Genomic DNA, 224,943 nt, shown 5'->3' on the forward strand with positions numbered 1-224,943 from the left:
GCACGCCAGGGTCGGTCTGCTGTCCTACGCGCAACGTAGCCATCAAGGTCACCTCCTCTGTTGGGTGATGGCTGGGTCTGGTCACTCCGGCCCGCCCCGCTCAGCGGGGCAAGCCCCGGCCTTCAGGTCGGGGAGCGGGTGACACGCGTCCTCTACCCAGCGAGCAGCCCGAAATCCTCCTATTCGCACACCAGCCGACGCGTGCCGCCAGTACGCTCGGCGGCACGACTTCGCCGGCCTGCTCCGCCACGCCGCCCCGCAGCAGCACGCGCGCACGGGCCGTCCGGGTGGTCTGCCCTGCCTCCAGCGGCAGCCTCCGCCTCACCGAATGCCCCCGCCCTCACCGCACCGGCCGCATCCTGCCAGCGCACGATGCCGATCATCCACTTGCTGTGCCGGAGTTACGTCCCCAACAACCAGGCTCCTGTTGCGCGGCCTCATAGTCCGCAGCCGCCGCGCCCGCCTGAGAGAATCGGCACACCTGCATGACCTGCACCTCATCCACCCGACGTTTACTCTGAGTGATCGTTAGATTACCATCTTTTAACCTCCGGAGCAGAACATATGAGCGATGCGTGCGGACGCTCAGGGGTGTTTACGGCCCGCCTAGGTGACCACGATCTTCCTAGGTGGCTCCGGTGGCAAAGCATTGCCCGGCGACACGTTTAATTGAGGTTTAAACGAGCTCGAGCGGTTCGTCCCGGCTCACCAGTGCCGCGTAGTGGCCGCCACGCGCCATCAGCTCGTCGTGGGTGCCGCGCTCGACGATCTTCCCGCCGTCGAGCACGACGATCTGGTCCGCGTCGCGGACGGTGGACAGGCGGTGCGCGATCATGATGGTGGTACGGCCCTGCGCCAGGTTGTCGAGCGCCTCCTGCACGGCCCGTTCGGTCTGGGTGTCCAGCGCGCTGGTGGCCTCGTCGAGGACCAGCACCGGAGGGTTGCGCAGCAGCGTGCGCGCGATGGCCAGGCGCTGCTTCTCGCCACCTGAGAACCGGTAGCCGCGCTCGCCCACCAGAGTGTCGTAGCCGTCGGGAAGCGAGGCGATGTGGTCGTGGATGCGCGCGGCCCGCGCCGCCGCCGCCAGCTCCTCGTCCGTGGCCGACGGCTTGGCGAAGCGCAGGTTTTCGGCGATCGAGGCGTGGAACAGGTACGTCTCCTGCGACACCACGCCGACCGCCTCGCTCAGCGTCTCGAACGTCAGCTCCCGCACGTCCACCCCGTCGATCGTGACCCGGCCGCCGGTGACGTCGTAGAGCCTGGGCAGCAGGTAGCTGAGCGTGGTCTTGCCCGAGCCGGTCTCGCCCACGATGGCCAGGCTGGTGCCCGCGGGGACCGTGATGTCCACACCGGTGAGCGTGGGGGTCTCGCCGTACGAGAAGTCGACGCCCTCGAAGCGCACCTCGCCGCGGACGTCGCGCAGCTCCCGCGTGCCCGGGTGGATGTCGACCGGCAGGTCCAGGTACTCGAAGATGCGCGCGAACAGCGCCAGTGAGCTCTGCACGTCCACGCCCAGCCGCAGCAGCGAGACCATCGGCCGGAACAGGCTGGTCTGCAATGTCGTGAACGCCACCAGCGTGCCGACCGAGATCGCGCCGGTGTAGCCGACGGCCCAGTAGATCAGCGCGGGCATCGCGGCCATGACGAGCTGGATCGACGCCTGCTTCCAGCGGCCTGACATGCTCACCCGCACGCCGACGTCGGCCAGCTCGCCGGAGGCCCGCCCGAACTGCTCGGCCAGCTCGCCTGAGCGGCCCATGGTGCGGCCCAGCAGGATGCCGCTGATCGACAGCGACTCCTGGACCATGGACGCGATGCCGGCCAGCCTGCGCTGCTGCTCGGCCTTGATGTGCTTGCGCTCCTGGCCGACGTTGCGGCTGATCCACACGAACACCGGCATCAGCAGCAGCGAGATCACTGTCAGCCGCCATTCGAGCGCGATCATGGCGACGATGGTGGCGATCACTGTGGTGAGGTTGGAGACGAGGGAGGCGGCGGTCGTGGTGAGGACCGACTGCATGCCGCCGATGTCGTTGGCGATGCGCGACTGCACCTCGCCGGTCCTGGTGCGGGTGAAGAACGCCAGCGACATGCGCTGCAGGTGGCCGTAGACGGCCAGCCGCAGGTCGTGCATCACCCGCTGGCCCACCGTGGTGGAGATCAGCGTCTGCAGCACGTCGAACACGTTGGTGGTGACCGCCACCGCGATCATGCCAAGGGCCAGCAGCGTGAGCAGGGTCGCGTCCCTGGCCGGGATCGCCACGTCCAGCACCTCGCGCAGCAGGAACGGCGAGGCCAGCGCCACCAGCGACGACAACAGGATGAGGACGCCCACCAGGGCCAGGCGGCCGCGGTAGGGGCGGAACAGCTTGATGATGCGCCCGATCGGGGCGCGTGGTTCCTCCGCCAAGTGGCGCCTCCTTTCAGATGTCCACTCAAACAGAGGTTAGCTCATATTTGTTCCGGCTAAACTTAGGACATGGTAGAAAAGGAGCTCGCCGAGCTCTTGCACCTGGTCGGGCGGCGGTTGCGGCACGGGTATGTGCATCGGCTGGAGCCGATCGGGCTCAACCCCGGGCAGGCGCGCGCCCTCCGCGTGCTCGCCGACGCCGCGCAGCCGCTGCGCATGGTGCGACTGGCCGACGAACTGCGGATCGTGCCCCGCTCACTCACGCCGGTGGTGGACGCCCTGGAGTCGGCGGGGCTGGTGCGCCGGGAGGTCGATCCCGCCAACCGCCGCTCCACGCTGGTGCTGATCACCCCGGAGGGCCGCCGCCTCGCCGACCGCGCCCGCCACGCCCGCAGGGAGGCGGGCCAGGAACTCTTCGCCGTGCTGACGCAGGAGCAGCGCGACCAGCTCCGGGACTTGCTGAGCCTGGTGGAGGAGCAATTCAGCTAACCCACGCACACCGCGCCGCCGACGACCGTGCCGAGCCAGGGCGGCTGGGACAGGAGCGCCGCGTACGGGTAGCGGCCACGGGCGTCGAAGACGGCGAAGTCGGCCCGGGTGCCGGGAGCCAGCGACCCGATCCGCCCATCGCCCCGATCCATCCCCAGCGCACGAGCCCCGCCCAGCGTCGCCGCCCGCACCAGCTTGCCGTCCAGCCCTCGGCTACGCACCCCGAGCTCGCGAGCGTTCCGCCGGATGGCTCCGGCGACAGCGAGCACGCCGGTAGGCGCAGGGCGCCCTGCGACGCCGTCGGCAGGCTCCGCAGGCCCGGCGAGGCCATCGGCAGGCAGCGCAGGCTCGGCGACGCCGTTCGCGGTGTCAGGGGCGGTGCCGCCCAGGGGCGGGCCGGTGGCGAGGGCGACGGGATTGCCCTCGTCGAGCAGCGCCAGCACGTCAGGGGCAGGCGACGGGCAGACGGCCACCACGGTCTTGCGCAGCCGCAACAGCTTGCGTTCCCCGGGGTCCAGGGGCCGGGCGCAGACGACATGACACAGCGGCCCCAGCACCCCCGCCTCGTCCAGGGCCGCGGGCGAGTGCCGGTCCAGGTCCACCAGCAGTCGCAGCCCGAACGTCCTGGCCAGCACCGCCACGTCCTCCAGCACCTGGGGATCCCGCGTGTGCGCCGCGATCCCCACCGCGCACGGCCGGTCGACCTCGCGAAGCGCCGTGATCACCGCGTCCCGCCCGTGCGCCTCCCACTCCTCCTCGCTCCGGCTGGTCACCTCCACGTACGAGATGCCGCGGACCCCAGGCGGATCGGCCAGGTCGGACAGCACGCCGGCCCGGGCGGTCACCCCGGGGCCGGTAGTGGGGACGGCGGCGCAGGCGTCCACCAGCCCGGCCACGATCATCCCGGTCCACCGCACCTCAGCCGCGCCGCGAAAGGACGAGAGCACCGAAGCCCGCGTGTCCACCTTGACCACCCGGTCGCCCCTGACCGCCACCGCACCGTCACGGATGGGATCGGTGCAGACGGGCAGCACGAGCGGGGCGGAATGGACCACGACGGGCGCGGGCGCGCGCCTGCCCAGAGCCGGACCGGCACGCATCGCAGACGGCATGTGATCTCCCGTCGGGGTCTTTCCTTCAGGGCATTAAACGTGAGCTGGGGCAAGTACGCAAACAGTACGATTTCGGCAATTGTCCGGATAAGCCGCTACACATCGCTCATTTCCGTGCAACTGATCGTTGATCTCTGTCTATAACGTCTATACCGTCAATCCGTGATAGCCCCGAAGAAGCTGCTGAAGGGATTGCTGGCGGCCATCGTGCTGCTCCCGGTGAGCCTGATGGCAACCCCTGCTTCCGCAGCACCCCCCACCGACCCCGAGCATCCATGGCGGCAGAACCACTGGCCGCAAACGCAGCCCTGGCAGCTCGACGCACCCGCCGACGCCCAGGCCCTGCGCACCCGCGCGCCCGGCGGCATCAAGCCGATCGACCCGCAGAACTGGGAAAATCCCGACAACATGACGTGGGCGGACTACAAGCAGCCGCCCGGCACCAAGTGGAACGACCCCGCCGTCAAGGGGTCGAAGCGCACGTTCAAGGGCGCGCTCGTGCTGCTCGACTACCCGAACCAGCCGTTCGTGGTCACGCAGCCCAAGGGCTCGACGATCTACTCGAACCCGAGCGCCGAGGCCCACGACGTCCCGCGCGACCAGGTGGCCAAGTTCTACCAGGACTTCCTCAACACCCCGAACGCCCTCAACAAGGGGCACACCATCCACGAGTACTGGATGGAGGACTCGGGCGGCAGGTACGGGGTGGAGCTGACCGGGTTCGGGCCCTACACGCTGTCGGGCAAGGACCACGAGTACGCGATGGAGTTCCAGGCGGGCACCGGCTGCCCGTCGGGCGACAACTGCAACAAGAACCTGCGTACCGAGGGCAACGCCGCCTGGATCGCCGCCGTCGGCGAGGAGGTGGCCAAGCAGTTCGACTTCGTCTTCTACCTGAGCGCCGGTCAGGACGAGTCGTCCACCTGGCAGGAGTTCGGGATGATGAAGTTCCCCACCAAGGAGGACGTGCCGGACGAGTGGGGCCCGCCGGACCCGGCGCTGCCCAACTGGGCGGCCACCCGCTACGTCGACTGGACCTCGTGGCAGGCCGGCTCCAACTTCTGGCCGAACGCCCGCTTCGGCGTCGACTCGGTGCAGGCCGAGAGCTCCGGCATGGCCGTCTACGCCCACGAGCTGAGCCACATCATGGGCATCGCCGACAACTACAACAACCCGTACGCCGTGCCGCCCAAGCGGGCGTACACCGGCATCTGGGAAATGCTCAGCCGCGGCAGCTTCAACGGCCCGGGCGGCCCGCACTCACGCTGGCTGATCCCGCCCACGGCCGGCGCGTCCATGGGCGCCCAGCACATGCTCCGCAACAAGATCAAGCTGGAGATGGTGGACGAGCAGAACGTCTTACGCCTGTCGCGGGCGGCGCTCGACGAGTCGGGCCTGGTGACGGCCAAGGTCCTGGCCCGCGTGGCCCAGCCGGGCAAGAACGAGCTGTCCGGCGTCAACATCTCCTTCGACGCCGATGGCGACAAGAGCTCGTGTGACAAGGCCGACCCGCTCTGCGACGGCGGCGGCTACGAGAACTACACGGTCGAGGTCGTCGACCGCATGGGCACCGACTCGTTCACCCCTGACTCCGGCGTCCTGCTGGCCAAGACCAAGAACCAGGACCGGCCTCCGTTCGAGTGGGTGATCGACGCCAACCCGCAGGACATCAACATGACCGACTACGTCATGCCGGACGGGACCAAGGTGCCGATCACGATCGGCGACTACCGCCAGCTCTCGGACGCGCTCCTCCACGCCGGCACCGACTCCGGCAGCGAGTACGAGTACGTCGACCAGGCCAACCGCCTGCACTTCTACATCACCGACGTCAAGCGCGACCGCGACGGCCACCTGTCCTACACGGTCGCCATCCGCTCGCTCGACGGCTCGGGCCCGCAGCAGCGCGGCGTCAAGGTGCTCCCGGCGGCCGGCCTGCCGACCGCCAAGTCCATATCCACCTGCAAGTTCCCGCTGCTCAACACTGGCAAGCAGGCCCCGGCACAGGGTCAGCACCCGGAGGACGTCAGCGCCTACCTGAACTCCGACGTCTACCGCCTCAAGGCCGAGGTCCAGGGCAAGGGCTGGACCGCCCAGCTCCCGAACGCGCTGGCCTCCGTCGACTTCGGCAAGCAGGACCTGGTCACCGTGAACGCCGTGCGCGAGTCCGGCGGCGACCGGCTGGCCAAGGTCAAGCTCACCGCCACCTCGGAGAGCGACCCCACCAAGACGGCGACGGCCACCTGTCATGTGGTCGGCTAGTGAATGAACGATGGGGTACGGCTGGCGCAAGCCGTACCCCATCGGTTTGAATCACCCCCAAGGGGGTGTTCGTTGACAGGCGAGTTGCCGGACAAACCGAGACCACGACGTAGAAGGGTGCCTTGGGCCGCGCCGGTCTCCGCCGGCCTTGCGGCCGCCGCGGCGAGCGTGCTGACGGCGTCCGTGGACTGGGAGATCCCGCCCGCGGCCAAGATCGCGGTGACCGGGGCGGCGGCCGCGCTCGTGGGGCTGGCCACCTGGGCCACCACCGAGCCGCGCGGGCCCAGACGCCGCGCGCTCCCCGAACCCGCTTCGCTCTCGCCCGACCAGTGGCCGCCCGTCCCCGAGCACTTCACCGGGCGTGCGGAGTCGCTGGCCGAGTTACGCGAGGTCTTCGCCGAGCGCAGGAAGTCCTCCGACCTCTCGCCGCCGCTCGTGGTCTCGGTGTACGGCCGGGGCGGCGTCGGCAAGTCGGCGCTGATGACCAGGTTCGGGCAGGAGGTGGCCGGCTGGTTCCCCGACGGCAGGCTCTACGCCGACCTGCGCGGCGGGGTCGACTCCCCGGTCCCCCCCGACGAGGTGCTGATCGGGTTCCTGCGCGCGCTGGACGTGCGCCTGACCACCGACCCCGGCGGCCTGGACGAGTTACGCAAACTCTGGCTGACCTGGACGAAGGGCCGCAGGATCCTCATCGGCTTGGACAACGCCCACGACGCCGACCAGATCAAGCCACTGATCCCGGCCGAGCCCGGCTGCGCGGTGCTGGTCACCTCACGCGCGCCGCTGTTCCTGAACGGCACCCGTGACACGCGGCTCGGCGTGTTCAGCGAGGCGCACGGCGTGGAGCTGCTGGCCCGGCTGGCCGGCGGCGCCAGGATCGTCGATGACCTCGACGCCGCCAGGGAGATCGTCAGGATGTGCGACTACCTGCCGCTGGCGATCAACATCTGCGGCGCCCGGCTGGCCACCCGCGAGCAGTGGACCATGCGCGAGATGGCCGGCCGTCTGGCCGACACCCGCCGCCGCCTCGACCAGCTCGAAGTGGCCCCGACGGTCGACAAGAGCGTGCGCGCCTCCGTACAGCTGAGCTACGACGACTGCACGGGGATGCAGCGCCGCCTGTTGCGCCTGCTCAGCGCGCTCACCGCGCCCGACGTGCCCGGCTGGGTGGCCGGCGAGCTGCTCGACATCTCCGGGCTCGACGGCGCCGACCAGCTCGAGGCCCTCATCGACGCCCAGCTCGCCGAGTGCTCGGGCACCGACCAGACCGGCGCGATGCGTTACCGCCTGCACGACCTGGTCAGGGTGTTCGCCGCGGAACTGGTCGAGCAGGACGAGGCGGCGCGGCGCAGGGCCGCCATCGAGCGCGTGTTCCACGGCTACCGCCGCCGCGCCGAGGAGGCCGCGCAGAACCGCTGGCCGCAGGACTGGAGCCGGGGTGGCCGCCGCTCCAGCCCCGACGGAGAGGTGCGCGCCGCCGACTGGCTCAACGCCGAGCGGCTGTCGCTGATCGCCATGATCCACCTGGCCCGCCAGCTCCAGCTGTGGGAGCTGACGTGGGGGCTGGCCAGGGCGTTCTGCTCGTTGTGCCACTCGCTGCGCGCGTACTGGGCCGACTGGGCGGCCGTGGCGGAGATCGGCTGCGAGGCCGCCGCGCAGACCGGCGACCGGCGCGCGCTGGCCATCGCGCTGCTCGACAGCGCCTCCGTGCACGGCGGCCTGGGCCTGCGGGAGCGGGCGCTGGGGGAGGCGGAACGGGCCCTGGAGACGTTCACCGGCCTGGGGGAGTCGTGGTGGGCGGCCAGGGCCATGCGCACGATCGGGATGACGCTGTTCAGCGACGGCCACCTGGACCGGGCGCAGGACTACCTCATCGGGGCCATCACCGCGTTCAAGGGCGACGACGACCTGTGGTGGATGGCCCGCACCCAGCGCAACCTGGCCGAGATGCGCATGGCGGAACGCCGTCCCGACGAGGCCAGGGAGCTGCTGGAGGACGCCCTGGAGATCTTCAAACGGGAGGGCAACCGCTACTCGGAGGCCCAGACGCTGCGCGTCTACGGCGAGGTGCTGGCCGCGCAGGCGCGCGCCGAGCACCGGACGGGCGACCACCGGCTGGCCGTCAACCTGTTCACCAGGGCCGGGTTCAGCCTCGACCGGGCCGCCGAGATGTTCAGGCAGCGCGGGGAGCTGTGGGAGGAGGCCCGCTGCCTGCGGGCCGCCGGCGAGGTGGGCGACCCGGACAACGGGCTGCGCGAGCTGGAGTACGTACGGCGGGCCGAGCGGATCCTGGCGGCGCTGGGCGACTCGTGGGGGGTGGCCAGGACCGCCGTGTCGGCCGGCCGGGCGCTGGCGAGACTGGACCGGGTCGAGGAGTCGGAGCAGGAGCTGCGGCGGGCCGTGCAGGGGTTCGAGGAGCTCGAGGACCGGTGGTGGATGGCCAGGAGCCTGCGTTACCTCGGCGAGGCGCACCTCGACGCAGGGGGACGCGGGGCCGCGGTGGAGCCGCTGGAACAGGCCAGGGAGATCTACCGCAGCCTCGGCAACGAGGCCGGCATGCGCCGGACCCTGGAGCTCCTCAGGCGTGCCGCGCCCTGACCCTCAGGTGAGGGGAGTCCTGAGCAACTCGCCCGCCGCCTGCCTGGCCTGCAGGATGCTCTCCTCGAACAGCTTGCGCACGTGCGTCGCCTGATCGGACAGCTCCCTGATGTGCTGGCGGCCCAGCTCGTCCCGTACGGTGTCGGCGATCAGCTGCTGGTATTCGGGGGTCCTGGCGGCCAGCGCCTCGAGCCGCCGGTGCGCGTGGTAGACCCGGTCCGCCTTGATCACCTGCTTGGCGTACTTCTCCAGGTGGCGTACGCGCCGCGACAGCGACGTCCAGGCGGCGTCCAGCGCGTTGGAGTAGGGCTTGAACGCGTCCTCCAGGCCGGTCGGCAGCTCGCGGGGGATGAGCTTGCCGTGCTCGGCATGCATGGACGACAGCCGCCGCAGCCGCTGGGCGATCTGCCAGACCTCCTCGGGCAGCGACACCTGGTTGTCGATGCTGTCGATCAGGCCGTCCCTGTGGACGCGGGAGGCCATGATCGCGTCGACCGCGTTCTGAGCCCTGCGCAGCAGCATCTGGCAGGGGTAGTCCAGGTCTTCCGGAAGGATGTAGTAGTTGGCGTACTCGCGAGCGAGGCGTAGTTTCCGCCTGGTCGAGCGATATGAGCTGTCCAGCGCCATCCATCGGATCAGGACGATCAAGCCGACTCCCACGCCCGCGATCGCCAGTTCCGCTACGCCGGTAACCACGGCGAGCATCACCAGGAAGCCGGGGAGCAGGAAGAGCGTGGCGGGGTTCTTCGTGGTGTCCATGCGCGCACCCGATCGAGCCTTGCGGAGGATGTGCGGGCTCGACCGCAGCTCGACCGAGGTCTCCGGGGGCAGCGATGGATCGATCACCAGCCGTGGAGGCAAAGCTCGTGGATCCATACGTTCATGCTGCGTTATGAACCTCGGATCTGCTCATATTTGGCGGACATATAGGGTCGCAATAATGGATGAGATGACGAGGTGGATAGACCTGGAAGGCGCGGTCAACGCGCGTGACCTGGGCGGACTGCCCACTCGCGACGGCGGCCGCACCGTCCGCGGGCGGATCTTCCGCGCCGACAATCTGCAGGGCCTCACGCCCGCCGACGTGACGCTGCTGGTGAACGAGCTGAACCTGCGGCACGTCGTGGACCTCCGCTCGAACGCCGAGGTCTCACTGGAGGGCCCCGGGCCGCTCACCGATGTGCCTGAGGTGCGGCATCACCATCTGACGTTGTTCGCGGAGGGTGGCACGCACACCGACGTCGAGGCCGACACCATCGACGGCGACCGGGTGCTGCCCTGGGCCGAGCGCGGTCTGGACGAGGAACTGCGGGTGACCGGCTTCTATTTCGGCTACCTGCGCGACCGTCCGGACGCCGTGGTCGCGGCGCTGCGCGCGATGTCGCTGGACGACGGGGCGGCGCTGGTGCACTGCGCGGCCGGCAAGGACCGCACCGGGGTGCTGTCGGCGCTGGCCCTGGAGGTCGCCGGGGCGACCCGGGAGGCGATCGTCGAGGACTACGCGGCCACGGGGGAGCGGCTGGAGCTGATCCTCAAGCGGTTGCGGGGGAGTGAGACGTACCGGGGCGACCTGGACTCGCGGCCGGCCGACGACCACATGCCTCGGGCGCGGTACATCGAGCAGTTCCTCGGGGTGCTCGACGACCGGTTCGGCGGGCCGATGGGGTGGCTGACCCGGCACGGCTGGACCGAGGCCGACACGGCCGCGTTGCGCGCCCGCCTGCGCGACTGACCAGTGCCCGGTCGGCGGGGGCGTCAGGTCAGGTGGGCGACCATGCGCTGGCTGGCCGAGAGGTGGGCGGCCTCGATGACGGTCAGCGTGTCGATCACGCTCTCCGGGTCCACGGGTGGCGGCGCGCCCTCGCGCAGCGCCGCCACCACGCCGCGGTAGAAGTCCAGGTACGCCCCCGGCTCGGTCTGCACGGCACGGTGGGCGTCCTCCGTGCCGAGCAGGCCCCAGCTCCCCTCGTCATCCTCCCCGAACTCGGGTGAGCCGGGCGCCATCCCCGCCCGCAGCCGCTCCTCCTGCAGGTCCATCCCGTACTTCACGAACCCGGTCGACGACCCCAGCACCCGGAACCGGGGCCCGCGGAAGGCGGCCACCGAGCTCATCCACAAGTGGGAGCGAGCCCCGCCCGAGTGCGTCAGCGCGATGAACGTGTCGTCGTCGGAGGCCACCCCCGCACGCCGCACGTCGCTCTCGCAGTAGACCTCCCGGACCGGCCCGAGCAGCTGCAGGGCCTGGTCGACGAGGTGGCTGCCCAGGTCGTAGAGCAGCCCGCCGATCTCCGCCACGCCTCCGGTCTCCCGCCAGCCGCCCTTGGGCACCGGCCGCCACCGCTCGAACCTCGACTCGAACCGCAGCACCTCACCCAGCCGCCCCTCCTCGACCAGCTTCCGTACGGTGCGGAAGTCGCCGTCCCACCGCCGGTTCTGGAACACGGTCAGCATGAGCCCGCGCTCCTTGGCCAGCCGCACCAGCTCGCGGCCCTCCTCGGCGGTCCTGGCCAGGGGCTTGTCCACGACGACGGGCAGGCCGTGGGTGAGCGCGGAGACGGCCGTGGCCACATGCGTCCTGTTGGGGGAGGCGACCACGACGAGATCGCACCGGTCCCACAGCTCCTGCACGTCGGACACGGGGGCCGCGCCGTACTTCCCGGCCACCTCGGCCTGCCGGGAGGGGTTCCCGGTCACGACGGCGGCCAGGGACAGACCTGGGGTGGCGTGGATGAGAGGGGCGTGGAAGTACGCCCCGGCGGTGCCATAGCCGACCAGCCCGACTCGGAGTGCGCTCATTTCCTCAGGCTATCCAGCCCGCTCGGGGTTCAGTCCTCGTCGCGCTCGGCGAGGAAGCGCTCGAACTGGGCGGCGAGCTCGTCGCCCGTGGGCATCGGGGTGGTCTCGGCCATCAGGTTCTCGCGCTCGGAGCCCGCTGCGAACGCGTCGTACTGCTGCTCCAGCCCCTTGATCGCCGTGGACAGCTCCGTGGAGGCGGTGATCTGCTCCTCGATCTCCGTCGTCGTACGGCGGGCCGCGTCGCGCAGCGAGTCCATCGGGAACACCAGGCCCGTCCCCCTGGTCACCGCCTCCAGGCCGGTCACGGCGGCGGTCGGGTATTCGGCCTGCGACAGGTAGTGCGGCACGTGGATCGCGTACCCCAGCGCGTCGTGCCCCTGCGCCCCCAGCCGCAGCTCCAGCAGCGCCGCCACGCTCCCCGGCACCTGGACGCGCCCGAAGGCGCTCGTCTGGGAGTTGATCAGCTCGGGTCGGCTGGCGTGCATCGTGATGCCGAGCGGCCGCGTGTGCGGGACCGCCATGGGGATGCCGTGCAGCGTCACCAGCTTGCTCACGTGCAACCGCGCCACCAGATCCGACACAGCCTTGGTGAACAGCTCCCACTCCCGGTCGGGCTCGGGCCCGTTCATCACCAGGAACTCCGTCCCTGTGGAGTCCTTCGCGACGTAAACGGCCAACTCCGGGCTCTCGCACTCGACCCACCGGTCGGTGTCGAAGGTCATGATGGGCCGGCGGGACCGGTAGTCGAGCAGCCGGTCCACGTCGAACGTCGCCACGACCCGGTGCTCCAGCTCGGCCAGCACGTGGCCCAGCGCGAGACGTCCGGCGCTCCCCGCGTCGACAAAACCGTCGAAGTGGTACAGCAACACCGGATCTGGTAGCTCGGGCGCGTCGTCTGCGAGCTTGTAGAGATCCTTCGGGTCGAACACAGTTGGACAGCCTTTCCCTAGGTACTCATCTCCAGAACCTACGGCGGGGCGGAACGATTCCGCGTCGGAGGGGCGGGAACGATTCCGTGCACGGCACCCTATCGAGGCACAATGGGACGCATGGCCAGGGACCCGGAACTCGACGAGTCCGCGCCCAGGATGTTCGACCTGGCCAGGGCGGGCGACACCGAGACGCTGCGCGCGCATGTCGAGGCCGGGGTGCCGGTCAACCTGACCAACGGCAAAGGTGACACTTTGCTGATGCTGGCGGCTTATTACGGTCACGCCGAGACTGTACGCATGCTTGTCACATGCGGCGCCGATCCCCATCGGGTCAACGACCGCGGGCAGACGCCGCGCGCGGGCGCGGTCTTCAAGAAGGAATCCGCAGTGGTCAGAGCGTTGCTGGACGGGGGCGCCGACCCGGACGCGGGCACGCCGCCGGCTTTGGACACGGCGCGAATGTTCGCGAATGACCAGTTTATCCAATGGTTCACGGCATCGTGATTCATAATGTGAAATAAGCTTTTAAGGCGTAGAAGTTGTCGAGTGTGGCCTTACGAGCGGTCTGTAGTCATGCTGAGGATGTGGTTAATTCTGCGCATCCCTTCAGTAGGCGACCACTCCACATCCCTCCGCTGCCATGCCCGTTCCCCAATGAGATCAACGCCCATGCAGCGGAGGTCACTGCGGAGAGTCAGGCATGGGTGGCCGCCTCAAACATGCTCCCCGGCGCCGACTCCATCGAGCACTTCAGCCGCTCGGAACTCGGCCTCCTCCCCGCACGGACCAACCCCACCGTGCCGCGCGACAGTCTCCGGCTGATCACCGACTGGTACTTCTGGCTCTGGGCCTTCGACGACGGGTTCTGCGAGAGCGAGCTCATGGGGCATCGCGCCGCCGCGGTCGCCCGCGCGCTGCCGTCGCTTCTGGAGAGCCTCGACGGCAACAGGGAACCAGAGCCTGGCGACGCGTTCGGCCTCGCCCTCAAGCAGCTCTTGGACCGCATCTCCGCGATAGCCACCCCCGAACAGCTGGACCGGTGGCGGAGCGCGGTGAAGGAGTACCTGTTCGCCCAGATCTGGGAGGCGGCGAACCGCGAGGCCGACCTGATCCCGACCCCTGAGGACTATCTACTGATGCGCCGCACCACCGGCGCCACGTACACCTGCTTCGCGCTCATCGACATCGGCGGCGGCTACCGGATCGAGACCGGGGACTGGTACCACCCCGACGTGCGCACGCTCTCCGATCTGGCATGCGACCTCGTCGGCTGGGACAACGACCTGCTCTCGTACGCCAAGGAGCGCCGCACCGACAAGGCCCGGCACAACCTCGTGACCGTGTTGGCGACCCACAAGTCGCTCTCCCTGCAGGCCGCGCTGCTCGAGGTCGCCCGGATGCACGACGAGGCGATCGCCGCGTTCGTCGACCGGCGCGCGGCGGTGGAGAGGTGGGCTCCGCCGCCGGTGCTCAACTACGTACGCGGTCTCGAACACTGGGTCCGCGGCCACATCGAATTCTCATTCGGCAGCGCACGCTTCGTGCACGCCTGGCCAGACGACACCTGCTGGCCGGAGGCCGTCTGAGGTTCGAGATCAGCCATTGTCGAGGGCGTCCAGCTCGCCCAGCGCGAGCGAGGACGCCTCCTCGAGGTCAAACCGGGCGCCCTCTTCGAAGGCGCTCTTGTAGGCGAGCTCACCCATCCGCCGCACGCACTCTCTGATGCACGCGTTATGGTCGTCGGACAGGAACGGCGCGCCCAACTGCGGCAGGCCGGCCGATCTCCAATTCTGCTGCAACGCCCCCAGCAGCAGGGCGGCCAGCGGCAGCCGGTCCAGGGTCACGAAGATCCGTGCCGCGGACTCCAGCGCGAGCAAGGTGCCGAGGGTGTCGTGGAAGTGCAGCTTGATCCGCAACCCCTCCCTGACGCTCTGCAGTGCCTCTTCGGGCCGGTTGGTCGCGAGCTTGGTGCCCGCCAGCGCCCACTGCGCGTGCGAGCTCAGCCAGAGCTCGCCGCGCTCCCTGCACACCAGCAGGCAGTCCTGCAGCAGAGACTCGGCCTCGTAGAACTCCCCCTGCGCGGTCAGCACGACGGACAACTCGACGATGGCGGGCAGCAGGCCGGGGTTGAGCTCCTTGTTGTCGGTGTTGAACTCGATCGCCACGCCCAGCAGCGCGCTGGCCTTCTGCATGTCGCCCTGGAGCATGGCCGCGGTGCCCTGCATCTTGGAGGCCAGGATCACCGCCCGGGAGTCGCCCACCTGGACGGCCTCGGAGCTGCAGGCCTCCGCCGCCGCCTGGCCGCCGACGCTGTCGCCCTGGGAGTTGCGGATGTAGGCGAGCACCCAGAGAGCCTTGCACCGCTCCCTGCTCGGGCCGGGGTTGGCCTCCAGCGCCCGCTCCAGGTAGAGCCGCCCCTCGCGGGCGAACCCGCAGCAGACCCACATGAACCAGAGCGACGAAAGCAGCGTCAGCGCCAGCGGCTCCTTGCCTGGCGTCTTCAGTGCGTATTCGAGCGCGATCCGGACGTTGTGGTGCTCCTGGCGCATGCGGACGAACCAGTAGATCTGCCGTGGCCCTGACCAGGCGTCCTCACCGCGCTTGGCCAGGTTGAGGTAGTACTCCAGGTGCCGCTTGCGCATCTGCTCGGCCTGGCCGAGCTTGTCGAGCCACTCCTCGCCGTACTCGGCCAGGGTGTCGATCAGCTTGTAGCGCAGGCCGGCTTCGTTGTTCCTGATCAGCAGGATGGACTTCTCGACCAGGTTGCCGACGAGCTCGGTGATGCGCTCGGCGGACAGGCGCCCGTCGGAGCAGACGAACCGGGCCGCGTCCAGCTCGAAGTCGCCCGCGAACACCGACAGCCGCGCCCACAGCAGCCGCTCCGCGGGCTCGCACAGCTCGTGACTCCACCCGATGGCCGCGCGCAGCGTCTGGTGCCGGGGCAGGGCCGTCCGGCTCGCGCCCGCCAGCAGGCTGAACCGATCGGTCAGCAGCCCGAGGATCTGCTCCACGGACAGCGCGCGCAGCCGCACGGCGGCCAGCTCGATCGCGAGCGGGATGCCGTCGAGCCGCCGGCACAACTCGGCGACGGCGCCGATGTTCTCCTCGTCGAGCGTGAAGTCGGCCACGCTGGCCCCGGCCCGGGCAGCGAACAACTGGACGGCCTCGTTGGTGAAAATGTTCTCCACCGGATCGTCGCCGGGCACCTGGAGGGGCGGCACCGGCACCACGTGCTCGTACGGCAGGTTGAGCGACTGCCGGCTGGTGGCCAGCACCTTCAGATTGGGCGCCGCCTCCAGCAGCTCGTGCACCAGCTCGGCGCACCCGGTCACCAGGTGCTCGCAGGTGTCGATGATCAGCAGCATGTCGCGCTCGCCGACCCACTCCGCCAGCGACTCGGACTCCGCACGCGAGGACTGGTCGGCGATGCCGAGCGCGGAGGCGATGGTCTGCCTGACCATGCCCGCGTCCTGCAACCGCCCGAGATCGGCGAACCACACGCCGTCGGGATAGTGCGACCGCACCTGATGCGCCAGCCGCAACACCGTGCGCGACTTGCCGACACCCCCGATGCCCGTCACGGTCACCAGGCGAGACTCGCTGAGGTGCCGTTTGAGGGTGGCGAGGAGGCGCTTCCGGCCTATGAAGCTGGTCAGCTCCGCCGGTAGATTGCCTTCTCGCCGCCAGCCTGTCGGGGTGGCCATGGGCAGCCTCACGGGGGGTAGGCGACACCTGCCTTCGCATCGTACCGCCGCAGGTCCCGCCTGTCTTTGGACCTGTGAACACGCTAGGTGCAGGTTTGTACGCCTGGGTAGCATGTTGGGCGTGAAGGATTTTCTACCGGACCAGACGGCGGACGACACGGACGAGGGCTGGGGCGACTGGCGCGAGAGCGACCCCGACGCCTTCTACCTCGACAACAAGCCCCCGCACTGGGCCTGAGTAAGGGCCGGGTCAGGGTGTCCAGGCCGGATCCCGGCCGATGACGCCGAGCAGGCGGTCGAACTGCGGGGCGCCGTCCGGCACCGCCACCGGCGGCCCGAAGGCGCCGCGCTGCCTGCCCATCTCCACCATCTGCTCAGTGAAATGCCACGCCCGCGAGAGGGACTCAGGGTCCGGTTCGTACTTCTGGCCGGTGGCTCTGGCCAGGTCCCAGCCGTGCACGACCATGTCGACGAGGTACATGTGGGCCAGCGCGGTCATCGGCAGGCCCATGGCGGGGCTGGTCCCCTCCCATGCCTCGGGCCGTGACCAGGCGGCCAGCATGCGCTCCGCCCGCTCGGGGAAGTCGCCCGCGTAAGGTCCCTGCTCAAGCCGTGGCCCCCCGCGACCCAGCGACTCGAACATCTCCGCCACCCACTCGAGGTGGTTGATCAGGTCCTTGACGTCGAACTTGGCGCACGGCGTCGAGAACCCGAACTGCTCCTGCCGCACCGCGCGCACCAGTCCCGCGGTCCGTTCGGTGGCACGTGTCATCAGCGGCATCATGTCTTCCATGGCAGCCATCGTGCCCCGCCTGCCCGAGGGGCGGCTTGTAGAAACGCGACAGCGCGGCTGGGTCAACCCGTACGCGGGGCTCAAGGCCTTCGATTTCCTCCGGCAGGCCCCGTCGCCCGAGCTCTCGCCGTTTGTGGATCACTTCTGGGTCGTCACGTGGACCGACCTCGCCGAGCCGTACGAACAGCGCATCGTCTCGCACCCCACCGTGAACATGACGATCGTCCAGGACTTTCACCAGATCGCTGGAGTGATCAAGGGCGGGTTCTCCTACACGATGCGGGGCAGCGGCCGCGCGCTCGGCACGCGCTTCAGCCCCGGCGGCTTCCGGCCGTTCCTCGGCGGTCCGGTGTCCCAGCTGACCGGCCGCTTCGTGGAGATCGGCGAGATGTTCGGCGCGGCGGGCGCGACCCTGGTCGAGCAGGTCCTGACCGAGCCCGACGCCCGGGCCGCCATCGCGCTCGTCGACAGGTTCCTGGCGGGTCTGGGGCCGGATCGGGACCCGCTGGCGGAAGAGGCCGCGGCACTGGTGGCGCTGGCGGAGAGCGACGTGTCCGTGACCAGGGTCGACGAGCTGGCCGCCAGATCGGGGCGGTCGATGCGCTCGCTGCAGCGGCTGTTCCGGGACTACGTCGGCATCGGCCCCAAGTGGGTGATCCGCCGCTTCCGGCTGCACGAGGCCGCCGAGCGGGTCTACCAGGGCCTCGGCCTCGCCACGCTGGCCGCCGAGCTCGGCTACACCGACCAGGCTCACTTGACCCGCGACTTCACCGCGGCCGTCGGCATGCCGCCCGCGGCCTACGCCCGGCTCGGAGGCCAGGGCTGATCCCGACGTTCAGATGAGACGCTCTCCGAAGCGCAAGCCAGATCGGCGGCTAGACTCGGACGATCGTGATACAACCGCACGAATATGAGCTCCGCACCGCCACCCCCGCCGACTACGACCCCATCGCCGCCGTCGTGGACGAATGGTGGGGCCGTCCGGTCCTGCCCTCCCTGCCCAGGCTCTTCCTCGACCACTTCCACCAGACCAGCCTGATCGCGGAAGGCCCAGCGGGCATGGCGGGCTTCCTGATCGGCTTCCTCTCCCCGTCCGTGCCCGACGAGGCGTACATCCACTTCGTCGGCGTCTCGCCCGAGGCCAGGAACGGCGGCCTGGCCCGCACCATGTACGAGCGCTTCTTCGAGCTGGCCCGCCGGCACGACCGGCGCGTCGTGAAAGCCATCACCGCACCCGTCAACCGGACGTCCATCGCGTTCCATCGCAGCATGGGGTTCGAGGCCGGCGAGCCCGTCCCCGGTTACAACGGCCCGAGAACGAGCCTGGTGACCTTCGCTCGTCACTTTGCGTGACGTATAGCGCACGAGCAGTATGCGTTCCCGGAAAATCGGGAATGGCACACAACGATCAGGTGCGCAGGGAGGACCGGTGGCCGAACGTCACAACCGGATGGGGCTGGCCGGCGAGCTGATTGCTGAGTTCGCCGGGACGATGGTGCTCATCCTGTTCGGCGTCGGCGTGGTCGCGCAGGTGGTCGCCGCCAAGCTCGGTGACCACGACAGCATCGCGTGGGCGTGGGGGATCGGGGTGGCGCTCGGCGTCTACGTGGCGGGCCGGACCACGGGCGCGCACCTCAACCCGGCCGTCACGCTCGGGTTCGCGATCTTCCGCGGGTTCGGGTGGCGCAAGGTCGCCCCGTACGCGCTCGCGCAGACGGCGGGGGCGTTCATCGCCGCGCTCATCGTGCGGTGGAACTACACCGAGGTCCTGAGCATGGCCGACCCCGGGCACACGATCAAGACCCAGGGCGTCTTCTCGACCCTGCCCGGCAACGGCAGCCTGCCGGTGAGCCAGCTGGGCGCGCTGCGCGACCAGATCGTCGGCACCGCGATCCTGCTGTTCGTCATCTTCGCCGTGTCCGACACCGCCAACATGGCCCCCAGCGCCAACCTGGGGCCCGTTGTCATCGGGCTGCTCATCGTCGGGATCGGCATGGCCTTCGGCGCCGACGCGGGCTACGCGATCAACCCGGCCCGCGACTTCGGGCCGCGCCTGGCGAGCTTCATCACCGGGTACGGCGGCGCGTGGCGAGATCAGTACGGCGGCCTGTACTTCTGGGTGCCGATCGTGGGCCCGCTGATCGGCGGGGTCATCGGGGCCGGTTGCTACCAGCTGCTCATCGCCCGGTTCCTCCCGCCGAGCGAGGAGCTTGGCGTCGTCACCCCGATGGACGAGTGAGAGGGAGAACACCATGCCCGAGTTCGTGGGGGCCGTCGACCAGGGCACCACCAGCACCCGCTTCATGATCTTCGATCACGACGGCGGCGAGGTCGCCAAGTTCCAGCTCGAGCACCAGCAGATAATGCCGGAGGCCGGCTGGGTGGAGCACAACCCGATCGAGATCTGGACCCGTACCACCGCCGTGATCCAGACCGCGCTCCACCGCGCCGGGCTGCACGCCAAGGACCTCACCGCGCTGGGCCTCACGAACCAGCGTGAGACCACCGTCGTCTGGAACCGGCGCACCGGCCGCCCGTACTACAACGCGATCGTGTGGCAGGACACCCGCACCGACCGGATCGCCGCCGCGCTGGATCGGGACGGCCGGGGGGACGTCATCCGCGACAGGACGGGGCTGCGGCCCGAGGCGTACTTCTCCGGCGGCAAGATCCAGTGGATCCTGGAGAACGTGGACGGCGTCCGCGAGGCGGCGGAGCGCGGCGAGGCCGTCTTCGGCAACACCGACACGTGGACCCTGTGGCACCTCACCGGCGGCGTCAACGGCGGCGTGCACATCACGGACGTGACCAACGCCAGCCGCACGATGCTCATGGACCTGGAGACCCTGGACTGGGACGACGAGCTGCTGTCGTTCTTCGGGATCCCGCGGCCGATGTTGCCCGAGATCCGGCCGTCGTCCGACCCCGCCGCGTACGGGACCACGATCCCGTACGGGCCGGTCGGCGGCGAGGTGCCGATCAACGCGATCCTCGGCGACCAGCAGGCGGCCACCGTCGGCCAGGTCTGCTTCTCGCCCGGCGAGGCCAAGAACACCTACGGCACCGGCAACTTCCTGCTGCTCAACACCGGCACCACCCGCGTGCGCTCACAGAGCGGCCTGCTGACCACGGTGGCCTACAAGTTCGGCGACCAGCCCGCCGTGTTCGCGCTCGAAGGGTCGATCGCGGTGACCGGCTCGGCGGTGCAGTGGCTGCGCGACCAGCTCCACCTGATCACCTCCGCGGCCCAGATCGAGACCCTCGCCCGGCAGGTGGAGGACTCCGGCGGGATGTATTTCGTGCCGGCGTTCTCCGGCCTGTTCGCCCCGTACTGGCGCGCCGACGCCCGCGGCGCCATCGTCGGTCTGTCGCGCTACAACAACGACGCCCACCTCGCCAGGGCCACCCTGGAGGCCATCTGCTTCCAGAGCCGCGACGTCGTGGAGGCGATGCAGCGGGACTCGGGGGTCGTCCTGGACGTGCTCAAGGTGGACGGCGGGGTCACCGCGAGCGACCTGTGCATGCAGCTCCAGTCCGACATCCTCGGCGTGCCGGTCAGCCGCCCGGTCGTCGCCGAGACCACCGCGCTCGGGGCCGCGTACGCCGCCGGGCTCGCCGCCGGTTACTGGAGGGACATCTCGGAGCTGCGGGCGCACTGGGCGGAGGACCGCCGGTGGGAGCCCTTGTGGGACGAGGAGCGGCGGCAGCAGGCGTACGCGGGCTGGAAGAAGGCCGTGACCAGGGCGTTCGACTGGGCCTAGCTCACCACGTCCTTGCGCCGGAACCGCCGGAACGCGACCGCGATGAGGATGGCCGCGTACGTGATCGACACCGAGGCCCCCTTGGCCATGCCGCTCCAGTCCAGCTCCGGCGCCAGGGCGTCGAGCCAGGCGTTGTTCCAGAACGTGGGCAGGAACTCGCGCAGCCCCCCGAGCGCCTCCACGGCCTGCAGGATGTTGGAGACGATCCAGAGGCCCACCGCGCCGCCCACCGCGCCCAGCGGGGAGTCGGTCATGGTGGAGACGAGGAAGGCGAGTGCGGCCACCACGAGCTGGCTGACCAGGGCGTACCCGATGACGATGCCGAAGCGGGGCAGCACGTCCAGCGCCGGGATCGTCTCGCCCGTGCCGGGGACCTGGATGTCGTTCCAGCCGAAGGCCAGCGTGCCCGCGAGCAGCGCCATCAGCGGCAGGCAGATCACGGCGGCGGCCGAGTAGCCCAGCGCCACGATCAGCTTCTGCCGCAGCAACCGGTCGCGGGGGACCGGCGCGGCCAGCAGGTAGCGCAGTGACGACCAGTTGGCCTCGCTGGCCACGGTGTCGCCGCAGAACAGCGCCACCGCCACCACCAGCAGGAAACTGGCCGACACCGACAGGGCGAACGCGGCGAAGTTCAGGCCGCTCTGGGTCGCCAGGTCGGAGATGCGCAGCGACGACTGCCCCTGCCCGCTGGACTGCGGCCCGAACTGGAACGCGATCACCAGGATCCACGGCAGCGCCAGCAGCAGCCCGAACATGACCATCGTCCGCCGCCGCTTGAACTGCCTGACGATCTCCACGCGCAGCGGCAGCGTGCGGTGGGCCGCATAGCCCGTGGCTGCGGTCATGACTTGTCTCCGATGAGGTCGAGGAACACGTCTTCCAGGCGCGGCCCGTGCCCGTTCCCGGTGACGGCGGCCGATGTGAGCAGCCTCGACACCGGGCCGGTGGAGACCAGCCGGCCCCGGTGCATGACCACGACGTGGCTGCAGGTCTGCTCCACCTCGGCCAGCATGTGGCTGGAGACGATCACGGTACGTCCGTCGCGCGCGTAGCGTTTGAGCACCTCGCGCATCTCCCGGATCTGGGGCGGGTCGAGTCCGTTCGTGGGCTCGTCGAGCACCAGCAGGTCCGGCAGGCCGAGCATGGCCTGCGCGATGGCGAGCCGCTGGCGCATGCCCTGGGAGTACGTGCGCACCGCCCGCTCCAGGGCCTTGCCCAGACCGGCGATCTCCAGCGCCTCGTCGAAGTGCGCGTCGGCGGCCGGTCGTCCGGTGGCGGCCCAGTACAGCTCCAGGTTGTCGCGCCCGGACAGGTGCGGCAGGAAGCCCGGCCCCTCGACGAACGACCCCAGCCTGGACAGCACGGGCGCCCCGGGCGTGACCAGGTCACCGAAGATCCGGATCTCGCCGCCGTCCGGCTGGATGAGGCCCATCATCATGCGCATCGTGGTCGTCTTGCCCGCGCCGTTCGGCCCGAGCAGGCCCAGGACCTGGCCCTGCTCGACCCGGAACGACAGCCCGTCGACGGCCAGCTCCCCGTTCCGGTACGCCTTGGTCAGCCCGGTGATCTCCAGCGGGACGTCCTTGCCGCCGGCCTGGCTCGGCAGCGGCTGCCCGTCCACGACGGCGACGGCCGCGTCGGCATGCGACTCCCCGTTGAGAGCGGGGCTGGGGGCGTCGTGCGCGGCCGGGGCGCGGGACGGGGTCCGGCGGCCCGTGGCCAGCAGGACGGCGGCGACGATCACGGCGGCCAGCGGCATGGCCCACACCCACCACACCACCCCGGTCGGGGGAGCCGCGAGCGTGCGCACCGTCGGGACGCTGAGCGCGGGGGAGGCCAGCGAGACCTGGTACGTGGCCGGCGCGGCAGGAGTCGCGAACCCCATGTCCGTCGTGGTCACGACCAGGCGGAGCCGGTGGCCCACGGCGAAGCGGTGATCGACGGCGGGCAGGGTGACCGTGGCTTCCGCACTGCCCGCGCCGTCGGGGATGGTCACCCTGATCGGCGCCACCAGCCCGGCGGGCAGGACCGGCAGCTGGGTGCTGTCGGCCACGTCGTACAGCTTGGCGAACAGCGTCGCCTCGCCCTTGCCCGACACCCTGATCTTGACCGTGGAGCTGCCGGTGAGCTGGAGCGGCGCGGTGAGCGTCCGCGACTCGAACGCGGCGCTCTGGCCCGGCATGTCGATCGACACGCCGGTGTTGCCCTGCCCGCCGCCGCTCAGCAGCCCGCCGATGCCGGGCACCGTCGAGATCGACGCGGGCGCGCCGCCCGGCGGGTTGACGATGTTCTGCTCGGGGCCGTTCAGCTGCACTGTGGTGGTGTCGGTGCCCGCCAGGCCGGGGTAGGAGCCGGCCTCCGGGTGCAGGCGGATGCGCTGGCGGGTGCCGGGGTCGCGGCCGCCGTCACGAGTGACCGTGAACGCGCTCACCGCCGGCGCCGATTCGTCGCCCTTCAGGTAGCGGGCGAACCAGGCCGAGTACTGCTCGGACACCCAGTCCGCCTCGCCGTTGCCGCCGTCGTGCCCGCCGTCGAACCAGGCCAGGCTCACCGGGGTGCCCGCCGCGGCGATCGCCTTGGCGGTGGCGTCGGCGTGGCTCAAGGGGAACAGCGAGTCGCGCTGGCCCTGGATGAGCAGGGTCGGCGCCTTGATCTGGCCGGCCACGGTGATCGGGCTCGACTTGCGCAGGAGGGCGACGGCCTCGGGCGTGGCCCTGCCGTCCTTGGCGACCTGCTGGTAGATGTCGCAGATGGCGGGCAGGAACCTGCCGCAGCGCGCCTGCTCGGCGGTCAACGGCCCGGCGGCCGCCTGCCGCCGGCCCTGCAGCGCGAAGGAGTCCAGAGAGACGCCCTGGCCGAAGAAGATGCCTGCCCACATGCGCTTGAAGACGCCGCTCTCGGCGGTCGTGGCGCCGGTGGGGGTGGCCGCGTTGGGGAAGAGCGCGTCGGCCAGGTCGGACCAGGTGATCTGGGGCACGATCGCGTCGACCCGGTGGTCGAGGGCCGCCGTCATCAGCGCGATGGCGCCGCCGTACGAGCCGCCCGCGATGCCGACGCGCGGGTCACCCGAGGCGTCGAGCTGGACCTCCGGCCGCTTGGCCAGCCAGTCGATCAGCTGCTTGACGTCCTTGACCTCGTAGTCGGGCGAGTTGAGCGCGATCTCGCCGGTCGAGCGGCCGAAGCCGCGCGCCGACCAGGTCAGCACGGCGTAGCCCTGCTGGGCGATGCGGATCGCCTGCTCCCGCACGCTCTCCTTGCTGCCGCCGAAACCGTGGGCGATCAGCACGGCTGGGGCCTTCCCGCCATCCGGCGGCGGGAAGAAGGTCGTATCGATCTCGACCCGTTGATCGCCGGCGGGTCCGTCGACGACGGTTATTGTCTGGTCCTGGCCCCGCACCTCAGGAGCCGACGGCCACACCAGCCACGTCGTCACCCCGATGAGGACGAGTGCCGCCACCAGCGCGGCCACACGCTTCATGGCGGTGAGCCTACTTTCCGCACCTGAGAGAACCCTGAGATCCGCGATCCGGCGGAAAACCAGCGGCGGTGAGATCGGGGACCCGCCTACGCTCCTGCCATGGACTACCTGGACGTCAACAGAGCCAATTGGAACGCGCGAGTCCCGATCCACGTCGCCAGTGACTTCTACGACGTCGAAGGCTTCAAGGCGGGCCGGATCGCCATCAGGCCGTTCGAGCGGGACGAGGTCGGCGACGTGTCCGGCCGCAGCCTGGTGCACCTGCAGTGCCACTTCGGCCTGGACACCCTCTCCTGGGCCAGGCTCGGCGCCGAGGTGACCGGCCTCGACTTCTCGGACGCCGCCATCGAGCAGGCCAGGGGCATCGCCGCCGACTGCGGCATCCCCGCCGAGTTCGTCGCCGCGGACGTGTACGACGCGGCCGAGGCGCTCGGCGGGGCCACGTTCGACATCGTCTACACCGGCATCGGCGCGCTGGTGTGGCTGCCTGACCTCACCCGTTGGGCCGAAACCGCCGCCCGTCTTCTCAAGCCGGGCGGATTTCTCTATGTCGCAGAGTTTCACCCGTTCGCCGACGTCATGGACGACGAGACGGGCACCACCGTCACCCACGACTACTTCGCGAAAGGGCCCCACGTCTGGGAGTTCCCGTACACCTACACCGGCAACGAGGTCCTCGAGCACCAGACCTCCGTGCAGTTCCAGCACGGTCTGGGCGAGGTGGTCAGCGCGGTGGCGGCGGCCGGACTGCGGGTGGAGTTCGTGCATGAGCACGACCACACCCTCTTCCGGCGCTTCGCCACCCTTGCCGCGGGCGAAGGGGGCTACCGGCTCCCCGAGGGCGCCCCGAAGATCCCACTCATGTACTCCCTGCGAGCGTCGGCGTAGACCGGATCTCCGATGACATAGCCCGGCTTTGCCCCAGCAACGGCACAACGCGCGGAACCGTAAGATTCACTCCCGTGAAGTCTCCAGCATCGTTCAAGAAGGCCGCCGCCTGGGCGCTGCCGTACTGGACCAGGGGTCAGGCGGGGCGCGAGACGCCGCAGGACCTGTTCAGGGTGCTCTATTTCGGTTGGCTGGTGGCGCTCACGCTCAAGCTGCTCGGCTCGGCGTGGGACGTTTCGTGGCACTTCAAGTGGCTGCGTGACGACCTAGCCCCGCCCCACCTGCTCAACTCCGCCGGCACGGCCATCGTCGTCGCGCTGACCGTGATCCACGGCTACACGGGGTACGGCGTGGACAAGGCGGCGCTCCGGCTGATCCAGTGGGGCACCGGGATCTTCCTCGTCGCCGTGCCGCTGGACCTGATCAACCACCGCGTCAACGGGCTCGACATCACGTCGTGGAGCCCGTCGCACATCCTGCTCTACCTCGGAACGTTCTTCATGATCGCGGGCGTGATCCGTGGCTGGTTCATGGGCGCGCCGTCGGGCAGGGAGCGGACCGTGGTGCTCGGCGCGTTCTTCGCGTTCTTCCTGGAGAACGTGCACTTCCCCGAGCAGCACCAGGAGTACGGCATCCTGTCGATCGGGGCCTGGGACAACCACGCGACCTACGCCGAGCCGATCCTGCTCCAGTTCGCGGCCGACCAGATGGGGCGGCCGGTGGACCGGACGATGATGACGGGGTTCGCGCTGCCGGTGCCCGACTACCTCTACCCCGTCTACGCGGTGGTCGCCGGGCTGTCGGTCCTGGTGGTGGCCAGGCTGATGATCGGCAGGTTCGGGGGCGCGAGCCTGGTGGCGGCCGCCTACGTGGGGTTCCGCACGCTGATCTGGCCGCTGTTGACGTTCACCGGCTTCCCGCCGTCGGCGGTGCCGTTCTTCCTGGTCGTCGCGGGGCTCCTGGTGGACCTCGTGTTCCTGGTGCGGATGCCTGTCGTACGAGCCGTGCTGGGGTCGGTGGGCGCGACGGCCGCCGCCTACGGCGCGCTGGTGGCGCAGAGCACGATCATGGGCGGCGTGTACGGCGCGCTCAAGGGCCAGGAGGGGCTGCTGGGCGCGCCCCCGCCGGCCACGTCGTCGGCCCTTTGGGCGGGACTCGGCCTGCTGGTGGTCTGGCTGGCCGTGGAGTGGGTCGCGGAGAAGCGCAGACCTCAGGCGATGGAGGCCCGGGTGATCGCGACCGCCACACCGTAGGCCAGCCCCATCACCCCCACCTCGGCCGCCGCCCATCCCACCAGGGCGGTGGCCTGCCCCCGGCGCACGGCCGGCATCAGGCGGAAGCGGATGTGCGCGGCCAGCGGCACCAACAACACCACCAGCACCGTCTTGACCAGCACCAGCACGCCGTAGTGGCTGGTCAGGATCGCGTCGGGAAGCGTCACGCCGGGCGTGAGCGCCATCGTGCCGAGCCCGTTGATCAGCCCGGACAGGCCCACCATGAACAGGCACACGGTGGCGATCCTGGAGAACCTCGGCAGCACCACGGCCAGCAGGTCCCTGTGCGGCGCCACGAACACGGCCGTCGCCGCCAGCCCGCCCGCCCACGCCGCCGCGCCCATGACGTGGATCTCCATCGAGATCATGATGGGGTCGTGCCAGATCGAGTTCACGGCGTGCCCGGTGACGGGGATGGGCAGCAGTCCGAACAGCCCCACGATCACCCGCAGCTCGGCGGGCACCTTCTCGCCGAACCGCACCGCCATCAGCCCGATGCCGGCCGCCGCCAGCGCGCACGCCGCGCTGAACAGCAGGCCCTGACCGGTGCCCACGTCCTCGACGTACGCGGCGATCATCCCGAACGTCGGCACGCTGCCGGGGTTCAGCTCGGCCGTCTGGAGCACGATGGTGAGCAGCGCGCAGATCGCCCACGCCCAGGCGGCGATCACCGCCAGCGGCCGCACCCTGAGCATGACGGGCTCGGTACGCTCCGGGTTGTCGAACCCGAGCAGCTTGGACACCAGGCTCAGCCCGACCACGGCGACAGCGGACACGTCGAGCAGCACACGGACGATGGGCAGCCCGACGGACACCAGCGGGCCCGGCATGGGGATGCCGGGGACTGCCTGCTGCGCGGCGAACGAGCTCGCCGCCACGGCGGAGACGACGGCGCACACGCCGAACGCTCCGGCCACCAGCCGCCCGCCGATCCGCTGCCGGGGGATGGGAGCCGCGGTGACACTCACCTCCGCACCCCTTCGGCCGTGCCCTCCGCCGCATCCGGCTGAGAGCCTTCTGGGCCGGCGGCGGGCCGGGTGGCCGGGCGCGAGCGGCGCAGGGCCACGCCCGTGCCCGCTGCCAGCACCAGCAGCGCGCCCACGATCCACACCACCGCCATGCCCGCCCCGCCGTTGGCGGCCGCCTCGGCGGCCTGTGCGCCGGCGACCTGGGCCGCCTGCCCGGTGGCGGCGCCGGCCGGGGCGCCGGCGGCGCCGGGGGACAGGGTGAAGGTGATCCTGCCGGTGACCGGGTGGCCGTCGGCCGACAGGATCCGGTAGCCCACGACGTACGAGCCCCCGGCCGGCAGCGGCTTGACCCGCACCGTGACCCGCTCGGCCGCCACCACGGCGGATCCGTCCGCCCAGGAGGACCCGTCCGCGCCCGTCACGCCCACCTGGGCGTAGCCCTGGCGCACCACCTGGTCGAACACCAGCGTCACCTGAGAGGGCGTGGCCGACAACGTGGCCCCGTCCTTGGGATCGCTGCTGACCAGCACGTTGTGCGCCTGAGCCGCGGGCTGCGCCACGCCGGCGGCGGCGAAGGCGAGCAGCAGGACCGTGAGTAGCCGCCTCAAGGATCAGAACCTTCCAACGAAGACAACGAACCCGTATATGGTCCCATTCATGACGGACCTGTTCGGCGGCGCGGCACCCTACTACGCGAAGTACCGCACTCGCGAGGTCCTCGCGGTCGATCCGCACGACGAGCTGCTGCCGCCCGGCGGCGTCGTGGCGATCGTCGGCCCGACCCGCAACCCCCAGGAGGAGCCCTGGCCACCTCGCCGTTCAGCGACATGGACTCCACCATGTACGAGCACCGCGTGGCGTACGACCTGGACGCCGTGATCGGCCTGCAGCTCTCCTTCTCCTACACCGCCCCCGCCCGCCTCGGCGACCGGATGGAGCCGTTCAAGGAGGCGGCCAGGAAGGCGCTGCTCGCAGCCAACCCCGCGGGCAGGTGGGAGCAGGCGGTGGTCACCGAGGTGCTGCTCGCCCGGCGGCCACGCGACTGACCCGCGCGGGCTGAATGCCCATGGCCCGCCAGATCCGCCGGGTGAACGCGTTGATCAGCCCGATCTCCTCGCACAGCTCCCGCGTCTTGGCCACCGAGTCCCGGATCTCCCGCTTGGCGGCGGGATTACGCAGGTAGACCTCCGAGACAACGTGGACCGGGATCCGGAAACGCCTGATCATCGGCCCGGGAGGGGCCAGCATGATCCGCGCCATCACCCCCAGGATGACCGGCGCGATCACGCCCAGCAGGAGCCGCCGGTACGCGGGCATCCGAGGCACCCGGTTACGCAGGTAATGGCGGGCGAAGGAGATGTGCCTGGCCTCCTCCGCGATGTGGATCCGCATGATCGTCTCTTCCAGCGGATGGTGCGCCCGCCCGTCCTTCAGCACCTTGCGCTGCACGTGATCGATCGGATCCTCGCCGCCCAGCACGAACACGAAGAACAGCTCGGTCGAGACCAGCGGTATCCACGGCGCCACCTGCGCGATCACGGACAGCGGCCCCGGCATCCCGCGGATCGGCATGCGGGTACGGTTCACGAACTCCTGGAACATCATCCCGTGATGTCCCTCTTCGATGGTCTCGTGGTAGACGTACCGGAACTCCGGTGACCCGTTCGGCAACCGGTAGGCGTAGTTGAGCAGCCCGCGCTTGAGCAGGTTCTCGAACTGCAGCCCGATCTTCATGGCCGTGGCCACCCGCCACAGCCCGATCGCCGCGCGCACCTCGGGCGGGCGGCTGCGGTACCACGGGTGGCCGCCCAGCTTGTCGACCTCGGGCAGCTCCCAGCGCGGGTCGGCCGGGTCCACGAGGAACTCGGGGTCGTCCCACGGGATGTCCCGGTACGGCTCCCAGTGCTTGTCGACCGACGCCTTCGAGAGGCGTTCGATGACCGCGTGGTAGGCGCCCCTGCCGGCGACCTGCTGGTCGCGTTCGCGGGCGACGGTAGAGCGCGGTGCCGATGCCATCGCATGCTCCTCTCCTCGCCCCCTAATTGTACGGAGCATCCAATAGCGCCGGAAGGGGAGATTCACAGCTTTTCGGCGGATATCCCGAGCTCGGCCGCGGCGGCCGTCCGGATCAGCACGTTCACCCGGCGCCTGGACAGCACCTTGGCGTGCACGTGCGTCTGGATCGCGAGCCCGTCCACGAGCGCGATGATCCGCCACGTGGCGTCGTCGGGGTCGTCGCACTTGAACTCGCCGCACGCCACCCCGGCCTCGATGATCCCGCGTAACAGCACGCGGCCCTGGTAGTCGATGCGCCGCGAGATCTCCTCGAGTTCCGGGTTGCGCATCGCCTCGGACCATGCGTCGATCCACAACCGCCATCCCTCGGTGGGGATCGCCGGCGAGCAGAGCCTGAGCAGCGTGCGCAGCCGGTCGAGCGGCGTGCCCGCGGACTGCTCGACGTCGGCGAGCGCGTTGAGGTGCTGGCGGGCGGCGTAGGTGAAGGCCTGGGCGAACAGGCGTTCCTTCGTCTCGAAGTGGTAGAACAGCAGCGCCTGGCTGACGCCGGCAGCTCTGGCGATGTCAATTGTCCGGGTATGCCCGAATCCCTGCTCCGCGATGACCTCGCAGGCTGTCTTGAGTAAATCCTCGCGCCTTAATCGGCTGAACCCTGATGACACAGCGCGTAGCTCACCTCCGGTACCTCGAGCAAAGTCGAAAGCCTGTCATACCCAACATCAGTCCTGTCGTATCGGTATCCGCAGAACGAAGCGGGCTCCGACGTCCGAATCCTCGATCTTGAGAGTGCCGTGGTGGAGCTGCGCGATCTCGCGGGCGATGGACAGGCCCAGCCCGGTGCCGCCGGCGTCGCGGCTGCGTGAGGCGTCCAGCCTGGTGAAGCGCCTGAAGACGACCTCGCGCTGCTCGGGTGCGATGCCCGCCCCGTCGTCGAGCACCTCCAGCACGGCCTTGCCGTTCCGCCGCACGGTCACGAGGATCGTGCTGTCGGCGTGCCGCTCGGCGTTGTCCAGCAGGTTCGTCAGCAGGCGGGCGAGTCTGAGCCGGTCGCCCGTGACCACCACGCCTGGCTGCAGGCTGGTGATGACCTTCTTCGAGCGCGGCCTGGTGGTCTCGGCGGAGACCAGTTCGGCCAGGTCGACGGGTTCGAACGCCCCGGGGGCGCCCGCGTCGAGCTTGGCCAGCGTCAGCAGGTCGCTGACGATGTTCTGCAGCCGATTGAGGCTGACCATCAGCTTGCGGCCCGTCTCGCACCAATCGGTCTCCTGGGGAGCGAGCATGGCCGCCTCGACCTCGGCCCGCATGGCCGTGATCGGGCTGCGCAGGTCGTGGGAGGCATCGGAGGCGAACCTGCGCTGCTGCTCCATCGCGGACTCCAGCCGCGCCAGCGTCCGGTTGGCGGCCTCCGCGAGCGCCTTGATCTCGTCGGCGTTCTCCGGGACCGGAACGCGCATGGCCTCCTCGCCGTAGGCGATCTCGCTCAGCCGCTCAGTGATCTCGTTCACCGGCGCCAGCGTCTTGGCCACCACCCTGGACACGCCGAACCAGCTGATCGCGACCAGCACCACGGACATGCCGGCCATGAAACCGATCGCCGCCGGGTGGATGTACCAGGGCACCGAAGGGTCGAAGGCGTAGACGAGCCAGTCGCCGTCCGCCCGGTGGACGCGGGAGACGACCATGATCTGGCACTCGCCGCGGAACTGCGGCAGGCCGCACACCTCTCCGACCCGGTCGCTCCTGATCGGGTCCGGCATCACTCTGGACAGGCGCGGCGAGCCCGCCAGGTTGGGTGTCGACGACACGACCCGGCCAGACGGGTCGACGATCTGGATGCCGTTCAGGGGGCCGTCGATGGCGGGGGTCAGCTCGTTCTGCTTGATCAGGTGGATCGGGCGCCGGGAGTCGCTGATCATGTCTCGCGTGCGGAGGTCGACCGCCGCGTGGTACCCCGTCCACATCAGGACGGTGCCGGCCGTCAGGCACAGCAGGGCCATCGCGACGCTGGCCCACAGAGCCAGCCGCGCGCGAATGGATCTACCCAGCCGTGCGATCACCCTCCATCCCCCCGTAATCAGGTGATCACCGTACGTCCCTCCACCTCCAATTATGGGAGATCCGATGACAAATCACGTTAAGGACCCCCTGGAACGGTTCTCTATGCGCCATCCGGCGGCCTGGCTAGAGTAAGTGGGCACTGATGTCAAGGAGTCGATGTGAACCTTGCTGACTACCGGCGCGCCGCCAGGGCCTGGTTGCAGGAGAACGCTCCAACGGACGACGCCCCGGATGCGGACGCGATCGCCAGGGCCAAGCAGTTCATGGCCAAGCTCCACGACGCCGGCTACTCCGGCATCACCTGGCCCAGGCAGTGGGGCGGGCAGGGGCTGACGCAGGCGGAGGAGCGCGCGTTCGCCGCCGAGGCCCGCGGCTACACGCTCCCCACGTACGTCTTCTCGATCGGCCTCGGCATGACCGGGCCGACGCTGGTCGACCGGGGCACCGACGCGCAGCGCGAGCGGTTCCTCAGGCCGCTGCTGCGCGGCGAGGAGATCTGGTGCCAGCTGTTCTCCGAGCCGGGCGCGGGCAGTGACGTGGCCGGCCTGCAGACGAAGGCCGAGCGCGACGGCGACCACTGGATCGTCAACGGGCAGAAGGTGTGGACCTCGGTCGCCCACCACGCCGACTGGGGCCTGCTGCTGGCCCGCACGGACGTGGAGGCGCCCAAGCACAAGGGGCTGACCATGTTCGTGGTGGACATGCGCCACCCGGGGGTGACGGTCAGGCCGCTGAAGGACATGACCGGCAGGTCCAGCTTCAACGAGATCTTCTTCGACAATGTCCCCATCCCCGACGAGCACCGCGTCGGCGAGGTCAACGACGGCTGGAGCGTGGCCGTCACGACGCTGCTGCACGAGCGGCTGTCGATCTCGGCGGGCGTCGGCATGGGCGGGCTGAAGGACGACCCGACCTCGCTCGAGGCGCTGCGCCGGGTGGTCGACACCGAAGACCCGCTGGTCCGCGACGACCTCGTGGAGCTGCACATCCGCAGCCGCGCCCTGGCGCTGTTCAACCAGCGGCTGGCCCAGGAGACCGAGGCGGGGATCTTCCCCGGCGCCCGGGGCAGCGCCGCCAAGCTGCTGCTGGCCGAGCTGACCATGTTCCGGGCCGACCTGGCCACGCGGCTCGTGGGGCCGGAGGCCGTGCTGGCCGACCACCCGCTGGCATACGCGATCTCGCTGGCCCCGGCCATGTCGCTGGGCGGCGGCACCAACGAGATCATGCGTAACATCGTGGGCGACCGCGTGCTCAACCTGCCGCCGGAGCCCAGGGTGGACAAGAACGTGCCGTTCAAGGAGCTGAAGGTGGGGACGCAGGGGTGAAACTCGTACTCGATGAGGAGCAGCGGCAGCTCCGCGAGGCCGTGCGTGATTTCCTGCGCACCGCCTCCCCGCTGCCCAAGGCGCGTCACGGCTACGACCCGCAGGTGTACGCCAGGCTCAACGGCGAGCTCGGCTTGTCCGGGCTGATCGTCCCCGAGGAGTACGGCGGCGCGGGCGCGGGCATGGCCGAGCTGGCGGTCGTGCTGGAGGAGACGGGCGCGGCCCTGCTGCCGGGGCCGTTCCTGGCCACCGCCTTCGCCGCGATCGCCCTGGCGAGCACGCCCGACAAGGAGCTGCTCGCCGCGATCGCCGAGGGCCGGACCGCGGCCACGCTGGGCAGGGACACCCTCGACCACGACGGCGCGGCCGTGAGTGGCACGCTGACGCAGGTGCTCAGCGGCATGGAGGCGGACGTGCTGGTGGCGCCCGCGCGCGGCGCCGACGGCACGCTCCTGGTGGCCGTCGAGCTGGCCGGGCCGGGCGTCACCAGGACCGCGCTGGAGACGCTCGACCTGACGCGCGGCCAGGCACGGGTGGCCCTGGAGGGGGCGCCCGCCCGCGTGCTGGGCCCGGTGCCGGAGATCGGCGACCGGCTGTGCGTGGCGCTGGCTGCCGAGCAGCTCGGCGTGATGCGGGCGGCGCTGGACGCCATCGTGGCCTACGCCAAGATCCGCGTCACGTTCGGCCGCTACATAGGCTCCTACCAGGGGGTCAAGCACAGGCTCGCCGACATGCACGGCAAGCTCGAGCAGGCCGAGTCCATCGTCAGATACGCCGCCTGGGCCGCCGACGCGTCGCCGGACGAGCTGCCCGAGGCCGCCGCCCTCGCCCAGGCGTACGTCGGCCGCGCCTGCTTCGAGGTCGCCCGCGACCATCTGCTGCTGCACGGCGGCATCGGTTTCACCTGGGAGCACGACGCGCATCTCTACTACAAGAGGGCGAAGGCGGACGAGGTGCTGCTCGGCCCGCCCCGCATCCACCGCGCACGCCTCGCACATTTGCTGGAGCTCTAATGGACGTCAGCCAGCTGCCCAGCTTCTACGCCATCGCCGCCGCCGACCCCGACCGCCGCGCGTTGATCGACTCCGACGGCACGGAGACGTCCTATGGTGAGCTGCTCGCCCGGGTCAACCAGGTGTCACACGGACTCAGGGCCCGCGGGCTCGGCACCGGCGACGTGGTGGCGGGCGTGCTGCCCAACGGCATCGACGCCGTCGTCATGATGATGGCGACCGGCCAGATCGGGCTCTACTACGTGCCGATCAACTGGCATCTGACGGCGCCCGAGGTGGCGTACATCCTGGACGACTGCGACGCCAAGCTCGTGGTCACCGGCCCGGACTTCGCCGTGCCGGGGGCGGAGATCGGGACGGCGGGGCTGGCCGAAGGGCAGCCCATGGGAGCGCCCGGCGAGCGGACGTCCGGGGCGGTCATGTGGTACACCTCCGGCACCACCGGCTTCCCCAAGGGCGTGCAGCGGCCGCTGCCCGGCGCCGAGCCCGAGCAGCTGCTGCCGGCGTACCGGTGGTTCCTCGGCGAGGTCCTGGACCTGCGGCCGGGCGACGACGTGCATCTCGTGACCTCCCCGATGTACCACTCGTCGCCGTGCGCGCACACCCAGTTCGCGCTGCACCTCGGGCACACCGTGGTCGTCGCGCCCAAGTTCGACCCGGTGACCGTCCTGGAGCTCATCGAGCGATATCGGGTGAGCAACGCGATGATGGTGCCGACCATGTTCCACCGCATGCTGCACCTGCCGGAGGAGGTCAGGGGCAAGTACGACGTGTCGAGCCTGCGCCAGGTCATCCACACCGCCGCCGCCTGCCCGGTCTCGGTCAAGCAGCAGATCATGGACTGGTGGGGGCCGGTGCTGTACGAGTACTACGGCTCGACCGAGTCGGCTATCGCGTTCGCGGTCAAGCCGCACGAGTGGCTGGCCAGGCCGGGCACCGTGGGCCGGCCCGTGCCGCTGTTCGAGGCCAAGATCGTCGACGAGGCGGGCATGGAGCTGCCGCCCCGCGAGCCCGGCATGATCTACGTCAAGTCCGGCATGGGCACGTTCGAATACCACAAGGACCCGGAGAAGACCGCCGCCAGCATGCTGGGGGAGTGGTATTCACCGGGTGACATCGGCTTCCTGGACGAGGACGGCTACCTGTTCCTGTGCGACCGGCGGACCGACCTGATCGTCTCCGGCGGGGTGAACATCTACCCCGCCGAGATCGAGGCCGCACTGCTGGACCACCCGGCGGTGGCGGACGTGGCCGTCATCGGCGTGCCCGACGAGGAATGGGGCCACAACGTGGTCGCCCTCGTCCAGCCCGCCGAAGGGGTCACGCCCGGCCCCCGGCTCACCGCCGAGCTGCTGGAGCACTGCGGGCCGCGCATCGCCAGGTTCAAGCATCCGAAGGTGATCGAATACCGCTCACCGCTGCCGCGTACACCCACGGGCAAGCTGTCGCGCACCAAAGTGCGCGAGGACTACCTGTCAGAGCAGTGAAACACCAGCTCGTCGCTGTAGCCCCGGCCGTCGCCCAGGTAGAAGCGGGTCGACAGGGTACGGTCGGCGGTGTCGAAGACCGTGGTCCACAGCGTGCGGAACGGCAGCGCCGGATCCTCGTGCTGCCGGACCGCGCGCAGGCTGTCACGCAGGTCCTGCGCGGACATGGTGGCTGCCTTGCTGCGCTCGTGCAGCGTGCGCAGCCGTTCGAACGTCCGGAAGCTGCCCGCGGTGTCCTCGGGCAGGTTCATCGGGTCGGGGTGGCGGTGCAGCAGGTGGTTGGTGACGCAGAGCGGGCCGTCGCCGAGCTCGACGATGTGCTCGCTGCCGTCCCTGCCCCGCTCCCACACGAACGCCTGCCCGTTCGCGTCGGCCACCAGGTAGTGCAGGGGCGTGCCGTGGTCGTACTGCTTGGCGCCGAGCAGCGCCTGCTTGGCCTGCTCCACGTTCTCGCAGGTGTCGACCAGGAACCTGGGCAGTTGCACGCTCCCCACACCGACCTGCGGCAAGACGCTCTCCGGCGGGGTCGCGTTCGCGAAGTCGGCCACCAGCAGCGTGACCGCCAGGCCCGCCGAGTTGATGCCGTCCATGCAGCCGTCGAGGTCCGACATGGTGATCACGGTCGAGGAGAGTCCCTCGTCGGGCACCGTCGTGATCACGTAGGGGCGCGAGGCCATGGGCAGCTCGTCAGGCCGGGGCGCGCCGCCCATGATCTCGCTGGTGGTCGTGGGGAAGAAGTCGTAGTTGCGGCCCACCCTGCCGTGGCCGTCCGTGGCCGCCGACGGCGGCACCCACAGGGCCGAGCAGCCGGAGCCCTCGGGCACGAAGCCCAGGCCGTCGAGGGCCAGCTCGTCCTGGTCCGGGTCGAGGCCGAGTGCCGCGGCGGCGCCGTCCAGGCGGGCGTGGTGCTGGGGCCAGTGCCGCTCGAACCACGTCCTGCGGGCCCGGTTCACCGTGGGGTCCACCGGGGTGGGGGACCAGCCCAGCCTGCGCGCCTCCTCGGTGAGCGCCCTGCCGATCTCGAACTGGCTGCCCTTGAGGGTGAGGTGGTGCACGAGCTGGAAGTCGTCCTTGCCGCCGGCGACCCGTGTCATGTTCTTCATGCCACCGAGCCTGCGGCCGCCCGCTGACCGGGGCCTTACCGCCCGCTGACGGCCCGCCGGTAGCGCTCGGACAGCCGCAGCACGTGCTCGGCCAGCTCGGGCGGGTCGAGCACCTCGAAGTCCACGCCGGTGAACCCGACCCACACGGCCATCCCGTTCAGGTCGTCGCCGCCCAGCCGGAGCAGGCAGGTGGCCTCGTCCACCGGCTCCACCTCCAGCCCCAGCGGCAGCTGCTTCATCTGGTCGGCCGGGGCGTGCAGCAGCACCGTGGCCCGGTAACGCCACATCGCCGTGTTGACGCCCCTCTCCACGAACGCCGCCACGTCGCCGTCCTCGGGCAGCTCGCGCGGGGTGAACCGGGGCCCGGCCGGCGTGCGCGGGCGCACCCTGTCCACCCTGAACGTGCGCCAGTCCTGCCGCTCGACGTCGTAGGCCACGAGGTACCAGCGGCCGCGCCGGTGCACCAGGCGGTGCGGCTCCACGTTGCGCACGGTCGTCTCGCCCTCGTGGCCGGTGTAGTCGAAGCGGAGCCGCTCGTGGTCGCGGGCCGCGTTCGCGATCGTGGTCAGCACCTCGGGCGCCACCGACGGGCCGCTGCCGGGAATCTGCACGGTGTAGCTGTTGAGCGCGTTCACCCGGCGGCGCAGCCGGGACGGGAGCACCTGCTCCAGCTTGGCCAGGGCGCGTACGGAGGTCTCCTCGATGCCCTCCACGCCGCCGCCCGCCGCCCGGCCGAGCCCGACCGCGACCGCGACGGCCTCCTCGTCGTCGAGCAGCAGCGGCGGCAGCGCGGCCCCCGCGCCCAGCCGGTAGCCGCCCGCGACCCCCGGCGTGGCGTGCACGGGATAGCCGAGCGAGCGCAGGCGCTCGACGTCGTTGCGGATGGTCCTGGTGGACACCCCGAGCCGGGCGGACAGCTCGGGGCCGGTCCATTCCCTGTGCGCTTGGAGCAGGGAGAGGAGCTTCAGCAGGCGGGCCGAGGTTTCCAGCATGGAGACCAGTGTGCCCGCTATCGCGGCAAGGTGGCTTCCGTGTTCACCACGATCTTGCCGAGGAAGTGGCCGTCCTCGCTGCGCCTGTGCGCGTCGGCGATCCGCTCCAGGGGGAACGCCGCCGCGATGGGGATCCGTACGTTCTGGTGCTGCACAGGCCCTTTCGCGCGGCCGGACGAGAACCGCACGCCGAGCCTGGCCGCGCCGGCCCGGTCGGCGATGGTGATCACGTTGGCGGGGTCGCCGGCCAGCTTCACCGACAGCTCCAGCTCGCCTCTGCCCGAGGCGTCCAGCACCCGGTCGACGGGGCCGGGAAGGCGCTCCTCCAGGCCCTCGCCGTACGTGACCGGGTGGACGCCAAGGCCGCGGAGGAAGGCGTGGTTGTGCTCGCCGGCCGTCCCGACGACCCGGGCGCCCGCGGCGAGGGCGAGCTGCGCGGCGGCCAGCCCGACGCCGCCTGCGACCGCGTGGATCAGCAGCGTCTGGCCGTCCGCCAGGCCCAGCCCGTCCAGGGCGCGCCGGGCCGTCTCGACGGCGACGGGCAGCGCGGCGGCCTCCTCGTACGTCAGATCGTCCGGCTTGGCCGTCAGCAGGCTCGCGTCCGCGATCGCGTGCGTGGCGGCGGCCCCTCCCTCGACCTGCCCGAACACCGGATCCCCCAGTCGCCACCCGGTCACCCCCGGACCGATGGCGTCGATCGTCCCGGCCAGTTCCAGCCCGGTGCCCTGAGGCTCGCCGAGGTTCGTGCCCATGAGGCCGCGGCGGAGCTTCCAGTCGATGGGGTTCACCCCGGCCGCCTTGACCGCGATCCGCACCTGTCCCGGGCCGGGCTGGGGGAGCGGGACCTCCTCCAGCACCAGCACCTCCGGACCGCCGTGGGCGCGGTAGCGGGCGGCCTGGGCGGTGACGAGCAGGATCGCCTTGCCGACCAGCTCGCGGCTGCCCAGGGCGGCGTGGGCCTCGCGCGCCCGTTCCAGTGGTACGGCGAGCCCCACGACGGTCGTGAGCCTGTCGTTCTCCAGGGCCCGCCGGGCCAGCCGCCGGAACTCCTCCGGGGCGAACTGGACCTGCTCCATGCCCACCACCCGCGCGGCCCCAGGCTTGATCCGGGCGGTCGAGCCACTGGGCACGCCGTAGGCGAAGAACGTGCCGCCGGGCTCGACCAGCTCGTACGCGGCGCCGCCGACCTCCCCGCCCACCCCGTCGAACACCACGTCGAAGGGCCCGCCGAGCCCGTCGTAGTCGACGGCCTCGGCCGCGCCCATGTCCAGGGCCGCCGCCCGCTTCGCCGCGCCGCGGGCGGCGGCCGTCACATGCGCCCCCGCCGCACTCGCCAGTCCCACGATCGGCAGCCCCAGCGCGCCGCCCGCCCCCGTGACCAGCACCCGCGTCCCGGGCTTCAGCTCGGCCGCCGCCACCAGGCTCAGGGCCGCGGGCCCGACCTGGACCAGCGCGGCCGCCCGCCACAGGGGCACCTCGTCGGGCACCGCGACCACCGTCTCGACGTCGGCCACGACCCGCTCGGCGTACGCGCCGCCGCCGGGCAGGAGGGCTGCCACCCGCCGCCCCGCCCACGCGCCGTCCACCCCGTCGCCCACCGACAGCACCCGACCGGCCACGCCGGTGCCGGGCACGAACGGCGGCTCCCCGGGGAACCACTCCCGTCCCCACCCGGCCCGCAACTGCGCGTCGAGCGACATCACGTCCACCACCGACACGCCGATGAGCACCTGTCCCGGGCCGGCCTCCGGCTCCGGCGCCTGCCGGATCTCCAGCACCTCAGGACCGCCGAACCTCGTCACCTCGATCACGTTCATGCGACCGAGTCTGTAACCTCAAGTTCGGTTGAGGTCAATTTCGGGGGGCCGGTGCCTCGCTCACGAGCCGCCGAACAGCTTCTGCGCCTGCGTGATGAGGACCATCACGGTCAGCGCGCCGAAGAAGGCCACCGACCACACCAGCGCGCCCAGCCGGTACGAGCGCACCCTGATGGCCTCGGGCAGCGACCGCCGGTTGAGGATGATCAGCAGGATCGAGTACACGAACATCATCACGGCCGCGAAGCACGCGGAGAACACCAGCAGGATGAGCGGCTGGTCGAAGCCCGCCAGCAGGACCGCGATCCCGATCAGCGCCATGGCCCAGACCGTGTAGAAGTAGACCCGGTTCACCGAGACGGGCTTGTCACGCAGGTAGACCGTCTTGATCGTGTCGGAGGCCAGCCGCGAGGTGTAGTCGACGATGCCCATGGCCGAGGCGAACAGGGCCAGCGCCCCGATCAGCCAGAACAGCACGCCGAACCACGGGGCGACGACGTCCTGCAGCACCTTGCCCTCGACCTGCAGGAACTGGATGCTGTTGGCCAGCCCCTCCCGACCGAACACGGTGGAGTAGGCCAGCATCGACATGAACGCGATGGTCAGGAACGACACCACGCCGAACGTCCAGGCCTGCTCGACGTTCGCGAAGCGCCACCACTGCTTCCACCGGGCCAGGTTCTCCTTGGTGGGCGGGAACTGGAAGCCCGTCGAAGCGGCCGCCTCCTCCTGCCCGGTCACCGGGCTGACCAGGCGTGGCACGTACTGGCCCATGCCGAAGCCCTTGTCGCGGATCCAGTTGCTCTGGCAGAGGTTCTGGCCGCCGCCCGCGCCGGCGTACGCGATGGCGCCCATCAGCACCGAGAACTCCAACGGCGGCACGGGGAACTTGGCCCCGACCGTCATGCCCTTGCCCAGCTCGACCCAGCTGTCGGCATTGATCGCGAACAGGGCCGCGACCACGATCAGCGTCACCACCAGGGCGATCTTCACGAAGATGACGCGTTCGAGCGCGGTGTAGATCACCGGCGCCAGTGTCAGGCCGAGCGCGATCACCAGCAGCATGCCGATGGCGATCCACCGCACGCTGCCCGCGCCCGACCCGGTCAGGTACGTCACCATGGTCGCCGACGTGGTGACCCAGCCCGGCCAGAGGTTCGAGCAGAGCGTCATCGCGACGAAGACCAGGCCCCAGTGCTTCCACATCCGGCTGAACCCGGTGAGCGCGGTCTCGCCGGTGGCCAGCGTGTAGCGCTCGATCTCCATGTTCAGGAACCACTGCGTGATGATCCCGATCGCGGCTCCCCAGATGAAGATGAGCCCGACCTGGGAGGCGATGTACGGCCAGAGGATGAACTCGCCCGACGCCAGGCCCACGCCTGCGCCCACCAGCCCAGGGCCGATGATGCGCCATTTCGATCGGGGAGGTTCGGGTAGATCGCGGATGGTGACGGACGGTAGGACTCGCGCAGGAACGGTCGGGGTGTACTCCGCCATGCGGATCTCCTTGCTCAGTGTTGCCTGACCGCCACATTACAGAGACTTGAAACGCTCGTGGAATAGCCAGTTAACGTGCAATCACGACGTATTCGCCCCGGTCTGTAAACCCCACGACCTGCCCGCCCGCCTTCATCAGCCCGCCGAGGGCGTCGCGCACGGCCAGCCGCCACGCCTTGGCCGCCGCCGGGTCCTGGCGCCGCAGCCGCTCGACATCGGCCGGCGTCCCCACCAGCACCGCGTCGCCCCGCGCCGCCTTCGCGACCGGCCACCCGTGCTCGTCGGCGAGCAGCACCTCGGCGGGAGGCGGCTCGTCGCGCCGCTCGGGGGCGGTCAGCCGCCACACCGCCAGCAACCGGTCGGACGCGTCCCCCTCGTTGATCGCGTCGGTCATGTCCCCGTAGAAGTCCTCCAGGTACTCCTCCGGCATGGCGCCCAGCTTGACCAGGTTGAACCGCGCGTTTCTGCGTACGAGCGGGTCGAACGTCCAGGTGATCCGCTTCAGCCCGCGCGCCAGGCACCAGGCCCGCTGGTGTGACTTCAACGCGTACCCGATGCCCCGCCCGACGACGGCGCCGGTCACGTGCGAGTGCAGCGCCCCACCGGCGGCCCTGAACCCGACGGAGGCGCCCACCAGCGTGCTGCCCTCGTACGCGCCCGCCACGTAGTTGCCCGTGTGCGCGAACCCGATCATCAGCTCCAGGGGCACGGGCGGGTTGTGCGGCTCGGGATGCCAGATGTCGTCGAAGAGCCGGAAGACCTCCTGGAACTCGTCGATCTCCCGCAGCTCCCTGATCACCACGCCGCCGTTCACCTCTCCATTTACGCACGGCGGGGCGCAGGGCGTTACTTCATCCTGAGTCCTCGAAAGACTACTGTCTGTAGTCAATCGGTGATCCGTCCTGTGCCGGGGCGGCCGTTGACCTGGGAGGTTCCCATGACGCTCGTGCTGACCGCCGCTCGCGGGCTGGCCGTACTCGGACTGTGCGCTACGCCGTTCCTCGCCCCGCTCCCCGCCGCCGCCGATGACGACGCGCCGGGCGCGGAGTTGCTCATCGCCGTCAGGCCCCCGTCAGGCGGCGGCTACGCGAGGACGCTCACCTGCGACCCGGACGGGGGGCTCCATCCGCGGCCGGTGGCGGCGTGCGACGCGCTGCGCGAGGTGGACGGTCGCGTCGAGGACCTCGACGTGGATCCCGGGCCCTGTCCGATGATCTACGACCCGGTGACCGCCGACGTGGCCGGACACTGGCACGGCAAGGACGTCTCGTTCCACCATGAGTTCTCCAACAACTGCGTCATGGAGCGCAAGCTCGGCCCGCTCGTATAGGCGTGGTACGGGCCCCCGCTGCTTCGACTCCTCGCGAGCTAGGTGGGGCGCGCGAACGTCGGTCACATCAGTCGTTCGCCGAGGAAGCGGTGCACGTTGCCGCCGATGATCTTCGTGACGTCCTTCTCCGGGAGGCCGCGGGCGAGCAGGCCCTCGGTGACCATGGGCAGCCCCGACGGCCCTTCCAGGCCGGCGACGGCCGACTTGGGGTTGACGCCCCTCGCGTGGACGCCTTCGCAGCACGGCGGCGTCAGGTCGTCCATGACCTCGCGGATGAAGTCGGGGCCCAGGCCGACGTGGTCGATCCCGGCCACGGACACGATGTGCTCGATGTGGTCGAGCAGGCGGTCCAGCGTCATGTCCTCCTCGCGCTCGGCGAGGAAGGGAGCCAAGAAGTTGACGCAGATCAGGCCGCCCGTGGCGGCCACCGCGCGGAGCTGGTCGTCGGTGAGGTTGCGATGGTGGTCGCGCAGTGCCCAGGCGGAGGAGTGGGTGGCCATGACGGGTTTGGTGGCCAACTCCAGGACATGAGCCACGCCGGAGGCACCCAGATGGGAGATGTCGAAGACGATGCCGAGCCGCTCCATCTCCTGCAGCGCCGCCACGCCATGGGACGTCAGGCCGCTGCCCGTGGCGTCCTCGCCGCTGCCGTCGGCCAGCGGCGTGCGGCCGAAGTGCGCGATGGACGCCACCCGCACGCCCAGCCGGTGGACGGTCGAGATCAGCTCGACGTTCGCGTCGATGCCCGGCATGCTCTCCAGCGCGATCACCAGAGCGATCTTGCCCTCGTCGAGTGCCCGGTCGATGTCGGTGGCGTCCAGGCATATGCGGACGTGATCGGGGTTTCCCTCGGCCAGCACGTGCGCACACTCGATCATGCGCAGCGTCTGCCGCAGCGCGCCCTCCGGCCGGTACTGGTCGTCGATGAAGACCGGCAGCACCTGCAGATTGACCCCGCCGTCGATCAGCTGGGGCAGCCACCTCTCGCGGAAGAACGAGGCCCACTGCTGGGGCGGCCGCGCCGAGACGGCCATGAGCAGATCGTTGTGCGTGTCGGCCACGACCGCTCGCTGGTGCAGGGAAAGGGTCATGCGTTGGACGTTATCGCGTGGCCCCGGCCTGCTCCAACGCGTCGATCAGAGCCGGGGCCCCTGGGGCTGGAGAGGCGGCTCAGACGGGGCGGTAGGCGGGGGCGGGGGGCTTGGCGGTGAGCCTGCGGTAGAGCGTGGTGGTGCCGGGCCAGTTGTTCGTCACCCGGCCCTCCGGCGTTTTGTACCAGCTCTGGCACCCGCCGCCCCACACCATCCGCGTCATCGCCGCGTCCAGTTGCCTGCGCCAGGCCGCCATGACCTCAGGTCGCACCTCGATCGGCCCGCCGGCCGACAGGTGCGGCAGGCAGGACATGATGTGCCGGACCTGGCACTCGAGCATGAAGACGATGGAGTTGTGCCCGAGGTTCGTGTTGGGGCCGTACAGCAGGAAGAGGTTGGGGAAGCTCGGCATGGAGATGCCCAGGTACGCCTCGGCCCCGCCCTTCCACTGCTCCTCCAGCGTCCGCCCGTCGCGCCCCAGGAGCTCCATCGGCGCCAGGAACTCGGTGCTCTTGAAGCCGGTGGCGTACACGATCGTGTCGACCTCGTACGGGCCCTCGGCGGTCTCGACGCCCTTCGGCGTGATCCGTGCGATCCTGTCCGTCACCACATCGACGTTGCTCCTGGTCAGCGCCGGATAGAAGGTGCTGTCGATGACGACCCGCTTGCAGCCCGGCGGGTAGCCGGGGGTGAGCTTGGCCCGCAGCGCCGGGTCGGGCACCTGGTCGTGCAGGTGCCGCAAGGCGCGCTTCCTGAGCAGGTCCGCGCTCCAGCCCTGGGCGAGGGCGGGATAGAGGGTGGCTTCGGCGTACCGGTAGATCCACTCGCGGTAGGCCCGCTGGAGGCCGGGGACGAAGCGGAACGCGAGCCTGGTCAGCGGTCCGAACGCGGCGTCCGGTTTCGGGATCACCCAGTTGGGTGTGCGCTGGAAGACGTACAGGTGTCCGGCCTGCTCGGCGACGCGCGGAATGAACTGGGCCGCCGACGACCCGTTCCCGATCACCGCGACGCGCCGGCCGGTGAGGTCGTGATCGTGGTTCCAGCGCGCGGAGTGAAAGGAGACGCCCTCGAAATCCGATATTCCGGGAATGTCGGGCAGGCGTGGGCGGTTCAGCTGGCCCACTGCCATGACGACCACGTCGAACGCCTCGGTACGGTCCCCGATCGTGAGCTGCCACCGCGTGCCGTCGAAGACGGCTTGCCGCACCTCCGCGCCGAAGCGGATTTTTCGCCTGACGTCGTATTTATCAGCGCAATGTTCAAGATATCCAAGAATTTCGGGCTGCTCTGGGTAACGGCGCGTCCAGCTCGCGTACTTCTCGAACGAGTACGAGTAAAGGTGCGAGGGAATGTCACAGCCCGCCCCCGGATAGCTGTTGTCCCGCCACGTGCCACCGAGTCCATCGGCCTTCTCGAAGACCGTGTACGAGCGGATCCCGGCCCGTTCGAGCCGGATCGCCATGCACAGTCCGCCGAACCCCGCTCCGATGATCGCGACGTTTGGTGACATGCCGCCCTCCGCAGGTCAGGATCCACTTACATTACGCCGAACGCCGTTCCGACGACACCCTCCCCCAGGCCGATAGTCTGCGCACGTGGCTGCTGTGTCGTTGACGAATGTGATCGAGGTGCTCGAGGCGGCCTACCCGCCCGCCCGGGCCGAGTCCTGGGACGCCGTGGGGCTGGTCAGCGGAGACCCGGCGCAGGAGGTGCGGCGGGTGCTGTTCGCGGTCGACCCGGTCGCGGCCGTGGCGGATGAGGCCCTGGAGTGGGAGGCCGACCTGATCGTCACCCACCACCCGCTCTACCTGCGCGGCACCACCAGCGTGGCCGCGACCACGCCCAAGGGCCGCCTGATCCACACCCTGATAAAGAACGACGTAGCCCTCTACACCGCCCACACGAACGCCGACGTGGCCAACCCGGGCGTGTCCGACGCCCTGGCCCGAGCCGTCGGCCTGGTCGACGACCTGGTGCCGCTCCAGCCGTTCCCCGACGACCCGTGGCGCGGGCTGGGCCGCATCGGTGAGCTGCCCTCGGAGATGACGCTGGGCGAGTTCGCGGCGCAGGCGGCCAAGGGCCTGCCCCGCACGCCCGGGGGCATCCGCGTGGCGGGCGATCTGACCCGCCCGGTCACACGCGTGGCCGTCAGCGGGGGCGCGGGCGATTCGCTCCTCGGCACGGCGAAAGCCGCGGGGGTCGATGTGTTCCTCACGGCCGACCTACGGCATCATCCGGCGAGTGAGTTCGTGGAGTCGGGCGGGCCCGCGCTGATCGACGCCGCGCACTGGGCGACCGAGTGGCCCTGGCTGGAGAGCGCGGCGTCCATCCTGCGCTCGAGTGGCGTTACCGTTGAAACGCGTGTCTCCGCCACGGTCACCGATGCTTGGACAAGAGGATATTGATCATGAAAGCAGCCCCTGAGGCCCAGAAGAGACTGCTCGACCTGGCAGAGCTCGACTCCGTGATTGATCGGCTGGCGCACCGCCGCCGCACCCTGCCCGAGCTGGCCGAGATCGACGAGCGGTCGAAGCTGTTCGCCAGGCTCGCCACGCAGGTGATCGAGGCCGAGACCGAGGCCGGCGACCTGGCTCGCGAGCAGGCCAAGGCGGAGAGCGACGTCGACGCCGTGCGCACCCGTGCCGACCGCGACCAGAAGCGCCTCGACTCCGGCGCCGTGACCTCGCCGCGCGACCTCGCCAGCCTGCAGTCGGAGATCGCCTCGCTGCACAAGCGCCAGGGAGACCTGGAGGAGGTCGTGCTGGAGATCATGGAGCGCAGGGAGGCGGCCGACACCAAGGTCACCGATCTGATCACCCAGCGTGACGAGCTCGCCGCCGCACTCGCCGCCGCGGAGGCCCGCCGCGACGAGGCGCTCAAGGAGATCGACAAGGAGGCGGGCGAGGTCCAGGGCCGCCGCTCCGGCGTCTCCGGCGACATCCCCGCCGACCTCCTCGGGCTCTACCAGAAGCTCAAGGACCAGTACGGCGTGGGCGCCGCGATGCTGCGTGGCGGCCGGTGCCAGGGCTGCAAGGTGGCCCTGTCCATCGCCGAGATGAACCGCATCAAGGCGGCGCCCCACGATGAGGTGCTGCGTTGCGACGAGTGCCGCCGCATCCTCGTACGTACGGCAGAGTCAGGGCTGTGACCTCCTACATCATCGAGGCGGACGGCGGCTCGCGCGGCAACCCGGGGCCGGCCGGATACGGCGCGGTCGTCAAGGACGCCTCCGACGGGCACGTGCTGGCGGAGGCGGCCGAGGCCATCGGCGTCACGACCAACAACGTCGCCGAATACCGCGGCCTGATCGCCGGCCTCCAGGCCGCCCTCCGGCTGGCCGGCGAGGGGGCCCCGGTGGCCGTCCGGATGGACTCCAAGCTGGTCATCGAGCAGATGGCGGGCCGCTGGAAGATCAAGAACGAAGGTCTGCGCCCGCTCGCCCTGGAGGCCGGGGCGCTGGTCAGGCGGCTGCGGGTGACGGAGTGGACCTGGATCCCCCGCGAGCGCAACAAGCACGCCGACCGCCTGGCCAACGAGGCCATGGACGCCGCCGCCAAGGGCCTGACCTGGAAGGCCGGCGGCACAGCCGAGCCCGGGGCCCCAACCGGCCAGGGACCGGCCGCACAGGGACGGCCGACCGCCACCGGGGCACCGGCGGCGGGCGTATCGGGGCGCCCGACTGCCGCCGGGGCGACGGCCCGCACCGCTGCGGCCCCGCCCGTCGCCCAGCAGACGGACCTCCTCGACGCGGGCGACATTTCCGAAATATCCGCTCCCGCCGCCTCCATCGCCACGGCCCAGCAACGCGCCGCCAAGGGCACCGGCTGGCGACCCCCCACCCGAGTGGCCACCTCACTGCTGCTGCTCAGGCACGGCGAGACCGAGCTGTCCGTGGAACGCAGGTTCTCGGGCCGGGGCGACGCCGAGCTCACGCCCAACGGCCTGGCCCAGGCGGCGGCCGCCGCGGAGAGGCTGTCGCGCGAGCCGTACCGGCCGGATGTGATCATCTCCTCGCCCCTCAAGCGCGCCAGGCAGACCGCGGAGGCGGTCGCCCAGCGGACCGGGCTCGACATCGAGGTGGACGAAGATCTCAGGGAGCTCGACTTCGGCGCCTGGGAGGGCCACACGTTCACGGAGGTGCAGCGCCACTGGCCGGCCGAGCTCGCCGCCTGGCTCGCCGACCCCGAGACCGCGCCGCCGGGCGGCGAGAGCTTCGCCTCGACCGCACGCCGCGTCCAGGCGGCGGGAGAACGGCTGGTCGAGCGGTACGAGGGCAAGACCATCCTCGCGGTCTCGCACGTGACACCCATCAAGATGCTGCTGAGACTGGCCCTCATGGCCCCTCTGGAGTCCCTCTACCGCATGCACCTCGACCTGGCGTGCCTGTCGCTGGTCGAGTACTACGCGGACGGCCCGGCCGTGGTGAAGTCGTTCAACGACACCTCGCACCTGCGCCAGGAATAACGTAGGACTTGGTACAGTTTTGCAGACGAGTCGGCCGGGCGGCCGCGTCGGGCCTTGCGGCCCGCCGAGGAAGGTCCGGGCTCCACAGGGCAGGGTGGTCGGTAACGCCGACCCGGGGTGACCCGCGGGACAGTGCCACAGAAAGCAGACCGCCTCCCGCCTGGCGGGAGGTAAGGGTGAAAGGGTGGTGTAAGAGACCACCAGCGCCCACGGTGACGTGGGCGGCTAGGTAAACCCCACCCGGAGCAAGGTCAAGAAGGAACGCTCTCCGGAGCGTTCCGCGCGCGACGTTCGAGGGCTGCCCGCCCGAGCCGCGCGGGTAGACCGCTCGAGGCCGCCGGCAACGGCGGCCCTAGATGGATGGTCGCCCCTTCTCACGAAGGACAGAACCCGGCCTACAGGCCGACTCGTCACCCAATCCCTCTCTGACCTGGCGCCGGGTGCGCGGCCCCGACCGCCACAGTGCTGATGCGGCAGGTGAGGCCGGAAGGAACGCTGCCGGACATGCCCCTAATGCGAGACTTCGCTCGTGTTCTGGCGAAGGTCATCTGTACGCTGTGCGCGTGACTACTGAACACCCGCGCGACGCCGCATCGCCGCGCACCCCCGGCGTGGGCACCTGGCCGAAGAGGATCGCCTGGGGCGCTTTCGCGCTGTTCCTGGCCGCGTTCGCCGTTTTCGAGAGTCAGAAGTACGGCCTGCCGACCACGGCCGCCGCGCTGGTGTTCTTCGTGTTGCCCGATCTGACACGGCTCGCCGGGGTCCGCCCGCCTGGCGCGCTCTACCAGGCCATGAACCGCATATGGATCCCGCTCGTGGTACTGGTCGCCTACACCTTCGGGCCCATCTTGTGGCCACCGCTTTTCACGGCCGGCCTGGGTTGGCTCACCCGCATCGCCCTCGACCGGACGCTCGGGCGCGGGCTCGCCTCCGCCTGATCGGACGGCGGACTACAAAGCCACCATTGTTGTTCCCGCGATCCCGAACGGCTCCGACCCACCTTGATACAAGCCCTGGCCGCCCTCTGCCACTCGCGAGAGGGCAGATCCAGGGCACATCGCACCGCAAGAACCCGGCCTACCGGCCGACTCGTCACCCCCTGGTGGCTGCCGTGCGAACAGCCGCCAGGACGGGGGGATCAGGAGCCCCTGGCGGGATTGATCGTGAAGTAGGTGCTCAGGTCCAGTTCATCCGGCACCTCCATCAGCTTGCGCACCAGTTTGCCGTTGAATCCCACGACCTGGATCTCGTCGTTGGTCCCATTGTCCAACTCCCAGCAGTACAGGTGCGTTTCGTCGTACCAGCCCAGCACCGTGTCGCAGTCAGAGGTGAACTTGCGGGCCTGCTTGCCGGTGGCGCTGTTCCAGATGCAGGTGTCCTCATCGTCGCTCCCCGGGCAGTCGGTCACGAACATCTTGCCCGAGGGCGAGAACAGGTTCAGCTCGCCGACCGACAGCGATCCGACACCTGGCATGTCGCGTGTGAGCTTGCCGGAGGTGTCGAAAAAGCGCAGCCCCTTGTCCTTGCCGTAGAAGGAGACCACGCCTTTCTGCTCGCCGTCCCAGCCGAAGTCCGAACCACGTATTGATTCGTCGGCCACGTTGACCACCTTGACCTTGGCCTGGGCCACGTCGACGATGGCGAAGCCCAAAGAGAGCCATTTCTTCTTGCCCTGGTTGTCGACCTGCTTGTCGATGTTGAGCAGAATCCTCGAACCGTCCTTCGACCAGGAGCGAATCGTGCTGGTCAGCGGGGCACGTACCGTCTTCACCCGGAAACTGGAGCCCGCCTGTCTGTCGGTGATCAGGACGGAATCGTAGTCGTCAGAGGTGTACTCCTCGTGCCGTCCCGCGACATAGCGGCCGTCGGGGGAGACCATCGTGTCCAAGTTGCCGGCGTACTTGTCGAACGCGCCCCGCAGCGATTGCCTGGCGTAATTGTCCTTGTTCTTGTTGAAAAGCTGGTACGCCGTGAGTGTGATCGGGTCGGACGGAAGCTCGTAGAGCGTGATCGAGCCGCCGGGCAGCTGCTTCTTTTCGGGGACGGCCGGTGCCGTGGTCTTCGGCGCCTGAATCGTCTCCTTCGGCGCCGGAGTCGTGGGTGCCGGGTGGGCAGTGCTGTTCAGGGTGTTCTGTAACGCCACGGCCACCGGCACTCCGGCCAGCGCGAGGACCGCAGCCGCGGCGGCGATGATGACCGGCCTGCGGACTTTCTTCCGCGGCTTCCGCGGCTTCTGCGGCTTCTGTGGTTCGTGAGGCTGCTGCAGCTGCTGCCGCACGTCAGGAACGGCATGCACCACCACGTCCGGAGCGACACCCGTGGTGGCTGCCTCGGTTCCCGCTTGGAGGATGTGTGAGCTGGGTACCGGCTGCGTCAGCAGCCGCATGATCACCTGCTCGGCCGTCGGCCGCTGCGCCGGATCCTTGGCCAGGCACTGCTGCACCACGTCTCGGAGCGGCCCGCCGAGCGAGCCCAGATCGGGCTGGTGCCTGAGCACCCGGCTCATCACGGCATGCGTCCCGTCGCTGCCGAACGGCGCTCGCCCGCAGGAGGCGAAGACGATCGTGGCGGCCCAGGAGAACATGTCGGTCGCAGGCCCGACCGCGTGCCCCAGGATCTGCTCGGGAGACATGTACGCGGGCGTCCCGATCTGCGTGCTGCTGGTCATCGTGACCGGATCGAGCTCGCGCGCGATGCCGAAGTCGATCACGCGCGGCCCGCCGGCGGCGATGATGACGTTGCCCGGCTTGAAATCCCGGTGCACGACGTTGGCCCGGTGGATCGCGGCCAGCGCGGTGGCGGTGCCGATGGCCAGCCGATCCAGCTCGGTGCCGGTGCGCGGGCCATCGTTGCGCACGGCCCGCTCCAGAGAGGGGCCCTCGACGAACTCGCTCATGATGTACGGGCGGCCGTGCTCGACGCCCGTGCTGAGCACGGCCGCGGTGCAGAACGGGGCCACCCGCTGGGCGACCTCCGCCTCGCGCAGGAAACGCTCGACGCTCTTTCCGTCGTCGGACCGGTCGATACGCAGCCATTTGATGGCCACGCGCTCACCCATCCGGGTCTGGGCCAGATAGACGACGCCTTGCCCGCCCTCACCCAGCTTGCCGAGCAGTTCCAGACCGGCGAGCTCTGGGGGATCACCGGGCATCAGAGGGGTGAACGATGGCATGAGAAAATAGTGGACCAATACCGTGGATCTACGGAATCTTACTTTCAAGACCGGGTCGTGCTAGCGGCCTTGCCGAGGGCCTTGGTGGCGAGCTTGCTGACGTGCTCGACCGCCTTCACCCCCACCCCCATGGAGGGGTGACGATCCGAGACGACGGCGATCAGGTACGGGTGCCCGCGTCATATGGCTCATCAGGCCCAGCACGTACCGGCGGCTCTTGGCGGAGGTGCGGGCGGACAGGAGACGCACCTGGTCGGCGGCGCTCGTCGTGGTCGCGCCCCAAGCCGGGCGTCGTGTTGCGCAGCCCGAGTCTCCGGTTGGCGGCGGCCAGGCCCGACGCGCCGCCGATCGCCCGCCACAGCGCCGACCTTGACCATGCCGGCCGTGGCCGTCCTGAGGCCCCGGCGGGTACATGCGCCGTGGTCTCGCTGTCGGGCGCCGCGGTCAATCGGCGTCCCCGTCACTGCCGAACTCGATGTCGAGGATGGCCAGGAATGCCGCATAGGCTTGTGCGGACCAGTCGGTGTTCACGTGGCTGGCGACCAGGTGCGTGCCGTCGCGGCTGCCCATGACGAGGGTGAACGTGCCGTAGTCCGCGCCGCCGTTGCCCCACACGTGCACGCCGCTCTCGAGCTTCTGCTCGACCCACACACCGAGCCCGTAGCGGGTGTTGGGCAGCCATCCGGCGCCGTCGGTCGACACGGTCGTGAACATCTCCTCCATCTGCGCCGGCTTGAGGATCCGACCTGAGAGCAGCGCCGAGAAGAACGTGAGCAGGTCTCCGGTCGAGGAGATCATCCCGCCCGCGCTCCAGGCGGTGGTCTCGTTCGACTCGGTCGCGTCGCGCAGCGGTGCCGCCGGGTCGTGCAATTCCAGCCGGGAGTAGTGCACCGGATGCGGTCCGGGGATGACCGTCTGCGTGGTGGGCAGTAAAGTCCCGGCCAGGTCGAGCGGCCGCAGAACGAGCTGATCAAGCACATCGCCGTACGATTCGCCGGTGGCCTTCTCCACCATCATCGCGGCCAGGTAGTACTGCGTGTTGGAGTACCGGAATGCCGCGCCGGGCGCGTTGTAGGGCGGATGCCGTAGGGCGATCCGCACCAGTTCTTCGGGCGTGAAGACCTTGAACCGGCGTTCGTACCATGCCTCGCCTTGGCCGCCGGCGTAGAACTCCGGGTCCATGGAGAAGTTGAAGATGCCGCTGGTCTGGTTCAGCAACCGCCGCAACGTGATCTTGTCGCCGTCATAGTGACTGTCATCGAGTAAGCCGGGCAGCCACTTGTCCACCGTATCGTCGAGGCTGAGCACGCCTTCACCGACCAATTTCAGCACGGTGGTGGCGGTGAATGCCTTGGCGGCACTGCCGATACGGAACAACTCCTCTCGGGCGCGCTCGCGGCCGGTGCTGATGTCGGCTTTGCCGGCAGACGCGAACCAGTGGGAGTCGCCCTTCCAGATCTCGGTCACGATGCCCGGCGTCGCGCCCGAAGACACCGCGTCCTCCAGTACGCGCTGCACCGCCTCGTGGTTGGTTCCGGCGTCGCGTGTCGTTGCCATGGCGTCTCCTTCATTCGCCTTTGATCATTTCCTTCGCGGGCGTGCAGAGCGGGCCCGGCACCGGCCGCCTGGGATGCTCCCAGGCCCGGCGCTCCTCGGCGCGGGCCTCTGCCGTCTGCTGGATCATGTCGTAGGGGACGCTGCTGACGATCGGCCGCCGCGGCCGCTCCGTCAAGCCGGTCGGCTCCGCGATCATCGGCGCCGTGGTGGTCGGGTCGGGACCGGCGTCCTCACCCTGCGTCCCGGCCCGCTCAATACCCGCTGCGGCGGGGGGCGGCGGTCGGGCGGCGGGAGAGGTTGCTCCGGCCGGTGGGCTTGAGGTCGCGCGCCGGGTGTTCGTACCGGTGTGTCGATCGGGCCTGGTGGTCGGTCTTGGCCTGGGTGATCGAGGTGGGGAGTTTGATATGCATGCTTCCTCCTTGCGGTTCTAGGCCCTGGTGAGCCAGGTGACCTGGGCGCCGTTGCCGAAGGACTCGCGCCGGGTGGGGGTGAACAGGGTGGGGCGGAACTGTCCGGAGAACATGGGGATGCCCGTGCCCGCCACCACGGGGTAGCTCTTGAGGATGATCTCGTCGATCTCCGGGAGCAGGGAGGCGGCGAGTTTGCCGCCGCCGCAGAGGTAGATGTCCATGCCGGTGTCCTCGGCCTTCAGCCGCCGGATGAGCTCGATCGGGTCGCCGGTCTCCACCTGCACCGTGGGGTCGTCGATCGTCAGGGTGCTGGAGACGACGTACTGGCGCAGGTGGGAGTAGGGGCTGGTGGTGGGGACGTCCAGGGCCGGCTCGTAGGTGCCGCGGCCCATCACCAGGGTGTCGAAGACCTTGTTGGGCACGCCGTCGAGGCCGACGAGTTTGCGGATGTGGGTGGGGAGCGTCTCGGGGTAGCGGGTGTTGATCCAGGCGGCCATCTGGTCCGACACGGGGTAGAAGTCGAACTCGGCGTTGGGGCCCGCGATGTAGCCGTCGAGCGAGACGCCGACGTAGTAGACGAGCTTGCGCATACCGATCAACTCCCGATGTAGTACTCTGTTTGAAGTGGTCTAAACGTAGTACTACAAATGGAGTGATGTCAAGATGCGGCGGAATCCCGAGCGGCGGCAGGCACTGATCGACGCGGCCATCGAGGTGCTGGCCAGGGAGGGAGCGCGGGGGCTGACCTTCCGGGCCGTCGATGCGGAGGCTGCTGTGCCCCCGGGCACGGCCTCCAACTACTTCGCCAACCGCGACGACCTGTTCACCCAGGTCGGCGGACGCATCTATGAGCGGTTGCTGCCCGACGAGGCCACGATCGCCCGCAACCGGGAGGGCGTACAGAACGAAACCCGCTATGCCGAGCTCATGCACGAACTGGTGGACCGGGTCTCCGCCTTCAACTCCGGCTACCTGGCCCTGCTCGAGCTCCGGCTGGAGTCCACCCGGCGCCCCGAGCTGCGCGCCGTGCTGACCAAGCGCATCCGCGAGGACATCGACGCCAACATCGGCTACCACGCCACTTCGGGCCTGCCCGGCGACTCGACCTCGGTGGTGCTCCTCTACCTCACGCTGAACTGGCTCATCGTGGAGCGGCTGACACTGCCCGACATCTTCACCGAGCAGGAGATCCACGAGCTGGTGGACGCCGCCGTGCGACGATCGCTGCATGCCTGACGGGTAAGGTCCCCGGCACGTCGTCGCGACTTCCGCCCCGGCCCCGGCTTGCCGGTCACCGGGTCCGGGGCGCCTGCGAGGCCCATGGCGGCGGAGCCGGCCCGGCTCGACGCGGGGCGCTCAGTGTTCTGCCGCCGCCGATGGATGCGCGTCGCCTTGTCCGCGATCTGCATCCATCGAGCAAGTCCCGGCCTTCGACGTGCGTCGCCTTCTCACAGGGCACGGCGCCCGCGAAACCAACCCGCCCCGGACACGGCGCCCGCGAAACCAACCCGCCCCCGGGCACCGCGTCTGCGGAGGGTTACGCAGAACGGGCCGCCCATGCCGCGAGGATCGCGGCCTCCTTCTCCGGCGCCATCCCGTGCTGGGTCTTGACGCCGTAAACGCGCTGCTCCTCCGGTATCTCGCGGAGCCACGCCCACGTGTCGCGCACGATCTCAGCAACCGGACGGGTGCGCAGCCCCGCCGCCCGCGCCCTGGCCGTCGGCACGCTCCAGAAGTTGTCGATCTCCGCGGACGGCGGCCCGCCCCACAGCGGCAGCTCCACGAACGTCCCCGCCCCCTGCTCCACCAGGAACCGGCTGTCCATCCACACGAACTCCGCGTCCGCCCCCGTCACCTCCTTGCAGAGGCCGAGCCACTCGCCATAGGTGGTGTTGCCCGCAGGCCCCGTCACGAGGAAGGTGTCGGACGTGCCGCGCTCCGCCTGGTCGAGGGTGAAGATCGCCACGTCACGCGCGTCCACGAGCTGCATCGGCGTGTCCGGGTCGCCGGGTGCGAGGACCCGGCCGCCGCGCGCGATCCTGCTCAGCCACCACGGCAGCCTGGCCACGTTTTCGTGCGGCCCCAGGATCAGGCCGGGCCGGACAATTAGCGCATTTCCCTCGAACCCCTGCTGGACCGCCCGTTCGCACCCCGCCTTCAGCACGCCGTAACCGCCGTCGTCAGGCCCGGCGTCGGGCGCGCACGGCCAACCGGGCGTATCCTCGGTGGCCGGATTGCCGGGAAAGCCGTCGATGGCCGAGACGCTGGAGACGAAGGCGTACGTACCGGCGTGCCCGGACAGTGCCCGCGCCGACTCGCCCACGACCCGCGGCACGTAGCCGGACGTGTCGACCACGGCGTCCCACGACCGGCCGGTGACCAGCCGATCGAGGTCCGCGCGCACCTCCCGGTCGCCGCGCACGACCTCGGCGCCGGGCACGTCGGCCCCGCTCCGCCCCCTGTTGAACGTCGTCACCTCATGCCCCCGGGCCAGCGCCTCGACGACGACGGCACGCCCCAGGAACCCCGAACCACCAATGATGAGAAGTTTCACGCACTCATTGTTCGCCCATCTTCGGCCTGCGATCGGCCATCTTCACGCAGAGCTGAGTGCGTGGGGCGCAGCGGCGGCACCATGTGCACCCTCGCCGAGCCGATGTCGAAGAAGAGCCCCACCAGTTCCAGCTTCCCGGCCCGCACCTGCTCGTCGACCTTGCGGTAGGTGCGCAGGTTCTCCAGCTGCTGCTGCACGTTGACCCGGCACAGCACGTCCAGAGCGCCGCTGTGCAGGCGATCGCCCTCGGTCTCGATGAACCTGGCCAGACTGTGGTTTCCGTGCCGCAGCCACCGTCTCAGCCCCGGCAGGCTGCCTGCCTGCACGCCTCCGCTGAGCACCCCCGCCATCGCGCCGCACCCCGAATGGCCGCACACCGTGATCGTGTGCACGCCCAGGACCTGCGTGGCGTACTCGATCGCCGCCACCACCGAGTCGTCGTGCGGCTCGGAGCCTCTTCGCGGCACCAGGTTGCCGATGTTGCGCACGGTGAACAGGTCACCGGGGCCGCTCGCGGTGATCAGACTGGGCACGATCCTGGAGTCCGCGCAGGTGATGAACAGGTGCGACGGCTGCTGCTTGCGGGCCAGCTCGGTGAAGATGGGCCGGACCAGCGGCGCCGTACGCCGGTGGAACTCCCGCGCCCCCGCCGTCAGCTGGCACTCCGCCCCGGCGGAGCCCGGCGTGGCAGGGGGACGGCGGCGCCGGTGCGCCCACGGCAGCCACCAGCGGTCCGGCGCCTTGGGCGGTGACTTGACGGGGAACATGCGCGCCCCGCTGGCCGCCAGCGAGTACCACTCGTCGTGCAGCTCGTCGATGTCGACCGTGCCGCCCATGCGCTCGTGGTCGAGCCGCCAGGAGTGGATGGCCTCGAAGGCGGCGTTGTCCATGAAGTCGGTGTTCAGGTCGAGGTCCACGGCGGCGCCGTGGGCGATGGCGCGCAGCTCGTGCGTCAGCCTGGGCACACCCAGGAACGTGAGCGAGCCGGAGATCGTCACGTGCAGCCGGCCGTCGCGGTCCTCCCGCTTCAGCACGGTGACCCAGGTCAGGCGGCGCAGCGCGAGGAGCGCGGCCAGCGCCAGCCCGGCCAGCACACCCTCGGCGAGCCCGAGCAGGATCACGGCGAGCATCGTCACCACGTACACGGGCACCTCGCCGTGGCCGTGCACCTTCCTGATGTGACCCAGGTTCACCATCTGGACGCCGATGAACACCAGCAACCCCGCCAGCGCCTCCAGCGGGATCAGCTTGATCGTCCAGCCGAACCCGATCGCGAACACCAGCACCCACACCCCGTGCAGGATCGTCGACCAGCGGGTACGCGCGCCCGCCTGCACGTTCGTGCTGCTGCGCACGATCACGCCGGCCACCGGCAGGCCGCCGAGCGCGCCGCTGACCATGTTCGCGACGCCCTGGCCGGTCAGCTCCTGGTCGAGATCGGCGCGGCGGCCGGCGTGCTGCCCCTCGACCGCCACGCAGCACAGCAGCGACTCGCACCCGGCCAGCAGCGCCACCAGCAGCACCGCCCCCACGACCAGGTGCCAGTCGCCGTGCGGCAGCACGGGGAACGCCCACAGCACGACGCTTTCCGACAGGTCCACGCGCGTGACGTCCCAGTTGAACACCCACGCCGTGACCGCCGCCGCGAGCAGCGCCACCAGCGGCGCGGGCACGGCCTTGATCTGCTTGGGCACCCGCGTCCACAACGCCAGCACGGTGATCGTGAGCACGCCGACGGCGACCTTGTGCCCGTGGAGGTCGGCGATCTGGCCGGGCAGCTCGATCAGGTTCGCCACGGCCGAGCGCTGCGAGCTGCCGCCGAGCACCACGTGGAGCTGGGCGAGCGCGATGATCACGCCGACGGCCGCCAGCATCCCGTGGATGACCGCCGGCGAGACGGCGAGCGCCGCCCTGGCCGCCTTGACCACGCCGAGCAGCAGCTGCACGGCTCCCGCCAGCAGCGTGATCATGCAGGTGGCCCGCCACCCGTACGTCTGCACGAGATCCACGACCACCAGCGACAAACCGGCGGCGGGCCCGCTCACCTGCACGGCGGAGCCGCCCAGCGAGCCCGCCACGATCCCGCCCACCACGGCGGCGATCAGCCCCGCGGCCAGCGGGGCGCCCGAGGCCATCGCGATGCCGAGCGAGAGGGGCACCGCGACGAGGAAAACCACGAGCGAGGCGGGCACGTCATGTCTGAGCGTGCCCAGCCAGTTACTCTTCGTGTCGGGGATCATGGAGCAAACCCTATTGCTCCGTCGACCCCGCTTTAAGGGTGTGTCACGCGGGTTTTACCCATTAATGGGCGCCTGAGATCACCGGTAGTAGTCGTGGGGATGGTCCTGGTCGGACGAGCGGCGGTGGTTGCCGCCGTTGCCGTTGCCGTTCTGGGAGCCGTACGTCGGCCATTGGGTCGCGCTCGACGGCGGCTCCGGCCAGGCGGCGGCGGGGCTGGTGGTGACGTCGCCGGTCTCGTACGCGAAGGTGGTGATGTCGCCGGTCTCGTACGCGAACGAGGACGGCTTCGGCGCGGGGGCCGACAGTGCGTCGTCGTAGGACGAGACCGCCCTGCTGGGCGCGGTCGGGGCGCCGGTGGCGGGGGAGGGGCCGGTGAGCGGGTCGCTGTCGTCGGCGACCGCCCAGCCGGAGCGCACTTCGTACGAGGCCGGGTACGACGAGCGCGCGGCGGGCTCCTCGAAGGCGGGCCAGGAGCTTCCCGAGCCGGGGGAGGGGTCGTCGAGGATGTCGGGCTGGGCGGGCCAGGAGCCGGACGACGACGGCGTCGCGGGCGGGTTGGTCCAGGTGGTCTCGGCCGCGTTGGTGTAGGCGGGGAACGGGTCGCTCGTGGGCGCGCCGTGGATGGGGGCGGGCTGGGCGGGGAAGGAGCCGCTGGTGTTGGCCGCGGGGGTCGCGGGATAGGAGCCGCTGCCGTACGAGCCGCTCCCGCTCGGCGTGCTCAGGGGGTTGGGCTGGGTCGCGGGGGTCGCGGGGTAGGAGCCGCTCGCGGCGGGAGTGGCCGGGAAGGAGCCCGTGCCGTTGCCGGTCCCGTTGGAGGACAGGGAGTCGGGGCGGGTGGAGGGCACCGGCTGGGCGCCCGCGCCGAGGATGCTCATCACGTCGCTCGTCGGCGCCGCGAACGTCATCGTACGCTGGTCCGCCAGCTCGGCCTGGGGCGGAGCGGGGCGCTTGGCAGGCTCAACCAGGTCGGCGAGGTTGGCCGCCGCGGCGGCCGGCTGGCGCTGCGGCAGGGGGGACTGGACGGTGGTCGCGTTGGGGTCCGCGGCGGCGGCCGCGGGCTGCGGCTGGGCGGTGCGTGCCCGGCGCTTGGGGGCGGGACGCTCGGCAGCGGGCTGCTCGGCGGCGGGACGCTCGGCGGGCCGTTCGCGCTCGACGGGGCGGGAGGCGCCCTTCCTGGCCGCCACGGTGCCACCCGCACCGAAACCGCCCTCTTCCGCATCGCTGCGGATGTTGGCCCAGAACTCCTCGTCCTCGTCGTCGGAGGTCGGGTTGCCCCACTCGTCGACGCCACGCCTGCCACGCTGACCGGTGCGCACCGGTTTGGGCTGCTTGGGCTGGTCGATAGGGCTGAAGTCGGGGCTGAAGTTGGCCATGCGCGGCTCGTGCGAGGCGAACTCGTCAGTGGACCGCGTCTGGGTCCTCTCCTCCTTCTCGGCCATCTCCTTCAGCCGTTCCGGAGGGAGAGAGCTCTCCCGGCGGCTCATCGAACGCATGCCCAGTGCCACGACGACGAGCACGAGGAGCACGACGGCGACCAAGCTCACGACAACCGCAGTCATTGCACCACCCTCAAAGCCATGGCCTCCCTTCGGCGCCGGTGAGATCGCGCGGCCATCGACGCGACCTGCCCCCTTTGATCACCAGTGCCTAACAATTGGATCTGATTGTGTCGGACCACTATGAGCGTTGTCACACCCTACGTGAAGAATTGGTACACCGTATTACCTGCTGTGTTCGGGCCCTCACTGGATGTCGACCGCCGTGAGTCTGCCCCGGGCGATGGTCTTGTCGGCGATGTCCCTGAGGATGTCGGGGAGCCCGCCATCCTTCGGGACGACGACCTTGTCCTTCAGCGTGTAGACGGTGAAGCGGTAGATGCCGCTCTTGCACGGAGGGTCGTAGCCCACCTTGCCGCTTGTCACCCTCGCCTGGCCGGATCCCGGAGGGGGGTCGGCCGCGGCGTTGGGTCCCAGCTCGGTCGTGGTCGCCGGGATGTTGTAGAGCACCCAGTGCACGGCCGAATCCGACGTTGCTTGTGAATCGACCACGATGGCGATCGACTTGGCCTCGGACAGTGGCTGACTCGACCAGCGCAGCGGAGGGCTGCCCTGGTCGCCCCGGCAGGAGTATTCGGCGGGCAGCGGCTTGCCCTCGCGCAACTCCGGGCTCGAGACGTTGATCTCCGCGATGTCCATGGCCTGAGATCTGCCGATGAGGCTGCCGCAACCCGACAAGGCGAGCGCGGCGGCCACCACCGTCACACTGACGGCGATGCGTCGCATGCGTGATGCCGCGTTACACAGCCCCATGCCGGATGATGCTACGCGGCTCCCGGCGGTGCGCAGACCGTTTCTCGATGGTCGGTGCTCGGTAAAGGATCCGAAACGAGGCAGAATCGCGGGATCCGAGTAGTGACCTTCGACACAGGCGCGCCCCTTGCCGGCGCAGGGGGAGCGGAACGGCCTCGTACGCCGGGACCCTTTCTGGCCTGCTGGTTCCCCGCGGCCGGACTTCTGGCGGGATCTCGTACGGTGATCCAACAAAACGGACCTTGGTGTCGGTCGCGCCCTTTCGACGGCGCCCGCAAAAATCAGGTGCGCCGGATCAGTTCCGGGATGTAGGCACAGGCGGTGATTTCGGCGCTCGGAAGGCGCTCCGGGAGGGGCGCGGCGGCTGCGACGTCGCGTGAGGAGGACGGTGGCTGCCACGTCGCGTGAGAGGGGCGGCGGCTGCCACGTGCGTGAGGCGCTTGCGCTCCGGTGCGGTCCTGCGCTGGCCGGGCCTGGCTGGCACGTACGTGGCGCCGCCGACATGGCCAAGCTCGACAGCCTACGGCCGGCCGCCATCGAGCATCGCACCGAGGCCGAGCAGGGCGGCGGCAGACACGCCGAGCGTCGCGGCGGATCTCGGCGGCGGCGGTGACAGATCACCTTCGGCGGTTCGCGTCCTAAGCTGGCCTTGTGACGTCAACTGGCCCGCTGCGTGATCCGGCGAATCGCGTCTCGCCCAAGGCCGTCCGCCTGTGGTTGCTCGAGTCGCTGGTCGCGTTCGTGTTCTTCCTGGGCGGCTCGCTCCTGGTGGCGCGATGGGTCGGCGGGAGCGGGTGGTCGTGGGTGCCCGGCTGGTTCGCGGACCACTCCTGGGCGCTGCCTGCCGCGGTCGTGGTCCTGACGGGGCCGTTCCTGGTCGCCGAGCCCTTCGTACGGTACGCCGTGCATCGCTGGGAGCTCTCTGGGGACGTCGTCTACGCCAGGTCGGGGTTCCTGACCAGGGAATGGGTGTTCGTGCCTGTGAGCCGCATCCAGACGGTCGACAAGGCGCAAGGGTGGTTCGAACGGATGCTCGGGCTGGCCACGCTGGAGATCCGCACCGCGTCCCACGCCGGGTCCTCGACGATCAAGGGCCTCGACTACCGCGTCGCCGCGGGCCTGGCCGAGCAGCTCGCGCACCGCGCGGAAGCACTCAGGGACGACGCCACATGACCGGCCCCGTCCCGCCCCAGGGTGACGGTGACCCCCAAGCCGGCCCCGTCCCTCCCCGAGGCGACGGCGCCCCCCAAGCCGGTCCCGGCCCGCGGGGCGACGCCCCGCCTCGGGGCGGTCCTCCGCAGCGGCTGCACCCGAAAGTGCTGCTCATCGACCCCGTACGCATGCTGCCCTCGCTCCTGCTGCCCCTCGTCGGCGTGCTCTTCGTGGGCGGGTTCTCGGCCAGGTCGTACGCATGGGCGGCGCTCGGCGTGGCAGGCACCGTGGTGTTCGCCGTCGTCAGGTGGGCCACCTTCACCTACGAGATCGCCGGCGACCGGCTGGAGACCAAGCGGTCGCTGATCAGCCGCTCCGTCCGCACCATCCCGCTGGAGCGGATCCGCGGCGTCGACGTGTCCACGCCTCCCATGCACCGGCTGCTCGGCCTGGCCGTACTCAAGATCGACACAGGGGCGAGCGGCGACGACGAGGAGGCCGAGCTCGACGGCGTCACGCTGGAGGAGGCCGAACGGCTCAAATCGGTGCTCCTGCGGCGCTCGGCCCGTCCCGAGGTGCACGTGCCCGACATGGCGGGGCCCCGGGAGCGGGTGATCATCGGCGTGCCGCGGAGGTGGCTGCTGTACGGGCCGCTGTCGGGCGCGTACCTGCTCACCCCCTTCGCGCTCGCCGGCGGCGCCGTGGGGCTGGTGTTCCAGTGGGGCGACGAGCTGGGGCTCGACCTGGACGCCGCCTGGAGCGCCGGGGAGTGGCTATGGGGCCATCCCTATCTGCTGCTGGTCGCGGTGCTGCTGCTCGTGGTGGCGATGCCGTTCGTGGGCGGGCTGATGTACGCGGTCTTCAACTGGGACTTCCAGCTCAAGCGCCGCGACGGCTACCTGGTGGCGGAGCGTGGGCTGATCAACCGGCGCAGCGTGTCGCTGGAGTCCGCCCGGGTGCGCGGCTACGAGATCGTGGACGGGCTCGCCGAACGGTGGGCGGGGGTCGTACGTGTCTGGGCCATCGTGACGGGGCTGGGGGACTCCGAGACGCGCGGGCAGCTGCTGCCCGTTGTGCCCCGGCCAGTGGCGCACCAGGTGACCGCGGACGCCATCGGCCCCTACCGGGCACCTCTCCGCCCGCATCCGCCCGTGGCGCGCAACCGCCGCCTGTTCCGCGCCGTCGCCCCCTGGACCGCCCTGGCGGTGGCGAGCGCCGCGGCGGTCTGGGCCACGGGGCTGACGCTGTGGTGGGTCCTGCTGGTGGTGACGCTGCTGCTGGCCGGCGCCGGGGTTCCGCTCGGGCTCGACCGGTACGCGTCGCTGGGGCACGGCTACGACGGGGTACGGCTGGCGGTGCGCTCGGGGTCGTTGCGGCGTTCCCAGGCAGTGATCGAACGCCGGGCCGTGGTGGGATGGCGGCTGCGCCAGACGTGGTTCCAGCGGCGAGCCGGGGTGCTCACCCTGATCGCCGGCGTCGGGGCGGGCAAGGGCGGCTACTCGGCGATCGACGTGTCGGAGGCCCAGGGGGCGGCATTTCCGGCCGAGGTGACGCCGGAGTGGCTCGCCCCCTTCCTCGAACCCCCGACGCCACCCACCGGCTGACCCACCCCGGGTCCATCGACGTCGCCCGGCAGGCTGACCAGCCTTCGTGTCACGAACGCCGCCAGCAGGCTGACCCCTCCCCGAATCCCAAATGCCACCCGCAGGCTTGACCCTCGGCCACTGGGCGTCGGTGAGCTGATCCCTCTGGCGGCGCGTTCTGACGATCGCCGCGGGCCGCCGGGGCCGACGTGGTCCAGTTCCGGCGGCGCGACCTGGCGATCGTCGTGCGCCGGTGCGGTCAGTCCTGGCGGCGGGCGCCGAACATGATCTCGTCCCAGGTCGGGACCGAAGCCCTGCGTCCCCTCGAGCCCTTGCGCGCCTGGCGGGCGGCCGGGGCGGGCGGCGGCGACGGCACGGGCACGGGCGGCTCCTCCTTGGCCTCCGTCTTGCCTGAACGGGCCGCCGGGACCGCGGGCTTGGGCTTGGGAGCGGGCGCCGGGGGCTTGGCCTCCTCGACTGCCTCGGCCTCCTGCACAGGCTTGGCGTCCTGCACAGGCTTGGCGTCCTGTGCGGACTTGGCGTCCTGCGCAGGCTCTGCCTCCTGGGTTACCTCGGCCTTGTGCGCAGGTTCGGCCTTGTGCGTAGGCTCGGCCTCCTGAGCGGACTTCTCGGCCTCGGCCCGCGGAGTCTCCGGCGTGGCGGGCCGGGTGGCGCTCTCGGACTCGGGCGCTGACTGCTGGGCGCTTTCGGCCTTCGCCGCGGCGGGCTGGGCGGTGCTGCTCTCCGGATCCGGCGCGGCTTGCTGCGCGGCGCCCTCGGCCTGCGGCGAAGCGGGCTGCGCGGCGCTTTCCGGCTGCGGCTCGGCGTCCGGTACGGCCTGGGCCGCAGCCTTCTCCTCCGTCGCGGTCACGACCGGCTCAGGAGAAACCGCTTCCGCCACGACCTCCGCTGCCTTGGCCGGTTCGGCCTCCACGACTCCGGACGCCTGAGCGTCCGCGGCGCCGGGAGTCTGGGCGTCCACGGCAGTGGGCGACGCGGTGTCCGCGCTGGCAGGCGCCTTGGTGTCCGAGGCGTCGGGCGTGCCGGCTTCCGCGGTGGCCGTTGTCGCCGTGCTCGTTTCCACCGATGCGGGCGTCGCGGCGTTGGACGCTGTCGTGGAGTCCGGCCCCATGGCGTCACCGGACACGGCGATGGGCGTGGCGGCGGACTCGGTGATCGGCTCCGGTGTGGAGGGCGACTCCACCGGGGAAGGCGAGCCCACCGTAACCGGCGCCTGCGCCACCTGCTCCGGCTGAGCGGGTGGCTGGGCGGCGATCTCCGGTTGGGCGGGCGCCTGGGCGGCGATCTCCGGTTGGGCGGGCGCCTGGGCGGCAACCTCCGGTTGAGCGGGCGCCTGGGCGGCAACCTCCGGTTGAGCGGGCGCCTGGGCGGCAACCTCCGGTTGAGCGGGGGGTTCCACCTCAGTGGGTGCCTGCGCCGTGGCTTCGGGCCCAGCGGGCGACGCGGTCGTGGCGGTCGGCTGCCCCTGGGCGACGGCCTGGCCCTGCGTCTGCGAGGTCGGCTCCACCTGCGCGGCGGGCTGAGCCTGCGCGGCGGGCTGGGCAGCGGTGGGCTGCGTCTCCGGGGTGGGCTGCGCCTGGGCGGTGGGTTGGGTCTGGGCGGCGGGCTGGTTCTGGGCAGGAGGCTGCGTGGACGCGGCACCCTGCACCTGCGCCAGAGCCTGGTCCCGGGCCGGACCCTGGTCGTGGGCGGCGGCAGGCTCCCGGGACGGCGGTTCCTCGGCGGTGGGCGGCGCAGCCGTGCGGGAGTCCGGGAACGAGGACGGAGACGGGGACGTGGGCGCCGGGTTGGTGGCGGGGGCGTAGATCGGGTCCGTGTCGCGCTCGGCGGGACGGCCGGGGCCGAAGTCGGGCAGCCACGGCGAAGGCCCGCCGCGGCGGGACGAGGTGTCGCCGGGGCGGGCATAGCCGGTCTCACGCGCAGGAGACTCCGGGCGGAAGGGCTCGCGCGACGGCGGCTCATGCCGCGGCCCCGCCTCCCTGGAGGGGTCACGCCGCGGGGGCGTGGAGTCCTGGCGCGCGCCCGCATCCTCGAGGAAATCGGAGTCAGGCACGTCGAAGGACGCCTCTCTGGCGTCGTCAGGGTCGCGCGGGGGAGCGGCGCGGTCGAAGGGAGGCGACGTGTCCTGGGCACGGCCGTAGGAAGGCTCCTGCGACCTGGGCGGCGGGTTGTAGCCGACGGCAGGCTCTTCGGCGGCCTCGCGCCGCACCACCGAAGGGACGGAGGTGAGCGGCGGCACCGGCTGCAGCTTGGCCACCCGCGGCATGAACGGCGTCACCGTGGTGTCCTCCACCACCGGCGGCTCGGGGTCGAAGTCGGCAGAGGACAGCCGCATGGCCTCGTCGTCGTGGGGCGTCACGTGCCGCTTGCGCGGGTCGAAGAGCCACTCGGCGTGGCGCGTGTGACCGTTCCACACGTAGCCGAGCTTGACCCGCCACAGCCCGTCGTCGCGCTTGGCGGAGTCCCAGTCGATCTCGTCTGTGGGCACGCCACGCCTGGTCAGCCGCTCCGCGACGAGATCGCCGAGGGTGGGCCCGGGCGCCGACTCCCCAGGCATCCGTACGGCGACGCGTTGCGCCTGCTGGGCGACGTACTCCCGCTCCTGCAGCACCGGACCCTCGAACCAGCGGACACGCTCGACCGGGATCCCGGCGGTCGCGGCTATCTCCTCCGCCGTCTCTCCGGCGCGGATGCGTGCCTGGATCTCCTTGGGGCGCAACGGACTCTCCACTTCGATCTCGTACTGGCCGAGACGGGAGAAGTTGCCGCGGACGGCAGCACGGAGCCGGTCGTCCACGGGAAGCGTGAAGCGCGTACCTCGCCCGGCAGTAGCCAGCACGAGGTAGGTGCCGTCCTCACTCACCGCGACGAGTCGGAGCTCCTGCATGCGAGTCCCTTCGTCAGCGTCGCCATTCTTCCCCCGGACCCTTGAGTCTCTCGCGTGTGCCGGTTGCCTGCCAGCACCGTACCCGGCATGTCCGAACATCGCCTTCCTGGGATACTCCCGGGACGGTGTGACGCCGGTCACATTTGTGAGGTCCATCACTCTAGAGCCCGCCGTTGCGTATCTGGAGGCTAGAGGCCGCCGACGGGTTCTGGCGAATCGCGCCGCCCCGCATGACGGACACGCCGGATCGCACCAGCGACCGTACGGCCGCGTCGAGCGCGGGGGAGCCGGCGCCCTCGAGGGACAGGCTGGCGATGGAGGGGCCGCGGGCATGCCTGTGGATCCACTCCAGTCCGGCCAGGACATCGGCCAGGGCGCCCGAGCCGCCGCAGCCGAGCACCCGTACCGACGCGATCCTGGCCCTGGGCGCCGCGGCGTGGACGCGCCGGGCGACCTCCGTGCCGTGGCCGAGGCAGTCGTGCCCGGCGCCGCCGGTGGCGTCGAAGGCGCGCCAGGCCCGGTCGCCGAACTCGGCCCTGCCCGCGTCCACGCCGCTGTCCACGACGTAGAAGGTGGTGGCGGCCGAGCGGGGGAGCGGGCGGGACTTCCCGGCGGGCGCGGGGCGGAGCTGGCGGTCGGGTTCGATCGCGCGCACCCGCGGGTCGGCCCGGAGCTCGGCCAGTTCGGCGGCGGTGAGGAAGGTGGCGAATCCGGGCAGCGCCGCGGTGTAGAAGCGCCGTACCCGCCATCTCACCTCGCCGACGAGATCGCGGGCGGCCACCCGGCTGCGCGCTGTGACGATGTAGGGACGCGTCGGCTCCATGGGGGCGGGGCGCAGGGCGAGCCCTGAGGCGGGCGTCATCGAGAGAGGTACGGCGGTCGTGGCGGCCGTGGCCACGGCCGCGGCGAGGTACACGGAGGGCAGGCCGAGTCGTCGGGGCACGAGTTACGAGGATGCCCGTCACACGGCTCGCAGGGATGCCGGGACACGTTTCCGAGGAAGCTTCTTTACCGAAGGCGAGCGTGGGACGGGGTTCCGCCGAAGGCAGGAAGGGAACCGCGCGCGTCAGCCGAGCACCCGATCCAGGTAGTCGTTGCCGAACAGCCGCTCCGGGTCGAGCCGGTCGCGCAGGGCCGTGAAGTCCGCGAAGCGGGGATAGAGCTTGCTCAGGTAGGAGGCGTCCCTGGTGTGCAGCTTGCCCCAGTGCGGCCGCCCGTCCAGCCGCGTCATGATCTCTTCCACGCCCTCGAAGTACGCGGGATTGGGCGTCGGCCGGTAGATGTGGCACGCGACGTACGCCGACGGCCGCCCGTACGCGGTGGACAGCCAGGCGTCGCTGGGCGGCGTGATCCGCACCTCCACCGGAAAGGTGATCTTCCAGTCCATCCGCTCGATCAGGTCGCGCGTCTCGCGCAGCGCCTGGGCGAGGCGCTCGCGCGGCACGGCGTACTCCATCTCGAGGAAACGCACGTCCCGGCGCGCCGTGAAGATCTTGTACGACGTGTCGGCCGACTCCGAGTCTCCGAGCGCGGCCGCGCTGACGGCGTTGATCTGGGGGATCAGATCGGGGAAGCGGGCCCCGAGGGCGCAGGCCGCGCCGAAGACGGTGTTCTCCAGGAACACGTTGTCCAGCCAGTGCCTGAACGCGCTCGGCGGCCGGGCCGGGCCCGCGCTGCGGTTGTTGGTCTTGACCAGGCAGGCGTCGGTGTGCGGCAGCCAGAAGAAGTCGAGGTGCTCGTTCTCGGCGGTCAGCGCGTCGAGGGAGCCGAGGATCTCGCCCAGCGGCAGTTTGCGCCGCCGGTGGTGCAGCAGGAACGCGGGCTCCACCCGGAACGTGACGGCCGTCAGCACGCCGAGCGCCCCCAGCCCGACCCTGGCCGCGTCGAACAGTTCGTCGCCCGGCCCGGCGGTCGCCACGGAGCCGTCGGCCAGCACGAGTTCCAGCTCGGCGACCTGGTCCGCGAGGCCGCCGCTGTCGCGCCCGGTGCCGTGCGTGCCGGTCTGGATCGCGCCCGCGACGGTCTGCTCGGTGATGTCGCCCATGTTCGCCAGGGCCAGGCCGCGCTCGTCGAGCAGCTCGTTCAGCACGCGGAGCGGGGTGCCCGCCAGCACGGTCACGCGGTCGTCGGCCCACGACCTGATGCCGGTGAGCGCGCCGGGGCGCAGCATGATGCCGTCGGTGAGGGCCACCCCGGTGAAGGAGTGGCCCGTTCCGACCATGCGGACCCGCCGCCCGGAGGCGGCGGCGTCCCGCACGGCGCGTACGACGTCCTCGACCGAGGCGGGTGTACGCACCTCGGCGGGGCTGCATGACTGGTTACGCGCCCAGTTCGCGAACGCCATGCGCACCCCTCAAGAGCATCATTCGGCTAGACGCGAACGATACTCACTTCTGCCAGCCGGCGGGAACCGGGAAGATGTCGCCGGGCTGGAGGTTCTGCCCCTTGATCACCTCGGAGACCGTGACCAGGTGGTAGCCCTTCTTCTGCAGTGACTTGATGATGGCCGGCATCGCGTCCTCGGTCTGCTTCACCCAGTCGTGCATCAGGATGATGCCGCCCGGCTGGGCGACCTCCATGGTCTTCTTCTTGATGGCCTCGACGTTCCTGCTCTTCCAGTCCTCCGAGCCGCCGGTCCAGAGGATCATCGGCATGCCGAACTCGGTGGCGATGTCCGAGACCTGCAGGTCGGCGAGCCCGTACGGCGGACGCAGCAGCTTGGGCTCGACGCCCGCGGCCTTCTTCACCGCGTCCTGGGTCTTCTTGATCTCGTTCCTGATCTCCCCGGCCTCGGCCTTGGTGAAGTCGGGGTGGCTGTAGCTGTGGTTGCCGAGCTCGTGGCCCTCGGCCGCCATGCGCTTGACGAAGGCGGGACGGCTCTTGACGTACTGGCCCTCGAGGAAGAACGTCGCCTTCGCGTCGTACTTCTTCAGCGTGTCGAGCAGCGTTCCTGCGTACTTGCTCGGCCCGTCGTCGAAGGTCAGCGCGATGCACTTGACCTGCTCGCAGTCGACGGGCGCCTTCTTGGGCGTCTGCGCGAAGGCGGGCGCAGGAGCCAGCGTGACGCAGACAGCCGCGATAGCTAGAAGTGAACTGATTTGTCGGGACATAAGAAAAGCTTCCAGTGTGATGGGTGTTGCGAGGGATGTCCCCGACGGTAGCGGATCAGCTCTTCGCGGGTGAAGGAGCTTCGGGAAGTCTCAGCAAACCCGAACCTGCGACCCCCACGACCGCGGCGAGCAGCGCGCAGCCCCAGGAGAAGGCGTACGCGTTGGACGCGCCGAACGCCTCGGTGAGCCGCCCGCCCGCCCACGCGCCGATCGCCACGCCGAACCCGATCGACGTCGAGATCCACGCCATGCCCTCGGTGAGCAGGGACGGCGGCACCAGCCGCTCGGTCAGCGAGAAGCCCGTGATGAGCGTCGGTGAGATCGCGAAGCCGGCCAGGAACAGCGCCACCGCCATCATCAGCGTGTCGCCGATGAACATGATCGGCACCAGCCCCACCACGAACAGCCCGAGCGCGCGTATGAACCGCCCGCGCAGCGAGATCCTCCAGTGCCTCGACCCGAACCACAGCCCGGAGACCATGGACCCGCCCGCGAACGCGGCCAGCAGGAACCCGGCGGTCCCCTTCGCGCCGTGCTCCTCCGCGAACGCCACCGTGATCAGGTCCACGGAGCCGAACACCGCGCCCAACGCCAGGTCGACACAGGCCAGCAGGGCCATGCCGGGGATCAGGATGGGCGTGCCGGCCGCCGACTTGACCGGCGCCACGGGCGGCTGGGTACGCCGCTGCGCCGCCAGCGCCAGGCTGCCGAAGAGCATGCAGAGCAGGGCCACGACCAGTCCCGCGTACGGGTTCACGGCGGTGGCCAGCACCGTGACCAGCGCAGGCCCGGTAACGAAGATCACTTCGTCCACCACGGACTCGAAGGCGAACGCGGTGTGCAGCTTGCCCGATCCGCCGTGGATGACCGACCAGCGGGCCCGCACCATCGAGCCGACGGACATCGACGTGGCGCCGACGAGCAGGCCGGAGGCGTACAGCGTCCAGTCGGGCAGCCTGAGCCCGGCGCAGAGCATCAGTGAGAGCAGCGCGAGCGCGTTGACGACGGAGAACGGCGGGATGACCTTGCTCTGCCCGAACCTGTCCACGAGCCGGCTCGACAGGGGAGCGGCGACGGCGAAGGCCACGTTGGTCATGGCGGCGACCCCGCCCGCGGTGGCGTATGACGTGGTGAGCGTGGAGATCAGCAGGACGACCCCGATGCCCTGCATGGACATCGGCATGCGGCCGAAGAAACCCGCCAGCACGAAGCCCTTGACGCCGGACCCGTCGAACAACCCCCGGTAAGGCCCGACCACGCGATTTCCTCCTTACCGAACTTGAGCGAGCTAACCATTTCGCACCGTATGTCCGGAGGGCAAGTGATTTATCGGCCGCGTGGGTTAACGTGTCCCGAGTGTCCGGTCTTCCCTCGTTTCGCGCGGTCATGCTCATGGTCATCGCCGTGCTCGCGGTCACGGCCGCGGCCGGCGGAATCGTCGTGATCATGGGTGACGGCCTGGTCAGAACCGTACAGGAACCCGTACGCAGGCAGACCACACCGCGACAGCAGCAACCGGCGCCCCGCCTCGACCAGCTCGTGCCCACGGCCGAACCGGTCAAGGAGTTCGGCAAGGGCGGCCCCGGCGTCACCGCGACCCCGCCGCGCGTGCTGGCCATCGCCGCGGGCTCTGTGCCCAAGCAGACCAGGTTCGCCCTGGGCGCGCTCAAGCACGTGCAGAAGGTGATCGTGGTGGACGCGGGCGCGGTCAAGGTATCGGGCACCGCGCTCAACCTGCTGGCCGTCGATCCCGCGGACTTCCGCTCCTGGACGCCGCAGCCGGTCGCCGACCAGCCCGCCGTGTGGAGCGCGCTGGCGAGGGGAGAGCTCGTGGCCGACGCGGGCTCGATGCGCAAGTTCGGCATGATCCTGGGCGCCATGTACCAGGTGGACGGCGGGCCCAGGCTGCGCGTCGCGGCCTCGGCCACGCTCGGACTCACGGGCGTGGACGGGCTCGTCAGCGCGGAGCTGGGCAAGGCGCTGGGGTTCGCGCCGGGGGTCGCGGTGCTGCTGCACGGCAAGGCCGGCAAGATCGGCGAGGCGGGGGTCCGCAAGCTGCTCGGCAAGGGCTCGCAGGTCGTCGCGCTGGACGCGGCGCACCGTACCCCCAAGCAGCAGCAGAAGACCCCCAAGCAGCAGCAGAAGCCGCAGACCACGGTGAACGTGGGCCGCCCCGGCAGCTACCTGGAGCTGTACAAGGCGGCGGCCACCCGCTGCCCCGGCCTGTCGTGGACGGTGCTGGCGGCCATCGGGCAGGTGGAGAGCAGCCACGGACGCAACAACGGCCCGTCCAGCGCGGGCGCGCTCGGGCCCATGCAGTTCATGCCCGCGACGTGGAAGCACTACGGTGTGGACGGCGACGGCGACGGCAAGAGGGACATCTGGAGCCCGTACGACGCGGTGCCGGGCGCGGCCAACTACCTGTGCGCCAACGGCGCGGGCCAGGGCGGCGAGAAGTTACGCAAGGCGATCTGGTTCTACAACCACTCGTGGGACTACGTGAACAAGGTCATGGGCATCGCGCAAGCGTACGCCCGCACCTACGCCTGAGGACGCCTGCGGGGCGCGGGGCAGCAGGTCAGCGCGCACGGGACGGGCTCCGGCTCGTCCATCAGCTCGCGCACCATCTGGACGAAGCGCGGGTGCGTGCCCGCCGTCGCCGCCCGCTCCATGGGCAGCCCCAGCTCGGCGGCCACCTGCCTGGCCTCGGTGTCGAGGTCGTAGACGACCTCCATGTGGTCGGAGACGAACCCGATCGGCACCAGCACGACCGAGCGGGCCTCCGTCTTGCGCAGGAAGTCGCAGACGTCCGGCTCCAGCCACGGCACCTGCGGCGGGCCGCTGCGCGACTGCCAGACCAGGTCCCACGGCTCGGTGCGGCCGAGCGCCCGGCTGACCAGCTCGGCGCTCCTGCGGAGCTGCGCCTCGTACAGCCCGCCCGACGGCCCGGCGGTCTCGGCCATGGAGACGGGGATGCTGTGGGCGGTGAACACCAGCCGGGCGTCGTCGCGGCCGAGCCGCTCCAGCGCCGCCCGCGTGTGGTCGGCCATCGCGGCCACGAACCCAGGGTGGTCGCCGAAGTGCCGCATCTTGACCAGCTCGGGGCCGCCCTCGACGGAGATCCTGGCGATGTCCTCGTAGTACTGCCGGCAGCTCGAGTAGCCCGCGAACGCCGACGTCGCGAACACGGCCGCCTTCCTGATCCCGTCGGCCTTCATCTGGCGCACGGTGTCCTCGCCGAACGGGTGCCAGTTGCGGTTGCCCCAGTAGACCGGCACGCCCGCCACCGGGCGCAACGCCTCGACCAGCTCGCGGTTCTGCTGGTTGATCGGGCTGACCCCGCCGAAGCTCTGGTAGTGCTCGGCCACCTCGAGCAGCCGCTCGCGCGGCACGCCCCGGCCGCGCACGACGTTCTCCAGGAACGGGATCACGTCGTCGGGCCCCTCCGGGCCGCCGAACGAAAGAACGAGCAACGCGTCGTAATCTCCCACACGACCACCCTATTCGGGAGCATCGGCGGTCCTGTCCGCGAGGGAAGGCGGGCGACCGAACCGCCTCACGAACAGGTAGGTTCGATGGAGTGAGCGCATTCAATGACATACGCGACTATGTGGCCATCCCCCGGGTTCTCTCGTTGAGGCTCTCGCCCGACGGCTCCAGGCTGATCTCGACGGTCCAGTCACTCAACCCCGACGGCAAGTCCTTCGGCACCGCGCTCTGGGCGATCCCGGTCGACGGCGAGCCGTACCGGCTGACCCGCTCGGCGAAGGGCGAGTCCGCCGCCGTCTTCACGGACGCGGGCGACGTGCTGTTCACCTCCGCCCGTCCCGACCCCACCGTCAAGGACTCCACCGACGAGGTGCCCTCGCTCTGGCTGCTGCCCCGTGCGGGCGGTGAGGCCCGTCAGGTGGCCACGCGCCCGGGCGGGATCAGCGCGGTCCGTACGGCTGGTGACGTCGTGGTGTTCTCCGCCGATGTGCTCGACGGCGAGGAGGCGGCCGAGGAGGCCAAGCGCAAGGCCCGCAAGGACGCCGGGATCAGCGCCGTCCTGCACGAGGGCTACCCGATCCGCTACTGGGACCACGACCTCGGTCCCGGCCGCACCAGGCTGTTCGCCGCCAGGCTCGGCGCCGACCGGCTGGAGGACGTGCGCGACCTCACCCCCGACGCGGGCGAGGCGCTGCGTGACGCCGCGTTCGAGCTGACCCCGGACGGCGCCACGGTCGTCACGACCTGGCGCACGTATCTGCCGAAGGGCGAGTACCGCACCGACCTGGTGGCCGTCGACGTGGCCACGGGCGAGCGGCGCACCGTGCTCACCGAGGACCGTCACGACTACACGAGCCCCATCGCGATCTCGCCCGACGGGGCCAAGGTCGCCTGCTCGCGCGAGCGCTTCACCGGGCTGGACGTCTCGGCGCGCAGCGAGCTGTGGATCGCCGACCTGGCCACCGGCGAGGGCCGCGCGTACGCGCCCGAGGCCCTGTTCCCCGCCGACATCGAGTGGGCGCCGGACTCCTCGGCCGTCTACATCGTGGCCGACCACCAGGGCCGCCGCCCGGTCTTCCGCGTCCCGCTGGCCGAGCGCAGGAGCTCGCGACGAGAGAGCGAGGGACGAGCCAACGAGGAGCGAAGCGGGCGCGACCATGAGCACGACGAGGCGACCAGGCTCACTCAGGACGACGCGGCCTACGCCGGCCTCAACGTCTCCTCCGACGGCAACTTCATCTACGCCCTGCGCAGCGGCGTCGCCCTCGCGCCCGGCCCGGCCAGGATCGACGTCGCCACCGGCGAGATCACCGACCTGCCCTCGCCGGCGCCGCGCCCGGAGGTGCCCGGCACGCTGACCGAGATCTCCGCCACCGCCGACGACGGCGCCACGATCCGCGGCTGGCTGGCGCTGCCCGAGGGCGCCTCCGCCGACCAGCCCGCGCCGTTCCTGCTGTGGATCCACGGTGGCCCCGTCGCCTCGTGGAACGACTGGCAGTGGCGCTGGCAGGTGTGGCTCATGACCCAGCGCGGGTACGCCGTACTCATGCCGGACCCGTGCCTGTCCACCGGCTACGGGCAGGAGATGATCGACCGCGGCTGGGGCAACTGGGGCCCGCGCACCCAGGCCGACCTCGACGCGATCGTCGACGTGGCCCTGGCCAGGGACGACATCGACAGCGAGCGCATCGGCGCGATGGGCGGCTCGTACGGCGGCTACATGGCCAACTGGCTCGCCGGCCACAGCGACCGCTACAAGGCCATCGTCACCCACGCCTCCCTGTGGAACCTCGACCAGTTCGCCGGCACCACCGACGCCTCCATGTACTGGCAGCGCGAGTTCGGCGAGCCCGGCTCCGAGCGGTACTCGCTCCTGTCGCCGCACCACTCCCTCGACAAGATCACCACGCCGCTCCTCGTCATCCACGGCGACAAGGACTACCGCGTGCCGATAGGCGAGGCCCTGCGGCTCTGGTGGGACCTGCGGCGCACCGAGGTCGAGTCGAAGTTCCTGTACTTCCCCGACGAGAACCACTGGATCCTCAAGCCGGGCAACGCCGTCGCCTGGTACGAGACCGTGTTCGCGTTCCTGGCCCAGCACGTGCTCGGCCAGGAGTGGAAGCGCCCGGACTCGGTGGCCTGATGACGGATTTCCTGAGACTGGCCGAGGACATCGCACGCGAGGCGGGCGACATGCTGCTCGCCAAGCGGCCCACGATGTCCGAGGAGGTCGAGACCAAGTCCAGCCCCACCGACGTGGTCACCGCGCTCGACACGGCCTCGGAGGAGCTCATCCGCGAGCGCATCCTGGCCGCCAGGCCCGGTGACAGGATCCTCGGCGAGGAAGGGGGTGAGGAGCCCGGCGATTCGGACGTGCGCTGGGTCGTCGACCCGATCGACGGCACCGTCAACTTCCTGTACGGCCTGCCCGACTGGGCGGTGTCGATAGCCGTCGAGGTCGACGGCCGGGTCGTGGCCGGGGTCGTCAACGTGCCCATGCGCGGCGAGGTCTACACCGCCGCGCTCGGCGAGGGCGCCTGGCTCGGCGGTGAGCGGCTGCGCTGCAACCCGGGCGTGCCGCTCGCGCAGGCGCTGGTGGCGACCGGGTTCGGCTACTCGGTGGCCAGGCGCGCGGTCCAGGGCCAGGTGGTGGCGGAGGTGCTGCCCCGGGTGCGCGACATCAGGCGCGGCGGCTCGTGCGCGATCGACCTGTGCTCGCTCGCGGCCGGCCGCGTGGACGCCTACTACGAGCGCGGCATCAACCCGTGGGACTTCGGCGCGGCCGGCCTGGTGGCGACCGAGTCGGGGGCCAGGCTCGAAGGCCTGCACGGCAAGCCGGTCAGCCCGGAGTTCGCGCTGTGCGCGGCCCCGGGCCTCTTCGAGGAGCTGCACGATCTGCTGGCGCCGCTCGACCCGGAACGGGACGCCTGACTCCCCGCATCGCCTGGTGAGACGCGAAACGGCCGGAGCCCTGGGCTCCGGCCGTTCTGGCGTGGCTAGCGGGGCAACGGGATGCCGTGATCGTCAGCCAGCCGCCGCAGGTCCTCGATCTCGGCGGTGAGTGTGTCGGCGAGGTAGTCGTCACCGACGCTGCGGGCCTCCCGCAGGCCCTTATAAGCCTGGTCGAGGCGGTGTTCGATCGTGGTCGTGAACTCGCCCATCTCACCTACTCTCTAGGGTCCGATCCTGGTTTGGATGCAGTACGCCCATTGCCGGGTAATGGGTGTCCCGCAGGCATACCCCGGGTTGTCGCGTCCCGAAACATGAATTTCTCTCTCTCGTGCCTGACCACGGCGTCACCCACCCCTGAACATGGCTTACCGTGCGCTTATCGACACTGTGCGCAGAATGAGTGACTACAACGGGAGAGAGGTGCATCAGGCGTGCGAGTGCTGGTGGTTGAGGATGAGCGGGTGCTCGCCGACGCGATCGCGACCGGGCTGCGCCGCGAGGCCATGGCGGTCGACGTCGCCTATGACGGGGGCGGCGCCCTCGAGCGGACCTCCTACATCGACTACGACGTGATCGTGCTCGACCGCGACCTGCCGGTCGTCCACGGCGACGAGGTGTGCCGGCGCCTGGTGGAGCAGCGCAGCGCCTCGCGGATCCTGATGCTGACCGCTTCGGGCGACGTGGACGACAAGGTGGAGGGTCTCGGCCTCGGCGCCGACGACTACCTGGCCAAGCCGTTCGTGTTCATCGAGCTGGTCGCCAGGGTGCGCGCGCTCGGCCGCCGCTCCGCTCCCGCCCTGCCGCCCGTCCTGGAGCGCGCCGGCATCCGGCTCGACCCGGGCAAGCGGCTGGTGGAGCGCGACGGCAAGGAGATCGTGCTGACCAAGAAGGAGTTCGCGGTGCTCGAGGAGCTGATGCGGGCCGAGGGCGCCGTGGTCAGCCAGGAGGACCTGCTGGACAAGGCGTGGGACGAGAACATCGACCCGTTCACGAACGTGGTCCGCGTGACCATGATGACGCTGCGGAAGAAGCTGGGCGAGCCTCAGGTGATCGAGACTGTGCCCGGGGTTGGGTACAAACTGTGAGTGAAAGGCCAGAGCGCGAAGCCGGGCCGACGCATCCGATGATCAGCCCGCATTCGGCGAGGAAGGCGACGCGCGTGCAGGAGGCGCCGCCGCCCACCGGGCCGCCCGCCTGGGACGGCCCGCCGCCGCCCGGGCAGGCGCCGCCGGTCCAGCGCACGGCGATGGAGCGGGTGAAGGCGCTCCCCGCGAAGGTCAGCATCCGCTGGCGGCTGACGCTGAGCTACAGCGTGCTGTTCTTCGTGGCCGCGGCCGTCCTGCTCTACTCCATCTACGCGATCGTCGGCAGAGCGATCGCCGAAGCCTGGCTGGAACTGGACACCTCCGACCTCAACCCGGCTTATGCCGCGATCGTCCAGAACTGGTGGAGTCAGGCCAGGCAGCACGCGGTGGTGACCGCCCAGAGCACGCTCTTCAGCAGCTCGCTGATGGCCCTGGTGGGCGTCGGGATCTTGGCGATCATCCTTGGCTACTTCGTCGCCGACCGGGCGTTGCGACCGGTGGCGACGATGACCGCCACCGCGCGCAAGCTCTCCGAGAGCACCCTCGCCCACCAGCGCATCGACCTCAGGGGCCCCAATGACGAGCTGAAGGAGCTGGCCGACACGTTCGACGCCATGCTCACCCGGCTCAACGTCGCCTTCGACACCCAGCGCAGATTCGTGGCCAACGCCTCACACGAGCTGCGCACCCCGCTCACGATCAACCGGACGGTCCTCGAGATCGCCCTGTCGGACCCCGAGGCGTCCGAGGATCTCAAAGCGCTCGGCCGTACCCTCCTCGAGGTCAACGCGCGAAACGAGAAGCTCATCGAGGGACTGCTGCTGCTGGCGAGGAGCGAGCGCGAGCTCGCCGTGCGCAAGCCGCTCGACGTTCAGGAAGTCGCCCAGACGGCCGTGGAACAGGTCCAGCCGTTCGCCCAGGAACACGGGGTGACCGTGACGACCGAACTGGCCGGCGCGCCTGCCATCGGCGATCCCGTGCTGCTGGAGCGGTCCGTCAGCAACCTGCTGGAGAACGCCGTCAAGTACAACATTCCCGAGAACGGAAAAGTCTGGATCCGGACGGGAATGGCGGACGGTGCCTTGGTTGTTCAGGTGGCCAACACGGGACAGCACGTCCCGGCGTACGAGGTGAACAGCCTGTTCGAGCCGTTCAGGAGGCTGCACGCGGACCGCGTGGAATCGGCCAAGGGGGCGGGTCTGGGGCTGTCCATCGTTCGTGCGGTGGTGCAGGCGCACGGTGGAAATGTGACTGCGGTGCCGCGCGATGGTGGCGGGCTGGTCGTGACCATTCGGCTGCCAAGACGCTGAGGCTCGTGTTGCTCCGGTGCGTTCGTCCGCGTGTTGATGTACGGGGGGCGTCTCGTTCTGGCCACACATGTGGTTGGATGTGCCGTCGAACACGGTGGTGCATGACGCCAAGGCTGTGGGTTTCGCCATATTTGGCTAACCATTGCCAGCGGCAGCAGGCCCTGACGTGTTGGGAGGTTCGTTGTCCGTTCCCGCGGGGTACCGATGGGAAATCTCCTCGACGGAACGGGCACAAGATGGGCTTCCTGGACGTTAGAAGACGCGCGACGAGCGCGAAGACATATAGATGAGGGGGATGGAGTAAGCACAATGGCTACCGACTACGACAGCCCGCGCAAGACAGACGACGACCTGGGTGAGGACAGCCTCCAGGAGCTGCAGGCGCGCCGCACGGACAAGTCGTCGGGCAGCATCGACATCGATGAGACCGACCTGGCCGAGTCGCTGGAGCTGCCCGGTGCGGACCTGTCGAACGAAGAGCTCTCCCTGCGGGTCATTCCCCGTCAGGCCGACGAGTTCACCTGCTCGCGCTGCTTCCTGGTGCACCACCGCAGCCAGCTGGCCTCCGAGAAGAACGGCCAGCAGGTCTGCCGGGAGTGCGCCGCCTGATCGACTGGAGCGAAGGGCTCGGGGTAGGGACTAAGACTGACCCTGAGCAGTCGCGACCATGAGGACGGAGGCATCGCGTGGCTCAACCTGAGAAGGACAAGCAACCAGGCAACGAGGTCGCCGGCCCCGAACGCGAGGTCGGCGAACTCGTAGGCAAGCTCACCGCGCCCGGCGAGCTGGAGCCGGCCGAGCGGCGCAGGCTGCTCGGCCGACTAGCTCAGGCCCTGTCCAACGGAGCGAAGAAAGCACGCGCCAACGGCGCGGGCCGGGGACGCTGGCTGGCCGACGTCTTCCTCAGCATCGCGCCCCGCATCCCGATCAGGGACCTGCACACCCTTTCCGAGCACCACCACGGACTGACCGGCGAGCAACTCGCCGATGACCTTGTACGCACCGCCCAGAAGGCCACGATGACGGTCGGGGCCATCGGCGGAGCGCTCGCGGCGGCGGAGTTCGCCGCGCCACCCCTTCTGCTGTCGGCCCCCGCGCAGCTCGTCGCCGAGACCATCGTCGTCGCCGCCATCGAGGTCAAGCTCCTGGCCGAGCTGCACGAGGTCTACGGCATCCGCGTCGAGGGCTCCGGCGCCCAGCGCGCGGTCGCCTTCACGGCCGCCTGGGCGAAGCAACGTGGCATCGACCCCCTCACGCCCACGTCCGTCTCGCTGGCGCTCGGCGCGGCCACCAAGACCGCCCTGCGCAACCGCCTCCTCCGGACGCTCGGGCGCCACCTGACCACGCTCGGCCCCTTCCTCACGGGGGCGATCGCGGGCGGCGCGCTCAACCGGATGGCCACCAAGAAGCTCGGCGACGCCGTACGCGATGACCTGCGCGTCAAGCGGCCGGCCGTGCCCCCCGCCCCTGGTCCGCCGCGCCCCGAGTTAGACGCGTAGGCCGCTGAAGGTCATCTTGAGCAGCGCGTCGGCCAGGTCGTCCGCCGAGGCGCCGCGCGCCGGCTGATACCACTCGGTGATCGAGTTCACCGTGCCGAACAGCAGCCTGGTCACCAGGGCCGGCTCCACGTCCGGCCGGATGCTCCCCTCCGCCGCCGCCTCCTTGACCAGGTGGCTGATGAACCCGTCGAACTCCCGCCGCCGCTCCAGCGCCGCCTGCTCGGTGCTGCTGTTGCCGCGCACCCGCAGCAGCAGCGTCACGTACGGCAGCCGGTCCACGAGGATGCGCACGCTCTGCCGTACCGCCCACTCCAGGCGGTCGATCGCCGGGCCGGAGGCGGCGCGCTCGTCGCCCACCACCGCGAACAGCCCGTCGAGCGCCCGGTCGAGCGCCCGCGCCAGCAGTTGCTCCTTGCCCGGCACGTGGTAGTAGATGGCCGACTTGGTCACGCCGAGCGCCCTCGCGAGATCCTCCATGCTCGTCCCGTCGTAGCCGCGCTCGTTGAAGACGTCGACGGCGATGGCCAGCACGGACTCCGGGTCGTGTCCGCGTTTGCGCTGACGGGTGGGGGTTGGAGGGGCCATGTGCTAATTATCCCGCTTGTCGATGACTCGTCTGAGCTTGCCGACCGAGCGCTCCAGCGTCTCCGGGTCCACGACCTCGACCTCCACGCTCACGCCGACGGTGGCCTTGACGGCCTCGCGTAGCCTCTCTCCGGCCTCGGCGCGACGCGCGAAGCCCGGCCGGGCCTCGACCCGCACCGTCATCACGTCGAGCCGCCGAGGACGGGTCAGGCGGAGCTGGAAGTGCGGTGACAGGCCCTCGGTACGCAGCACGAGCTCCTCGATCTGGGTGGGGAACACGTTCACGCCGCGCAGGATGATCATGTCGTCGGTACGGCCCGTCACCTTCTCCATGCGCCGGAACGCGGGCCGGGCGGTGCCGGGCAGCAGCCTGGTCAGGTCGCCCGTGCGGTAGCGGATGACCGGCATGGCCTCCTTGGTGAGGCTGGTGAAGACCAGCTCGCCCGCCTCCGACGGCTCGCCGGTGAAGGGATCGACCGTTTCCGGGTAGAAGTGGTCCTCCCAGACGTGCAGGCCGTCCTTGCTCTCGACGCACTCGTTCGCCACGCCGGGGCCGATCACCTCGGACAGCCCGTAGATGTCCACGGCGTGCAGGTCGAAGCGGTCCTCGAGCTCCGCGCGCATCCGCTCGGTCCACGGCTCGGCGCCGAAGATCCCGATCCGCGGTGAGGACGCGCGCGGGTCCAGGCCCTGCCGCTCGAACTCGTCCAGCAGGGCCAGCATGTACGACGGCGTGACCATGACGATGTCGGGCCGCAGGTCCGTGATGAGCTGGACCTGGCGGGGCGTCATGCCGCCCGAGACCGGCACCACCGTGCAGCCCAGCCGCTCGGCCCCGTAATGGGCGCCCAGGCCGCCGGTGAACAGGCCGTACCCGTAGGCCACGTGCACGATGTCGCCGGGGCGGCCGCCGGAGGCGCGGATCGAGCGCGCCACGACCTCCGCCCAGACGTCCAGGTCGTGTTTGGTGTAGCCCACGACGGTCGGCTTGCCCGTGGTGCCGCTGGAGGCGTGGATCCTGGCCACCTGCTCGCGCGGGACGGCGAACATGCCGAACGGGTAGCAGTCGCGGAGATCCTGCTTCGTGGTGAAAGGGAATTTCGCCACATCGCCGAGCTCTTTGCAGTCGCTCGGATGAACACCAGCATTATCGAATTTTTGCCGATAAATGGGGACATTTTGGTAAGCATGGCTAAGTGTCCGCTGGAGCCGGGCGAGCTGAAGAGCTATGAGCTCGTCGCGGGAGGCCCGCTCAATGGGGTCGAGTTCGTCCGGCGCGGGGGGATCGCCGAGTCTCATGGGATTTCCACCTATCTGAGCTCTCTGCCGCGGCCGCGGAACTCCGCGACGCGCGCTCACCAACGCAAGTCTCCCTTGTCAACTGACCGAATGTTCGGTAAACACATCACCGTCCGGACCATGCTGTCAAGAGGGTGAACACCATGTTCGAGCAGCACCGCGAGACTCTGGAGAAGGCGCTGTCCGCCATCGCCGAGCGGGGATACTGGAGCGCCTACCCGGAGTCGCCGAGTCCCCGCGTCTACGGCGAGGGGGCGGCCGAGCGGGGCAAGGAGGCGTTCGAGTCCTACCTCGGCAAGCCGTTCCCCCTCGACCAGCCGGGCACCGGGTCCTGGATCGGGGCCGAGCGCTCGCCGTACGGGATCGACCTCGGCGTCACCTACCCCGAGCCGCTCGTGGACGACCTGATCGAGGCGGCCAAGGCGGCGCTGCCGGCCTGGCGGGACGCGGGGCCGCAGGCCCGCGCGCTGGCCTGCGTCGAGATCGTCCACCGGATCAACCAGCGCAGCTTCGAGCTGGCCAACGCGGTGCAGCACACGACCGGGCAGGCGTTCGTGATGGCCTTCCAGGCGGGCGGGCCGCACGCGCAGGACCGCGCGCTCGAGGCCGTCGCGTACGGCTACGCCGCCATGACGTCCTCCGCCGCGGCCGCCCGCTGGGAGAAGCCCGCCAAGGGCGACCCGCTGGTCATGGACAAGCGCTTCACGGTCGTGCCGAGGGGCGTCGCGCTGGTGATCGGCTGCAACACGTTCCCGACCTGGAACGCGTACCCGGGGCTGTTCGCCTCGCTCGTCACCGGCAACCCGGTGATCGTCAAGCCGCATCCGCGCGCGGTGCTGCCGCTCGCGATCACCGTCCAGATCGCCCGCGAGGTGCTGGCCGAGGCGGGCTTCGACCCGGGGCTGGTCTCGCTGGCTGCGGAGGAGGGCCGGGGGCTGGCCAGGACCCTCGCCACCCATCCCGACATCCGCATCGTCGACTTCACCGGCTCGACGGAGTTCGGCGACTGGCTGGAGGAGAACGCCCGCCAGGCGCTCGTGCACACCGAGAAAGCGGGGGTCAACACGATCGTCGTCGACTCCACCGACTCGTGGCGCGGCATGCTGGGGAACCTGGCGTTCTCGCTGTCGCTCTACAGCGGCCAGATGTGCACGGCGCCCCAGAACATCCTGGTGCCAGCGGGCGGGATCGAGACCGACGAGGGGCACAAGAGCTTCGACGACGTCTGCGCCGGGCTGGCGGGCGCCGTCGGCAAGCTGCTCGGGGACGAGGCCCGCGCGGTGGAGCTGACGGGGGCCATCGTCAACCCCGACGTGCTGGCGCGGGTCGAGGCCGCGCCGTCCCTGGGTGACGTGGTGCTGGAGTCGCGTGCCCTGAAGCACCCGTCGTTCCCGGACGCGGTGGTGCGGACTCCGGTGATCGTGCAGGTCTCGCCGGACCAGGCCGATGTCTACGGGCGCGAGCACTTCGGGCCGATCTCGTTCGTCATCCCGACGGGATCGACCCAGGAGAGCCTGGATGTGCTGCGCCGTACGATCAAGGCCCGCGGGGCGCTCACCGCCGCCGCCTACTCGACCTCCTCCGACGTGCTGGACCAGGCCGAACACGCCGCCGTCGACGCGGGCGTCAACCTGTCGTGCAACCTCATGGGCGGGGTCTTCGTCAACCAGTCGGCCGCCTTCAGCGACTACCACGGCACCGGCGCCAACCCGGCCGCCACCGCCTCCCTCACCGACCCCGGCTACGTGGCGGGCCGCTTCCACATCGTCCAGTCCCGCCGCCCGGCATGACCCCACCCGCCCCGTACGCGCGCGTAGGGGGCGGTCCCGGCCCCGCGCGCGTGCCGGGAAGGGGGCCACCGAGGGCTGGGCCGTGAGAGCGGGAAGGTGTGCTACGAGTGGTGACCGCTTTCCTGAAGGAGGGGTGATGGCCAAGCCGTTCGCTTCGTCGGCGGATCTCGCCGAGAAGGAGCAGTCCCTGGAGGTCCTGGCGGAGGGCGTGTACGCGCTCACCGCCGAGGGCGACCCGAACGTGGGCGCCGTCGAGGCCGAGGACTTCCTCGTCTGCTTCGAGGCGCTGGCGACGCCCGTGGCCGCCCGCCAGTGGCTGGCCAGGCTGCGCGAGCACACCGACAAGCCGATCAGGTACCTGGTGCTGTCGCACTACCACGCGGTCCGGGTGCTGGGCGCGTCGGCGTTCGGCGCGGACGTGATCGTGACGCACGACAAGACGCGCGAGCTGATCGCCGAGCGCGGCGAGCAGGACTGGGCCAGCGAGTACGCCAGGATGCCCCGCCTGTTCAAGGCGCCCGAGTCGATCCCGGGGCTGACGTGGCCGACGGCGACGTTCAGCGACACGTTCACCATCGACCTGGGCGGCGACAGGGGCGACCTGGTGCTGGCCTACTGCGGCCGGGGGCACACCGAGGGCGACCTGGTGGCCTGGCTGCCGAAGCAGCGCGTCATGTTCGCCGGCGACCTCGTCGAGTCCCAGGCCGCCCTCTACACCGGCGACGCCTTCCACCGCGAGTGGTCTGCGGCGACCCTCGACAAGGTGGCGTCGTTCGGGGCGGAGACGCTGGTCGGCGGCAGGGGAGCGGTGGCGCGCGGCAAGGCGGGCGTGGACGCGGCCATCGCCCAGACGCGTGACTTCCTCACGGTGATGCTGCGCGAGGCGGGCGCGGCCGGGACGCTGAAGGAGGCGTTCGAGCGCACACACGCGGCCCTGGAGCCCCGGTACGGATCCTGGCCGATCTTCGAGCACTGCCTGCCGTTCAACGTCTCCAGGCTCTGGGACGAGCTGCACGGCGTCGAGCGGCCGCGCATCTGGACCGCCGAGCGCGACCGCGAGGTCTGGGACCAGCTGCAGTCATGAACGCCCAGGTCATCGTCGTCGGGGCGGGCCCGGTCGGGCAGAGCGCCGCGCTGCTGCTGGCCCGCTGGGGCATCCACGTGCTCGTGCTGGACGCGCGCGCCAAGCGCGACTCCACCGGGTCGAAGTCCATCTGCCAGCAGCGCGACGTGCTCGACATCTGGGCCGCCGCCGGGGCGGGCAAGATCGCGGACGAGGGCCTGGCCTGGACCACCGCCCGCACCTACTACCGCGACCGCGAGCTGTTCTCCTGGGAGTTCGAGCGCGAGGGGCCGCTGCCGGCCTGCGTGAACATCTCCCAGACCCGCACCGAGCAGATCCTGGACGACGCCATCGCGGCGCAGCCGCTCATCGAGGTGCGCTGGAACCACGAGGTCACCGGGCTCACCCAGGACGGCTCCGGCGTGACGGTCCAGTGCGGGCAGCGGCTGCTGCGCGCGCCCTACGTGCTGGTCTGCGCGGGCGCCAGGGCCCAGCGGGTACGCCAGGCGCTCGGCGTCACGTTCGACGGGGAGACGTTCGACGACCAGTTCCTGATCTGCGACATCAAGGCCGACCTGCCCGGTTGGGAGAACGAGCGCCGCTTCTACTTCGACCCCGTCTGGAACCCGGGCCGCCAGGTGCTGATCCATCCCTGCCCGGGTGGCACGTTCAGGATCGACTGGCAGATCGCGCCCGACTTCATCCCAACAAAGGTCGATATTTCGCGAAAAATCAGGCAGATTATCGGCGACCGGCCGTACGAGCTGCTCTGGCACAGCACGTACCGCTTCCACTCCCGCATCGCCTCCCGCATGCGCGTCGGCCGGGTCCTGCTGGCCGGCGACTGCGCCCATCTGGTGGCCCCGTTCGGCGCCCGGGGGCTCAACTCCGGCGTGCCCGACGCCGAGAACGCGGCCTGGAAGCTGGCCTTCGCGCTCAACGGCTGGGCCGGTCCTGGGCTGCTGGAGTCGTACCACGTCGAGCGGCACGCGGCCGCGCTGGAGAACCTCGAGATCACCGCCGCGACCATGCGTTTCCTCGTGCCCAGGACCGTGGAGGAGCGCATGCGCAGGCGGGCCGCGCTGGAGGGCGGCCGGGCGGCGGAAGTGGACTCGGGGCGGTTCGCGGAGCCGTACTGGTACGTGGACTCGCCGCTGACGACGCCGGAGCCGACGCGGCCGTTCGGGGGCAGGCCGCCGAAGGGGGCGCTGTGCGTGCCCGCGCCCGGCGTGATCCTGCCTGACATGCGGCTCCCGGGTGGGAGATTGCGGGAGCTCTGCCGTGACGGTTTCCTGCTCCTCCTGGGTGAAATGTGCGATTCGCGTTTGTTTGCGCAGGTCCTGGGCAAGGTCATTACGGTGCCGTACGCCGTGCGCGGGTTCGCGGAGATCGACGGGCTCGCTGAGAGGCTCGGCGCCGGGCCGGATGAGGCATGGCTCATCAGGCCCGACTCCCACATCGCTGCGATCATCCCCCATGCGGGTCCGGAGCCGGTGGCGTACGCCGTCCGCCGCGCTCTCGGTGAGGAGGAGGAAACTGCGTGACTGGCCGTAGCTCGTTTCTGATCGTCGCGAACCGGTTGCCGGTGGATCGGACGATCGAGCCTGACGGAACGGCCTCGTGGCGCAGGAGCCCAGGCGGGCTCGTCACCGCGATCGCACCGGTGATGCAGCGCCGCCACGGAGCCTGGCTCGGCTGGCACGGAGCCGCCGACGAGAAGCTGGAGCCGTTCGAGCAGGATGGCATGAACCTGATCCCGATCCCGCTGTCGGCCGGCGAGGTGGAGCTCTACTACGAGGGCTTCTCCAACGCCACCCTGTGGCCGCTCTACCACGACGTGGTGGCGCCGCCGGTGTTCGACCGGGCGATGTGGGACACCTACCGCGCCGTCAACGAGCGCTTCGCGAACGCCGCCGCCGAGGCCGCCGAGAAGGGCGCGGTGGTCTGGGTGCAGGACTACCAGCTCCAGCTCGTCCCGGCCATGCTGCGCAGGCTCAGGCCCGACCTGCGGATCGGGTTCTTCCTGCACATCCCGTTCCCGCCGACCGAGCTGTTCTGGCGGCTGCCGTGGCGCAAGGACCTCGTCGAGGGGCTGCTCGGGGCCGACCTGGTGGGCTTCCAACTGCCCGGCGGGGCCTCCAACTTCCGCCGGCTGTGCCGGAGGCTGCTCGGGCTGCCGTACAAGGGGAACGAGATCTTCCTCGACGACCGGGTCGTGACCACGCAGGCCTTCCCCATCTCGGTGGACTTCGGGCAGCTCGACTCGCTGGTGCGCGATCCGCAGATCATGGCGCGGGCCAAGGAGATCAGGGTGGAGCTGGGCGACCCCGAGCACGTGCTGCTCGGCGTCGACCGGCTCGACTACACCAAGGGGATCGGGCAGCGGCTGGAGGCGTTCGGCGAGCTGCTGAAGGACGGGCAGCTGAAGGCCAACGAGGCCGTGTTCGTGCAGATCGCCACGCCCAGCAGGGAGCGGGTGGAGGAGTACAAGCGGCTGCGTGACGACATCGAGCTGCAGGTCGGGCGGATCAACGGCGAGCGCGCGCAGCTCGGCTACCAGCCGGTCCAGTATTTCCACCAGTCGTACGACCAGGCCGAGCTGGCCGCCCTCTACCTCGCCGCCGACGTCATGGTCGTGACCCCGCTGCGCGACGGGATGAACCTGGTGGCCAAGGAGTACGTCTCCTGCCACCACGACCTGCACGGCGCGCTGGTGCTCAGTGAGTTCGCCGGGGCCGCCGACGAGCTGCGCCAGGCCTACCTGGTCAACCCGTACGACGTGGAGGACGTCAAGCGGCAGATGCTGGCCGCGATGCGGGCCACGCCGCACGAGCTGGCCCGGCGGATGCGCACGATGCGCCGCCGGGTAGCCACCTACGACGTGGACCGCTGGGCCAGCGAGTTTCTCACTGCCCTGGAGTCACCTGCTTCAGAGACTTCCACGCGTCGTAGCGCTTCTTGGCGGTCCGGTTGACCACGATCTGCGCCACGGACATGCCGACGCCCATGAGCACGGCGTAGCCGATGGCCTCTCCCATGCTGACCTCGGGTGAGTCCGTGTCGATGGGCGGCTCCTTGCCGGTCGCCTTCACCCAGACGAACCCGAGGAGCTTCCTCGCTGCCCAGGCGGTCACCAGCCCCGTCAGACCGCCGATCACACGCCAGGCGATATCGGGCTTGTCCTCCGCCATGCCGATCTCCCTTCCCCTTTGTAACGAACACTAGTCTGTACCGCTTGTCGCGCCTGCGAAGCCGTACCATAAGGAGGCATGACTCAACAGCGACTACGCCATGCCTCTATGCCGGAAAAGCCGACTCTCGACGGCTTGGAGCAGGTATGGGTAGCCCGCTGGGAGGAGCAGAGCACCTACCGCTTCGACCGGTCCAAGTCGCGCGAGCAGGTCTACTCCATCGACACGCCGCCGCCGACCGTCTCCGGCTCGCTGCACGTCGGTCACGTCTTCTCCTTCACCCACACCGACATCATGGCCCGCTACCAGCGGATGATCGGCAAGTCGGTGTTCTACCCGATCGGCTGGGACGACAACGGCCTGCCCACCGAGCGCCGCGTGCAGAACGTCTACGGCGTGCGCTGCGACCCTTCGCTGCCCTACGACCCCGACTTCGTTCCACCGGACAAGCCCGGCAAACGTGAGATCTCCATCTCGCGGCGCAACTTCGTGGAGCTCTGCCACAAGCTGACCGCCCTCGACGAGCAGGCGTTCGAGGAGGTCTGGCGGCGGGTCGGCCTGTCGGTCGACTGGTCGCTGCTCTACACCACGATCAGCGACGAGGCGCGGGCGGTCTCGCAGCGGGCGTTCCTGCGTAACCTGCTGCGCGGTGAGGCCTACCTCGCCGAGGCGCCGACGCTGTGGGACGTGACCTACCGCACCGCCGTCGCCCAGGCCGAGCTGGAGGACCGCGAGTGGCCCGGCGCGTTCCACAAGATCTCCTTCTACGGCGAGAAGGGCCCGGTCTGGATCGAGACGACCAGGCCCGAGCTCATCCCGGCGTGCGTGGCGCTGGTCGCGCACCCCGACGACGAGCGCTACCAGCCGCTGTTCGGCACGTCGGTGCTGACGCCGCTGTTCGGCGTCGAGGTGCCGGTGCTGGCCCACCGGCTGGCCGAGCCCGACAAGGGCACCGGCATCGCGATGATCTGTACGTTCGGCGACATCACCGACGTCACCTGGTGGCGGGAGCTGCACCTGCCGACCCGGCCGGTCATCGGCTGGGACGGCCGGCTGCTGCCCGAGCCGCCCGAGGGCGTGGAGGCGGAGCCGTACAAGGAGCTGGCCGGGAAGACGGTCCACAGCGCGCGCGAGCGGATCGTGGAGCTGCTGCGCGAGTCCGGCGACCTCGAGGGCGACCCGAGGCCCGTCTCGCGCACGGTGAAGTTCTACGAGAAGGGCGACAGGCCGCTCGAGATCGTCACCACCCGCCAGTGGTACGTCCGCAACGGCGGTCGCGACGAGGAGCTGCGCGCGCGGCTGCTGGAGCGCGGGCGCGAGCTGAGGTGGCACCCGCCGCACATGCGGGTGCGCTACGACAACTGGGTCGAGGGGCTCACCAGCGACTGGCTGATCTCCCGCCAGCGGTTCTTCGGCGTGCCGTTCCCGGTGTGGTATCCGATCGACGAGTCGGGGCAGCCCGTCCACGACGCGCCGATCGTGCCGTCGGAGGACATGCTGCCGATCGACCCGTCCTCCGACGTGCCGCCCGGCTACACCGAGGACCGGCGCGGCGTGCCCGGCGGGTTCATGGCCGACCCCGACGTGATGGACACCTGGGCCACCTCGTCGCTGACGCCGCAGATCGCGGGCCGCTGGGAGAGCGACGACGACCTGTTCAAGCGGGTCTACCCCGCCGACCTGCGGCCGCAGGCCCACGAGATCATCCGCACCTGGCTGTTCTCGACCGTGGTCAGGTCGCATTACGAGTTCGGCCAGTTGCCGTGGAGCGACGTCGCGATCTCCGGGTGGATCCTCGACCCTGACCGCAAGAAGATGTCCAAGTCCAAGGGCAACGTCGTCACCCCGCTCGACCTGCTGGAGCAGCACGGCTCCGACGCGGTGCGCTACTGGGCGGCCAACGGCCGCTACGGCGTGGACACCGCGTTCGACGCCGGGCAGCTCAAGATCGGGCGGCGCCTGGCCATCAAGATCCTGAACGCGTCCAAGTTCGTGCTCGGGCTGGCCGAGAGCGAGGGCGAGATCGTCGAGCCGGTCGACCTGTCCATGCTCGCGGCCCTGTCCGACGTCGTGCGCGAGGCCACGGAGGCGTTTGAGGCCTACGACCACACCAGGGCACTGGAGGCCGTGGAGCGCTTCTTCTGGGCGTTCTGCGACGACTACCTGGAGCTGGTCAAGGCCCGGGCCTACGAGTCTGGCCCGGCCGCCGCCTCGGCCCACGCGGCGCTGCGGCAGGCGCTCGACGTGCTGCTGCGGCTGTTCGCGCCGTTCCTGCCCTTCGTCACAGAAGAGGTGTGGTCGTGGTGGCGCGAGGGGTCGGTGCACCGGGCCCCGTGGCCCGTGCTTCCGCCCGGGGCCGGGGACCCGGCCGTGCTGGCCGTGGCCTCCGAGGTGCTCGGTCAGGTGCGCAAGGCCAAGTCCGAAGCCAAGCTGTCCATGCGGGCCGAGGTCTCCAGACTGACCGTTACCGGGTCGGAAGTCGGGCTTGTCCGCCAGGCTCAGGACGACGTTTGTGCCGCAGGCAACGTGGAGGAGTTCGTCCTGGAGTATGGTGACGAGCTGAAAGTCGAGGTCCACCTGGGCTGACGTCCGGATGGCAGGACGCCGGGCGCTTGTCTCAACAGCGCCCGGCGTCCGCATGTCGGCGTGCGGAGCACGCTCCTGGTCGCCGCCGCCGGATCCTGCCTGGCGTTCCTGTGGCCGGTCACCTCGCCCCTGCGCACGATGCGCGAACTGCCCGTCAGCGGTCACACCCTCGTGTAGGGAAGGTCTGCTCCTGGCTTTATCGGCGCGCATCCTGGGCGCGGACATGCCAGTCTTGAACACGTGTTGCCCGACCGCCCAACCAAGCTCGTGCCGCCCGCGCTGGCCAAGATGGCCGCGTGGTGCGTGTGCCTGATCCTCGTCGGCGTGGTCGTCTACTTCTTCGCCCTGATCATCGCCCGGCTCACGTTCGTGGCGCTGCCCGTGGCGATCGCGCTGCTGCTGACCGCGCTGCTGTTCCCGCTGACCAACAACCTCCGCCAGGCGGGCATGCGGCCCATCTACGCCACCTGGATCACCATGCTGGTGGCCCTGGCCGTGCTCGTCGGCACGGGGTGGCTGGTGGGGGCGCGGGCCAGCGACGAGTTCCCCAACCTGGTCCAGCAGGTGCAGGCGACCGCCAGATCGGTCCAGGACTGGCTGATCACCGGCCCGCTGCACCTCAAAGAGGCGCAGATCACCGGCTACGTCGACGAGATCGCCAAGATGGTCAACCAGCAGCGCACGGCCATCACCGGCACCGTGCTGTCGGCCGGGGCGGTCGCCTTCGAGGTGCTCGCCTCCATCGTGCTGCTGCTGTTCGTGACGTTCTTCCTGCTCAAGGACGGCGACCGGATCTGGGCGTGGGTTCTGCGGGGGTTCGGCGAGGTCGCGCCGCGCGTGGACCGGGCCGGGCGGGCCGCCTGGGCGACGCTCTCCCACTACGTGCAGGGCACCGTGGCCGTCGCCGCCGTGCACGGGCTGATCATGGGCATCGTGCTGGCGGGCATGGGCGTGCCGCTGTGGGCGCCGCTGGCCGTGCTGATCTTCTTCGCCAGCTTCATCCCCATCGTCGGCATCTTCTTCGCCGGCACGGTCGCCACGCTCGTCACACTGGGCGCCAAGGGGCTCGTCTACGCGCTGATCTTCCTGGGCATCCTCATCGTCGAGCAGCAGCTGGAAAACCACGTGCTCCAGCCGCTGATCGTGGGGCGGGCACTGAACTTCCACCCGCTGGCGATCATCCTGGTGCTCGCCATCGGCGGCATCCTGGCGGGCATCGCGGGGGCCGCGGTGGCGGTGCCGGTGGCCGCGGTGATCTACCGGGCGCTGCCCGAGCTCAGGCACAAGCCCCCCGCCCTGCCGCCGCCCTCCCATCACGAGGTCCCTCCTGACGAGGGCCCTGGTGAGGAGGGCGGCGGGCCCCGCGAGGCGCCGCCGCAGGGGGACGCCGGAGGGCCGGGCGGACCTGGCGCGGGCGAGGCCGGGCCGCAGGGGGAAACCGGGGAGCGGGGCGGTGAGAATGCCGGTCCGCGCCGTGAGGATGGCCGAGGGGTGGACACGGAGTAACCTCGTCACCCGTGACTCGTTCCTCCCTCACCACCGGGCCGCCGTCCGGCACCCCCGTTCCCGTGAGCACGACACTCCACCTGCGCGACTGGTGCAACGGCATCGCGGGCAGGAAGGCGTACCTTGAGGCTGAGGGGCGCAGCGCCGCCATCGCCACCGAACACCAGGACTACGAGGTGAACCCTTGAGCAACGTCGAGGTCCTCATCCAGCGGCTCGACGCCGAGCTGCCGATGCCCTCCTACGCCCACCCGGGAGACGCGGGCGCCGACCTCTACGCGGCCGAGGACGTCGAGCTGCTGCCCGGTGAGCGGGCCGTTGTCGGCACGGGGGTGGCGATCGCCCTGCCCGACGGCTACGCCGCGTTCGTGCACCCGCGTTCGGGGCTGGCGGCCAGGCACGGCGTCACGCTGGTCAACGCGCCCGGCACCGTCGACGCCGGATACCGCGGCGAGATCAAGGTGACGCTGATCAACACCGACGCCAAGGAGCCGTTCCGCCTCCAGCGGGGCGACCGCGTGGCGCAGCTCGTGGTCCAGCGGGTCGAGCGCGCGGCCTTCTACGAGGTCGAGCGGCTGCCGGGTTCGGTGCGCGGCGCCAACGGGTTCGGATCTACCGGACGATGATCAATGGGCCGCGCTGACGGCCCCGCGAGCGAGGAGAGTGAGGAACGTGTTCCGACGTCGTCGTCGTGAGCAGCCGGAACAGGTGGCCGAGCAGGAGCCTGCCGCCCCTATGCGAGAGTCCGGCCCGTGGGACGCCGACGAGCCCCACCCGGAGAGCGACAGGATCGACCTCGGTGGCCTGCGGCTGCCGCACAACCCCGACTTCGACGTACGCCTGGCCTCCGTCGGGGACCAGCACGTCGGCGTCGTCGTCCTCTACGAGGAGAGCTCCCTGCAGCTTCAGGCCCTGGCCGCGCCACGGAGCTCGGGCCTGTGGGACGAGGTCAAGACCAAGATCCTCGCGCAGGCCAAAAACCTGGAGGAGCGGGAAGGCCCGTTCGGCAGCGAGCTGACCGGCGAGATGAAGGTCGACGACACCAGCCGCCCCGCTCGTTACCTCGGCATCGACGGGCCCCGCTGGTTCCTGCTCGCGGTGATCTCCGGCAAGGCGGCGCTCGACGAGACGGTCGCGGCGGCGTACCTGGAGTTCCTGAAGGACGTCGTGGTCGTGCGCGGCGACGAGCCCATGGCCCGTGAGGAGCCGATTCCGCTGCGCCGTCCCAACGAACAGGCAGGCGAGAAGCCGGATGAGCGGCCCGGGCTCAACCCGTTCAGACGAGGGCCTGAAATAAGCGAGATTCGCTAAGGGCTGACATCGGGCCGACATCACATAGGCTGATTCATCATGAGTACGGCAGAGCCTCCGAAACGCGGGGGATTGCGCGGGTTCTTCAGTCGGCTGGCCTCACCCCAGTCCGAAATCGAGGCCCAGGAACTACGGGAAGACGCCGACGAGGTGGGCGCGACCCCCATCGTCTCGTGCGGCGGGCGCCGGCGCTTCTGCGTAGCGGGTACGCTACGTACAGTGACATTGCGACCGAGGGGCGGCGCTCCGGCCCTTGAGGCCGAGCTCTACGACGGGTCCGACGTGATCGACCTCGTCTGGCTCGGCCGCCGCAAGATCGCGGGCATCGAGCCCGGCCGCACGGTCAAGGCCGAGGGCCTGGTCAGCGTCCAGGACGGGCGCAAGGTGATGTTCAATCCGCGTTACGAGCTGCGCCCAGGGAGTTGACACGTGAGTGCTGAGGCGGAAGAGGTCGCCCACGACACCGTTGAAGCGGCGGTGCGAGCCCAGCTCGCCAAGGCGTTCGGCGGTGTGCGCGGCATCATCGAGGCGGCGGTCCCGACGATCGCGTTCACGCTCAGCTGGATCATCACCGAGGACCTGAAGCTGTCGCTCATCGTCAGCGTCTCGCTGTCGGTCCTGCTGCTGCTGGTCAGGATCGTGCAGCGGTCCACGCCGCAGTTCGTGATCAACAGCCTGATCGGGATCGCGATCGGCGCGTTCTTCGCCAGCCGCAGCGGTGACGCGAAAGACTACTTCCTGCCCGGCATTCTGTGGAACGGCGGCTACATGGTGGCGATGCTGCTGTCGATCGTCACCCGCTGGCCGGTGGTGGGCTTCCTGATCGGCTCGGTCACGGGCGACCCGACCGCCTGGCACAAGGACCCGGGCATCGTGAAGCTGTGCACCCGGCTGACCTGGCTGCTCATGCTGCCCTGCGCGGTCCGGGTGGCCGTGCAGGCACCGGTGTATCTGTTCGGCGGCGGCGACCAAGCGGTCGCCGCCCTCGGTCTCGCCAAGATCGCCATGGGCTGGCCGCTGCAGGTGGCGGCCCTCGCCGCCATGCTCTGGATCCTGGGCCGCGGCCGCACCCCGATCAAACCGGTGGCTCCGGCCTGACCTCGGTCATGTTTCGCCCGTGGCTCTAGGCTGCTGCTCTTCGGCCCGCTGACGGCCGAAGGACTGCACATCACCGTGGCCGACCTCGTCTCGGCGCCGTACGTGGAGATCACCCTGGCGATGATGCGCCGCTTCGGCGTCGAGGTCGAGCGCGCAGGCGACACCTTCCACGTGCCGCCCCAGCCGTACGTGGCCACCGACTACACCATCGAGCCGGACGCCTCCACGGCAAGCTACCCGCTGGCCGCCGCCGCGCTCACCGGCCACAGCGTCACCATCCCGGGCCTGGGCTCGGCCTCGCTCCCGGGCGACGTGCGCTTCGCCGAGGTGCTCGGCCGGATGGGGGCCATGGTCTGTTCCAGAGTTGAGAGGTGTCCATCGCGCAGCGGCGTCCGGGCTGCCTGCGCATGAGTCACTGCAGTCGGTGGTCCGTCGGCGCCGCTGGTTACAGCCGGTTCTCTCCATGGGTGATGTTGTGCTGGATCGCCTTGAGCGTGCGGTGACGAAGGTAGTCGCCGTTCTCCTGGCTCAGTCGGTGGAAGCAGCCCGGTCCAGCGCATTGGAGGCGGCCCTGTCCAGATCGGGATCGAGCGCGTTTCGTAGAGTCACGACTGCTTCTTGCCGCAGCATCAGCCGGCCGATCTCCGTGTCGTGGCCTGGCGCGGGCAAGCCGGCTGCTCCGGCGTGCTCGTATGCCGCCTGGGCTTCCTGCCGCAGGGCCACGTGCAGGATCCTGAGCCGCTCGCGCGCCGCCACGCCACGGCCACCTCGCTCGCCCATGGCGAGCAGGTCGAGGACCTCGTCCACGAACTCGCCGTCGAGCCCAGTGATGCGCAGTGCCAGATCCACGGCCATCCGGATGATCTCCGGCAGCTTGTCAGGGCAGGGGTCGGCGGCCAGGCTGGCAATGCGGGGATCGGCGGGGGCCAGGTCACGTATCTGCCTGTTGAGGAACAATGCGGGCCGTGGACCTGGAGCCGGCTGGGACCACGAGCCCGGGGAGCGCTCGCGGATGAACTTAACTGATCGGGATTGTCGAATGCCGTCATCGTGTTGAGGTACTGAGGTACTTTGGTGCAGAGGGATAGGTGATTTCAATGACCATGCCAAACCCGGGCGGGAAGCGGCAGGCGCCGTTGAAGGTCGATCTGGCAACAGACAAGCTCATCACGCAAGGTGCGCACTTCCTTGGGATGACCAAGAAGGACCTCGTGAATGTCGCGGTCCGTGCCTATCTCGACCAGCAGCGTGAGGAGATCCGTCGAGGCATGATCGAGTCAATGAAGGTGCTCGATGGCTCCCTGAGCTCGGGTGTGTCCTTGCTCACGGGGCTCTCCGCCGAGAGGATCGAGGAATTGGGCGGCGTAGGAGACTGGGAGGAATAGCCTCACCGATGGCACATGTCCGGCCCACGATCCGGGTCCTTCGCCATTATCTGAGGATCCCCATCCCTCCAGCAAACCTTCCGCTGGAGAACGTCGAGCATCCGCTCCTGGACAAGGCCTCCCGCCAGTTCGCTGACCCTGATATCGCTCATGAGCGGATACGTGCGGCAGACGACACGGTTCTGTTCAAGGTCAAGGTGCAGCGATGGCGGGGAGCGGTGTGGAGAGATGAGCCTGCTGCGGACGTAAAGGCATGGCTTGTGGCTGGGGGATGCGCGAGGAGGGCTCCGGGGACGATTTCTATTCCGCGCTCATTGCCGAAACGAGAGCCGCCCGTGCCCGGTACAACGCCGAGCATGACAAGCCACTAGTCACTGACACATACAGCGCCCATCTACTGCCTGGCCCCGATGATCACGACCGCTATCGTGTGGAAAGCGCGACACGGTTTGCGTTGCGCCTCAATCGCATCATTCGTGACCTGGTCCGTGGCTCGCTCCGTGACGGGCATGAGCACGCGGCCGACTTCTCGGGCTTCAGGCTTGGCATCTTGATCAGGGCCGAGGATGGGCATGAAACTTATGCCGCGATCCGCATCACCGGCTCCGTTCCGCACGACCTGATCACGCTTATCCTCAGCCGGATGCCTGGCTGTCCCCCTGAAGCGTGGTTCCCAGAGGTGGCTCTGCCTGAGCGTGATCTGCTGCCGGCTGAGCAAGTGTGGTCCAACCTGATGGATCCCAAAGCGGCCGCCCAACTCCTTGACGAGGAGTAGGGCGGGTCCGGCGCATCAGCGGTCGGAACAAGCTGTTGCCAACCACTCGCTCCAGGCAGCATGTTCACGTTGAACACCCACCACGGGCCCGGGTGGGTGTCGCTTCAAGATCGCACAATCTCCGGGGTCTCTTCCAACGTCCCGTGATGACCATTGCTCTGACCAGCCTCACCGTCCGTTGATCATGGCCGAATGTGGCCAGCCCCCTTGCCCGAAGGGTGCTTAAACTGCGCCGCATGACCTCTGAGCGGAACCGCGAGCTGGTAAAGCGGGCATGGCGATCATTCTCCACTCGGGATAAGGATTTGATCGCGACATTCTTCACCCAGGACGCGGAGTGGCTGGCTCCGCCCGGGAACGCGACCGCCGTGGCGCTCGGCGGATCACACCACATGGTGGGCAGGGACGCCATCGTCTGTTTCCTCACCGTCGACTTCCCGCGCATGTTCGTCGCCGATGTGGCGGTGGATTTCCGCGGGTTCTACGCCGACGGCGACGTGGTCGTGGTGGAGGAGACCATGCAGGCCACGCTGGCCAACGGCAACGCCTACCGCAACGACTACTGCTTCGTCTTCGAACTGCAGGACGGGCTGATCCATCGGGTGCGCGAGTACATGGACACCGCCAACGGGCATCGCATGGTGTTCGATGAGGCGTGAGGGCAGGGAATTGCGGATCAGCCTTTCGCGGCACAAACGACATCAAGCAGGAATTGTTGCATCTGTTGTGGTGCTGGCTACCTGCCGCACTAGCGCTGCGCCTGGCTTGGATGTCCTTGACGTGTGAGTAATCGGGGTCGCGTCCGAGGGGTGCGGGGACCGGCAGGTCCCCGCCTGGGGGTGTGGGGGCGTGCCGCCACACAACGCAGCCCGAGCTCTTGTCGCGCGAAGCGCCCCATGCGAGGACCGTGCCTTTGCGGGGTCGAAGGGGCGGAGCCCCTGGGAGGCAGGGCCCGAGTGCTCGCATGGCGCGTAGCGCCCCCTGATGCGAGGACCTTGCTTTTCGCCCCCGGGACCCTTGGACCCTCGGACCCCGCCCGTGCTGGCTAGTGCTGGGAGAGGAGGTGGGCGAGTTCCTGCTCGACCTCCTGGTTGGCCACGAACAGCAGCTCGTCCCCCGCCTCCAGCGGATCGTCCGCCGTCGGCACCAGGACCCGGCCCTCCCGGAGGATCGCCACCAGGGCCGCGTCCACCGGCCAGGGGACCGAGCCCGCGCGCTGGCCCACCACCGGGGCGTCCTCCGCCAGCGTGAGCTCCACCAGGTTGGCCTGGCCCTGGCGGAAGGTCATCAGGCGGACGAGGTCTCCGACGCTGACCGCTTCCTCCACCAGTGCGCTCAGCAGGCGCGGGGTGGAGACGGCGACGTCCACGCCCCACGACTCGTTGAAGAGCCACTCGTTGTTGGGGTGGTTGATGCGGGCCACCACGCGCGGCACGCCGTACTCGGTCTTGGCCAGCAGCGAGACGACCAGGTTGACCTTGTCGTCGCCGGAGGACGCGACCACGACGTGGCAGTTGTTGAGGCCGGCCTCGTCCAGGGAGGCGATCTCGCAGGCGTCGGCGAGGAGCCACTCGGCGCGCGGCACGCTGTCGATCTTGATGGCCCGGGGGTCGATGTCGATGAGCAGGACCTCGTGGCCGTTCTCCAGGAGTTCGGCCGCGATGGAGCGGCCGACGGCGCCTGCTCCGGCGATGGCGACGCGCATCACTCCTCCTCTTCCGGTGCCGCGGCGAGCACCTTGTTGACGCGGTCCATGTCGTTCTCCGCGGCGATGACGTGCAGCACGTCGCCCTCCTGCACCACGGTGTCCTCCGTGATGGTCAGGGCCTCACCCATGCGGTTGATGAAGGCGGCGCGGGTGCGTACGCGCGCTTCGAGGTCGACGACGCGGGTGCCGATCCACTCGGGGTGCACGGTGACCTCGGCCAGGATGATGGTGCCCGTGGGGTCGCGCCAGAGCGGCTCGGCGCCCTCGGGGAGGATGCGACGCATGATCTGGTCGGCCGTCCAGCGGACGGTCGCCACCGTGGGGATGCCCAGCCGCTGGTAGACCTCGGCCCGTCGCGGGTCGTAGATGCGGGCCACCACGTTGTCCACGCCGAACGTCTCGCGGGCCACGCGAGCGGAGATGATGTTGGAGTTGTCGCCGCTGGAGACCGCGATGTACGCGGCGGCGGACTCGATGCCGGCCTCGGTGAGCACGTCGCGATCGAAGCCGATGCCCGTCACCCGCCGTCCCCGGAATCCGGCGCGCAGCCGCCGGAACGCCTGCGGGTCGCGGTCGATGATGGCGACGGAATGGCCGCTGTCTTCGAGGATGTGGGCGAGAGTCGAGCCGACCCGGCCACACCCCATGATCACTATATGCATTTCCCCCCGCATGTTCGCGGTCGGCCGGTTGCTGGACTCCAGTATGGCCCGAAGGGGGAGCGCCTCGTTTTGGGGCCTCGGCATGGGGCTAGCATCTCGTTACGTGGCGAAGGTAACAGATCTGGTTAAACGCTTGCTCGTGGGGCGGGCCCTACGCAGCGGGCAGCTGCACGAGCAGCTCCTCCCCAAACGGATCGCACTACCGGTTTTCGCGAGCGACGCGCTCTCCTCTGTGGCGTACGCGCCGCAAGAGATTCTGGTCATCCTGTCCCTGGCCGGCGTCTCCTTCTATGCATACAGCCCCTGGGTCGCGATCGCCGTCGTGGTGGTGATGCTCACCGTCGTGGCGTCGTACCGGCAGAACGTGCACGCCTATCCCAGCGGCGGCGGCGACTACGAGGTGGCGACCACCAACCTCGGCAAGAACGCCGGGCTCACCGTCGCCAGCGCGCTGCTGGTCGACTACGTGCTGACCGTCGCGGTGTCCGTCGCCAACGGCGTCGACTACGTCGGCGCCACCATCCCGTTCGTGGCCGAGCACAAGCCCGCCGTCGCCATCGTCATCGTCGTCCTGCTCACCGTGGTCAACCTGCGCGGCATCCGCGAGTCCGGCGTCGCCTTCGCCATCCCGACGTACGGATTCATGGTCGCCGTGCTGCTCCTGATCGCCTGGGGCGGGTTCCGGCTGCTGGTGCTGGGTGAGGAGCTCCAGGCGCCGAGCGCCCAGTTCACCATCGAGCCCGAGCAGACCAACCTGGCCACCTTCGCCGCCGCGTTCCTGATCCTGCGCGCGTTCTCCTCCGGCTGCGCCGCCCTGACGGGCGTCGAGGCCATCAGCAACGGCGTGCCCGCGTTCAGGAAGCCCAAGAGCAAGAACGCCGCCACCACGCTGCTCATGATGGGCCTGGTCGCGATCACCATGTTCGGCGGCATCATCGCGCTCGGCCTGGCCTCCGGAGTGAAGGTGGCCGAGCCGGCGGTGGTCGCGGATCACCTGCTCAAGCCTGACGGCACGCCCGTCGGCCCCGACTACTACCAGCAGCCGATCATCTCCCAGGTGGCCGACGCGGTGTTCGGCGGCGGGTCGCTGCCGTTCATCGTGATCTCGGCGGTGACGGCGCTGATCCTCTTCCTGGCGGCCAACACCGCCTTCAACGGCTTCCCGGTGCTCGGCTCCATCCTGGCGCAGGACCGTTACCTGCCGCGCCAGCTCCACACCCGCGGCGACCGGCTGGCCTTCTCCAACGGCATCGTCATCCTGGCGGCCGGCGCGTGCCTGCTGCTGTGGGGCTTCCAGGCCGACGTCAGCCGCCTGCTGAACCTCTACATCGTCGGCGTCTTCGTCTCGTTCACGCTCAGCCAGACCGGCATGGTCATCCACTGGACCCGCCACCTGAAGACCGAGACCGACCCCAAGGTGCGCCACCAGATGCACCGCTCCCGCGTGATCAACTTCTTCGGCGGGATCATGACCGGACTGGTCCTGGTGGTCGTGCTGCTGACGAAGTTCCTGGTCGGGGCGTGGATCGTGTGCATCGCGATGCCGATCCTGTTCCTCATGATGAAGGGCATCAGGGGCCACTACGACAAGGTGGCCGCCGAGCTGGAGCTGACCGACGAGTACGAGCCGGCCATGCTGCCCGCGCGCAACCACTCGATCGTGCTCGTCTCCAAGCTCCACAAGCCGACCATGCGCGCCCTCGCCTACGCCCGCGCCACCAGGCCGTCCACGCTGGAGGCCGTCACGGTGGGCGTCGAGGGCGAGGAGGCGCGCAAGCTGCAGGAGGAGTGGGAGCGGCGGGGCATCCCGGTGCCGCTCAAGATGCTCGACTCGCCGTACCGCGAGATCACCCAGCCCATCCTCGACTACGTCAAGAGCCTGCGGCGGCGCTCGCCGCGCGACGTGGTGACCGTGTTCATCCCCGAGTACGTGGTCGGCCGCTGGTGGGAGCACCTGCTGCACAACCAGAGCGCGCTCAGGCTGAAGGCGCGGCTGCTGTTCAAGCCGGGGGTCATGGTGACGAGCGTGCCCTGGCAGCTGCACTCCTCCGACCGGCTCAAGGGCAGGCCCGAGCCGTTCGCTCCCGGGGCCGTGCGCCGCCCGTGGCACGAGACCGTCAAAGATGAGGAGCACCTCCGGGCATAGGGTGTTCCTGTGGAACAGGCATCTCTCGAGCTGACGGTAGGTCCGGTCGCCCACGGCGGCTGGTGTGTGGCGCGCCATGAAGGGCGCGTGGTGTTCGTCCGGCATGCGTTGCCCGGCGAGCGCGTGATCGCCCGCGTCACCGAGGAGACCGCCCGGTTCCTGCGCGCCGACGCCGTGGAGATCCTGGAGGCCTCGCCCGACCGGGTGGTGCCGCCCTGCCCGTACGCGGGCCCGGGGCGGTGCGGCGGCTGCGACTGGCAGCACGCCACGGTGCAGGCGCAGCGGCGGCTCAAGGCGCAGGTCGTGGCCGAGCAGCTGCAGCGGCTCGCGGGCATCTCGCGCGAGGTCGTGGTGGAGGAGGTGCCGGGGGCCAAGGACGGGCTCGGCTGGCGCACGCGGGTGCAGTTCGCCGCCCTGCCCAGTGGTGAGCTGGGCTTCCGGCGGCACCGCTCGCACGAGATCGAGGTCGTGGACGCCTGCCTGATCGCCCATCCCGAGGTGGAGGCGGTCGGGGCCGAGCAGCGCTCCTGGGCGGGGGCGGCCGGCGTCGAGGTCATCGCGTCCTCGGCCGGCGACCGGGCCGTGGTGGTCAAGCCCAAGCCGCGACGCAGTGTCGCGGTGCCCGATCTCGACGCGCCCGCCTCGATCCTGCTCGACCAGGGCAAGGGCCGCACGGAGCCGCGGCGCGGCTCCGGGGTGCTGCGCGAGCAGGTGGGCGACCGGGAGTTCCGGGTGGCGGGGAGCGGCTTCTGGCAGGTGCACCCGGGGGCAGCCGAGACGCTGCTGGACGCGGTGCTGGCGTACGCGGCGCCGGAGCCGGGGGAGTGGGCGCTCGACCTCTACTGCGGGGTGGGGCTGTTCGCGGCCGGGCTGGCCGAGGCCGTGGGGCCGTCCGGCGCGGTGTTCGGCCTGGAGTCGGAGGCGGCCGCCGTACGCGACGCCCGGGCCAACCTCCGCGACCTGCCGCAGGCCCGGGTGGAGCGCGGCCGGGTCGAGGAGGCGCTGGACCGCTTCCAGATCGAGCGCGCGGACCTCGTGGTGGTGGACCCGCCACGTTCCGGGCTGGGGCGCGAGGTGGTGGAGCGGATCGCCTCGCTGGAGGCCCTGCGCATCGTGTACGTGTCGTGCGACCCGGCCACGCTGGCGCGGGATCTGGCCTGGCTGGCTGAACGCAGCTACACCCTGTCCGATATGCGGGCTTTTGATGCATTTCCCATGACCCACCACGTGGAGTGCGTGGCGCTGCTGTCCCGAGGTTGACCTCGACCTCACTTGAGGTTGCACAGTGGACCGCATGGAGAGCTTCAAGATCGGCGTCATCCTGCCCGGGGTCAACGTCATGCGCCGGGACGGCATCGACCTGCGAACGGCGGCCCGGCACGCCGAGAACGCCGGGCTGGACGGCGTGTGGCACGGCGACCACCTGGCCATCGGGGGGCCGGCGCTGGACGGCCCGATCGCCCTGGCCACCGCGGCGGCGGCCACCGCCGAGATCAGCGTCGGCACGAGCGTGTTCATCCCCGCGATCCGGCCCCTCGCCTGGGCCGCCAAGCAGATCGCGACCTTGCAGTACGTCTCCGGCGGCCGCCTCGTGCTGGGCGTGGGTTCGGGCGGCGGGCCCGGGCAGTGGGCGGCGGCCGGGGTGCCCTACGGCTCGCGTGGCCGCCGTACCGACACGGCCCTGGAACTGCTGCCCCGCCTGCTGGCGGGCGAGGAGGTACGGCTGCCCGACGAGCCCGGCGAGCCGCCGGTCCGGCTGGCCCCTGCTGCGGCGATGCCGCCCGTGTGGGTCGGCAACGCGTCCGCGGTGGCGATCCGGCGGGCCGCGCGGCTGGGCGACGGCTGGTTCCCGTCCCTGATCTCGCCCGCGAAGGTGGCCGAGGGCCGGGCCCGCCTCGCCGAACTGGCCGCCCAGCACGGCCGCCCCACGCCGGTCATCGCGATCGGCGGCGCTGGCGCCCTGGGAACCGGGCCCGGCCTTCCGTCCCGGGAGGAGATCGCGTCGGGCATCAGCGCGGCCTACGGGCGCCCCCTGGAGGAGGTCGTCCCGATCCCGCTCACCGGCCATCCGAAGGAGGCCGCGGAGCAGCTCGCCGCCTACCGCGAGGCGGGGGCGAGCCACGCGATCATCGGCATCTCGGGGGGCGACTGGCGGACCCAGGTGGACCTGCTGGCCGAGGCCCGGAGCCACCTGCGCCTATGAGCGAGTCGCCTCGTAGCCGGGGAGTGCGGCCGGGGTGGTCCGGGCCGCCGGGCGCATGGTCAGCACCAGTACGGCCAGGCCGGCGAAGATGACCGCGGCGACGACGCCGGTGACGTGCAGGCCGGCGGTGAACGCCGCCCGCGCGGCGTGCAGCAGTTCCGCGCCCTGGCCGGCGGGAAGGCGCTCGCCGGCGGCGATCGCGCCGGCCAGCGAGTCGGACGTGCCGTCCATCCGGCTGCGGTAGACCACCGCCGCCACCACGCCGAGCAGCGCGAAGCCGAGCGAACCGCCGAAGTAGTTGCCGGTCTCCGACATCGACGCCGCCGAGCCGGCGCGCTCCGGCGGTACGGAACCCATGACCAGCCCGGTGCCCAGCGCGAACAGCGGGCCGGTGCCCAGCGCGAGCACGGTGATGCCGATCATCACCAGCGGCAGGGCGCTCGCACCGTCGACGGCCACCAGCAGCAGGCTGCCCAGCGCCGACGCCACCAGCCCGCCGGCGATCGCGGTCGTCTGCTTCACCCGCCGGGCCAGCGCCGGCGCGGCCATGGTGCCGACCGCCACGCCCAGACCCATGGGTGCGAACAGCACCGCCGAGGCGACCGGCGAGAAGCCCAGCACGCCCTGCAGGTACTGGGTCACCAGCAGGCCCGTACCGGCCATGGCGACTCCGGCGAAGACCAGCCCGACGAGTACGGCCGTGAACGGGCGGTTGCGGAACAGCCGCAGGTCCAGCAGCGGCGTCTCCAGCCGCAGTTGCCGGCGTACGAACAGGAATCCGATGGCCGCGCCGACGACGAGGGTCACCGCCGGCACGACCCGCACGCTCTCGACGGTCAGTTGCTTGATGCCGTAGACCATCAGCAGCACCGCCGCGAGCGACAGCCCGACGCTGGCCAGGTCCAGCCGGCCGGCCTGGTCGCTGCGGAACTCCGGCAGCAGGACCGGCCCGGCGAGCACCAGCACCGCCATCGCCGGCACGGCGACCAGGAACACCGAACCCCACCAGAAGTGCTGGAGCAGGAATCCGGCGAGCACGGGCCCGAGCGCGCCGCCGGTGAACTGGCAGGTCGCCCAGATCGCGATGGCCAGCCCGCGCTGTCGTTCGTCGCGGAACATGTTGGTGATCAACCCGAGTGTGGACGGCGCCAGGGTCGCGCCGGCGATGCCCAGCAGCGCACGCGCGACGATCAGCATCAGCGGGCCGGCCGCGAAGGCGGCCACGACCGACAGCACCGCGAACGCCGCTCCGCCGATCAGCAGCAGCCGCCGGCGGCCGATCCGGTCGCCGAGCGTGCCCATCGTGATGACCAGGCCGGCCACCATGAATCCGTAGCTGTCACTGATCCACAGCTGCTGGACGTTGGTGGCACCCAGGTCGGCGCTCAGCTGTGGGAGCGCGAGGAGCAAAGCCGTCGTATCTATCGCGACGAGCAAGGTCGGCAGCATGAGGACGCCCAGTCCCAGCCATGCCCGGTTGACTCGCATATCCGAAACTTCCTGTTCTCTCGACGTTTCGCCGGTTGGTCGGAGCGGTCGAGGGCTTCTTGACATCGGCACGGGTGAAAAACTCGTGCGAAGAAATCTGGCGAGGGTATGTCAAGACGACGGCGGCGGCTCCGACCAACGGGTCGAAGGGCCCAGCCGGGGCCCCGCGAAGCACGAGGAGTACGAGATGAAGTTCCTGATCAGCATGCATATCAACCCGGCCGTGCTGGACGCGCTGACCGACGCGGAGAAGACGGCGATCGGCGAGGGCCACGGCAGGTTCATGGAGGAGCTGAAGAGGTCCGGCGAGCTGATCCTCACGCAGGCGCTGGTCGACCCGTCACAGGCCGCTGTGGTGTCCGTACGCAACGGCCAGCCTGTGGTGACCGACGGCCCTTTCCTGGAGGCGAAGGAGTTTCTGGGCGGCTTCTACCTGATCGACTGCGAGAACAAGGAGCGGGCGATCGAGCTGGCGGCGCAGATCCCGGACGCCGCGATCGAGGGCCTGGGGATCGAGGTGCGACAGGTGATGTTCTCTGACGGACAATTGGAGGCATGACGGCATCAACCATTGGGGACCTGCTGCGTGAGCTCACGCCGCAGGTCCTCGGCACGTTGGTACGCCGGTACGGCCAGTTCGAAGGGTGCGAGGACGCCGTGCAGGAGGCCGTACTCGCCGCCACCGTGCAGTGGCCGGCCGAGGGAGTGCCGGACAACCCGCGCGGCTGGCTGGTGACTGTCGCGTCCCGGCGGCTCATCGACCAGATGCGCAGCGACCACGCGCGCCGCGAGCGGGAGTCGGCGGTGGCCACCGAGGTGACGCCCGAGGACGTGCCGGACACCGACGACACCCTCGTCCTGCTCTTCCTGTGCTGCCATCCGACGCTGACCGCGGCCTCCCAGACCGCCCTGACGTTGCGGGCGGTCGGCGGCCTGACCACCGCTGAGATCGCCCGCGCGTTCCTGGTGCCGGAGGCCACGATGGCGGCCAGGATCAGCCGGGCCAAGCAGCGCATCAAGGCCGCCGGCAGCTCGTTCAGCCTGCCGGACGGCGCGGAGCGCGAGGAGCGGCTGCGGGTCGTCCTGCACGTGCTCTACCTGATCTTCAACGAGGGCTACACCGCCTCATCGGGCAGCGAGTTGCACCGCGCCGACCTCGCGCACGAGGCGATCCGGCTGGCCAGGATGGTGCACGCGCAGCTGCCCGAGGACGGCGAGGTGACCGGGCTGCTCGCGCTGATGCTGCTGACCGACGCCCGCCGGGAGGCGCGTACGACGGCGACCGGCGACCTGGTGCCGCTGGACGAGCAGGACCGCAAGAAGTGGGACCGCGCGCTGATCGACGAGGGCATGGAGCTGGTCAAGGCGTCGCTGGCCGGCCCGGCGCTGGGGCCGTACCAACTGCAGGCCGCCATCGCCGCCACGCACGCCGACGCGGCCACGGCCGAGGAGACCGACTGGCCGCAGGTGCACGCGCTCTACCTGATCCTGGAGCGGATCGCGCCCAACCCGATGGTCACCCTCAACCGGGCGATCGCGCTCGCCAAGACCGAGGGCCCGCAGGCCGGGCTGGCCCTGCTGGCCACGTTGGACAGCGACGAGCGGATGGCCGGGCATCACCGGCTGCTGTCCGTGCGGGCGCATCTGCTGGAGGAGACCGGCGACACGGCCGGGGCATACGAGCATTACCGGCGCGCCGCGAAGTCCACCGCCAGCATCGCCGAGCAACGCTACCTGGAGTCACGCGCCGGCCGGGTGAGACCGTAGCTCCGCTCCGAGGGACGCGGAAAAGGCGGAGTCAGAGCCAGCCCATGCGCTGGGCCGTGCGGATCGCCTCCAGGCGGTTCTGCGCGTTGAGCTTGGTCATCGCGCTCGACAGGTAGTTGCGCACGGTGCCCTCGGTCAGGTGCAGCTCGGCCGCGATCCGCGAGATCGTGGCCCCGTCGCCGGCCAGCCGGAGCGCGTCGCGCTCGCGGTCGGTGAGGGGGCTGTCCCCGGCGGCCATCGCCGCCGCGGCCAGCTCCGCGTCGAGGTAGCGGCCGCCGGCCTGGACCTTGCGGATCGCCATGGCCAGCTCCTCCGCCGAGGCGTCCTTGCCGAGGAAGCCGCTCACGCCCGCCTCCATGGCCCTGCGCAGGTAGCCGGGGCGGCCCAGGCTCGTCAAGATGATGATCTTGCACCGGGAGCTGATCTGCTCGGCCGCGCTGAGGCCGTCCATGCCGGGCATCTCGATGTCGAGCACCGCCACGTCAGGGTGGTGCTCGGCCACGGCGGCCACGACCTCGTCGCCCCGGCCCACCTGGGCGACGACCTCGATGCCCTCCTCGAGGTCGAGCAGGGCCGCGATGGCGCCCCTGATCAGGTGCTCGTCGTCCGCCAGCAACACCCTGGTCGTCATGCGGGCACCGCCGCCCGCAGCAGGTAGTGGCCCTCGTGCGTCGGCGAGGCCTCCAGGATGCCGCCCGCCGCCCGCACGCGCTGGGCCAGCCCTGCCAGGCCGTTCGGCATGTGCTCGCCCACCGGCCCGCTCAGCCCGTCGTTGGACATCTCCAGCACTCCGTCCTCGATCGTGATCGTGCAGCGTTCGGCCTTGCTGTGCTTGAGCACGTTCGTCGCGCCCTCGCGGACGACCGCGGCCAGCAGCGTGCGGGCCTCCGGCGCCAGGGTGCCCGTCTCCGCGTGCACGGTACACCGTACGTCCGCCGCCTCCAGCACCGCCCGCACGCTGGCCAGCATCTCGTCCAGGTCGACGGCCCGGTAGCTCTGCACGACCGAGCGCACCTCGCGCAACGACTGCCTGGCCAGGTCACGTACCGCGAACATCTCCTCGGCAGCCGCGCCCGCGTCGGCGGGCAGCGTGCGTGAGGCGTTCTCCGTCCGGGCCGCGATGTCGGTGAGGCTCTGCCCGAGCAGTGCGTTCAGGTCGCGGGCGAAGCGCAGCCGCTCCTCCGACACCGCCAGCCTGGACCGCGCCTCCTGCCCTTCGTAGGCCTCCTTGGCCACCTCCCACAGCCACAGGTTGGCCAGCACGCCGCCCACGCTGATGGCGGTGAGCAGCCCCTGCGTCAGGATCAGCGGCGGCACGAACGCGCCCATCAACCCCACGTAGAGGTTGAAGGCCACGACGGACAGCACCGACAGGACCACGGCGGTGCGCCTGCGCACGAACGGGGCCAGCGTCGCCAACCACGCCGGCATGGCCCACACGAGGCCGAAGCCGGCCAGGACCAGGCTGATCGCGCCCGTCACCGCCAGGATCGCCGCCGGCCGCGAGCCGCCCCGCATGGCGACCCTGAACGGCCGCGTCGCCAGCACGTTGAAGACCAGCAGCAGGACGGTGCCGGTCACGACCGCCGGCAGGGGCACCCCCGCCTCCCAGCGGACATACCAGTCGTAGTAGCCGATGAGGGAGCACAACAGGATGGCGTCGGTGGAATAGACGATCAGCCAGCGGAGCTTGTCCAGCTTCGTCGCGCGCCACATCATGTCGGCACCGCCGCCCGCAGCAGGAACTCCCCGGCCGGGGTGGGCGCGGCCGAGAAGGAGCCGCCGGCCGTGGCCAGCCGCTCCGATAATCCGCGCAGGCCGTTGCCAGGGGCGGACGGCCGCGCGGGCACTCCGTCGTTGAGCATCTCGAGCACCCCGCCGTCGATGGTGATCGCGCAGCGCGTGGCGGTGCTGTGCTTCAGCACGTTCGTGGCCCCTTCGCGGACCGCCCACGCCAGCAGCGTCCTGGCGGCCGGCGACAGGCCGTCCGCCCTGGCGTCGATCAGGCAGCGGGCGCCCGCCGCCTCGAGCGCGGCACGCGCGCCGGCCAGCTCCTCGTCCAGGTCGAGCGTCCGGTATCCGTGCACCGCCTGCTGCACCTCGGCCAACGAGTCGCCGGCCAGCCGGCGCACCTGGGCCATCTCGTCGGCCGCCCGCCCGGCGTCCTTGGTCGCCAGCTTGGCGGCCAGCTCGCTCTTCAACGTGATGACCGACAGGCTGTGCCCGAGCAGGTCGTGCAGGTCGCGGGCGAAGCGCAGCCGCTCTTCCGACACCGCCAGCCGGGCCTTGGCCTCCTTGCTGTCGTGGGCGTCCCTGATCGTCCACCAGAGCCAGCGCCAGAGCAGCATGGACGCGGTCATCAGGATGGCGCTGAGCGTCTCGGGGATCAGCACGTCCAGCCAGGGCCGATCGGTGATGAGCACGACGTAGCCGCTGACCAGACCGACCACGGCCACCCCCAGGCAGAGGGTCACGGTCAGCGGGACGTACAGTGCCGCGATCGACAGCCACAGGACGCCGAGCTCCAGCCAGCTGGGCGTGTCCTCCAGCGGCTGGTGCGGCAGCAACGCGACCGAGACCGCCGCGAACAGCGTCGCGAGCACCAGCTTGGCCGTGGGGCGGTCCGGCCTGGTGTCGTAGGCGTCCCTGAGCAGGAAGGGGAAGAGCCCGAAGAACCCGAGCATGCAGGTGATGGTGATCGTCGCGTTGAGCGGGCTGATCCGGCCGGCCGTGGCATGCAGCACGGTGAGGGTCACCATCAGCACGCCCAGCAGGCCGATCACGGCGTCCATCCAGTGGAGCAGGAGCTTCCGCGCCGTCTCCGGACGCGCCGCCATCGCGTCCACCCCCTGCTGCCGGAACCCTCGTCGGTCTTGGAAATCCTATATTCAGGCAGAGCCCTCCCAAAGAATCCGTGACACGTCGGGTCTCGGAGCGACTCCGCGGAGCGACAGCCAGGCCAGCCCGTGGCGGGTGGCGTACGAGGTCAGCGTGTGGGCGTCGATCTCGTTGAGATCGCCCGAGCCGGTCAGCACGGGGGTCAGCGCGATGCGCCGCCACGCCTCATCGGGGTCGGTCAGGCCCTGAGCCCGGGCGATCTGGCTCCTGGCCGCCAGCACGGCCTGCGCCATCCGCTGCAGGCGGCCGTCGGCGGAGCCGCGCGGCTCGATCTCGGCCAGCAGGTTGACGGTGCCGATCTCGGCGCCCGCCTGGCGGGTGGCCCGCAGCATCGCGACGTCGCCCGCGTCCAGCCCGTCCTGTCTCAACGGCACCGTGAAGCTGACGTGGAGCGGCCGCTCGCGCTGCATGGCGTAGATGGCCCGCGCCCTGCGCAGCACGGCGGACCGGTCGTCGCTGTCGCGGACCTCGAAGTCGACGGCGGCGGCGTCGAACGCGCCGACCACCCTGCGGTAGGCGGCCGCGAGCCCGCCGGGTCTCGTGCACGTGCCGGCCAGCTCATGCCCGCCCGGGCCGCCGAACACGGGCGCGGCGTCGCCGCCCAGGGCCCTCAGGCGGCGGATCCGGTTGGCCACGGGGTTCTTGCCGGGGTCGAGCGGGTCGGACTCGGACGGACCATTCCATTTGGGGGCGCAGCCGTCGTCGCCCGCGACGAGGTGGCCCAGCGCGTAGCGGCGCACCCCGGTGCGGCGGGACTCCTTGTACAGGTCGAAGCCGGGCTCGCGGGCGGTGTCGACGAATTCGACGAACCCGGAGGGCGGCTCGTCTGCCACCGCGGGCGAGACGGCAGGGGTGTGCCGCACCACCGGCGGCGGCTTCGGCGCGGGGCTGGCGCCCGCGGGGAGCATGCGCACCGCCATGCCGGTGGCGCCGGTGAGCACGAGCGCGCCGAGGATCGCGAGCGGTCGCGGGAGCGTGCCTGGCTCCCTTTTGTGCCGTGGCATGTAAACCCCGTGTGATCAGTCGGCTACGTACCGGCGCTGTCGCGAACGCTAGCAAGCACGCGGACCTCCGCGCGGGGCTTTTCCGGCACGCGTCCGTTGTGTACGCATAATGTCGTCATGAAGCTGCGGATCTTCACCGAGCCCCAGCAGGGCGCGACATATGACGACCTGCTCACCGTCGCCCAGGCCACCGAACGGCTGGGCTTTGACGCTTTCTTCCGTTCCGACCACTACATGCGCATCGGCCCCGGTGACCCGGGCCCCGGCTCCACCGACGCGTGGATCACCCTTGCCGGCCTGGCCAGGGAGACCTCGAGGATCCGGCTGGGCACCCTGGTGACGCCGGCCACGTTCCGGCTGCCCGGACCGCTGGCCATCAGCGTGGCGCAGGTCGACCAGATGAGCGGCGGCCGGGTCGAGCTGGGCTTCGGCACCGGCTGGTTCGACGGTGAGCACGCGGCGTACGGCATCCCGTTCCCGCCGCAGAACGAGCGGTTCGGGCGGTTCGAGGAGCAGCTCGAGATCATCACGGGTCTGTGGACCGCGGAGAAGAGCTACTCCTTCGAGGGCCGCTACTACCGGGTCGTCGACTCGCCCGCGCTGCCCAAGCCGGTGCAGAGCCCCAGGCCGCCGGTCATCATCGGCGGTTTCGGCGCCAAGCGCACACCGCGGCTGGCGGCGGCGTACGCGGACGAGTACAACCTGCCGTTCCGCACGCTGTCCGACACGGCAGAGGGCTTCGGCCGGGTGCGTGAGGCCTGCGAGACGACCGGGCGCAGCCTGGTCTACTCGGTGGCGCAGACCACCATCGTGGGCCGCGACCGGGCCGAGATCGAGCGGCGCGCGGCCGCCGTCGGGGAGAACCCCGACACGCTGCGGGAAAACGGCCTGGCCGGCACCCCGGCCGAGGTGCTGGAGAAGATCGGGAAGTTCGCGGAGCTGGGCGCCGAGCACCTCTACCTGCAGATCCTGGATCTGCAGGACCTGGAGCACCTGGAGCTGATCGCCGCCGAGGTGCTCCCGCACGTCCGGTAATCGATTGGCGGCGCTTCGCGGGGGTACGGCAGACTTGGGACGTGCTGCTGACGATCACCACCACCGCGAGGCCCGCCACCGATCTGGGCTTCCTCCTGCACAAGCATCCCGAGCGGGTGCAGGAGTTCGGTCAGTCGTTCGGCACGGCCACGGTGTTCTACCCAGAAGCGGGCGACGAGCGCTGCACGGTGGCGCTCATGCTCGAGGTGGACCCGATCGCGCTGGTCAGGTCGCGCGGCAAGAGCTCGCCCGACTTCAGCCTGTCGCAGTACGTCAACGACCGCCCGTACGCGGCCTCCTCGCTGCTGGCCGTGGCACTGGCCGACGTGTTCCGCACCGCGCGGTCCGGCCGGTGCAAGGCCAGGCCGGGGCTGCCCGGCACGCCGCTGCCGCTGGAGCTGCGGCTGCCCGCGCTGCCCTGCCGGGGCGGCCCTGAGCTGGCGGCGCGGCTGTTCGAGCCGCTCGGCTGGGAGGTGGACGCGCAGGCCTTGCCGCTCGACGAGGGCTTCCCCGAGTGGGGCCAGTCGCGTTACGTCCGGCTCACCCTGCGCGGGACGGCGCGCCTCGCCGACGCGCTCAACCACCTGTACGTGCTGCTGCCCGTGCTCGACGACGGCAAGCACTACTGGATCGCGCCCGACGAGGTCGACAAGCTGATCAGGGCCGGTGAAGGATGGCTGCACGGTCACCCGGAGCGCGGCCTGATCACCCGGCGCTACCTGGGGCGGCGCTGGGCGCTGGCCCGCACCGCGCTGGCGCGGCTGGCCGAGCTGGGCGACGAGACCGAGGAGGAGCTGGAGCCCGCGGTCGAGGAGGACGCGCCCGCCGGGGAGACCGCCGCCGACGAGGCGGCCGCCGCGGAGGCCGAGGCCCAGGGCGACGCCCCGCCGCGAGAGGCCCAGGGCGACGCCCCGCCACCAGAGGCCCAGGGCGACGCGCCTCCGGAAGAGGCACTCAAGGCGAAGCCGCTGAACGTCCGCAGACGCGAGGCGGTGCTGGCCAAGCTGGCGGAGCTGGGCGCGGTCAGCGTGGTCGACCTCGGCTGCGGCCAGGGCGAGCTGGTCGGCGCGCTGCTGGCCAGGCCCAGGTTCGCCAGGGTGAGCGGCATGGACGTGTCGTCGATGGCGCTCACCATCGCCGCCCGCAAGCTGCGTCTCGACCGCATGCCGGACAGCAAGCGCGCCAGGCTCACGTTGTTCCAGGGCGCGCTCACGTACACCGACAAGCGCCTGTCCGGCTACGACGCCGCCGTGCTCATGGAGGTGATCGAGCACGTCGACCCGCCCCGGCTGGCCGCGCTCGAGCACGTCGTGTTCGGCCACGCCCGGCCCCAGCACGTGCTCGTCACCACCCCCAACATCGAGCACAACGTCCGTTACGAGTTCCTGACCGGGCTGCGCCACCCCGACCACCGCTTCGAGTGGACCCGCGCCGAGTTCGCCGCCTGGGCCACCCGCGTGGCCGGCGAATACGGCTACCACGTCACGTTCGAACCGGTCGGCGACGACGACCCCGAGGTCGGCCCGCCCACCCAGATGGGAGTCTTCACCCGTGATCAGCGTTCCTGAGCTGTCCCTGGTGGTGCTCGTCGGCGTCTCGGGCAGCGGCAAGTCGACGTTCGCCAAAAAGCACTTCAAGCCCACGCAGGTCATCTCCTCCGACTTCTGCCGCGGCCTGGTCGCCGACGACGAGAACGACCAGGCGGCCACCCCGGCGGCCTTCGACCTGCTGCACCACATCGTCGGCGTGCGGCTGGCCAGGGGCCTGTTCACCGTGGTCGACGCCACCAACGTCCAGTACGCCGCCCGCAAGAGCCTGATCGAGCTGGCCAGGCAGCACGACGTGCTGTGCGACGCGATCGTGCTCGACGTGCCGGAGGAGGTGGCCGTCGAGCGCAACGCCGCCCGCCCCGACCGCGATTTCGGCCGCGGCGTGGTGATCCGCCAGCGCAAGGACCTGCGGCGCTCGCTGAGCAGGATCTCGAACGACGGCTTCAGGCGGGTGCACGTGCTGCGCGGCCTCGACGAGATCGACGACGCGGTGATCACGTACGAGAAGGCGTGGTCCGACAAGACCGAGCTGACCGGCCCCTTCGACATCATCGGCGACATCCACGGCTGCCGCTCCGAGCTGGAGGCGCTGCTGCGCAGGCTCGGCTGGCAGCACGAACCAGGCGGGTTCGCGCATCCTGAGGGCCGCACCGCCGTGTTCGTCGGCGACCTGGTGGACCGCGGGCCGGACACGCCCGGCGTGCTGCGCCTGGTGATGGACATGGTCGAGGCGGGCACCGCGATCTGCGTGGCCGGCAACCACGAGCAGAAGCTGGTGCGCGCGCTCAACGGCCGCAAGGTCAAGGTCGCGCACGGCCTGCAGGAGTCGCTCGACCAGCTCGCCGAGCAGCCGCCCGAGTTCGTGGAGCGGGCCAGGACGTTCATGGACGGCCTGCTCAGCCACTACCGGCTCGACGGCGGCCGACTGGTCGTCGCGCACGCGGGCCTGAAGGAGGCCTACCACGGCCGCGCCTCCGGCCGGGTGCGCGCGTTCGCCCTGTACGGCGACACGACCGGCGAGACCGACGAGTACGGCCTGCCGGTCCGCTACCCGTGGGCGGAGGAGTACCGCGGCAGGGCCATGGTCGTCTACGGCCACACCCCCACGCTCCGCCCCGAGTGGGTGAACAACACGATCTGCCTCGACACCGGCTGCGTCTTCGGCGGTCACCTGACCGCGCTGCGCTACCCCGAACGCCAGATCGTCCAGGTCCCCGCGGAGAAGGTCTGGTACGAGCCGGCCAAGCCACTCGGCGGCGCGGCCCGCGATCCCGGCATGCTGGACATCAACGACGTGATCGGCACCCGGCACGTCGAGACCAGGTTCGGCGCCCGGGTCAAGGTCATGGAGGAGAACGCGGCCGCCGCCCTCGAGGTCATGAGCCGGTTCGCGGTGGACCCGCGCTGGCTGGTCTACCTGCCGCCCACCATGGCGCCGCCGGAGACGTCCCAGCTGGACGGCTATCTGGAGCACCCGCACGAGGCGTTCGAGGAGTTCGCCGCCGCAGGGGTGCGCGAGGTCGTGTGCGAGGAGAAGCACATGGGCTCGCGGGCCGTCGCCGTGCTGGCCAGGACGCCGGAGGTGGCTGCGGCCAGGTTCGGGGTGACGGACGGCAGCGCCGGCGCCGTCTACACGCGCACCGGGCGGCCGTTCTTCAACGACATGGCGCCGCTGGTCGCGCGGCTGCGCGAGGCGTGCGAGCCGCTGTGGGCCGAGCTCGGCTCGGACTGGGTGGTGCTCGACTGCGAGCTGCTGCCCTGGTCGGCGAAGGCCGGCGAGCTGATCAGGTCGCAGTACGCCTCCGTCGGGGCGGCCGCCCGCGCCGCGCTGCCCGAGGCGGTCTCGGCCTTGGAAGCGGCGGCCGGGCGCGGGCTGGATGTGGGCGATCTGCTACATCGCACCCGCCGCCGCTCCCACAACGCTGCCCTGTTCCGCGACGCCTACGCACGGTACTGCTGGCCGGTCGACGGTCTGGAGGGCGTCCGGCTGGCGCCGTTCCAGATCCTGGCCTGCGAGGGGCGGGCCACGGCGCTGGAGCCGCACGCCTGGCACCTGTCCACGCTGGCGCTGCTCGACTCGCCGCTGATCACCCGTACCGAGCACGTCTTCGTCACGCTCGACTCGCCGGAGTCCCGCGCGGAGGCGACCACGTGGTGGGAGTCGCTGACGGCGGCGGGCGGCGAGGGCATGGTGGTCAAGCCCGCCGCCTACGCGCCCGGCCGGGTGCAGCCGGGGGTGAAGGTACGAGGGCGCGAATACCTGCGCATCATCTACGGTCCCGACTACACCGAGTCGCTCGACGTGCTGCGCAGGCGCTTCCTGGGCAAGAAGCGCTCGATGGCGCTGCGCGAGTACGCGCTGGGGCTGGAGGCGCTGTCGCGGCTGGCCGACGGGGAGGCGGGCTGGCGGGTGCATGAGCCGGTCTTCGCCGTGCTGGCCCTGGAGTCCGAGCCGGTCGACCCGCGGCTTTAACGGCCTGACCTGCGGGTATCTCCCCCACCTCGGGGGAGGACCTGCATGGCGACCAACCACACCCAGCACGAGCACCTCGGCCACGTGGTGTTCATCACGGCGGCCGCAGCCATGGGCGGGTTCCTGTTCGGCTACGACAGCGCGGTCATCAACGGCGCGGTCGTCGGGATCCAGAAGTACTTCCGCGTGGGGCCGGTCGAGACGGGTTTCGTGGTGGCCATCGCGCTGCTCGGATCCGCCGTGGGGGCGTGGGCGGGCGGCGGGCTGGCCGACCGGCTGGGGCGCACCAGGACGATGCAGGTGGCGGCGCTGCTGTTCGCGATCAGTTCGATCGGGCAGATGCTGCCGTTCTCCGTCTGGGCCCTGGCGTTCTGGCGCGTGGTCGCGGGCTTCGCGATCGGCATGGCGTCGGTGATCAGCCCCGCGTACATCGCCGAGGTGGCCCCGCCCGCCTACCGCGGCCGGCTGGGCTCGTTCCAGCAGCTGGCCATCGTGCTCGGCATCGCGGTCTCGCAGCTCGTCAACTACCTGATCGTCCAGCTGGCCGGCGGCAACGTGAACAACCCGCTGGGGGCACTGCAGGCCTGGCAGTGGATGCTGGGCGCCTGCTTCGTGCCCGCCGTGCTCTACCTGGTGTTCGCCCTGACCATCCCCGAGTCGCCGCGCTACCTGATCATGTCCGGGCGCACGAGGAGGGCGCGCGAGGTGCTGGCCGAGGTCGAGGGCGAGGACGTCGACCTCGACACCCGCATCGCGGAGATCCAGCACGTGCTGCGCACCCAGCGGGTGCCGACGATGAGGGACCTGCGCGGGCCCGCGTTCGGGCTGCTGCCGATCGTCTGGATCGGGATCACCCTTTCGGTGTTCCAGCAGTTCGTCGGCATCAACGTGATCTTCTACTACTCGTCCGTGTTGTGGCAATCGGTCGGTATCAACCAGGCCGATTCGCTGCTGATCAGCTTCTCCAGCTCGATCATCAACATCGTGGGCACGTTCATCGCGATCTCGCTGGTGGACAAGATCGGGCGCCGGCCGCTGCTCCTGATCGGCTCGGCCGGGATGGCGGTCGCGCTGGCCACCGCGTCGTGGGCGTTCAGCGCCGCCCGGGTCGTGGGGAAGTCGGTCACGCTGCCGGACCCGCAGGGGCCGATCGCGCTCGTGGCGGCCAACGTGTTCGTGCTGTTCTTCGCGCTGTCCTGGGGCGTGGTGGTCTGGGTGCTGCTGGGGGAGATGTTCCCCAACCGCATCCGCGCCGCCGCCCTGGGCGTCGCGGCGGGAGCGCAGTGGATCGCGAACTGGGCGATCACGGTGTCGTTCCCGGCGCTGGCGCAGTGGAACCTGCCGGCCACCTACGCCATGTACGCGGTCTTCGCGCTGCTGTCGTTCCTCTTCGTCATCAAGTGGGTGCGGGAGACCAAGGGCCGCAAACTCGAAGACATGGGCTAATCTGGCCCGTCCGGGCAACCGCTTCTGGCCCGCGCTGCACCTGTCCGGCTTCACACCGCGCCTCCTGGCGCCTGCCGAGCAGCATCTCCTCCCCTCCTACGGCCTGGGCATCACGACCGTCGTGGCCCGCCCCAAGGCCCGCATCGGCCCTCAGGACGAGCTCGTCGGCGGGGCCAGGGTCTGGGTGCTGCCCAATCCCAGCGGGCTGAACGCCCGTTGGACCCTGGCCACCATCGCCGGCGAGATGGGCCGCCTGCGCGGCTACTTGGCGACGAAGTCCTGGGTCCAGTAGATCCGGCCCTGGGAGTTCTTGGCCGCGCCGACGCCGATGAGGTTGTACCTGCAGTTCATGATGTTGGCCCGGTGGCCCGGGCTGTCCATCCAGCCCTGGACCACTGAGGCCGGGGTGAGCTGGCCGAAGGCGATGTTCTCGGCGAAGGCGTTGCCTCCGGTGAAGCCGGCGGCCCTGACCCGGTCCATGAAGTCGCGGCCGTCCTTGGAGTCGTGGTCGAAGTAGTCCTGCTTCGCCATGTCGGCGGAGTGGCCGAACGCGGCCTTGCGGAGCAGCGGGTCGAACTTGAGCGGCGCGCAGCCGCCCTTCGCCCGCTCGATGTTGGTCAGCCTGAGGACCTCGTTCTCCTGGGGCGTGCCGACCCCGCTCGGGGACGGGACCGTGGTGGGCGTGGACGTGCCGGTGGGTGTGGGCGTGACCGCAGGGGGGCAGGTCAGCTTGGCGGCCCTGGACTTGGCGGTACGACCGCGGTAGTCGGTGGCGAACGCGTAATAGGTGCCCGATTTGCAGGGGAGCGCGAGGTTGATGCGGTCGTTCTTGGTGGCCCCGCTCTTGACGACGGGATCGGTGCCGGGGACGGCGCGCTTGATGCGGATGCGCAGCAGGGCCGGATCGTTGCAGACGCGACGGGTGGCGAACGACGTGATCTTGCGTTTGGCGCTGAGCCGGGGCTTGGCCACGCGCACATGACACGAGGCCTCCGACGACACTTCCGAGCCCCGGGACGCCGCCGAGCCGCGTGCCGCCGTGGTGCCCTGCGTCGACGGCGGGGCCGGTGCTGCTGCCGCGCCCTGTGCCGGGGGCTCGGCCGCACAGCCGGCCACGGAGAGCGCCGCCAGGCTCACGAGTCCGCCGAATACCCCAAGGGGTCCACGCATAGGGGGTTGCCTCCAGTTGCGATAGACGCTGGATGGCTAGGCATTCTGTCGGGGTTGAGACCGTTTTGTCATCAAATTGGGGCATTTGCCACAAGACTCGGGTAAACCAAAGTGATCGTTGAGGCGTCTGCGTCACCGCGGCGCAGGCCCGGAACTCCTACGCCGTCGGGCGTTGCGAGCCACGATCTCCGTCACGGTTGCCTGAAGGTACGCACCGGGGCGGCGTCCGGTTCAGACGGCAGGCGTCCGCGCCGGGGTTCGCGTGGTGGTAAGGGCCGTCAGGCCGGCGGCCGGCCCCGGCGCCCGCGTTGAACCGGTTAGCCGACCCGGTCGCGTTGTGCCTGGACAGCACGCATTTACGGCCGTGAGAGCGATTGCGGGCGGCACGTCTCGAAACCGTTACGGCTATTGACGGCACGGATTCAGGATTTTACGGTCACGGTACTTATCCGGTTCAGCAGGTCCGGCGACCTGCGACTACTGAAGAGTGAATCGCTCACCGGCCCCAAGGCGGGAGCGCTCTTCGTGGCCGGCCTGGGAGCGCTCCCAGGCGGTCGGAGCACGCGGCCCGTTTCGAGAGCAGCCGGCCCATCGGGGTGTCGACAAGACGTGCGAACCTTCGCGCCTGGCGCGGAGGAAGGAGAGAAGCGATGCGTAACCGGGCTCGGATCATGATTCCGCTCGTGGCGGCGGGCCTGCTCGCCGCGGCCTGCACCGGTGGCGGAGCCACGCCGACCCCGCCGGCCGGCCAGGCCAGCCAGGGTGCGGCGGCCCCCGCCAGCCCTGACTCGCTGCCGCGCAACGAGACGCTCTACACGACCGGCACCCAGTGGGGCCCGCCCGCCAACTTCAACCCCATCAGGGAATGGGACCATGCCACGGGCACGAAGGGCCTGGTGTACGAGACGCTGTTCCACTATGACGCGACCGCGGGCAAGCTGACGCCCTGGCTGGCCGAGAGTGGCTCGTGGGCCGACGACAAGACCTACCAGGCCAAGCTCCGCCAGGGCGTCAAGTGGTCCGACGGCAAGCCTCTGACGGCCAAGGACGTGGTGTTCTCCTTCGAGCTCGGCAAGATGGAGACGATCCCGTACCACAACCTGTGGACCTGGCTGAAGAGCGTCGAGGCCGTCGACGACCAGACGGTGAAGTTCACCTTCTCCACGGCCAACTACCAGCAGTGGGACTTCAACCTCTTCAACCGGTCGATCGTCCCCGAGCACATCTGGAAGGGCCGTTCGGAGAAGGAGGTGCTCGACGGGATCAACGAGAACCCGGTGGGCACGGGCGCGTACACGTTCATGGCCAAGGACCAGGACCGCGTCGTGCTGCAGCGGCGCGACGACTGGTGGGGCAAGAGCGCGCTGAACATGGAGCCCAAGCCGCGCTACATCGTGGACATCGCCACCCCGAGCAACGAGGTCGCGCTCGGCCTGCTGCTGCAGAAGGGCATGGACCTGAGCAACAACTTCCTGCCCGGCGTGGCCAACCTGGTCAAGGGCAACTTCGGCCTGACGACCTACTACAACGAGCCGCCGTACATGTTGTCGGCCAACACCGCGTGGCTGGTGCCCAACACCACCAAGAAGCCGCTGGACGACCCCGCCTTCCGCAAGGCGCTCGCCTCCTCGATCGACGTCAAGAAGATCGTCGAAGGCGTGTACGGCAACCTTGTCAAGGCCGCCAGCCCGACCGGCCTGCTGCCGCAGTGGGAGCAGTACGTCGACCAGAACGTGGTGGCCGGCTCCGGGTTCGCCTTCGACGCGGCCAAGGCGAAGAAGATGCTGGCCGACGCCGGCTACAAGGACACCGACGGCGACGGGTACGTCGAGAACAAGGACGGCTCCAAGCTCAGCCTGACCGTCATCGTGCCGTCCGGCTGGACGGACTGGATGGAGTCGGCCAGGTCCATCGCCACCAGCGCCAAGACCGCCGGCATCCAGGTCACCCCGGACTTCCCCGACTTCAACGCCCTGGTGGAGAAGCGCAGCAAGGGTGACTTCGACCTGCTGATCAACAACGAGCGGCAGCTGTCGAACTCGCCGTACACCTACTACGAGTACATCTTCCAGCTCCCGATCCAGAAACAGCAGAACACCGTCAACTTCGCCCGCTACGAGAACAAGAAGGCCTGGGACCTGGCCAAGCAGCTCGACCAGGTCAAGACCGACGACGTCGAGGGCATGAAGAAGATCGTCTCCCAGCTCCAGCAGATCCACCTGGACGATCTGCCGGTGATCCCGCTCTGGTACAACGGCCTGTGGGCGCAGTCGAGCAACCAGGTCTGGAAGAACTGGCCGGCCGCGGCGGGCAGCACGCCCAAAACCCCGGCCGTGATGTGGCACAACTGGTTCGAGCTGGGTGGCTTCGAGACCCTCACGCAGCTTCAGCCCGCCGGCTCCTGACCCCATCGCCCCCCGCTCCGCCACGAGCGGGGGGCTCTCGCGGCTCTCACGGCACTCACGGAGAAACCATCACGTGCGTCGATATTTCGGCAGAAAACTGCTCATATACGGGCTGACGTTCTTCGTTGCGGTCACCGTCAACTGGATGATCCCGCGTTTCATGCCGGGCGACCCGGTGGCGAGCATGGTCGCCAGGGCCAACGTCACCCAGCCCGCCGCCGCCGAGGCGATGCGGGCCTACTACAACAACCTCTTCGGCTTCGACCAGCCGTTGATCACGCAGTACGTCAACTTCTGGGCCGCGCTGCTCCGGGGCGACTTCGGGATCAGCATCTGGCTGTTCCCGACCCCGGTCAGCACCGTGATCACGAACGCGGTGCCGTACACGCTGGGGTTGATCATCCCGTCGGTGCTGCTGAGCTGGGTGGTGGGCAACCGGTTCGGCGCGTACGCCGCCCGGCGCAAGCTCCTCGACAACACCGTGCTCCCGGTCGGGTACGTGCTGACCGCGATGCCGTACATGTGGCTGGCCGTGCTCCTGGCCTGGGCGCTCGGCGTGATCACGGGCCTGTTCCCGGTGGCCGGCGGCTACAGCTTCTCGATGCGGCCCAACTGGTCGTGGACGTTCCTGCTCGACCTGCTGCACCACTGGACGCTGCCGTTCCTGTCGCTGTTCCTGGTGGCGCTGGGCGGCTGGGCCATCGGCATGCGCAACATGATCATCTATGAGCTGGAGTCCGACTACTCGAACTACCTGTCCGCGCTCGGCGCGCCGGCCAGGCTCATCCGCAGGTACGCCTTCCGCAACGCCGTCCTGCCGCAGATCACCGGGCTGGCACTGCAGCTCGGCGTGATCGTGGCCGGAGCCCTGGTCACCGAGATCGTCTTCGCCTACCCGGGCCTGGGCAGCCTGATTCTGAACGCCATCAAGAACAAGGACTTCTTCCTGCTCCAGGGCACGTTCCTGTTCATCGTGCTCGGCGTGCTGATCGCCAACTTCATCATCGACATCGTCTACGTCGTGGTCGATCCGCGTACCAGGGCGGGAATGGCGGGTGCGCAGGCATGACGGCACTCCAGGAAGTCGCCCCGCGCGAGCGCGCCGGGATCCGGCGTGAGGCGCTCTACTTCGCCGTCCGCAACGGCAAGCTGATGTTCGGTTTCGGCCTCGTGCTCGTGCTGCTCCTGCTGGGCCTCATCGGGCCCGTGCTGGCCGGCGGCACCCCCAACGAGTACGGCCCCCGCCCCATGAGCCCGCCCTCGGCCGAGCACTGGTTCGGCACCACCACGTTCGGCCAGGACATCTTCCTCCAGTTCGGATACGGCCTGCGCAGCACCTTCGCCGTGGGCGTGGTCGGCGGCGGCATCGCGGCGGCCATCGGCATGCTCGTCGGCTTCGTGGCCGGTTACCGCGGCGGCATCGTGGACGAGGTGCTCAACATGCTGACCAACGTCATCCTGGTCATCCCCACCCTGGCCGTGCTGCTGATCATCAACGCGTACCTGGGCATCCGGAGCGTGGCCGTGCAGGGCCTGTTCATCGGCCTGACGCAGTGGCCGTGGGCGGCGCGGGCGATCAGGGCGCAGACGTTCTCGCTGCGTACCCGCGAGTTCGTGGACCTGGCGCGGATGAGCGGCGCGGGCACCTGGAAGATCATCACCAGGGAGATCGCGCCGAACATGAGCTCCTACCTGTTCATGACGTTCATCCTGCTGTTCGGCGGCGCGATCCTCATCGCCTCCTCGCTCGACTTCATCGGCCTCGGCCCCACCGAGGGCGTCTCGCTCGGCCTGATGCTGCAGAACGCCAACCAGTGGAGCGCGCTCCAGCTCGGCATGTGGTGGTGGTTCGTGCCGCCGGGCGCGGCCATCACCGCCATCGTGGGCGCCCTTTACGTGGCCAACGTCGGCCTCGACGAGGTCTTCAACCCGAAACTGAGGGAGACATGAGCCTGCAGGTCAGCGAGCTGAGGGTGCACTACCGCACGCTCAGGGGCGAGGTCCGGGCGCTCGACGGCATGTCATTCGAGCTGTCGGACGGCGAGATCCTCGGCCTGGTCGGCGAGTCCGGCTGCGGCAAGAGCACGCTGGGCAAGAGCCTCATCCGCATGGACGGCCGCATGCGCCACGTCGGCGGCCGGGTCGTGCTCGACGGCCGGGAGCTGCCCATCGCCGACGACCGCAGGATGAACGACTTCCGCTTCAAGCAGGTCTCCCTCATCCCGCAGTACGCCATGAGCGCGCTCAACCCCACCCGCAAGATCCGCAAGATGGTCGGCGAGCTGCTCAGGTCGAGGGGCGAGCAGGTGGACACCGCCGAGCTGGAGCGCCGGATGGACCAGGTCGGACTGCCCCGCGAGGTGCTCGACCGCTACCCGATCGAGCTGTCCGGCGGCATGAAGCAGCGCATGGTGATGGTCATCTCCACGCTGCTCGACCCGTCCCTGCTGATCGCCGACGAGGTCACCTCCGCGCTCGACGTCTCCACCCAGAAGGCCGTCGCCCGCGCCCTGCTCGGCTTCCGCGAGAGCGGCTACGTCAAGAGCATGATCTTCGTCACCCACGACATCGCGCTCACCCACCAGATCGCCGACACGATCATGGTCATGTACGCGGGCAAGCTGGCCGAGAAGGCGCCCGCCGACCTGATCGTCAAGGCGCCCCGCCATCCGTACACGAGGCTGCTCCTCGACTCCCTGCCGGAGGTCGGCGTCCGCTACGCCGACCGCAGGCTGGCGGGCATCTCAGGCAGCCCGCCATCCCTGCTCGATCCGCCGACCGGCTGCCGCTTCCGCGACCGCTGCCCGATCGCCGGGGAAGAGTGCGCCGAGGACCCGCCCGTGGCCGAGCTCGCCCCCGGCCACCACGTCGCCTGCTGGAAGGCCTGATGCTGAAACTCGACGACGTCACCAAGGAATTCAGGATCGGCGCCTTCGGCGGCAGGAGCGTCACGGCCGTCAGGAACGTGAGCTTCGAGGTCGTGCCCGGCGAGGTCGTCTCCCTGATCGGCGAGAGCGGCAGCGGCAAGAGCACGATCGGCCGGATGATCCTCGGCCTGAACCCGGTCACCAGCGGCTCGATCACCTTCGACGGGCGGCCCGTCCGGGCCGGCAAGGAGTACTACCGCCACATCCAGGGCATCTTCCAGGACCCGTTCAGCTCGTTCAACCCGGTGTTCAAGGCCGACCGGGTGTTCGCCATGATCAAGGAGGCGTACTACCCGGCCGTCCCCGGGCCCGAGTGGGCCGGCCGGGTGGCCGCGTCCCTGCGTGACGTGCGGCTCAACCCCGACCAGGTGCTCGGCAAGTACCCGCACCAGCTCAGCGGCGGCCAGCTCCAGCGCCTGCTCATCGCCCGCGCGCTGCTGCTGGACATCAAGCTGCTGGTGGCCGACGAGATCACCAGCATGCTGGACGCCTCCACCCGCATCGACGTGCTCAACCTGTTGGCCGAGCTGAAGGCCAGGGGTCTCGGCGTGCTCTACATCACGCACGACCTGTCCCTGGGCAACTACCTCGCCGAGCGCACGGTGGTGCTGCGCCGGGGGAGCGTGGTCGAGATGGGCCTGACGGAGAAGGTCTTCGGGGACCCGCTGCACCCGTACACGCGCGAGCTGCTGTCGGCCGTGCCGCGCCTGCACGAGGAGTGGGACGACGCCGCGCCCGTGGACACCTGCCGGTACCACCAGCGCGGTGCCGTCGGGGGACTGCTGGAGGCCGAGCCCGGCCATTTCGTGGCGTGCGCCCAGCTCGGGACCTGTTGACGAGCTGGGCGGACCCTCAGCGGCGGTAGTGGAAGCGCCGGTGGATCACGCTGAACAGCATGGCCCCGAGCCACACCACGAACAGCGCCTTGAAGATCCCGAACCCGCCGAAGATCAGCCCCAGCACCATGAACACGAACAGCACGCCGAGGAACGGGTGCGGCCCCCGGTGGCGCCGCCATGGGTGGCCGTGGTGGTGCCACTGCCGCCGCATCTCCCGGTGCTGCTCGTGCATGGACTGCCGCATGTCCCGGTGAGCCTGGCGCATGGACTGCACCTGCCGCCGGTGCGCGCTCATCGCCTCCCGCCAGCCGTCCATGTCGTAGCGGGGGATGGCGGGCTCGTCGTAGCCGGGCATCGGCTGCGGCGAGCCCGGCAGGTCCGCCGTCACCTTCGCGAGGTCGCGGGCCGTCTTCGAGGCCAGCGCCTGGTCGAGTCGCTCATCGAGCTCCTCGTGGGTCAGGCGGCCCTGCGCGAAGTGCTCGCGCAGGGCGGCCATCGTCTGCTCCCGCTCGGCATCGCCGATGCGAAGTTCCTTCGGGTCCATGCCCAAGCCCTCCCGGAAGGTGATGGTCACTCCTCGCCCGGTTCGCCGTCGGCCAGGATCTGGTAGAGCTTGCGCCGGGTCTCAACAAGAGTCTTACGCGCTTCGCGGATTTGTGCGTCGTTCCCGGTCTGGAGAACCTGCATCATGGCGAAGGCGGACTGCCGGGCGATGTGCCAGAGATCGGCGGTGTTGTCGTCGATCTCCGGCCGCATCTCGTCCCACGGGGCCCGGACCTCGTCCGCGTGTGCCTCGATGTAGTTGCGCCCTTCCTCGGTGAGGCGGAAGGTCTTGCGGCCCTCGTTCTCCTCGGAGGTCACCAGGCCCTCGTCGGTGAGCTGCTGCAATGCCGGGTAGACGGCACCGGGGCTGGGCTTCCAGCCTCCCTCGCTGCGCTCGGCGATCTCCTGGATGATCTGGTAGCCGTTGCGCGGCTCCTCGGAGAGCAGGGCCAGGATCGCGGCGCGCACATCGCCCCGCTTGGCCTTGCGGCCCCTGCCCCAGCCGCGGTGGCCGCCGGGACCGCCCCACGGCGGCCCGCCGGGGCCGCCCCACGGGCCGCGGCCCCAGTCGAACGGGAACGGGCCGGGACCGCGACGGGCGCGCTGCCGGTGCTCGTGATGGTGGCGGTGGCCCTCACCGAAGGCCTCGGACATGGCCCTGAACGCCTCGCGGGCCGCCTGCTTGGCCTCTCGGGCCGCCTGCCGGTACTCGCGCGCGCCGGGCCATTGGCCGCCTGCTGCTTGTGCGGAAGTCATTCTTTCCCCCTATATCGTGATCTGTTCTCGATGCGTCAACGATATATCGATACTATGTCGTTCGCAAGGCTGAGGATTGAGTGAGCTAGATCACGAAAAAGTTGCGGAATCCGGGAACAGGATGGGGGAGGGGCTCGTTATTCACAGCAGACGAGGTCGTTCCGCGTCGGCAGGGCTGGGGGGTGCTGTCGCCGCGGAGACGACCTCGTCTGCGTTTTCCGGAAGATTGCCCGGATGATCCGGGACGTTGACCCGTGTGCTCACGCGATCGTGAAGGCCTGCTGGGCGGGTCTCGGCGCGTAAAGGACTTCTTTGCCGTACAGTCCGGATCATGATGGGGCACACTCACGCGATGACCGGGGCCATCGCCTGGCTGGGGCTGGCGCCGCCCCTCGCCGCACTTCCACTGGTGAACGAGTCCTCCCGCTTCATCGAGACCGGGATCATGGCGAGCGCGCTCAACCCGGCCGAACTGATCGCCGGGGCGATCATCTGTGCCGGGGCCGCGATGCTGCCCGACCTCGACCATCCGAGCGCGACGATCGCGCAGACGTTCGGGCCGGTCACGTGGGTGCTCAGCAAGGCCGTGTCCTGGATCAGCGGTGGGCACCGCGGGGCGACCCACTCGCTGGCGTTCGCGGTGGCGCTCGGGTTCGGGGCGCACTGGCTGGCCAACGCCTATCCCATCGGGCGCGACATCATCGTCGTGCTGCTCATCGGTCTGGCCCTGCGGGCGATCGGCGTCGGCATCCCCGGCAACAAGGTGGGCTCCGCGCTGATCAACATCGGGTTGACCGCCGGGCTGTACGCTGTCTTCCTCTCGCTCCAGGTGGGTTACGCCTGGCTGGGGCTGGCGGTCGGGATCGGCTGCCTCATCCATGTGGTGGGCGACTGCATGACCGAGCGGGGATGTCCGGTGCTGTGGCCACTGGGGACCAAGTTCCTGCTGCCGTGGAAGATCGGCATCAAGACGGGCAAGAAGTTCGAGCAGAAGATCCTGGCTCCGATCCTGTCCGTGGCCATCGTCGGGCTGCTGTTCTGGCGGCTGGTCCCCGCTTAACTTGATGTCGAGATATCCTAGAGATATCTTGACGTCGAGACATCCGCCGCGACGCTCGCGGACTTAGGGTCACCTAACGTGTTTCCCGTTCGACGAGTGCGGCAGGATTTGCTGTGAAACCTTTCTGATGGAGGAGGCGAATCACCGTGTCCGCGAACAGCTTCGGCAGCCGTGACACGCTACGCGTCGGTGACGCGGCATATGAGATTTTCCGGCTGGATGCCGTCGAGGGCGCCGCACGCCTCCCGTACAGCCTGAAGATCCTGCTGGAAAACCTCCTCCGCACCGAGGACGGCGCGAACATCACCGCCGACCACATCCGTGCGCTGGGCGGCTGGGACCCGACCGCGAAGCCGAGCGTGGAGATCCAGTTCACGCCCGCCCGCGTGATCATGCAGGACTTCACCGGCGTGCCCTGTGTGGTCGACCTGGCCACCATGCGCGAGGCCGTGCGCGACCTCGGCGGCGACGCGGCCCGCATCAACCCGCTCGCGCCGGCCGAGATGGTCATCGACCACTCGGTCATCGTCGACTACTTCGGCCACCCGGACGCGTTCCAGCGCAACGTGGAGCGCGAGTACGAGCGCAACCGCGAGCGCTACCAGTTCCTGCGCTGGGGCCAGACGGCCTTCGACGAGTTCAAGGTCGTCCCGCCCGGCACCGGCATCGTCCACCAGGTCAACATCGAGCACCTGGCCCGCGTGGTCATGACCCGCGACGGCAAGGCGTACCCCGACACCTGTGTCGGCACCGACTCCCACACCACCATGGAGAACGGCATCGGTGTCCTGGGCTGGGGCGTCGGCGGCATCGAGGCCGAGGCCGCGATGCTCGGCCAGCCGATCTCCATGCTCATCCCGCGCGTGGTCGGCTTCAAGCTCAGCGGCAAGCTGCCCGCCGGGGCCACCGCCACCGACCTGGTGCTGACGATCACCGAGATCCTGCGCAAGCACGGCGTGGTCGGCAAGTTCGTGGAGTTCTACGGCGAGGGCGTCGCGTCCGTGCCGCTGGCCGACCGGGCCACGATCGGCAACATGAGCCCCGAGTTCGGCTCCACCTGCGCGATCTTCCCGATCGACGGCCAGACCATCGACTACCTGCGGCTGACCGGGCGCTCCGAGGAGCAGATCGCGCTCGTCGAGGCGTACGCCAAGACCCAGGGCCTGTGGCTCGACCCGTCCGCGCCCGAGCCGGTCTTCTCGGAGTACATCGAGCTTGACCTCGGCACCGTCGTCCCGTCGATCGCCGGTCCCAAGCGCCCGCAGGACCGCATCGCGCTGTCGGCCGCCAAGGCCACCTGGCGCCACGACGTGCAGAACTACGTGGCCGACGGGGTCGACGAGGCTGGTGAGGAGACCTTCCCGGCCTCCGACGCGCCGGCCTCCAACGCCGCCGCCAACGGCGGCCGGCCGCACAAGCCGGTGCCCGTCACGCTGGCCGACGGCACCTCGTTCGAGATCGACCACGGCATCGTCTCGATCGCCGCGATCACCTCGTGCACCAACACCTCCAACCCGTTCGTCATGCTCGGCGCGGCGCTGCTGGCCCGCAACGCCGTCGACAAGGGCCTGACCCGCAAGCCGTGGGTCAAGACCTCGCTGGCCCCCGGCTCGCAGGTGGTCACCGGCTACTTCGAGCGCTCGGGGCTGCAGCCGTACCTCGACAAGATCGGCTTCAACCTCGTCGGCTACGGCTGCACCACCTGCATCGGCAACTCTGGCCCGCTGCCGCCGGAGATCTCCGAGGCCGTCCAGGCCAACGACCTCGCGGTCACGGCCGTGCTGTCGGGCAACCGCAACTTCGAGGGCCGCATCAACCCCGACGTCAAGATGAACTACCTGGCCTCGCCGCCGCTCGTGGTGGCGTACGCGCTGGCCGGGACCATGGACCTCGACCTCGACACCGAGCCGCTCGGCATCGGCAACGACGGTCAGCCGGTCTACCTGAAGGACATCTGGCCGTCGCCGGAGGAGATCTCGGCGGTGGTCAACTCCTCCATCGGCCGCGACATGTTCGAGCGCGACTACGCCGACGTGTTCAAGGGCGACGACCACTGGCGTTCGCTGCCGATCCCGACGGGCGACACCTTCGAGTGGGACCCGGACTCGACGTACGTGCGCAAGGCCCCGTACTTCGACGGCATGCCGTCCAAGCCTGAGCCCGTCACCGACATCACCGGCGCCCGCGTGCTGGTCAAGGTCGGCGACTCGGTCACCACGGACCACATCTCGCCGGCCGGCTCCATCAAGGTCGGCACCCCGGCCGCGCAGTACCTGCAGGCCAACGGCGTCGAGGTGAAGGACTTCAACTCCTACGGCTCGCGGCGCGGCAACCACGAGGTGATGATCCGCGGCACGTTCGCCAACATCCGCCTGCGCAACCAGATCGCGCCGGGCACCGAGGGCGGCTACACCCGCGACTTCACCCAGCCCGACGGGCCGGTGTCGTTCATCTACGACGCCTCGGTCAACTACGCCGCGGCTGAGACGCCGCTGGTGGTGCTGGCGGGCAAGGAGTACGGCTCCGGCTCCTCGCGCGACTGGGCGGCCAAGGGCACGGCGCTGCTGGGCGTGCGCGCGGTCATCGCCGAGTCGTACGAGCGCATCCACCGCTCCAACCTGATCGGCATGGGCGTGCTGCCGCTGCAGTTCCCCGAGGGCGCCTCGGCCGAGGCACTCGGGCTGACCGGCGAGGAGACGTTCGACATCACCGGCGTCGAGGAGCTCAACTCGGGCGGCATCCCGCGCACGGTGCACGTCAAGGCGGGCGAGGTGGAGTTCGACGCGGTGGTGCGCATCGACACGCCGGGCGAGGCCGACTACTACCGGCACGGCGGGATCATGCAGTACGTTCTTCGCTCGTTGCTCGCGAAGTGACTTCCCGGGCTCGCGCGCGGTCATGAGCCGCGCGTGGGCCGGGAGCCCTTGGCTTCCTATGAGCCGGGGTTGGGCGCGATCCTCACGCGCCCGTATCGGGGGAACCACCCGACACAGAGGAGAGCCGCCCGGCGGGACACCCCCCGCCGGGCGGCTCTTCGTCATCGGGACGTCGTCCGGTAGCCGCGCTTGAGCGGGAGGATTGCCCTTGACAATCGGCGACGTGTGGCGCGATGAGAGTGCCACCCGGCGAACTGCGATGTGGAGGTGATTGTCCCATCCCCTGTCGGTCGTCGTCAGCGCACGACGATCTTGACTGGGGTTGCGGACCCCTCCCACTCCGGTGCGATGCGGGTGGAGCGTGACGGCTTGCCCTGAACCATCTCCCGGATGGCCTGGTCGATGATCGCGGTCATGGGTTCACCTTGCCTTCTTAAGATCACTCTCGCGGTAGTGATCGCAACAGAGAGTAAAGATGATTGACTCTCGTCCATGACTGATGCGGCATTGGTGCTGATTATTGGTGGTCTGGCGGTCTTTGTCGGGGCAATTGTCCAAGGTGGCGTGGGTTTCGGGCTGGGGCTGGTCGCCGCTCCCGTGCTCACCATGCTGGGCCCCGACCTCATGCCGGGCGCCATGCAGGTCGTCAACATGACGCTGCCGCTGTTCACGCTGGCCGCCGAGTGGCGGACGGTGGACTGGCGCGGGCTCGGTTTCGCGCTGCTGGGAAGGATACCCGGGAGCGTCGTCGGCGCAGTCATTGTTGTCTACGTTTCCGTATACACGAGGGGCGTCTTCGTCGCGGTCATGGTGCTCATCGCGGTGGTGCTGACGGCCAGGGCGCTGAGCGTGCCGCGTAACGGGCTGACGGTCGCCTCCGCCGGATTCGTCTCGGGGATCACCGGGACGGCCACGGGCATCGGCGGGCCGCCGATGGGGCTCGTCTACCAGCACGCCAAGGGGCCGCAGATCAGGGCGACGCTGGCGATGTTCTTCTTCCTGAGCGCCGCCCAGTCGCTGGTCGTCCTCGCGGTCGTGGACGAGCTCCCGGCCCAGGCCCTGATCACGGGGACGGTGCTGATCGTGCCGATGGTGCTCGGGTTCCTGGTGTCGGGGCCGCTGCGGCGGTATCTCGACGGCGGCAAGGTGCGGATGGCCGTCCTGGCGGTGGCCGCCGCCTCCGCCGTGGCGCTGCTCGTACAGAACGTGATCACACAGCTCGCCTGAGTGAGTGGCAGGTGATCACCCAGAGCGGCAAGACGTACGCGGTTAGCGCCTGATCGTGCCTGGAGTCAGCTATGGCCGGCGACAGCCGAACGGCCTAAGGGCCCCGCCGGATGCGCCTGCGGTCAGGGCTTGAAGTCGAGGGGACCGTCGTTGAACAGTCCTTCGACATACCTGTAAGGCCATTCGGTGATCGTCGCCCCCAGCCCTTTCTGCTTCTCGTACTCGTTCCAGTGTTGAAAGTGGCCGCCGCCGTAGTCGTGGTCGTCGAGGTACCTCTCGCGAGCCGCCTCCTCGTATCCGAGCTGGCTGCCCATGCGGTACGCGGCCTCGTTGGCCGCCCGTTCCTCCCTCTCCCGCGCGTCGTACCAGGGGCTGGGGTCGTCCCCTGCGGGTTGCGTGTCCCACCTGTCCTTGGCGATCGTGACCTGGCGGACGAACTCTCCCGCGAGTGCCTCGGGGCTGGCGAGGTCGGATCCGCCGATGCGGATGACGTTGAGTTGCGGGTCGTAGTCGGACCACGCCATGTTGGGGTCGCTCTGATACAGAGTGGTGATCCCATGTTCCCTGGCGTAGGCGAGCGCGGCCCGGCCCTCGGGGGTCTGCTGCAGTACGCGCTCGGCGTCCCGGCGTGCCTTCGGGTTGTCATCGAAGGGATCGAGGGCGAGGGTGGCGGCCGTCACGAAAGTCGTCTGCAGCGCCGTAAGACCCACGCCTACCGCTCGGCTCGGTCGGGCCAGCGACCAGTCCAGCATCGCCTTCAGAATCGCCTTCGCGGCCTGGATGGGGTGGACCGCACCGGTGGCGATGCTCTGCTTCACCTGACCTCGGGCGTCCCTGAGCGCCTTGCGCGTCGCCATGATGCGCAGCCTGCTGAGCAGCGCGCCCAGCCCCGGATTAACCAGGAAGGCGCGGATGAGGTGGAGCAGCAACACGCAGAGGGCGAGGACGACGATCCACTTCCACACGGTCTTGAACACCACGTGGACGGTCGTCGCGCCGCCGGCTATGAGGCTGGCCAGGGCGCCGTCGTTCATCCGCCTGTCGTCGAAGCTGTAGGAGTCTTCGAAGACGTCGATTTCGGAGCCGACGTTGCCGGACGCCCGTACGTGTGCGACGGCCGAACCCGCCTGTGACTGACCGCTCTGATTGGCGGCGGCGAGATCCATCAACCCGCCGGCACCCTCGAGGCGTGTCATCTCGTCCCGGGGCCAGGGAGCCTCCTCCGCGACGAGGCTGTGCACCCACCGGAGTGAGGAGGGCAGCTCCCAGCTCATAGCTCCTCCAGGGCGGCCCGCAGGTGATGGGCGGACTCCATGTTGGCGTGTTCGGCGCTCGCGTAGTTCCGCTCGGACAGACTCACTTTGTCCGCGCGGTCGCGGAGGAGCGTGACCGTGCCGCCGAACGCCTCCCGCACCAGGCCGGGAAACTCGGCGAACTCGGCGTCGAACTGTTCGCTGAGCTCGTCGGCGTCGCTGGTCCTTCCCGCGTTGCGGGCACGGTCGAGAGAGCCGTGAAGGCCGCGTTCCAGACCGTCGGCTGCCTCCGACAGCCGGCTCGACGAGACGAGCCGGCTGCCGTAGACGGTCTGGATCTCCCTGTTGGTGCTGCTCATCGTCGAACTTCTACTCCGTCTGCTGTTCGCGTGCTGATGTCTCGGTCCGGCCGCAAGCTCACGACCTCGGCTGCATCAGCCGATCCAGCCTCATGGTGAGCTCGTTGGCGACGACGAGGATCTCGTCCATTTGGGCGTGGGCGTCGGACTTGATGTCCTCGAGCAGAGCGGTCAACTCGGGTGTCTCCTGGCGCAGGGCCTCAGGGGCGGCCTGCGTGGCGCGCTCCTCGGCGGCGGCGCGGGCCCGCCCGAATGCATCCCTGATTTCGGCCGCCAGCTCGTCCGAGGAAAGGCGCATCGCCCTCGGGTCGATCTCCAGTCCTACCAGGTCGCTGATGCCGTCGACCTCCACCTTGACCAGGCCGTCCGCCGCCACCGCCGTCTCGCGCAGCGCGGTGAACTGGTCGAGGAAGTCGGGCCGATCCGAGGCTGCCATGCGAAACACTCCCACTCATAAGGCCATTTCCGGTCATTTACGGCCATGACGATCAAAGCAGAAGGCGCCGGTCAGCCTCGCGGAAGATCATTAAGATTCACGCGCGATTCACCGTCCGTTCTCCTGCGGCTACGCTCTGCTCCCAGGGCCGCGCGTCGGCGCTTCGGCTCGCGCCGAGCGCGGGGACGGCGGCGACCAGGAACTCGCGGATCGCGCGCTCCATCTGAACCGAGTCGCGGTCGAAGAGCCACTGGGCCTGCACGCCGTTGATGAGCGCGATGGTCATCGTGGCGAGTGTCTCCGGATCGCTGGACGAGCGCAGCTCTCCGCGTTCGGCCAGGGACTGGAAGGCCATGCCGAAGAAGCGGCGGAGCATGCGGTAGCGCTCGGCGTAGTAGGCGTGCGCCGGATGCTCGGGAGAGGTGGCCTCCCCTGACACGACACAGTGCAACTCCATCAGACCGGGCTGCAGCTCGTTGTCCACGATGACGGAGAGCATGCCCCTGAGGCTCTCGACGGGGTTGGCGGTCGGGTCGAGGGCGTGTGCCGATTCGAGGTAGGCGGTGCCGCGTTCGTCGCGCAGCGCCAGCACGGCCGCGAGCAGTTCCTCCTTGCTGGAGAAGTGGTGCAGCAGGCCCGTATAGCTGATGCCGGCGCGTTTGGCGATGTCTTTCATGGTCGCGCCGTAGAAACCGGTCTGGCCGAAGGCGTCCACGCAGGCTTCGACGACCCGGCGGCGGATCGCCGCCGTCTTGGCGTAAGGCCCGCGGCTGGTGCTCTGGGTCACGGCTTCCTCCGGCAGGGATTTTAAATTCGTACTCCTATTCGGGTTTCATGGTATCGCGCCGCCGGCCTGGCGAGCGCGGATTGCTCGCCAGGCCGGGCATGGAACTGGCTACGCCTGCTCGCTCACCTCGATGGCGGCGGCAGGGCAGACGGCCGCGGCCTCGCGGACGGCGGCGTGCCGGTCCCCGGCCGGCTCGGGTTCCAGCAGGATGACGATGCCGTCGTCGTCACGCTGGTCGAACACCTCCGGGGCGAGCAGCACACACTGGCCCGCGCCGCAGCACTTGTCCTCGTCGACGATGACTTTCATGGTGATCTCCTCTCTGCGACGTCACCAGCGGACCGGGACCGTGCGCAGGCCGCCGACGGCCAGCCCCTCCACCCGCGCCAGCTCCTGCACCGGCACGGCCAGCTCCAGACCAGGCAACTTGCGCAGCAGCACCTCCAGGACGACCTGCAGCTCGGTACGGGCCAGCGCCTGGCCCAGGCAGGAGTGGGCGCCGGAGCCGAAGGCCAGATGCGGGTTCGGGGTGCGGGTCAGGTCCAGCTCGGCCGCGTTGTCGAAGGCGCTCTCGTCGCGGTTGGCGGCGGCCATGCTGCACACCACCGTGGTGCCCTTGGGCAGGTGCGTGCCGCTGACCTCGGTCTCCTCCTTCAGGTAGCGGGGCAGGCCGAAGCCGGAGTTGGCGTCGAGGCGCAGCGACTCCTCGACAGCGGTGCGGATCAGGGACGGGTCGGCCAGCAGCGCCTCCCACCGGCTGTGGTCGGCCAGCAGCATGGCGACCATCTTGCCGATCATGTTGGCGGTGGTCTCGTGCCCCGCGACCAGCAGCGCCATGCCGGTGACCAGGATCTGAATGTCGGACAGGCCGCCGTCCTCGGGGGTGCCCGCTGCGATCAGCTCGCTCAGCAGGTCGCTACCCGGCTGCTCCCGCTTGGCGGCCAGGTGGCCGGACATGTACTGGAAGAACTCGGCCTGGGCGGCCTCGATCTCCTCCTTGCCGTAGCGGGTGAGGTTGAGCAGGGTGTCCGACCAGTACGAGAACCGGTCCCGGTCCGCCGCGGGCACGCCGAGCATGTCGCAGATGACGTACACCGGCAGCGGGAAGCCCAGGCTCGCCCTGAGATCGGCGGGCTGGCCGCGCTCGACCATGTCGTCGATCAGGTCGCCGGCGATCTGCGCCATCTGGGGCCGCAGCGCGTTCATGCGCTTGGCGGTGAACCACTTGCCGACCAGCCGCCGCCAGTGCTGGTGCGCCTCCCCGCCGTCGGGGATGATCGCCGCCATCTCGCTGCTGAACAGCCCGCCGTCGTCGGTGGCCGACAGGCGGGCCGCGTCGGGGGCGTTGAGGAGCCGGGTGAAGCGCGGGTCGGCCAGGACCTGTTTGACATCCTCGTACCGGGTCAGCAGAGTCGCCTGGTCGCCGCTGGGCAGCTTCACGTGCGCCACCGGACACGTACCGCGCAACTCGGCCCACTCCGCGGGCGGCTCCAGCGCCGCCGGAGCCGGGATCGGATAGTCCAGGACTTGCTCGCTCTGGCTCATTCGACTTCTCCTCGGAAGTGGTGTTTCGCGGTCAGTTGCTGGATGAGAAGGCTTCGAGGGGAGCCGTGTCGATGTTCGCGTTCACCCGGTTCCTTCCCTTCGTCCGCGGCCGCTGCACGATGGCCATCGCCCGGCCGATTCCCGAGCCCGCTCCTGTGACCAGGGCAACGCGGTCGTCAAAGGTGCGCGTGGTCAAATGCGGGTCCTTTCGGTTCAAGCGACGACGGCGGCGCTCGAGAGGGAGTTCCGGAGCATGGCGGTGACATGCCGGCCCCCAACCGGACTATGGGGTCCGGTTGCACCGTAGCCGCTGCCGTCGGCAGATGTCGAGCGGATGCCACAGAAATCCGGACTATGGGGTCCGGTTGCTACCGTAGCCACCATGTCCCACACCCGGCGGCCCAACAGAGGGCCGAGCGCGGCGGCGGAGAACCGGGCGGCGCTGATCGCGGCGGCCCGCGAATGGTTCGCCGCAGACGGATACGACGCGCCTCTCGCCTCGATCGCGCGTACGGCCGGTGTCGGCAAGGGCAGCCTCTATCGGCACTTTCCCGATCGCGCCAGCCTCGCGCTGGCCGTCTTCGAGGAAGGCGTCAAGGAGTTGGAGGCGCTCGCCGCCGAACCCGGAACCACCCTGGACGACATGCTGGCGCTGATGACCGAGCAGGCCATCGCCTCGACCGCGTTCGTCGGCATGGTCAGCGCTCCCATCGACCCGCGCATCGCCCAGGTGCGCGACCGGGTGGCGGCGTTGCTGCGCGATCTGCTCGCCGAGGCGAGGGAGGCCGGCCGCGTGCGCGCGTACATCACCACCGAGGACCTGGTCACGGCCATGGGCATGATCGCGGCGCTGCTGGCCAAGATACCGGCGGCTGAACGGCGCGAGACCGCTGAGCGGGCATGGCTGCTCCTCTTTTCGGGCATCGCATGCGATCCCCGGGGGTCCGCGCCGCCCGCTCCTTCTGATCGCTGAGGCGGGCGTCGCTTGTGGGGACCCCGCCGGCGCTTAAAATAGTATCGCGATTCGAGTTTTGATGTTGCTGTGTGCCGACTCAGCAGTCTCGAGCAAGGATCGACCGATGACCCGACCCGGATTCCTTTGGGGAGCAGCGACCGCGCCACACCAGGTGGAAGGGAACAACGTCAACATCGACTGGTGGGTTCTCGAGCACGTATGCCGGGCATGGAGCGCAGCGGCGACGCGTGCGACAGCTACCACCGCTACGCCGAGGAGCAGGGCTGGATGGGCGAGCGGGCGATCGAGCGTTTCCGGGCCTACGTCCAGGCCGTGGCCGGCATTCTCGACGGAGTCGAGTGGGTCTGCACGATCAATGAGCCGAACATGCTGGCCCTGATGGTGGCCATGGGCAGGGTCGCGCAGTCCGGCGACGCCAAGTCGTGGATGAGTCCGACCGTGGAGGGCGCGGCCCGGCCGGTGCTGCCGAACACCCGCTCGCCCGCCCAGCCCCGCGGCACGCGCATGGTCCGCTGGTACCACACCCAGCCGACATGATCGCGGATCGCGGAGTCGGTGAACAGGTCGTTGTAGCTCGCCGGCACTGCGGCCTCGAGCGGGGTGTCGAGCGTCCCGCTCCACGGCCGCTCGCCGGCGGCGGAATCGACGGCGAACCGCCACAAACCATCCAGATTGACCAGCTCACGGGTGGCGGTGGCACGTGGCCTCAGCATCGCAATGCCTCCTTGGCGCGTCTTTGACGGCCACCGGCGTCGGCGAGCCGCAGGAACCCGCGAGAGGGGGAGCGCACCGAAAATGCAGAGTCACCGGGCCGGTGCGTCGACCACGGCCGTGACGTCTGCGATTCCGATGGTTCCGCCACCAGGGGCGTCCCGGTAAGCGCGCGAGTCCCGGGCGACGTGGCGGTTGTCGTTCATGATCCAGAGTCGGCCGCCCGGCTCCATGGACTCACTCGGCATGGTGGCGGTGAAACCGCCGAGAGCTGAGTCGACGAGGCCGCAGCCGGAGGTCGGCACTTGAAGCGGGGCAAGAGAGAGTACGCGTAAACGCGTACGAATCACCAGGGCATTGTGCCGGACATCCATGCCGATCTGGGCGGTACCTCGGCGGCCCTGTCAGAGTCCGGCGTGGCTCACGGTTGCTAACCGGATAACTGTCCGGTACGTTTCATGATACCGGACAGATGTCCGCTTAGCTTGTGTTGCACCACGAACGCCGTCGGCAGTAACGGAAGGCATTCCCCGCACCTGCCCACGCACACGGAGGGTTCTCTCGCCATGAATCTGCTCATCTTGGGCGCGACCGGCCCCACCGGTCGCCACGTCGTCGACCTGGCCCTCCGGTCCGGCGACAGGGTCACAGTCCTGGCACGCAGGCCGGAGGCGCTGCACGACCTGGCAGATCAGGTCACCGTGGTCGCCGGAGACGCCACCTCGCACAACGATGTCGCGAAGGCCATGATCGGACAGGACGTCGTCATCTCGGCCCTCGGCAGGAGCACATCCGTGCGCGCCGACGGCCTGTTCACCCGTGCCGCGGCGGCCGTGATCGGCGCGGCCAAGGAAAAGGGCGTCTCCCGCCTGGTATGGCTGTCGTCGTTCGGCGTGGGGGACACCTACCGGTCGGCGAGCGCCGTACAGAAGGTCATGTACCGCACGTTCCTTCGGAACATCTACGCGAACAAGGAGATCTCCGAGAAGAAGATCCGCTCCAGCGGCCTGGACTGGACGCTGGTCTACCCGACCATGCTCACCAAGGGCCCCGCCAAGGGCACCTACCTCGCCGGCGACCGTCTCCCGATGAAGGGCAACCCGACGATCAGCCGCGCGGACGTCGCCGACTTCATGTACAAGGCGGCCCACAGTCCCGAGTGGATCCACCGCGACGCCGTCATCACGGACTGAGGATGAACCCCGATTCCCACGGGCATCGTTCGGGGGGGCTTGAGGCGGCGTGCTCCGCCATGGCCGCGACGGTCCCCGTCTCGGCCGGCAGGACATCCGCCGTGACGGGTCCGTGGGGGCTGCGCCGCCGCCGGTGACGGCCGCAGACGCGGTGACGGGGCGGGCGCCTCCTCCGGCTCCGTGGCTGGCGTGACCGACTCAGGGGTTGGCGCCGCGAGCCACAGGTAGGCGGGCCACGCGAGGATCCGGACCAGATCGAACGGCAATCCGGCCCGCGACCCGAGGAACATCGTCAGCATGAGCACGGGCGCGGCCACGAACACCGCGGTGCCCAGCCGCCGCGGGCGGTCGTGTCCCGGACGATCCGGCGCCACAGGTAGCCAGTGCAGGCCGCTCAGCACCCCCAGGATCACCGCTGTGACGGCCCGGCGTTGTGCACGTCGCCTGCGCGTGGTCTCTAATCGATGCCGACCATGGCTGCGCTTGCGCGCCACAAGCGATCCTGAGCGTCTCGGCTGCGCGCCAGTTCCGAAGGGTCGGGGAACTTCGGTTCGCCCTTGACCAGGGAGATGTAGATCCGGCCTGGCGGTGGGGTGACGGCCCCCAGGGAGACTTCGGCCAGGGCTTCGCCCGCGCGTTCGGGTGTTCCCATGACGTATTCGGGACGGAAGAGAGCGATCAGCCGGAAGACGGTACGCATCAGGAGCGTGACGAACGCACGCCTGGCAGGCGAGCTGTCACGGCCGAGCGAGGTGCCGCCGGTGAGGCCGGGGCTGAAGGCGATCACGGTGATCTGGCGGGTCGTGACCGAGCCGAGCGCGGCGAAGGACTGCGCGGTCAGCAGGTTGCACAGCTTGGACGCGGAGTAGGCGCGTATGCCCGTGCCGAAGCCGCCCTTGCCCGGGAACGCCAGCGCTCGTGGGTCGAGGGTCTTGGGCGCGATCGGGGTGATGGCGGGATCATGCGTTTCGCTGGTGGTGATCACCAGGCGGCCCTGGTCGGCCATGCGCGGCACCAGGAGCCGGGCCAGCAGGTAGTGGGCGAGGTGGTTGACCGCGAACGTCAGCTCGTAGCCCTCGGCGCTGCGCGCCTCGGCGTTGGAGGTCTGCATGCCGGCGTTGAGGACCAGGACGTCGATGCGGGCGCCACCGAGCCGCCGTGTCACCGCGTCGGCGAAGTCACTGACGCTTGCGAGCGAGGCGAGATCGAGCGGTATGACCTCGACGCCGGGCGGCACTGTTCGTCCGCTTCCACGGGCGCCGATGATGACCCGCGTGCCGGGCTGGGCGGCGATGTGCTGCAGCGCGTGTGCGCCGAGCCCGGCTGTGGCGCCGGTCATGACGACAACACGCTGCGCTTTGGCCTGGTCCATTGGCTGGTCGTCCTGTCCTGATGGGGGTGTGGCCTGCCGGCTGCGGTTCTGACCGCAAACCATCGGTGACGACCGGCTGCCGGTTGCCGGCAGGCGCCACCTCTGAGACCATTGTTAATATAACCTCTGCGATATTATCAATTGATAAGGAGTAAGTTGTCAAAATCGGTTTCCGGCTCCGGTGCGCCCGGCGAGATCTCCTCGTCCGTGACAGGCGGCCAACTGCTCGCCGGACTCGCGAGCCTGGGCAAGGGCCTGAGGCAGTGGATGCAGGCGAACATGCCCGCGGGTGGCGGCGGGATGACGGTGCCCCGCGCCACCCTGCTCCTCGGCCTGACGCTCAAGCGCGAACCGGCCGGCATGAGCGAACTCGGCGAGCCCCTGGGCATGTCCCCCAGAAGCATGACTGTGCTGGTGGACGGCCTGGAGAAGGAGGGCTTGGTCCGTCGCGTCGGCCACCGGCACGACCGCCGGATCAAGCTGGTCGAGCTCACCGAGGCCGGCAGGCGGGTGGTGGAGCAGGAGCTCGGGCCGTCGCAAGCGGCGGCAGCGGCATTGTTCGACGACCTCACGCCCGAGGAGCGCGGCGAGCTGCTCAGGCTGCTGGTGAAGGTGGCCGACTCCTTGCGTGCACGCGGGATCGAGGTGCCCTCCCACGATCAAGGCTGATCCTCGAACCCGCAGGGACCTGCCGGACATCTCCCGTGGACGCACTGCTGCAGGAGCGGCGCACGGAACTGCCCGACGCCCAAGCGCATCGTGCCGCAGCCCTGGATGGCGTCCAGTCATGTGAGGCATGTCGGCGTGCGGGTCGTCGGGGGTGGCGTCCGAGACCGAAGAGTCGGTCGCCTACTCGGGGACGTCGCCTAATCAGGAACGGGGAGCCGCGGCGCCGGGAACAGATCGCCGACCAGCGAAGTCGCCGCTTGTGTGGCGATGGCGAGGATGTCGTCGTCCGTGGCCTCGGTGCCCTGGGCGGCCATCACGGCGTTGTGCACACTGAGCAGGGCCATGCGGACGCGCAGCCGGTCCGTCAGCGGCGCGTCGGGGCCGAGGAGAAGCTGTGCCGCCCTGTCGACCCGGTCCAGCGGGCCGCCTTGTCGCAGTGGCATCACCGTACGCAGTGCGGCATGGTTGGCGGCGGCGGACCGCATGGTCCGCAGTCCCTGTCTGCCGCTCAGGGCAATCCAGCGGCCCAGGAACTCGGCGGACAGCTCGGGAGTGAGTGACTGGCCTGCGGCCCAGTCCAGCAGGTCGTCGAGCGCGCGCATGTTCTCTTGGAAGAGGCTGAGGATGATCGCCTCTTTGCTGTCGAAATGGTAGTAGAGCGCCGCTTTGGTGATGCCGATCTGCTCGGCGATCTCGCGCATCGAAGTGGCGTCATAGCCGCGCTCGGTGAACAACGTCAGCGCGGCCTGCTGGATGTCGGCCCGCGTCTGGCCGCCCTTGCGCCGCGGGGCCGTCATCCGTTCCGTCTCTGTCATCGCTCTTCCTTGCTCCCAAGCTCAGCTCCCTCAGAGTTTACCCCCACTTGCTTACCGGCCGGTCAGCAAGTACCTTACTAACCGGCCGGTAGGCAAGTGGTCATGGCGATCCGCACGTCACCGAGCGTCTGCCGGCCTGACATGGCCGAAGGCGGCTCCGATCGCCGTGATCGAGACAGGAAGGGCCGGTATGACTTTGCGAGTTGTGGGGGCGGGGTTTCCGCGTACGGGGACGACGTCGCTGAAGGCGGCGTTGGAGCGGCTGCTCGGGGCGCCCTGCTATCACATGCAGGAGCTGTTCGAGCGGCCGGACGACGCCGCGGTCTGGCGTGACGCCTGCGCGGGAGTCATGCCGGACTGGGACGGATTCCTCGCAGGATACGCAGCCGGGGTGGACTGGCCGGTGTCGTGGTGCTGGCGGGAACTGTCCGCCGCGTACCCGGACGCGCTGGTGCTGCTGTCTCGGCGGGAGAGCGCCGAGCGCTGGTACCAGAGCATGGACCGGACGGTGCTGGAAGGGGCACGCCACCTGATGCGCGGAGACTTCGGCAGCAGGCCGCCGATGCTTGCCCATGTCACCCCCGAGCAGGCTCGCGCCATGCAGGAGATGATTCGCGCCCTGTTCGGCGGCGCGTTCGGCGACCCCCATGACCGCGACAAGGTCATCGCGGCCTACGAGCGGCACCTCGCCGAGGTCCGCGCCGCCGTACCGGCGCACCGGCTGCTGGAATGGCAGCCGGCCGACGGGTGGGAGCCGTTGTGCGCCGCACTCGATCTCCCGGTTCCCGACGAGCCGTTCCCGCACGAGAACACCACAGCCGACATGCGGGCCCGGATGAGCGACATCGACGGCCGATGATGCCGGCGAGGCGGGACAGCCGGCCCGTATGCACCGCGTCGGCGTGGTCGGTATCTGGGTGCGCCATATTCACTAGTTGCTTGCCGACCGGCAGGTAAGTTTCCTTCGCATGGCGGGAGCCCACGTGATGGCAGAAGACAGCGCGAAAGACGCAACAAGTCCCCCGACGGCGGGGCACCAGGCCGGACTGGGGTTCAGCCATCGCCAGATCCTCGTGACGATGAGCGGCCTGGTCATCGCCATGCTGCTGGCGATGCTGGACAACATGATCGTCGCTCCGGCACTGCCGACCATCGTCGGCGAGCTGGGCGGCCTGAACCACCTGGCGTGGGTGAGCACCGGCTACGTCCTGGCCTCCACGGTGGCCACGCCGATCTGGGGCAAGCTCGGCGACCTGTACGGCCGGCGCATCACCTTCGTCGCCGCCGTGGCGCTCTTCCTGCTCGGCTCGGTCCTGTGCGGGATGTCACAGGACATGGCGCAGCTGATCGGCTTCCGCGCCCTGCAAGGCCTGGGAGCGGGCGGCCTCATGGTCGGCGTGCTGTCGATCGTCGGGGAGATGATCCCCCCACGCGATCGCAGCAAGTACCAGGGCGTGATCATGGCTGCCATGCCGGTGGCGATGATCGGCGGCCCGCTCATCGGCGGCTTCATCACCGACAACCTCACCTGGCGCTGGGCCTTCTACGTCAATCTGCCGCTCGGCGCCATCACCCTGATCCTGTGCTGGATCACCCTGGCCAAGCTGCCCAAGGGCGCCGGCAGAGCCGTGATCGACTGGTGGGGCACCGCGCTGCTGACGGTGTGGATCACCGCGCTGGTGCTCATCACCAGCTGGGGCGGCACCCAGTACGACTGGACCTCGCCGCAGATCCTCGGCCTGGCGGCGCTGGCGGTGGCCGGATTCGTCGCCTTCGTGATCGTCCAGCGGCGGGCGGCCGAGCCGATCATGCCGCTGCGAGTCTTCAAGAGCCGCAACTTCTCCCTGGCCGGGGCCGTCGGCTTCATCTCGGGTTTCGCCATGTTCGGCGCCATAGGCTTCCTGCCGCAGTTCCAGCAGTTCGTCCAGGGCTCCTCGGCCACCAACAGCGGCCTGCTGCTCATGCCGATGATGATCGCCTCCATGATCGTCAGCCTGGCCGGCGGCGCGCTGATCGGAAGGACCGGGCACTACAAATCGTTGCCCATCGTCGGCACCGTCCTCGTCACCGCCGGCCTGGCACTGTTCGCCACCATGGACCTCGACACCACCACCACGATGACGACCCTCTACATGGTGGTTCTGGGCGCGGGCATGGGCGCGCTGATGCAGACCAGCACCCTCATCGCCCAAAACAGCCTCGACCTGCGCGACATGGGCGCCGGTACCGGGGTGTCGACCTTCCTGCGCAACATGGGGAGCTCACTCGGCGTCTCCCTGCTCGGTGCCGTCTACACCAGCCAACTGGCCGATTCGCTGGCCGGCGCCGGGCCGGCCGCGCAGAGCGTGGCCGCCTCCGCCGCCTCGATGACCCCGCAAGCGCTGCGTGCCCTGCCAGAGGCAGCCCAGCACCTGTTCCAGCAGGCCGTCACCGACGGCATCACCACCCTGTTCACCTGGGGCGCGGCCGTGACCGCCGTCGGCATCGTCGTGGCCCTCTTCATCCGCCAGGTCCCGCTGCGCGGCGCCGCCACATCAGCCGCCAGTCCCGATGCCGAGCCGGTCGCGGCCGACAGGTGAGGCCAGCCGCCCCGATCGGCCGGGCCCGGCCGATCGCCCGGATGCCGGCCTCCTGATCGTCACCCCCGCCCGGGCGCCCCAGCGCGCAACCCGTCCATGACAAGGTCCAGGAGTCGAGCAGCCTGGGCTTGCCAGTCCCCGCGGGTATCGAGCTGCCAGACGCCGGCGATGGCCAGGATGAAGTCGTCGGAGGTCACCCCCGGACGGATGGTGCCGGCCTCGTGATTGGCCGTGAGCAGAGTCTCGACCGCCTCGACCACCAGCGCGTATCCCGGCTGCGCCGGGCCGTCCGTCGTGCCGACGATCTGACGCATCGCGTCCGACAGGCCGGCCTTGGCGACGGCGAAGCGGGCGAGTTGGTCCATCCATTCACGCAGAGCCTGGTCGGGCGCCAGGGTTTTGAGGAGTTCCGCCGCAGCGTCAGTGAGCTGCTGCACCTCGTGCCGGTGGACTTCCAGGACGAGCGCTTCACGGTTGGGGAAGTTGCGGTAGAACGTGCCCTGCCCGACCCCCGCCTTCTTGGCGATCACACTCAGCGGGACATCTGCGGCACGCGACAACTCGGCCAGTGCCACCTCCAGGATCCGCTCCCGATTGCGCTGCGCATCCGAGCGCTGAGGCCCGTCGTTCCTGGGCTCCACTCCCGCTCCTTCCTGGCTCACGTCCAAACCCTTTGCCGACCGGATGACTGTCCGATGCGGTCCCGGATAGCGGACATCAGTCCGCTTAGGGGCCACCATAGCGCCGGCGCTGCAGGCGAAGCGAGTGGCCGATGGCGCGCGACCGGTGTTCGGGTCGGCCGTGGCGGCGCACTGAGCGGGCGCCCCGATCCCGACGCCCGCGCCTGACCGGCTCTCACGGCCGTCGTAAGTGAGCGACGACGGATCCCCGAAGCGCCGACCGGGCCAACTGAAGCGCGAACTGGGCCAACTGAAGTGCTCAGTCACATCAGGCGGGAGTCGGGAAGGTTGAGGCGGCGTTTCTGGATTGTTACTGGATACAACAAACTCCCGGCCCACAGGGTCTTCCAAAGCGGTCCATCCCGGAATACGTTGCCGCAAACAACATTCATCCGGGCCCCTCCGGAAGAAAGGACCCTGCACCATGCGCAAGGGGATCCTCAGCCTGACCGCCACGGCAGCCGCGCTCGCCCTCGGTCTCACCGCCTGCGGGGGCGACAGCGGTCAGATCACCACGTCGAGCTCGTCGGCCTCGGCCCCAGCGGCGAAGGCCGGGAAGATCGGCGTCATCCTGCCGGACAGCAAGTCCTCGGCCCGGTGGGAGACGGCGGACCGCAAGTACCTCGAAGAGGCGTTCAAGGCCGCCGGCGTCGAGTACGACATCCAGAACGCCCAGAACGACAAGACGGCGTTCCAGACCATCGCCGACCAGATGGTCACCAACGGCGCCACCGTCCTGATGATCGTGAACCTGGACAGCGGCAGCGGCAAGGCCGTCATCGACAAGGCCAAGTCCCAGGGTGTGGCCACGATCGACTACGACCGGCTGACGCTCGGCGGCGGCGCCGCGTACTACGTCAGCTTCGACAACACCAAGGTCGGCACGTTGCAGGGCGAGGGCCTGAGCAAGTGCCTGGCCGACAAGAAGGCCAGCAAGCCGATCGTGGCCTACCTGAACGGCTCTCCCACCGACAACAACGCCACCCTGTTCAAGAACGGCTACGACGGGGTGCTCAAGCCGAAGTTCGACTCCGGCGAGTACGTCAAGGGCCCCGACCAGGCCGTGCCCGACTGGGACAACACCCAGGCCGGCACGATCTTCGAGCAGATGCTGACCCAGCAGCCGAAGATCGCCGGCGTGCTGGCCGCCAACGACGGCCTGGGCAACGCCGCCATCACCGTGCTGAAGAAGAACAACCTCAACGGCAAGGTGCCGGTCACCGGCCAGGACGCCACCGTCCAGGGCCTGCAGAACATCCTCGCCGGCGACCAGTGCATGACGGTCTACAAGGCCGTCAAGAAGGAGGCCGACGCCGCGGCCAAGCTCGCGGTGGCGCTGGCCAAGGGCGAGAAGCCCACGGCGAGCAGCAGCGTCAAGGACCCCGAGAGCGGTCAGGACGTGCCCTCCGAGCTGATGGAGCCGCAGGCCATCTACCTCGACAACGTCCAGGACGTGGTGGCCGACGGTTACGTGACCAAGGAGGAACTGTGCACGGGTGACTTCGCCAAGAAGTGCACCGAGGCCGGCATTCAATAAGACCGAGGGGCGCGGCCGGCCCGGCCGCGCCCCTCTTAGGGAGCCCCATGACCCCCCTCCTTGAAGTGCGCGGGATCGACAAGAGCTTCGGCCCGGTGAAGGTGCTGCACAAGGTCGAGTTCGCGGCGTACGCCGGCGAGGTGACGGCGCTGGTCGGCGACAACGGCGCGGGCAAGTCGACCCTGGTCAAGTGCGTCGGCGGCATCTATCCGATCGACGCCGGCGAGATCCTCTTCGACGGCCGGCAGGTGCAGGTCCACAGCCCGCGCGACGCGGGCGAGCTCGGGATCGAGATCGTGTACCAGGACCTGGCCCTGTGTGACAACCTCGACATCGTCCAGAACATGTTCCTCGGCAGGGAACGCAAGAACGGGCTCCTGCTCGACGAGGACAGCATGGAGGAACTGGCCGCGCAGACCCTCAGCAGCCTGTCCGTGCGCACGGTGAAGTCCATCAGGCAGCAGGTCTCCAGCCTGTCCGGCGGGCAGCGGCAGACCGTGGCCATCGCCAAGGCCGTGCTGTGGAACAGCAAGGTCGTCATCCTCGACGAGCCGACCGCGGCCCTGGGCGTGGCACAGACCGCGCAGGTCCTGGAGCTGGTGCGACGGCTGGCCGACACGGGCCTGGCCGTCGTCCTCATCTCGCACAACATGAACGACGTCTTCGCCGTCTCCGACCGGATCGCGGCGCTCTACCTCGGCAGGATGGCCGCCCAGGTCAGGACCGCCGACGTGACGCACGCCCAGGTCGTCGAACTGATCACCTCAGGCCGCAGCGGGGATCTCGGCCTCAAGAACGGGGTCACCCCATGAGCAAGGTCAAGGAACTCCCTGGCGAGGCCATCGCCGCCGCGACGCAGTCCCCGTCGATCGGCAACAGCTTCCTCGCCTACGTCGAGCGGGTACGCGGCGGGGACATGGGCGCGCTGCCCGCCGTGCTGGGCCTGATCGTGCTCTGTACGGTCTTCGCCGTCGCGCGGCCCGCCTTCGTCACCTCGATCAACTTCGCGAACCTCTTCACGCAGGGCGCCGCGACCACCCTGATCGCGATGGGCCTGGTGTTCGTGCTGCTGCTCGGCGAGATCGACCTGTCCGCCGGCTTCGCCAGCGGCGTGTGCGCGGCGGTGCTCGCCGTCACGCTCACGGGCATGGGCCTGCCCTGGTACGTGTGCGCGCTGGCCGCCATCGTCACCGGCATGGTCATCGGCACCGCGCTCGGCACGCTGGTCGCCAAGGTCGGCATCCCGTCGTTCGTGGTCACGCTGGCCGCGTTCCTCGCCTTCCAGGGCCTGGTCCTGGTCCTGGTCGACGAGGGCACGAACATCTCGATCAGGGACAGCGTGATCGTGGCCATCGCGAACAAGAACCTGCCGCCCTCGCTCGGCTGGGCGCTCTACGCGGTCTGCGTGGCGGTCTTCGCCGCCGTGCAGCTCCTGCGGGCCAGGAAGCGCTCCAAGCGCGGGCTGGCGGCAGACCCACTGTCGCTGATCGCCGCCCGGGTGGGCGCGCTGGCGGTGCTGGCCGGGCTCGCGGTGTACGTGCTCAACCTGGAGCGCAGCCGCAACCCGGCGCTGGTCTCGCTCACCGGGGTGCCGATCGTGGTGCCCGTGATCCTGGTACTGCTGGTCGTGTGGACGATGGTGCTGCGCCGTACCGCGTTCGGACGTCACCTCTACGCGGTCGGCGGGAACACCGAGGCCGCGCGGCGGGCGGGCATCCCGGTCGACAGGATCAGGATCAGCGCGTTCGTGATCTGCTCCTCGATGGCCGCGATCGGCGGGATCGTGGCCGCGTCCAGGGCCAGCTCCGTCGACCCGAACACGGGCGGCAGCTCCGTCCTGCTGTACGCGGTCGGCGCGGCGGTCATCGGCGGCACGAGCCTGTTCGGCGGCAAGGGCAGGGTGCTCGACGCCGTGCTCGGCGGCGCCGTGGTGGCGGTGATCGAGAACGGCATGGGTCTGATGGGGTATGGAGCCAGTGTGAAGTACCTGGTCACGGGGTCTGTGCTGCTGCTCGCCGCGGGGGTGGACGCCCTGGCGCGCAAGCGGGCGGCTGCCGCTGGTCTAAGGTGATCAGCGACTCACAGCCCCCCTTGAAGGAACCCCAGACGATGCGTGCCGGCCCTTCCCAGGAGGACATCAGGCGCCACAACCTCGGCGCGCTGCTTCGCCATGTCCACCTGGGCGGGCCGATCTCGCGTGCCGAGCTGACCACGAAGATGGGGCTCAACCGCAGCACGATCATGGCGCTGACCTCCGACCTCACCGCGGCGGGGCTGGTGCGGGAGGAGCTGCCCCGCGAGACGGGCCGCGCGGGGCGGCCCTCGCTCGTGGTGCGGCCGGAGTCGGCGCGGGTCTACGTGTTCGCCTTCGACGTGGGCCCCGACCGGCTCGCGGTCGCCCGCGTGGGGCTGGGCGGGGTGATACTCGACCGCCGCGAGACGGCGCGCGAGCGTGGCCCGTTCCAGCTGGACGAGCTGACCGGGACGCTGGCCGGCTTCGCCAGGCAGATGCGGCGCAAGACCAGGGACGACACCGTCTGCGTCGGGGCGGCGGCGGCCGTGTCCGGCGGCGTGCGCAAGGCCGACGGAGTGGTGCGGTTCGGGCCCAACCTGCTGGCCGAGGAGGTGCCGTTCGGCGAGGAGCTGGGCCGCAGGCTGGGCCTGGGGCTGCCGGTCAGCGTGGGCAACGACGCCAACCTGGCCGCGCTCGCCGAGCACAGCCGCGGCGTCGGCGCCGCCGTCAGGGACCTCATCTACCTGCATGGTGACGTGGGCATCGGCGGCGGCATCATCGCGGGCGGCCACCTGCTGGGCGGCCACGACGGCTACGGCGGCGAGGTCGGCCACATGGTCGTCAACCCGGGGGGCCGCGCCTGCGGCTGCGGCTCGCACGGGTGCCTCGAGGCGGAGGTGGGGGAGCGGGCCCTGCTGGAGGCCGCGGGCCGCGTCGGTCCCGGGCAGCACGGGCGGGACGCGGTGCGTGCCGTGGTGGAGGCCGCCGACCGGGGCGACATCGAGGCGCAGGACGCCCTCAGCAAGGTCGGCGACTGGCTCGGCCTCGGCGTGGCGAACCTGGTGAACATCTTCAACCCGGAAATGGTGATCTTCGGGGGGATGCTGCGGGAGATCTACCTCGGGTCGGCGGCGCAGGTGCGTACCCAGCTCGCCCTGCACGCGATGGCGCCGCAGCGGGAGAGGCTGCGGCTGCGCACGTCGGCGCTGGGGGACGCCGCCACGCTGGTGGGCGCGGCCGAGCTGGCCTTCGCCCACGTCCTGGCCGATCCCCTGGAGGTCCTGGCCCGCGCCCACGCCTGACAGGGACGGTCAGGCGACCTTGGACGTGGTGGCCGTCCACGTGTTGCAGAAGCCCGTGGCGCCGCCCCGGTAGCCGCGGTCCTGCCAGAAGGCGAGGTTGCGCGGCTTGCCGTGGATCTTGCTCTCGTCCGCCCTGCGCACGGCGTCGATCCAGTCGTCCCACTCGATCCCGGGGTTGATCGACTTGAGGGTGGCGCTGTAGAAGACGCCGGCGAAGCATTCGGCCTGCATCTCCAGCCGGTGGCTCAGCAGGGCCCGGGCGCTGTCCGAAGCGGGCCAGTACAGCGCGTTCTGCGCGTCCAGCACGCCGATGAGCTGCTGCACGTGGTGCCCCCATTCGTGGGCGACCGAGTGCGCGATGTTCATCCTGAACGGGTCGCCCAGGTCGTGCCTCATGATGCGGATGGCGATCGTGCGCTGCACCGGGCAGTACTGCGCGCCGTTGCTGGTGATCTTCCCGCAGACGGAGTCGCTCCCCGTCGTGATCGTGACCTCGGGCGAGGTGTACGTCAGCCCGGCGGCCGCGAACCGGCCGGCCCAGAAGCGGTCGGCGCATTCGGCCATCGCGCGGTGGAAGGACTTGAGCGAGGCGACGCTCCCCGCGCGGATCTGCGGGACAGCGCATCTCTGGGCGGCCACGCGTCCGCCCATCGCCCCCGACAGACCGGCCCGCGCGATGCTCGACGCCGCCCAGGCCGGCCCGGAGTGCCCGGAGAAGAGGAGCAGACCCGCGACCATGCCCGCTAAGAGGGAAATGCGCATGATCGCGGATCTTAGATTACTTAGTAGTGATTTGGGCTAGAGGACCTTGGCCTTCGGCGCGGCCCAGGTGTTGCAGGCGTTCGCCGACTCGCTCTTGAAGCCGCGCTGGAGCCAATAGGCGTTGTTGGCGTCCTTGCCGTGGGTCTGGTCGGCGCCGCTGCGCACCTTCACGCCGATGGAGCTCAGGTCGAGGAAGTTGTGGGTGGACTTGAGGATGGCGCCCCACTCGGCGTCGCTGCGGCCCAGCGAGTCCCAGACGCGGCCGACGAAGGCCCCGGACAGGCACTGCGCCTGCAACTCGGAGCGACGGACCCCGTCGAGCGCCCGCGTGCCGCTGCCGGCGTAGAACCTCTCCGTGGCGTTGCCGATGCCCGTGAGCTGCTGGACGTGGTGCCCGTACTCGTGGGCCAGCACCTGCATCAGCGCCAGGTTCCGCGGCTCTTCGACTATCTCCGGGCTCAGCAGGAACGTGATGGACTTGTTGTTCGGGCAATAGAGCGCCTGCGCGCCCTCGGGGAACTTCCCGCACGCCGTCTTCGTGCCCACCTTGGTGATCACCGTGAGCTTGGGGTTGCTGAAGCGGTAGCCCGCCTTCTTCACCACGGGCGCCCACGCCTGCTTGAGGCAGTCCATCACGGAGGAGAAATAGACCTCCGCCTCATCGACGGACCCGTTGTTGACCGGCGGCTCCTCGCACGTCTGGATGCCGAGCTTGCCCGCCTTGTACAGCGGGTTCTTCGTCAGGACCGGCTTGAAGGCCGGCGCCGAGACGGTGGCCGCGTGGGCCGTGCCGGCGAAGAGCAGGCTCGCCAGGGCGCCTGCCATGAGCGCCAATCGGTGGATACGCATGAGAAGGCACCCTATTAAAGAGGGAGTTCCAGGTAAAGGAACATTAAAGTGTATTTCTGGGTGAGGCGGACCAGGTGTTGCACGCCCCCGGAGTCCCGCGGTTGAAGCCGCGCGTCATCCAGGCGGCCTGCGTCGGTCCCCTGCCGTGGTCGTTCTGCGGCCAGCCCTTGGCGCCGTTCTTCCTGAACCAGCCCACGGTGTACGCCCAGTCGGCGTCCGTGACCAGCGCCGTTTCCTTCATCGTGCTCATGAAGACCGAGGAGAAGCATTCGGCCTGCAGCTCCGAATTGCGCGAGAGCTGCAGTCGCTTGGCCTTCGCCGCCACGGTCCTTGCGGCCCAGTAGTAGTTCCAGATGCCGGAGATCTGCTGGACGTGGTGGCCGTACTCGTGGGCGATCAGGCGGGTGATGCCCAGCGGGAACGGGTTCCGCAACTGGTCCCGGCTGATCATCAGGTACATCGTGCGGTCGGTGGAGCAGTAGACGCCGTCGGCGCCGGCGTTCCACGCGCCGCAGGGCGTCTTGACCTTGGCGGTGATGATGCGCAGCCGCGGCTTGGTGAACGGCAGCCTGGCCTTGCGGAACTGGGCGCCCCACGCCTTGTTGAGGCAGTTGGTCACGCGGGTCAGGAAGCGCCGGTACGCGATCATGCTCCCGGCCGGGAGGTTGCCGGGCGCGCAGTTCACGTCGGTCAGGCGCCCGGTCTTGTAGAGCGGGTTGGCCGTCGCCACCGCCCTGCCGATCGAGGGGCCCTTGTTCGACTGGCTGGAGAGCTTGGCGGGTGGGGAGGCGAGCTGCTGGGCCTCGTTCTGCGGCTCCGTCGAGGTGGTGGCCACGTCGGCCAGCACCAGCACTAAACCGGCCGCTGCCAGGGCAAGTGCCAGCATGGCGACCGCCAGTGCCGCGAGTTTACTTTTGGGGACGGAGTTCATATGTCCCGAAAGACTAGGTCAAGATCGGACATATGTGGGTGGATTTGACTCGATGGAGTCAGTGAGGCGTCCGCGAACTAGACTCGGGACGTCGGCGCACAAGAGCAGAGGGGAGTCGGATCCGTGAGCGGGTTGCTGGGCTCGATTAAGGGACCGCACGACGTCAAACGGCTCGCTGTCGAGGAGTTGCCACAACTCGCGGGGGAGATCCGTGATCTGCTCGTCGACTCATGCGCCAGGTTCGGCGGCCACCTGGGCCCCAACCTGGGTGTGGTGGAGCTCACCATCGCCGTGCACCGGGTCTTCGACTCGCCGAACGACCCCGTCGTCTGGGACACCGGCCACCAGGCGTACGTGCACAAACTGCTGACCGGACGGGCCGCGGGCTTCGAGGCGCTCAAGCAGGAGGGCGGCCTGTCGGGCTACCCGAGCCAGGCCGAGTCCGAGCACGATTTCGTGGAGAACTCCCACGCCTCGACCGCGCTCTCCTACGCCGACGGCCTGGCCAAGGCGTTCAAGCTGCGCCGCGAGCACGACCGCACGGTCGTCGCCGTGATCGGCGACGGCGCGCTGACCGGCGGCATGGCGTGGGAGGCGCTCAACAACATCGCCGCCGCCAGGGACCTGCCGGTCGTGATCGTGGTCAACGACAACGGCCGCTCCTACTCGCCCACGATCGGCGGCCTGGCCTCCCACCTGTCCTCGCTGCGGGTCAACCGCAGGTACGAGGACATGCTCGAATACGTCAAGGAGAAGTTGGGGAACGTTCCCGTCCTCTACGACGCGCTCCACGGCTTCAAGAAGGGCGTCAAGGACGTCCTGGCGCCGCAGGTCATGTTCGAGGACCTCGGGCTGAAATACGTCGGCCCCATCGACGGCCACGACGAGCAGGCCATGGAGGCCGCGCTGCGCAAGGCCCGCGACTTCCGCGGCCCGGTCATCGTGCACGCGCTCACCCAGAAGGGCCGCGGCTACACGCCCGCGGAGAACCACGACGAGGACCAGTTCCACTCGCCCGGCGCCTTCGACCGGGCCACCGGCGCGGAGAAGCCCAAGGGGCGCATCTGGACCAACGTGTTCAGCGAGGAGCTCGTCCGGCTCGGCAAGGAGCGCGAGGACCTCGTCGCGATCACCGCGGCCATGCTCCACCCGACGGGCCTCAACGCGTTCGCCGACGCCTTCCCCGAGCGCATCTACGACGTCGGCATCGCCGAGCAGCACGCGCTGACCAGCGCCGCCGGGCTGGCCCTCGGCGGCATGCACCCGGTCGTGGCCGTCTACGCCACGTTCCTCAACCGGGCCTTCGACCAGCTCCTCATGGACGTCGCCCTGCACCGGCTGCCCGTCACCGTGGTGCTCGACCGGGCGGGCGTCACGGGCGACGACGGCGCCAGCCACAACGGCATGTGGGACCTGTCGATACTCCAGGTCGTCCCGGGCCTGCGGATCGCGGTGCCGCGCGACGGCGACCGGCTTACCGAGCTGCTGCGCGAGGCCGTGGCGGTCACCGAGGGGCCGACCGTGCTGCGCTTCCCCAAGGGCCCGGTCGCCGAGTCGCTCGAGGCGGTGGGCAAGCTGGGCGAGATGGACCTGCTGCGCGCCCCGGCAGGCGAGCCCGACGTGCTGCTGGTCGGCGTCGGCCCGATGGCGCAGGTCTGCATCGACGCCGCGGTCCTGCTCGACGCCCAGGGCATCTCGGCCACCGTGGTCGACCCCCGCTGGGTCAAGCCGCTCGACGAGGCGCTGGTGCTGGCGGCGAGCGCCCACAAGCTGGTGGCCGTCGTCGAGGACAACGGCCGCGTGGGCGCCGTGGGCGACGCCGTGGCCCGCCTGCTGCGCGACTCCGACGTCGACGTGCCTGTGCGTACGTACGGGATTCCGCAGGAGTTCCTCGACCACGCCAAGCGGGCCGCGATCCTCGGCCGGATCGGCCTGACCGCGCAGGACCTCGCGCGGCAGATCACCGAGGCGGTCGCGAAGCGGACCTCCCACGAGGAGCCCGCCCGCCGCTGACCCACCGCGGCGCTGATCCCCGTCACGGCGCCCAACGCCCAGGCCACCGCGTGGCGCGCTCGTAAAGGGCACTGCCGATCGCGCCTTGCCTGCCTGGCGTGCGGTGCCGTGGCCGGGCGCTGTGCCGCGCCGCGCACCGGGTGCGAAGCCTGCGCGGCCCGGCGGCGCGTACGCGGTTCGCGGGTGGAGCCGGTCGTGATCAGGCGTGATCACGAAAGGGTGTGGGAAGGATCGACGATGTGGAGATCTTTCGCACGAAGAGTGTCGAGCAGTCGATCCGCGACACCGAAGCTCCCGAGCACCAGCTGCGCAAGCGTCTGACCGCCACCGACCTGACGGTCTTCGGCATCGGAGTGATCGTCGGCACCGGGATCTTCGTGCTCACGGGAGAGGTCGCCAGGGAGGTGGCGGGCCCCGCGGTGGCGGTGTCGTTCGTCGTCGCGGGCATCGTCTGCGGGCTGGCGGCCCTGTGCTACGCCGAGTTCGCCTCCACGATCCCGGTCGCCGGCTCGGCCTACACCTTCGCCTTCGCCACCCTGGGCGAGTTCCCGGCGTGGGTGATCGGCTGGGACCTGACTCTGGAGCTGGCGCTGGCCGCGGCCGTGGTGGCGGTCGGCTGGTCGGGCTACTTCGCCTCGATGCTCTCCTCCATCGGCATCCACCTGCCCAGCGCGATCGCGGGTGAGGACCCCGTGGTCAACGTGCCCGCGATCGCCATCATCCTCATCCTCACCACCATCCTGGTCGCCGGGATCAAAGTGTCATCGCGGGTCAACCTCATCCTCGTGATCACCAAGATCGGGGTGGTGCTGCTGGTGATCGTGGCCGGGCTGTTCTTCGTCAAGGCCGCCAACTACACCCCGTTCATCCCCGAGGCGGTGTCCACGCCGCGGGTGGAAGGGCTGAAGGCGCCGCTTTTCCAGGTGCTGTTCGGCGTCACGCCGGTCGCGTTCGGCGTGCTCGGCATCTTCTCCGCCGCGGCGATCGTGTTCTTCGCGTTCATCGGCTTCGACATCGTCGCCACGGCCGCGGAGGAGACCATCGAGCCGCAGCGCGACGTCCCGCGTGGCATCCTCGGCTCGCTGGCCATCTGCACGGCTCTCTACGTCGCCGTCTCGATCGTCGTCGTCGGCATGCAGCGCTACGACCAGCTGAGCACCTCGGCGCCGCTGTCCGACGCGTTCGTCTCGGTCGGCTTCGCTTGGCTGGCCACGATCATCAGCGTCGGCGCCATCGCCGGCCTGACGACCGTGGTGCTCGTGCTGCTGCTCGGGCAGACCCGGGTGCTGTTCGCGATGTGCCGCGACGGGCTGCTGCCGCGACCGCTGGCGAAAGTCCATCCCCGCTTCGGCACGCCGGCCCGTCTCACGATCATCATCGGCGTGGTGTCGATGGCGCTGGCCGGGTTCGTGTCGTTCGGCGCGCTGGCCGAGCTGGTGAACATCGGCACGCTCTTCGCGTTCGTGGTGGTCTCGATCGGCGTGGTCATCCTCAGGCGCACGCGGCCCGACCTGCCGCGGGCCTTCCGCGCGCCGCTGGTGCCGCTGCTGCCGATCGTGTCCGTGCTGGCCTGCTTCTACCTCATGCTCAACCTGCCGGTGGAGACGTGGCTGAGGTTCCTGGTCTGGATGCTCATCGGCGTCATCGTCTACTTCGCCTACGGCTACCGTCACAGCAGGACCGCGGCCCCCTGGGTCAAGAGCGACGACTGAGGGGGGCGGGCGCGATCCCACCCCCCGAGTCGCCTCAGAGGGCGGCAACCGCCCCTGTCACGGCCTCCACCAGGCAGCCGTTGTCGAAGACCTTGCCCCAGCGCACCGGCTTGCCGTACCACTGGCCCTTGACCCCGACGGCGTGCGGCTGCAGCTCATGGGTGCAGGCGGCGTCCGGTGAGACGTTGAGCTGCTTGGGGTCCCCCTGGACCTGCTCCAGCAGCTCGCAGGCCGCTCGCGCGTTCGGGTGGTTGCCTCCGGCGGGCCCGCAGTGGAGCCGGACCGTCTTCGTCTCCCCGCCCTTCACCGCTACGGCGATCTTGAGCTGGGCCTTCGGGCGCGCGGCCATGGCGGGCGACGAGGTGCCCAGCATGATGAGGCCGCAGAGCGCGAGGGTGCCTAGTGCTCGGATCATGATGACTACTCTCCGTTCGTAGAAACGTACGAAACGTTACGACGGAGGTGGGTGTGGGGTAAGGAGGCCCGCCGGGCGGGCCTCCTAAAAAGGTCAGGCAGGCACCGAAGCGATTCCCGGGGCGAGGAAGCGCGGCTGGGCGATGCCCGTCCTGTCCAGGTACGGGGTGATCCCGCCCAGATGGAACGGCCAGCCGGCCCCGAGGATCATGCACAGGTCGATGTCCTGCGCGGCGGCGACCACGCCCTCGTCCAGCATGATGCGGATCTCCCTGGCCAGCGCCGCCAGGACGCGGTCGCGCACCTGCTCGGCAGTGGACGGTGACGAGCCGCCGGAGAAGAGGGCCACCGCCTCGGGGTCGAGCGTGAAGTCGGGGCGGTACACGCCCGGCTTGCCCGTGGCGACCAGCTTGGCCATGTTCTCCGAGACGCCGAACCGGTCGGGGAAGGCCTCGTGCAGCGTCTCGGCCACGTGCAGGCCGACGGCCGGGCCGACGAGCTGCAGCAGCGCGAACGGCGTCATCGGCAGCCCGAGCCCGTCCAGCGCGTGCTCGGCCACCTCCAGCGGCGTGCCCTCGTCCACGGCCGCCACGACCTCGCCCATGAAGCAGGTCAGCAGCCGGTTGACCACGAACGCGGGCGCGTCCTTGACCAGCACCGACGACTTCTTCAGCGTCTTGCCCACCGCGAACGCCGTGGCCAGCGTGGCGTCGTCCGTCGCGGCGCCGCGGATGATCTCCAGCAGCGGCATGACGGCCACCGGGTTGAAGAAGTGGAACCCGACCAGCCGCTCGGGATGCGCCAGATCGGCGCCCATCTCGGTCAGGGAGAGCGAGGAGGTGTTCGTGGCCAGCACGCACTCGGTCGAGACCACGGCCTCGACCTCGGCGAACACCTGCTTCTTGACCGCCAGGTCCTCGAACACGGCCTCGATCACGAAGTCGGCGTCGGCGAAGGCGTTCTTGGTCAGCGAGCCGGTCACCAGAGCCTTGAGGCGGTTGGCCTGGTCGGCCGAGACGCGGCCCTTGCCGAGGAGCTTGTCGACCTCCGCGTGCACGTACCCGACGCCCTTGTCGAGCCTGGCCTGGTCGAGGTCGGTCAGCACGACCGGCACCTCGAGGCGGCGGGCGAACAGCAGCGCCATCTGCGAGGCCATCAGCCCCGCGCCCACCACGCCGACCTTGGTGATCTTGCGGGCCAGCGACCGGTCGGGCGCGCCCGCGGGCCGCTTGGCACGGCGCTGCACCAGGTCGAACGAGTAGAGCCCAGCCCGCAGCTCATCGCCCATCAGCAGGTCGGCCAGCGCCTGGTCCTCGGCGGCGAAGCCCTCGTCGCGGGAGGCCGTGCGGGCCTGCGCGATCAGGTCGAGCGCGCGGTAGGGGGCGGGAGCGGCGCCGCGCAGCTTCATGTCCACCAGGAAGCGCGCGTCGGCGACCGTCTTGTCCCAGTCCTCGTCGTGGGCCGGCCGCTCCACGGCCAGCTCGCCCTTGACCACGCGGGCGGCCCAGCGCAGGGACTCCTCCAGGAAGTCGGCGGGCTCGAACATCGCGTCCGCCACGCCCAGCTCGTACGCCTCCTTGCCCTTGATCATGCGGTTCTGGGAGAGCGGGTTCTCGATGATCAGCTTGATCGCGTTCGCCGGGCCGATCAGGCGGGGGAGCAGCTGCGTGCCGCCCCAGCCCGGCACGAGGCCGAGGAAGCACTCGGGCAGCGCGACCGCGGGCACGCCCGAGGAGATCGTCCGGTACGCGCAGTGCAGCGCCACCTCGAGCCCGCCGCCCATCGCGGCGCCGTTCACGAACGCGAACGACGGGATCGGCAGCTCGCCCAGCCTGCGGAAGACATGATGGCCCAGCGCGCCGATGGCCAGGGCCTCCTCGCGCGTGGTCAGGGCCGCCGCGCCCTTGAGGTCGGCGCCGACGGCGAAGATGAACGGCTTGCCCGTCACGCCCACCGCGGCCAGGTCGGTGCGCTCGGCGATCTCCGACAGCGCGCCGTTGAGCGCGAACAGGCCGCGCGGGCCGAACGTGTTGGGCTTGGTGTGGTCGAAGCCGTTGTCCAGCGTGATCAGCGCCATCGTGCCCGCGCCGTAGGGCAGCTGCACGTCACGCACCAGCGCCTTGGTGACGACTTCGTCGCTGCTGCGCTCGCTCAGCAGGCCCCGCCAGGTCTCGATGCTCACAGGCCCTCCTTCGTCGGTCCTGCGAGCAGAGTCGCTGTGCCTACTTGTTCGCTCGCTTCGCTCGCTCATGCCAGGTTCTCCCAGATCACAGTGCCGCCCATGCCCATGCCGACGCACATGGTGGTGATGCCGTACCGCACGTCGGGACGCTCGCCGAACTGCCGCGCGAGCTGCGTCATCAGCCGCACGCCTGAGGAGGCCAGCGGGTGGCCGTAGGCGATCGCGCCGCCGTACTGGTTCACGCGGGGGTCGTCGTCGGCGATCCCGAAGTGGTCGAGGAAGGCCAGCACCTGTACGGCGAACGCCTCGTTGATCTCGAACAGCCCGATGTCTGAGATGTCCAGGCCGGCCAGCCGGAGCGCCCGCTCCGTGGACGGGATCGGCCCCACGCCCATGACCTCGGGGTCCACGCCCGCGAACGCGTAGGAGACGAGCCGCATCTTCGCGCCCAGCCCCAGCTCGTCCGCGACCTCCTTGGCGGCCACGACGCACCCGGTGGCGCCGTCGTTGATGCCGGAGGAGTTGCCCGCCGTGACGTTGCCGTGCGGCCGGAACGGCGTCTTGAGCGTGCTCAGCCCTTCCAGCGTGGTGCCCGGCCGCGGCGCCTCGTCCTCGACCGCCAGGCCCCAGCCCTTCTCGGCCGTCCTGATCGCGGTCGGCACCAGGTCCGGCTGGATCTTGCCGTCGGCGTACGCCTTGGCCGCCCGCTCCTGCGACAGCACCGCGTACGCGTCCGCGCGCTCCTTGGCGATCGCCGGGTAGCGGTCGTGCAGGTTCTCCGCCGTCATGCCCATGACCAGCGCGCTCGGGTCGACCAGCTTCTCCGACAGGAACCGCGGGTTCGGATCGACGCCCTCGCCCATCGGGTGGCGGCCCATGTGCTCGACGCCGCCCGCGATGGCCACGTCGTACGCGCCGAACGCGATGCCGCCCGCGACCGTGGTGACCGCGGTCATCGCGCCCGCGCACATGCGGTCGATGGCGTAGCCGGGCACGCTCTTGGGCAGGCCGGCCAGCACCGCCGCCGCCCGGCCGATGGTCAGGCCCTGGTCGCCGATCTGCGTGGTCGCGGCGACGGCGACCTCGTCCACGCGCTCGGGGGGCAGATTGGGGTTGCGCCTGATGAGTTCGCGGATGACGCGGACGACCAGGTCGTCCGCGCGGGTCTCCGCGTACAGCCCCTTCGGCCCTGACTTGCCGAAAGGCGTGCGCACGCCGTCGACGAACACGACGTCACGAGAGGAAGGCACGGATTCGCTCCTCGTTGGAGAGTGGGTTCCGTGCCTATGCTACTCGCCAGTAACTACTCCGCAGACGAGGGCGGCGGTCAGCAATGCGTAAACGACGGCCGTGCCCGGCTCCCAGAGATGGGCACGGGCCCCGACCAGGGCCGCGACCGCCACGGCCGCGCCCGTCCAGAGCGCCGCGCCCTCTCGCGGGTGCGCGTCGCGGCCGGGGTCCCACGGATCGCCAGGTGATCCGCCCGACCGCAGGGCACGCACCAGCATCCCCACCGCGTCACGTGCCCACCACAGGACGAACAACACCCCCGCCGCGACACTCATCACCGCCAGGGCTTCGGCGGCCCAGCGCAGCGCGTCGGCGAAGGCGTGCCGGGCGGCCTCGCGGAAGAAGTGCGGCGCCGTCCAGCCGAGCAGCAGCGTCACCGCCCAGCCGCAGGCCACCGCCAGCCTGCTGAGTGGCCGTGCCCGTCCCGAGCGGGCGACGGCGTAGAGCTCGCGCTCTTTCTGGCGGACGAGCCGGGCATGGACGCCCCAGACGTACTGGGTGATCGCCAGTGCGGGCAGCGCCATCATGAAGACCGCCAGCGACAACACGGCCAGCGGCAGCGTCTGCTCCGTGCTCTGCGCCCGGTCGGCGAGCAACTGGGCGGTGGCCAGCAGCGCGATGGCGGCGGACAGTGCGATGAAGGCCCGGCGGCGGGCGGTTCTGGCCCTGGCGCGCAACTCGGCCAGTCCCTGAGCGCCTGGAGGGGGCGCCATCTCGGTCAACAGCATGACTGTCATGATGGCGTCACCGCGCGTAGCGACGCCCCCGATTCGCGGGCTTTGGATGGAGCCCTCGCTCGCAGGGAAGGGTGGCAGTCCGGTGGATTGCCGCGGCCGGCTGAATGGCGCGACATTTCCTTGAGCCGCGGAGTTTCTCAGTACACTGCGCGTCACCGGAAGAGGAACACGTTTCTCTTCTGCGGAGGGGGGCGTGTGAGACAGAGCGCGAAATACCCGGTGGAAGCTCCAGCCCGGCGGAGCCGTGTGGCCGGCCCGCGACGGCGGGTCTCCGTGCTGGGATGGGTCAGCATCGGGCTGACACTCGTGCTGGTGGCCGTCTCGCTCGGCGCGTACGCGTACTACCGGCGCCTCGAGAGCGAGATCCCCCGCGAGGAAATCGACGTCGGCCCGAGCCGCCCGCCGGAGACCGGCGCGCTCAACGTCCTGCTCGTCGGCTCAGACTCCCGCGAGGGCGACAACAAGAAGTACGGCGCCAAGTCGCAGGGCCTCGGCGAGCGCACCGACACGATCATGTTGCTGCACATCTCCCCGAACCGGGACAAGGCCACCATGATCAGCTTCCCGCGCGACTCCATGGTGATGATCCCCGAGTGCCAGAGCCGTACCGGCGCGGTGCTCCCAGGGGGTCTGCGCCAGATCAACTCCGCCTTCAACGACGGCGGCATCAACTGCACGATCAAGACCCTCGAGTCGCTCACCAACATCAAGATCAACCACTTCGTGAAGGTGGACTTCACCGGCTTCAAGGGCATCGTCGACGCCATCGGCGGCATCGAGATCTGCCTGCCCAAGGCCGTCAACGACCCCAAGTCCAAGCTGGTGCTCGGCGCGGGCAAGCACGTGGTCAACGGCGAGCAGGCGCTGGGCTATGTGCGGACCCGGTACGCGCTGGGCGACGGCAGCGACCTGAGCAGGATCCAGCGGCAGCAGGTCTTCCTCACCAAGGTGCTGGATACGGTCACCAGCGCCGGCCTGCTCACCAACCCGGTCAAGCTGAACGCGTTCCTGGAGTCGGCCGTCGCGGCCGTCACCGTGGACAGCGGGCTGACGCTGGACCGGATGGTGGAGATCGCCAAGAGCGTCAAGGGGCTCACAGCCAAGGAGCTCAAGGGCGTCACCGTGCCCACCGAGCCCTATCCGCAGGACAAGAACCGGGTCCAGTTCAGCCAGCCGGCCGCCCGGGACTTCTTCGAGAGCGTGCGCAACGACGTCGAGGTCACCGCGACCCCCACGCCCGGCAAGGCCGCCGCGCCCAAGATCGAGAACAAGCAGGTACGCGTCCAGGTGCTCAACGGCACGGGGGAGCGGGGCAAGGCGCTCCAGGTGGCCGACCAGCTGGCCGAGCAGGGATTCGTGATCATGGAGGTCGGCAACGCCGCCACGACCGCGACCACCTCCATCCGGTACGCCAAGAAGGACACCACGGACGGGCCCGCCTACGCCGACGCGGTGGCCGTGCGGCTGTCCAAGGAGAAGAAGACGCCGGTGGCGGGCAAGGTCCGGCCGGTCAACACGGAGCCGTACAAGTCGCCGGCCGCTCAGGCGCCGGACGGGCCGATCATCCAGCTCGTCATCGGGGCGGACTGGCCCGGGGTGCGCGTGGTCTCGGCGATCCCCGACTCGCTCAAGGACAAGGTCGTCGACTCCAACACCAACCCCTGTCTGTAAGCCCCGCCGGGGGTTCGGCCGCCGGTGACGCCTCGGGTCCGTCCAGCGTCGATCCGTAGCGCCCATCCTGTCCTTTGCGTGCTTTTAGAAGCAGGCCGCAGCACTGGCGTCGCTTAAAGTGATGAATGTTACAGAGAGTGTTTTGGGGGAAACATGTGAAATTTCCGGACAAGGGGAGGTTGGGTCTGCTAGGAAAGGGCGCGGTCCGAATTCGTACTAGAGAGGTTCCATCGTGGCGCGCGACGAGAACGACAGGCCTTACGAGGATGGGCAGGGGAGGTCGTTAAACCCTGAGATGACGGGTGACGTGCTTTCCCCACGGTGGAGCACTGAGGACACCGACGAGCAGCCCGCCATCCAGGTGGTCGGCAACGAGACCTACATCCTCCCGCTCGACAAGGGCGAGCCGCAGCTCATCGAGCCCCGTGACCTGCTCGACGACGGCCCCCACGACGTGCTCGGCGGCTCCGGCGGCTCGCACGACCTGTATGGCGGCTCCAGCAGCTCGCATGACGTGCTGGGCGCCCATGACCTCGGCGGCCCCAGCGGCTCGCACGACGTGCTCGGCGCGAGCGGTACGCGCGACGTGTTCGATGAGCCTGTCGCCGGCGGTACCCGCGATGTGTTCGACGAGCCTGTCGCGAGCGGTACTCGCGACGTGTTCGATGAGCCTCGCGCGGGCGCGCGTGACGTGTTCGACGAGCCGGGCGCGGGCGCGCGCGACGTGCTCGGTGAGCCGAGCGGCCCGCACCGCGTCGAGGACGACAACCCGTACCTCCCGCTCGACCGGGGCTACGACTCGGGCTTCGACGACGACCACGATGACGACAAGCCCAAGCGCGGCTTCCTCGGCTCGGGCTGGACGGACGACTCGGAAGAGGCGCGTCCGCGCGGCCGTTCCGGTGACGGTGATGGTCGTGGCCGTTCCGGTGACGGCGAGGGCCGTGGCCGTTCCGGTGGCGGTGACGGCGAGGTGCGCCGCCGTACCAGGAAGCTGCTGGTGGCGGCCGCAGCGGTGGTGCTGGTCGGCGTGGGCGCGGGCTTCCTGCTCACCGGCAACTCCTCCGACGACCCCTGCAAGGGCGGCCAGTGCGCCAGCGCGGGCGAGGTGACCTCCCCGTCGGAGAGCGCGGCCCCCGAGGACACCGCCGCGGAGGAGCCCACCGAGGAGCCCACCGAATCGGACACTGCTGAGCCGACCGACACCGAGTCCGCGGTCCCGTCCACCGCGCCGACGCAGCGGGCGCGGCCCACGCGCGAGCCCTCGACCCGTCCGACGCGCACGCGCATCGGACAGCCCACGTCGAAGGCGAGCACCAGGCCCACCCGCGCCCCGCAGGACCAGACGCCGAACACCGGCAACGACATCGACGACCCCGCCGACAGCACGGTGCAGACCAAGGCGCCGGAGTCCAAGCCCACCCAGGCGCCCCAGACCCAGGCGCCGCAGACCCAGGCGCCCGCGCCTACGCCGACGAAGGAGAGCAAGGGAATCCTCGACATCCTGTTCCCCTGGGCCTGAGCCACATAGGGTGCTCACCGGGGATGCGGATCCACGTACTGGTCTGGCAGACTGGAAACCGCTTTCCGGGGAGGTCTCGTGGTCACGCTTGAAGACGTCGCCAGGCAGGCGGGCGTCTCGCTCGCGACCGCCTCGCGGGTGCTCAACGGCAGCACCCGCCAGGTGGGCGCGGCCCTGCGAACGCGCGTCGAGCAGGCCGCGGACGAGCTGGGCTACCGCGCCAACATCGCAGCCCAGACGCTCGCCCGCGGGGCGAGCAACGTCATCGGCATCGTCGTGCACGACCTGACCGACCCCTACTTCGCGGCCCTGGCCGACGGGGCGATGCGGGCGGCCGCCACCGAGGGCCTGCTGGTCATGGTGGGCACCACGCATCGCGACCCCGAGCAGGAGATCGCCTACGTGGCCACGCTGAACGCCCAGCGCGTTCGGGCGGTGCTGCTGGTCGGCTCGCGCGTCGCCGACCCGGCGGTCACCGGGCGGCTCCGCGGCGAGCTGGCCCGATACCAGGCGGGCGGCGGCCGTGCCGCCTGCGTGGGTCAGGACCTCCTCGGCGTCGACACCGTCGCGCCCGCCAACAGGGAAGGGGCGGCCGAGCTGGCCCGCGCGCTGGCCGGGCTCGGGCACACGCGGTTCGCGGTGCTGGCCGGGCCGCCGCACCTGGTCACGGCGGCCGACCGGTGCGCCGGATTCGCCGGGGCGCTGGTGGAGCTGGGGCTGCCCGCGCCGCAGGTGATCAACGGACCGTTCGACCGCGACGGCGGCTATGCCGCGGCGCAGCAGGTCGGGGACGCGACCTGCGTGTTCGCGGTCAACGACGTGATGGCGGTCGGGGCGCTGGCGGCCTACAGGGAGCGCGGGGTCAGGGTGCCGGAGGACGTCTCGGTCGCCGGGTTCGACGACATCGTCACGCTTCGCGATCATGTGCCCGCGCTGACGACCGTGCGGCTGCCGCTGAAGGACATGGGGGCGCGGGCGTTGGAGCTGGCGCTGGGCGAGGAGGACGCTGTCGTGGTCGAGCAGGTGGCCGGCGAGGTCGTGCTGCGGGAGAGTGTACGGAGGCTGGCGTGAAGCTGGCGGTCAGCACGCTGGGGATGCCCGGCGACGGGCTCGACAGGGCGATCGAGATCGCGGCCGGAGGCGGCTGCCAGGGTCTCGAGCTTCGCCTGCACGAGGACACCGGGGTGCACAGCGGGCTCGACGCCGCCGGGCGGCGCTCGGTGCGGGAGCGGGTGGAGCGGGCAGGCCTGGAGATTTCCGCGCTCGCCGGATATGTCGGCATTTGTGAGCCCGGGGCCGACGAACCGGTCATCGAGGCGCTGGCCGCCGACCTCCAACTGGCCGCCGACCTGGGCGCGCCCGGCGTGCGGGTGTTCCCGCGCGGCGACGACCCCGCCGTCGGCGCCCGCAGGCTCAAGGCGGTCTCCGGTACGGCCGCCGCGCTCGGCACGCTCGTTCTCGTCGAGACGCACGACGCCATGGCCACCGGCGCGGCGGTGGCCGGGCTGCTGGCCGAGGCGGGCTGCCCCGAGACCACCGGCGCGATCTGGGACCTGCTGCACCCGTGGCGCCACGGCGAGTCCCCGGCCGACACGCTCGCGGTGCTGGGCCCGCACCTCACTTACGTCCAGGTCAAGGACGCCGTCTCGGCCGAGGAGACCACACCGGTGCCCATGTGGACGGGGTCGGTGCCGCTGGAGGAGTGCGGCGAGCTGCTGCGCGGTGCGGGTTACGACGGGTGGGTGTCCCTGGAGTGGGAGCGCACCTGGTATCCGCAGGTCGCCCCGGTCGAGGAGATCCTGCCGGGGGCGGCTGACTGGGTGCGGCGTTTCGCCCCTTAGGTGACTTTCGCCGCTTAGATAGGGGGATGCCCCTTTCTAAGCGGAACAAGGTGCTCGTCGTCGGCATGGACGGCCTGCGGTTCGACCGGCTCCAAGCCCTGGGCGCGCCCGTGCTGGACGGGCTGATGTCCGCCGGCGCGTACGGCACCAGCAAGCTCCCCTACGGTGAGGCGGGCACGCCGCGTACGGAGTCGCCCGGCGAGGTCGTGCCCAAGAGTCCTGAGCCGGGCGGGCGGGTCATCGCGTCGCGTACCGACTCGGGCCCCGGATGGTCGTCGATCGCCACCGGGGTCTGGCCGGACAAGCACGGCGTAGTGGACAACGGCTTCGCCAACCCCAACTTCACGAAATTTCCGGACTTCCTGACTCGTGCGAAGAATGCTCGGCCGGAGCTGAGCACCGCCGCGTTCTTCTCCTGGGCGGCGCTCGACGAGCACGGCGCCTTCAGTCGGGCGATCGACCACCGGCTCGTGCTGGACGGGTACGGGATGTGCTCCTGGGCCGCCGCCGACAAGCAGGTCGCCCTGGCCGCCGAGCGGCACCTGGCGACGGCCGACCCCGACGCCGTCTTCGTGTACCTGGGCGACACCGACGAGGTGGCCCATGATCTCGGCCCCCATTGCCCGGAGTACTTCGCCGCGCTCCAGGCCCAGGACACCTACCTGGGTTACCTGCTCGACGCCGTCCGCGCGCGGGCCACGTACCCCGATGAGCGATGGACGGTGCTGGTCACGACCGACCACGGGCACGTGGACGGGGGCGGGCACGGGGGCACGTCGGACGAGGAGCGCACGGTGTTCGTGATCGCGAACCGGTTGGGGCAGGACCTGGGCGGCCGCTCGCTCGGCGAGCCCCGGCTGGTGGACGTGGGGCCGACGGCCTTGGGCGTGCTGGGCATAGCGACCGACCCCGCTTGGGAGCTGGACGGCGAGGATCTTTTCATCATGTGTTGAATTTCTGCCGGGGAAGCGTGAGACTGTGTGACAGGACGCTTACCGGCAGAGGAGCATTCGATGAACATGGCATTGGACTTCTCCGAGGTCGACGCCGGGATGCTGGCCGAGGTGGGTGGCAAGGCCGCGAACCTGGGCGAGCTGACCAGGGCCGGCCTGCCCGTCCCACCGGGACGGGTGCTGACCACGGAGGCGTACCGGCAGGTGGCGCAGGGCCTCGAGACGAGCGGCGACGGGCTCGCCGAGCGGGCCAGGCGGCACCTGCTCGAGGCGCCGGTGCCGGCGGCCGTGCACGAGGCGATCGTGAAGTCCTACGCCGCTCTGGGCGACGACGTGCCCGTCGCGGTGCGCTCCTCGGCCACGGCCGAGGACCTGCCGTTCGCCAGCTTCGCCGGGCAGCAGGACACCTTCCTCAACGTGGTCGGCGCGGAGGCGGTGGTGGACGCCGTACGCCGCTGCTGGGCCTCGCTCTGGACCGACCGCGCGATCGCCTACCGCGAGTCCAACGGCATCGACCACGCCGCCGTGCGGCTCGCGGTCGTCGTCCAGGTAATGGTGGACGCGCGGGTGGCGGGCGTGATGTTCACCGCCAACCCGGTGACGGGACGGCGGCGCGAGGCCGTCATCGACGCGAACCCCGGCCTCGGCGAGGCCGTCGTCTCCGGCGCCGTGAACCCCGACCGCTTCGTCGTGTACGGCGGCGAGATCCTCGAACGCCACGCCGGCGACAAACGCCTGACCATCCGCTCGCTGCCCGGCGGCGGCACGGAACGCGTCGAGACCTCCCACGAGGACTTCTGCCTGACCGACGAGCGGGTGCGCGCGCTGGCCGGCCTGGGCACCCGCGTCGAGGACCACTACGGCGCGCCCCAGGACACCGAGTGGGCCATCGACGAGCACGGCGAGATCTGGCTCACCCAGGCCAGGCCGATCACGACTCTCTACCCGTTGCCGGAGCGGGACAGGCCCGGCCTTCGGGTGTACTTCTCGGTCAACGTGGCCCAGGGCGTCATGGCGCCCTTCACCCCGATGGGGGTGTCGGCGTTCCAGCTGATCAGCGGAGGAGCGGCGAGGCTGTTCGGCCACGGACCGGCCGACCCGCTCGACGGCGCGCCGTTCGCGGCCGTGTCGGGGCAGCGCATGTGGTTCGACCTGACCACCGCCGTCCGCAGCCGCTTCGGCCGCGTCCTGCTGCCGCGCATGCTCACGCTCGGGGAGGCCCGCGCCGTTCCGCTCTTCGAGCAGCTGGCGCAGGATCCGCGCCTGTCGGTGGTGTACACCTCCCCCCGCCCGGTCCTGCGCGGCCTGAGCCGGTTCGCCCGCCGGATACACGCCCCCTCCCGGGCCATGCTCGCGCTGACCAGGCCGCGCAAGGCCCTCGAGTACGCCGCGCGCCTCGGCGAGGAGCTGGACAGGCGCCTCCTGGTGCCCGAGTCGGCCACTCCCGAGCAGCGCCTGGACCACGCCGAGCGCATGCTCGCCGGCACGTTCCCGGTCATCGTCTCGGTCATGCCCGTCGCGGTCGTCGGCTACGGCCTGTTCGCGCTCGCCGCCAAGCTCTCCGGTGTGCCGCTGAGCGACATGCAGGACATCCTGCGCAGCGTCCCCCACAACCCGACCACGGAGATGGACCTGGAGCTGTGGGACCTGACCACCCGCATCGAGCCGGAGCCGTTCAAGGAGAAGCCGGTGGCCGAGCTGGTCAGCCTCTACCAAGCCGGGCAGCTCCCGCCGGTAGCCCAGCGGGAGATCACCGCGTTCCTGGACAAGTACGGCCACCGCGGCGTCGCGGAGATCGACCTCGGCGTGCCGCGCTGGTCCGAGGAGCCCGCGCACATCCTCGGCGTGCTGGCCAACTACCTCCGCATGGACGGCGGCGCCGGCCTCGCGCCCTCCGCGCTGTTCGCCAAGGGCGCCGAGGAGGCGCGGGCGGCCATCGCCCAGGTGGCGGCCGCGGCCCGGCGCAAGGGCCGGTGGCGGGCCGCGGTGGTGCGCTTCGGGCTGCGGCGTACCCGGGAGTTCGCGGGGCTGCGCGAGCTGCCCAAGTTCTACCTGGTCAAGACCCTCGCCGGGGTGCGCAGGAGCATGCTGGTGGTCGGGGAGCACCTGGTGGGGCTCGGCGTCCTGGACTCAGCGCGGGACGTGTTCTTCCTGGGCCTGCGGGAGACCAGGGCCGCCCTCGACGGGGGCGACCTGCGCCAGGTCGTGGCGGAGCGGCGGGCGGCGTACGAGCAGGAGTCGCGCCGCAGGCACGTGCCCAGGGTGCTGCTGTCCGACGGCACCGAGCCCGAGGCCCTCGCGTCCGCCGCCGCTGCTTCCACCACTGGGGGCGCGCTGACGGGCACGGCCGCCTCGGCGGGCACCGTCACGGGCGTGGCCAGGGTGGTGCTCGACCCGATCGGCGCCCACCTGGAGCCCGGCGAGATCCTGATCTGCCCCTCGACGGATCCCGGCTGGACGCCGCTGTTCCTGACGGCGGGCGGGCTGGTGATGGAGATGGGCGGCGCGATGTCGCACGGCGCGGTGGTGGCCAGGGAGTACGGCATCCCGGCCGTCGTCGGCGTCCCCGACGCCACCCACCGCATCACCACGGGCCAGGAGATCACGGTGAACGGCGCCGCGGGAACGGTCACCTTGTTGTGATCGCCGGCACCGGGCAGGTCAGGCGAGCACCACGTCCTCGTACCTGGCCTTCATCGTGGCCACCACCTCGTCGGGGTCGGCGGCCCAGATGTCGGCGTTGAAGATCTCCACCTCGACGTCCCCGGCGTAGCCGGCGTCGAGGACCGCCCGCGTGATCGGCCGGAAGTCGATCACGCCGTCGCCCATCATGCCCCGCCCGAGCAGGATGTCCTGCGGCAGCGGGTGCAGGTAGTCGCACACCTGGTAGGAGGCGATCCTGCGGCCGGCCCGCGCGATGTCCTCGAACACCCGCGGGTCCCACCACACGTGGAACGTGTCGACCACCACGCCGACCTGCTCCTCCGGATACGCCAGGCTCAGATCGAGCGCCTGGCCCAGGGTGGACAGGACTGCGCGGTCGGGGCAGTAGATCGGGTGCAGCGGCTCCAGGGCCAGCTTGACCCCGCGTTCCCCGGCGTAGGGCGCCAGCTCCGCCAGCGCCTCCGCCACCCGCTCGCGCGCCCCGGCCACGTCACGCGAGAAACCGCCCGCGGGCAGCGGCTCGCCCGGCTTCACGCCGGGCAGGCCGCCGACCACCATCACCAGGCATGCCGCCGACAGCTCGGCCGCCTCGTCGATGGCCCGCCGGTTCTCCTCCAGCGCCTGCGCGAAGGCGCGCCGCCCCTCCTCGCCTGGCAGTCCGCCGGCCGTGAGGAAGCCGCCCCGGCACAGCGACGACACCCGCAGCCCGGCCTCGCGCACCAGCTTCACGCTCTCCGCGAGACCCTGCTCGGCGACCTTCTCCCGCCACAGCCCGACCGCCTCCAGGCCGTGCCGCACGCACCCGTCCACGGCCTCGGCCACGGACCAGCGCCTGGTCGTCCACTGGTTCAGTGAAAGTGTCACAGTCCGTTCACCGCCAGCAGCGCCGTCATCCGGCGCACGGCCAGCTCCTGGTCGGCCAGCAGCCCGGCCTGGTCGGCGAGGCGGAACACCTCCGACAGGTGGAGCAGCGTGCGGGCCGACTGTGCGCCGTTGACCATGGCGAACGCGTCCTGGTGGCCGTTCAGCCAGGCCAGGAAGACGATGCCGGTCTTGTAGTGGTACGTCGGCGTCTCGAAGATCTTCCGCGACAGCGGGACGGTCGGGGCGAAGATCTCGTCATAGCGGTCCAGGTCGCCGGCGTCGAGCGCGTGCAGAGCCGCTGCCGCCGCCGGGGCGATGGCGTCGAAGATGCCCAGCAGCGCGTGCGAGCCCGACCTGATCAGCGACGGGTAGTTGAAGTCGTCGCCCGTGTAGAGCTTGACGCCCTCGGGGAGCGCGGCGCGCAGCCGCACCTCGTGCTCCTCGTCCAGCAGCGACACCTTCACGCCGTCCACCGCCGCGGCGTGGGCGTGGATCAACTCCAGGAACGACTCGGTCGCGGCGTCCACGTCACGCGAGCCCCAGTAGCCGGCCAGCTGCGGGTCGAACATCTCGCCCAGCCAATGCAGGATCACCGGGCGGTCGGCCAGGCCGAACAGCTTGGCGTACACCTGGTGGTAGTCCTTCGGGCCGTCGGCCACCTTGGCGAGCTGGCGGGAGGCCATGACGATCACACCGGCGCCGGCCGACTGGACGGTCTCGATCTGCTCGGCGTACGCGGCGGTGATCGTGTGCAGGTCGGCGGCCTCGGGCGCGTGGTCGGTGCCCGCGCCGCAGGCGACCAGCGTCGCCGGGTCGCCGTACGAGCGGGCCTCGGCGGCGCTGCGCCGGATGAGCTCCTTGGTCGCCGCCCAGTCCAGGCCCATGTTGCGCTGGGCGGTGTCCATGGCGTCCGCGACGCGCAGGCCGTGCGACCACAGGTGGCGGCGGAAGCGCAGGGTGGCGTCCCAATCCACGGCGGCGGGGGAGCCGGGCGTGTTGTCCCCGAGCGGGTCGGCCACCACGTGGGCGGCGGCGTACACGATGCGGCCGGCGGGCGGCTTGTCCGGCACCGGCCACGTCACGGGCTCGCGCAGCTCGTAGGCGCCGATCCCGGGCAGGTCGATCGTCGTCACAGCTGCGGCACCTCGATCCTGCGGCCCTCGGCGTTCGAGCGCAGGCCCAGCTCGGCGAGCTGCACGCCGCGGGCGCCCGCGGCGAAGTCGTTCGGGAAGGGCGCGTCCTCCAGCACGTGCCTGACGAACGCCTCCCACTGCACCTTGAACCCGTTGTCGAACTCGGCGTTGTCCGGCACCTCCTGCCAGCCGTCGCGGAAGCGGGCGGTGGCGGGCAGGTCAGGGTTCCAGACGGGCTTGGGGGTGGCGGAGCGGTGCTGCACCCGGCAGTTGCGCAGCCCGGCGACCGCGCTGCCGTGCGTGCCGTCCACCTGGAACTCGACCAGCTCGTCGCGGTTCACGCGAACCGTCCAGGACGAGTTGATCTGCGCGACGATGCCGCCCTCGAGCTCGAAGATCCCGTACGCGGCGTCGTCCGCGGTGGCCTGGTACGTGTTGCCCTGCTCGTCCACACGTGACGGGATGTGCGTCACGGCGCGGGCGTAGACGGACTGGACGCGGCCGAACAGGTTCTCCATCACGTAGTGCCAGTGCGGGAACATGTCGAGCACGATGCCGCCGCCGTCCTCGGCCCGGTAGTTCCACGACGGGCGCTGCGCCTCCTGCCAGTCGCCCTCGAACACCCAGTAGCCGAACTCGCCGCGCACCGACAGGATCCGGCCGAAGAACCCGCCGTCGATCAGCCGCTTCAGCTTGAGCAGGCCGGGGAGGAACAGCTTGTCCTGCACGACGCCGTTCTTCACGCCCTTGGCCGCGGCCGCCTCGGCCAGCGCGACGGCCTCCTGCGTCGACTCGGCGGTGGGCTTCTCGGCGTAGATGTGCTTGCCCGCCTCGATGGCCTTCAGCACGGCCTTGACACGGGCGCTGGTGACCTGGGCATCGAAGTAGATCAGGTTGTCGTCGTCGGCGAGGGCGGAGTCCAGCTCCGTAGTGTAATCCGCAATCCCATGCTTCGCCGCGATATCTGCCAATTTTTCGGCATTTCTCCCGACAAGTACGGGCTTGAGCTTCACTCTGCTGCCGTCCGAGAGCGTGACACCGCCCTGCTCGTTGATGGCCAGGACGGAACGGACCAGGTGCTGGCGGTAGCCCATCCGTCCGGTGACGCCGTTCATCACGACGCCGATGGTGCGCACGCTCATTGAGGATCCCTTCAGGACAAACATGGGGAAAGCGCTTTCCCGAACCGTACGGCCGCCCCACCGACCACGTCAAGTAGCGACCGCGCGGCGGCTCCTCTGGCGCGCCACGTCGGTGGGACGTCGCGCGGTGGTGCCCGGCGCAACGCGCACTGCGCCAAGCCCGGCGACCCGCGGGTCGCGATGTGACGCTGGGCCGGGCGGGCGGCGCGGGGTTACTGGTCGCCGCGGGTTTCGAGGCGGGCCAGGGCCTTGGTGATGGGGTGGGCCGTCAAGGACAGCTGCCACTCGCGGGCCCCGAGCTCGCGCAGCCGGGCGGTGACGCTCTCCTCGCTGATCTCCGCCGGCGGCTCCCAGGTGAGCCGGCGTACGGCATCCGGCTGCAGCAGGTTCTCCGTGGGCATGTGGTGCTGCTCGGCCAGCCCCGCCACCACCGCGCGGGCGGCGGCCAGGCGTTTGGCGGCGGCCGGGTCGCGGTCGGCCCAGCGGTTGGGCGGCGGCGGCCCTTCGCCGGGAGTGCTGGGCGCGGGGAGCTGGCTGTCGGGCAGCTGGCGGGCGCGGGTCACCGCGGCGAGCCAGTCGTTCATGTGCCGGCGCGCGCTGCGCCCGGTGAATGCCGATATTTCGGTCAAGGCCTTCTTGGTACGGGGCCCCTCGAGCGCGGCCGTCACGATGGCGGCATCGGGCAGCACCCGGCCGGGCGCCAGGTCGGCCTCCCGGGCGATCCGGTCGCGCATGGTCCACAGCTCCCGCACGATCGACAGCGACCGCACGTTGCGTACCTTGTGAATGCCCGAGGTGCGCCGCCAGGGGTCGGACCGGGGGACGGGCGGCGGCGTGTTGAGCACCGAGGCGAACTCCTCGCACGCCCACTCCAGCTTCCCACTCTCCGCCAGCTCCTGACGGAGCGCGTCACGCAGCTCGACCAGCACCTCCACGTCCAGCGCCGCGTAGCGCAGCCAGTCTTCCGGCAGCGGCCTGGTGGACCAGTCGGCGGCCGAGTGGCCCTTCTCCAGCCGCAGCCCGAGAACGGTCTCGACCATCGTGCCGAGCCCCACCCGCTCGTAGCCGAGCAGCCGCCCCGCCAGCTCGGTGTCGAACATCCGCCGCGGCCTGAACCCCACCTCCAGGAGGCACGGCAGGTCCTGGGACGCCGCGTGCAGCACGACCTCCGCGTCGGCCACGGCCGCGTCGAGCGCGGACAGGTCGGGGCAGGCGATCGGGTCGATCAACGCGGTGCCCGCCCCGGCGCGGCGCAGTTGCACGAGGTAGGCGCGGTTGCCGTAGCGGTATCCCGAGGCGCGCTCGGCGTCGACCGCCACGGGACCGGCGCCCGCCGCGAAACGCGAAACGATTTCAGTCAGCGCGGCGGCGTCCGCGATGACCGGAGGAATGCCCTCGCGCGGCTCGAGCAGCGGCTCGACGGTGCGTTCTTCTGTCATGAGCTCATCGACCTCATGACGCTGGTGTTGTCTTGACTGGTGCCCTCACTTCGTACGGTCACTCTCCGGATCATCACGGCGGCGGGGAAGGGCGGCCACGTCGGGCGGGAGCGGCGGGATCCCCGCCGCCAGGCACATGAGGTCGCACCAGGCGGCGACGTGGCCGGAGAGATCCTCCTGCGCGGGTGACCAGGACGCCCGCAGCTCGAGCTCGGTCGTGACCGGGTCTTCGGCTTTGTTGCCGAACCCCTCTGACACGGCTCTTGTCACGGTACCGCCAGCGGCGCAGTAGTCGGCTTGATGCGCGTCAAGCGCCTCGGTCAGCCAGCTCCAGGCGACCGGCCCGAGCAGCGGATCAGAGGTGATCTCCGGCTCCATGTCGGCTCTGACATAGGCCACCAGCCGGAACGGGCCCTCCCACCCGCGCTGGCCGTCAGGGTCGTAGAGCAGGATCAGCCGGCCGACCGCGAGCTCGTCGTCGTCGCGGTAGACCGACGCGCCGATGGCGGCCGAGTAGGGGGCCAGCCGCTGCGGCGCGGGAAGGTCCTCGAGCTCGATCTCCGGCCTGACCTCGGCCAGCCGCATGCTCTCCGCCGCGCGCGTGAACGCGGCGGGAGGAGGAGGCTGGTCACCGAGTGTCATAGCGGAAGCGTAGGTCGAAGACGGACGGAAGGGGACCACGGGGGTGCTCATCCTTCGTGATCAAGCCGCTGCCGTAACCAGCTGGCGATTCGGTCGGAGGGATTCGGCGGTACCGAGGATGATCGCGTGACCGCACTCGACGCAGGCCCACTCGGGGCAGTGGCCGGGTTCGTGCCCGTCGAGGCACGGCGGCTGCTCGAACGGCCGCTCACCTGCGCAGGAAGGGCAGCGCTCACTGCGGCGCTCTGGGGAACTCCACAACGCGGTCATCGCACGAGTCATCGAACCGGGGCCTTTCTTCGGGTCGTGGCTCCGACGTTGGCACGAGCCGCTGACATTTCCCCGCAACGCGCTCGGCGTGTCCCGAAAGTGGTCTCTGAATCGATGCCGCGCGGTGGGTTGGCGAACATTTGGCCCAGTCGAGACCGGCTCGCTGGCCGGGCATGGGGTGTGTTCGACCCGAGTGCGGCGCCGATGCCGAGCAGACCGGTAAACCTTCATCTGGCTATCTGATCATGCTTTGGGGTGTCCAATCGATGTTTTTCCGACACGTCGCTCCCGTGTCATGACCGGCACCCGTACGTGGCACCCTTGTGGAGTGAACCTCGCCGACTCAGCGTTCCTGCGTGCCTGCCGCCGCCAGCCCGTCCCGCACACCCCGGTCTGGTACATGCGCCAGGCCGGTCGGTCGCTGCCCGAATACCTGCGGGTTCGCGAGGGCGTGCCGATGCTCACCGCCTGCGCGACGCCCGACCTGATCGTCGAGATCACCATGCAGCCGGTGCGCCGGTACGGCGTGGACGCCGCGATCTTCTTCAGCGACATCGTGGTGCCGCTCAAGGCCATCGGCGTCGACCTCGACATCAAGCCGGGCGTCGGCCCCGTCGTGGCCGACCCGATCCGCGACGCCAAGGGCGTCGACGCGCTGCGGCCGCTGGAGCCGGACGACGTGCCGTACGTCACCGAGGCCATCCAGGCGCTGACCGGAGAGCTGGGCGGCACGCCGCTGATCGGCTTCGCCGGGGCGCCGTTCACGCTCGGCTCGTACCTCATCGAGGGTGGCCCGTCCAAGAACCACGACCGGACCAAGGCCATGATGTACGGCGAGCCGGAGCTGTGGCACGCGCTCATGGAACGGCTCTCCACGATCGTCCTCGAGCACCTGCGCATCCAGATCGCGGCGGGCGCCTCGGCCGTGCAGCTCTTCGACTCCTGGGTGGGGGCGGTGGCGCCGGCCGACTACCGGGAGTTCATCCTGCCCCACACCCGTCGCATCTTCGAGGGCGTGGCGGGCGTGCCGCGCATCCACTTCGGCGTCGGCACGGGCGAGCTGCTCGGCGTGCTCGGCGAGGCCGGGGCCGACGTGGTGGGCGTGGACTGGCGGGTGCCGCTCGACGAGGCGGCCCGCCGGGTCGGTCCAGGCAAGGCGCTGCAGGGCAACCTCGACCCCGCCGTGCTGCTGGCGCCGTGGGAGGTGGTCGAGCGCAAGGCGCGCGAGGTGCTGCGCCAGGGGCGGGCGGCCGAGGGGCACGTGTTCAACCTGGGGCACGGCGTGCTGCCCTCGACCGATCCCGACCAGCTCAAGCGCCTCACCGACCTCGTCCACGAGGCCGGTTGACGGGTCAGGCGGCCTCCGGGTCCGGGTCGCCGGGCTGGGGCCCCTGCGGGGGCATGGGGGTCCGGGGGCGCCTGGCGCGGCCACGCCGGGCCAGATAGATCACCAGCGCGAGCAGGGGCAGCGAGACGAGCAGCCACGGCAGCACCGCGCCGAACACCGTCACCGCCACCTTCGCGAACGACACCAGCGCGTCCCAGCCCGCCTTCAGCCCGCCGAAGAACCCGGCCGGCTCGTCGGAAGGGTCCTCGACGACCGCGACCGGGCCGACCAGCCGCAGCGTCAGCGTGGCCATGGCCACCTGCGTGGCCAGCTCCTTCTGCTGCGCCTGCAGCGACTCCAGATCGGCCTCCCGTGTGGAGATCTCCCGCTCCACCTGAAGCACCTGGCCGATGGTGTCGGCCTTCTTCAGCAGCGTACGCAGCGACTCCAGCGACTGCTGCGCCGACTGCAGCCGGCTGTTGACGTCGGCCATCTGCATGGTGACGTCCTGGGTGCCCTGGCTCATGGACAGCTGCTTGCCCAGCTCCTTGCCGAGCCGGCCCAGCACCTCGGCGTACTTGCTCGGCGGGATCTTGAACTCCAGCGTGGCCGAGTCCTCCGTGTCGTTGGCCGAGTTGCTCTCCTCCTTGGACAGGTAGCCGCCCGCCGCGGTCACGATCTGCTTGGCCTGCTGGGCGGCGGTGGTGACCTGCTTGGCCCGCACCGTCAGCTGGCCGGTGTAGATGACCTGGCGATCCTGCTGGGTCAGCTTGACGTTCGAGACCAGGCCGTCCTGGCTCTGTTGCTGTCTCGTCGGTCTCGCCTGCTTGGCGAGGCTCTCGGCCTGGCCGGAGAGCGGAGCAGCCGGGGCGCCTGCGCCGGCGTCGCTGGACATCGTGCTCGCGCTGCCACCGCAGCCTGTAAGAAGCAGGGCCGAGCATGCGGCCGTGAGCGCGACTCCGTACCGGATTGTCCTCATGCCCATAAGACGGACACCGGAAAGCCGCGGTTTGAGAACGGGCATCACGGTGTTGCAACGCCGGTCCCGCGCAGCTGGGCACTCCGGCGAGGCGGTAGCGTCAGGAGGCGTGGAAGGGAATCGGGCGCACGTGGTCGTCGTCGGTGGAGGGATTTCCGGTCTCGCCGCCGCGTGGTATCTCCGCCAGGGCGCGGGCGAGCGGGTCAAGGTGACCGTGCTCGAGGGCGGATCGCGGATCGGCGGCAAGCTGTACGCCTCGGAGGTCGCCGGGGTGAACGTGGACGCGGGCGCGGAGGCCATGCTGGCCAGGCGGCCCGAGGGCAAGGACCTGGCCAGGGCGGTCGGCCTCGGCGACGACCTGGTCCTGCCCGGCACCACGAGCTCGGCCATCTACAGCAGGGGCGTGCTGCGTTCGATGCCGAAGGGCCAGGTCATGGGCGTGCCCGCCGACCTGGCCGAGCTGGCCAAGTCGGGCATCGTCTCGCCCGGCGGCCTGCTGCGCGTGCCGCTCGACCAGATCCTCCCGGCGACCCTCGTACGCACCGACGTGTCCGTGGCCGCCTACGTTCGCGCCAGGATGGGCGGCGAGATCGTCGAGCGGCTGATCGAGCCGCTGCTCGGCGGCGTCTACGCGGGCCGTTCCGACATGTTGTCGCTGGAGGCCACGATGCCGCGCGTGGCGGCCGTGGCACGCTCCGAGCGCTCGCTGCTGACCGGGGCCAGGCAGCTCGTCGAGGAGACGCCGAAGGACGCGGGCCCCGTCTTCACGTCGCTCAGGACCGGCCTCGGCGGCCTGCCCGAGGCGGTCGCCAAGGCGTCGGGCGCGGACATCAGGACCGGCGTCACCGTACGCGAGCTGCACCGGACCGGCGACGGCTGGCGGCTGGTCACGGGCCCCGTCCCGAAGCCCGAGGTCGTCGAGGCGGACGCGGTGATCGTGGCCACGCCGGGGCCCGCGGCCAGCAGGCTGTTCAAGGCCGAGGTGCCCAAGGCGGCGAGCGAGCTGGCCAGGATCGAGTACGCCAGCATGGCCATCGTCACGCTCGCGTACCCGCTCGTCGCCTTCCCCGAGCCGCCCACCTCCAGCGGCTACCTGGTGCCGCCCGTCGAGGGCCGGCCGGTCAAGGCGGTCACGTTCAGCTCGGTCAAGTGGCCGCACCTGGCGCAGGACATGGTGATCCTGCGCTGCTCGATCGGCAGGCTCGGCGAAGAGCACCTGCTCCAGCGGGACGACACCGAGCTGGTGTCGCTGGCCGCGGCCGAGATGGCCGACGTGATGGGCGTGAGCGGCCTGCCGATCGACACCAGGGTCACGCGCTGGGGCGGTGCGCTGCCGCAGTACAACGTGGGCCACCTCGACCGGGTGGCCAGGGTGCGCGCCGCGGTGGCCGTGGAGCCGGGGCTGGCCGTCTGCGGCGCAGCCTACGACGGCATCGGCATCCCCGCCTGCATCGGCACGGCGCGTACGGCCGCCGCCCGGATTCTGGACCACCTGTCTCAACGAGGAGAATAGGCGACATGACAGAGGCTGCGCCGCGGCTCAAGGCCCGCGATCTCAACCAGGTGATCCGTTACACCATGTGGTCGGTCTTCCAGGTGACCGAGCCGTGTCCCGTCGACCGCGACGGCCTGGCGGGCGAGGTCGAGGAGCTGCTGGACCAGGCCGCCGGCAAGGGCGTCGTGACCAGGGGGGTCTACGACGTGGCCGGGTTGCGGGCCGACGCCGACTACATGTTCTGGTGGCACGCGGCCACGCCGGAGGACCTGCAGGACGTCTACGCCAGGTTCCGCCGCACCGAGCTCGGCCGGCACAGCAGGCCCGTCTGGTCGGCGATGGCGCTGCACCGGCCGGCCGAGTTCAACAAGTCGCACATCCCCGCCTTCCTCGCCGAGGAGGAGCCGCGCGCCTACGTGAGCGTCTATCCGTTCGTGCGGTCCTACGAGTGGTACTTGCTGGACGACTCCGAGCGCCGGGCCATGCTGGCCGAGCACGGCAGGATGGCGCGCGACTATCCCGACGTGCGGGCCAACACGGTGGCGTGCTTCTCGCTCAACGACTACGAGTGGATGCTGGCGTTCGAGGCCGACGAGCTGCACCGGATCGTCGACCTGATGCGCACGCTGCGGGGCGCGCAGGCCCGCCGCCACACCCGCGTCGAGATCCCGTTCTACACGGGCGCCCGCAAGCCGGTGCGGGAGCTGGTGTCGGCCCTGCCCTAGCGGTACGGCCGACACCTCGACCTGGGACTCAGGGGAAAAGAAGCCAGGCCCAAGTTGGCGATCCAACGGACTTGATCTACCCCCTTTGTCACAATCAGGGAAACCCTTCGCTCGTACGGGCGTGCTCGCGGTGGCACGTTCCAGGCGGCGGGGAGGGCGGGGTGATGGGCGGATCGGGCAGACGGGGGAGCCGGCGGCGGACGGCCGGGCGGCATGTGGCGGGGCGCTCGCCGCAGGCTGCGGGACAGTCGCCGCATGGGGCCGGGCGCTCGCGGCATGCGCGGCGCCGTGCCGGAAGGTTGCGGTGGGCTGTCGGAGCGGTGGCGCTGGCCGGTGGCGTCGCCGCGGTGCTCGGCGCGAACGGGACTTTCAGCGGGCCGCTGACCGCCGCCTCCGCCCAGCAGCCGGGCGTGGCGTCCGGGCCGCAGGCCCAGGCCGAGCGGCAGAACGGATCCGCGGCGCTGTCCGGCAGGGCCGAGACCGGCGCGGGGGCGAGCGCGCAGGCCAGGGCGCGCGAGCTGCCGAAGTCCGAGCCGCCCAAGGCCGCTGCGGGCGCGGCCACCCCCGGCGCGGCGGAGCCCGGTCAGGTGGCAGGCAGCACCAGCCCGGAGGACCTGCTGCCGGGCGGCCCCGACCCCGCTGACGCGGAGGGTTACAAGGCGGACGGGCCGTCGCGGCACACCGACCAGCAGGCGGCGGAGTACTTCCGTACGCACTGGGGGCCGGACGACACGGCGCTGAAACGCCTCAAGGACATCCGCAGCATCGGCGGATATTTGCGCATTTATACGGATTTGCCGGAATCGGCGGGCAATTCATCCCAAGCGATCACGCTGTGCAAGCGCGGCCTGGAATACCTGCGCTCCCTCGGCGTGGCGAACCCGGTCGTGTTCGTCCAGGCCGAGTTCGGCGAGAACGGGAACCCCGTGCTCGCCAACATCCTCGGCGCCTCCGACACCAGCTGCCGGGTCACCCACCCCGAACCCGGCTGATGCCGTCGAGACCCGCTATCGCACGCGTACCCGCGTCTTCGAGCACACCTCGCACTGTTGCGTCACGACTCGCCCGATGGTCTCAATCGTTACCCAGCGGTGGCGAAGATGGACAAAGCGCACACGAATCTCCTACCCGAGGCAGGGGGCCGGTACGCGCTGTCGTTAGCCGATCACCCCTTGGGTTCAAGACTAAGGGAGATCGAGTTGATGCAGTAACGGTCGTCGGTCGGTGTCGGGTATCCCTCGCCGTGGAACACATGACCCAGATGCGAGTCGCACCGTGCGCACCGCACCTCGGTGCGCACCATTCCGTGGCTGCGGTCCTCGATCAGCCGCACCGCGTCGGAGTCGGCCGGCGCGAAGAAGCTCGGCCAGCCGCAGTGGGACTCGAACTTGGTGTCCGACCGGAACAGCTCGGCCCCGCAGGCGCGGCACGAGTAGACGCCTTCGGTCTTGGTGTCGACGTACTCGCCCGTGAACGGGCGCTCGGTCCCGGCCTCCCTGAGGACGTGGAACTCCTCAGGCGAGAGCTGAACCCGCCACTCGGCCTCGCTCTTGACGACCTTCTCCATATCTACAGAGTACGAGATCAGGCAAAAAGAGATCTCCGAAGGGTGAAGCATCCGTTCTGGGGTGAATTCGCGTCTTTGTAGGCAAGGGGGTGTCATCGCCTCCTGCCAAGGGGTGAGGTCATCCGCAGACCCCGGCGAGCGGCACAGCCCACGCCCGTGCTGGAGCCGCCGGGGGTCGCAACGGCCGGCCGGGTGGCGCGCCAGCGCCCGGAACGGCGGCGGATGGTCTAGCGGCCCGTCCTGTCGAGCCCTCGGTCCCGCCACCGAGGAGGCTCCGGGACGGGCCCACCTCGCGCGAGGGGGCGCCGTCGCGCGGCAGCGCCGTTGCCTGGCCATGAACACGAGGTAGGTTCGGTGGCATGGCATCGCCGTACATAGAGCTCGAGGTGGGGGAGCGGACCGTCAAGGTCACCAACCCCGACAAGGTGTACTTTCCTGGGATCGGCGCCACCAAGCGGGAGCTGGTCGAATACTACGTGAGCGTCGGCGAGGGCGCGCTGCGGGCGCTCAAGGACCGGCCCACCAACCTCAAGCGCCACCCCGACGGTGTGCAGACGGAGGCGATCTATCAGAAGCGGATGCCGCCCAAGCACCCCGACTGGCTCCAGTCCGTGACGGTGACCTTCCCGAGCGGCCGTACGGCCCAGTCGCTCCGGGTCACCGAGGTGGCGGCCATCGCCTACTGCGCGAACCTCGGCACCGTCGACTTCCACCCCTGGCAGGTGCGGGCCTCCGACGTCGAGCACCCCGACGAGCTGCGCGTGGACCTGGACCCGCAGCCGGGCCTGGACTTCGCCGAGGTTCGCAAGGCGGCGCTGCTCACGAGAGAGGTGCTGGGCGAGTTCGGGATGACCGGGTTCGTCAAGACGTCCGGCAACCGGGGCGTCCACATCGCCGTGCGCATCGAGCCGCGCTGGGACTTCATCCAGGTACGCCACGCCGGCATCGCCCTGGCCAGGGCCGTCGAGGAGCGGGATCCGGCGCTGGTGACCACGGCGTGGTGGAAGGAGGAGCGCGGCGAGCGGGTGTTCATCGACTTCAACCAGAACGCCCGGGACCGCACGGTGGTCAGCGCCTACTCCGTCAGGGCCCAGCCGCACGCTCCCGTCTCGACCCCGCTGACCTGGGACGAGCTGGCGGACGCCGACCCGCGCGACTTCGACATCCGCACGGTCCCGGCCCGGTTCGCCGAGGTGGGCGACGTGCACGCGGCCATCGACGACGTGGCGTACTCGATCGAGCCGCTGCTGGAGCTCTACGCCAAGGACGACCGGGGCGACATGCCGTACCCGCCCAACTATCCCAAAATGCCGGGCGAGCCGATGCGCGTGCAACCCAGTAGGGCGAGGGCTGTCACCAAGGAAAACGGGTCGAGCTGAGCCGGCGCTGGAGCGACTGAACTGCGGTTACGTCCTGACATGCCGGGTAGCCAGCCCAGGAGAGCACATCTCAACGGGGGGAAAGCGAAATGATCAGAAGGCTGCACACGATGGGCGTCCGCTCCAGCCACATGTACACCGCCGGCATGCTGTCCATCGCCGCGTCGTTCACGTCGTGGCTGATGTCGAAGCAGTACGAGAGCGAAGGTCTCGCCCGAGCCGACAGGTGGGGGATATTCATCGGCGAGTGGGCGCCCACCTGCTTCGCGCTGGGGGTGGCGCTGGCTCTGGAAGAGACCCGCGAAGAGCTCGCCATCAGCGGTCGAGAGGAGATCCGCGAGCGGGAACGCCAGCCTGTCGGGATGTAGCCGAGACGACTAGCGCACGAGGTGGTGGGGGGCGAGCTCGCGGGTTTCGCCCCTCTTGAGGTAGACCACCCGGTCGGCCAGGCCGTTCTGCTCGATGTGGTGGCGGAAGTCGTCCAGCGGTGAGCTGAACGCGGCGTAGTCGTCGTAATGCACCGGTACGACCGCGTGCGGGTTCATCAGGTCCACCCACGACGCGCCCTGTTCGCCGTCCATCGTGACGAGCATCAGGCCGAGCAGCCGGGTGCCGCCCAGGTGCACCAGGGCCAGGTCGATGTCGGGGTAGCGGCGCGGGATCGAGTCGAGGCGGCGGTCGAGCAGGGTGTCGCCGCTGACGTGGATACGCAGCTCCACCCGATCGTCCGGGTTGCAGAACTCCAGCATGGTGCCGATCACGGGCGGCAGCAGCGCCTCGGCGGGGCCCGGCGCGTGCTTGGCGGGCAGCGCCGTGATCCGCACTGCGCCGTGCGGGCCGCGCAGCTCGTGCGTGTGCCATTCCTCCAGTCCCACGGACCGCCGGAAGCCGCGGTGGCGCAGCCGGCGGGCCGCCGCGGTGGTCGTGATGACCGGGGTGTCCCGGTCCAGGCCTTTGCGGGTGGCCCGGTCCCAGTGGTCACCATGCAGGTGCGACAGCACCACCCCGTCGAGTGGTGGCAGGTCCTCGATCTCCACGGCCGGATCGGTGAGGCGGCGGGTGGACAGGCCATAGCCGAGGTACGCCCGCTGGCCCTGGTGCAGGAAGTTGGGATCGGTCAGCAGCGTGAGGCCGTTGTAGCGGATCAGCGTCGTCGCATTGCCGATGAACTGCAGGCTTCCTTTCACCTCCGTTCACCCCGGGTAGGGCGGGCGCTGCCCTGGAGGCACGCCACCGCCCTGGCCGCCGCCCTTGTGGCCCTTGTCCATGCCGTGCGGGCGGGCGGAGCGCTTGGCTCCCTGCTTCGTCTGGGGCGTGAGGTGAGCGGACTTGAACTCGGTGGGCGATTTGCCTGATCTACGAATCTCAGGCTGCTGTGGATTGCTCATGGCATTTGTCCCCCTTTATGCCGTTATTTCCTGCCACATTGGGACGTGCTTAAACCCTCCGTGTCTGCCTAATTTCACTTCGGTCACATTACTTGACTCATAATCTAATAATTCGCAAGGCTCTCTTGTGTATCGGGGGCGACGAACGAGTCTGGAGCCTTTCTCATGGCAAGAGCACGTCTCGCGGCTGCCGTGGCCGCCTTGGTGGTCGGAGGGGTGGCCCTCGCCGCGCCCCCCGCGTACGCCTCCTCCGGCCCTGATCTGCCGGTCGAGCTGCCCACCTGCCTCCTTCCGCTGCCGCTGCTCTGCGACGAGCAGCCCGCGCCCGAGGAGTCCTGGTCGAGCCCGCCTCCCCCGGCCGAGCCGGCGCCGGATAAGGCCTGGCCAGGCCCGGAGGAGCACGCGGAGGAGCCGTGGCGGCCCGCGGCCGAGGACGAGCGCCGGGTGCCGAGGGGGCATCCGGAGACCGGTGGCGGCGGGCTCGTACCGGACGACCCGGTGTGGCCGTTCGCGCTGGGAGGTGCCGCCCTGCTCGCGGGAGCCGGGCTGGCCGGGCTCGCGGTACGGCGCCGCAAGGGTGTCGCCTGAGCAGCGGCTGCTCCGGACCGGGGCAGTCGTCGTCTCGCTGGCAGGGGTGCTGCTGGTCGGGCTCGGGGTCAGCGGCATCTTCAGCGACGAGCCCGAGCCGGGTCCGGTCGCGGCCACGAGCCCCGTGCCGTCGGTCCCGGGCGTGCCGTCCGGCAAGGTGGCCGCGCCCATGAAGGCCGTCAAGCCCACGGCCGTCTACATCCCGTCCATCGGCGTGGCCGCCCCGCTGATGGAGCTGGGCCTGGACGCGCAGGGCGCCATCGAGAACCCGCCGTTCGACCCGCCGAACCAGGCGGGCTGGTACCGCTACGGCGCCGTACCCGGCCAGCGCGGCGCCGCCGTGATCACCGGCCACCTGGACACCAGGAGCGGCCCCGCCGTCTTCGCCAACCTCAAGAACGTCAAACGCGGTGACCAGATCCAGGTGCTGCGCGCCGACCGCTCGGTGGCGGTGTTCGTCGTCGACAAGGTCGAGCACACGCCGAAGCGGAACTTCCCCGTCAAGAAGGTCTACGCCAAGCTCACCTATCCGGGGCTGCGGCTGGTGACCTGCGGCGGGACGTTCGACCGGCAGGCGCACAGCTACCTCGACAACACGATCGTGTACGCCCACCTCGCGGCGCCGTACTATCCCAAGAGCTGATCACGGGTCGCGCGGCAGGCCGAGCGCGCGTTCGGCGATGATGTTGAGCTGCACCTCCGTGGTGCCGCCGCCGATGGTGAACGCCCGGGTGGCGAGGATCGTAGAAGAGGTCAAAAACCATTGGCCGCCCGCGGCCTCACCCGGTTACGCTCGCTCGTGTCCTGACGGTGGAACATTCGGGCAGCCATGCCCTGGAAGGGGTGGATTGATGCCTGGCACCGCGCCTTGCGCGCCTCGCCGTGCCGTGGGCGAATCCTGCCTCTGAGACCTCAGACCTGATCGGCCGGACCGCCTGCCGTACCAGCATGCCCGCGTACGCCGCGAGGCTCGCTCGGCGCTCCTTTGCTGCCTTGAATCGACCATTCCGGCAAGGAGTACCCAGGTTGTCCACCAACAGCAAACCCCGTTCCGTCGTGAACACTGACACCTTCTCGTGCGTGCGCTGCGGCCTGACCGTCACCGCGACCGCGCCGGACGGCACCCGCCGCAACCACTGCCCGAGCTGTCTGCACTCGAAGCACGTCCTCGACCGGGTGGAAGGCGGCCCATCGGAGTGCGGGGCGCGGATGATCCCGATCTCGATCGCGGTCCTGCGTACCGGCGACTGGATGGTGATCCATCGCTGCACCCGGTGTGGCGAGCTGACGTCCAACCCCATCTGCGGGGACGACAATCAGCTCATCCTCATGCGCATGGCCGTACGGCCGCTGGCGCAGCCGCCGTTCCCGCTCGAGGCGTTCGGCGACCTGTGACATGCCGAGGAGAAAGCCGGGCCGGGAACGGCCCCAACGGCGCAAGAGCACGTGGCACGGCGAACGCGGGGACACGTTCCGCTGCGTCGGATGCCGGCTGGACGTGCCGATGATCGCCCCGGGCACCGCCCACCGCAACCACTGCCCGCACTGCCTGACGAGCCTGCACGTCGACCACCGGATTCCGGGGGACCGGCGGGCGGCCTGCCGGGGCCGGATGGCGGCGCTGAGCGTCACCGTCCGGCAGGACGGCGAGTGGTTGATCATCCACCACTGCCAGTCCTGCGGCGAGCTCAGCGCCAACCGCATCGCGGGCGACGACAACGCGCTGGCCCTGCTCCGCATCGCCATCCGCCCGCTGTCCAATCCTCGCCTGCGAACGAACGCCCTGCTCACCCTCTAGCCCGCTCCTCGCTGGGACCCGCCACAAACGGGTCCCAGCGGGGTTAGGTGGGCCTCTACGTCCGCCGCTTCTACAGCAGGCGATCGAGCCGGACTGCCAAGTCGATCATGTCGTGCCGCAGGGCCTCACAGGTCCCGAGCACTTTGCTCCGAGCCGAGGCGAATTGCTCATTGCTCTGCCGCCGGAGGCCGGCCAATTCATCTCGCAGGACTGCGAGGTCCTGGCACACCCCGATATGGAGGTCGGCGACGTCGGCGCGCACCTCGGCAATGGCGACCTCCCATGTGGTGACGCCTTCCTCGGGCGTGCTGTCCTCTGCCGGGAAGTGCCCATACAGGACGTTGGGACGGCCGGAAGCCGTGTCGTCGGAACGCATCATCGCTTCGAGGGCTGCCAAACGGTTTTTCAGTTCGCTAATCGCCGCCTCAATATCCATGTCCCCCGGCCTTGGCGCTAGTCGGAAGGACCTCATGTCCTGACGACCGGGTCCCACTGCCAGTGAGTACATGGTGGCAACCGGTTCAAGATCGTGTTGATCGACGGGAGGGATCGGGGTGCGGTTTCCCCCCTCCTGGGGTGACAAAAATCGCTGGTGGGATGAGTTCTGCGACAGGCGGACTATCGACAAAGAAGGCCATTTATGGCAAAAATCGCAAATTGCCAACCGGGGCGATGTCCCGTCGCCGAGGCCCGGCGTTGTCGCCGGTGGCCGCTGGACGTCGTACATGGTGAATTGTCAGTCGCGGTGGTTAGGCTCGCGGCGTGATGAAGGAGTTCGATCTCGACCTCGGCGACGGCCGTACGCTGCACGTTTACGACACCGGCCCGGATGACGCGCCTGATCGGCTGGCCGTCTTCTGGCACCACGGCACGCCGAACATCGGCACGCCGCCGGAGCCGCTCTTCCCGGTCTCCGAGCGGCTCGGCATCCGGTGGGTGTCGTACGACCGGCCCGGCTACGGCGGCTCCACACCTTCGCTGGGGAGGGACCTGGCGTCGGCGGCCGGCTACGTGTCCCTGGTCGCCGATGCGCTGGGCATCGACCGGTTCGCGGTCATGGGCCACTCCGGTGGCGGCTCACACGCCCTGGCCTGCGGCGCCCTGCTCCGGGACCGCGTGCTGGCCGTCGTCGGCGTGTCCGGTCCGGCCCCGTACGGCGCGGAGGGCCTTGACTGGTTCGCGGGCATGTACGCCTCCGGCCAGGCGTCACTGCGCGCCGCCGTCGAGGGCCGTGCGGCGAAGGAGCGGTACGAGGCGTCGGCCGAGCACGACCCGGAGATGTTCGCCCCGGTTGACCACGCCGCCTTGGCGGGTGACTGGTCGTGGTTCGGCAGTGTCGTCGGCCCGGCGCTGGAGGGCGGTCAGAGCGGGCCGATCGACGACGACCTCGCATACGTGCACCCGTGGGGATGCGACCCCGCGCAGATCACGGCGCCGACGCTGCTCATGCACGGCGACCAGGACCGCGTCATACCCAGCTCGCACGGCAGGTGGCTGGCCCGGCACTGCCCTTCGGCGGAGCTGCGGACATTTCCCGACGACGGCCACATCTCGGTCCTCTGCTCTGCCTCGACGGCGCTCGACTGGCTCCGCGCGCGCGTCTGATCAACCCGTCGCGCGGCAGGCCGGGCGACGTCCCAGCGCGGCGCAGGTGATCTCCAGGTCGCCTTCCGCTGCTGCGTAAGCGGGTTCTGCGCACCACCGCCAGACGGTGAGCGGCCAGATAATCGTGATCGCACCTGCGGCTGCAGGGCTTCCTCGACCTGGTCCACCGATGGGCGCGCCACATCGCCCCGCGGGCCGCCGATCGCCTCGTCGCCGTTCTCGACGAGAACTTCGAGATCAGCATCCCGCTCGAACTCGGCTGAGAGCGCCACAAAGTGTGATCTGAATCACACTGGTTGCCGGTTCTAATCATGTAACCGATTACATACCCTCATGTAACCGATTACATGGAGGTCAGATGGCTCGTATCAAAGATGTCGCCGCGCAGGCGGGCGTCTCTGTCGCGACCGTCTCCCGGGTGCTCAACAACAACCCCTCCGTCACCGAGGAGACGCGCAACCGGGTCCACGACGCGATGGCCGCGCTGAACTACCGGCCCAACGCCGTCGCCCGGTCCCTGCGCACCGAGGCCACCAGGACACTCGGGCTGATCATCGGCGACATCCTCAACCCGTTCTTCGCCGAGCTGGCGCGGGCCGTGGAGGACGAGGCCCGCGAGGCCGGCTACACCGTGATCATCGGTAACGCCGACGAGCGCGCCGACCAGCAGGACCACTACGTGCGCACCCTGCTGGAACAGCGGGTCGACGGGCTGCTGATCTGCCCGACCGCCGAGGTGACGCCCCTGGTGGAGGAGGTCAGCCTGGGGGAGCGGCCGCTGGTCTTCCTCGACCGCACGCTCAGCGGCGTGGAGGTGCCGTCGGTGCGGGCCGACGGCAGCACCGCCATCGCCGAGCTGGTCGCCCATCTGCGCGCCCTCGGGCACCGGCGGATCGCGTTCGTGTCCGGGCCGAGCACCCTGTCCACCGGGCGCGAGCGGACCGAGGCCTTCCTGCGGGCGGCGGCCGAGCACGGTCTGGAGGTTCCGGAAACGTACGTGCGCGTCGGCGACTTCCGCGCCGTCAGCGGCCAGCGGATCACCTCCGAACTCCTCGACCTGCCCGAACCGCCGCAGGCGATCTTCCTGGGCGACAACCTCATGGCTCTGGGCGCGCTCGACGAGGTCCGCGAGCGCGGCCTGGAGATCCCCGGCGACGTCGCGTTGGCCTCGTTCGACGACGTGCCGTGGTTCAACCACGTCCAACCGCGCATCACCGCGATCAGCCAGCCCACCGCTGAGCTGGGCCGGCGCGCGGTCCGGGTGATCCTCGACGTGCTGAGCGGCCGGGCCGCCGAGTCGGTGGTGCTGCCCGCGACGCTCGTGGTGCGCGAGTCGTGCGGAGAGTCAGGCACATGGAAGGAGGACGGCTCGTGAGCCAGGCACGGGAGATCCTGCGCGTCGAGGGACTCGGCAAGAGGTTCCCCGGCGTGGTCGCGCTCGACGGTGTCGACTTGGACCTGCGCGAGGGCGAGGTGCACGTCCTGCTCGGCGAGAACGGCGCCGGCAAGAGCACTCTCATCAAGATGTTGTCCGGCGCCTACCAGCCCGACAGCGGCCGCATCCTCGTCGACGGCGAGCCGGTCGCCATCAGGACCGCCGCCGACGCCCAGCGGCTCGGCATCGCCACGATCTACCAGGAGTTCAACCTGGTTCCCCAGCTGACCGTGGGCGAGAACCTCGCCCTGGGCCGGCCGCCTCGCCGCTTCGGGTTCGTCGACACGCGGCGCATGCACGAGCAGGCCCGCGGCATGCTCGACCTGGTGGGCATCGACGTCGACCCGCGCACCCGCGTCGCCGACCTGGGCATCGCGCAGATGCAGATGGTCGAGATCGCCAAGGCGCTCGCGCTGAACGCCCGCGTACTCATCATGGACGAGCCCACCGCCGTGCTCACCACCAGCGAGGTGCGGCGGCTGTTCGACCTTGTCGGGCAGCTGCGCGAGCGGGGCGTCGCGGTCGTGTTCATCACCCACCACCTGGAGGAGATCGCCCAGATCGGCGACCGGGTGACCGTGCTGCGCGACGGCCGCTCCGTGGCGCAGGTGCCGGCCGGCACGCCCGAAGAGGAGCTGGTCCGGCTCATGGTGGGCCGGCCCATCGACCAGCAGTACCCGCGCGACGCCGCCGCGGCCGGCGAGCCGCTGCTGCAGGTGCGCGACCTGAGCCGGGACGGCGCGTTCTCCGGCGTGTCGTTCGAGGTGCGCGCCGGCGAGGTCGTCGGCCTGGCGGGGCTGGTCGGCGCGGGCCGTACCGAGGTGGCCCGTGCGGTGTTCGGCGCCGACCCCCACGACTCGGGCGAGGTGCTGGTGCGCGGCCGGCGGCTGCCCGGCGGCGACGTGCGCGCTGCCATGGAGGCCGGGCTCGGCCTGGTTCCCGAGGACCGCAAGGGTCAGGGACTCGTCCTCGGCGCCGACATCGCCGAGAACCTGGGCCTGGTCACCCTGCGCGGCGCCAGCCGCGGCGGATTCGTCGACCGGGCCGGGCAGCGCGAGGCCGCAGCACGGGTGGCCGCCCAGCTCGGCGTGCGGATGAGCCACCTCGGCCAGGAGGTGCGCACCCTGTCGGGCGGGAACCAGCAGAAGATCGTGATCGGCAAGTGGCTGCTCGCCGACGCCAACGTGCTCATTCTCGACGAGCCAACGCGCGGCATCGACGTCGGCGCCAAAGTCGAGATCTACCAGTTGATCAATTCGCTCACCGCCTCAGGCCACGCGGTCCTCATGATCTCCAGTGATCTGCCCGAGATCCTCGGGATGAGTGACCGCATCCTCGTCATGGCCAGAGGCCGGCTCGTCGGCGAGCTGGATGCCGCCGAGGCGAACCAGGACTCCGTGATGGCGCTGGCCGTCACCGAGGTGGAGGATGCCCGTGTCCACTAACGTGCTGGCCGGACGGTCACCGGCCAGGAACCTGCTGGCCGAGAACGGCTCGCTCGCGGCGCTCGTCGTGCTCGTCGTGGCGCTGTCGTTGTTGTCCGGCGACTTCCTGACCGTCACGAACCTGCTCAACGTGGGCGTCCAAGCGGCGGTCACCGCGATCCTCGCGTTCGGCTCGACGTTCGTCATCATCACCGGCGGGATCGACCTGTCCGTCGGCGCCGTGGCCGCCCTGTCGGCGATCGTGCTGGCCTGGACGGCCGCCGACACCGGGCTGCCCTGGCCGCTGGCCACGCTCGTCGCGCTCGCCGTCGGCGTCGGGTGCGGGCTGGTCAACGCCGCGCTCATCGCGTACGGCAAGCTGCCGCCGTTCATCGCCACGCTGGCCATGCTGGGCGTGGCGCGCGGACTGGCCCTGGTGGTCGCCCAGGGCAGCCCCATCGAGATGCCGGAGGCGGTCTCCCACCTCGGCGACACCGTCGGCGGCTACCTGCCGGTGCCCGTGCTGGTGATGGCGCTCATGGGCGTGGTCGCCGCCGTCCTGCTCAACCGCACCTACGCCGGCCGGGCGATGTACGCCATCGGCGGCAACGAGGAGGCCGCCCGGCTGTCCGGCATCGCCGTCAGCAGGCAGAAGCTCGTCACCTACGCCCTGTCCGGCGCGTTCGCCGCCGTGGCCGGCATCGTCCTGGCCAGCCGGCTCGCCTCGGCCCAGCCGCAGGCCGCCTCCGGCTACGAGCTGGACGCGATCGCCGCCGTGGTCATCGGCGGGGCGAGCCTGTCGGGCGGCAAGGGCAAGGCGCTCGGCACGCTGGTCGGCGCACTCATCCTGGCCGTGCTGCGCAACGGGTTGAACCTGCTGTCGGTGTCGGCCTTCTGGCAGCAGGTGGTCATCGGCGTGGTGATCGCCCTGGCCGTCCTCCTCGACACGCTGCGCCGCCGAAGCAGCCGCTGACATCACCGCAACCCCCAGTAAAACCCCCAGTAAGAAGTAGTGAGGTTCCTCCCCCATGCGAATCCACGCCCTCATCGCGGCAGGCGCCGCACTGACCCTCGGCCTGACCGCCTGCGGCTCCTCCGGCACGTCCTCCTCCGGCTCGGCGGGAGCCGCCTCCGGCGGCGACATCAAGATCGGCTTGTCGATCTCCACCCTGAACAACCCCTACTTCGTGCAGCTGCGCAACGGCGCCGAGGCCGAGGCCAAGAAGCTGGGCGTCACGCTGACCGTCACCGACGCGCAGAACGACGCCTCCCAGCAGGTCAACCAGGTGCAGAACTTCACCAGCCAGAACATGAAGGCGATCATCATCAACCCGGTCGACTCCGACGCGGCCGCGCCGGCAGTCAAGATCGCCGAACGTTCCAGCATCCCCATGATCGCCGTGGACCGCGGCGTCAACGGGGCCAAGATCGCCCAGACCGTCGCCTCTGACAACGTGGCCGGCGGCAAGCTGGCCGCGGAGCAGCTCGCCAAGGAGATCGGCGAGAAGGGCGAGGTCGTCGTTCTCCAGGGCGTGCCCGGCACCTCGGCCTCGCGCGACCGCGGCCAGGGGTTCACCGAGGGCATCAAGGCGTACCCCAACATCAAGGTCGTCGCCCAGCAGCCGGCCGACTTCGACCGCGCCAAGGGCCTGGACGTCATGACGAACCTGCTGCAGTCCCACCCCGGCATCTCCGGCGTGTTCGCCGAGAACGACGAGATGGCGCTCGGCGCGATCAAGGCGCTCGGCGCCAAGGCCGGCAAGGAGGTCAAGGTGGCCGGCTTCGACGGCACCCCCGACGGGCTGAAGGCGATCGAGGCCGGCACGCTGGCGGCCAGCATCGCCCAGCAGCCGGCCCTGCTCGGCCAGCAGGCCGTGCAGAACGCGGTCAAGGCCGCCAAGGGCGAGCAGCTGCAGGCCACCGTCAACGTGCCGGTGAAGGTCGCCACCAAGGACAACCTGTCCGAGTTCACCGGGGCATGAGCGCTGTGGGTGAACACGACGGCCCGCCCCGCCACCCGTTCGATGTCGTGGTGGTGGGGTCGGCCAACGCCGACCTGGTTGTCCAGGTCGAACGGCATCCCGCGCCGGGCGAGACCGTGCTCGGCTCGGAGCTGGCCGTCCACCCCGGAGGCAAGGGCGCCAACCAGGCCGTGGCCGCCGCCCGGCTCGGCGCGCGGGTGGCGCTGCTCGGCCGGGTCGGCGCCGACGGGCACGGGCGGCTGCTGCGCGAGTCGCTGGAACGCGACGGCGTGGACCTCGGCCACCTGCACGACACGCCGGCCGCCAGTGGCATCGCCATGATCGCCGTCGGGCCGCAGGGCGACAACAGCATCATCGTCGCCCCCGGCGCCAACGCCCGGCTCACCGAAGAGGACGTGCGGGCGGCGGCGCCGCTGCTGCAGTCGGCTCCGGTCGTGTCACTGCAGCTGGAGATCCCGCTGCCGGCGGTGCTCGCCGCGGCCCGGCTGGCCCGCCGCGCGGTGCTCAACCTGTCGCCGGCCGCTCCGGTGCCGGACGAGCTGCTGGCGCTGTGCGATCCGCTGGTCGTCAACGAGCACGAGGCGGCCCTGATGCTCGGCATGCCCGGCGAGCCGGACCGGCAGGCCAAGAATCTGCTGGCGCTGGGCCCCCGCTCGGTCGTCATCACCTTGGGCGCCCACGGGGCCGTGGTGGCCGAGGACGGCGCCGTCCACGCGGTGCCCAGTCCCCGCGTGACGGCCGTGGACACCACCGGGGCCGGCGACGCGTTCGCCGGGGCGCTGGCCTGGCGGCTGGCCGCGGGCGAGCCGCTCGCGGATGCCGCAGCGTTCGCTGCCAGGGTGGGCGCCGCGGCCGTGCGCAGACCGGGAGCCCAGGATTCGTACCCGACGATGGCGGAGGTGGAGGACCTGTGAAGCGTGGCGGCGTCATCAACGCGGCCCTGGCGGGCGCCCTGGCGCGGCTCGGGCACACCGACGAGCTGCTGATCTGCGACAGCGGCATGCCGCTGCCGCCGGGCGCGCAGGTGGTTGACCTGGCGTTCGTGGCGGGCATCCCGTCGTTCGCCGACGTGCTCAACGGCATCCTCGCCGAGATCGTCGTCGAGGGCGCCACGGCGGCCGAGGAGGTCCGCGCGGCCAACCCCGCCTGCCACGCGCTGCTCGGCGAGCGGCTGCCGGGGCTGGCGCACGTGCCGCACGAACGGCTCAAGCAGCTCTCCGCGGCCAGCAAGCTGGTGGTTCGCACCGGCGAGGCGCGGCCGTACGCCAACGTCATCCTGCGCTGCGGCGTGGCCTTCTGAAGCCGACGCGCAGAGTTGAGGACTGCCACTCAGCCCCGGGCCGGAGGAACCACGCGTATCCCGAAACCGTACGAGCCGATGGCGCCGGCAATCCCCAGAAAGAGCAAGCTGTAATGCTCCTGGCCCCGAGCCGTGGTGATCCCTCCCAGATCGAGCAGCGACTCCGTGGGCCAGCCCAGCTCGTTCAGGAGGCCGCCGACCGTGCGTTTGGCCTCGGCGTCATCCCCTGAGAGGAAGAGCGTGCTCGGGCCCGCCAACGAGTCAGGCGCGCCCATGAGCCGTGCATCGACGGTACAGAGCGTCTTGACGACCACCGTGTCCGGGAACGTCCGCTGGATCTCCTCTCCCAGGCTCTCTCCAGGATGGGAGAGCGCGCCGTCCTCCGTGAAACCGACCGATACGTCGAGCAGCACCTTCCCCGCCAGGGCCGGGGCGCCTATCGCGGAGAGCAGCGGCACGGACGCGGTGCCGGGTGTCGCGTTGACCACTACCTCCGCGCCCACGACGGCTGAGGACAGGTCAACGACCGGTACGCCCTCTCCCAGGGCGGTCGCCAGTTCCGCGCGCAATTCCAGGTCGTCCGACCGCCGCGATCCCAGGACGACGTCATGGCCCGCGCCGGCCCAGCCGACGGCCAGTGCCCGTCCTACGTTGCCCGTTCCGAGAATTCCGATCTTCATGGCGTTGACGCTATGGCGGTCTCGCCCGCCGCCGCCTCCAGCCACAGCCGGGTCTGCTGTACACCATTGGTCGTAGGACCTCGCACCCGGCGCAAGACCACCCGCCACGCGAGCACGCTATCCCTGATCTCGATCAAAGGCCCGCCACCATTCACAGGGGAGCTATCGGGGCCGGTGCTTGTCGAACGCGCCAGGTCCCATGCTCGGCCGCGGTCGTTTCGGACATTCCGTCCACAGAGCCACGCCGGGCTGAGGAGTGACCGCCTGCCAGTTGATCCAGAGAATGTGCACGATTGCCACAGGGTGTGTAGTGGCCGCCCTCGCATGCCGCCTCAGGTCGCTCGGGCATGGCGCGGAGCTTGGTTCGGCGCAGGTCCTCCATCGGCATGAGCCCCTGCAGGGCGCTCACCCGGTCAGCCGCTCATCGTTCGTGTCGAGCCTCGCATAGTTGCCCTCTTGGTCGCCCTGAGGGGCAGCGACCGAGACCTGGGGTCTGCCCGGAATGGTGTAACGTACCGCCCTCATGCGGACAGGAGATCGCGGTGGCCGTCGGCATTGACAAGATCGCATGGATTCACCTGGAGGGTGGCAAGATCCTCAGCACTCGATCGTGCGGTAAGGACGTCTACCGAGGTGCGGGCCAGTGCTCCCGCCTTCAGGCGGGAGGTGAAGGCCCGCGTGTGAAGGCCCCCAAGGGCCTGAGCGTGCCCTGATCCGCACTTTGGAACCGGGCTTGATCACGTCTGGTCTTGTCTCATTTCTGGGGCCGGTCCTGGGTCTGGATGTAGGTGCGGACGGTGGCCAGGTTCGCGTCGCCGGTCGAGCCCGCGTAGGGGGAGCGGGACGAGAAGTGGCCGCTCCACAGGTATTTGTGGACGTGAACGCTGTATTCCTGGCGGAGGTAGCGGGCCGAGACGCCCTTCAAGGAGTTGACGAGGCAGGAGAGTGCGACGTTGGGCGGGTAGTGAACGAGGAGATCAACGTGGTCGTGCTCGCCGGTGAACTCGGTCAGTTCGCATTCGAACTTCTCGCACACCTTTTTCGTGATCTGGTTGCAGCGCTTCAGCCTAGGTCGGTGAAGACGTCCGCCGATATTTCGTGACACACAAATGCGCGGTGAGGTCATAAAAGCAGTGGCACCCGTTCTGATGTCGGCGCTTGGTTCCCACTGCGGTGACATACGCCAACCGATAAAGTGAGCCGCGTGGGGCTGGAGAAACGCAACCGCGCTCATGTTTCGCGCCTGGAGTTGGACCAGCGGCAGAGCGCCGTGCTGGACGGTCAGGCGCACAACGCGCGCGTGGTGTGGAACCTGCTGCACGAGTTCTTCGCCTTCCGTCAGGGCCGGTTCGCCTCGCTCGCGGCGTGCGACGAGGCCATCCGGGTCGCCCGCAAGGAGATCGACTGGCTCAAAGACCTGCCCGCCCAGGCCGCGCAAGCCGTCTTGAAGACCTACCGGCAGGCGTGGGCGAACTTCTTCAACCCTGACCATCCGGCCGGGCGCCCCACGTTCAAGAGCCGGTTCCGCTCCCGGATGGCTGTGGACGTCCCTCAGGGGCGTGATCTGAACATCACCCGGATCAATCGGCGGTGGGGTGCGGTCAACATCCCCAAACTCGGCCGGGTCCGCTTCCGGTGGACCAAGGACCTGCCCGGCGTCACCCGGGGCGGCCCGGACGGGAAGATCACCGGGGCGCGGTTGGTGAAGGAGGCCAACGGGTGGCACATCGTGTTCCGTACCCAGACCGGCGAACCGGTGCCCGCCCCGCACGCGGGGCCGGCAACCGCGATCGACCGGGGCATCGCCGTGCCGTTGGCCCTGTCCACTGGAGAGAAGATCGTCCACCGCAAGGACTGGCTGACAGGCGGAGAACAAGCCCGCCTGCTCCGCCTGGAACGCAAAGCCGCCCGCCAGAAAAGAGCGGCCAAACCCGGCCGGCCCACCAGTAACCGGCTGAAGAGAACGTACGGCCAGATCGCCTGCCTGCGTGCGAAAGCCAAGCGCCGGGCCATCGACTGGCAGCACCAGACCACAGCGAAGCTCACCGACCGGTTCTCCGTCATCGTGCTGGAAGACCTCAAGGTCAAGAACATGATGACCTCCGCCTCCGGCACCCTCGAACAGCCGGGCAGGAACGTCGCCCAAAAGCGGGGCCTAAACCGGGCCATCGCCGGGCAGGCGTGGGGGCGTACCGCCGAGTTCCTCACCTACAAGGCCACCGACAAGGGTGGGAAGGTCGTCTTCGTCCCGGCGGCGGGCACCAGCCAGGAATGCCACGCCTGCCACACGATCATCGAGGGCTCTCGCGAGAGCCAGTCCAGGTTCGTGTGCAAGAACACAGCATGCGGGTGGATCGGCAACGCCGACGTCAACGCCGCCCGCACCCAGATGTACCGGTATAACTCAGCCGCCGGACAGGCGGTCACCGGACGTGGAGGCCCCGCACCACTGAGGCCGGTGAAGCGTCAAGCAACTCATGGCGGGACTACCCGCACCGCCCCGCAAGGGGTGGCCGCGTAGCGGCCATGAGAATCCTCTCCATTCATGGGGAGGAGCACGTCAACAGGCACAGGCACACGGCCACGCCGCGGGTGTCCTCGTGAAGATGGCCTGCTACACGGCCGACCACCACGGGACACCTACGCCCAGCAAGGAAATCGAAGAGATCGCCTGGCTGACCTACGCCGACCGTCATCGCGTGTCAGCCGTGGATCAGATCGTCTTCGACGAGCTACACCGGGCAGGCCAGCTCCACTGACCCGATCCTGCCGTACGGCTTTCCGCAGCCAGCCGGTCAGGATTGCACTCTGAGTGGATGGTCATGGAGGGCGAAAGCGTCTTAGGAAGGCGTCCGAGCGGAGCGAGGTCGAACAGGGGGCGGGCGTCAGCCCGCCTGGGAGGGCGCGCGAGCGGAGCGAGCACCGCTCGGGGCGGGTGTCAGGCGCATGACCCCCCAGATGGGCAAGGGGTGGGTGGAGCCCGTCCCACCTACCCCTTTCCCTGTTCAGTCGCCGAATTCCAGGTGGAGGGCCTGGGTGAAGTCGGAGACCGCTTCCTCGTGGCGGTCCAGCTCCTGGAGGATCTCCCCGCGTACCCGGAACGCCCAAATGTATTCGGGGTCCAGCTCGATCGCCCTGTTCAGATCGTTCAGGGCCGCCTCGTTGTCGCCCAGTTCGCTGAGCACCGCGCCCCGGCTGCCATAGGCGCGGTCGTTCTCCGGGTCCAGCTCCAACGCGCGGCTGAGGTCTGCCAGCGCCTCCTCGTAGCGGTCTGTCATGCGAAACGCCTCGCCCCTCCGGCTCAGCGCGCGTACGTACTCCGGGTTGACCTCCAACGCCTTCGTGTAGTCGTCGATGGCCTCGGTGTAAAGGTTCATCCGCTGGTACAGGTCGCCGCGGGCCACCCAGGAATAGGGCAGCTCCTCGTTCAGGGCGATGATCTTCCCGTGCTCCTCAAGGGCTTCGTCCAGGCGGTCCAGGTCCGTCAGGGCGTCGGCCTTCGCCTCCAGGATCCACAGCGAGTCGGGGGCGAGGGTGAGGGCGTGTTCGAAGTCTGTCATGGCGTCCGCCAAACGGCCCATCGCGGCGTACGTCTGGCCGCGCGAGCCCAGGGCGTACGCGCTGTCCGGCTCCAGCCTGAGCGCCTCGTCGAAATCCTCCAGCGCGGCCTCGTAGCGTTCGATGACGCGGTGGCTCTCGCCACGCAGCCGCCAGGTGCGGGCGTTGTCGGGCGCCAGCGCGATCGACTCCGTCAGATCCGCGATCGCGGCGTCGTGTCTGGACAGGGCGATGTACGACTCCGCGCGGCTGCGCAGCACCGACGCACGGGACTGGGCGGCTGCCTCCGACAGGCCCGGCTGGTCCTTGATCCCCTCGCTCATGAGGGGTAAATCTATCTGACTAAATCTGGATTATGGCTGCCTTTTCGCGGGTGTACTCGAGGACCGAATCGTGCCCGTACCCGCTGTCCTTGACGCCGCCGAACGGCAGCCCGGGCGGCATCTGGCGGAACGTGTTCACCCACACCGTACCGCTCTGGAGATCGCGCACGAACCGGTGCGCCCGGCCCAGGTCACGCGTCCAGACGCCGGCCGCCAGGCCGTAGCGGGAGTCGTTCGAGATCTCCAGGGCCTCCTCGTCGGAGGAGAACGGCATGGCCACGGCCACCGGGCCGAAGATCTCCTCCTGGCAGATCCGGAGCGAGTTGTCCGTGGTCGTGTAGAGCGTGGGGGCGACCCAGTAGCCGCCCGGGAGGCCGGGCACCACCTCGGCCCCCGTCCGGCCGCCGAAGACCAGGCTCGCCCCTTCCTTCTCCGCCAGCTCGAGGTACGACTTCACGTGCTCGTACTGCGCCGACGACACGATCGGGCCCATGGTCGTCCGCAGGTCCAGCGGGTCGTCCAGGATGAGGTCCGCGCAGACGCGCTCGATGCGGCCGAGCATCTCGTCCCAGATCGAGCGGTGGATGAGGATGCGGGAGCCCGCCACGCACACCTGTCCGGCGTTGCCGGTGTAGATCGAGTTCACGGTGACGCCCTGGGCGGCCGCGGCCAGGTCGGCGTCAGGGAAGACGATGTTGGGCGACTTGCCCCCGAGCTCGAACGTCAGCGGCTTGAGCGCGTCCGCCGACGCCCGGGTGATCGCCTGGCCGGTGGCCGTGGAGCCGGTGAGGCTGATCTTGGCCACGTCGCGGTGCCGTACGAGCGCGTCTCCGACCTCCTCGCCCAGGCCGCTGACGATGTTGAGCACCCCGGGCGGGAACACCTCCGCCAGCAGCTCGCCCAGGCGCAGCACCGACGCGCTCGCCTGCTCGGCCGGTTTGACGATCACCGTGTTGCCGGCCGCCAGCGCGTACGCCGCCTTGGCGGAGAAGGTCGAGATGGGGGAGTTCCACGGGATGATGCAGACCGCCACGCCGTACGGCTCCCGCCGCGTCATCCCGAGCGTGTCGGGGCCCAGGATGACCGTGTCGCCCTTGGCCGCGTCCAGGCACTGCTCGGCGGCCAGCTGCCACAGGTACGCCATCCCAGGCAGGTCCTTCTTGAGCGTGTCGCGCAGGATCCTGCCGTTGTCGCGCGTCTCCAGCCTGGCCAGCTCCTCGGCGTTCCTGGCGAACACCTCCGACACCTTGCGCAGGTAGCCCGCTCTGGCCAGGGCGGGCAGCGCCGACCAGGCGGGGAAGGCGCGGCGGGCCGCCGCCACGGCCGCCTCGGCGTCGCGGGGCCCGCCGGCCGGGATCCGCGCCCACACCTCCCCGGTGGCCGGATTGACCGAATCGAGGGTTCTGCCGTCGCTTGCGGGGACCAGCTCGCCGCCGATGAGATTGCGATAATCAGGCACGCGCCCAAGCATACGCTTGCTCGACACGCTCGAACACCTAAGGTCACGTAAAGTACGCGAACACCCACGCATGGCTATCAAGGCGGGCGGGCAAGACGCTTCGCATGGCACCTCGACTGTTGGGCCGGTTGGCCTATGGCTCCCGATATGACCGCGTTCCGTGGGGTCAGCGCGTCTACGTCCGCCCAGCGGAGCGGCTGATCCGCGAGGCTCAGTGGCGGTTGCTGACCAGACGGGCCCCGGTCATGGAGCTGGCGGACTACCAGCAGCTCAGGACGCTGAAGGAGAACGAGGAGTTTCTGAGCTGCATGATGTGCGGGGAGCCCCGCCAGCAGCCGCTCTTCTCGCCCGGCGGCAACGGATGGCGCTACCACGTCGTCCGCTGCCCGGGATGCGGCTTTCTCTACCGCAACCCCAACATCCGTCCAGAACGCCTCGGCGACCTGTACGCCAACGGCTACAGCACCTTCCTGACCGGCAACTACGCCGCCAACCGGCAACGGCGTTATGAGCTGACCATGCAGGCGTTCTCGCCGGTGTTCGACGAAGGCAAGGAGCGGCGGCTGTTCGACTTCGGCTCCGGGGTCGGGCTGTTCCTCGAGCTGGCCGAGCGGCGCGGGTTCGACGCCTGCGGAGTGGACCTGTCGCCCGAGTCCGTCGTCCAGGCCAACGAGCGGCTGAGCACCGCGCGTACGTACTTCGGCGCGCCCGAGGACGTGCCGGAGATCGCCGGCGGCGGGTTCGACGTGATCACGCTCTGGTCGGTGCTGGCGCACCTGCCCAGGCCGCTGGACGACTTCGCGAGGTTCAGGCGGCTGCTGGCGCCCGGCGGGGTGCTGCTCATCCTGACCGTGAACGCGCGGTCGCTGCTGCTCAAGGCATACGGGCGGGCGTGGAGCGGCTTCACCAAGAACCACCTGATGTTCTACTCGCCGCAGACCGTTCGCACGCTGCTGGGCCGTACCGGCTTCGCGGGCGTCGCCTTCGCCCCCCATTACGGTGACACGGTCGAGGCCGGCACGACCCGCCTGCCCAGCCCGTTGGTGCGCAGGCTGCGCCGCAACGTGGAGCTCAGCGACGGCGGGAACATGATGCGGGTCCTGGCCTTCGCCGACGAGGAGGCCATCGGCCGTTGGGGCGGCGGCCCGCTGACGGTCCACCGCCTGCGCGCGTGAACCGCCCCCAAGCGCGGCAGGCGGAGCCGGCGGTCGGAGGGTGAGAGCGGCGTGGGGAGAGCGGCGCGCGGCGGCTGGAGGACCGGTCTGAGCGTCTAGATCTCCGGGACGCCCAGATCCGGCGCGGGTCCGGCGCCGGCCTGCTTGCCGAGTGCGGGGTCGAGCTGCTCGATCAGCCGCTGCACCAGCGCCGCCCGCCGCACCCGCTCACGTCCCAGCTCCCGCGGCACCGCCCCGAGGTGCGAGCCGGAGGGGTAGATGTTGGGCGCGTTCCGCAGCCCCATCTTCAGATAGACCGGCGCGGCGGCCCGGACGATCTCCACCGCCTCGTAGAACCGCACGAATCCGCCCTGGTCGTCGGGCACCTCCAGGTAGAGGTCGATCGGCAGCCGGGTCGCGGCCCGGATCTCGGCCAGGTGCGGCACGGTCAGGTCGGTGCCCACGTTCACGGTGGTCGCACCCAGGCGCTCCAAGATCGCCGCGGTCGGCCCGTTGGTGAGCGGCATCAGCACGGACGTCTTCAGGACCAGGTTGGCGGGCAGCGTGCCGTCCTCCTTCAGCGCGCGCAGCACCTCCAGCGTGCCGAGGTCGCCCACGAGGAGGCTGCGGATGCCCAGCGAGCAGGCCCGCAGCGCGTCCGCCACGCACGCCGCCACCATCGCGTTCCCCCGCGCCGCCGCACCGACGGCCTGCGTCAGCTTGGCCTGGCCGCCGGTGTCCCAGGCGGCCCGCGGCCCGAGGAACAGGTTGATCTCGATGCCCCGCTCGGCCCCGAGGCTCGCCATGTCGGAGATCTCGGCGTCCGTCAACATCATCACGCCGCTGCCCTGTGACGTCCTGGCGATCGGCACGCCGAGCCGGTCGGATTCGGCGACCACCGCTTCCAGCACCGCGGGGCCCTCGACGCTGGGGATCTCGAACCGGTACGGCGCCCCGTCCGCGAACCGCGACTGCGCGGAGGAGGCGGTCTCGGCCACCGGATGCCCGAGCCGGGCCATCAGATCGTGCAGGTCGGCAAGGTTCGTCATCGAGACTCCCTGTTATCGATCTCGTCATAAATCACTTCGGCACGCCCGAGCGTAGTGCGGCGGCCCGTGTCGTCCTCGCCCCACAGCTCCAGCTCTGCCCGGTTCCCAGCCGCGGCTGTCACCCGGCCCCGGCACGTGTAAGCGCGGTCGCGGAAGTCCATGCCGCGAGGTCACCTGGCAGGGCCACTGACCTCGCGACCGGCGTGGTGAAGGGCGCTCAGAAGCTGGTCGAGAGGGCGATGGGCCGCCATTGGTCCAGCTCGCGGCGGACGAGATCGAGCTTGGCCGCCACCCGTTCGACCGCGTCCGCACCGAGCTGCAGGCGCAGCGGAGGCTCCCCGGCCTCCACGACGTCCACGATCGCGGTGGCGGCCTTCGCCGGATCGCCCGGTTGACGGCCGTCGTTGGCGGCCAGGGCCGCACGGGTCGGGCCCGCACCGGCGTCATAGTCCGAAATGGACGCGGGCTGGACCTGAAGGCTCGCGCCGTTGAGGAAGTCTGTGCGGAAGCCGCCCGGCTCGACGATGACGACCCGCACACCGAGTGGTGCCAGTTCGCCATGCAGCGCTTCGGAGATGCCCTCGAGGGCGAACTTCGTCGCGCCGTACAGGCCCGTGCCCGGGGCCGTCGCGAACCCGGCCACCGAACCGATGTTCAGGACGTACCCGGATCGCTGGGCGCGCAGCGTGGGCAGCGTCGCGCGCAACGTGTTCAGCACGCCGAAGACGTTGACGTCGAACAGGTCGCGTGCCGCCTTGTCGGACACCTCCTCGACCGCACCCACCAGCCCGTACCCGGCGTTGTTGACCACGACGTCGATCCGGCCGAACTCGGTCAGTCCCGCATCGACCGCGGCTCGCAGTTGCTCCTCGGAAGTGACATCCGCGGTCACGGCCAGCAGCCCGGCGGGCTCCTCCGGATATTTCTTGAGCACCGCCTCCGAATTCCGAGCCGTGGCAATGACACTGTGCCCCCGGGACAGTGCTTCGCGCACGATTTCCGCCCCGAGACCCCGCGACGCTCCAGTGACGAACCAAACACCCATGGTCTTCCCCCATCCGTTCGATCGGCTGGATCGCGACGCTACAAGCTAGAGTCGGCTCTAGATCAAGCGGTGTCGGCGGCGATGTGACGGGAGTCGCTCGTGGATTTGAGCATCGGTGAGGTGTCCAAGCGGAGCGGGCTGAGTGTCCACGCGCTGCGCTTCTACGAGAAGGAGGGGCTGTTCGCCAATCCCGTACGCCGCACGGCGAACGGGCGGCGGATCTACCACGAGGAGGACCTCGAGTGGCTGGCGAGCTGCACCAAGCTGCGCTCCTCTGGGATGTCGCTGGCGGCGATCCGGCGATACGTCGAGCTGGCCCGGCAGGGGGCCGGCAACGAGCACGAGCGCCTGGCGTTGCTGCGCGATCATGAGCAGCAGGTCGAGGCGCAAATTCGTGAGCTTCAGGAATGCCTGGACGTGATCAGATACAAGGCCGACGTTTACGCGGAGTATGTCGCCCGCGGCCAGGCCGACGAGCTCTGGAACCCATCCCGTCCCGACGCCGAAGCGGACTGCCACCGAGCCGTGCGGCCGTGATGCGCCTTGCGCGGCAGCTGAGATCTGTCAGCAGGCGCTACGACTAGGATCGAGCCATGCAGCTGGCCCCTGGAGTGCATGTCGCCATCACCGATCGCCACGGAGGGGTCAGCGCGCCGCCGTACGGGGCGCGAAACCTCGGGGGGATGGTCGGCGACGACCCGGAAGCCGTGCGGGCCAACCGGGCGGGTGTGGCGGCCGAGCTGGGCGTGCGTGCCATCGTGTTCATGCGCCAGGTCCACGGCGCGGACGTCGCCTACGTGAGCGAGCCGTTCGGGGACGATCCGCCGCCGCTCGACGGGGTGTTCACCGCCGAGCCGGGTCTGGCGCTGGCCTCGCTCGGGGCCGACTGCCCGGCGGTGCTGGTGGCCGATCCGGTGGCGCGCATGGTGGGCGCCGCGCACTCCGGCCGCCCGGGCACCGAGGCGGGCATCGCGAGCGCGCTGGTCGCGGCCATGGCGGCCAAGGGCGCGGAGCCGGGGCGGATGGTCGCGCTGGTCGGGCCAGGCGCGTGCGGCCGCTGCTACGAGGTGCCCGCCGAGCTACGCGAACGGGTGGCCTCCCGCGTGCCCGAGACGTGGTCCACGACGTCGTGGGAGACACCCGCGCTCGATCTGCGGGCCGGGATCGAGGCCCAGCTCCGGGCGGCGGGCCTGCGGGACGTACGCCATGACGCCCGCTGCACGATCGAGTCTGAGGAGCTCTATTCGCACCGCAGAGAGCAGCCGGGCGGCCGCTTCGCCGGACTCATCTGGCTCGCCTGAACCTGGACATGTCCACGTTTCGACGAGCCCGATGGCGATTCGGTACATGAAGTAATGGGATGTCGGCTAGCGGGCGAGGATGTCGTCGAGGTCGTAACTGACGGGCCGTTCGAGCTGCTCGTACGTGCATGACTCAGGGGTGCGGTCGGGCCGCCAGCGCCGCCACTGGGCGGTGTGCCGGAACCGGTCGCCTTCCATCTGGTCGTAGGCCACCTCGATCACCAGCTCCGGCCTGAGCGGGATGAACGACAGGTCCTTCTTGGCGTTCCACCGCGACACCGCGCCCGGCACCCGCTGCCCGCCCCTCGAGGGCCCGGCGGCGGGCTGGCCGATGTTGGCCGTCGCCTGCTCCGCCCAGTGGCCCCAGGGGTGCTCGCTCAGCTCCGCGATGTACGGCCTGATCTCCTCCACCAGCTCGGCCCTGCGCGCCATCGGGAACGAGGCGGCCACCCCCACGTGGTGCAGCCTGCCGTCGTCGCTGTAGAGGCCGAGCAGCAGCGACCCCACGACGGGGCCCGACTTGTGCTCGCGGTAGCCGCAGACCACCACGTCGGCGGTGCGCTCGTGCTTGACCTTGAACATGGTGCGCTTGTCGGGGATGTACGGTTGGTCGCCCGGCTTGACGATGATGCCGTCGAGCCCCGCGCCCTCGAACGTCTCGAACCACTCGGCGGCCTGCTCGTCGCTGGTCGTGACCGGGGTCAGCCGGATGGACTCCCCCTTTTCCGGAAATATCCCCTCAAGGCGCGCTCGGCGCTCCGAGAACGGCGCCTCCATCAGCGACTCATCGCCCAGCGCCAGCAGGTCGAACGCGATGAACTGGGCGGGAGTCTGCTGCGACAACAACTTCACCCGCGAGGCGGCCGGATGGATGCGCTGCTGCAGCGCGTCGAAGTCGAGCTGCGACCCCCTGGGCAGCACGATCTCGCCGTCCACCACGCACTTGTCCGGCAGCTCGGCCCTGACCGCCTCGACCAGCTCGGGGAAGTAGCGCGTGAACGGCCGCTCGTTACGGCTGCCCAGGTAGACCTCGTCGCCGTCGCGGAACACGATGCAGCGGAAGCCGTCCCACTTGGGCTCGTAGAACAGCGTGCCGTTCTGCTTGGGCATGGCCTTGACCGGCTTGGCCAGCATGGGCGGCACGGGCGGGCGCACCGGCAGATTGGGCACCGGCTCCGGCTCTTGCTCTTCGATGGGCTCAGTCCGGTCAGTCGGCTCGCTCATGGCTATGCTCCCTCGTGTATTTGCAGAAGAGGACCCCCTCCTCTTCCAGCACCTGGCTGAGGCCCAGTGCGACCTGCGCGGGCTCGCCGTTGACTATGCGCGCCGCGCCGCCCCCGACCAGCATCGGACTGATCGACAGGCACAGCTCGTCGACCAGGTCGTCCGCCGAGAGCTGGGCGTTGATCCTGGGGCCGCCCTCGCACAGGATCCTGGTCAGGCCGCGCTCGTGCAGCTCGGCCACGGCCCGCCGCATGTCGACGCCCTCGTCTCCGGCCACGATGAGGTCGGAGCGCTTGGCCGCCTTCTTACGCCGCTCGTGCGGGGCGGCCTCGCAGGTGATCACGATCGTCCTGCTGCGGGCGTCGGTGAACAGCGCGTCGTCGAGGTCGAAGTCCAGGCTGCGGGTGATGACCGCGATGGGCGGCACCTCGGGCCTGCCCGCGCGGATCTCGGCCCACGAATCGCGCGGCTTGACCGGGCCGTACCCCTCCGTGCGCACGGTCGCGGCGCCCGCGAGGACGACGTCGGACAGGCCGCGCAGAACCTGGAAGATCCGCTTGTCGCCCTTGCTCGACAGGCCGCCCGATCGGCCCTTCAGCCACGCCGCCCCGTCGGCGCTGGCGACCATGTTGAGCCGCAGCCACGGCCGGTCCTCTGGGTAGGCGTACGCCTGAACTATGTCCGGATTGTCTTGTATGTCGGGATAGATGCGCCGCACTCCTCTACCTTGGCACACCCCACCGACAACCCGCCCCACGCCCACGACCCTGCGGTGTGCGGCTTTTCTGGGTGGATGACACCGCGGTGCTGAGCTGGGCCCCTGATGGAGCCTGTTCGCGCTGCTTGACACCGGAAGGTCGTGCTCCGGTGCCACCTCCGCCTGTTTTCGCGAGGCAGGCCTGGCGGACGTCGGCAGGCGAGCCGGCGCCACCGTTCCGGCTGCTCCGCTGATCCGGGATCGCGGCGATCCTGCCCGTGAGCGGCGAACTGCTTGCGGTGCTGGCGGATGGCCTGCGGCCCGCCGCTCACACGGCCTGAGAGTGTCGCACACCGATCGCTAGCGGGGCGCCCCGTCGCGCTCGCTTCTCTGGGCGAGGCGCTGGGCTTGCCCGTTGTGCACATCCCTTACCCACTCCCAGCCGGGCTTGGCCGATGGGCCGACCCGCGGGTCACTGACAACCTGATTGTCACGCAGGGCCTGCACGTACGCCCGATCCTGGTCGATCTGTGCGCGCAGCTGATCAGCTCCGCCGACGGACCCGTGACCCGGGACGAAGACCTCGACGTCGCCTGCCACGCCTTCGAGCAGCCGCAGCGCGGCGAGGTAGTCCTCGATCGGGTCAGCGGCGCTCAAATCGAGCATCGGAATCAAGACATCAGACAGCATGTCGCCGGCGACGAGAACCCTGCGTTCCTCGATCAGCAGCGCCGCATGGCCCGGAGCATGTGCCTGATGCTCGATGATCCGGACTTCAGGGCCATCCCACGGAATCTGCGTGGCGGCCGGCAGACCGGTAATGAGGCCGAACAGGTCCAGCGGTATCTCCTCAGCGATTTCCGGCGGTAACCCCTCGGCGACGCGGGCCTTCCAGTCCGCGTTCGACAGCAGATCTCGCATATCAGCCGCGCAGCGGGCTGTACCGTAACGGGGCGCTTCGCCGAGCTCGGCGTGCCAGAGCACGTGATCCCAATCAGGATGCGTCGAGAAGCCCGCCACAACGGGCTGGCCCAACCTGCGAAGGCCGTCCGCGATGGCGACCATTTCGTCGCCCGTTATCCCGGGGTCAACGAGCAACACGCCGGCCTGGCCTTGCACGACAACGGTGTTGTTCTGGAGTAACTCGCTCTGGTGGGCCAGTACACCCTCCGCGACCTGCCTCAGCACGAGCTCGCCTCCTTTACCTCCCGGATGGCGTAACGATGCATCGTGACGCCCTGCTCGAACGATCGCTGCTCGAGCAGGTCGAGCTCGATCGGCACGTCGTAGTCGTCGAACAGCGGCCTGCCGAAGCCGAGGATTGCCGGGTGGGTCCAGAGCAGCAGCTCGTCGAGCAGCCCCGCCCGGAGCAGCTGCGTCGCGAGCGCCGCGCCGCCCACACTGATGCTGCCGTCGGTCCCGGCCCGCAGGGCGGCGAGTTGCTGGATCGCGTCGTCTCCGCCGATGATCCGGGTGTTGTGATCGGCGCTGCGGCGCGTGCGGGAGACGAGCACCTTGGGCTTGGCTGTCCAGATCTCGCCGTACTCACGCATGTAGTCCGGCAGCGACGCGTCCGCGCGCGCCCGTGGCTGGTACTCCTCCATGATCTCGTAGTAGACCCGACCATGGACCATGAGCGCGAGATCCCGCGTCAGCGCATTAGCCTCGCGGTGCAGTTCCTCGCCGATGCGCAGCCACTCGCCAGCACCGTTGTCCCCAGGAACTTGCTCGATCCGCAGGTCGAGGGACACCTGCATCGAGTAGACGAAGCGGCCCATCATCTCCTCTTCCCAAGAGTGATTGCACTCTGCAACTACTATAGATAGGGCGAAATGCCTGTCAAGGAGGAATCGTGGAACCACGGTCCGGGTGTCCGATCAACGCCGCCGTCGAGGTGCTCGGAGATCGCTGGTCGTTGCTCGTGCTGCGCGACGTCATCTTCGGCGACCGCCGCTACTTCCGGGCGCTGCTCACCGGGTCGATCGAGGGCATCGCTTCGAACATCCTCGCCGACCGCCTCGTGCGGCTCGTCGACGCGGGGATTCTCACCCGCGGCACCGCCGCGCGGGGGCAGCGCGCTCGCTACAGCCTGACTGAAGCCGGTATCCAGACTCTTCCGATCATCTACGCCCTCGGCAACTGGGGCCTCGACTGGCGCCCGGGCAGCGACGAGCTCCGGAGCCGACAGCAGCTCATGCGCGATGAGGGTCCGGCGTTCATCGCGGAGCTCATGGACGAGCTCCGCGTCCGCCACCTCGGCGCCCCGCCGAAGCCGCACGACGGTCCAGGCCCGTTCGAGCGTCTTGAGGCCGCCTACGCCACGGCCGCCGGGCAAGAAGAGGTCGATTGACGGTGGCGGAACGGCCCCCGCCCCTTGTGAGCGCCTGCGGGCTCGCGACTGCCCGGCCAGGACGCTCGGTCTCTTGTGGTTGTGGTGAGCCACAAGATGCTCACCCAGAACCTGCGCATGCTGGAGCGCAACGGCCTGGTCGGGCGCACCGTGTACCCCCATCCCGCCGCGGGTCGCAGTGGTGTTCGCCGCGCCCTGCGGCTACCGCTTTGCCCCTTGTACGGCGAAGTAGCTCGTCATGAGGTTGCGGTAGCCCGGGATATGGGCGGACAGCAGGTTGCCCAGGCCCTCGATATTGTTGCGCCAGTCGCGCTGCAGCTCGCATGCGACGCAGAACCAGTTCATCAACTGGACGCCGGCGCTCGCCATGCGGGCCAGAGCTGAGTTGCGGACCGCCTCGTTGAAGGTGCCGGACGCGTCGGTGACCGCGAAGACCTGGTAGCCGGCCTGTATGGCGGAGAGCGCGGGGAAGGCCACGCAAACGTCGGTGACCACGCCGGCGATGATGAGCTGCCGGCGTCCGGTCTGCTCGACCGCCCGGACGAAGTCCTCGTTGTCCCAGGCGTTGATCTGTCCGGGCCGAGGAATGTACGGGGCGTCGGGCAGCGTCTCGCGGATTTCCGGGGCCATGGGGCCGTTCGGGCCGTCCTCAAAGCTGGTGGTCAGCACCGAGGGGAGATTGAAGAACTTCGCGATGTCGGCGAACGCGAGGACGTTGTTCTTGAACTCGCCCGGCGGAAAGTCCTGAACCAGCGAGATCAGGCCCGACTGATGGTCCACGAAAAGGGCGGCCGCGTCATCGACCGAGAGCCGGTTGTAGGTGAAGCCGTTGCTGGTCGCCATGGCACGCATCCTTTCCGTAGCAGACTGTCGTGGTCACCTCGCACCCAACGACAAGCACATACGCCGGAGTGACAGGCGACGTGGCGGTCTCATGTAGATCCGTTTGTCACACTAGGTCGCATACAGCCACGACGAGGAATAGCTGACTGCTGCATTGCGGAGATCGTCCGAAGCTTCGACGTGTGCACGGCCACTATTCCGAAGCCTTCGCATTCTTGCGCAGGCTGCACCTTGTGGCGGCAAACGAGGGCCGGCTCGGCCAGCCGACTTCGTCGTCGATGCGCACGATGTGCAGGTTCATGGCGAGCCGGATGGCGGTGGCGTCGTCGGCGGATGTGCCGTGGCGACAGGGGTTGATGGCCCGGCGCACCCCGGCGAGGCCTCCGCCGACGATCTGTGCGACTGGCCCCCCGGCCCTGGGGTTCCGGGGGTCAGGACGCGTTGTACTCGCTGACGACGTCCACGACCCACGTGACGCCGAACCGGTCCTTCAGCATCCCGTAGAGGGGCGCCCACTGCGCGGGCCCCAGCGGCTGCAGGACGGTCGCGCCGTCGGAGAGCTTCTCCCAGTACGCGGTGATCTCCTCGGTCGCTTCGCCCCGGAGTGAGACGAAGAACGCGTTCTCGCCCTGATTCCAGGGCAGGCGCGCGGGCACGTCGTAGGCCATCACGCGAAAGCCGCTGTCGGCGGCCACCTGGCCCCACATCACCTGGTCGGCCTCGGACGTCTCCTGGACGTTCCCCGCGTCCTTGTACGTGACCACGGCCACATCCCCGCCGAAGACGGACTGGTAGAACGTGAGCGCCGCGCGGGCGTCACCCCGGAAGTTCAGGTGGGTCACAACATTGACGGTCATGATGCGGTCCTTGTCTTTCGATTCCTGTCATCTGGGCGGTCTTACGCGTCGCCGTCGTCGTCCGATGGTCCGTGTCGACCGCAGGACCGGTGCGTCGCGGCGGCGGGAGCTTGCTCCCCCGCCACCGACGGTGATTGGCTCGTCCGCCCCCTTGCCGGTGACCACAGTGGCAGGGGAAGCGGACAGGGTGTGGCCGCTACCTGGGGCGATATGGGGGCCATGTCGAAAACTTCAGCGCGGCTGCTGGCGAGGGCGGGCAGCTGACCACGTAGAGGCCTCGGAATAGGCCGCGGCAGGGCGCTGTTACGCCGATAAGTTTAGACTTCAACTACTTATCCGGGAATTGTCATGGACATCGCTTTCATGGTCGTCATGAGTGTCATCGTGGGTGGTCTCCTCACCGGTGCGGTGGCCGCCGGTGTGCTGAGCGGCATCAGGGACCGGCAGTGGCCAGTGCTCCGGCGGCGGCGCGTCGTCTACCGTGGCTTCGTGCCTCGCTGAGGCGAGGACAGAGGTGGTGGTGGGCTGCCAGGTTGGACTGGCCGGTGATGCCCCACTCGTTGACGGCGCGGATGACATCACGCACGACTGGACCGGATCCTTCGCGGTCCGGGTGATGCGCTGGAGCCTGCGGCCCTCTCCATCGACAAGGGCCGGACGAACACGAAGCCACTGGCGTGCTCAGTCGCAGAGGCACGATCGCCGTGGCGTTGACGGGCCTGGCGAACGCCCGGCGCCCTCGGGTGACCCGGCACGGCCGTTCCGCGATCCATCCGCGACTGTCGCCCATGTCGGTTAATGTCTGGCGGCATGATCATTGCTGGCAAGGTCCCCGAGATGGCGGGGGATCCCGACAAGGCACTGGAGACACTGGGCGCTGCCGACTGGTCGGCGTTCACGCCCGAACGCGACCTGCCGCCGCTTCGCGCCGCGCTCGCCGCGTTGGAGCGGGCGCATGGTGTCACGGAGGCGCACCGCTACGCGACCGCGAGGATCAAGGCGTACGGCGCTCTGCTCCGCCATGCCGACACGCACCGGGCCGAGGTGCTGACGCACGTGCTCAGCCCCTGCGGCCGGTACCTGGCAGTCGGGAGCGCGGTCGGGGAGGAGTTCGACGACGGCGGTGTGCTGCAGGTCTGGGAGGTCGCCACCGGCCGCTGCGTCAACGTCATCGACGGGATTCCCGGCGGCGTGGGCTGGGAGAGCGGCCGGCACATGATCCAGTGGTCGGCCGACGCCTCCCGGGTCGCGGTGGTGCACGGCAAGTCGCAGGTGGGGGTCTGGGAAGCGTTCGGCGACCAGGAGGACTCCTGGGGCGAGCCGATCGCCGACGTGAACGTGAGTGATTCGCGACCGCGCTTCGCCTTCGCGCCCGACGGCGGGCGCGTGCTGATGTGGGGCGGCTGGTACCGGGACGAACACCGAGGCCGGCTCGTCTCGCTGGACGACGACGAGGACGTCGAGGACGTCGAGGCTCTGGTGCCGGTCGAGTCGTTGTCCGACGAGATGCTCGCGGTGCTCGACGGAGAGCCGCTCTGCCTCGATTGGTCCGCGTGGTCGAAGGACGGTGAGCGGGTCTACGGATACGAGTCGACCGGGTGGGCGTGCTCCATCGACGTCGCCGCGCGCAGGGTCGTCTGGCTGCGGGACACCCACGAGCTCGACGGCCCGCCGCCGGCTTGGAGCCCGGACGAACGGCACCTGGCCCACCAGCGGGACGGTCAGCTGATGATCAGCGATGCGGTGACCGGGGAGCCGGTGGCGGCGCGCGCCGCCCGCCCGGGTGCCGCGCTGCTGTGCTGGGGCCATGGCGGACGGCTGGCGGTCGTGGCGCCCGCGGACAACGACGAGGGCGCGCGCCCGGGCGTGAGCATCGTCAGGGCGACCGGCGAGCACGACTACGACCTGGACCTGGCGCTCAGCCCGACCGGGTACGACACGCCCGACCTCACCGCGTGGGCGTGGTCGCCGGACGGCGGCCGCGCCGCCTGCCTGACCGACGAGGGCCGGGTCGAGGTCTGGGAGCTGGGTGAACGCCCCGAGCGACTGCGGGTGGTCGAGGTGCCGGAGGGCGCGGACGGGGTGCTGTGGGGCGCGGATGACGTGCTCGTCATCGTCGCCTCGCTCGACGAGGGCGAAGGGACGATCCCGGGGCTGCGGTTCGTCGGGGCGGAGGCCGGTGAGGTGGTCGGCGCGTTCCAGTTCCTGCGGGAGCCGCCCGGACCGAATCCGCTGGACGAGGACGGGGAGGACCTCGGCCTGGACTTCGAGCCCCATCCCGCTTTCGCGCTGGACGCGCGCACCTGGGGAGTCGCGTTCGAGCCCGGCCTGGTGATCGCCCCACCCGGCCGGGAAGGTGACCTGGACGCGCTGCTCGCCTGGTCGGTGGAGCGCCGGTTCGCCTGGCCGGTGCGCTGGGGCGGCCTGGAGATCTTTCCGGATGCTCCCGCGGCCGCGGAAGGAGCCACCCCTCCCCTCGACGAGCTGGTCGAATCCTTCCGGGGCAGCAGCCCGCGCCCGGCCGAGCCGCCCGCGTGGCCGCCGCCGGACACCGCGACCTTCGAGGACCTGCTCCGGCTCGCCGGCGAGGCCGTCGAGCGGGTCAGGGCGAGCGACCCGGAGGGCGTACACGCCCCCGGGCTGTCACGCGAAGTCGCGATCCTGCACGCGTGGCGGAACGAGGCGGACCGGGCGCGGCGCTTCGTCGAGCTCTGCCCCGACCGCCTCCGAGCCCAGGTCGCCCCGCAGATCGAGAGGATCCTGAGAAAGGCCGGGCGAGGGGACGCGGCGCCTCCGGCGCCCGAGCCGCCGACCCCGCAGGAGATCGCCGCTCTCGCCGAGGCCCACGAGAGGTTCCTCCGGACGCCCCGCGGTCAACGCTCGGGCGCGAACGCCGCACTGGTCCGGCAGGCCGCCCACGCCCGCCACATCTCCGCCGTCCTCGACCTGCTCGAGCAGGCGCCGCTGGAGACCTACCTCGGCCTCGGCTCGCACGACAGGCACTATCTCACGCTGTGCGCCCTGCGGATCGTCACCACCGGCTCCGACCGGCAGATTCAAAGCTGATGCCGCGGCCGGGCCTGCCTGACGACCCGTTGGCGGCCGTCACCGCACCCGACCCCGGCTGCCCGGTGGAGATCACTCTTGCCGTGCTCCGGGGCCGCTGGACGACCTTGGTGGTGCGCGAGCTCCTGCGGGGCGACCGTACGTTCACCGAACTCCGGGACGCGTTGCCCGTGCTGTCGGACAAGGTCCTGTCGGACCGGCTGGCGCACCTGACGCAGGCCGGCGTCCTCACCCGGCACCGTCAGCCCGGCTGGCCGCCCCGCACCCAGTACCGGCTGACCCGGCAGGGGCACGCTCTCGGGCCCGTGCTGCAGGCCCTGTGGGACTGGGGGGCCGAGCACCACCCACCCTCCCCGAGGTGACCGCTGTTTCAGGACATATAGCGCTTTTGCGTATTCCGAGGACGTACGGGCGTTCATGTGCTTACCGTGACGGCAGGGATGGGGAGGGAGGCCCAGTGGGTCTGGTCACCGCTGCCGCGTGGACGATCGCCGCTTTCGCCGGGGTGTACCTGCTCTGCTTCTGGCTGTCCGGAGGCGGTCTGCGCCGGGCCAAGGTGACCCGGTTCCCGGCCGCGCTGGTGTTCTCCCATCCGACGCTGGCCATGTCGGCGCTGGTGTGCTGGGTGGCCGGGCTGGCCACGGGGAGCCGGGTGCTGACGTGGGTGGCGTTCGGGGGGCTGGCCGCGGCGACGCTGCTGGGGTTCGCGATGTTCACGCGGTGGCTCGGGGCCGGTCGGCACCAGGTGGCCGGGCGCGGGTTCCCGGTGCTGGCGGTGACGTTGCACGGGCTGGCGGGGGTGGCGACGTTCGCGCTGGTGCTGCTCGCCGCCAGCGCGGCTCGCGTGTTCTGAACGGCTACCGGGCGCGGCGGGGCTGGCGGAGGACCTGCAGCGAGCGGGCCGTGACGGCCACGAGGTCGGCCGCCTGCCAGCCCTCGTCCAGGAACGCCTCCTCCATCGTGTCGTGGCTGGTGTCGAGCACGGGCACCCACCCCGTGCCGAACTCCTCGCTGGGAAGCGTGAACGGCATGTTCTCGTGGTGGGCGTTGATGAGCAGCAGGAACGAGTCGTCCACGATCCGCTCGCCCCTCGGCCCCGGCTCGGTGATGGCCTCGCCGTTCAGGTAGACCATGAGCGACTTGGCGTAGCCGATGTGCCAGTCGCCCGCCGTCATCTCCTTGCCGCCCGGAGTGAGCCAGACCAGGTCGCGCTTGCCGTTATCGGGATGGCGGCCGTGGAAGAAGCGGCGGCGCTGGAAGACCGGGTGCTCGCGGCGCAGCTTCGACAGCGCCCTGACGAACTCCAGCAGCTCCGGCTCCGTGTGCACCATCGACCAGTCGACCCAGGCCAGCTCGTTGTCCTGGCAGTAGGCGTTGTTGTTGCCGCGCTGGGTGCGCCCGAGCTCGTCACCGTGGGAGAGCATGGGCACGCCCTGCGACAGGAACAGGGTGGCCAGGAAGTTGCGCCGCTGGCGGCGGCGGAGCCGGACGATGCCGGGGTCCTCGACGGGGCCCTCCGCGCCGCAGTTCCAGGAGCGGTTGTCGTTGGTGCCGTCGCGGTTGTCCTCGCCGTTGGCCTCGTTGTGCTTGTGGTCGTACGAGACCAGGTCGGCGAGGGTGAACCCGTCGTGGCAGGTCACGAAGTTGATCGAGGCGACCGGGCGGCGGCCGGAGGACTCGTACAGGTCGGCGGAGCCGGTCAGGCGGGAGGCGAACTCGGGGAGGGCGGAATGCGTACCCCTCCAGAAATCTCGCACGATGTCCCGGTATTTCCCGTTCCACTCCGTCCACAATGGCGGGAAATTCCCGACCTGGTAGCCGCCGGGACCCACGTCCCACGGCTCGGCGATCAGCTTGACCTGCGAGATCACCGGGTCCTGCTGGATCAGGTCGAAGAACGCGCTCAGCCGGTCGACATCGTGCAACTCCCTGGCCAGCGCCGACGCCAGATCGAAGCGGAACCCGTCGACGTGCATGTCGAGCACCCAGTAACGCAGCGAGTCCATGATCAGCTGCAGCGCGTGCGGCGAGCGTACGTTGAGAGAGTTGCCGCATCCGGTGTAGTCGAGGTAGTAGCGCCGATCACTGTCGTGCAGCCGGTAGTAGGCGGCGTTGTCGATCCCCCTGAACCCCAGCGTGGGCCCCATGTGGTCGCCCTCGGCGGTGTGGTTGTAGACCACGTCGAGGATGACCTCGATGCCCGCCTCGTGCAGCGCGCGCACCATCGCCTTGAACTCCAGCACCTGCTGCCCCCGCGTCCCCGCGCTGGAGTAGCCGCCGTGGGGCGCCAGGTAGGCCATGGTGTTGTAGCCCCAGTAGTTCGTCAGGCCGCGGGCCACCAGGAAGTGCTCGGGAATGTAGTGGTGCACCGGCATCAGCTCGACCGCCGTCACCCCGAGCGACAACAGGTGTTCGATGATCGCCGGATGCCCCATGGCCGCGTACGTGCCGCGCAGGTCGGGCGGCACGTCGGGGTGGCGCATGGTGAGCCCGCGCACGTGGGCCTCGTAGATCACGGTCTGGTGGTACGGGGTGCGCGGCGGCCGGTCGTTGCCCCACTCGAAGAACGGGTTGATGACCACGTTCTTTGGCATGTAGGGGCCGCTGTCCTCGGTGTTGCGCCTGGAGGGGTCGGTGAAGTAATAGGGGAACAGCGCCTGGTTCCAGGTCAGCTCGCCGTCGATGGCCTTGGCGTAGGGGTCGAGGAGCAGTTTGGCGGGATTGCTCCGATGACCGTGGGACGGGTCGTACGGGCCGTGCACGCGGTAGCCGTACCGCTGCCCCGGCTGGATGCCCGGCAGGTAGCCATGCCAGACAAACCCATCGACCTCGGGCAGATCGATCCGCTCCTCGGTGCCGTCGTCGTGAAACAGGCACAGCTCGACCCGCTCGGCGACCTCCGAGAACACCGAAAAGCTGGTGCCCACGCCATCCCAGGTAGCGCCGAGGGGATAGGGCTCGCCCGGCCAGACCTCACGCATGTGACCGTATTGTCGCATGCGAACGCGCTCTTGGTCTCTCAATAACCCGATCGCCCTTCGTGTAGGGGCTTTCCGGCTCTGGGCACTGGGCACCCCAACGCGTGGCAAAGGGGCGCCCCCGGGCGTGTCGGCAAGCGTGGAACCGTCAGAGCAGCTCGGCCTTGAGCGTGATCGTGGTGCCCGTCAGGGCCTTGCTGACCGGGCAGTTGGCCTTGGCCGTCTCGGCCGCCTCCTGGAACTGCTCGGCCGAGATGCCCGGCACGTGGCCCTTCACCGTGAGCACGATGCCCGTGATGCCCTGACCAGGCTGGAACGTCACGTCGGCGCTGGTCTGCAGCGACTCCGGCGGAGTGCCGGCGCCGGCCAGCCCGTGCGAGAGCGCCATGGAGAAGCAGGACGAGTGGGCGGCCGCGATGAGCTCCTCGGGGGACGTCTTGCCGCCCGCCGCCTCGGCCCTGGACGGCCAGGAGACCTCGAACGTGCCCACGCCCGAGGTGTCGAGCGAGACGGTGCCCGAGCCGTCGAGCAGAGCGCCCTTCCACTGCGTGGTGGCGGTGCGGGTGGTGGCCATGACGTTTGCTCCCTCCGTGGTGGTCCTCCGACCTTATCGCGAGCAGGCAGAGCGCGGTTCGCCGGTCATCCGGCTCTACTTTTCCGGCGAATAATGACATGCTCGGGTCGCGGCGCACCCGCCCGCCTTGGTCCGGATTACACGGGAGTGTGGTGCCAGTGGAGGCACCGTACGACGACCGCCTGCTGCACCAGCGGGTGGTCGGCGGCGACGAGTCCGCGCTGGGTGAGGTCTACGATCGGCTCTCCCCGCTGATCTTCGGTCTCGCTCTGCGGGTCACCAGGGACCGGGTGATCGCCGAGGACATCACTCAGGAGGTCTTTCTGATCTTCTGGGAGCGGCCGCTGGCCTACGACCCCGAGCGCGGCACCTTACGCGCGTGGCTGGCCACGATCGCGCACCGGCGCGCGGTCGACCACGTGCGCGCCGAGGAGCGCCGGCGGGTGTCGGCGCTGGGGCCGCGGCTGTTCGAGCGCGAACCTGCGAGACTTGAGGACACCGTGCTCGCCGCCGACGAGGCCGCGCGGGTGCGGCAGGCGGTGACGTCGCTGCCCGACGGTCTTCGGGAGGCGGTGGAGCTGGCCTACTTCGGCGGCAGGACCTACCGGCAGGTGGGAGAGGAGCTGGGCGTGCCCGAGGGCACGGCCAAATCGCGCATCCGGCTGGCGCTGAGACGCCTGGCGGACGCGCTTGCGGAGGAAGAGGTGTAATGGACCCCGTCGAGCGCCTCTACCTGGACGCGATGATGGAGGACCCCGGGGTGCCGGCCCGCTCGCTGCGGCCCCAGCTCCTGGCCGGGGCACGGGCCCGGCGCAGGCCCGCGGCCCCCACCGCGCCCTGGGCGGAGCCGTACGCGGGCCGGGTGGCCGCCATGGACGCGCTGCTCGCCTCGGCCGAGGACGACGACTGGTCGCGCGTGATCGTCGAGGGCTGGACCCTCCAGGAGCTCGTCGCCCACCTGGCCGCCAAGGACGGCCTGCTGGCCGCCTCCGTTGGGGCTCCCGTGCTGGGCCCGCCCATCGGCGCGGCGGACTCGCTTGGACGTACGAACGACGTGCAGGCCTACGAGCGCACCCGCAGCCCCGAGCAGACGAGAAGGGACTGGCGAGCCCAGGCGGACGCCCTCTGCCGCCACCTGACGGATCTGCCGCCCACGACCTCCGCGACGCTGGACGGCATGGAGGTGCCGGTGCGGGACCACATCCTGGCCAGGTGCCTGGAGACCTGGATCCACACCGCCGACGCCGCCCAGACCGCCCGGATCCGCCTGCCCGACCCGGTCGCCGACCACATCCGCCCGACCGCCGACCTGTGCGCCCGCCTGCTGCCCTGGACGATGCTCCTGTCGGGCCTCGACGGCTCCGGCCGCACCCTCCACCTCACCCTGACCGGCGAGGGCGGGGGAGAGTGGCAGATCCCGCTGGGGGTGGAGGACGCCGGGCCCGGCACGCCGGACGCGCACATAACGGCGGACGTGGTCAAGTTCTGCTTCCTGCTGGGCGGCAGGGGAGACCCGGCCGGGTTCCCCGCCGAGCTGGCCGGCGACCTCGCGCTGGCCAGGGACGTCCTCACCACCGCACCGGCACTTTCCGGCCCCTGACACCGATGAGTTCCGGGGCGCCCGCAGGTCTGTCCTGGTGAGAACACGAGCCGGATCGACACAAGGGAGTCACGATGAGCGGTGGGCTGTCCCAGGCCGGACTCGGGCGGATGCGGGAGGTGCTCGACGGCGCCGTCGCGCGCGGTGACGTCCCGGGGCTGGTGGCGCTCGTGCATCGGCGCGGGGAGACGTACGTGAGCCAGCACGGCACGACGGAGGTCGGCGGGGAGGCTGCCATGCGGCGGGACACCGTCTTCCGCATCGCGTCGATGGGGAAGGCGATCACCGCCGTGGCCGCGATGATCCTCGTCGAGGAGTGCCGGCTGCGGCTGGACGACCCGGTGGACGACCTGGTCCCCGAGCTGGCCGGGCGGCGCGTGCTGCGGCGGATCGACGGGCCGATCGACGACACCGTGCCCGCCGAGCGCTCGATCACCACGCGCGACCTGCTGACCTTCCGCCTCGGTCTGGGGGCGATCATGGCGGCTCCCGGCAGCTACCCGATCCAGCAGGCGATCGAGGAGGCCGGGCTCGGGGTCGGGCCGGACGGGCCGTCGTTCGGTACCGATGAGTGGATCAAGCGGCTCGGCACGCTGCCGCTCGTCCACCAGCCGGGAGCCGCGTGGATGTACCACACCTCGGCGGACGTGCTCGGCGTGCTGATCGCGCGTGCCGCGGGGCGGCCGTTCGACGAGTTCCTGCGCGAGCGGGTCTTCGAGCCGCTCGGGATGCGGGACACCGGCTTCCATCTGCCGGCGGCGAAGCTCGGCCGGATGGCGGAGTCGTACGCCGCCGACCCCGCGACGGGGAAGCTGGTGCGCCGGGAGAGCCCTCGGGACGGGGCCTGGGACCGTCCACCGGCCTTCCCGTCCGGCGGTGGCGGGCCGAGCCTGCTCTCGACCGCCGACGACTACCTGGCCTTCTGCCGCATGCTGCTCGCCAAGGGCCGGTACGACGGCGGCCGGCTCCTGTCGCGGGCGTCGGTCGAGCTCATGACCACCGACCACCTCACGCCGGAGCAGAAGGCGGGCAACGAGATCTTCTTCGGCTGGGGCGGCGGCTGGGGGTTCGGGTTCGGGATCAACGGCTGCCGGGAGGACCTGGCCGCCAAGCCGGGGCGGTTCGGCTGGAGCGGCGGCCTGGGCACCACGATGTCCGTCGATCCTGCCGAGGACATGGTGGGCATCCTGCTCACCCAGCGGGCCCTCGATTCGCCGCGGCCGCCGAGCGTGTTCCAGGACTTCTGGACGGCTGCGTACGCGGCGCTCGACGATTGAGCGTTCGTGTAATTTGACCGGAAATGCCGGAAGGACGCCGGCAGGACTTGACGCGTTGTTTGGGTTCAAGGAGGTAAGCGAGAATAAGCGCATGGGTAGGCCTGATTGTGTCCGAGCGCCTGCCGGGACAGCGGGCCCCGGATTTCTGGCCGATCTACCGATGGACAGAAACGAATGCGCGTGAATCCTGAAAGTCGGAAACTGCCGGCACCACCACATGGACCAGGACAGCGAAGCCTACCCCGCCGGCCGGGCGGACGCCGGTTACGTCCCGCACGCTAAGTCGGTCCCGCGCCGCCGCCGGGCGGGAACTCTTGAGCACTTTCGACGGCGGTAGCCGGCAAATGCCGTGACCATTTATTTGGTCACGGCATTTGTCGCCGGCCGGTGCCGCGGGCTGGGCCACGAATTTCGCCCGGGCTTCGTCTAGGCTCGGCACATCGAGGAGAGGGGGTCACCGTGGCGGACGAGGTGACGGGGCTGGCGGGGTTGTTGTACGAGTTCGGGCTGCTCAAGCGGTACAAGCGCACCGGGTGGCTGGTCGCGGGCGTGCGCGATCCGGAGAGCATCGCCGACCACTCGTTCCGCGCGGCCGTCATCGCCGGCGTGATCGCCAGGCTCGAGGGCGGCAATCCGGAGCGGGCCGCGTTCATGAGCCTCTTCCACGACACGCAGGAGACCCGCATCACCGACATCCCGTACATCGGCAAGCGCTATCTCAAAGCGGCCTCCAACGAGGACGTCACCGCCGACCAGGTGCGGGGCGTGGCCGCCGAGGTGGCGGACATGGTGGCCGACGCGGTGGGGGAGTACGAGGAGAAGGCCAGCCTCGAAGCCGTCTGCGCCCGGGACGCCGACAAGCTGGAATGCCTCATCCAGGCGGTCGAATACCGGGAGCAGGGACACCAGAACGTCCAGGGGTGGATCGACAGCTCGCTGGCCGCGATCACGACCCCGACCGGCAAGCGCCTCGCCGAGGAGGCCCTGCGCACGGGGACCCTGGAATGGGTGACGCGCGTGCTCAACGGCGACTGAGCCCACCCGCCGCCCCGCCCGGCGGAGCCCTGCGGTGCGCCGCCACGGCCCTGCGGTGTGGCGAGCCCGCCTCTCGGCCTGCGGAGCGCCCAAGGGAGGGCGTCCTGGCGACCGAGTGGCGGGTCGGCGTGAGCCGGGGGCCGTCGGGGGAGTGGCCGTCGGGCGGCGCGATCGGGTGGCCGCAGGTGAGGTGATCAGTCGGTGGGCGATTGGGTGACCAGGTCCCTGGCGTACTCGTCGTCGCTCTCCGCCAGCACCCGCTCCACCCCTTGTGACGCCCGCTCATCCCCGCGGGCAAGCAGCCCGCGGGTGGCCTCGGCCACCGTGCGGAGGTCGGAGTCGGTGAGGCGGGCGGCCAGGGCCTCCCGGATCCCGAGGGTGTCGGCCGACAGCCCGGCGAGCCCGGCGGTGGCCCAGTCGCGGAGCTCCGCGTCCTCGTCCTCCGTCATCCCGATCAGCAGCGCCAGGCCCTCCTCGTGGTCCGGCGGCAGCACGTCGGCCAGCGCGATCGCGTCTGTCATCGTGCGCTTGTGCCCGGGCCGCCCGATGATGTCCAGCACGTACGGCAGCGCCCTGGGGTCGCCCTGGTGGCCGAGCGCGGCCAGCACCGACCGGAGCACCTGCGGATTGCCCTCCGTGGTGACCATCTTCTGCAGCAGCGGCAGAGTCCGCTCGAGGTACGGCTTCTCCCCCTCCGCGAACCCGAACTGGGCGATCGCGTCCACCCCGAACTCCCGCTCCCTGGCGTCCTCGCTCGCGCACAGCCGGGCCAGCGCCTCGTACGTCTCCTCGTCCGCCCGCTTGCCCAGCGTGTCGGCCACGACCCACCAGGTCTCGGCGTCCTCGTCGACGTCGCGGTGCGCCACCGCCCGCGCCACCAGCTGCTCCACCGGCGTGTTCGTGCCCTCGGCGTCCTCCAGCAGGGTCGCGACGGCGGCGTGGCCGCGCTGGGCCTGCACCTGCTCGGTCTCGGAGCCGTCGGCCGAGCGCCCGGCCACGGTGACGAGCTCGGTGCCGTCCTTGGCGTACTGGCGGGCCACGACGTACTCCCAGCCCTCCTGCTGGATCTGGTCGAGCAGCGCGCTCTCCAGGTGCACGCCCACCCAGGAGGTGGCGATGTCGAGCGGGGTGTCGCCGTCGCCGTCGTACTTGGCCGGATCGGCGCCGGCCTCCAGCAGCACCTGGACCACGCCCAGCGCGCCGCGCCTGGCGGCCAGCGTGAGCGGGGTGTCGCCGTCGTCGTTGGCCGCGTCGAGCTCGGCCCCCGCCTCGATCAGCGCCCTGGCGGCGGCGGCGTGGCCGTTGGTGGCGGCCCAGAGCAGCGCCGTCCAGCCGCCGGACTCCCGGCCGTTCACGTCGGCCCCGGCCGTCAGCAGCGTGTCGGCCACCTCGACGCGGTCCCGCGCGGCGGCCGCGCACAGCGGCAGCCCCTCTTCACTCTCACTGTTGGGGTCGGCGCCGCCGGCCAGCAGCTTGGCCACGGTATCCGACTCGCCGTTCAACGCCGCACGGTAGAGCTGTTCCTCATGCATGACAGGGACCCTAACCTGGTCCGGCCGCGCCCCGGACCATGTCAGGGCCCCGTGTCATCGCTTGGTACGCGCCAAAGCCCCGTCCGGGTTCAAACACCTCCAAGGGATGACAGGTTTTCCTCCCGGGGGAGGAGCTGCAATCCCGGGCAAACGCGATATGTTGCGACTATGACTGATCCCGGGGAGCTCCGTGCATCGGACGCCGAGCGCGAGGCCGTCGTCGAGCAGCTCCGTGTCGCCTCGGTGGAGGGCAGGCTCACGCTCGCCGAGCTGACCGACCGCACGGAGGCCGCCTATACCGCGACCACGCACGCGGAGCTGGCCCTGCTCACCCAGGACCTGCCGTCCGGAGCCATGCCCGCGCCCGCCCCCGTGCACCGCGAAGGCAGGAAGCGGCGCTGGTTCGTGGGGGTCATGGGCGACACCAAGCGGCGCGGCACCTGGCGGATCGACCAGGAGCTGGGCGCGGTGGCCGTGATGGGCGACGTGCTGCTCGACCTGCGCGAGGCCGAGGTGCGCACCGACACGGTGGACATCACCGCCGTCTCCGTGATGGGCGACGTGAAGATCATCGTGCCCGACGGCGTGAACGTGGACCTCGACGGCATGGCCATCATGGGCAACAAGAAGGTGGACGTCCTGGAGGCGGCCCCCGGCATGAACGTCCCCGTGGTGCGCGTGCACGCGTACGCGGTGATGGGCGACGTCAAGGTGATCGGCGACTCGCAGGCGAAGCCGCTGCGCCGCGGTTTCACGGCCTGGCGCGAACACTGGCAGCGACTGCACGGCGAGGACTGGCGGGCCCTCGGCAGGCAGATGCGGCAAGAGGGCCGCGAACTCGGCAGGCAGATGCGCGACCAGCTCCGCGAGGAGCGTCGCGACCCGAGAAGGGGCTACTGAGGAGGCTCAGCCGGCCAGCGGCACCTGCTGCCGCCGCGTCGACTGCTGGGCCGCCTCGTAACGTTCCAGGAGCACGTCCACGAGCTCCGGAGCCGGGCCCAGGACGTCCGACACCATCGTGGCGCCCGCTTCCAGCGTGCTCCGCCGTACCTTGTCCGCGAAGAAGCCGGGCGCCAGCAGGTACGGCGCGACGGCCACCTTCGGGGCGCCCGCCCGCCTGAGCGCGGCGACCGCCTCGGCGGGGGTGGGGCCGGCGGCCGAGGCATAGGCGGCCGACACCGTCCACCAGCCGGAACGCCGCCACGCGCGCGCCATGTCCGCGATCACCGCGTTGGCCCTGGCGTCGCTCGAACCCGCCGACACGAGCACCACCGCCGTGTCCGGATCCCCCGCGGGCACGCCGGCCTCGGCCAGCCGCCGCTCCAGCGCCGACAGCAGCAGCGGGTGGGGCCCCAGCGTGGCGCCGTAGTGCACGCGCAGCCGCGGCTCGCGGGCCCGGACCTCGTTCAGTGCCGCCGGCAGGTCCACCCGGCTGTGGTAGGCCTCCGTGAGCAGCAGCGGCAGCACGACCGCCTCCCGCAGGCCGCTCAGGGCCTGCGAGAGCGTGGGGGCGCAATGATCGAGGTACGCCACGCGCACGTCCAGAGGCACCTGGTCGAGCAGCGCGGCCACGGTGGCGGCGGCACGCGGATCTCGCGACCCGTGCGCCACCGCCACCAGTGGCACGCGGCCGGGGGCCGTCCCGCCTGCCAACGGGACAGGTCCCCTGCTGGGGATCACAGGTGAATGCCGCATTCGACCTTCCCCAGGCCCGCCCAGCGTCCGCTGCGCGGATCCTCGCCCTCCGCGACCTGCCGCGTGCACGGTGCGCAGCCGATCGAGGGGTAGTTGTCGTAGTGCAACGGGTTGATCAGCACCCCGTTGTCGGCGATGTAGTTGTCGACGTCCTCCTGGGTCCAGGCCGCGATCGGGTTGACCTTGACCATCTGCCGCTTGGCGTCCCACTCGACGACCTTGGAGTCCACGCGGCTGGGCGACTCGTCGCGGCGGATGCCGGAGATCCACGCCAGGTACGGCTCCAGCGCCCGGTTGAGCGGCTCCACCTTGCGCAGGTAGCAGCACAGGTCGGGGTTGCGGCCGAACAGGCGCGGGCCGAGGTCGCGATCCTGCTCCTCGACCGTCCGCGACGGCTTGATGTCGATCACGTTGACGTCATAGACCTGGCGCACCGCGTCACGCGTGCCGATCGTCTCGGCGAAGTGGTAACCGGTGTCGATGAACAGCACGTCCACGCCGGGCTTGACCCTGCTCACCAGGTCGATCAGCAGGGCGTCGCTCATCGAGGAGGTCAGGCACAGCCGGTCGCCGAACGTCGCCGCCGCCCAGCGGATGATCTCGCGGGCGGGGGCGCCCTCGAGGAACGTCGCGGCGGACTCGACGATGTCCTGCAGGTCGAGCGTGCCGCGCTGCTGTTTCAAACCGACCTCGATGTCCACGAGCGTCATATCTTCACTCCGATCCCGAGAAACTTGAGCTTGAAGGCGCGGGCGCAGGCGCGGCAGTACCAGCCGCCGTCCCCCTCGTAGGGTTCGAGGTCCTCGTCGCCGCAGTAGGGGCAGTGGAACGGGACCGCTCGCTCGCTCATTTCAGGTCCGCCTCGTCGGCCCGCTGCACCCAGTCGGCGAACGACTCGCCTTCCTTCTTCTGGGCGTCGTAGTGCTTGACGACGCGCTCCACGTAGTCGGGCAGCGCCTTGGCGGTGGTCTTGAGGCCGCGGACCTTGCGCCCGAAGCCGGCGTTGACGCCCAGGGAGCCGCCCAGGTGGATCTGGAAGCCCTCGACCTGGTCGCCGTTCTCGTCCACCACGAGCTGGCCCTTCAGGCCGATGTCGGCGACCTGGATGCGGGCGCAGGAGTTGGGGCAGCCGTTGACGTTGATCGTCAGCGGCTCGGCGAACGACGGCAACCGGCGCTCCAGCTCGTCGATCAGGTCGGCGGCCGTGGCCTTGGTCTCGACGATGGCCAGCTTGCAGTACTCGATGCCGGTGCAGGCCATCGTCTGGCGGCGGAACGTGGACGGCTTGACCTGAAGGTCGCTGGCCTCCAGTTCGGCCACGATCGAGTCGACCTGGTCGGGCGCGACGTCGAGGATGACCATCTTCTGCTCGACCGTCGTGCGGACCCGGCCGGAGCCGTGCCGCTCGGCGATGTCGGCGATCAGGTGCAGCTTGTCCCCGTCGAGCCGGCCCACCTTGGGCGCGAAGCCGACGTAGAAGTTGCCGTCCTTCTGCGGGAAGACGCCGACGTGGTCGCGGCGGCTGCCGCGCGGCTGCTCGGGGGCGGGCCCGTCGGGCAGCTGCTCCTTGAGGTACTCGGTCTCCAGGATCTCCCGGAACTTCTCCGTTCCCCAGTCGTTGACGAGGAACTTGATGCGGGCCCGGTGGCGCAGCCGCCGGTAGCCGTAGTCACGGAAGATCCCGACGACGCCCTCGTAGACGTCGGCCACCTGGTCCGGCCGGACGAACACGCCGAGGCGCTTGCCCAGCATCGGGTTGGTCGACAGACCGCCGCCGACCCACAGGTCGTAGCCGGCCTCGCCCTGCTCGTTCAGCACGCCGACGAACGCCACGTCGTTGATCTCGTGCACCGTGCAGTGGGCCGGGCAGCCGCTCACCGCCGACTTGAACTTACGGGGCAGGTTGGAGTACGCCGGGTTGCCCACGACCCGCTCCTGCACCTCGCTGATCTGTTCGGTCGCGTCGAGCACCTCGTCGGCGTCGATCCCGGCCAGCGGACAGCCCAGGATCACGCGCGGGGTGTCGCCACACGCCTCAGTGGTGGACAGGCCCACGGCCTCCAGGCGCTCCCAGATGTCCGGCACCGACTCGATCTCGATCCAGTGCAGCTGGATGTTCTGGCGGTCGGTCAGGTCGGCGGTGCCGCGGCCGTACTCGTTGGAGATGTCCGCGATCGTGCGCAGCTGGGCGAGGTCGAGCTGGCCGCCGTCGATGCGCACACGCAGCATGAAGTAGCGGTCGTCGAGCTCCTCCGGCTCCAGGATGGCGGTCTTGCCGCCGTCGATCCCGGGCTTGCGCTGGGTGTAGAGGCCGTACCAGCGCATGCGGCCACGCAGGTCGGCCGGGTCGATCGAGTCGAAGCCCCGCTTGGAGTAGATGTCGATGATGCGCTGGCGGACGTTGAGGCCGTCGTCGTTCTTCTTGTTCTCTTCGTTCTTGTTGAGCGGCTCACGGTAACCGAGAGCCCACTGGCCTTCGCCGCGCGGGCGCTTGTGGTGCCTGCTGGCAGGTGTGCGGCTGGCAGGGGTGCTCATTGCGCGTCCTTCGGTTCATGGGCGCGCGCAGAGTTCCTCCTGCCTCGTCGTCGAGGGCAGGGGTGGAGAGGAGAAGTGCGACGCGCTCAGCGGTAGAAAAA

Annotated in this window: 213 protein-coding genes, 1 other RNA gene and 3 pseudogenes; 117 read left to right on the top strand and 100 right to left on the bottom strand. The window is 70.0% G+C overall.

Annotated elements, in window-relative coordinates; translation table 11 throughout:
* Nucleotides 1-676: 676 nt before the first annotated feature.
* On the bottom strand, nucleotides 677-2,410 hold the full coding sequence (locus ABN273_RS25110; RefSeq protein WP_349451448.1) for an ABC transporter ATP-binding protein: 1,734 nt from the start codon (nucleotides 2,408-2,410) through the stop codon (nucleotides 677-679).
* 69 nt (nucleotides 2,411-2,479) lie between these two features.
* Here ABN273_RS25110 and ABN273_RS25115 point away from each other — a divergent pair, with 69 nt between their 5' ends.
* The gene (locus ABN273_RS25115) at nucleotides 2,480-2,899 is read left to right on the top strand and encodes a MarR family winged helix-turn-helix transcriptional regulator (protein ID WP_349451449.1); all 420 of its coding nucleotides are present in this window, start codon (nucleotides 2,480-2,482) and stop codon (nucleotides 2,897-2,899) included.
* Here ABN273_RS25115 and ABN273_RS25120 read toward each other — a convergent pair.
* Nucleotides 2,896-4,011, bottom strand: coding sequence for an amidohydrolase family protein (locus ABN273_RS25120; RefSeq protein WP_349451450.1), 1,116 nt, complete (start codon nucleotides 4,009-4,011; stop codon nucleotides 2,896-2,898). The two genes, ABN273_RS25115 and ABN273_RS25120, sit on opposite strands and share 4 nt — an antisense overlap.
* 162 nt (nucleotides 4,012-4,173) lie before the next feature.
* On the opposite strand from ABN273_RS25120, the gene ABN273_RS25125 reads away from it, so the two are divergent.
* Complete coding sequence (locus ABN273_RS25125; protein ID WP_349451451.1) at nucleotides 4,174-6,273, top strand: M6 family metalloprotease domain-containing protein; 2,100 nt, start codon at nucleotides 4,174-4,176, stop codon at nucleotides 6,271-6,273.
* Nucleotides 6,274-6,390: 117 nt separating this feature from the next.
* Nucleotides 6,391-8,871, top strand: coding sequence for an ATP-binding protein (locus ABN273_RS25130; protein WP_349451452.1), 2,481 nt, complete (start codon nucleotides 6,391-6,393; stop codon nucleotides 8,869-8,871).
* A gap of 3 nt (nucleotides 8,872-8,874) precedes the next feature.
* Here the strand turns inward: ABN273_RS25130 and ABN273_RS25135 are convergent, their stop codons facing one another.
* Nucleotides 8,875-9,747 carry a hypothetical protein gene (locus ABN273_RS25135; protein ID WP_349451453.1) on the bottom strand — a complete coding sequence of 291 codons (873 nt, stop codon included), beginning with the start codon at nucleotides 9,745-9,747 and terminating at the stop codon, nucleotides 8,875-8,877.
* Nucleotides 9,748-9,820: 73 nt separating this feature from the next.
* On the opposite strand from ABN273_RS25135, the gene ABN273_RS25140 reads away from it, so the two are divergent.
* Nucleotides 9,821-10,603: a tyrosine-protein phosphatase gene (locus tag ABN273_RS25140; protein ID WP_349451454.1), complete on the top strand. Its 783-nt coding sequence runs from the start codon at nucleotides 9,821-9,823 to the stop codon at nucleotides 10,601-10,603.
* A gap of 23 nt (nucleotides 10,604-10,626) precedes the next feature.
* Here ABN273_RS25140 and ABN273_RS25145 read toward each other — a convergent pair whose 3' ends face one another.
* Both ABN273_RS25145 and ABN273_RS25150 read right to left on the bottom strand, forming a co-directional pair.
* The gene (locus tag ABN273_RS25145) at nucleotides 10,627-11,667 is read right to left on the bottom strand and encodes a Gfo/Idh/MocA family protein (RefSeq protein ID WP_349451455.1); all 1,041 of its coding nucleotides are present in this window, start codon (nucleotides 11,665-11,667) and stop codon (nucleotides 10,627-10,629) included.
* A 29-nt stretch (nucleotides 11,668-11,696) separates the two neighbouring features.
* Nucleotides 11,697-12,596 carry a proteasome assembly chaperone family protein gene (locus tag ABN273_RS25150; RefSeq protein ID WP_349451456.1) on the bottom strand — a complete coding sequence of 300 codons (900 nt, stop codon included), beginning with the start codon at nucleotides 12,594-12,596 and terminating at the stop codon, nucleotides 11,697-11,699.
* A gap of 111 nt (nucleotides 12,597-12,707) precedes the next feature.
* Here ABN273_RS25150 and ABN273_RS25155 point away from each other — a divergent pair, with 111 nt between their 5' ends.
* Together ABN273_RS25155 and ABN273_RS25160 are read left to right on the top strand one after the other, a co-directional pair.
* Nucleotides 12,708-13,103 carry an ankyrin repeat domain-containing protein gene (locus ABN273_RS25155; RefSeq protein WP_502911128.1) on the top strand — a complete coding sequence of 132 codons (396 nt, stop codon included), beginning with the start codon at nucleotides 12,708-12,710 and terminating at the stop codon, nucleotides 13,101-13,103.
* A gap of 200 nt (nucleotides 13,104-13,303) precedes the next feature.
* Nucleotides 13,304-14,185, top strand: a complete 882-nt coding sequence (locus ABN273_RS25160) for a terpene synthase family protein (protein ID WP_349451458.1) — start codon at nucleotides 13,304-13,306, stop codon at nucleotides 14,183-14,185.
* A gap of 9 nt (nucleotides 14,186-14,194) precedes the next feature.
* Here ABN273_RS25160 and ABN273_RS25165 read toward each other — a convergent pair whose 3' ends face one another.
* Together ABN273_RS25165 and ABN273_RS25170 are read right to left on the bottom strand one after the other, a co-directional pair.
* Nucleotides 14,195-16,315: an ATP-binding protein gene (locus ABN273_RS25165; RefSeq protein WP_349451459.1), complete on the bottom strand. Its 2,121-nt coding sequence runs from the start codon at nucleotides 16,313-16,315 to the stop codon at nucleotides 14,195-14,197.
* 238 nt (nucleotides 16,316-16,553) lie between these two features.
* Nucleotides 16,554-17,075, bottom strand: a complete 522-nt coding sequence (locus tag ABN273_RS25170) for a TIGR03086 family metal-binding protein (RefSeq protein ID WP_349451460.1) — start codon at nucleotides 17,073-17,075, stop codon at nucleotides 16,554-16,556.
* Nucleotides 17,076-17,094: 19 nt separating this feature from the next.
* Here ABN273_RS25170 and ABN273_RS25175 point away from each other — a divergent pair, with 19 nt between their 5' ends.
* From ABN273_RS25175 to glpK, 4 genes are all read left to right on the top strand, one after another.
* Nucleotides 17,095-17,922: a DUF6597 domain-containing transcriptional factor gene (locus tag ABN273_RS25175; protein ID WP_349451461.1), complete on the top strand. Its 828-nt coding sequence runs from the start codon at nucleotides 17,095-17,097 to the stop codon at nucleotides 17,920-17,922.
* 65 nt (nucleotides 17,923-17,987) lie between these two features.
* Nucleotides 17,988-18,449, top strand: a complete 462-nt coding sequence (locus ABN273_RS25180) for a GNAT family N-acetyltransferase (protein ID WP_349451462.1) — start codon at nucleotides 17,988-17,990, stop codon at nucleotides 18,447-18,449.
* Nucleotides 18,450-18,525: 76 nt separating this feature from the next.
* Nucleotides 18,526-19,335, top strand: a complete 810-nt coding sequence (locus ABN273_RS25185; protein WP_349451463.1) for an MIP/aquaporin family protein — start codon at nucleotides 18,526-18,528, stop codon at nucleotides 19,333-19,335.
* Between the two features lie 13 nt (nucleotides 19,336-19,348).
* Nucleotides 19,349-20,857, top strand: coding sequence for a glycerol kinase GlpK (glpK, locus tag ABN273_RS25190; RefSeq protein WP_349451464.1), 1,509 nt, complete (start codon nucleotides 19,349-19,351; stop codon nucleotides 20,855-20,857).
* On the opposite strand, the gene ABN273_RS25195 is transcribed toward glpK, so the two are convergent.
* The gene (locus ABN273_RS25195; protein ID WP_349451465.1) at nucleotides 20,854-21,702 is read right to left on the bottom strand and encodes an ABC transporter permease; all 849 of its coding nucleotides are present in this window, start codon (nucleotides 21,700-21,702) and stop codon (nucleotides 20,854-20,856) included. The two genes, glpK and ABN273_RS25195, sit on opposite strands and share 4 nt — an antisense overlap.
* The gene (locus ABN273_RS25200; protein WP_349451466.1) at nucleotides 21,699-24,335 is read right to left on the bottom strand and encodes a CocE/NonD family hydrolase; all 2,637 of its coding nucleotides are present in this window, start codon (nucleotides 24,333-24,335) and stop codon (nucleotides 21,699-21,701) included. Before ABN273_RS25200 ends, ABN273_RS25195 begins: the two co-directional genes overlap by 4 nt.
* A gap of 99 nt (nucleotides 24,336-24,434) precedes the next feature.
* On the opposite strand from ABN273_RS25200, the gene ABN273_RS25205 reads away from it, so the two are divergent.
* Nucleotides 24,435-25,223, top strand: coding sequence for a class I SAM-dependent methyltransferase (locus tag ABN273_RS25205; RefSeq protein WP_349451467.1), 789 nt, complete (start codon nucleotides 24,435-24,437; stop codon nucleotides 25,221-25,223).
* Nucleotides 25,224-25,297: 74 nt separating this feature from the next.
* Nucleotides 25,298-26,476, top strand: coding sequence for a hypothetical protein (locus ABN273_RS25210; RefSeq protein WP_349451468.1), 1,179 nt, complete (start codon nucleotides 25,298-25,300; stop codon nucleotides 26,474-26,476).
* On the opposite strand, the gene ABN273_RS25215 is transcribed toward ABN273_RS25210, so the two are convergent.
* Together ABN273_RS25215 and ABN273_RS25220 are read right to left on the bottom strand one after the other, a co-directional pair.
* Complete coding sequence (locus ABN273_RS25215; protein WP_349451469.1) at nucleotides 26,434-27,465, bottom strand: CopD family protein; 1,032 nt, start codon at nucleotides 27,463-27,465, stop codon at nucleotides 26,434-26,436. The two genes, ABN273_RS25210 and ABN273_RS25215, sit on opposite strands and share 43 nt — an antisense overlap.
* Nucleotides 27,462-28,073 carry a copper resistance CopC family protein gene (locus ABN273_RS25220; RefSeq protein WP_349451470.1) on the bottom strand — a complete coding sequence of 204 codons (612 nt, stop codon included), beginning with the start codon at nucleotides 28,071-28,073 and terminating at the stop codon, nucleotides 27,462-27,464. The genes ABN273_RS25215 and ABN273_RS25220 overlap by 4 nt, the downstream gene beginning before the upstream one ends.
* A gap of 49 nt (nucleotides 28,074-28,122) precedes the next feature.
* On the opposite strand from ABN273_RS25220, the gene ABN273_RS25225 reads away from it, so the two are divergent.
* Both ABN273_RS25225 and ABN273_RS25230 read left to right on the top strand, forming a co-directional pair.
* Nucleotides 28,123-28,344, top strand: coding sequence for a hypothetical protein (locus ABN273_RS25225; RefSeq protein ID WP_349451471.1), 222 nt, complete (start codon nucleotides 28,123-28,125; stop codon nucleotides 28,342-28,344).
* The gene (locus ABN273_RS25230) at nucleotides 28,305-28,511 is read left to right on the top strand and encodes a hypothetical protein (RefSeq protein WP_349451472.1); all 207 of its coding nucleotides are present in this window, start codon (nucleotides 28,305-28,307) and stop codon (nucleotides 28,509-28,511) included. Before ABN273_RS25225 ends, ABN273_RS25230 begins: the two co-directional genes overlap by 40 nt.
* On the opposite strand, the gene ABN273_RS25235 is transcribed toward ABN273_RS25230, so the two are convergent.
* The 3 genes from ABN273_RS25235 to ABN273_RS25245 form a co-directional block, all read right to left on the bottom strand.
* Entirely contained in the window at nucleotides 28,474-29,481 is a 1,008-nt protein-coding gene (locus tag ABN273_RS25235; RefSeq protein WP_349451473.1) for an AurF N-oxygenase family protein, read from the bottom strand. The two genes, ABN273_RS25230 and ABN273_RS25235, sit on opposite strands and share 38 nt — an antisense overlap.
* Before the next feature lie 62 nt (nucleotides 29,482-29,543).
* On the bottom strand, nucleotides 29,544-30,143 hold the full coding sequence (locus ABN273_RS25240; protein ID WP_349451474.1) for a TetR/AcrR family transcriptional regulator: 600 nt from the start codon (nucleotides 30,141-30,143) through the stop codon (nucleotides 29,544-29,546).
* Between the two features lie 57 nt (nucleotides 30,144-30,200).
* The gene (locus ABN273_RS25245) at nucleotides 30,201-31,538 is read right to left on the bottom strand and encodes a sensor histidine kinase (RefSeq protein WP_349451475.1); all 1,338 of its coding nucleotides are present in this window, start codon (nucleotides 31,536-31,538) and stop codon (nucleotides 30,201-30,203) included.
* A gap of 159 nt (nucleotides 31,539-31,697) precedes the next feature.
* On the opposite strand from ABN273_RS25245, the gene ABN273_RS25250 reads away from it, so the two are divergent.
* From ABN273_RS25250 to ABN273_RS25260, 3 genes are read left to right on the top strand one after another with little or no spacing between them, the layout of a single operon-like run.
* Complete coding sequence (locus ABN273_RS25250; RefSeq protein WP_349451476.1) at nucleotides 31,698-32,864, top strand: acyl-CoA dehydrogenase family protein; 1,167 nt, start codon at nucleotides 31,698-31,700, stop codon at nucleotides 32,862-32,864.
* Nucleotides 32,861-33,877 (top strand): acyl-CoA dehydrogenase family protein, encoded by a 1,017-nt coding sequence (locus tag ABN273_RS25255; protein WP_349451477.1) that lies wholly within the window; start codon nucleotides 32,861-32,863, stop codon nucleotides 33,875-33,877. The genes ABN273_RS25250 and ABN273_RS25255 overlap by 4 nt, the downstream gene beginning before the upstream one ends.
* Nucleotides 33,877-35,364 (top strand): AMP-binding protein, encoded by a 1,488-nt coding sequence (locus ABN273_RS25260; protein WP_349451478.1) that lies wholly within the window; start codon nucleotides 33,877-33,879, stop codon nucleotides 35,362-35,364. Before ABN273_RS25255 ends, ABN273_RS25260 begins: the two co-directional genes overlap by 1 nt.
* Here ABN273_RS25260 and ABN273_RS25265 read toward each other — a convergent pair.
* The 6 genes and pseudogenes from ABN273_RS25265 to ABN273_RS25290 form a co-directional block, all read right to left on the bottom strand.
* Nucleotides 35,346-36,467: a C45 family autoproteolytic acyltransferase/hydrolase gene (locus tag ABN273_RS25265; protein WP_349451479.1), complete on the bottom strand. Its 1,122-nt coding sequence runs from the start codon at nucleotides 36,465-36,467 to the stop codon at nucleotides 35,346-35,348. The two genes, ABN273_RS25260 and ABN273_RS25265, sit on opposite strands and share 19 nt — an antisense overlap.
* A gap of 35 nt (nucleotides 36,468-36,502) precedes the next feature.
* A complete protein-coding gene (locus ABN273_RS25270) occupies nucleotides 36,503-37,459 on the bottom strand; it encodes a helix-turn-helix transcriptional regulator (protein ID WP_349451480.1) in 957 nt (318 codons plus the stop codon).
* Between the two features lie 17 nt (nucleotides 37,460-37,476).
* Nucleotides 37,477-38,373: an NADP-dependent oxidoreductase gene (locus tag ABN273_RS25275; RefSeq protein WP_349451690.1), complete on the bottom strand. Its 897-nt coding sequence runs from the start codon at nucleotides 38,371-38,373 to the stop codon at nucleotides 37,477-37,479.
* A 9-nt stretch (nucleotides 38,374-38,382) separates the two neighbouring features.
* A pseudogene (locus ABN273_RS25280) lies at nucleotides 38,383-39,276 on the bottom strand (zinc-binding dehydrogenase); the annotation flags it as partial.
* 60 nt (nucleotides 39,277-39,336) lie between these two features.
* Nucleotides 39,337-40,773, bottom strand: coding sequence for an Nramp family divalent metal transporter (locus ABN273_RS25285; RefSeq protein ID WP_349451481.1), 1,437 nt, complete (start codon nucleotides 40,771-40,773; stop codon nucleotides 39,337-39,339).
* Nucleotides 40,774-40,843: 70 nt separating this feature from the next.
* Nucleotides 40,844-41,587 (bottom strand): GNAT family N-acetyltransferase, encoded by a 744-nt coding sequence (locus ABN273_RS25290; protein WP_349451482.1) that lies wholly within the window; start codon nucleotides 41,585-41,587, stop codon nucleotides 40,844-40,846.
* A gap of 123 nt (nucleotides 41,588-41,710) precedes the next feature.
* Here ABN273_RS25290 and ABN273_RS25295 point away from each other — a divergent pair, with 123 nt between their 5' ends.
* The gene (locus tag ABN273_RS25295) at nucleotides 41,711-42,103 is read left to right on the top strand and encodes an SSI family serine proteinase inhibitor (RefSeq protein WP_349451483.1); all 393 of its coding nucleotides are present in this window, start codon (nucleotides 41,711-41,713) and stop codon (nucleotides 42,101-42,103) included.
* A 62-nt stretch (nucleotides 42,104-42,165) separates the two neighbouring features.
* Here the strand turns inward: ABN273_RS25295 and ABN273_RS25300 are convergent, their stop codons facing one another.
* Entirely contained in the window at nucleotides 42,166-43,194 is a 1,029-nt protein-coding gene (locus tag ABN273_RS25300; protein WP_349451484.1) for a dipeptidase, read from the bottom strand.
* Nucleotides 43,195-43,273: 79 nt separating this feature from the next.
* Nucleotides 43,274-44,704 carry a flavin-containing monooxygenase gene (locus tag ABN273_RS25305; RefSeq protein WP_349451485.1) on the bottom strand — a complete coding sequence of 477 codons (1,431 nt, stop codon included), beginning with the start codon at nucleotides 44,702-44,704 and terminating at the stop codon, nucleotides 43,274-43,276.
* Between the two features lie 94 nt (nucleotides 44,705-44,798).
* Between ABN273_RS25305 and ABN273_RS25310 the strand changes: the two genes are divergently transcribed.
* The 5 genes from ABN273_RS25310 (at nucleotide 44,799) to ABN273_RS25330 (ending at nucleotide 48,596) form a co-directional block, all read left to right on the top strand.
* Complete coding sequence (locus ABN273_RS25310; protein WP_349451691.1) at nucleotides 44,799-45,599, top strand: Nif3-like dinuclear metal center hexameric protein; 801 nt, start codon at nucleotides 44,799-44,801, stop codon at nucleotides 45,597-45,599.
* 2 nt (nucleotides 45,600-45,601) lie between these two features.
* Nucleotides 45,602-46,342, top strand: a complete 741-nt coding sequence (locus ABN273_RS25315; protein WP_349451486.1) for a zinc ribbon domain-containing protein — start codon at nucleotides 45,602-45,604, stop codon at nucleotides 46,340-46,342.
* Nucleotides 46,339-47,658: a bifunctional RNase H/acid phosphatase gene (locus ABN273_RS25320; protein ID WP_349451487.1), complete on the top strand. Its 1,320-nt coding sequence runs from the start codon at nucleotides 46,339-46,341 to the stop codon at nucleotides 47,656-47,658. The genes ABN273_RS25315 and ABN273_RS25320 overlap by 4 nt, the downstream gene beginning before the upstream one ends.
* Nucleotides 47,659-47,684: 26 nt before the next feature.
* Nucleotides 47,685-48,072: RNase P RNA component class A (gene rnpB / locus ABN273_RS25325), an RNA gene on the top strand.
* Nucleotides 48,073-48,221: 149 nt separating this feature from the next.
* Nucleotides 48,222-48,596, top strand: a complete 375-nt coding sequence (locus tag ABN273_RS25330) for a hypothetical protein (RefSeq protein WP_349451488.1) — start codon at nucleotides 48,222-48,224, stop codon at nucleotides 48,594-48,596.
* Nucleotides 48,597-48,796: 200 nt separating this feature from the next.
* Here ABN273_RS25330 and ABN273_RS25335 read toward each other — a convergent pair whose 3' ends face one another.
* The 5 genes from ABN273_RS25335 to ABN273_RS25355 form a co-directional block, all read right to left on the bottom strand.
* Nucleotides 48,797-50,830 (bottom strand): protein kinase domain-containing protein, encoded by a 2,034-nt coding sequence (locus ABN273_RS25335; RefSeq protein ID WP_349451489.1) that lies wholly within the window; start codon nucleotides 50,828-50,830, stop codon nucleotides 48,797-48,799.
* Nucleotides 50,831-51,274: 444 nt separating this feature from the next.
* Nucleotides 51,275-52,387, bottom strand: coding sequence for a serine hydrolase domain-containing protein (locus tag ABN273_RS25340; RefSeq protein WP_349451490.1), 1,113 nt, complete (start codon nucleotides 52,385-52,387; stop codon nucleotides 51,275-51,277).
* 10 nt (nucleotides 52,388-52,397) lie between these two features.
* Complete coding sequence (locus ABN273_RS25345) at nucleotides 52,398-52,583, bottom strand: hypothetical protein (RefSeq protein WP_349451491.1); 186 nt, start codon at nucleotides 52,581-52,583, stop codon at nucleotides 52,398-52,400.
* A gap of 55 nt (nucleotides 52,584-52,638) precedes the next feature.
* On the bottom strand, nucleotides 52,639-52,797 hold the full coding sequence (locus tag ABN273_RS25350; RefSeq protein WP_349451492.1) for a hypothetical protein: 159 nt from the start codon (nucleotides 52,795-52,797) through the stop codon (nucleotides 52,639-52,641).
* A 17-nt stretch (nucleotides 52,798-52,814) separates the two neighbouring features.
* On the bottom strand, nucleotides 52,815-53,387 hold the full coding sequence (locus ABN273_RS25355) for a dihydrofolate reductase family protein (RefSeq protein ID WP_349451493.1): 573 nt from the start codon (nucleotides 53,385-53,387) through the stop codon (nucleotides 52,815-52,817).
* A gap of 73 nt (nucleotides 53,388-53,460) precedes the next feature.
* Here ABN273_RS25355 and ABN273_RS25360 point away from each other — a divergent pair, with 73 nt between their 5' ends.
* On the top strand, nucleotides 53,461-54,033 hold the full coding sequence (locus ABN273_RS25360) for a TetR/AcrR family transcriptional regulator (protein ID WP_349451494.1): 573 nt from the start codon (nucleotides 53,461-53,463) through the stop codon (nucleotides 54,031-54,033).
* A gap of 301 nt (nucleotides 54,034-54,334) precedes the next feature.
* Here ABN273_RS25360 and ABN273_RS25365 read toward each other — a convergent pair whose 3' ends face one another.
* The 4 genes from ABN273_RS25365 to ABN273_RS25380 all read right to left on the bottom strand — a co-directional run bounded on the left by ABN273_RS25365 (nucleotide 54,335) and on the right by ABN273_RS25380 (nucleotide 59,874).
* Nucleotides 54,335-55,351, bottom strand: coding sequence for an NAD-dependent epimerase/dehydratase family protein (locus ABN273_RS25365; protein ID WP_349451495.1), 1,017 nt, complete (start codon nucleotides 55,349-55,351; stop codon nucleotides 54,335-54,337).
* Nucleotides 55,348-57,591, bottom strand: a complete 2,244-nt coding sequence (locus ABN273_RS25370) for a SulP family inorganic anion transporter (RefSeq protein ID WP_349451496.1) — start codon at nucleotides 57,589-57,591, stop codon at nucleotides 55,348-55,350. The genes ABN273_RS25365 and ABN273_RS25370 overlap by 4 nt, the downstream gene beginning before the upstream one ends.
* 78 nt (nucleotides 57,592-57,669) lie before the next feature.
* The gene (locus ABN273_RS25375) at nucleotides 57,670-59,151 is read right to left on the bottom strand and encodes a hypothetical protein (RefSeq protein WP_349451497.1); all 1,482 of its coding nucleotides are present in this window, start codon (nucleotides 59,149-59,151) and stop codon (nucleotides 57,670-57,672) included.
* 183 nt (nucleotides 59,152-59,334) lie between these two features.
* Nucleotides 59,335-59,874, bottom strand: a complete 540-nt coding sequence (locus tag ABN273_RS25380; RefSeq protein ID WP_349451498.1) for a YbhB/YbcL family Raf kinase inhibitor-like protein — start codon at nucleotides 59,872-59,874, stop codon at nucleotides 59,335-59,337.
* Nucleotides 59,875-60,289: 415 nt separating this feature from the next.
* Here ABN273_RS25380 and ABN273_RS25385 point away from each other — a divergent pair, with 415 nt between their 5' ends.
* From ABN273_RS25385 to ABN273_RS25395, 3 genes are read left to right on the top strand one after another with little or no spacing between them, the layout of a single operon-like run.
* Nucleotides 60,290-60,514 (top strand): hypothetical protein, encoded by a 225-nt coding sequence (locus tag ABN273_RS25385; protein ID WP_349451499.1) that lies wholly within the window; start codon nucleotides 60,290-60,292, stop codon nucleotides 60,512-60,514.
* 38 nt (nucleotides 60,515-60,552) lie between these two features.
* Nucleotides 60,553-61,074, top strand: coding sequence for a PH domain-containing protein (locus tag ABN273_RS25390; RefSeq protein WP_349451500.1), 522 nt, complete (start codon nucleotides 60,553-60,555; stop codon nucleotides 61,072-61,074).
* Nucleotides 61,071-62,657, top strand: coding sequence for a PH domain-containing protein (locus ABN273_RS25395; protein ID WP_349451501.1), 1,587 nt, complete (start codon nucleotides 61,071-61,073; stop codon nucleotides 62,655-62,657). The genes ABN273_RS25390 and ABN273_RS25395 overlap by 4 nt, the downstream gene beginning before the upstream one ends.
* A 238-nt stretch (nucleotides 62,658-62,895) precedes the next feature.
* Here ABN273_RS25395 and sepH read toward each other — a convergent pair whose 3' ends face one another.
* The 5 genes from sepH to ABN273_RS25420 all read right to left on the bottom strand — a co-directional run bounded on the left by sepH (nucleotide 62,896) and on the right by ABN273_RS25420 (nucleotide 69,912).
* Complete coding sequence (gene sepH / locus ABN273_RS25400; protein WP_349451502.1) at nucleotides 62,896-65,544, bottom strand: septation protein SepH; 2,649 nt, start codon at nucleotides 65,542-65,544, stop codon at nucleotides 62,896-62,898.
* 160 nt (nucleotides 65,545-65,704) lie between these two features.
* The gene (locus tag ABN273_RS25405) at nucleotides 65,705-66,487 is read right to left on the bottom strand and encodes a S8 family serine peptidase (protein WP_349451503.1); all 783 of its coding nucleotides are present in this window, start codon (nucleotides 66,485-66,487) and stop codon (nucleotides 65,705-65,707) included.
* Nucleotides 66,488-66,610: 123 nt separating this feature from the next.
* Nucleotides 66,611-67,888, bottom strand: coding sequence for a D-arabinono-1,4-lactone oxidase (locus ABN273_RS25410; protein WP_349451504.1), 1,278 nt, complete (start codon nucleotides 67,886-67,888; stop codon nucleotides 66,611-66,613).
* A gap of 43 nt (nucleotides 67,889-67,931) precedes the next feature.
* Nucleotides 67,932-68,654: a polysaccharide deacetylase family protein gene (locus tag ABN273_RS25415; protein WP_349451505.1), complete on the bottom strand. Its 723-nt coding sequence runs from the start codon at nucleotides 68,652-68,654 to the stop codon at nucleotides 67,932-67,934.
* Nucleotides 68,655-68,709: 55 nt separating this feature from the next.
* Entirely contained in the window at nucleotides 68,710-69,912 is a 1,203-nt protein-coding gene (locus tag ABN273_RS25420) for an MFS transporter (RefSeq protein ID WP_349451506.1), read from the bottom strand.
* Nucleotides 69,913-70,010: 98 nt separating this feature from the next.
* Here ABN273_RS25420 and ABN273_RS25425 point away from each other — a divergent pair, with 98 nt between their 5' ends.
* Nucleotides 70,011-71,204: a lytic transglycosylase domain-containing protein gene (locus tag ABN273_RS25425; protein WP_349451507.1), complete on the top strand. Its 1,194-nt coding sequence runs from the start codon at nucleotides 70,011-70,013 to the stop codon at nucleotides 71,202-71,204.
* Here ABN273_RS25425 and ABN273_RS25430 read toward each other — a convergent pair.
* On the bottom strand, nucleotides 71,195-72,145 hold the full coding sequence (locus ABN273_RS25430) for a ferrochelatase (RefSeq protein WP_349451508.1): 951 nt from the start codon (nucleotides 72,143-72,145) through the stop codon (nucleotides 71,195-71,197). The genes ABN273_RS25425 and ABN273_RS25430 overlap by 10 nt on opposite strands.
* Nucleotides 72,146-72,234: 89 nt before the next feature.
* Here ABN273_RS25430 and ABN273_RS25435 point away from each other — a divergent pair, with 89 nt between their 5' ends.
* Nucleotides 72,235-74,286: a S9 family peptidase gene (locus ABN273_RS25435; RefSeq protein WP_349451509.1), complete on the top strand. Its 2,052-nt coding sequence runs from the start codon at nucleotides 72,235-72,237 to the stop codon at nucleotides 74,284-74,286.
* A complete protein-coding gene (locus tag ABN273_RS25440; RefSeq protein WP_349451510.1) occupies nucleotides 74,286-75,074 on the top strand; it encodes an inositol monophosphatase family protein in 789 nt (262 codons plus the stop codon). The genes ABN273_RS25435 and ABN273_RS25440 overlap by 1 nt, the downstream gene beginning before the upstream one ends.
* 65 nt (nucleotides 75,075-75,139) lie before the next feature.
* On the opposite strand, the gene ABN273_RS25445 is transcribed toward ABN273_RS25440, so the two are convergent.
* The gene (locus tag ABN273_RS25445; RefSeq protein ID WP_165974805.1) at nucleotides 75,140-75,304 is read right to left on the bottom strand and encodes a hypothetical protein; all 165 of its coding nucleotides are present in this window, start codon (nucleotides 75,302-75,304) and stop codon (nucleotides 75,140-75,142) included.
* A gap of 222 nt (nucleotides 75,305-75,526) precedes the next feature.
* Between ABN273_RS25445 and ABN273_RS25450 the strand changes: the two genes are divergently transcribed.
* The 4 genes from ABN273_RS25450 (at nucleotide 75,527) to ABN273_RS25465 (ending at nucleotide 78,989) form a co-directional block, all read left to right on the top strand.
* On the top strand, nucleotides 75,527-76,180 hold the full coding sequence (locus ABN273_RS25450) for a response regulator transcription factor (protein WP_349451511.1): 654 nt from the start codon (nucleotides 75,527-75,529) through the stop codon (nucleotides 76,178-76,180).
* A 38-nt stretch (nucleotides 76,181-76,218) separates the two neighbouring features.
* Entirely contained in the window at nucleotides 76,219-77,490 is a 1,272-nt protein-coding gene (locus ABN273_RS25455; RefSeq protein WP_502911135.1) for a sensor histidine kinase, read from the top strand.
* Between the two features lie 309 nt (nucleotides 77,491-77,799).
* Nucleotides 77,800-78,099, top strand: coding sequence for a DUF4193 domain-containing protein (locus ABN273_RS25460; protein WP_020542847.1), 300 nt, complete (start codon nucleotides 77,800-77,802; stop codon nucleotides 78,097-78,099).
* Nucleotides 78,100-78,176: 77 nt separating this feature from the next.
* Nucleotides 78,177-78,989: a hypothetical protein gene (locus ABN273_RS25465; RefSeq protein WP_349451513.1), complete on the top strand. Its 813-nt coding sequence runs from the start codon at nucleotides 78,177-78,179 to the stop codon at nucleotides 78,987-78,989.
* On the opposite strand, the gene ABN273_RS25470 is transcribed toward ABN273_RS25465, so the two are convergent.
* Together ABN273_RS25470 and paaK are read right to left on the bottom strand one after the other, a co-directional pair.
* The gene (locus ABN273_RS25470) at nucleotides 78,978-79,574 is read right to left on the bottom strand and encodes a TetR/AcrR family transcriptional regulator (RefSeq protein WP_349451514.1); all 597 of its coding nucleotides are present in this window, start codon (nucleotides 79,572-79,574) and stop codon (nucleotides 78,978-78,980) included. The genes ABN273_RS25465 and ABN273_RS25470 overlap by 12 nt on opposite strands.
* 3 nt (nucleotides 79,575-79,577) lie before the next feature.
* Complete coding sequence (gene paaK, locus ABN273_RS25475; RefSeq protein ID WP_349451515.1) at nucleotides 79,578-80,873, bottom strand: phenylacetate--CoA ligase PaaK; 1,296 nt, start codon at nucleotides 80,871-80,873, stop codon at nucleotides 79,578-79,580.
* 143 nt (nucleotides 80,874-81,016) lie between these two features.
* On the opposite strand from paaK, the gene paaN reads away from it, so the two are divergent.
* The 4 genes from paaN to ABN273_RS25495 all read left to right on the top strand — a co-directional run bounded on the left by paaN (nucleotide 81,017) and on the right by ABN273_RS25495 (nucleotide 86,700).
* A complete protein-coding gene (gene paaN / locus ABN273_RS25480) occupies nucleotides 81,017-82,663 on the top strand; it encodes a phenylacetic acid degradation protein PaaN (protein ID WP_349451516.1) in 1,647 nt (548 codons plus the stop codon).
* A gap of 136 nt (nucleotides 82,664-82,799) precedes the next feature.
* On the top strand, nucleotides 82,800-83,747 hold the full coding sequence (locus ABN273_RS25485) for an MBL fold metallo-hydrolase (protein WP_349451517.1): 948 nt from the start codon (nucleotides 82,800-82,802) through the stop codon (nucleotides 83,745-83,747).
* A complete protein-coding gene (locus ABN273_RS25490; RefSeq protein ID WP_349451518.1) occupies nucleotides 83,744-85,270 on the top strand; it encodes an FAD-dependent monooxygenase in 1,527 nt (508 codons plus the stop codon). Before ABN273_RS25485 ends, ABN273_RS25490 begins: the two co-directional genes overlap by 4 nt.
* On the top strand, nucleotides 85,267-86,700 hold the full coding sequence (locus ABN273_RS25495; RefSeq protein WP_349451519.1) for an alpha,alpha-trehalose-phosphate synthase (UDP-forming): 1,434 nt from the start codon (nucleotides 85,267-85,269) through the stop codon (nucleotides 86,698-86,700). The genes ABN273_RS25490 and ABN273_RS25495 overlap by 4 nt, the downstream gene beginning before the upstream one ends.
* Here ABN273_RS25495 and ABN273_RS25500 read toward each other — a convergent pair.
* Complete coding sequence (locus ABN273_RS25500; protein WP_349451520.1) at nucleotides 86,633-86,917, bottom strand: DUF4235 domain-containing protein; 285 nt, start codon at nucleotides 86,915-86,917, stop codon at nucleotides 86,633-86,635. The two genes, ABN273_RS25495 and ABN273_RS25500, sit on opposite strands and share 68 nt — an antisense overlap.
* A gap of 108 nt (nucleotides 86,918-87,025) precedes the next feature.
* Here ABN273_RS25500 and valS point away from each other — a divergent pair, with 108 nt between their 5' ends.
* The 8 genes from valS (at nucleotide 87,026) to ABN273_RS25540 (ending at nucleotide 93,828) form a co-directional block, all read left to right on the top strand.
* Nucleotides 87,026-89,503, top strand: coding sequence for a valine--tRNA ligase (valS, locus tag ABN273_RS25505; RefSeq protein WP_349451521.1), 2,478 nt, complete (start codon nucleotides 87,026-87,028; stop codon nucleotides 89,501-89,503).
* 240 nt (nucleotides 89,504-89,743) lie between these two features.
* Nucleotides 89,744-91,009 carry an AI-2E family transporter gene (locus ABN273_RS25510; RefSeq protein WP_349451522.1) on the top strand — a complete coding sequence of 422 codons (1,266 nt, stop codon included), beginning with the start codon at nucleotides 89,744-89,746 and terminating at the stop codon, nucleotides 91,007-91,009.
* Nucleotides 91,010-91,020: 11 nt separating this feature from the next.
* On the top strand, nucleotides 91,021-91,197 hold the full coding sequence (locus ABN273_RS25515) for a hypothetical protein (RefSeq protein ID WP_349451523.1): 177 nt from the start codon (nucleotides 91,021-91,023) through the stop codon (nucleotides 91,195-91,197).
* Nucleotides 91,194-91,634, top strand: a complete 441-nt coding sequence (gene dut / locus ABN273_RS25520; protein ID WP_349451524.1) for a dUTP diphosphatase — start codon at nucleotides 91,194-91,196, stop codon at nucleotides 91,632-91,634. The genes ABN273_RS25515 and dut overlap by 4 nt, the downstream gene beginning before the upstream one ends.
* 46 nt (nucleotides 91,635-91,680) lie before the next feature.
* Nucleotides 91,681-92,319: a DUF3710 domain-containing protein gene (locus tag ABN273_RS25525; RefSeq protein WP_349451525.1), complete on the top strand. Its 639-nt coding sequence runs from the start codon at nucleotides 91,681-91,683 to the stop codon at nucleotides 92,317-92,319.
* A gap of 219 nt (nucleotides 92,320-92,538) precedes the next feature.
* Entirely contained in the window at nucleotides 92,539-92,745 is a 207-nt protein-coding gene (locus ABN273_RS59610) for an OB-fold nucleic acid binding domain-containing protein (protein ID WP_226899902.1), read from the top strand.
* A 3-nt stretch (nucleotides 92,746-92,748) separates the two neighbouring features.
* A complete protein-coding gene (locus ABN273_RS25535; protein WP_349451526.1) occupies nucleotides 92,749-93,417 on the top strand; it encodes a DUF3159 domain-containing protein in 669 nt (222 codons plus the stop codon).
* 33 nt (nucleotides 93,418-93,450) lie between these two features.
* A complete protein-coding gene (locus ABN273_RS25540; protein ID WP_349451692.1) occupies nucleotides 93,451-93,828 on the top strand; it encodes a carboxyvinyltransferase in 378 nt (125 codons plus the stop codon).
* 117 nt (nucleotides 93,829-93,945) lie between these two features.
* Here ABN273_RS25540 and ABN273_RS25545 read toward each other — a convergent pair whose 3' ends face one another.
* Nucleotides 93,946-94,374, bottom strand: coding sequence for a hypothetical protein (locus ABN273_RS25545; protein WP_349451527.1), 429 nt, complete (start codon nucleotides 94,372-94,374; stop codon nucleotides 93,946-93,948).
* A 140-nt stretch (nucleotides 94,375-94,514) separates the two neighbouring features.
* Between ABN273_RS25545 and ABN273_RS25550 the strand changes: the two genes are divergently transcribed.
* From ABN273_RS25550 to ABN273_RS25560, 3 genes are all read left to right on the top strand, one after another.
* A complete protein-coding gene (locus ABN273_RS25550) occupies nucleotides 94,515-94,802 on the top strand; it encodes a hypothetical protein (protein WP_349451528.1) in 288 nt (95 codons plus the stop codon).
* Nucleotides 94,803-95,073: 271 nt separating this feature from the next.
* Entirely contained in the window at nucleotides 95,074-95,577 is a 504-nt protein-coding gene (locus tag ABN273_RS25555) for a hypothetical protein (protein WP_349451529.1), read from the top strand.
* Between the two features lie 236 nt (nucleotides 95,578-95,813).
* Nucleotides 95,814-96,236, top strand: coding sequence for a nuclear transport factor 2 family protein (locus ABN273_RS25560; protein ID WP_349451530.1), 423 nt, complete (start codon nucleotides 95,814-95,816; stop codon nucleotides 96,234-96,236).
* Nucleotides 96,237-96,622: 386 nt separating this feature from the next.
* Here ABN273_RS25560 and ABN273_RS25565 read toward each other — a convergent pair whose 3' ends face one another.
* Both ABN273_RS25565 and ABN273_RS25570 read right to left on the bottom strand, forming a co-directional pair.
* Entirely contained in the window at nucleotides 96,623-97,282 is a 660-nt protein-coding gene (locus ABN273_RS25565; RefSeq protein WP_345002424.1) for a potassium channel family protein, read from the bottom strand.
* Nucleotides 97,282-97,947: a potassium channel family protein gene (locus tag ABN273_RS25570; protein WP_349451531.1), complete on the bottom strand. Its 666-nt coding sequence runs from the start codon at nucleotides 97,945-97,947 to the stop codon at nucleotides 97,282-97,284. The genes ABN273_RS25565 and ABN273_RS25570 overlap by 1 nt, the downstream gene beginning before the upstream one ends.
* 103 nt (nucleotides 97,948-98,050) lie before the next feature.
* Here ABN273_RS25570 and ABN273_RS25575 point away from each other — a divergent pair, with 103 nt between their 5' ends.
* From ABN273_RS25575 to ABN273_RS25585, 3 genes are read left to right on the top strand one after another with little or no spacing between them, the layout of a single operon-like run.
* Entirely contained in the window at nucleotides 98,051-100,093 is a 2,043-nt protein-coding gene (locus tag ABN273_RS25575; RefSeq protein WP_349451532.1) for an APC family permease, read from the top strand.
* Nucleotides 100,094-100,102: 9 nt separating this feature from the next.
* Nucleotides 100,103-101,353: a class I SAM-dependent RNA methyltransferase gene (locus ABN273_RS25580; protein WP_349451533.1), complete on the top strand. Its 1,251-nt coding sequence runs from the start codon at nucleotides 100,103-100,105 to the stop codon at nucleotides 101,351-101,353.
* Between the two features lie 34 nt (nucleotides 101,354-101,387).
* Complete coding sequence (locus tag ABN273_RS25585; protein WP_349451534.1) at nucleotides 101,388-102,296, top strand: LLM class flavin-dependent oxidoreductase; 909 nt, start codon at nucleotides 101,388-101,390, stop codon at nucleotides 102,294-102,296.
* Here ABN273_RS25585 and ABN273_RS25590 read toward each other — a convergent pair.
* A complete protein-coding gene (locus tag ABN273_RS25590) occupies nucleotides 102,291-103,784 on the bottom strand; it encodes an MFS transporter (protein WP_349451535.1) in 1,494 nt (497 codons plus the stop codon). The genes ABN273_RS25585 and ABN273_RS25590 overlap by 6 nt on opposite strands.
* 187 nt (nucleotides 103,785-103,971) lie before the next feature.
* Between ABN273_RS25590 and ABN273_RS25595 the strand changes: the two genes are divergently transcribed.
* Together ABN273_RS25595 and ABN273_RS25600 are read left to right on the top strand one after the other, a co-directional pair.
* Nucleotides 103,972-104,343 carry a YciI family protein gene (locus tag ABN273_RS25595; RefSeq protein WP_349451536.1) on the top strand — a complete coding sequence of 124 codons (372 nt, stop codon included), beginning with the start codon at nucleotides 103,972-103,974 and terminating at the stop codon, nucleotides 104,341-104,343.
* Entirely contained in the window at nucleotides 104,340-105,551 is a 1,212-nt protein-coding gene (locus tag ABN273_RS25600) for an RNA polymerase sigma factor (protein ID WP_349451537.1), read from the top strand. Before ABN273_RS25595 ends, ABN273_RS25600 begins: the two co-directional genes overlap by 4 nt.
* 31 nt (nucleotides 105,552-105,582) lie before the next feature.
* Here the strand turns inward: ABN273_RS25600 and ABN273_RS25605 are convergent, their stop codons facing one another.
* The 4 genes from ABN273_RS25605 to ABN273_RS25620 are packed head-to-tail and all read right to left on the bottom strand — an operon-like array spanning nucleotide 105,583 to nucleotide 109,453.
* Nucleotides 105,583-106,182, bottom strand: a complete 600-nt coding sequence (locus ABN273_RS25605; protein WP_349451538.1) for a response regulator transcription factor — start codon at nucleotides 106,180-106,182, stop codon at nucleotides 105,583-105,585.
* Nucleotides 106,179-107,270, bottom strand: a complete 1,092-nt coding sequence (locus ABN273_RS25610; RefSeq protein WP_349451539.1) for a sensor histidine kinase — start codon at nucleotides 107,268-107,270, stop codon at nucleotides 106,179-106,181. Before ABN273_RS25610 ends, ABN273_RS25605 begins: the two co-directional genes overlap by 4 nt.
* Nucleotides 107,267-108,388 (bottom strand): sensor histidine kinase, encoded by a 1,122-nt coding sequence (locus ABN273_RS25615; RefSeq protein ID WP_349451540.1) that lies wholly within the window; start codon nucleotides 108,386-108,388, stop codon nucleotides 107,267-107,269. The genes ABN273_RS25610 and ABN273_RS25615 overlap by 4 nt, the downstream gene beginning before the upstream one ends.
* 51 nt (nucleotides 108,389-108,439) lie before the next feature.
* Nucleotides 108,440-109,453, bottom strand: a complete 1,014-nt coding sequence (locus ABN273_RS25620) for a glycoside hydrolase family 18 protein (RefSeq protein ID WP_349451541.1) — start codon at nucleotides 109,451-109,453, stop codon at nucleotides 108,440-108,442.
* Nucleotides 109,454-109,570: 117 nt separating this feature from the next.
* On the opposite strand from ABN273_RS25620, the gene ABN273_RS25625 reads away from it, so the two are divergent.
* The 5 genes from ABN273_RS25625 to ABN273_RS59615 all read left to right on the top strand — a co-directional run bounded on the left by ABN273_RS25625 (nucleotide 109,571) and on the right by ABN273_RS59615 (nucleotide 116,249).
* Nucleotides 109,571-110,488 (top strand): LLM class F420-dependent oxidoreductase, encoded by a 918-nt coding sequence (locus ABN273_RS25625; RefSeq protein ID WP_349451542.1) that lies wholly within the window; start codon nucleotides 109,571-109,573, stop codon nucleotides 110,486-110,488.
* 41 nt (nucleotides 110,489-110,529) lie between these two features.
* On the top strand, nucleotides 110,530-112,056 hold the full coding sequence (locus ABN273_RS25630) for a 3' terminal RNA ribose 2'-O-methyltransferase Hen1 (protein WP_349451543.1): 1,527 nt from the start codon (nucleotides 110,530-110,532) through the stop codon (nucleotides 112,054-112,056).
* Nucleotides 112,040-114,511 (top strand): polynucleotide kinase-phosphatase, encoded by a 2,472-nt coding sequence (locus tag ABN273_RS25635; RefSeq protein WP_349451544.1) that lies wholly within the window; start codon nucleotides 112,040-112,042, stop codon nucleotides 114,509-114,511. The genes ABN273_RS25630 and ABN273_RS25635 overlap by 17 nt, the downstream gene beginning before the upstream one ends.
* Nucleotides 114,512-114,556: 45 nt before the next feature.
* Nucleotides 114,557-115,957, top strand: a complete 1,401-nt coding sequence (locus tag ABN273_RS25640; RefSeq protein ID WP_349451545.1) for a sugar porter family MFS transporter — start codon at nucleotides 114,557-114,559, stop codon at nucleotides 115,955-115,957.
* A 121-nt stretch (nucleotides 115,958-116,078) separates the two neighbouring features.
* The gene (locus ABN273_RS59615) at nucleotides 116,079-116,249 is read left to right on the top strand and encodes a hypothetical protein (protein ID WP_502911129.1); all 171 of its coding nucleotides are present in this window, start codon (nucleotides 116,079-116,081) and stop codon (nucleotides 116,247-116,249) included.
* On the opposite strand, the gene ABN273_RS25650 is transcribed toward ABN273_RS59615, so the two are convergent.
* Complete coding sequence (locus ABN273_RS25650) at nucleotides 116,219-116,929, bottom strand: CAP domain-containing protein (RefSeq protein WP_349451546.1); 711 nt, start codon at nucleotides 116,927-116,929, stop codon at nucleotides 116,219-116,221. The two genes, ABN273_RS59615 and ABN273_RS25650, sit on opposite strands and share 31 nt — an antisense overlap.
* Nucleotides 116,930-117,777: 848 nt before the next feature.
* On the opposite strand from ABN273_RS25650, the gene ABN273_RS25655 reads away from it, so the two are divergent.
* The 5 genes from ABN273_RS25655 (at nucleotide 117,778) to ABN273_RS25675 (ending at nucleotide 123,295) form a co-directional block, all read left to right on the top strand.
* Nucleotides 117,778-119,532, top strand: coding sequence for an ABC transporter substrate-binding protein (locus ABN273_RS25655; protein WP_349451547.1), 1,755 nt, complete (start codon nucleotides 117,778-117,780; stop codon nucleotides 119,530-119,532).
* 73 nt (nucleotides 119,533-119,605) lie between these two features.
* Nucleotides 119,606-120,601 carry an ABC transporter permease gene (locus ABN273_RS25660; protein ID WP_349451548.1) on the top strand — a complete coding sequence of 332 codons (996 nt, stop codon included), beginning with the start codon at nucleotides 119,606-119,608 and terminating at the stop codon, nucleotides 120,599-120,601.
* A complete protein-coding gene (locus ABN273_RS25665; RefSeq protein ID WP_349451549.1) occupies nucleotides 120,598-121,482 on the top strand; it encodes an ABC transporter permease in 885 nt (294 codons plus the stop codon). Before ABN273_RS25660 ends, ABN273_RS25665 begins: the two co-directional genes overlap by 4 nt.
* Nucleotides 121,479-122,420, top strand: a complete 942-nt coding sequence (locus tag ABN273_RS25670; RefSeq protein ID WP_349451550.1) for an ABC transporter ATP-binding protein — start codon at nucleotides 121,479-121,481, stop codon at nucleotides 122,418-122,420. Before ABN273_RS25665 ends, ABN273_RS25670 begins: the two co-directional genes overlap by 4 nt.
* Complete coding sequence (locus tag ABN273_RS25675) at nucleotides 122,420-123,295, top strand: ABC transporter ATP-binding protein (protein WP_349451551.1); 876 nt, start codon at nucleotides 122,420-122,422, stop codon at nucleotides 123,293-123,295. Before ABN273_RS25670 ends, ABN273_RS25675 begins: the two co-directional genes overlap by 1 nt.
* A gap of 16 nt (nucleotides 123,296-123,311) precedes the next feature.
* Here the strand turns inward: ABN273_RS25675 and ABN273_RS25680 are convergent, their stop codons facing one another.
* Together ABN273_RS25680 and ABN273_RS25685 are read right to left on the bottom strand one after the other, a co-directional pair.
* A complete protein-coding gene (locus ABN273_RS25680) occupies nucleotides 123,312-123,842 on the bottom strand; it encodes a DUF1707 domain-containing protein (RefSeq protein ID WP_349451552.1) in 531 nt (176 codons plus the stop codon).
* Nucleotides 123,843-123,868: 26 nt separating this feature from the next.
* Nucleotides 123,869-124,597, bottom strand: a complete 729-nt coding sequence (locus ABN273_RS25685; RefSeq protein WP_349451553.1) for a PadR family transcriptional regulator — start codon at nucleotides 124,595-124,597, stop codon at nucleotides 123,869-123,871.
* Nucleotides 124,598-124,928: 331 nt separating this feature from the next.
* On the opposite strand from ABN273_RS25685, the gene ABN273_RS25690 reads away from it, so the two are divergent.
* From ABN273_RS25690 to ABN273_RS25700, 3 genes are all read left to right on the top strand, one after another.
* Entirely contained in the window at nucleotides 124,929-125,657 is a 729-nt protein-coding gene (locus ABN273_RS25690; RefSeq protein WP_349451554.1) for a metal-dependent hydrolase, read from the top strand.
* A gap of 146 nt (nucleotides 125,658-125,803) precedes the next feature.
* A complete protein-coding gene (gene acnA / locus ABN273_RS25695) occupies nucleotides 125,804-128,533 on the top strand; it encodes an aconitate hydratase AcnA (protein ID WP_349451555.1) in 2,730 nt (909 codons plus the stop codon).
* Nucleotides 128,534-129,025: 492 nt separating this feature from the next.
* Nucleotides 129,026-129,760, top strand: a complete 735-nt coding sequence (locus ABN273_RS25700) for a TSUP family transporter (RefSeq protein WP_349451556.1) — start codon at nucleotides 129,026-129,028, stop codon at nucleotides 129,758-129,760.
* A gap of 122 nt (nucleotides 129,761-129,882) precedes the next feature.
* Here ABN273_RS25700 and ABN273_RS25705 read toward each other — a convergent pair whose 3' ends face one another.
* The 7 genes from ABN273_RS25705 to ABN273_RS25735 form a co-directional block, all read right to left on the bottom strand.
* Complete coding sequence (locus ABN273_RS25705; protein WP_349451557.1) at nucleotides 129,883-131,034, bottom strand: hypothetical protein; 1,152 nt, start codon at nucleotides 131,032-131,034, stop codon at nucleotides 129,883-129,885.
* Nucleotides 131,031-131,372, bottom strand: coding sequence for a hypothetical protein (locus ABN273_RS25710; protein ID WP_349451558.1), 342 nt, complete (start codon nucleotides 131,370-131,372; stop codon nucleotides 131,031-131,033). The genes ABN273_RS25705 and ABN273_RS25710 overlap by 4 nt, the downstream gene beginning before the upstream one ends.
* Before the next feature lie 58 nt (nucleotides 131,373-131,430).
* Nucleotides 131,431-131,808 carry a YbaB/EbfC family nucleoid-associated protein gene (locus ABN273_RS25715; protein ID WP_349451559.1) on the bottom strand — a complete coding sequence of 126 codons (378 nt, stop codon included), beginning with the start codon at nucleotides 131,806-131,808 and terminating at the stop codon, nucleotides 131,431-131,433.
* Nucleotides 131,809-131,905: 97 nt separating this feature from the next.
* Nucleotides 131,906-132,595: a TetR/AcrR family transcriptional regulator gene (locus ABN273_RS25720; protein ID WP_349451560.1), complete on the bottom strand. Its 690-nt coding sequence runs from the start codon at nucleotides 132,593-132,595 to the stop codon at nucleotides 131,906-131,908.
* A gap of 108 nt (nucleotides 132,596-132,703) precedes the next feature.
* Entirely contained in the window at nucleotides 132,704-132,904 is a 201-nt protein-coding gene (locus ABN273_RS25725) for a ferredoxin (RefSeq protein WP_349451561.1), read from the bottom strand.
* Between the two features lie 21 nt (nucleotides 132,905-132,925).
* The gene (locus tag ABN273_RS25730; RefSeq protein ID WP_349451562.1) at nucleotides 132,926-134,140 is read right to left on the bottom strand and encodes a cytochrome P450; all 1,215 of its coding nucleotides are present in this window, start codon (nucleotides 134,138-134,140) and stop codon (nucleotides 132,926-132,928) included.
* Between the two features lie 31 nt (nucleotides 134,141-134,171).
* On the bottom strand, nucleotides 134,172-134,336 hold the full coding sequence (locus ABN273_RS25735; protein ID WP_349451563.1) for a hypothetical protein: 165 nt from the start codon (nucleotides 134,334-134,336) through the stop codon (nucleotides 134,172-134,174).
* A gap of 186 nt (nucleotides 134,337-134,522) precedes the next feature.
* On the opposite strand from ABN273_RS25735, the gene ABN273_RS25740 reads away from it, so the two are divergent.
* The 3 genes from ABN273_RS25740 (at nucleotide 134,523) to ABN273_RS25750 (ending at nucleotide 137,020) form a co-directional block, all read left to right on the top strand.
* Nucleotides 134,523-135,113, top strand: coding sequence for a TetR family transcriptional regulator (locus ABN273_RS25740; protein WP_349451564.1), 591 nt, complete (start codon nucleotides 134,523-134,525; stop codon nucleotides 135,111-135,113).
* Between the two features lie 183 nt (nucleotides 135,114-135,296).
* Nucleotides 135,297-135,653, top strand: a complete 357-nt coding sequence (locus tag ABN273_RS25745) for a hypothetical protein (protein WP_349451565.1) — start codon at nucleotides 135,297-135,299, stop codon at nucleotides 135,651-135,653.
* Nucleotides 135,654-136,393: 740 nt separating this feature from the next.
* Complete coding sequence (locus ABN273_RS25750; RefSeq protein ID WP_349451566.1) at nucleotides 136,394-137,020, top strand: NAD(P)-dependent oxidoreductase; 627 nt, start codon at nucleotides 136,394-136,396, stop codon at nucleotides 137,018-137,020.
* A gap of 457 nt (nucleotides 137,021-137,477) precedes the next feature.
* On the opposite strand, the gene ABN273_RS25755 is transcribed toward ABN273_RS25750, so the two are convergent.
* Nucleotides 137,478-138,359 (bottom strand): SDR family NAD(P)-dependent oxidoreductase, encoded by an 882-nt coding sequence (locus tag ABN273_RS25755; protein ID WP_349451567.1) that lies wholly within the window; start codon nucleotides 138,357-138,359, stop codon nucleotides 137,478-137,480.
* Nucleotides 138,360-138,548: 189 nt separating this feature from the next.
* Between ABN273_RS25755 and ABN273_RS25760 the strand changes: the two genes are divergently transcribed.
* A complete protein-coding gene (locus ABN273_RS25760; RefSeq protein WP_349451568.1) occupies nucleotides 138,549-139,061 on the top strand; it encodes a MarR family winged helix-turn-helix transcriptional regulator in 513 nt (170 codons plus the stop codon).
* A gap of 197 nt (nucleotides 139,062-139,258) precedes the next feature.
* On the opposite strand, the gene ABN273_RS25765 is transcribed toward ABN273_RS25760, so the two are convergent.
* On the bottom strand, nucleotides 139,259-139,876 hold the full coding sequence (locus tag ABN273_RS25765; RefSeq protein ID WP_349451569.1) for a TetR/AcrR family transcriptional regulator: 618 nt from the start codon (nucleotides 139,874-139,876) through the stop codon (nucleotides 139,259-139,261).
* Between the two features lie 190 nt (nucleotides 139,877-140,066).
* Between ABN273_RS25765 and ABN273_RS25770 the strand changes: the two genes are divergently transcribed.
* Both ABN273_RS25770 and ABN273_RS25775 read left to right on the top strand, forming a co-directional pair.
* On the top strand, nucleotides 140,067-140,735 hold the full coding sequence (locus tag ABN273_RS25770; protein ID WP_349451570.1) for a sulfotransferase family protein: 669 nt from the start codon (nucleotides 140,067-140,069) through the stop codon (nucleotides 140,733-140,735).
* Between the two features lie 76 nt (nucleotides 140,736-140,811).
* Nucleotides 140,812-142,455 carry an MDR family MFS transporter gene (locus tag ABN273_RS25775; RefSeq protein WP_349451571.1) on the top strand — a complete coding sequence of 548 codons (1,644 nt, stop codon included), beginning with the start codon at nucleotides 140,812-140,814 and terminating at the stop codon, nucleotides 142,453-142,455.
* Nucleotides 142,456-142,514: 59 nt separating this feature from the next.
* Here ABN273_RS25775 and ABN273_RS25780 read toward each other — a convergent pair whose 3' ends face one another.
* Nucleotides 142,515-143,096, bottom strand: a complete 582-nt coding sequence (locus ABN273_RS25780) for a TetR/AcrR family transcriptional regulator (protein ID WP_349451572.1) — start codon at nucleotides 143,094-143,096, stop codon at nucleotides 142,515-142,517.
* Nucleotides 143,097-143,559: 463 nt separating this feature from the next.
* Here ABN273_RS25780 and ABN273_RS25785 point away from each other — a divergent pair, with 463 nt between their 5' ends.
* Genes ABN273_RS25785 through ABN273_RS25800 form a run of 4 tightly spaced genes read left to right on the top strand, consistent with a single transcriptional unit; the run spans nucleotide 143,560 to nucleotide 147,987 of the window.
* Nucleotides 143,560-144,672, top strand: coding sequence for a sugar ABC transporter substrate-binding protein (locus tag ABN273_RS25785; protein WP_349451573.1), 1,113 nt, complete (start codon nucleotides 143,560-143,562; stop codon nucleotides 144,670-144,672).
* A gap of 47 nt (nucleotides 144,673-144,719) precedes the next feature.
* Nucleotides 144,720-145,484, top strand: coding sequence for an ATP-binding cassette domain-containing protein (locus ABN273_RS25790; RefSeq protein ID WP_349451574.1), 765 nt, complete (start codon nucleotides 144,720-144,722; stop codon nucleotides 145,482-145,484).
* Nucleotides 145,481-146,743: a sugar ABC transporter permease gene (locus ABN273_RS25795; protein WP_349451575.1), complete on the top strand. Its 1,263-nt coding sequence runs from the start codon at nucleotides 145,481-145,483 to the stop codon at nucleotides 146,741-146,743. The genes ABN273_RS25790 and ABN273_RS25795 overlap by 4 nt, the downstream gene beginning before the upstream one ends.
* A 38-nt stretch (nucleotides 146,744-146,781) precedes the next feature.
* Nucleotides 146,782-147,987: an ROK family transcriptional regulator gene (locus tag ABN273_RS25800; RefSeq protein WP_349451576.1), complete on the top strand. Its 1,206-nt coding sequence runs from the start codon at nucleotides 146,782-146,784 to the stop codon at nucleotides 147,985-147,987.
* Nucleotides 147,988-147,996: 9 nt separating this feature from the next.
* Here ABN273_RS25800 and ABN273_RS25805 read toward each other — a convergent pair whose 3' ends face one another.
* The 3 genes from ABN273_RS25805 to ABN273_RS25815 are packed head-to-tail and all read right to left on the bottom strand — an operon-like array spanning nucleotide 147,997 to nucleotide 150,529.
* Nucleotides 147,997-148,749 (bottom strand): neutral zinc metallopeptidase, encoded by a 753-nt coding sequence (locus ABN273_RS25805; protein WP_349451577.1) that lies wholly within the window; start codon nucleotides 148,747-148,749, stop codon nucleotides 147,997-147,999.
* 36 nt (nucleotides 148,750-148,785) lie between these two features.
* Nucleotides 148,786-149,598, bottom strand: a complete 813-nt coding sequence (locus tag ABN273_RS25810) for a neutral zinc metallopeptidase (protein ID WP_349451578.1) — start codon at nucleotides 149,596-149,598, stop codon at nucleotides 148,786-148,788.
* A 43-nt stretch (nucleotides 149,599-149,641) separates the two neighbouring features.
* Nucleotides 149,642-150,529, bottom strand: a complete 888-nt coding sequence (locus ABN273_RS25815) for a neutral zinc metallopeptidase (protein ID WP_349451579.1) — start codon at nucleotides 150,527-150,529, stop codon at nucleotides 149,642-149,644.
* A 132-nt stretch (nucleotides 150,530-150,661) separates the two neighbouring features.
* Here ABN273_RS25815 and dxs point away from each other — a divergent pair, with 132 nt between their 5' ends.
* Both dxs and ABN273_RS25825 read left to right on the top strand, forming a co-directional pair.
* A complete protein-coding gene (gene dxs, locus ABN273_RS25820) occupies nucleotides 150,662-152,542 on the top strand; it encodes a 1-deoxy-D-xylulose-5-phosphate synthase (protein WP_349451693.1) in 1,881 nt (626 codons plus the stop codon).
* A 239-nt stretch (nucleotides 152,543-152,781) separates the two neighbouring features.
* A complete protein-coding gene (locus ABN273_RS25825) occupies nucleotides 152,782-154,254 on the top strand; it encodes an amino acid permease (protein WP_349451580.1) in 1,473 nt (490 codons plus the stop codon).
* 34 nt (nucleotides 154,255-154,288) lie between these two features.
* Here ABN273_RS25825 and ABN273_RS25830 read toward each other — a convergent pair whose 3' ends face one another.
* From ABN273_RS25830 to ABN273_RS25845, 4 genes are all read right to left on the bottom strand, one after another.
* Entirely contained in the window at nucleotides 154,289-154,669 is a 381-nt protein-coding gene (locus tag ABN273_RS25830; RefSeq protein WP_349451581.1) for an SSI family serine proteinase inhibitor, read from the bottom strand.
* 93 nt (nucleotides 154,670-154,762) lie between these two features.
* A complete protein-coding gene (locus tag ABN273_RS25835; protein ID WP_349451582.1) occupies nucleotides 154,763-156,850 on the bottom strand; it encodes a 3-hydroxyacyl-CoA dehydrogenase NAD-binding domain-containing protein in 2,088 nt (695 codons plus the stop codon).
* A gap of 65 nt (nucleotides 156,851-156,915) precedes the next feature.
* The gene (locus tag ABN273_RS25840) at nucleotides 156,916-158,079 is read right to left on the bottom strand and encodes a thiolase family protein (RefSeq protein WP_502911136.1); all 1,164 of its coding nucleotides are present in this window, start codon (nucleotides 158,077-158,079) and stop codon (nucleotides 156,916-156,918) included.
* 60 nt (nucleotides 158,080-158,139) lie between these two features.
* Nucleotides 158,140-158,868, bottom strand: a complete 729-nt coding sequence (locus ABN273_RS25845; RefSeq protein ID WP_349451584.1) for a hypothetical protein — start codon at nucleotides 158,866-158,868, stop codon at nucleotides 158,140-158,142.
* 255 nt (nucleotides 158,869-159,123) lie between these two features.
* On the opposite strand from ABN273_RS25845, the gene ABN273_RS25850 reads away from it, so the two are divergent.
* The 6 genes from ABN273_RS25850 to ABN273_RS25875 all read left to right on the top strand — a co-directional run bounded on the left by ABN273_RS25850 (nucleotide 159,124) and on the right by ABN273_RS25875 (nucleotide 167,507).
* The gene (locus tag ABN273_RS25850) at nucleotides 159,124-160,548 is read left to right on the top strand and encodes an LCP family protein (protein ID WP_349451585.1); all 1,425 of its coding nucleotides are present in this window, start codon (nucleotides 159,124-159,126) and stop codon (nucleotides 160,546-160,548) included.
* A gap of 307 nt (nucleotides 160,549-160,855) precedes the next feature.
* Nucleotides 160,856-162,070 (top strand): hypothetical protein, encoded by a 1,215-nt coding sequence (locus ABN273_RS25855; protein ID WP_349451586.1) that lies wholly within the window; start codon nucleotides 160,856-160,858, stop codon nucleotides 162,068-162,070.
* 78 nt (nucleotides 162,071-162,148) lie between these two features.
* Nucleotides 162,149-163,141: a LacI family DNA-binding transcriptional regulator gene (locus tag ABN273_RS25860; protein WP_349451587.1), complete on the top strand. Its 993-nt coding sequence runs from the start codon at nucleotides 162,149-162,151 to the stop codon at nucleotides 163,139-163,141.
* The gene (locus tag ABN273_RS25865) at nucleotides 163,138-163,911 is read left to right on the top strand and encodes a sugar phosphate isomerase/epimerase family protein (protein WP_349451588.1); all 774 of its coding nucleotides are present in this window, start codon (nucleotides 163,138-163,140) and stop codon (nucleotides 163,909-163,911) included. The genes ABN273_RS25860 and ABN273_RS25865 overlap by 4 nt, the downstream gene beginning before the upstream one ends.
* A gap of 26 nt (nucleotides 163,912-163,937) precedes the next feature.
* On the top strand, nucleotides 163,938-164,864 hold the full coding sequence (locus tag ABN273_RS25870; RefSeq protein WP_349451589.1) for an alkaline phosphatase family protein: 927 nt from the start codon (nucleotides 163,938-163,940) through the stop codon (nucleotides 164,862-164,864).
* Between the two features lie 60 nt (nucleotides 164,865-164,924).
* Nucleotides 164,925-167,507, top strand: a complete 2,583-nt coding sequence (locus tag ABN273_RS25875; protein ID WP_349451590.1) for a PEP/pyruvate-binding domain-containing protein — start codon at nucleotides 164,925-164,927, stop codon at nucleotides 167,505-167,507.
* An 18-nt stretch (nucleotides 167,508-167,525) separates the two neighbouring features.
* On the opposite strand, the gene ABN273_RS25880 is transcribed toward ABN273_RS25875, so the two are convergent.
* From ABN273_RS25880 to ABN273_RS25900, 5 genes are all read right to left on the bottom strand, one after another.
* On the bottom strand, nucleotides 167,526-168,392 hold the full coding sequence (locus ABN273_RS25880; RefSeq protein ID WP_349451591.1) for a sugar phosphate isomerase/epimerase family protein: 867 nt from the start codon (nucleotides 168,390-168,392) through the stop codon (nucleotides 167,526-167,528).
* The gene (locus ABN273_RS25885) at nucleotides 168,389-169,525 is read right to left on the bottom strand and encodes a dihydrodipicolinate synthase family protein (RefSeq protein WP_502911130.1); all 1,137 of its coding nucleotides are present in this window, start codon (nucleotides 169,523-169,525) and stop codon (nucleotides 168,389-168,391) included. The genes ABN273_RS25880 and ABN273_RS25885 overlap by 4 nt, the downstream gene beginning before the upstream one ends.
* Entirely contained in the window at nucleotides 169,522-170,667 is a 1,146-nt protein-coding gene (locus ABN273_RS25890) for a Gfo/Idh/MocA family protein (protein WP_349451592.1), read from the bottom strand. The genes ABN273_RS25885 and ABN273_RS25890 overlap by 4 nt, the downstream gene beginning before the upstream one ends.
* Before the next feature lie 212 nt (nucleotides 170,668-170,879).
* Nucleotides 170,880-172,106 carry an HRDC domain-containing protein gene (locus ABN273_RS25895; protein ID WP_349451593.1) on the bottom strand — a complete coding sequence of 409 codons (1,227 nt, stop codon included), beginning with the start codon at nucleotides 172,104-172,106 and terminating at the stop codon, nucleotides 170,880-170,882.
* 45 nt (nucleotides 172,107-172,151) lie between these two features.
* Complete coding sequence (locus ABN273_RS25900; protein ID WP_349451594.1) at nucleotides 172,152-172,748, bottom strand: DUF3000 domain-containing protein; 597 nt, start codon at nucleotides 172,746-172,748, stop codon at nucleotides 172,152-172,154.
* Nucleotides 172,749-173,313: 565 nt separating this feature from the next.
* Here ABN273_RS25900 and hemE point away from each other — a divergent pair.
* On the top strand, nucleotides 173,314-174,366 hold the full coding sequence (gene hemE, locus ABN273_RS25905) for a uroporphyrinogen decarboxylase (protein WP_349451595.1): 1,053 nt from the start codon (nucleotides 173,314-173,316) through the stop codon (nucleotides 174,364-174,366).
* 4 nt (nucleotides 174,367-174,370) lie between these two features.
* Here the strand turns inward: hemE and ABN273_RS25910 are convergent, their stop codons facing one another.
* On the bottom strand, nucleotides 174,371-175,240 hold the full coding sequence (locus ABN273_RS25910) for a DUF4349 domain-containing protein (protein ID WP_349451596.1): 870 nt from the start codon (nucleotides 175,238-175,240) through the stop codon (nucleotides 174,371-174,373).
* Nucleotides 175,241-175,433: 193 nt separating this feature from the next.
* Between ABN273_RS25910 and hemG the strand changes: the two genes are divergently transcribed.
* The 3 genes from hemG (at nucleotide 175,434) to ABN273_RS25925 (ending at nucleotide 178,536) form a co-directional block, all read left to right on the top strand.
* On the top strand, nucleotides 175,434-176,837 hold the full coding sequence (gene hemG / locus ABN273_RS25915; RefSeq protein ID WP_349451597.1) for a protoporphyrinogen oxidase: 1,404 nt from the start codon (nucleotides 175,434-175,436) through the stop codon (nucleotides 176,835-176,837).
* Between the two features lie 5 nt (nucleotides 176,838-176,842).
* A complete protein-coding gene (gene hemQ, locus ABN273_RS25920; RefSeq protein ID WP_349451599.1) occupies nucleotides 176,843-177,544 on the top strand; it encodes a hydrogen peroxide-dependent heme synthase in 702 nt (233 codons plus the stop codon).
* 320 nt (nucleotides 177,545-177,864) lie between these two features.
* Complete coding sequence (locus ABN273_RS25925; protein WP_349451600.1) at nucleotides 177,865-178,536, top strand: hypothetical protein; 672 nt, start codon at nucleotides 177,865-177,867, stop codon at nucleotides 178,534-178,536.
* Nucleotides 178,537-178,709: 173 nt separating this feature from the next.
* Here ABN273_RS25925 and msrB read toward each other — a convergent pair whose 3' ends face one another.
* A complete protein-coding gene (gene msrB, locus ABN273_RS25930; RefSeq protein WP_349451601.1) occupies nucleotides 178,710-179,111 on the bottom strand; it encodes a peptide-methionine (R)-S-oxide reductase MsrB in 402 nt (133 codons plus the stop codon).
* 359 nt (nucleotides 179,112-179,470) lie between these two features.
* Here msrB and ligD point away from each other — a divergent pair, with 359 nt between their 5' ends.
* Nucleotides 179,471-180,490, top strand: a complete 1,020-nt coding sequence (gene ligD, locus ABN273_RS25935; protein ID WP_349451602.1) for a non-homologous end-joining DNA ligase — start codon at nucleotides 179,471-179,473, stop codon at nucleotides 180,488-180,490.
* Between the two features lie 89 nt (nucleotides 180,491-180,579).
* The gene (locus tag ABN273_RS25940) at nucleotides 180,580-180,858 is read left to right on the top strand and encodes a hypothetical protein (RefSeq protein WP_349451603.1); all 279 of its coding nucleotides are present in this window, start codon (nucleotides 180,580-180,582) and stop codon (nucleotides 180,856-180,858) included.
* A 9-nt stretch (nucleotides 180,859-180,867) separates the two neighbouring features.
* On the opposite strand, the gene ABN273_RS25945 is transcribed toward ABN273_RS25940, so the two are convergent.
* Together ABN273_RS25945 and ABN273_RS25950 are read right to left on the bottom strand one after the other, a co-directional pair.
* Nucleotides 180,868-181,677, bottom strand: coding sequence for an MBL fold metallo-hydrolase (locus ABN273_RS25945; RefSeq protein ID WP_349451604.1), 810 nt, complete (start codon nucleotides 181,675-181,677; stop codon nucleotides 180,868-180,870).
* Between the two features lie 6 nt (nucleotides 181,678-181,683).
* Nucleotides 181,684-181,878, bottom strand: a complete 195-nt coding sequence (locus tag ABN273_RS25950; RefSeq protein ID WP_349451605.1) for a hypothetical protein — start codon at nucleotides 181,876-181,878, stop codon at nucleotides 181,684-181,686.
* 165 nt (nucleotides 181,879-182,043) lie between these two features.
* On the opposite strand from ABN273_RS25950, the gene ABN273_RS25955 reads away from it, so the two are divergent.
* Nucleotides 182,044-182,466 carry a hypothetical protein gene (locus tag ABN273_RS25955; RefSeq protein WP_349451606.1) on the top strand — a complete coding sequence of 141 codons (423 nt, stop codon included), beginning with the start codon at nucleotides 182,044-182,046 and terminating at the stop codon, nucleotides 182,464-182,466.
* Nucleotides 182,456-183,109, top strand: coding sequence for a class F sortase (locus tag ABN273_RS25960; protein ID WP_349451607.1), 654 nt, complete (start codon nucleotides 182,456-182,458; stop codon nucleotides 183,107-183,109). Before ABN273_RS25955 ends, ABN273_RS25960 begins: the two co-directional genes overlap by 11 nt.
* Here ABN273_RS25960 and ABN273_RS25965 read toward each other — a convergent pair.
* A pseudogene (locus ABN273_RS25965) lies at nucleotides 183,110-183,208 on the bottom strand (acyl-CoA dehydrogenase family protein); the annotation flags it as partial.
* Nucleotides 183,209-183,522: 314 nt separating this feature from the next.
* Here ABN273_RS25965 and ABN273_RS25970 point away from each other — a divergent pair.
* Both ABN273_RS25970 and ABN273_RS25975 read left to right on the top strand, forming a co-directional pair.
* Nucleotides 183,523-183,861 (top strand): RNHCP domain-containing protein, encoded by a 339-nt coding sequence (locus ABN273_RS25970; RefSeq protein ID WP_349451608.1) that lies wholly within the window; start codon nucleotides 183,523-183,525, stop codon nucleotides 183,859-183,861.
* 1 nt (nucleotide 183,862) lies between these two features.
* Nucleotides 183,863-184,264 (top strand): RNHCP domain-containing protein, encoded by a 402-nt coding sequence (locus ABN273_RS25975; protein ID WP_349451609.1) that lies wholly within the window; start codon nucleotides 183,863-183,865, stop codon nucleotides 184,262-184,264.
* A gap of 70 nt (nucleotides 184,265-184,334) precedes the next feature.
* Here ABN273_RS25975 and ABN273_RS25980 read toward each other — a convergent pair whose 3' ends face one another.
* Nucleotides 184,335-184,700 carry a hypothetical protein gene (locus ABN273_RS25980; RefSeq protein ID WP_349451610.1) on the bottom strand — a complete coding sequence of 122 codons (366 nt, stop codon included), beginning with the start codon at nucleotides 184,698-184,700 and terminating at the stop codon, nucleotides 184,335-184,337.
* A gap of 329 nt (nucleotides 184,701-185,029) precedes the next feature.
* Here ABN273_RS25980 and ABN273_RS25985 point away from each other — a divergent pair, with 329 nt between their 5' ends.
* The 7 genes from ABN273_RS25985 to rbsD all read left to right on the top strand — a co-directional run bounded on the left by ABN273_RS25985 (nucleotide 185,030) and on the right by rbsD (nucleotide 192,010).
* Entirely contained in the window at nucleotides 185,030-185,869 is an 840-nt protein-coding gene (locus tag ABN273_RS25985) for an alpha/beta fold hydrolase (protein WP_349451695.1), read from the top strand.
* Between the two features lie 358 nt (nucleotides 185,870-186,227).
* Nucleotides 186,228-187,244 carry a LacI family DNA-binding transcriptional regulator gene (locus ABN273_RS25990; protein ID WP_349451611.1) on the top strand — a complete coding sequence of 339 codons (1,017 nt, stop codon included), beginning with the start codon at nucleotides 186,228-186,230 and terminating at the stop codon, nucleotides 187,242-187,244.
* Nucleotides 187,223-188,749, top strand: a complete 1,527-nt coding sequence (locus ABN273_RS25995; protein ID WP_502911131.1) for a sugar ABC transporter ATP-binding protein — start codon at nucleotides 187,223-187,225, stop codon at nucleotides 188,747-188,749. The genes ABN273_RS25990 and ABN273_RS25995 overlap by 22 nt, the downstream gene beginning before the upstream one ends.
* Nucleotides 188,733-189,701 carry an ABC transporter permease gene (locus ABN273_RS59620; RefSeq protein WP_502911132.1) on the top strand — a complete coding sequence of 323 codons (969 nt, stop codon included), beginning with the start codon at nucleotides 188,733-188,735 and terminating at the stop codon, nucleotides 189,699-189,701. The genes ABN273_RS25995 and ABN273_RS59620 overlap by 17 nt, the downstream gene beginning before the upstream one ends.
* Before the next feature lie 55 nt (nucleotides 189,702-189,756).
* On the top strand, nucleotides 189,757-190,710 hold the full coding sequence (locus tag ABN273_RS59625; protein ID WP_502911133.1) for a D-ribose ABC transporter substrate-binding protein: 954 nt from the start codon (nucleotides 189,757-189,759) through the stop codon (nucleotides 190,708-190,710).
* Nucleotides 190,707-191,624, top strand: a complete 918-nt coding sequence (locus ABN273_RS26005; RefSeq protein WP_349451613.1) for a ribokinase — start codon at nucleotides 190,707-190,709, stop codon at nucleotides 191,622-191,624. The genes ABN273_RS59625 and ABN273_RS26005 overlap by 4 nt, the downstream gene beginning before the upstream one ends.
* Entirely contained in the window at nucleotides 191,621-192,010 is a 390-nt protein-coding gene (gene rbsD, locus ABN273_RS26010) for a D-ribose pyranase (protein ID WP_349451614.1), read from the top strand. Before ABN273_RS26005 ends, rbsD begins: the two co-directional genes overlap by 4 nt.
* Nucleotides 192,011-192,039: 29 nt before the next feature.
* On the opposite strand, the gene ABN273_RS26015 is transcribed toward rbsD, so the two are convergent.
* Both ABN273_RS26015 and tnpA read right to left on the bottom strand, forming a co-directional pair.
* On the bottom strand, nucleotides 192,040-192,690 hold the full coding sequence (locus ABN273_RS26015; RefSeq protein WP_349451615.1) for an NADPH-dependent F420 reductase: 651 nt from the start codon (nucleotides 192,688-192,690) through the stop codon (nucleotides 192,040-192,042).
* A gap of 754 nt (nucleotides 192,691-193,444) precedes the next feature.
* Nucleotides 193,445-193,859: pseudogene (gene tnpA / locus ABN273_RS26020) on the bottom strand (IS200/IS605 family transposase).
* 35 nt (nucleotides 193,860-193,894) lie between these two features.
* On the opposite strand from tnpA, the gene ABN273_RS26025 reads away from it, so the two are divergent.
* A complete protein-coding gene (locus tag ABN273_RS26025; protein WP_349451616.1) occupies nucleotides 193,895-195,211 on the top strand; it encodes an RNA-guided endonuclease InsQ/TnpB family protein in 1,317 nt (438 codons plus the stop codon).
* 85 nt (nucleotides 195,212-195,296) lie between these two features.
* A complete protein-coding gene (locus ABN273_RS26030; protein WP_349451617.1) occupies nucleotides 195,297-195,449 on the top strand; it encodes an NUDIX hydrolase in 153 nt (50 codons plus the stop codon).
* 246 nt (nucleotides 195,450-195,695) lie between these two features.
* On the opposite strand, the gene ABN273_RS26035 is transcribed toward ABN273_RS26030, so the two are convergent.
* Together ABN273_RS26035 and ABN273_RS26040 are read right to left on the bottom strand one after the other, a co-directional pair.
* Nucleotides 195,696-196,571 carry a tetratricopeptide repeat protein gene (locus ABN273_RS26035; protein WP_349451618.1) on the bottom strand — a complete coding sequence of 292 codons (876 nt, stop codon included), beginning with the start codon at nucleotides 196,569-196,571 and terminating at the stop codon, nucleotides 195,696-195,698.
* Between the two features lie 19 nt (nucleotides 196,572-196,590).
* Nucleotides 196,591-198,030, bottom strand: a complete 1,440-nt coding sequence (locus ABN273_RS26040) for an aldehyde dehydrogenase family protein (protein ID WP_349451619.1) — start codon at nucleotides 198,028-198,030, stop codon at nucleotides 196,591-196,593.
* A gap of 104 nt (nucleotides 198,031-198,134) precedes the next feature.
* Between ABN273_RS26040 and ABN273_RS26045 the strand changes: the two genes are divergently transcribed.
* On the top strand, nucleotides 198,135-199,205 hold the full coding sequence (locus tag ABN273_RS26045) for a class I SAM-dependent methyltransferase (RefSeq protein WP_349451620.1): 1,071 nt from the start codon (nucleotides 198,135-198,137) through the stop codon (nucleotides 199,203-199,205).
* Nucleotides 199,206-199,300: 95 nt separating this feature from the next.
* Here the strand turns inward: ABN273_RS26045 and ABN273_RS26050 are convergent, their stop codons facing one another.
* Nucleotides 199,301-200,233, bottom strand: coding sequence for a hypothetical protein (locus ABN273_RS26050; protein WP_349451621.1), 933 nt, complete (start codon nucleotides 200,231-200,233; stop codon nucleotides 199,301-199,303).
* A 217-nt stretch (nucleotides 200,234-200,450) separates the two neighbouring features.
* Nucleotides 200,451-201,278 carry an oxidoreductase gene (locus ABN273_RS26055; RefSeq protein ID WP_349451622.1) on the bottom strand — a complete coding sequence of 276 codons (828 nt, stop codon included), beginning with the start codon at nucleotides 201,276-201,278 and terminating at the stop codon, nucleotides 200,451-200,453.
* Between the two features lie 99 nt (nucleotides 201,279-201,377).
* On the opposite strand from ABN273_RS26055, the gene ABN273_RS26060 reads away from it, so the two are divergent.
* Complete coding sequence (locus tag ABN273_RS26060; protein WP_349451623.1) at nucleotides 201,378-201,815, top strand: MerR family transcriptional regulator; 438 nt, start codon at nucleotides 201,378-201,380, stop codon at nucleotides 201,813-201,815.
* 56 nt (nucleotides 201,816-201,871) lie between these two features.
* The gene (gene pgeF, locus ABN273_RS26065; RefSeq protein ID WP_349451624.1) at nucleotides 201,872-202,579 is read left to right on the top strand and encodes a peptidoglycan editing factor PgeF; all 708 of its coding nucleotides are present in this window, start codon (nucleotides 201,872-201,874) and stop codon (nucleotides 202,577-202,579) included.
* 66 nt (nucleotides 202,580-202,645) lie between these two features.
* Here pgeF and ABN273_RS26070 read toward each other — a convergent pair whose 3' ends face one another.
* The 4 genes from ABN273_RS26070 to ABN273_RS26085 form a co-directional block, all read right to left on the bottom strand.
* Nucleotides 202,646-203,803: an ATP-dependent DNA ligase gene (locus ABN273_RS26070; RefSeq protein WP_349451625.1), complete on the bottom strand. Its 1,158-nt coding sequence runs from the start codon at nucleotides 203,801-203,803 to the stop codon at nucleotides 202,646-202,648.
* The gene (locus ABN273_RS26075) at nucleotides 203,787-204,521 is read right to left on the bottom strand and encodes a pyrimidine reductase family protein (RefSeq protein WP_349451626.1); all 735 of its coding nucleotides are present in this window, start codon (nucleotides 204,519-204,521) and stop codon (nucleotides 203,787-203,789) included. The genes ABN273_RS26070 and ABN273_RS26075 overlap by 17 nt, the downstream gene beginning before the upstream one ends.
* Before the next feature lie 339 nt (nucleotides 204,522-204,860).
* The gene (locus ABN273_RS26080; RefSeq protein ID WP_349451627.1) at nucleotides 204,861-205,688 is read right to left on the bottom strand and encodes an MBL fold metallo-hydrolase; all 828 of its coding nucleotides are present in this window, start codon (nucleotides 205,686-205,688) and stop codon (nucleotides 204,861-204,863) included.
* Complete coding sequence (locus tag ABN273_RS26085) at nucleotides 205,682-206,281, bottom strand: dihydrofolate reductase family protein (RefSeq protein ID WP_349451628.1); 600 nt, start codon at nucleotides 206,279-206,281, stop codon at nucleotides 205,682-205,684. Before ABN273_RS26085 ends, ABN273_RS26080 begins: the two co-directional genes overlap by 7 nt.
* Nucleotides 206,282-206,352: 71 nt before the next feature.
* On the opposite strand from ABN273_RS26085, the gene ABN273_RS26090 reads away from it, so the two are divergent.
* The gene (locus ABN273_RS26090; RefSeq protein ID WP_349451629.1) at nucleotides 206,353-206,850 is read left to right on the top strand and encodes a winged helix-turn-helix transcriptional regulator; all 498 of its coding nucleotides are present in this window, start codon (nucleotides 206,353-206,355) and stop codon (nucleotides 206,848-206,850) included.
* A 201-nt stretch (nucleotides 206,851-207,051) separates the two neighbouring features.
* On the opposite strand, the gene ycaC is transcribed toward ABN273_RS26090, so the two are convergent.
* The 3 genes from ycaC to ABN273_RS26110 all read right to left on the bottom strand — a co-directional run bounded on the left by ycaC (nucleotide 207,052) and on the right by ABN273_RS26110 (nucleotide 208,550).
* On the bottom strand, nucleotides 207,052-207,693 hold the full coding sequence (gene ycaC, locus ABN273_RS26100) for an isochorismate family cysteine hydrolase YcaC (protein ID WP_349451630.1): 642 nt from the start codon (nucleotides 207,691-207,693) through the stop codon (nucleotides 207,052-207,054).
* 193 nt (nucleotides 207,694-207,886) lie between these two features.
* Entirely contained in the window at nucleotides 207,887-208,063 is a 177-nt protein-coding gene (locus ABN273_RS26105; RefSeq protein ID WP_349451631.1) for a hypothetical protein, read from the bottom strand.
* A gap of 61 nt (nucleotides 208,064-208,124) precedes the next feature.
* Entirely contained in the window at nucleotides 208,125-208,550 is a 426-nt protein-coding gene (locus ABN273_RS26110) for a VOC family protein (protein WP_349451632.1), read from the bottom strand.
* Between the two features lie 372 nt (nucleotides 208,551-208,922).
* Between ABN273_RS26110 and ABN273_RS26115 the strand changes: the two genes are divergently transcribed.
* The 4 genes from ABN273_RS26115 (at nucleotide 208,923) to ABN273_RS26130 (ending at nucleotide 212,469) form a co-directional block, all read left to right on the top strand.
* Entirely contained in the window at nucleotides 208,923-209,051 is a 129-nt protein-coding gene (locus ABN273_RS26115; RefSeq protein WP_349451633.1) for a hypothetical protein, read from the top strand.
* A 309-nt stretch (nucleotides 209,052-209,360) separates the two neighbouring features.
* A complete protein-coding gene (locus tag ABN273_RS26120; protein WP_349451634.1) occupies nucleotides 209,361-211,616 on the top strand; it encodes a WD40 repeat domain-containing protein in 2,256 nt (751 codons plus the stop codon).
* A complete protein-coding gene (locus tag ABN273_RS26125) occupies nucleotides 211,616-211,978 on the top strand; it encodes a winged helix-turn-helix transcriptional regulator (RefSeq protein ID WP_349451635.1) in 363 nt (120 codons plus the stop codon). The genes ABN273_RS26120 and ABN273_RS26125 overlap by 1 nt, the downstream gene beginning before the upstream one ends.
* A 95-nt stretch (nucleotides 211,979-212,073) precedes the next feature.
* On the top strand, nucleotides 212,074-212,469 hold the full coding sequence (locus ABN273_RS26130) for a hypothetical protein (RefSeq protein WP_349451636.1): 396 nt from the start codon (nucleotides 212,074-212,076) through the stop codon (nucleotides 212,467-212,469).
* A 4-nt stretch (nucleotides 212,470-212,473) separates the two neighbouring features.
* Here the strand turns inward: ABN273_RS26130 and glgX are convergent, their stop codons facing one another.
* Together glgX and ABN273_RS26140 are read right to left on the bottom strand one after the other, a co-directional pair.
* Nucleotides 212,474-214,597 (bottom strand): glycogen debranching protein GlgX, encoded by a 2,124-nt coding sequence (gene glgX / locus ABN273_RS26135; protein WP_349451637.1) that lies wholly within the window; start codon nucleotides 214,595-214,597, stop codon nucleotides 212,474-212,476.
* A gap of 145 nt (nucleotides 214,598-214,742) precedes the next feature.
* Nucleotides 214,743-215,168: an OsmC family protein gene (locus ABN273_RS26140; RefSeq protein ID WP_349451638.1), complete on the bottom strand. Its 426-nt coding sequence runs from the start codon at nucleotides 215,166-215,168 to the stop codon at nucleotides 214,743-214,745.
* Between the two features lie 152 nt (nucleotides 215,169-215,320).
* Between ABN273_RS26140 and ABN273_RS26145 the strand changes: the two genes are divergently transcribed.
* The 4 genes from ABN273_RS26145 (at nucleotide 215,321) to ABN273_RS26160 (ending at nucleotide 219,080) form a co-directional block, all read left to right on the top strand.
* Nucleotides 215,321-215,878, top strand: a complete 558-nt coding sequence (locus ABN273_RS26145) for a sigma-70 family RNA polymerase sigma factor (protein ID WP_349451639.1) — start codon at nucleotides 215,321-215,323, stop codon at nucleotides 215,876-215,878.
* The gene (locus tag ABN273_RS26150) at nucleotides 215,878-216,768 is read left to right on the top strand and encodes a maleylpyruvate isomerase family mycothiol-dependent enzyme (RefSeq protein ID WP_349451640.1); all 891 of its coding nucleotides are present in this window, start codon (nucleotides 215,878-215,880) and stop codon (nucleotides 216,766-216,768) included. Before ABN273_RS26145 ends, ABN273_RS26150 begins: the two co-directional genes overlap by 1 nt.
* A gap of 74 nt (nucleotides 216,769-216,842) precedes the next feature.
* A complete protein-coding gene (locus tag ABN273_RS26155; RefSeq protein ID WP_349451641.1) occupies nucleotides 216,843-218,045 on the top strand; it encodes a serine hydrolase domain-containing protein in 1,203 nt (400 codons plus the stop codon).
* 459 nt (nucleotides 218,046-218,504) lie between these two features.
* Nucleotides 218,505-219,080: an HD domain-containing protein gene (locus tag ABN273_RS26160; RefSeq protein WP_349451642.1), complete on the top strand. Its 576-nt coding sequence runs from the start codon at nucleotides 218,505-218,507 to the stop codon at nucleotides 219,078-219,080.
* A 194-nt stretch (nucleotides 219,081-219,274) separates the two neighbouring features.
* On the opposite strand, the gene ABN273_RS26165 is transcribed toward ABN273_RS26160, so the two are convergent.
* Nucleotides 219,275-220,612, bottom strand: a complete 1,338-nt coding sequence (locus tag ABN273_RS26165) for an ankyrin repeat domain-containing protein (RefSeq protein WP_349451643.1) — start codon at nucleotides 220,610-220,612, stop codon at nucleotides 219,275-219,277.
* A gap of 168 nt (nucleotides 220,613-220,780) precedes the next feature.
* Here ABN273_RS26165 and ABN273_RS26170 point away from each other — a divergent pair, with 168 nt between their 5' ends.
* Complete coding sequence (locus ABN273_RS26170) at nucleotides 220,781-221,512, top strand: DUF1707 SHOCT-like domain-containing protein (protein ID WP_349451644.1); 732 nt, start codon at nucleotides 220,781-220,783, stop codon at nucleotides 221,510-221,512.
* Between the two features lie 6 nt (nucleotides 221,513-221,518).
* On the opposite strand, the gene ABN273_RS26175 is transcribed toward ABN273_RS26170, so the two are convergent.
* Genes ABN273_RS26175 through ABN273_RS26190 form a run of 4 tightly spaced genes read right to left on the bottom strand, consistent with a single transcriptional unit; the run spans nucleotide 221,519 to nucleotide 224,842 of the window.
* Complete coding sequence (locus tag ABN273_RS26175; protein WP_502911134.1) at nucleotides 221,519-222,307, bottom strand: sirohydrochlorin chelatase; 789 nt, start codon at nucleotides 222,305-222,307, stop codon at nucleotides 221,519-221,521.
* Nucleotides 222,289-223,017: a phosphoadenylyl-sulfate reductase gene (locus ABN273_RS26180; RefSeq protein WP_349451646.1), complete on the bottom strand. Its 729-nt coding sequence runs from the start codon at nucleotides 223,015-223,017 to the stop codon at nucleotides 222,289-222,291. Before ABN273_RS26180 ends, ABN273_RS26175 begins: the two co-directional genes overlap by 19 nt.
* Nucleotides 223,014-223,157 (bottom strand): Insertion element protein, encoded by a 144-nt coding sequence (locus ABN273_RS26185; protein WP_185077756.1) that lies wholly within the window; start codon nucleotides 223,155-223,157, stop codon nucleotides 223,014-223,016. The genes ABN273_RS26180 and ABN273_RS26185 overlap by 4 nt, the downstream gene beginning before the upstream one ends.
* Nucleotides 223,154-224,842 (bottom strand): nitrite/sulfite reductase, encoded by a 1,689-nt coding sequence (locus ABN273_RS26190; protein WP_349451647.1) that lies wholly within the window; start codon nucleotides 224,840-224,842, stop codon nucleotides 223,154-223,156. Before ABN273_RS26190 ends, ABN273_RS26185 begins: the two co-directional genes overlap by 4 nt.
* Nucleotides 224,843-224,943: the final 101 nt, after the last annotated feature.

The sequence above is a fragment of the Nonomuraea sp. B19D2 genome (genome assembly GCF_040137845.1).
Lineage (GTDB): Bacteria > Actinomycetota > Actinomycetes > Streptosporangiales > Streptosporangiaceae > Nonomuraea.

Excerpts from the sequence above, each read along its gene's own strand:
- ABN273_RS25115 (WP_349451449.1), top strand. The coding sequence starts at position 2,480 with ATGGTAGAAAAGGAGCTCGCCGAGCTCTTGCACCTGGTCGGGCGGCGG.
- ABN273_RS25120 (WP_349451450.1), bottom strand. The coding sequence starts at position 4,011 with ATGCCGTCTGCGATGCGTGCCGGTCCGGCTCTGGGCAGGCGCGCGCCC.
- ABN273_RS25135 (WP_349451453.1), bottom strand. The coding sequence starts at position 9,747 with ATGGATCCACGAGCTTTGCCTCCACGGCTGGTGATCGATCCATCGCTG.
- ABN273_RS25140 (WP_349451454.1), top strand. The coding sequence starts at position 9,821 with ATGACGAGGTGGATAGACCTGGAAGGCGCGGTCAACGCGCGTGACCTG.
- ABN273_RS25145 (WP_349451455.1), bottom strand. The coding sequence starts at position 11,667 with ATGAGCGCACTCCGAGTCGGGCTGGTCGGCTATGGCACCGCCGGGGCG.
- ABN273_RS25155 (WP_502911128.1), top strand. The coding sequence starts at position 12,708 with ATGGGACGCATGGCCAGGGACCCGGAACTCGACGAGTCCGCGCCCAGG.
- ABN273_RS25170 (WP_349451460.1), bottom strand. The coding sequence starts at position 17,075 with ATGACACGTGCCACCGAACGGACCGCGGGACTGGTGCGCGCGGTGCGG.
- ABN273_RS25175 (WP_349451461.1), top strand. The coding sequence starts at position 17,095 with ATGGCAGCCATCGTGCCCCGCCTGCCCGAGGGGCGGCTTGTAGAAACG.
- glpK (WP_349451464.1), top strand. The coding sequence starts at position 19,349 with ATGCCCGAGTTCGTGGGGGCCGTCGACCAGGGCACCACCAGCACCCGC.
- ABN273_RS25195 (WP_349451465.1), bottom strand. The coding sequence starts at position 21,702 with ATGACCGCAGCCACGGGCTATGCGGCCCACCGCACGCTGCCGCTGCGC.
- ABN273_RS25200 (WP_349451466.1), bottom strand. The coding sequence starts at position 24,335 with ATGAAGCGTGTGGCCGCGCTGGTGGCGGCACTCGTCCTCATCGGGGTG.
- ABN273_RS25205 (WP_349451467.1), top strand. The coding sequence starts at position 24,435 with ATGGACTACCTGGACGTCAACAGAGCCAATTGGAACGCGCGAGTCCCG.
- ABN273_RS25225 (WP_349451471.1), top strand. The coding sequence starts at position 28,123 with ATGACGGACCTGTTCGGCGGCGCGGCACCCTACTACGCGAAGTACCGC.
- ABN273_RS25230 (WP_349451472.1), top strand. The coding sequence starts at position 28,305 with ATGTACGAGCACCGCGTGGCGTACGACCTGGACGCCGTGATCGGCCTG.
- ABN273_RS25235 (WP_349451473.1), bottom strand. The coding sequence starts at position 29,481 with ATGGCATCGGCACCGCGCTCTACCGTCGCCCGCGAACGCGACCAGCAG.
- ABN273_RS25260 (WP_349451478.1), top strand. The coding sequence starts at position 33,877 with ATGGACGTCAGCCAGCTGCCCAGCTTCTACGCCATCGCCGCCGCCGAC.
- ABN273_RS25265 (WP_349451479.1), bottom strand. The coding sequence starts at position 36,467 with ATGAAGAACATGACACGGGTCGCCGGCGGCAAGGACGACTTCCAGCTC.
- ABN273_RS25270 (WP_349451480.1), bottom strand. The coding sequence starts at position 37,459 with ATGCTGGAAACCTCGGCCCGCCTGCTGAAGCTCCTCTCCCTGCTCCAA.
- ABN273_RS25285 (WP_349451481.1), bottom strand. The coding sequence starts at position 40,773 with ATGGCGGAGTACACCCCGACCGTTCCTGCGCGAGTCCTACCGTCCGTC.
- ABN273_RS25295 (WP_349451483.1), top strand. The coding sequence starts at position 41,711 with ATGACGCTCGTGCTGACCGCCGCTCGCGGGCTGGCCGTACTCGGACTG.
- ABN273_RS25300 (WP_349451484.1), bottom strand. The coding sequence starts at position 43,194 with ATGACCCTTTCCCTGCACCAGCGAGCGGTCGTGGCCGACACGCACAAC.
- ABN273_RS25305 (WP_349451485.1), bottom strand. The coding sequence starts at position 44,704 with ATGTCACCAAACGTCGCGATCATCGGAGCGGGGTTCGGCGGACTGTGC.
- ABN273_RS25315 (WP_349451486.1), top strand. The coding sequence starts at position 45,602 with ATGAAAGCAGCCCCTGAGGCCCAGAAGAGACTGCTCGACCTGGCAGAG.
- ABN273_RS25335 (WP_349451489.1), bottom strand. The coding sequence starts at position 50,830 with ATGCCATCGTTCACCCCTCTGATGCCCGGTGATCCCCCAGAGCTCGCC.
- ABN273_RS25340 (WP_349451490.1), bottom strand. The coding sequence starts at position 52,387 with ATGGCAACGACACGCGACGCCGGAACCAACCACGAGGCGGTGCAGCGC.
- ABN273_RS25345 (WP_349451491.1), bottom strand. The coding sequence starts at position 52,583 with ATGATCGCGGAGCCGACCGGCTTGACGGAGCGGCCGCGGCGGCCGATC.
- ABN273_RS25350 (WP_349451492.1), bottom strand. The coding sequence starts at position 52,797 with ATGCATATCAAACTCCCCACCTCGATCACCCAGGCCAAGACCGACCAC.
- ABN273_RS25355 (WP_349451493.1), bottom strand. The coding sequence starts at position 53,387 with ATGCGCAAGCTCGTCTACTACGTCGGCGTCTCGCTCGACGGCTACATC.
- ABN273_RS25360 (WP_349451494.1), top strand. The coding sequence starts at position 53,461 with ATGCGGCGGAATCCCGAGCGGCGGCAGGCACTGATCGACGCGGCCATC.
- ABN273_RS25370 (WP_349451496.1), bottom strand. The coding sequence starts at position 57,591 with ATGATCCCCGACACGAAGAGTAACTGGCTGGGCACGCTCAGACATGAC.
- ABN273_RS25375 (WP_349451497.1), bottom strand. The coding sequence starts at position 59,151 with ATGACTGCGGTTGTCGTGAGCTTGGTCGCCGTCGTGCTCCTCGTGCTC.
- ABN273_RS25380 (WP_349451498.1), bottom strand. The coding sequence starts at position 59,874 with ATGCGACGCATCGCCGTCAGTGTGACGGTGGTGGCCGCCGCGCTCGCC.
- ABN273_RS25395 (WP_349451501.1), top strand. The coding sequence starts at position 61,071 with ATGACCGGCCCCGTCCCGCCCCAGGGTGACGGTGACCCCCAAGCCGGC.
- sepH (WP_349451502.1), bottom strand. The coding sequence starts at position 65,544 with ATGCAGGAGCTCCGACTCGTCGCGGTGAGTGAGGACGGCACCTACCTC.
- ABN273_RS25410 (WP_349451504.1), bottom strand. The coding sequence starts at position 67,888 with ATGGCGTTCGCGAACTGGGCGCGTAACCAGTCATGCAGCCCCGCCGAG.
- ABN273_RS25415 (WP_349451505.1), bottom strand. The coding sequence starts at position 68,654 with ATGTCCCGACAAATCAGTTCACTTCTAGCTATCGCGGCTGTCTGCGTC.
- ABN273_RS25440 (WP_349451510.1), top strand. The coding sequence starts at position 74,286 with ATGACGGATTTCCTGAGACTGGCCGAGGACATCGCACGCGAGGCGGGC.
- ABN273_RS25445 (WP_165974805.1), bottom strand. The coding sequence starts at position 75,304 with ATGGGCGAGTTCACGACCACGATCGAACACCGCCTCGACCAGGCTTAT.
- ABN273_RS25455 (WP_502911135.1), top strand. The coding sequence starts at position 76,219 with ATGATCAGCCCGCATTCGGCGAGGAAGGCGACGCGCGTGCAGGAGGCG.
- ABN273_RS25460 (WP_020542847.1), top strand. The coding sequence starts at position 77,800 with ATGGCTACCGACTACGACAGCCCGCGCAAGACAGACGACGACCTGGGT.
- ABN273_RS25470 (WP_349451514.1), bottom strand. The coding sequence starts at position 79,574 with ATGGCCCCTCCAACCCCCACCCGTCAGCGCAAACGCGGACACGACCCG.
- paaK (WP_349451515.1), bottom strand. The coding sequence starts at position 80,873 with ATGAGACTCGGCGATCCCCCCGCGCCGGACGAACTCGACCCCATTGAG.
- paaN (WP_349451516.1), top strand. The coding sequence starts at position 81,017 with ATGTTCGAGCAGCACCGCGAGACTCTGGAGAAGGCGCTGTCCGCCATC.
- ABN273_RS25485 (WP_349451517.1), top strand. The coding sequence starts at position 82,800 with ATGGCCAAGCCGTTCGCTTCGTCGGCGGATCTCGCCGAGAAGGAGCAG.
- ABN273_RS25490 (WP_349451518.1), top strand. The coding sequence starts at position 83,744 with ATGAACGCCCAGGTCATCGTCGTCGGGGCGGGCCCGGTCGGGCAGAGC.
- ABN273_RS25500 (WP_349451520.1), bottom strand. The coding sequence starts at position 86,917 with ATGGCGGAGGACAAGCCCGATATCGCCTGGCGTGTGATCGGCGGTCTG.
- valS (WP_349451521.1), top strand. The coding sequence starts at position 87,026 with ATGCCGGAAAAGCCGACTCTCGACGGCTTGGAGCAGGTATGGGTAGCC.
- ABN273_RS25550 (WP_349451528.1), top strand. The coding sequence starts at position 94,515 with ATGACCATGCCAAACCCGGGCGGGAAGCGGCAGGCGCCGTTGAAGGTC.
- ABN273_RS25555 (WP_349451529.1), top strand. The coding sequence starts at position 95,074 with ATGCGCGAGGAGGGCTCCGGGGACGATTTCTATTCCGCGCTCATTGCC.
- ABN273_RS25560 (WP_349451530.1), top strand. The coding sequence starts at position 95,814 with ATGACCTCTGAGCGGAACCGCGAGCTGGTAAAGCGGGCATGGCGATCA.
- ABN273_RS25565 (WP_345002424.1), bottom strand. The coding sequence starts at position 97,282 with ATGCGCGTCGCCATCGCCGGAGCAGGCGCCGTCGGCCGCTCCATCGCG.
- ABN273_RS25570 (WP_349451531.1), bottom strand. The coding sequence starts at position 97,947 with ATGCATATAGTGATCATGGGGTGTGGCCGGGTCGGCTCGACTCTCGCC.
- ABN273_RS25585 (WP_349451534.1), top strand. The coding sequence starts at position 101,388 with ATGGAGAGCTTCAAGATCGGCGTCATCCTGCCCGGGGTCAACGTCATG.
- ABN273_RS25590 (WP_349451535.1), bottom strand. The coding sequence starts at position 103,784 with ATGCGAGTCAACCGGGCATGGCTGGGACTGGGCGTCCTCATGCTGCCG.
- ABN273_RS25595 (WP_349451536.1), top strand. The coding sequence starts at position 103,972 with ATGAAGTTCCTGATCAGCATGCATATCAACCCGGCCGTGCTGGACGCG.
- ABN273_RS25600 (WP_349451537.1), top strand. The coding sequence starts at position 104,340 with ATGACGGCATCAACCATTGGGGACCTGCTGCGTGAGCTCACGCCGCAG.
- ABN273_RS25605 (WP_349451538.1), bottom strand. The coding sequence starts at position 106,182 with ATGACGACCAGGGTGTTGCTGGCGGACGACGAGCACCTGATCAGGGGC.
- ABN273_RS25610 (WP_349451539.1), bottom strand. The coding sequence starts at position 107,270 with ATGATGTGGCGCGCGACGAAGCTGGACAAGCTCCGCTGGCTGATCGTC.
- ABN273_RS25615 (WP_349451540.1), bottom strand. The coding sequence starts at position 108,388 with ATGGCGGCGCGTCCGGAGACGGCGCGGAAGCTCCTGCTCCACTGGATG.
- ABN273_RS25620 (WP_349451541.1), bottom strand. The coding sequence starts at position 109,453 with ATGCCACGGCACAAAAGGGAGCCAGGCACGCTCCCGCGACCGCTCGCG.
- ABN273_RS25625 (WP_349451542.1), top strand. The coding sequence starts at position 109,571 with ATGAAGCTGCGGATCTTCACCGAGCCCCAGCAGGGCGCGACATATGAC.
- ABN273_RS25640 (WP_349451545.1), top strand. The coding sequence starts at position 114,557 with ATGGCGACCAACCACACCCAGCACGAGCACCTCGGCCACGTGGTGTTC.
- ABN273_RS25655 (WP_349451547.1), top strand. The coding sequence starts at position 117,778 with ATGCGTAACCGGGCTCGGATCATGATTCCGCTCGTGGCGGCGGGCCTG.
- ABN273_RS25665 (WP_349451549.1), top strand. The coding sequence starts at position 120,598 with ATGACGGCACTCCAGGAAGTCGCCCCGCGCGAGCGCGCCGGGATCCGG.
- ABN273_RS25670 (WP_349451550.1), top strand. The coding sequence starts at position 121,479 with ATGAGCCTGCAGGTCAGCGAGCTGAGGGTGCACTACCGCACGCTCAGG.
- ABN273_RS25675 (WP_349451551.1), top strand. The coding sequence starts at position 122,420 with ATGCTGAAACTCGACGACGTCACCAAGGAATTCAGGATCGGCGCCTTC.
- ABN273_RS25680 (WP_349451552.1), bottom strand. The coding sequence starts at position 123,842 with ATGGACCCGAAGGAACTTCGCATCGGCGATGCCGAGCGGGAGCAGACG.
- ABN273_RS25685 (WP_349451553.1), bottom strand. The coding sequence starts at position 124,597 with ATGACTTCCGCACAAGCAGCAGGCGGCCAATGGCCCGGCGCGCGCGAG.
- ABN273_RS25690 (WP_349451554.1), top strand. The coding sequence starts at position 124,929 with ATGATGGGGCACACTCACGCGATGACCGGGGCCATCGCCTGGCTGGGG.
- ABN273_RS25700 (WP_349451556.1), top strand. The coding sequence starts at position 129,026 with ATGACTGATGCGGCATTGGTGCTGATTATTGGTGGTCTGGCGGTCTTT.
- ABN273_RS25705 (WP_349451557.1), bottom strand. The coding sequence starts at position 131,034 with ATGAGCTGGGAGCTGCCCTCCTCACTCCGGTGGGTGCACAGCCTCGTC.
- ABN273_RS25710 (WP_349451558.1), bottom strand. The coding sequence starts at position 131,372 with ATGAGCAGCACCAACAGGGAGATCCAGACCGTCTACGGCAGCCGGCTC.
- ABN273_RS25715 (WP_349451559.1), bottom strand. The coding sequence starts at position 131,808 with ATGGCAGCCTCGGATCGGCCCGACTTCCTCGACCAGTTCACCGCGCTG.
- ABN273_RS25725 (WP_349451561.1), bottom strand. The coding sequence starts at position 132,904 with ATGAAAGTCATCGTCGACGAGGACAAGTGCTGCGGCGCGGGCCAGTGT.
- ABN273_RS25730 (WP_349451562.1), bottom strand. The coding sequence starts at position 134,140 with ATGAGCCAGAGCGAGCAAGTCCTGGACTATCCGATCCCGGCTCCGGCG.
- ABN273_RS25740 (WP_349451564.1), top strand. The coding sequence starts at position 134,523 with ATGTCCCACACCCGGCGGCCCAACAGAGGGCCGAGCGCGGCGGCGGAG.
- ABN273_RS25750 (WP_349451566.1), top strand. The coding sequence starts at position 136,394 with ATGAATCTGCTCATCTTGGGCGCGACCGGCCCCACCGGTCGCCACGTC.
- ABN273_RS25755 (WP_349451567.1), bottom strand. The coding sequence starts at position 138,359 with ATGACCGGCGCCACAGCCGGGCTCGGCGCACACGCGCTGCAGCACATC.
- ABN273_RS25765 (WP_349451569.1), bottom strand. The coding sequence starts at position 139,876 with ATGACAGAGACGGAACGGATGACGGCCCCGCGGCGCAAGGGCGGCCAG.
- ABN273_RS25770 (WP_349451570.1), top strand. The coding sequence starts at position 140,067 with ATGACTTTGCGAGTTGTGGGGGCGGGGTTTCCGCGTACGGGGACGACG.
- ABN273_RS25785 (WP_349451573.1), top strand. The coding sequence starts at position 143,560 with ATGCGCAAGGGGATCCTCAGCCTGACCGCCACGGCAGCCGCGCTCGCC.
- ABN273_RS25790 (WP_349451574.1), top strand. The coding sequence starts at position 144,720 with ATGACCCCCCTCCTTGAAGTGCGCGGGATCGACAAGAGCTTCGGCCCG.
- ABN273_RS25795 (WP_349451575.1), top strand. The coding sequence starts at position 145,481 with ATGAGCAAGGTCAAGGAACTCCCTGGCGAGGCCATCGCCGCCGCGACG.
- ABN273_RS25800 (WP_349451576.1), top strand. The coding sequence starts at position 146,782 with ATGCGTGCCGGCCCTTCCCAGGAGGACATCAGGCGCCACAACCTCGGC.
- ABN273_RS25805 (WP_349451577.1), bottom strand. The coding sequence starts at position 148,749 with ATGCGCATTTCCCTCTTAGCGGGCATGGTCGCGGGTCTGCTCCTCTTC.
- ABN273_RS25810 (WP_349451578.1), bottom strand. The coding sequence starts at position 149,598 with ATGCGTATCCACCGATTGGCGCTCATGGCAGGCGCCCTGGCGAGCCTG.
- ABN273_RS25815 (WP_349451579.1), bottom strand. The coding sequence starts at position 150,529 with ATGAACTCCGTCCCCAAAAGTAAACTCGCGGCACTGGCGGTCGCCATG.
- ABN273_RS25830 (WP_349451581.1), bottom strand. The coding sequence starts at position 154,669 with ATGATCCGAGCACTAGGCACCCTCGCGCTCTGCGGCCTCATCATGCTG.
- ABN273_RS25845 (WP_349451584.1), bottom strand. The coding sequence starts at position 158,868 with ATGCTGTTGACCGAGATGGCGCCCCCTCCAGGCGCTCAGGGACTGGCC.
- ABN273_RS25870 (WP_349451589.1), top strand. The coding sequence starts at position 163,938 with ATGCCCCTTTCTAAGCGGAACAAGGTGCTCGTCGTCGGCATGGACGGC.
- ABN273_RS25875 (WP_349451590.1), top strand. The coding sequence starts at position 164,925 with ATGAACATGGCATTGGACTTCTCCGAGGTCGACGCCGGGATGCTGGCC.
- ABN273_RS25890 (WP_349451592.1), bottom strand. The coding sequence starts at position 170,667 with ATGAGCGTGCGCACCATCGGCGTCGTGATGAACGGCGTCACCGGACGG.
- ABN273_RS25895 (WP_349451593.1), bottom strand. The coding sequence starts at position 172,106 with ATGACAGAAGAACGCACCGTCGAGCCGCTGCTCGAGCCGCGCGAGGGC.
- ABN273_RS25900 (WP_349451594.1), bottom strand. The coding sequence starts at position 172,748 with ATGACACTCGGTGACCAGCCTCCTCCTCCCGCCGCGTTCACGCGCGCG.
- hemE (WP_349451595.1), top strand. The coding sequence starts at position 173,314 with ATGACCGGCACCCGTACGTGGCACCCTTGTGGAGTGAACCTCGCCGAC.
- ABN273_RS25910 (WP_349451596.1), bottom strand. The coding sequence starts at position 175,240 with ATGTCCAGCGACGCCGGCGCAGGCGCCCCGGCTGCTCCGCTCTCCGGC.
- hemQ (WP_349451599.1), top strand. The coding sequence starts at position 176,843 with ATGACAGAGGCTGCGCCGCGGCTCAAGGCCCGCGATCTCAACCAGGTG.
- msrB (WP_349451601.1), bottom strand. The coding sequence starts at position 179,111 with ATGGAGAAGGTCGTCAAGAGCGAGGCCGAGTGGCGGGTTCAGCTCTCG.
- ligD (WP_349451602.1), top strand. The coding sequence starts at position 179,471 with ATGGCATCGCCGTACATAGAGCTCGAGGTGGGGGAGCGGACCGTCAAG.
- ABN273_RS25940 (WP_349451603.1), top strand. The coding sequence starts at position 180,580 with ATGATCAGAAGGCTGCACACGATGGGCGTCCGCTCCAGCCACATGTAC.
- ABN273_RS25950 (WP_349451605.1), bottom strand. The coding sequence starts at position 181,878 with ATGAGCAATCCACAGCAGCCTGAGATTCGTAGATCAGGCAAATCGCCC.
- ABN273_RS25955 (WP_349451606.1), top strand. The coding sequence starts at position 182,044 with ATGGCAAGAGCACGTCTCGCGGCTGCCGTGGCCGCCTTGGTGGTCGGA.
- ABN273_RS25975 (WP_349451609.1), top strand. The coding sequence starts at position 183,863 with ATGCCGAGGAGAAAGCCGGGCCGGGAACGGCCCCAACGGCGCAAGAGC.
- ABN273_RS25980 (WP_349451610.1), bottom strand. The coding sequence starts at position 184,700 with ATGGATATTGAGGCGGCGATTAGCGAACTGAAAAACCGTTTGGCAGCC.
- ABN273_RS25985 (WP_349451695.1), top strand. The coding sequence starts at position 185,030 with ATGAAGGAGTTCGATCTCGACCTCGGCGACGGCCGTACGCTGCACGTT.
- ABN273_RS25990 (WP_349451611.1), top strand. The coding sequence starts at position 186,228 with ATGGCTCGTATCAAAGATGTCGCCGCGCAGGCGGGCGTCTCTGTCGCG.
- ABN273_RS25995 (WP_502911131.1), top strand. The coding sequence starts at position 187,223 with ATGGAAGGAGGACGGCTCGTGAGCCAGGCACGGGAGATCCTGCGCGTC.
- ABN273_RS59620 (WP_502911132.1), top strand. The coding sequence starts at position 188,733 with ATGCCCGTGTCCACTAACGTGCTGGCCGGACGGTCACCGGCCAGGAAC.
- ABN273_RS59625 (WP_502911133.1), top strand. The coding sequence starts at position 189,757 with ATGCGAATCCACGCCCTCATCGCGGCAGGCGCCGCACTGACCCTCGGC.
- ABN273_RS26005 (WP_349451613.1), top strand. The coding sequence starts at position 190,707 with ATGAGCGCTGTGGGTGAACACGACGGCCCGCCCCGCCACCCGTTCGAT.
- ABN273_RS26015 (WP_349451615.1), bottom strand. The coding sequence starts at position 192,690 with ATGAAGATCGGAATTCTCGGAACGGGCAACGTAGGACGGGCACTGGCC.
- ABN273_RS26030 (WP_349451617.1), top strand. The coding sequence starts at position 195,297 with ATGGCCTGCTACACGGCCGACCACCACGGGACACCTACGCCCAGCAAG.
- ABN273_RS26035 (WP_349451618.1), bottom strand. The coding sequence starts at position 196,571 with ATGAGCGAGGGGATCAAGGACCAGCCGGGCCTGTCGGAGGCAGCCGCC.
- ABN273_RS26045 (WP_349451620.1), top strand. The coding sequence starts at position 198,135 with ATGGCACCTCGACTGTTGGGCCGGTTGGCCTATGGCTCCCGATATGAC.
- ABN273_RS26050 (WP_349451621.1), bottom strand. The coding sequence starts at position 200,233 with ATGACGAACCTTGCCGACCTGCACGATCTGATGGCCCGGCTCGGGCAT.
- ABN273_RS26055 (WP_349451622.1), bottom strand. The coding sequence starts at position 201,278 with ATGGGTGTTTGGTTCGTCACTGGAGCGTCGCGGGGTCTCGGGGCGGAA.
- pgeF (WP_349451624.1), top strand. The coding sequence starts at position 201,872 with ATGCAGCTGGCCCCTGGAGTGCATGTCGCCATCACCGATCGCCACGGA.
- ABN273_RS26070 (WP_349451625.1), bottom strand. The coding sequence starts at position 203,803 with ATGAGCGAGCCGACTGACCGGACTGAGCCCATCGAAGAGCAAGAGCCG.
- ABN273_RS26085 (WP_349451628.1), bottom strand. The coding sequence starts at position 206,281 with ATGATGGGCCGCTTCGTCTACTCGATGCAGGTGTCCCTCGACCTGCGG.
- ycaC (WP_349451630.1), bottom strand. The coding sequence starts at position 207,693 with ATGGCGACCAGCAACGGCTTCACCTACAACCGGCTCTCGGTCGATGAC.
- ABN273_RS26110 (WP_349451632.1), bottom strand. The coding sequence starts at position 208,550 with ATGACCGTCAATGTTGTGACCCACCTGAACTTCCGGGGTGACGCCCGC.
- ABN273_RS26115 (WP_349451633.1), top strand. The coding sequence starts at position 208,923 with ATGAGTGTCATCGTGGGTGGTCTCCTCACCGGTGCGGTGGCCGCCGGT.
- ABN273_RS26120 (WP_349451634.1), top strand. The coding sequence starts at position 209,361 with ATGATCATTGCTGGCAAGGTCCCCGAGATGGCGGGGGATCCCGACAAG.
- ABN273_RS26125 (WP_349451635.1), top strand. The coding sequence starts at position 211,616 with ATGCCGCGGCCGGGCCTGCCTGACGACCCGTTGGCGGCCGTCACCGCA.
- glgX (WP_349451637.1), bottom strand. The coding sequence starts at position 214,597 with ATGCGTGAGGTCTGGCCGGGCGAGCCCTATCCCCTCGGCGCTACCTGG.
- ABN273_RS26140 (WP_349451638.1), bottom strand. The coding sequence starts at position 215,168 with ATGGCCACCACCCGCACCGCCACCACGCAGTGGAAGGGCGCTCTGCTC.
- ABN273_RS26150 (WP_349451640.1), top strand. The coding sequence starts at position 215,878 with ATGGACCCCGTCGAGCGCCTCTACCTGGACGCGATGATGGAGGACCCC.
- ABN273_RS26155 (WP_349451641.1), top strand. The coding sequence starts at position 216,843 with ATGAGCGGTGGGCTGTCCCAGGCCGGACTCGGGCGGATGCGGGAGGTG.
- ABN273_RS26165 (WP_349451643.1), bottom strand. The coding sequence starts at position 220,612 with ATGCATGAGGAACAGCTCTACCGTGCGGCGTTGAACGGCGAGTCGGAT.
- ABN273_RS26170 (WP_349451644.1), top strand. The coding sequence starts at position 220,781 with ATGACTGATCCCGGGGAGCTCCGTGCATCGGACGCCGAGCGCGAGGCC.
- ABN273_RS26175 (WP_502911134.1), bottom strand. The coding sequence starts at position 222,307 with ATGCGGCATTCACCTGTGATCCCCAGCAGGGGACCTGTCCCGTTGGCA.
- ABN273_RS26180 (WP_349451646.1), bottom strand. The coding sequence starts at position 223,017 with ATGACGCTCGTGGACATCGAGGTCGGTTTGAAACAGCAGCGCGGCACG.
- ABN273_RS26185 (WP_185077756.1), bottom strand. The coding sequence starts at position 223,157 with ATGAGCGAGCGAGCGGTCCCGTTCCACTGCCCCTACTGCGGCGACGAG.
- ABN273_RS26190 (WP_349451647.1), bottom strand. The coding sequence starts at position 224,842 with ATGAGCACCCCTGCCAGCCGCACACCTGCCAGCAGGCACCACAAGCGC.